This window comes from Streptomyces sp. NPDC048566 (genome assembly GCF_043199735.1).
Taxonomy (GTDB): Bacteria; Actinomycetota; Actinomycetes; order Streptomycetales; family Streptomycetaceae; genus Streptomyces.
Genome location: NZ_JBICWL010000001.1, coordinates 411710 through 640290, shown reverse-complemented (window position 1 = coordinate 640290; position 228581 = coordinate 411710). Strand labels below are relative to the sequence as shown.

Annotated in this window: 192 protein-coding genes, 1 tRNA gene, 3 pseudogenes and 1 riboswitch (1 of these 197 cut by a window edge); of the genes and pseudogenes, 95 read left to right on the top strand and 101 right to left on the bottom strand. The window is 74.3% G+C overall.

The window, feature by feature from the left end:
• On the bottom strand, nt 1-1212 hold the beginning of the coding sequence (locus ACGFS9_RS02765; protein ID WP_393250074.1) for a D-alanyl-D-alanine carboxypeptidase. Its footprint begins 1674 nt before the window's first position; only the first 1212 of its 2886 coding nucleotides appear in the window; the start codon lies at nt 1210-1212; its stop codon lies beyond the left edge, outside the window.
• A 411-nt stretch (nt 1213-1623) separates the two neighbouring features.
• Here ACGFS9_RS02765 and ACGFS9_RS02760 point away from each other — a divergent pair, with 411 nt between their 5' ends.
• The 3 genes from ACGFS9_RS02760 (at nt 1624) to ACGFS9_RS02750 (ending at nt 4270) form a co-directional block, all read left to right on the top strand.
• Nucleotides 1624-2379, top strand: a complete 756-nt coding sequence (locus tag ACGFS9_RS02760) for a GPP34 family phosphoprotein (protein WP_393250072.1) — start codon at nt 1624-1626, stop codon at nt 2377-2379.
• Between the two features lie 467 nt (nt 2380-2846).
• Nucleotides 2847-3704, top strand: a complete 858-nt coding sequence (locus ACGFS9_RS02755) for a helix-turn-helix domain-containing protein (protein WP_393250070.1) — start codon at nt 2847-2849, stop codon at nt 3702-3704.
• A 356-nt stretch (nt 3705-4060) separates the two neighbouring features.
• Nucleotides 4061-4270, top strand: coding sequence for a DUF397 domain-containing protein (locus ACGFS9_RS02750; protein WP_393250068.1), 210 nt, complete (start codon nt 4061-4063; stop codon nt 4268-4270).
• Between the two features lie 499 nt (nt 4271-4769).
• Here ACGFS9_RS02750 and ACGFS9_RS02745 read toward each other — a convergent pair whose 3' ends face one another.
• The 7 genes from ACGFS9_RS02745 to ACGFS9_RS02715 form a co-directional block, all read right to left on the bottom strand.
• Nucleotides 4770-5885 (bottom strand): ADP-ribosylglycohydrolase family protein, encoded by a 1116-nt coding sequence (locus tag ACGFS9_RS02745; RefSeq protein ID WP_393250066.1) that lies wholly within the window; start codon nt 5883-5885, stop codon nt 4770-4772.
• 152 nt (nt 5886-6037) lie between these two features.
• On the bottom strand, nt 6038-6712 hold the full coding sequence (locus ACGFS9_RS02740; RefSeq protein ID WP_393250064.1) for a DUF4097 family beta strand repeat-containing protein: 675 nt from the start codon (nt 6710-6712) through the stop codon (nt 6038-6040).
• Between the two features lie 309 nt (nt 6713-7021).
• Nucleotides 7022-9136 carry a LamG domain-containing protein gene (locus tag ACGFS9_RS02735; protein WP_393250511.1) on the bottom strand — a complete coding sequence of 705 codons (2115 nt, stop codon included), beginning with the start codon at nt 9134-9136 and terminating at the stop codon, nt 7022-7024.
• Between the two features lie 131 nt (nt 9137-9267).
• Complete coding sequence (locus ACGFS9_RS02730) at nt 9268-11853, bottom strand: bifunctional FO biosynthesis protein CofGH (RefSeq protein WP_393250062.1); 2586 nt, start codon at nt 11851-11853, stop codon at nt 9268-9270.
• 287 nt (nt 11854-12140) lie between these two features.
• A complete protein-coding gene (locus ACGFS9_RS02725) occupies nt 12141-12926 on the bottom strand; it encodes a TetR/AcrR family transcriptional regulator (RefSeq protein WP_393250060.1) in 786 nt (261 codons plus the stop codon).
• Nucleotides 12927-13006: 80 nt separating this feature from the next.
• Nucleotides 13007-13264 (bottom strand): hypothetical protein, encoded by a 258-nt coding sequence (locus ACGFS9_RS02720; protein ID WP_393250058.1) that lies wholly within the window; start codon nt 13262-13264, stop codon nt 13007-13009.
• A gap of 122 nt (nt 13265-13386) precedes the next feature.
• Entirely contained in the window at nt 13387-14154 is a 768-nt protein-coding gene (locus tag ACGFS9_RS02715; RefSeq protein ID WP_393250056.1) for an SDR family oxidoreductase, read from the bottom strand.
• Between the two features lie 671 nt (nt 14155-14825).
• Between ACGFS9_RS02715 and ACGFS9_RS02710 the strand changes: the two genes are divergently transcribed.
• Both ACGFS9_RS02710 and ACGFS9_RS02705 read left to right on the top strand, forming a co-directional pair.
• Nucleotides 14826-17783, top strand: coding sequence for a BTAD domain-containing putative transcriptional regulator (locus ACGFS9_RS02710; RefSeq protein WP_393250054.1), 2958 nt, complete (start codon nt 14826-14828; stop codon nt 17781-17783).
• A 233-nt stretch (nt 17784-18016) separates the two neighbouring features.
• Nucleotides 18017-18196, top strand: coding sequence for a hypothetical protein (locus ACGFS9_RS02705; RefSeq protein ID WP_393250052.1), 180 nt, complete (start codon nt 18017-18019; stop codon nt 18194-18196).
• Between the two features lie 227 nt (nt 18197-18423).
• Here ACGFS9_RS02705 and ACGFS9_RS02700 read toward each other — a convergent pair whose 3' ends face one another.
• The 3 genes from ACGFS9_RS02700 to ACGFS9_RS02690 all read right to left on the bottom strand — a co-directional run bounded on the left by ACGFS9_RS02700 (nt 18424) and on the right by ACGFS9_RS02690 (nt 22456).
• Entirely contained in the window at nt 18424-19032 is a 609-nt protein-coding gene (locus tag ACGFS9_RS02700; RefSeq protein ID WP_393250050.1) for a hypothetical protein, read from the bottom strand.
• 59 nt (nt 19033-19091) lie between these two features.
• Entirely contained in the window at nt 19092-21410 is a 2319-nt protein-coding gene (locus ACGFS9_RS02695; RefSeq protein WP_393250048.1) for a PQQ-binding-like beta-propeller repeat protein, read from the bottom strand.
• Between the two features lie 284 nt (nt 21411-21694).
• On the bottom strand, nt 21695-22456 hold the full coding sequence (locus ACGFS9_RS02690; protein ID WP_393250046.1) for a VOC family protein: 762 nt from the start codon (nt 22454-22456) through the stop codon (nt 21695-21697).
• Between the two features lie 170 nt (nt 22457-22626).
• Between ACGFS9_RS02690 and ACGFS9_RS02685 the strand changes: the two genes are divergently transcribed.
• Nucleotides 22627-23262: a TetR family transcriptional regulator gene (locus tag ACGFS9_RS02685; protein WP_393250509.1), complete on the top strand. Its 636-nt coding sequence runs from the start codon at nt 22627-22629 to the stop codon at nt 23260-23262.
• Nucleotides 23263-23906: 644 nt separating this feature from the next.
• The gene (locus ACGFS9_RS02680) at nt 23907-24563 is read left to right on the top strand and encodes a pyridoxal 5'-phosphate synthase (protein WP_393250044.1); all 657 of its coding nucleotides are present in this window, start codon (nt 23907-23909) and stop codon (nt 24561-24563) included.
• A gap of 129 nt (nt 24564-24692) precedes the next feature.
• Here the strand turns inward: ACGFS9_RS02680 and ACGFS9_RS02675 are convergent, their stop codons facing one another.
• Nucleotides 24693-25298 carry a GNAT family N-acetyltransferase gene (locus ACGFS9_RS02675; RefSeq protein WP_393250042.1) on the bottom strand — a complete coding sequence of 202 codons (606 nt, stop codon included), beginning with the start codon at nt 25296-25298 and terminating at the stop codon, nt 24693-24695.
• 650 nt (nt 25299-25948) lie between these two features.
• Here ACGFS9_RS02675 and ACGFS9_RS02670 point away from each other — a divergent pair.
• Nucleotides 25949-27181, top strand: coding sequence for a flavin-containing monooxygenase (locus tag ACGFS9_RS02670; protein ID WP_393250040.1), 1233 nt, complete (start codon nt 25949-25951; stop codon nt 27179-27181).
• Nucleotides 27182-27199: 18 nt separating this feature from the next.
• Here the strand turns inward: ACGFS9_RS02670 and ACGFS9_RS02665 are convergent, their stop codons facing one another.
• Entirely contained in the window at nt 27200-27664 is a 465-nt protein-coding gene (locus ACGFS9_RS02665) for an SRPBCC family protein (RefSeq protein ID WP_393250038.1), read from the bottom strand.
• 209 nt (nt 27665-27873) lie between these two features.
• Here ACGFS9_RS02665 and ACGFS9_RS02660 point away from each other — a divergent pair, with 209 nt between their 5' ends.
• The 4 genes from ACGFS9_RS02660 to ACGFS9_RS02645 all read left to right on the top strand — a co-directional run bounded on the left by ACGFS9_RS02660 (nt 27874) and on the right by ACGFS9_RS02645 (nt 31882).
• Complete coding sequence (locus ACGFS9_RS02660) at nt 27874-28389, top strand: hypothetical protein (protein WP_393250036.1); 516 nt, start codon at nt 27874-27876, stop codon at nt 28387-28389.
• Between the two features lie 133 nt (nt 28390-28522).
• Nucleotides 28523-29956: a flotillin family protein gene (locus tag ACGFS9_RS02655; protein WP_393250034.1), complete on the top strand. Its 1434-nt coding sequence runs from the start codon at nt 28523-28525 to the stop codon at nt 29954-29956.
• A 337-nt stretch (nt 29957-30293) separates the two neighbouring features.
• A complete protein-coding gene (locus tag ACGFS9_RS02650; protein ID WP_393250032.1) occupies nt 30294-31478 on the top strand; it encodes an acyltransferase family protein in 1185 nt (394 codons plus the stop codon).
• On the top strand, nt 31475-31882 hold the full coding sequence (locus ACGFS9_RS02645) for a GNAT family N-acetyltransferase (RefSeq protein ID WP_393250030.1): 408 nt from the start codon (nt 31475-31477) through the stop codon (nt 31880-31882). The genes ACGFS9_RS02650 and ACGFS9_RS02645 overlap by 4 nt, the downstream gene beginning before the upstream one ends.
• A gap of 239 nt (nt 31883-32121) precedes the next feature.
• Here the strand turns inward: ACGFS9_RS02645 and ACGFS9_RS02640 are convergent, their stop codons facing one another.
• Together ACGFS9_RS02640 and ACGFS9_RS02635 are read right to left on the bottom strand one after the other, a co-directional pair.
• A complete protein-coding gene (locus tag ACGFS9_RS02640; protein ID WP_393250028.1) occupies nt 32122-33525 on the bottom strand; it encodes an amino acid permease in 1404 nt (467 codons plus the stop codon).
• A gap of 416 nt (nt 33526-33941) precedes the next feature.
• Nucleotides 33942-35276 carry an MFS transporter gene (locus ACGFS9_RS02635; RefSeq protein WP_393250026.1) on the bottom strand — a complete coding sequence of 445 codons (1335 nt, stop codon included), beginning with the start codon at nt 35274-35276 and terminating at the stop codon, nt 33942-33944.
• 71 nt (nt 35277-35347) lie between these two features.
• Here ACGFS9_RS02635 and ACGFS9_RS02630 point away from each other — a divergent pair, with 71 nt between their 5' ends.
• The gene (locus tag ACGFS9_RS02630) at nt 35348-36382 is read left to right on the top strand and encodes a GlxA family transcriptional regulator (protein ID WP_393250024.1); all 1035 of its coding nucleotides are present in this window, start codon (nt 35348-35350) and stop codon (nt 36380-36382) included.
• Between the two features lie 1037 nt (nt 36383-37419).
• Here the strand turns inward: ACGFS9_RS02630 and ACGFS9_RS02625 are convergent.
• The 3 genes from ACGFS9_RS02625 to ACGFS9_RS02615 form a co-directional block, all read right to left on the bottom strand.
• A complete protein-coding gene (locus tag ACGFS9_RS02625; RefSeq protein WP_393250022.1) occupies nt 37420-37881 on the bottom strand; it encodes an ATP-binding protein in 462 nt (153 codons plus the stop codon).
• Between the two features lie 1002 nt (nt 37882-38883).
• Nucleotides 38884-39396 carry an EF-hand domain-containing protein gene (locus ACGFS9_RS02620; protein ID WP_393250020.1) on the bottom strand — a complete coding sequence of 171 codons (513 nt, stop codon included), beginning with the start codon at nt 39394-39396 and terminating at the stop codon, nt 38884-38886.
• 248 nt (nt 39397-39644) lie between these two features.
• Nucleotides 39645-40013: an STAS domain-containing protein gene (locus ACGFS9_RS02615; RefSeq protein ID WP_393250507.1), complete on the bottom strand. Its 369-nt coding sequence runs from the start codon at nt 40011-40013 to the stop codon at nt 39645-39647.
• Between the two features lie 516 nt (nt 40014-40529).
• On the opposite strand from ACGFS9_RS02615, the gene ACGFS9_RS02610 reads away from it, so the two are divergent.
• The gene (locus ACGFS9_RS02610; protein WP_393250018.1) at nt 40530-41111 is read left to right on the top strand and encodes a sigma-70 family RNA polymerase sigma factor; all 582 of its coding nucleotides are present in this window, start codon (nt 40530-40532) and stop codon (nt 41109-41111) included.
• Entirely contained in the window at nt 41108-42598 is a 1491-nt protein-coding gene (locus ACGFS9_RS02605; RefSeq protein ID WP_393250016.1) for a zf-HC2 domain-containing protein, read from the top strand. Before ACGFS9_RS02610 ends, ACGFS9_RS02605 begins: the two co-directional genes overlap by 4 nt.
• Nucleotides 42599-43026: 428 nt before the next feature.
• Here ACGFS9_RS02605 and purU read toward each other — a convergent pair whose 3' ends face one another.
• Nucleotides 43027-43911 carry a formyltetrahydrofolate deformylase gene (gene purU, locus ACGFS9_RS02600; protein ID WP_393250014.1) on the bottom strand — a complete coding sequence of 295 codons (885 nt, stop codon included), beginning with the start codon at nt 43909-43911 and terminating at the stop codon, nt 43027-43029.
• A gap of 211 nt (nt 43912-44122) precedes the next feature.
• A complete protein-coding gene (locus ACGFS9_RS02595) occupies nt 44123-44623 on the bottom strand; it encodes a hypothetical protein (protein WP_393250012.1) in 501 nt (166 codons plus the stop codon).
• A gap of 117 nt (nt 44624-44740) precedes the next feature.
• Here ACGFS9_RS02595 and ACGFS9_RS02590 point away from each other — a divergent pair, with 117 nt between their 5' ends.
• The gene (locus ACGFS9_RS02590; protein ID WP_393250010.1) at nt 44741-46042 is read left to right on the top strand and encodes an ABC transporter substrate-binding protein; all 1302 of its coding nucleotides are present in this window, start codon (nt 44741-44743) and stop codon (nt 46040-46042) included.
• Between the two features lie 360 nt (nt 46043-46402).
• On the opposite strand, the gene ACGFS9_RS02585 is transcribed toward ACGFS9_RS02590, so the two are convergent.
• The gene (locus ACGFS9_RS02585) at nt 46403-48049 is read right to left on the bottom strand and encodes a hypothetical protein (RefSeq protein ID WP_393250008.1); all 1647 of its coding nucleotides are present in this window, start codon (nt 48047-48049) and stop codon (nt 46403-46405) included.
• Between the two features lie 409 nt (nt 48050-48458).
• Entirely contained in the window at nt 48459-49844 is a 1386-nt protein-coding gene (locus tag ACGFS9_RS02580) for a transcriptional regulator (protein WP_393250006.1), read from the bottom strand.
• Nucleotides 49845-50147: 303 nt separating this feature from the next.
• On the opposite strand from ACGFS9_RS02580, the gene ACGFS9_RS02575 reads away from it, so the two are divergent.
• The 3 genes from ACGFS9_RS02575 to ACGFS9_RS02565 all read left to right on the top strand — a co-directional run bounded on the left by ACGFS9_RS02575 (nt 50148) and on the right by ACGFS9_RS02565 (nt 53403).
• Nucleotides 50148-50801 carry a bifunctional DNA primase/polymerase gene (locus tag ACGFS9_RS02575; protein WP_393250004.1) on the top strand — a complete coding sequence of 218 codons (654 nt, stop codon included), beginning with the start codon at nt 50148-50150 and terminating at the stop codon, nt 50799-50801.
• A 191-nt stretch (nt 50802-50992) separates the two neighbouring features.
• Nucleotides 50993-51793, top strand: a complete 801-nt coding sequence (locus tag ACGFS9_RS02570) for an ABC transporter ATP-binding protein (RefSeq protein WP_393250002.1) — start codon at nt 50993-50995, stop codon at nt 51791-51793.
• Nucleotides 51790-53403 (top strand): transporter, encoded by a 1614-nt coding sequence (locus ACGFS9_RS02565; RefSeq protein ID WP_393250000.1) that lies wholly within the window; start codon nt 51790-51792, stop codon nt 53401-53403. Before ACGFS9_RS02570 ends, ACGFS9_RS02565 begins: the two co-directional genes overlap by 4 nt.
• Nucleotides 53404-53455: 52 nt before the next feature.
• Here the strand turns inward: ACGFS9_RS02565 and ACGFS9_RS02560 are convergent, their stop codons facing one another.
• Together ACGFS9_RS02560 and ACGFS9_RS02555 are read right to left on the bottom strand one after the other, a co-directional pair.
• Nucleotides 53456-54319, bottom strand: a complete 864-nt coding sequence (locus tag ACGFS9_RS02560) for an alpha/beta fold hydrolase (protein ID WP_393249998.1) — start codon at nt 54317-54319, stop codon at nt 53456-53458.
• 759 nt (nt 54320-55078) lie between these two features.
• Nucleotides 55079-55771, bottom strand: a complete 693-nt coding sequence (locus tag ACGFS9_RS02555; RefSeq protein ID WP_393249996.1) for a metal-dependent transcriptional regulator — start codon at nt 55769-55771, stop codon at nt 55079-55081.
• A 412-nt stretch (nt 55772-56183) separates the two neighbouring features.
• On the opposite strand from ACGFS9_RS02555, the gene ACGFS9_RS02550 reads away from it, so the two are divergent.
• Nucleotides 56184-56939, top strand: coding sequence for an SIS domain-containing protein (locus tag ACGFS9_RS02550; RefSeq protein ID WP_393249994.1), 756 nt, complete (start codon nt 56184-56186; stop codon nt 56937-56939).
• A gap of 146 nt (nt 56940-57085) precedes the next feature.
• Here the strand turns inward: ACGFS9_RS02550 and ACGFS9_RS02545 are convergent, their stop codons facing one another.
• The gene (locus tag ACGFS9_RS02545; protein ID WP_393249992.1) at nt 57086-58468 is read right to left on the bottom strand and encodes a PAS domain-containing protein; all 1383 of its coding nucleotides are present in this window, start codon (nt 58466-58468) and stop codon (nt 57086-57088) included.
• A 158-nt stretch (nt 58469-58626) separates the two neighbouring features.
• On the opposite strand from ACGFS9_RS02545, the gene ACGFS9_RS02540 reads away from it, so the two are divergent.
• Complete coding sequence (locus ACGFS9_RS02540; protein WP_393249990.1) at nt 58627-59253, top strand: nucleotidyltransferase family protein; 627 nt, start codon at nt 58627-58629, stop codon at nt 59251-59253.
• 434 nt (nt 59254-59687) lie between these two features.
• Here the strand turns inward: ACGFS9_RS02540 and ACGFS9_RS02535 are convergent, their stop codons facing one another.
• Nucleotides 59688-60788, bottom strand: a complete 1101-nt coding sequence (locus tag ACGFS9_RS02535; protein ID WP_393249989.1) for a citrate synthase 2 — start codon at nt 60786-60788, stop codon at nt 59688-59690.
• Between the two features lie 431 nt (nt 60789-61219).
• On the opposite strand from ACGFS9_RS02535, the gene pdxH reads away from it, so the two are divergent.
• Nucleotides 61220-61858, top strand: a complete 639-nt coding sequence (gene pdxH, locus ACGFS9_RS02530; protein WP_393250505.1) for a pyridoxamine 5'-phosphate oxidase — start codon at nt 61220-61222, stop codon at nt 61856-61858.
• 148 nt (nt 61859-62006) lie between these two features.
• Here the strand turns inward: pdxH and ACGFS9_RS02525 are convergent, their stop codons facing one another.
• From ACGFS9_RS02525 to ACGFS9_RS02490, 8 genes and pseudogenes are all read right to left on the bottom strand, one after another.
• Complete coding sequence (locus ACGFS9_RS02525) at nt 62007-62624, bottom strand: TetR/AcrR family transcriptional regulator (protein WP_393249987.1); 618 nt, start codon at nt 62622-62624, stop codon at nt 62007-62009.
• Nucleotides 62612-63346, bottom strand: coding sequence for an enoyl-CoA hydratase family protein (locus tag ACGFS9_RS02520; protein WP_393249985.1), 735 nt, complete (start codon nt 63344-63346; stop codon nt 62612-62614). The genes ACGFS9_RS02525 and ACGFS9_RS02520 overlap by 13 nt, the downstream gene beginning before the upstream one ends.
• A pseudogene (locus tag ACGFS9_RS02515) lies at nt 63343-63939 on the bottom strand (AMP-binding protein); the annotation flags it as partial. The pseudogene ACGFS9_RS02515 and the gene ACGFS9_RS02520, both read right to left, overlap by 4 nt.
• Nucleotides 63940-64154: 215 nt before the next feature.
• Nucleotides 64155-65318: an acyl-CoA dehydrogenase family protein gene (locus ACGFS9_RS02510; protein ID WP_393249983.1), complete on the bottom strand. Its 1164-nt coding sequence runs from the start codon at nt 65316-65318 to the stop codon at nt 64155-64157.
• A 70-nt stretch (nt 65319-65388) separates the two neighbouring features.
• Nucleotides 65389-67260 carry an acetyl/propionyl/methylcrotonyl-CoA carboxylase subunit alpha gene (locus tag ACGFS9_RS02505; RefSeq protein ID WP_393249981.1) on the bottom strand — a complete coding sequence of 624 codons (1872 nt, stop codon included), beginning with the start codon at nt 67258-67260 and terminating at the stop codon, nt 65389-65391.
• An 8-nt stretch (nt 67261-67268) separates the two neighbouring features.
• Entirely contained in the window at nt 67269-68867 is a 1599-nt protein-coding gene (locus ACGFS9_RS02500; protein ID WP_393249979.1) for an acyl-CoA carboxylase subunit beta, read from the bottom strand.
• Entirely contained in the window at nt 68864-70582 is a 1719-nt protein-coding gene (locus ACGFS9_RS02495) for an acyclic terpene utilization AtuA family protein (protein WP_393249977.1), read from the bottom strand. Before ACGFS9_RS02495 ends, ACGFS9_RS02500 begins: the two co-directional genes overlap by 4 nt.
• Nucleotides 70579-71382 carry a TIGR03084 family metal-binding protein gene (locus ACGFS9_RS02490; protein ID WP_393249975.1) on the bottom strand — a complete coding sequence of 268 codons (804 nt, stop codon included), beginning with the start codon at nt 71380-71382 and terminating at the stop codon, nt 70579-70581. Before ACGFS9_RS02490 ends, ACGFS9_RS02495 begins: the two co-directional genes overlap by 4 nt.
• Before the next feature lie 1308 nt (nt 71383-72690).
• Between ACGFS9_RS02490 and ACGFS9_RS02485 the strand changes: the two genes are divergently transcribed.
• From ACGFS9_RS02485 to ACGFS9_RS02475, 3 genes are read left to right on the top strand one after another with little or no spacing between them, the layout of a single operon-like run.
• Nucleotides 72691-75036, top strand: a complete 2346-nt coding sequence (locus tag ACGFS9_RS02485) for a glycoside hydrolase domain-containing protein (protein WP_393249973.1) — start codon at nt 72691-72693, stop codon at nt 75034-75036.
• 14 nt (nt 75037-75050) lie between these two features.
• Nucleotides 75051-75494 carry a hypothetical protein gene (locus tag ACGFS9_RS02480; RefSeq protein ID WP_393249972.1) on the top strand — a complete coding sequence of 148 codons (444 nt, stop codon included), beginning with the start codon at nt 75051-75053 and terminating at the stop codon, nt 75492-75494.
• On the top strand, nt 75487-76209 hold the full coding sequence (locus ACGFS9_RS02475) for a hypothetical protein (RefSeq protein ID WP_393249970.1): 723 nt from the start codon (nt 75487-75489) through the stop codon (nt 76207-76209). The genes ACGFS9_RS02480 and ACGFS9_RS02475 overlap by 8 nt, the downstream gene beginning before the upstream one ends.
• Nucleotides 76210-76455: 246 nt before the next feature.
• On the opposite strand, the gene ACGFS9_RS02470 is transcribed toward ACGFS9_RS02475, so the two are convergent.
• The 3 genes from ACGFS9_RS02470 to ACGFS9_RS02460 form a co-directional block, all read right to left on the bottom strand.
• Nucleotides 76456-77406 carry a DMT family transporter gene (locus ACGFS9_RS02470; RefSeq protein WP_393249968.1) on the bottom strand — a complete coding sequence of 317 codons (951 nt, stop codon included), beginning with the start codon at nt 77404-77406 and terminating at the stop codon, nt 76456-76458.
• Between the two features lie 603 nt (nt 77407-78009).
• Nucleotides 78010-79134, bottom strand: coding sequence for a lipid II:glycine glycyltransferase FemX (locus ACGFS9_RS02465; protein ID WP_393249966.1), 1125 nt, complete (start codon nt 79132-79134; stop codon nt 78010-78012).
• 58 nt (nt 79135-79192) lie between these two features.
• The gene (locus ACGFS9_RS02460; protein ID WP_393249964.1) at nt 79193-82585 is read right to left on the bottom strand and encodes an FAD-binding and (Fe-S)-binding domain-containing protein; all 3393 of its coding nucleotides are present in this window, start codon (nt 82583-82585) and stop codon (nt 79193-79195) included.
• A 230-nt stretch (nt 82586-82815) separates the two neighbouring features.
• Between ACGFS9_RS02460 and ACGFS9_RS02455 the strand changes: the two genes are divergently transcribed.
• The 7 genes from ACGFS9_RS02455 to serC all read left to right on the top strand — a co-directional run bounded on the left by ACGFS9_RS02455 (nt 82816) and on the right by serC (nt 89944).
• On the top strand, nt 82816-84660 hold the full coding sequence (locus ACGFS9_RS02455) for an ATP-binding protein (protein ID WP_393249962.1): 1845 nt from the start codon (nt 82816-82818) through the stop codon (nt 84658-84660).
• Complete coding sequence (locus tag ACGFS9_RS02450) at nt 84657-85064, top strand: roadblock/LC7 domain-containing protein (RefSeq protein WP_393249960.1); 408 nt, start codon at nt 84657-84659, stop codon at nt 85062-85064. Before ACGFS9_RS02455 ends, ACGFS9_RS02450 begins: the two co-directional genes overlap by 4 nt.
• Nucleotides 85061-85417: a DUF742 domain-containing protein gene (locus ACGFS9_RS02445; RefSeq protein ID WP_393249958.1), complete on the top strand. Its 357-nt coding sequence runs from the start codon at nt 85061-85063 to the stop codon at nt 85415-85417. The genes ACGFS9_RS02450 and ACGFS9_RS02445 overlap by 4 nt, the downstream gene beginning before the upstream one ends.
• Entirely contained in the window at nt 85398-86036 is a 639-nt protein-coding gene (locus ACGFS9_RS02440; RefSeq protein ID WP_393249956.1) for an ATP/GTP-binding protein, read from the top strand. Before ACGFS9_RS02445 ends, ACGFS9_RS02440 begins: the two co-directional genes overlap by 20 nt.
• Nucleotides 86033-87253: a cytochrome P450 gene (locus tag ACGFS9_RS02435; RefSeq protein WP_393249954.1), complete on the top strand. Its 1221-nt coding sequence runs from the start codon at nt 86033-86035 to the stop codon at nt 87251-87253. The genes ACGFS9_RS02440 and ACGFS9_RS02435 overlap by 4 nt, the downstream gene beginning before the upstream one ends.
• Before the next feature lie 118 nt (nt 87254-87371).
• Nucleotides 87372-88595: a cytochrome P450 gene (locus ACGFS9_RS02430; protein ID WP_393249952.1), complete on the top strand. Its 1224-nt coding sequence runs from the start codon at nt 87372-87374 to the stop codon at nt 88593-88595.
• A gap of 230 nt (nt 88596-88825) precedes the next feature.
• On the top strand, nt 88826-89944 hold the full coding sequence (gene serC / locus ACGFS9_RS02425; protein ID WP_393249950.1) for a phosphoserine transaminase: 1119 nt from the start codon (nt 88826-88828) through the stop codon (nt 89942-89944).
• A gap of 70 nt (nt 89945-90014) precedes the next feature.
• Here serC and ACGFS9_RS02420 read toward each other — a convergent pair whose 3' ends face one another.
• Together ACGFS9_RS02420 and ACGFS9_RS02415 are read right to left on the bottom strand one after the other, a co-directional pair.
• Nucleotides 90015-90194, bottom strand: a complete 180-nt coding sequence (locus ACGFS9_RS02420; RefSeq protein ID WP_393249948.1) for a DUF397 domain-containing protein — start codon at nt 90192-90194, stop codon at nt 90015-90017.
• Nucleotides 90191-91060 carry a helix-turn-helix transcriptional regulator gene (locus ACGFS9_RS02415; RefSeq protein WP_393249946.1) on the bottom strand — a complete coding sequence of 290 codons (870 nt, stop codon included), beginning with the start codon at nt 91058-91060 and terminating at the stop codon, nt 90191-90193. The genes ACGFS9_RS02420 and ACGFS9_RS02415 overlap by 4 nt, the downstream gene beginning before the upstream one ends.
• Before the next feature lie 138 nt (nt 91061-91198).
• On the opposite strand from ACGFS9_RS02415, the gene ACGFS9_RS02410 reads away from it, so the two are divergent.
• Together ACGFS9_RS02410 and ACGFS9_RS02405 are read left to right on the top strand one after the other, a co-directional pair.
• Entirely contained in the window at nt 91199-91624 is a 426-nt protein-coding gene (locus tag ACGFS9_RS02410) for an ATP-binding protein (protein ID WP_393249944.1), read from the top strand.
• Nucleotides 91605-91904, top strand: coding sequence for a hypothetical protein (locus ACGFS9_RS02405; RefSeq protein ID WP_393249942.1), 300 nt, complete (start codon nt 91605-91607; stop codon nt 91902-91904). The genes ACGFS9_RS02410 and ACGFS9_RS02405 overlap by 20 nt, the downstream gene beginning before the upstream one ends.
• A 178-nt stretch (nt 91905-92082) precedes the next feature.
• Here the strand turns inward: ACGFS9_RS02405 and ACGFS9_RS02400 are convergent, their stop codons facing one another.
• Nucleotides 92083-93087: a WD40 repeat domain-containing protein gene (locus ACGFS9_RS02400; protein WP_393249940.1), complete on the bottom strand. Its 1005-nt coding sequence runs from the start codon at nt 93085-93087 to the stop codon at nt 92083-92085.
• A gap of 164 nt (nt 93088-93251) precedes the next feature.
• Between ACGFS9_RS02400 and ACGFS9_RS02395 the strand changes: the two genes are divergently transcribed.
• Both ACGFS9_RS02395 and ACGFS9_RS02390 read left to right on the top strand, forming a co-directional pair.
• A complete protein-coding gene (locus ACGFS9_RS02395; RefSeq protein WP_393249938.1) occupies nt 93252-93935 on the top strand; it encodes an SGNH/GDSL hydrolase family protein in 684 nt (227 codons plus the stop codon).
• Nucleotides 93936-94014: 79 nt separating this feature from the next.
• Entirely contained in the window at nt 94015-95007 is a 993-nt protein-coding gene (locus ACGFS9_RS02390; protein ID WP_393249936.1) for an aldo/keto reductase, read from the top strand.
• 137 nt (nt 95008-95144) lie between these two features.
• On the opposite strand, the gene thpR is transcribed toward ACGFS9_RS02390, so the two are convergent.
• The 3 genes from thpR to ACGFS9_RS02375 form a co-directional block, all read right to left on the bottom strand.
• A complete protein-coding gene (gene thpR / locus ACGFS9_RS02385) occupies nt 95145-95735 on the bottom strand; it encodes an RNA 2',3'-cyclic phosphodiesterase (protein WP_393249934.1) in 591 nt (196 codons plus the stop codon).
• 294 nt (nt 95736-96029) lie between these two features.
• On the bottom strand, nt 96030-97565 hold the full coding sequence (locus ACGFS9_RS02380; RefSeq protein WP_393249932.1) for an MFS transporter: 1536 nt from the start codon (nt 97563-97565) through the stop codon (nt 96030-96032).
• Nucleotides 97566-97673: 108 nt separating this feature from the next.
• Nucleotides 97674-98111 (bottom strand): MarR family winged helix-turn-helix transcriptional regulator, encoded by a 438-nt coding sequence (locus ACGFS9_RS02375; protein ID WP_393249930.1) that lies wholly within the window; start codon nt 98109-98111, stop codon nt 97674-97676.
• 144 nt (nt 98112-98255) lie between these two features.
• Between ACGFS9_RS02375 and ACGFS9_RS02370 the strand changes: the two genes are divergently transcribed.
• Nucleotides 98256-98438: a ribbon-helix-helix protein, CopG family gene (locus tag ACGFS9_RS02370; RefSeq protein ID WP_015659639.1), complete on the top strand. Its 183-nt coding sequence runs from the start codon at nt 98256-98258 to the stop codon at nt 98436-98438.
• Between the two features lie 54 nt (nt 98439-98492).
• On the opposite strand, the gene ACGFS9_RS02365 is transcribed toward ACGFS9_RS02370, so the two are convergent.
• Nucleotides 98493-99944, bottom strand: a complete 1452-nt coding sequence (locus ACGFS9_RS02365; protein WP_393249928.1) for an NCS2 family permease — start codon at nt 99942-99944, stop codon at nt 98493-98495.
• Between the two features lie 240 nt (nt 99945-100184).
• Here ACGFS9_RS02365 and ACGFS9_RS02360 point away from each other — a divergent pair, with 240 nt between their 5' ends.
• The gene (locus ACGFS9_RS02360; protein WP_393249926.1) at nt 100185-100451 is read left to right on the top strand and encodes a DUF2530 domain-containing protein; all 267 of its coding nucleotides are present in this window, start codon (nt 100185-100187) and stop codon (nt 100449-100451) included.
• Nucleotides 100452-100575: 124 nt separating this feature from the next.
• A complete protein-coding gene (locus tag ACGFS9_RS02355; protein WP_393249924.1) occupies nt 100576-102975 on the top strand; it encodes a cation-translocating P-type ATPase in 2400 nt (799 codons plus the stop codon).
• A gap of 46 nt (nt 102976-103021) precedes the next feature.
• Here ACGFS9_RS02355 and ACGFS9_RS02350 read toward each other — a convergent pair whose 3' ends face one another.
• Both ACGFS9_RS02350 and ACGFS9_RS02345 read right to left on the bottom strand, forming a co-directional pair.
• Nucleotides 103022-106255 carry a sacsin N-terminal ATP-binding-like domain-containing protein gene (locus ACGFS9_RS02350; RefSeq protein ID WP_393249922.1) on the bottom strand — a complete coding sequence of 1078 codons (3234 nt, stop codon included), beginning with the start codon at nt 106253-106255 and terminating at the stop codon, nt 103022-103024.
• 540 nt (nt 106256-106795) lie between these two features.
• Complete coding sequence (locus tag ACGFS9_RS02345) at nt 106796-107722, bottom strand: DUF3027 domain-containing protein (RefSeq protein WP_393249920.1); 927 nt, start codon at nt 107720-107722, stop codon at nt 106796-106798.
• A gap of 392 nt (nt 107723-108114) precedes the next feature.
• On the opposite strand from ACGFS9_RS02345, the gene ACGFS9_RS02340 reads away from it, so the two are divergent.
• The 4 genes from ACGFS9_RS02340 (at nt 108115) to ACGFS9_RS02325 (ending at nt 111705) form a co-directional block, all read left to right on the top strand.
• Complete coding sequence (locus tag ACGFS9_RS02340) at nt 108115-109539, top strand: MFS transporter (RefSeq protein WP_393249918.1); 1425 nt, start codon at nt 108115-108117, stop codon at nt 109537-109539.
• Nucleotides 109540-109635: 96 nt separating this feature from the next.
• Nucleotides 109636-110133, top strand: a complete 498-nt coding sequence (locus tag ACGFS9_RS02335; RefSeq protein WP_393249916.1) for a DUF2771 domain-containing protein — start codon at nt 109636-109638, stop codon at nt 110131-110133.
• Nucleotides 110103-110858, top strand: a complete 756-nt coding sequence (locus ACGFS9_RS02330; RefSeq protein ID WP_393249914.1) for a futalosine hydrolase — start codon at nt 110103-110105, stop codon at nt 110856-110858. Before ACGFS9_RS02335 ends, ACGFS9_RS02330 begins: the two co-directional genes overlap by 31 nt.
• Nucleotides 110842-111705 carry a 1,4-dihydroxy-6-naphthoate synthase gene (locus tag ACGFS9_RS02325; RefSeq protein WP_393249912.1) on the top strand — a complete coding sequence of 288 codons (864 nt, stop codon included), beginning with the start codon at nt 110842-110844 and terminating at the stop codon, nt 111703-111705. The genes ACGFS9_RS02330 and ACGFS9_RS02325 overlap by 17 nt, the downstream gene beginning before the upstream one ends.
• Nucleotides 111706-111784: 79 nt before the next feature.
• On the opposite strand, the gene ACGFS9_RS02320 is transcribed toward ACGFS9_RS02325, so the two are convergent.
• On the bottom strand, nt 111785-112168 hold the full coding sequence (locus ACGFS9_RS02320; protein WP_393249910.1) for a cold-shock protein: 384 nt from the start codon (nt 112166-112168) through the stop codon (nt 111785-111787).
• Between the two features lie 199 nt (nt 112169-112367).
• Here ACGFS9_RS02320 and ACGFS9_RS02315 point away from each other — a divergent pair, with 199 nt between their 5' ends.
• Nucleotides 112368-112628 carry a hypothetical protein gene (locus ACGFS9_RS02315; RefSeq protein WP_393249908.1) on the top strand — a complete coding sequence of 87 codons (261 nt, stop codon included), beginning with the start codon at nt 112368-112370 and terminating at the stop codon, nt 112626-112628.
• A 211-nt stretch (nt 112629-112839) separates the two neighbouring features.
• Here the strand turns inward: ACGFS9_RS02315 and ACGFS9_RS02310 are convergent, their stop codons facing one another.
• Complete coding sequence (locus ACGFS9_RS02310; protein ID WP_393249906.1) at nt 112840-113463, bottom strand: HAD family hydrolase; 624 nt, start codon at nt 113461-113463, stop codon at nt 112840-112842.
• A gap of 702 nt (nt 113464-114165) precedes the next feature.
• A complete protein-coding gene (locus tag ACGFS9_RS02305) occupies nt 114166-115287 on the bottom strand; it encodes a hypothetical protein (RefSeq protein ID WP_393249904.1) in 1122 nt (373 codons plus the stop codon).
• A gap of 163 nt (nt 115288-115450) precedes the next feature.
• Between ACGFS9_RS02305 and ACGFS9_RS02300 the strand changes: the two genes are divergently transcribed.
• Nucleotides 115451-118003, top strand: a complete 2553-nt coding sequence (locus ACGFS9_RS02300) for a helicase-associated domain-containing protein (protein WP_393249902.1) — start codon at nt 115451-115453, stop codon at nt 118001-118003.
• Nucleotides 118004-118098: 95 nt separating this feature from the next.
• On the opposite strand, the gene ACGFS9_RS02295 is transcribed toward ACGFS9_RS02300, so the two are convergent.
• Together ACGFS9_RS02295 and ACGFS9_RS02290 are read right to left on the bottom strand one after the other, a co-directional pair.
• Nucleotides 118099-118725, bottom strand: coding sequence for an RloB family protein (locus tag ACGFS9_RS02295; protein WP_393249900.1), 627 nt, complete (start codon nt 118723-118725; stop codon nt 118099-118101).
• Between the two features lie 21 nt (nt 118726-118746).
• Nucleotides 118747-120051, bottom strand: coding sequence for an ATP/GTP-binding protein (locus tag ACGFS9_RS02290; RefSeq protein WP_393249898.1), 1305 nt, complete (start codon nt 120049-120051; stop codon nt 118747-118749).
• A 231-nt stretch (nt 120052-120282) separates the two neighbouring features.
• Between ACGFS9_RS02290 and ACGFS9_RS02285 the strand changes: the two genes are divergently transcribed.
• A complete protein-coding gene (locus ACGFS9_RS02285; protein WP_393249896.1) occupies nt 120283-121932 on the top strand; it encodes a DNA repair helicase XPB in 1650 nt (549 codons plus the stop codon).
• A gap of 144 nt (nt 121933-122076) precedes the next feature.
• Here ACGFS9_RS02285 and ACGFS9_RS02280 read toward each other — a convergent pair whose 3' ends face one another.
• Nucleotides 122077-122271, bottom strand: a complete 195-nt coding sequence (locus tag ACGFS9_RS02280) for a hypothetical protein (protein WP_393249894.1) — start codon at nt 122269-122271, stop codon at nt 122077-122079.
• 558 nt (nt 122272-122829) lie between these two features.
• Here ACGFS9_RS02280 and ACGFS9_RS02275 point away from each other — a divergent pair.
• A complete protein-coding gene (locus tag ACGFS9_RS02275; protein WP_393250503.1) occupies nt 122830-124797 on the top strand; it encodes a HelD family protein in 1968 nt (655 codons plus the stop codon).
• A gap of 409 nt (nt 124798-125206) precedes the next feature.
• Here ACGFS9_RS02275 and ACGFS9_RS02270 read toward each other — a convergent pair whose 3' ends face one another.
• Together ACGFS9_RS02270 and ACGFS9_RS02265 are read right to left on the bottom strand one after the other, a co-directional pair.
• Nucleotides 125207-125929 carry a copper homeostasis protein CutC gene (locus tag ACGFS9_RS02270; protein WP_393249892.1) on the bottom strand — a complete coding sequence of 241 codons (723 nt, stop codon included), beginning with the start codon at nt 125927-125929 and terminating at the stop codon, nt 125207-125209.
• Between the two features lie 174 nt (nt 125930-126103).
• Complete coding sequence (locus tag ACGFS9_RS02265) at nt 126104-126781, bottom strand: maleylpyruvate isomerase family mycothiol-dependent enzyme (protein WP_393249890.1); 678 nt, start codon at nt 126779-126781, stop codon at nt 126104-126106.
• A gap of 48 nt (nt 126782-126829) precedes the next feature.
• Here ACGFS9_RS02265 and ACGFS9_RS02260 point away from each other — a divergent pair, with 48 nt between their 5' ends.
• The 3 genes from ACGFS9_RS02260 to ACGFS9_RS02250 all read left to right on the top strand — a co-directional run bounded on the left by ACGFS9_RS02260 (nt 126830) and on the right by ACGFS9_RS02250 (nt 130090).
• The gene (locus ACGFS9_RS02260) at nt 126830-127555 is read left to right on the top strand and encodes a hypothetical protein (RefSeq protein ID WP_393249888.1); all 726 of its coding nucleotides are present in this window, start codon (nt 126830-126832) and stop codon (nt 127553-127555) included.
• Between the two features lie 202 nt (nt 127556-127757).
• A complete protein-coding gene (locus ACGFS9_RS02255; RefSeq protein WP_393250501.1) occupies nt 127758-128966 on the top strand; it encodes a Cmx/CmrA family chloramphenicol efflux MFS transporter in 1209 nt (402 codons plus the stop codon).
• A gap of 20 nt (nt 128967-128986) precedes the next feature.
• The gene (locus tag ACGFS9_RS02250) at nt 128987-130090 is read left to right on the top strand and encodes a GNAT family N-acetyltransferase (RefSeq protein WP_393249886.1); all 1104 of its coding nucleotides are present in this window, start codon (nt 128987-128989) and stop codon (nt 130088-130090) included.
• 63 nt (nt 130091-130153) lie between these two features.
• Here ACGFS9_RS02250 and ACGFS9_RS02245 read toward each other — a convergent pair whose 3' ends face one another.
• Together ACGFS9_RS02245 and ACGFS9_RS02240 are read right to left on the bottom strand one after the other, a co-directional pair.
• Entirely contained in the window at nt 130154-130420 is a 267-nt protein-coding gene (locus tag ACGFS9_RS02245) for a DUF4031 domain-containing protein (RefSeq protein WP_393249884.1), read from the bottom strand.
• On the bottom strand, nt 130417-130809 hold the full coding sequence (locus tag ACGFS9_RS02240) for a hypothetical protein (RefSeq protein ID WP_393249882.1): 393 nt from the start codon (nt 130807-130809) through the stop codon (nt 130417-130419). Before ACGFS9_RS02240 ends, ACGFS9_RS02245 begins: the two co-directional genes overlap by 4 nt.
• Nucleotides 130810-130866: 57 nt before the next feature.
• Here ACGFS9_RS02240 and ACGFS9_RS02235 point away from each other — a divergent pair, with 57 nt between their 5' ends.
• From ACGFS9_RS02235 to ACGFS9_RS02220, 4 genes are all read left to right on the top strand, one after another.
• On the top strand, nt 130867-131787 hold the full coding sequence (locus ACGFS9_RS02235) for a MurR/RpiR family transcriptional regulator (RefSeq protein ID WP_393249880.1): 921 nt from the start codon (nt 130867-130869) through the stop codon (nt 131785-131787).
• Between the two features lie 160 nt (nt 131788-131947).
• Entirely contained in the window at nt 131948-132883 is a 936-nt protein-coding gene (gene murQ, locus ACGFS9_RS02230) for an N-acetylmuramic acid 6-phosphate etherase (protein WP_393249878.1), read from the top strand.
• Nucleotides 132884-132899: 16 nt separating this feature from the next.
• On the top strand, nt 132900-134300 hold the full coding sequence (locus ACGFS9_RS02225; protein ID WP_393249876.1) for a PTS transporter subunit EIIC: 1401 nt from the start codon (nt 132900-132902) through the stop codon (nt 134298-134300).
• A gap of 34 nt (nt 134301-134334) precedes the next feature.
• Entirely contained in the window at nt 134335-134922 is a 588-nt protein-coding gene (locus tag ACGFS9_RS02220) for a hypothetical protein (RefSeq protein WP_393249874.1), read from the top strand.
• Nucleotides 134923-134998: 76 nt separating this feature from the next.
• On the opposite strand, the gene ACGFS9_RS02215 is transcribed toward ACGFS9_RS02220, so the two are convergent.
• Entirely contained in the window at nt 134999-135400 is a 402-nt protein-coding gene (locus ACGFS9_RS02215) for a hypothetical protein (RefSeq protein WP_393249872.1), read from the bottom strand.
• A gap of 115 nt (nt 135401-135515) precedes the next feature.
• Here ACGFS9_RS02215 and ACGFS9_RS02210 point away from each other — a divergent pair, with 115 nt between their 5' ends.
• The gene (locus ACGFS9_RS02210; RefSeq protein WP_393249870.1) at nt 135516-136358 is read left to right on the top strand and encodes a Scr1 family TA system antitoxin-like transcriptional regulator; all 843 of its coding nucleotides are present in this window, start codon (nt 135516-135518) and stop codon (nt 136356-136358) included.
• Nucleotides 136339-136548 carry a DUF397 domain-containing protein gene (locus ACGFS9_RS02205; protein ID WP_393249868.1) on the top strand — a complete coding sequence of 70 codons (210 nt, stop codon included), beginning with the start codon at nt 136339-136341 and terminating at the stop codon, nt 136546-136548. Before ACGFS9_RS02210 ends, ACGFS9_RS02205 begins: the two co-directional genes overlap by 20 nt.
• Nucleotides 136549-136616: 68 nt before the next feature.
• Here the strand turns inward: ACGFS9_RS02205 and ACGFS9_RS02200 are convergent, their stop codons facing one another.
• From ACGFS9_RS02200 to thrC, 5 genes are all read right to left on the bottom strand, one after another.
• A complete protein-coding gene (locus ACGFS9_RS02200) occupies nt 136617-137738 on the bottom strand; it encodes an NADH:flavin oxidoreductase (RefSeq protein ID WP_393249866.1) in 1122 nt (373 codons plus the stop codon).
• 305 nt (nt 137739-138043) lie between these two features.
• Entirely contained in the window at nt 138044-139669 is a 1626-nt protein-coding gene (groL, locus tag ACGFS9_RS02195) for a chaperonin GroEL (RefSeq protein WP_393249864.1), read from the bottom strand.
• 449 nt (nt 139670-140118) lie between these two features.
• Entirely contained in the window at nt 140119-140322 is a 204-nt protein-coding gene (locus tag ACGFS9_RS02190) for a cold-shock protein (RefSeq protein ID WP_005315736.1), read from the bottom strand.
• Nucleotides 140323-140765: 443 nt separating this feature from the next.
• The gene (locus ACGFS9_RS02185) at nt 140766-141041 is read right to left on the bottom strand and encodes a MoaD/ThiS family protein (protein WP_393249862.1); all 276 of its coding nucleotides are present in this window, start codon (nt 141039-141041) and stop codon (nt 140766-140768) included.
• Nucleotides 141038-142336 (bottom strand): threonine synthase, encoded by a 1299-nt coding sequence (gene thrC, locus ACGFS9_RS02180; protein ID WP_393249860.1) that lies wholly within the window; start codon nt 142334-142336, stop codon nt 141038-141040. Before thrC ends, ACGFS9_RS02185 begins: the two co-directional genes overlap by 4 nt.
• Before the next feature lie 17 nt (nt 142337-142353).
• Nucleotides 142354-142511: riboswitch (SAM riboswitch) on the bottom strand.
• 205 nt (nt 142512-142716) lie between these two features.
• Between thrC and ACGFS9_RS02175 the strand changes: the two genes are divergently transcribed.
• Nucleotides 142717-143661 (top strand): glucosyl-3-phosphoglycerate synthase, encoded by a 945-nt coding sequence (locus tag ACGFS9_RS02175; RefSeq protein WP_393249858.1) that lies wholly within the window; start codon nt 142717-142719, stop codon nt 143659-143661.
• A 76-nt stretch (nt 143662-143737) separates the two neighbouring features.
• Nucleotides 143738-145192, top strand: coding sequence for a trehalose-6-phosphate synthase (locus ACGFS9_RS02170; RefSeq protein WP_393249856.1), 1455 nt, complete (start codon nt 143738-143740; stop codon nt 145190-145192).
• A gap of 79 nt (nt 145193-145271) precedes the next feature.
• On the opposite strand, the gene otsB is transcribed toward ACGFS9_RS02170, so the two are convergent.
• The 3 genes from otsB to ACGFS9_RS02155 all read right to left on the bottom strand — a co-directional run bounded on the left by otsB (nt 145272) and on the right by ACGFS9_RS02155 (nt 147869).
• Nucleotides 145272-146126: a trehalose-phosphatase gene (otsB, locus tag ACGFS9_RS02165; protein ID WP_393249854.1), complete on the bottom strand. Its 855-nt coding sequence runs from the start codon at nt 146124-146126 to the stop codon at nt 145272-145274.
• Between the two features lie 88 nt (nt 146127-146214).
• Nucleotides 146215-146442, bottom strand: a complete 228-nt coding sequence (locus ACGFS9_RS02160) for a DUF3263 domain-containing protein (protein ID WP_393249852.1) — start codon at nt 146440-146442, stop codon at nt 146215-146217.
• A 176-nt stretch (nt 146443-146618) separates the two neighbouring features.
• Nucleotides 146619-147869 (bottom strand): extracellular solute-binding protein, encoded by a 1251-nt coding sequence (locus tag ACGFS9_RS02155; protein ID WP_393250499.1) that lies wholly within the window; start codon nt 147867-147869, stop codon nt 146619-146621.
• A gap of 165 nt (nt 147870-148034) precedes the next feature.
• Between ACGFS9_RS02155 and ACGFS9_RS02150 the strand changes: the two genes are divergently transcribed.
• The 3 genes from ACGFS9_RS02150 (at nt 148035) to ACGFS9_RS02140 (ending at nt 151256) form a co-directional block, all read left to right on the top strand.
• Entirely contained in the window at nt 148035-149030 is a 996-nt protein-coding gene (locus ACGFS9_RS02150; RefSeq protein WP_393249850.1) for an ROK family protein, read from the top strand.
• Nucleotides 149031-149037: 7 nt separating this feature from the next.
• Nucleotides 149038-150183 carry an N-acetylglucosamine-6-phosphate deacetylase gene (gene nagA, locus ACGFS9_RS02145; protein WP_393249848.1) on the top strand — a complete coding sequence of 382 codons (1146 nt, stop codon included), beginning with the start codon at nt 149038-149040 and terminating at the stop codon, nt 150181-150183.
• A gap of 143 nt (nt 150184-150326) precedes the next feature.
• Nucleotides 150327-151256 carry a 1-phosphofructokinase family hexose kinase gene (locus ACGFS9_RS02140; protein ID WP_393249846.1) on the top strand — a complete coding sequence of 310 codons (930 nt, stop codon included), beginning with the start codon at nt 150327-150329 and terminating at the stop codon, nt 151254-151256.
• Nucleotides 151257-151493: 237 nt separating this feature from the next.
• Here the strand turns inward: ACGFS9_RS02140 and ACGFS9_RS02135 are convergent, their stop codons facing one another.
• Both ACGFS9_RS02135 and cdgB read right to left on the bottom strand, forming a co-directional pair.
• Nucleotides 151494-152468 (bottom strand): carbohydrate-binding protein, encoded by a 975-nt coding sequence (locus ACGFS9_RS02135; protein WP_393249844.1) that lies wholly within the window; start codon nt 152466-152468, stop codon nt 151494-151496.
• Nucleotides 152469-152584: 116 nt separating this feature from the next.
• Nucleotides 152585-154279, bottom strand: coding sequence for a diguanylate cyclase CdgB (cdgB, locus tag ACGFS9_RS02130; protein WP_393249842.1), 1695 nt, complete (start codon nt 154277-154279; stop codon nt 152585-152587).
• A 602-nt stretch (nt 154280-154881) separates the two neighbouring features.
• On the opposite strand from cdgB, the gene ACGFS9_RS02125 reads away from it, so the two are divergent.
• On the top strand, nt 154882-155364 hold the full coding sequence (locus ACGFS9_RS02125) for a flavin reductase family protein (protein WP_393250497.1): 483 nt from the start codon (nt 154882-154884) through the stop codon (nt 155362-155364).
• Between the two features lie 38 nt (nt 155365-155402).
• Here ACGFS9_RS02125 and arfB read toward each other — a convergent pair whose 3' ends face one another.
• On the bottom strand, nt 155403-155831 hold the full coding sequence (gene arfB / locus ACGFS9_RS02120) for an alternative ribosome rescue aminoacyl-tRNA hydrolase ArfB (RefSeq protein WP_393249840.1): 429 nt from the start codon (nt 155829-155831) through the stop codon (nt 155403-155405).
• A 190-nt stretch (nt 155832-156021) separates the two neighbouring features.
• Here arfB and ACGFS9_RS02115 point away from each other — a divergent pair, with 190 nt between their 5' ends.
• On the top strand, nt 156022-156597 hold the full coding sequence (locus ACGFS9_RS02115) for a TerD family protein (protein WP_393249838.1): 576 nt from the start codon (nt 156022-156024) through the stop codon (nt 156595-156597).
• Between the two features lie 72 nt (nt 156598-156669).
• On the opposite strand, the gene ACGFS9_RS02110 is transcribed toward ACGFS9_RS02115, so the two are convergent.
• The gene (locus ACGFS9_RS02110; RefSeq protein WP_393249836.1) at nt 156670-158079 is read right to left on the bottom strand and encodes a M1 family metallopeptidase; all 1410 of its coding nucleotides are present in this window, start codon (nt 158077-158079) and stop codon (nt 156670-156672) included.
• A 50-nt stretch (nt 158080-158129) separates the two neighbouring features.
• Here ACGFS9_RS02110 and ACGFS9_RS02105 point away from each other — a divergent pair, with 50 nt between their 5' ends.
• The gene (locus ACGFS9_RS02105; RefSeq protein ID WP_393249834.1) at nt 158130-158627 is read left to right on the top strand and encodes a hypothetical protein; all 498 of its coding nucleotides are present in this window, start codon (nt 158130-158132) and stop codon (nt 158625-158627) included.
• A gap of 169 nt (nt 158628-158796) precedes the next feature.
• On the opposite strand, the gene ACGFS9_RS02100 is transcribed toward ACGFS9_RS02105, so the two are convergent.
• Nucleotides 158797-159507 (bottom strand): pentapeptide repeat-containing protein, encoded by a 711-nt coding sequence (locus tag ACGFS9_RS02100; protein ID WP_393249832.1) that lies wholly within the window; start codon nt 159505-159507, stop codon nt 158797-158799.
• 378 nt (nt 159508-159885) lie between these two features.
• Between ACGFS9_RS02100 and ACGFS9_RS02095 the strand changes: the two genes are divergently transcribed.
• Nucleotides 159886-161385, top strand: a complete 1500-nt coding sequence (locus tag ACGFS9_RS02095) for a DHA2 family efflux MFS transporter permease subunit (protein WP_393249831.1) — start codon at nt 159886-159888, stop codon at nt 161383-161385.
• Nucleotides 161386-161398: 13 nt separating this feature from the next.
• Here the strand turns inward: ACGFS9_RS02095 and ACGFS9_RS02090 are convergent, their stop codons facing one another.
• Together ACGFS9_RS02090 and ACGFS9_RS02085 are read right to left on the bottom strand one after the other, a co-directional pair.
• A complete protein-coding gene (locus tag ACGFS9_RS02090) occupies nt 161399-162805 on the bottom strand; it encodes an NAD(P)/FAD-dependent oxidoreductase (RefSeq protein ID WP_393249829.1) in 1407 nt (468 codons plus the stop codon).
• Between the two features lie 10 nt (nt 162806-162815).
• The gene (locus tag ACGFS9_RS02085; protein WP_393249827.1) at nt 162816-163469 is read right to left on the bottom strand and encodes a rhomboid-like protein; all 654 of its coding nucleotides are present in this window, start codon (nt 163467-163469) and stop codon (nt 162816-162818) included.
• A gap of 175 nt (nt 163470-163644) precedes the next feature.
• Here ACGFS9_RS02085 and ACGFS9_RS02080 point away from each other — a divergent pair, with 175 nt between their 5' ends.
• On the top strand, nt 163645-166605 hold the full coding sequence (locus tag ACGFS9_RS02080) for a BTAD domain-containing putative transcriptional regulator (protein WP_393249825.1): 2961 nt from the start codon (nt 163645-163647) through the stop codon (nt 166603-166605).
• A gap of 30 nt (nt 166606-166635) precedes the next feature.
• Here the strand turns inward: ACGFS9_RS02080 and ACGFS9_RS02075 are convergent, their stop codons facing one another.
• The 3 genes from ACGFS9_RS02075 to ACGFS9_RS02065 form a co-directional block, all read right to left on the bottom strand.
• On the bottom strand, nt 166636-167322 hold the full coding sequence (locus ACGFS9_RS02075; protein ID WP_393249823.1) for a sigma-70 family RNA polymerase sigma factor: 687 nt from the start codon (nt 167320-167322) through the stop codon (nt 166636-166638).
• Between the two features lie 191 nt (nt 167323-167513).
• The gene (locus ACGFS9_RS02070; RefSeq protein WP_393249821.1) at nt 167514-168815 is read right to left on the bottom strand and encodes a hypothetical protein; all 1302 of its coding nucleotides are present in this window, start codon (nt 168813-168815) and stop codon (nt 167514-167516) included.
• Nucleotides 168816-168828: 13 nt separating this feature from the next.
• Entirely contained in the window at nt 168829-169644 is an 816-nt protein-coding gene (locus ACGFS9_RS02065; protein WP_393249819.1) for a transglycosylase SLT domain-containing protein, read from the bottom strand.
• Nucleotides 169645-170773: 1129 nt separating this feature from the next.
• Here ACGFS9_RS02065 and ACGFS9_RS02060 point away from each other — a divergent pair.
• The 8 genes from ACGFS9_RS02060 to ACGFS9_RS02025 all read left to right on the top strand — a co-directional run bounded on the left by ACGFS9_RS02060 (nt 170774) and on the right by ACGFS9_RS02025 (nt 179105).
• Nucleotides 170774-171190, top strand: coding sequence for a hypothetical protein (locus ACGFS9_RS02060; RefSeq protein ID WP_393249817.1), 417 nt, complete (start codon nt 170774-170776; stop codon nt 171188-171190).
• On the top strand, nt 171187-171468 hold the full coding sequence (locus ACGFS9_RS02055) for a hypothetical protein (protein WP_393249815.1): 282 nt from the start codon (nt 171187-171189) through the stop codon (nt 171466-171468). The genes ACGFS9_RS02060 and ACGFS9_RS02055 overlap by 4 nt, the downstream gene beginning before the upstream one ends.
• A gap of 78 nt (nt 171469-171546) precedes the next feature.
• The gene (locus tag ACGFS9_RS02050) at nt 171547-171834 is read left to right on the top strand and encodes a hypothetical protein (RefSeq protein ID WP_393249813.1); all 288 of its coding nucleotides are present in this window, start codon (nt 171547-171549) and stop codon (nt 171832-171834) included.
• Nucleotides 171835-171847: 13 nt separating this feature from the next.
• Nucleotides 171848-172603, top strand: coding sequence for a hypothetical protein (locus tag ACGFS9_RS02045; protein WP_393249812.1), 756 nt, complete (start codon nt 171848-171850; stop codon nt 172601-172603).
• Nucleotide 172604: 1 nt separating this feature from the next.
• Complete coding sequence (locus tag ACGFS9_RS02040; RefSeq protein ID WP_393249810.1) at nt 172605-173849, top strand: hypothetical protein; 1245 nt, start codon at nt 172605-172607, stop codon at nt 173847-173849.
• 161 nt (nt 173850-174010) lie between these two features.
• Nucleotides 174011-175504, top strand: coding sequence for an SCO6880 family protein (locus tag ACGFS9_RS02035; protein WP_393249808.1), 1494 nt, complete (start codon nt 174011-174013; stop codon nt 175502-175504).
• Nucleotides 175501-177306 carry an ATP/GTP-binding protein gene (locus ACGFS9_RS02030; RefSeq protein WP_393249806.1) on the top strand — a complete coding sequence of 602 codons (1806 nt, stop codon included), beginning with the start codon at nt 175501-175503 and terminating at the stop codon, nt 177304-177306. Before ACGFS9_RS02035 ends, ACGFS9_RS02030 begins: the two co-directional genes overlap by 4 nt.
• Nucleotides 177303-179105 carry a type IV secretory system conjugative DNA transfer family protein gene (locus tag ACGFS9_RS02025; RefSeq protein ID WP_393249804.1) on the top strand — a complete coding sequence of 601 codons (1803 nt, stop codon included), beginning with the start codon at nt 177303-177305 and terminating at the stop codon, nt 179103-179105. The genes ACGFS9_RS02030 and ACGFS9_RS02025 overlap by 4 nt, the downstream gene beginning before the upstream one ends.
• Here the strand turns inward: ACGFS9_RS02025 and ACGFS9_RS02020 are convergent.
• Together ACGFS9_RS02020 and ACGFS9_RS02015 are read right to left on the bottom strand one after the other, a co-directional pair.
• Complete coding sequence (locus tag ACGFS9_RS02020; protein WP_393249802.1) at nt 179023-180267, bottom strand: DUF418 domain-containing protein; 1245 nt, start codon at nt 180265-180267, stop codon at nt 179023-179025. The two genes, ACGFS9_RS02025 and ACGFS9_RS02020, sit on opposite strands and share 83 nt — an antisense overlap.
• Nucleotides 180264-180656 (bottom strand): hypothetical protein, encoded by a 393-nt coding sequence (locus tag ACGFS9_RS02015; protein WP_393249800.1) that lies wholly within the window; start codon nt 180654-180656, stop codon nt 180264-180266. Before ACGFS9_RS02015 ends, ACGFS9_RS02020 begins: the two co-directional genes overlap by 4 nt.
• A gap of 162 nt (nt 180657-180818) precedes the next feature.
• On the opposite strand from ACGFS9_RS02015, the gene ACGFS9_RS02010 reads away from it, so the two are divergent.
• From ACGFS9_RS02010 to ACGFS9_RS01990, 5 genes are all read left to right on the top strand, one after another.
• Complete coding sequence (locus tag ACGFS9_RS02010; RefSeq protein WP_393249798.1) at nt 180819-181865, top strand: NlpC/P60 family protein; 1047 nt, start codon at nt 180819-180821, stop codon at nt 181863-181865.
• Between the two features lie 99 nt (nt 181866-181964).
• Nucleotides 181965-182858, top strand: a complete 894-nt coding sequence (locus tag ACGFS9_RS02005) for a hypothetical protein (RefSeq protein ID WP_393249796.1) — start codon at nt 181965-181967, stop codon at nt 182856-182858.
• A gap of 388 nt (nt 182859-183246) precedes the next feature.
• On the top strand, nt 183247-183711 hold the full coding sequence (locus ACGFS9_RS02000; RefSeq protein ID WP_393249794.1) for a DUF4913 domain-containing protein: 465 nt from the start codon (nt 183247-183249) through the stop codon (nt 183709-183711).
• Between the two features lie 567 nt (nt 183712-184278).
• Nucleotides 184279-185631 carry a hypothetical protein gene (locus tag ACGFS9_RS01995; RefSeq protein ID WP_393249792.1) on the top strand — a complete coding sequence of 451 codons (1353 nt, stop codon included), beginning with the start codon at nt 184279-184281 and terminating at the stop codon, nt 185629-185631.
• Between the two features lie 85 nt (nt 185632-185716).
• Complete coding sequence (locus ACGFS9_RS01990) at nt 185717-187303, top strand: glycosyl hydrolase (protein WP_393249790.1); 1587 nt, start codon at nt 185717-185719, stop codon at nt 187301-187303.
• A 102-nt stretch (nt 187304-187405) separates the two neighbouring features.
• On the opposite strand, the gene ACGFS9_RS01985 is transcribed toward ACGFS9_RS01990, so the two are convergent.
• Nucleotides 187406-190399, bottom strand: coding sequence for a BTAD domain-containing putative transcriptional regulator (locus ACGFS9_RS01985; protein WP_393249788.1), 2994 nt, complete (start codon nt 190397-190399; stop codon nt 187406-187408).
• A gap of 269 nt (nt 190400-190668) precedes the next feature.
• On the opposite strand from ACGFS9_RS01985, the gene ACGFS9_RS01980 reads away from it, so the two are divergent.
• The gene (locus tag ACGFS9_RS01980; RefSeq protein WP_393249786.1) at nt 190669-192594 is read left to right on the top strand and encodes a hypothetical protein; all 1926 of its coding nucleotides are present in this window, start codon (nt 190669-190671) and stop codon (nt 192592-192594) included.
• 970 nt (nt 192595-193564) lie between these two features.
• Here ACGFS9_RS01980 and ACGFS9_RS01975 read toward each other — a convergent pair.
• The 7 genes from ACGFS9_RS01975 to ACGFS9_RS01945 form a co-directional block, all read right to left on the bottom strand.
• On the bottom strand, nt 193565-193822 hold the full coding sequence (locus tag ACGFS9_RS01975) for a ferredoxin (RefSeq protein WP_393249784.1): 258 nt from the start codon (nt 193820-193822) through the stop codon (nt 193565-193567).
• Entirely contained in the window at nt 193819-195135 is a 1317-nt protein-coding gene (locus ACGFS9_RS01970; protein ID WP_393249782.1) for an NADH-ubiquinone oxidoreductase-F iron-sulfur binding region domain-containing protein, read from the bottom strand. Before ACGFS9_RS01970 ends, ACGFS9_RS01975 begins: the two co-directional genes overlap by 4 nt.
• A complete protein-coding gene (locus tag ACGFS9_RS01965) occupies nt 195132-195911 on the bottom strand; it encodes a ferric reductase-like transmembrane domain-containing protein (RefSeq protein WP_393249780.1) in 780 nt (259 codons plus the stop codon). The genes ACGFS9_RS01970 and ACGFS9_RS01965 overlap by 4 nt, the downstream gene beginning before the upstream one ends.
• Nucleotides 195908-196900, bottom strand: a complete 993-nt coding sequence (locus tag ACGFS9_RS01960) for an FAD:protein FMN transferase (RefSeq protein ID WP_393249778.1) — start codon at nt 196898-196900, stop codon at nt 195908-195910. The genes ACGFS9_RS01965 and ACGFS9_RS01960 overlap by 4 nt, the downstream gene beginning before the upstream one ends.
• A 125-nt stretch (nt 196901-197025) precedes the next feature.
• The gene (locus ACGFS9_RS01955; protein WP_393249776.1) at nt 197026-197325 is read right to left on the bottom strand and encodes a hypothetical protein; all 300 of its coding nucleotides are present in this window, start codon (nt 197323-197325) and stop codon (nt 197026-197028) included.
• A 93-nt stretch (nt 197326-197418) separates the two neighbouring features.
• Entirely contained in the window at nt 197419-198849 is a 1431-nt protein-coding gene (locus tag ACGFS9_RS01950; protein WP_393249774.1) for an ATP-binding protein, read from the bottom strand.
• Nucleotides 198846-199625: a response regulator transcription factor gene (locus ACGFS9_RS01945; protein WP_393249772.1), complete on the bottom strand. Its 780-nt coding sequence runs from the start codon at nt 199623-199625 to the stop codon at nt 198846-198848. Before ACGFS9_RS01945 ends, ACGFS9_RS01950 begins: the two co-directional genes overlap by 4 nt.
• Nucleotides 199626-199885: 260 nt before the next feature.
• Here ACGFS9_RS01945 and ACGFS9_RS01940 point away from each other — a divergent pair, with 260 nt between their 5' ends.
• Nucleotides 199886-200488: a hypothetical protein gene (locus tag ACGFS9_RS01940; RefSeq protein ID WP_393249770.1), complete on the top strand. Its 603-nt coding sequence runs from the start codon at nt 199886-199888 to the stop codon at nt 200486-200488.
• Nucleotides 200489-200575: 87 nt separating this feature from the next.
• Here the strand turns inward: ACGFS9_RS01940 and ACGFS9_RS01935 are convergent.
• Nucleotides 200576-200649: transfer RNA gene (locus ACGFS9_RS01935), tRNA-Thr, on the bottom strand.
• Between the two features lie 241 nt (nt 200650-200890).
• On the opposite strand from ACGFS9_RS01935, the gene ACGFS9_RS01930 reads away from it, so the two are divergent.
• The 3 genes from ACGFS9_RS01930 (at nt 200891) to ACGFS9_RS01920 (ending at nt 203690) form a co-directional block, all read left to right on the top strand.
• Entirely contained in the window at nt 200891-202027 is a 1137-nt protein-coding gene (locus ACGFS9_RS01930) for an ABC transporter ATP-binding protein (protein ID WP_393249768.1), read from the top strand.
• 276 nt (nt 202028-202303) lie between these two features.
• The gene (locus ACGFS9_RS01925) at nt 202304-202756 is read left to right on the top strand and encodes a hypothetical protein (protein ID WP_393249766.1); all 453 of its coding nucleotides are present in this window, start codon (nt 202304-202306) and stop codon (nt 202754-202756) included.
• A 202-nt stretch (nt 202757-202958) separates the two neighbouring features.
• Nucleotides 202959-203690: an NDP-sugar synthase gene (locus ACGFS9_RS01920; protein ID WP_393249764.1), complete on the top strand. Its 732-nt coding sequence runs from the start codon at nt 202959-202961 to the stop codon at nt 203688-203690.
• A gap of 1100 nt (nt 203691-204790) precedes the next feature.
• On the opposite strand, the gene ACGFS9_RS01915 is transcribed toward ACGFS9_RS01920, so the two are convergent.
• Nucleotides 204791-206362: a DoxX family membrane protein gene (locus tag ACGFS9_RS01915; RefSeq protein WP_393250495.1), complete on the bottom strand. Its 1572-nt coding sequence runs from the start codon at nt 206360-206362 to the stop codon at nt 204791-204793.
• Between ACGFS9_RS01915 and ACGFS9_RS01910 the strand changes: the two genes are divergently transcribed.
• The gene (locus ACGFS9_RS01910) at nt 206322-206444 is read left to right on the top strand and encodes a hypothetical protein (protein ID WP_393250547.1); all 123 of its coding nucleotides are present in this window, start codon (nt 206322-206324) and stop codon (nt 206442-206444) included. The two genes, ACGFS9_RS01915 and ACGFS9_RS01910, sit on opposite strands and share 41 nt — an antisense overlap.
• 113 nt (nt 206445-206557) lie before the next feature.
• Here the strand turns inward: ACGFS9_RS01910 and rlmB are convergent, their stop codons facing one another.
• From rlmB to ACGFS9_RS01885, 5 genes are all read right to left on the bottom strand, one after another.
• Nucleotides 206558-207499 (bottom strand): 23S rRNA (guanosine(2251)-2'-O)-methyltransferase RlmB, encoded by a 942-nt coding sequence (rlmB, locus tag ACGFS9_RS01905; RefSeq protein WP_393249762.1) that lies wholly within the window; start codon nt 207497-207499, stop codon nt 206558-206560.
• A gap of 141 nt (nt 207500-207640) precedes the next feature.
• Entirely contained in the window at nt 207641-209041 is a 1401-nt protein-coding gene (cysS, locus tag ACGFS9_RS01900; protein WP_393249760.1) for a cysteine--tRNA ligase, read from the bottom strand.
• A 299-nt stretch (nt 209042-209340) separates the two neighbouring features.
• Nucleotides 209341-209862, bottom strand: coding sequence for a 2-C-methyl-D-erythritol 2,4-cyclodiphosphate synthase (gene ispF / locus ACGFS9_RS01895; RefSeq protein WP_393249758.1), 522 nt, complete (start codon nt 209860-209862; stop codon nt 209341-209343).
• Nucleotides 209852-210604, bottom strand: coding sequence for a 2-C-methyl-D-erythritol 4-phosphate cytidylyltransferase (gene ispD, locus ACGFS9_RS01890; protein WP_393249756.1), 753 nt, complete (start codon nt 210602-210604; stop codon nt 209852-209854). Before ispD ends, ispF begins: the two co-directional genes overlap by 11 nt.
• A 341-nt stretch (nt 210605-210945) precedes the next feature.
• Entirely contained in the window at nt 210946-211428 is a 483-nt protein-coding gene (locus tag ACGFS9_RS01885; protein WP_003953493.1) for a CarD family transcriptional regulator, read from the bottom strand.
• Between the two features lie 724 nt (nt 211429-212152).
• Here ACGFS9_RS01885 and ACGFS9_RS01880 point away from each other — a divergent pair.
• The gene (locus tag ACGFS9_RS01880; protein WP_393249754.1) at nt 212153-212809 is read left to right on the top strand and encodes a DUF461 domain-containing protein; all 657 of its coding nucleotides are present in this window, start codon (nt 212153-212155) and stop codon (nt 212807-212809) included.
• 167 nt (nt 212810-212976) lie between these two features.
• Here ACGFS9_RS01880 and ACGFS9_RS01875 read toward each other — a convergent pair whose 3' ends face one another.
• On the bottom strand, nt 212977-213657 hold the full coding sequence (locus ACGFS9_RS01875; protein ID WP_009340348.1) for a response regulator transcription factor: 681 nt from the start codon (nt 213655-213657) through the stop codon (nt 212977-212979).
• The gene (locus ACGFS9_RS01870) at nt 213654-214931 is read right to left on the bottom strand and encodes a sensor histidine kinase (RefSeq protein WP_393249752.1); all 1278 of its coding nucleotides are present in this window, start codon (nt 214929-214931) and stop codon (nt 213654-213656) included. The genes ACGFS9_RS01875 and ACGFS9_RS01870 overlap by 4 nt, the downstream gene beginning before the upstream one ends.
• Nucleotides 214932-215178: 247 nt before the next feature.
• Here ACGFS9_RS01870 and phoU point away from each other — a divergent pair, with 247 nt between their 5' ends.
• Entirely contained in the window at nt 215179-215880 is a 702-nt protein-coding gene (phoU, locus tag ACGFS9_RS01865; protein ID WP_393249750.1) for a phosphate signaling complex protein PhoU, read from the top strand.
• A 151-nt stretch (nt 215881-216031) separates the two neighbouring features.
• Complete coding sequence (locus ACGFS9_RS01860) at nt 216032-216184, top strand: hypothetical protein (protein WP_393249748.1); 153 nt, start codon at nt 216032-216034, stop codon at nt 216182-216184.
• A gap of 160 nt (nt 216185-216344) precedes the next feature.
• On the opposite strand, the gene ACGFS9_RS01855 is transcribed toward ACGFS9_RS01860, so the two are convergent.
• A complete protein-coding gene (locus ACGFS9_RS01855; protein WP_393250493.1) occupies nt 216345-216764 on the bottom strand; it encodes an ATP-binding protein in 420 nt (139 codons plus the stop codon).
• A gap of 272 nt (nt 216765-217036) precedes the next feature.
• On the opposite strand from ACGFS9_RS01855, the gene ACGFS9_RS01850 reads away from it, so the two are divergent.
• The 3 genes from ACGFS9_RS01850 (at nt 217037) to ACGFS9_RS01840 (ending at nt 219951) form a co-directional block, all read left to right on the top strand.
• Entirely contained in the window at nt 217037-217951 is a 915-nt protein-coding gene (locus ACGFS9_RS01850) for a Scr1 family TA system antitoxin-like transcriptional regulator (protein ID WP_393250491.1), read from the top strand.
• Nucleotides 217908-218045 carry a DUF397 domain-containing protein gene (locus tag ACGFS9_RS01845; RefSeq protein WP_393249746.1) on the top strand — a complete coding sequence of 46 codons (138 nt, stop codon included), beginning with the start codon at nt 217908-217910 and terminating at the stop codon, nt 218043-218045. Before ACGFS9_RS01850 ends, ACGFS9_RS01845 begins: the two co-directional genes overlap by 44 nt.
• Nucleotides 218046-218532: 487 nt before the next feature.
• Nucleotides 218533-219951: an FG-GAP-like repeat-containing protein gene (locus tag ACGFS9_RS01840; RefSeq protein ID WP_393249744.1), complete on the top strand. Its 1419-nt coding sequence runs from the start codon at nt 218533-218535 to the stop codon at nt 219949-219951.
• A 425-nt stretch (nt 219952-220376) separates the two neighbouring features.
• On the opposite strand, the gene ACGFS9_RS01835 is transcribed toward ACGFS9_RS01840, so the two are convergent.
• From ACGFS9_RS01835 to ACGFS9_RS01825, 3 genes and pseudogenes are all read right to left on the bottom strand, one after another.
• Nucleotides 220377-220652: a hypothetical protein gene (locus tag ACGFS9_RS01835; RefSeq protein WP_393249742.1), complete on the bottom strand. Its 276-nt coding sequence runs from the start codon at nt 220650-220652 to the stop codon at nt 220377-220379.
• 231 nt (nt 220653-220883) lie between these two features.
• On the bottom strand, nt 220884-221132 hold the full coding sequence (locus tag ACGFS9_RS01830) for a hypothetical protein (protein ID WP_393249740.1): 249 nt from the start codon (nt 221130-221132) through the stop codon (nt 220884-220886).
• Between the two features lie 1395 nt (nt 221133-222527).
• Nucleotides 222528-223327, bottom strand: a pseudogene (locus ACGFS9_RS01825) (IS5 family transposase).
• Between the two features lie 468 nt (nt 223328-223795).
• Here ACGFS9_RS01825 and ACGFS9_RS01820 point away from each other — a divergent pair.
• Nucleotides 223796-224311, top strand: coding sequence for a hypothetical protein (locus ACGFS9_RS01820; protein WP_393249738.1), 516 nt, complete (start codon nt 223796-223798; stop codon nt 224309-224311).
• A 10-nt stretch (nt 224312-224321) separates the two neighbouring features.
• A complete protein-coding gene (locus ACGFS9_RS01815) occupies nt 224322-224651 on the top strand; it encodes a hypothetical protein (protein WP_393249736.1) in 330 nt (109 codons plus the stop codon).
• 17 nt (nt 224652-224668) lie between these two features.
• On the opposite strand, the pseudogene ACGFS9_RS01810 reads toward ACGFS9_RS01815, so the two are convergent.
• Nucleotides 224669-224806: pseudogene (locus ACGFS9_RS01810) on the bottom strand (IS5/IS1182 family transposase); the annotation flags it as partial.
• A 172-nt stretch (nt 224807-224978) separates the two neighbouring features.
• A complete protein-coding gene (locus ACGFS9_RS01805) occupies nt 224979-225251 on the bottom strand; it encodes a hypothetical protein (RefSeq protein ID WP_393250545.1) in 273 nt (90 codons plus the stop codon).
• Here ACGFS9_RS01805 and ACGFS9_RS01800 point away from each other — a divergent pair.
• Nucleotides 225181-225909, top strand: coding sequence for an IS5 family transposase (locus ACGFS9_RS01800; RefSeq protein WP_393249734.1), 729 nt, complete (start codon nt 225181-225183; stop codon nt 225907-225909). The genes ACGFS9_RS01805 and ACGFS9_RS01800 overlap by 71 nt on opposite strands.
• A gap of 130 nt (nt 225910-226039) precedes the next feature.
• On the opposite strand, the gene ACGFS9_RS01795 is transcribed toward ACGFS9_RS01800, so the two are convergent.
• On the bottom strand, nt 226040-226801 hold the full coding sequence (locus ACGFS9_RS01795; RefSeq protein ID WP_161303734.1) for a phosphoglyceromutase: 762 nt from the start codon (nt 226799-226801) through the stop codon (nt 226040-226042).
• 197 nt (nt 226802-226998) lie between these two features.
• On the opposite strand from ACGFS9_RS01795, the gene ACGFS9_RS01790 reads away from it, so the two are divergent.
• On the top strand, nt 226999-228411 hold the full coding sequence (locus tag ACGFS9_RS01790) for an MDR family MFS transporter (RefSeq protein ID WP_393249732.1): 1413 nt from the start codon (nt 226999-227001) through the stop codon (nt 228409-228411).
• Nucleotides 228412-228581: the final 170 nt, after the last annotated feature.

The window sequence follows — 228581 nt, the reverse complement described above, 5'->3', positions numbered from 1 at the left end:
GTCGACGGGCGGGGCTTCGGCGGGGGCCGCGTCCACCGGGGGCTGCGGAGCGGTGTCGCCGTCACCGGCGGAGGTCCGGGGCCCCGCGGCGGCGTCCGTGCCGTCGTCCGTGTCGCCGGTCGCGCGGGCCGGTGCGCCCTTCGTGGTGGCGGGGGTGCCGGTGGTCGATCCGGTGCCGGCACCGGCCCCCGAGGCCGCCCGGGACGCCTGTGCGGCCTCGCCCTCGGGCGAGGTGGAGCCGGGGCGGTCCTGGGGCGCCCCGGCGGACGCGGGCTTCGCGTTCTCGGAGGCGCCTGAGACGGGCTTCGCGTCCTCGGAGGCGCCCGAGGCGGGCTTGGCGTCCTCGGGCGCGGTGGCGGGGGGCTCGGCGTCCTCCGGGGCGGCGGGCGCGGGCTTCGCGTCCTCGGGTTCGCCGGAGGCGGGCGCGGTGACGGGCGGCGCGTCCACCGGTTCGGTGGACGCGCGCTTGCCGTCCCGGGCGGCGGCCGAGGCGGAGGCGGGCTCCTCGCCGGCGGGTCCGGTCGCGCCGGAGGCGTCGTCCGGCGCCTCGCCCGCGGCGGGCTCCGGCGCCCCGTCGGCGGGGCGCTCGTCGGGCTCGGCCCCGGACACGGCGTCCGCCGTCGCGGCGGGTTCGGCCGCGTCGGACGCGCCGGTCGGGTCCGGGCGCGTCCCGCGGGCCGAGTCCGCGGCGGTCTCGGCCTCCTCGGCGCTGTGGGTGGCGTCGGTGGTGTCGGCGCTGTCGGTGGGGTCGGCGTCCTCCGCGTCCGCGGGGGCCGGGGCGGCGTCCTGCGGCGCGACGGTCCGCCGGGGCAGTGCGGGACCGTCGCCGCGTTCGGCACGGTCCGCCGGGGCGCCGCCGCTCGCGGAACCGGCACCGGAGGCGCCGGTGCCCGGCAACGGGGCCGCGGGGGCCTCGGGGTCGTCCGTCCCGTTCACCCACGCGGCGACGGCCGCACGGAGCCGGGTGTCGCCCTCGGCGCCCCCCTCGGGGGCGTCCGCGCCGGTGCCGGACCCGGCGGTGACGGCGGAACCCGCCGACGCCTCGGCCGGCTCCCCGGCCGTGGCGCCGCCTGCCGGGGCGTCGCTGCGGGAGCCGGCCGGCAGGGGTGCGTCCGCCGAGCGGGGGGCGTCCGCCGAGAGCGCCTTCGTGGAGAAGACGGCCGTCGCCCGGTCGACCCGCACGGTGGCGGCCCGTTCGCGGGCCATCGCCATCCGCGGATCGGACGCCGCCTCCCCCTGCTCCGCCGACGGCGCGGCGCCCGACGAGGGACTGCCCGATCGCGCCGGACCCGGAACCGGCGCCGGGGTCACCGGCGTCGCTTCTGCCGACGACGCCGACGACTCGTTCTGCTGCGACCTGTCGGGGGACTCGCCCGCCACCGATGCCTCCTCCATGCGGCGCGCGCACTGCGCGCCGAACCGAACCGTCAAACCCTTGTACCCGCTACCCGCCGCCCGGACATCGCTGTCCGAACCCTGTACCAGTGTCCTGTGTGAGGGATCGCCCCCCTGCGGTAGACGAGAACGACATACCTACCGGTTCCACCACATTCCGGTCACGCACCCTCGACAGACCAATGTGAGAGGGGTCACCCTGTCATTCATCCACGCGGGGAGGCATGGATGGGCAGGAGCCGCAGAACAATTCCGGAGGAGCTTCTGCTGCTGGCGTTGGACCCGGCCACGGGTACCACCGCGCAGCCGCAGTCGCTCGACCTCGGTCTGGCCGGAGCACAGCTAGTGGAGCTGGCGATGGCCGGACGGATAGCCCCAGACGGGGATCGTATCGCCGTGGTGGTGCCACGGCCGACTGGAGATCCGACACTCGACTGTGCGTTGGAACTGCTTCGCCGACGCGGAGCGCCCGTGCGCGCGGTCAACTGGATCGGCGGGCCCCGGCTGGGGCTGCGCCAGACCTATCTCTCGCATCTGGAGAGGTGCGGCATGGTCCATGCCGTGGCCGGCCAGATGTGCGGGGTGCTTCCGACGACTCGCTATCAGGCGACGGACACGGAAATCAGCCGGGAGATCAGGGCCCGGCTGGACAACGCGATCCGCACCGGCGTCCCGCCGGACCCGCGGACCGCGGCGCTCGCCGCGCTGGCCCACGCGGTCGGACTCGGCAAGCACCTGTATCCGGGGAACGAGGGACGCTCGTCCCGGTCCCGGCTGCGGGACCTGATCAGGCACGACCCCATGGGCGGACTCGTGGCGCACGCCGTGATGGACGTCCAGAACGGCGCGGCCGCACAGCCGCGCCGCAGCCCGGCACCGGCAGGCCGTCCGGCCACCGCCGGGGTCAGGTCCGCACCGGAGACCGCGCGCGGTGTTCCGATGCAGCCGCGCCACGGGTCGATGGCACGCGCCGTGGTCCACTGAGCCGCGGACCCGCGGCGGACCGCACGACCCGCACCGCTCGCACGACGGCATCATCCGCAGCACCGGCACCGCCGCAGGACCTCAGCGCCGCACCGCAGTCCCCATGATCCGGTTCGGGAGCCGCCGGCTCGCGCGGGGCGACGGGACCGTACGTCGGGGACGACGACACGGTTCCGCCGCCCCGCTCGGCCTCGTCTCCCGGCGGGGCGCGGGCGGCAGGCCGCCCGGGGGCGGGCCGGGCCCGCGGCGTTCGCCGCCGGCGGCAGGACGGGGCAGGCCGGACGCGGGGACGCGGCCCCGTGCGCCGCGGGAGCGGCCCGCGCGGACGCGGATACCCGGCCGAAACCCCGAATGTCCGCGTACGCAGCGCATATCCGCTGTTTCCCAGCGGTAGAAAGCACCTTGGTGGCAATCTGCTCAACAGCAGATACGCAAAGTAGAGGCCCGCAGCCGGAGGTGCACGTCCCGTGGCGTCAAGTGTCAATCCCACCGTCCGGCGGCGCCGGCTGGGCCAGGAGCTGCGCCGGCTCCGCGAGCTCAAGGGCATGACGGCCGAGGAGGTCGCCGAGCGCCTGCTGGTCTCCCAGTCCAAGATCAGCCGCCTGGAGAACGGGCGCCGCAGCATCAGCCAGCGCGACGTCCGCGACCTCTGCGGCGTCTACGAGGTCGAGGACCACCGGATCGTCGACTCGCTGATGCAGATGGCCAAGGACTCGCGCCAGCAGGGCTGGTGGCACTCCTTCGGCGACATCCCGTACAGCGTCTACATCGGCCTGGAGACCGACGCGGCGAGTCTGCGCGTGTACGACCCGCAGGTCGTCCCGGGCCTGCTCCAGACCCGGCCGTACGCGGAGGCCCTGATCGCCGGCGCGCTGCCGGAGACCGCGCCGGCCGACATCGACAAGCGGGTCCAGGTGCGCCTGAAGCGGCAGGAACGCATCTCCGCCCCGGACAACCCGCTGCGCCTGTGGACGGTCCTGGACGAGGCCGCCCTGCGCCGGGCGGTCGGCAACCGTTCCCTGATGCGCGAGCAACTGGAGCACCTGGTCGAGCAGTCCCAACTCCCGCACGTCACCGTGCAGGTGATCCCCTTCGAGATGGGCGCCCACCCGGGTCTCAACGGCCAGTACGCGATCCTGGAGTTCCCCGACGCGGCGGACTCCAGCGTGGTCTACATCGAGGGCGTGACGAGCGACCTGTACCTGGAGAAGGCGAACGACGTCCAGAAGTACAGCGTGATGTACGAGCATCTGCGGGCGCAGGCGCTGAACGTGGAGCAGTCCCGTCAGTTCATCGCGGACATCGCCAAGGACTACGCCCGGTGACGTGGACGCGGGGGCGGAGCGGGGAACCGGGGCCGGCCGGGCGGGGGAACCGGGCCGGCGGGGGACGCCGTGCGGGCGCTCCGCGGGCCGTCTGACGGCCCACCGCGAAGAAGGAGCCGGACCTTACACCGTGGACGGCCCACGGCGGAAGACCCCCATGGAATATGCCATCCGGTCGAGTGAATAGTCGCTTCGTCAGCCGATGGTGGCGAGTAGCGTCGATCACGCCACCGAGTCAACAACGTTGGCGCAAACCGAGCGGCGGGTTCCGTCAGGGGCCTTGCGGCACGGTGACAGCGCGTCGATGGCGTCGATGAGGGCAACTCACCGAAGAACGACTGCTTTCTGGAGCGATCATGGCTATTCAGCAGGGCGCCACCGACACGTGGACCAAGTCTTCCTACTCCACCGGCAACGGCGCCTGCGTCGAGGTCAAGTCCCCCGTCCTCGCGGCCCTGTCCGTGCGCGACTCCAAGGTCCCCGCGGGCCCCACGCTGGCCTTCCCCGCGGACGCGTGGAACACCTTCGTGGCCGAGGTCGCGCGGGGAGCCTCCGACCTCGTCTGACGCCGCGTGAGCCCACACAACTTCATACGCTTCACCGACAGAGCCCTCTCGACCGGTCCGCCGTCCTGGCCGAGGGGGCCCTTCCCTTTCCGGGCGACGGAACGGTTCGGCCGGACCGGTTCCGCCGCCCGGGTCGCGGCCCGCGGCGGCGGCCTTCGGCGGCGACGGCGGGCCTGGGTACCCGGACTCGGCGCCCGGCCGGCGGCGCAGGGGCCCGCCCGGTCCGCTCGGACGGCCCGGCCCGCCCGTCCGCGCCCGGGCTGCGCGGCGGGTGCGTCGTCGCCGGCCCCGCCCGCGTCCCCCGTGCGGCGCGGGAAGCCCGAGGCGGGACGACGGTCCGCCGTGGGAAGCCCGAGGCGGACGACGGTCCGGCCGGCGCCCGCCCGGCCACCGAGCCGGAGGCGGCGGGACGACGGTCACGGAGCGACCGGACCACCCGCCCGGCCGCCCCTCCGGACCACCCACCCGGCCGCCCCTCCGGGCCGGCCGCTCGGCCCGCTCAGGCCCGGGGGTAGCGGGCGAGCCAGCCCGGGGAGGAGCCCGCGGGACCGTGCAGGGCGGGGCCCTGCGTCATCTCCATCGCGAAGTCGTCCGCGAGCACCAGCACCGAGGGCCTGCCCTCCAGTTCGGCCAGCCAGGCCGGCGGGAGCGCGGTCTCGCCGTGCAGGGCGCCCAGCAGTCCCCCGGTGAGGGCTCCGGTCGCGGCGGACGGGCCTCCGTGGTTCACGGCGAGGCACAGCCCGTGCCGGACGTCGTCGCCGACCAGGACGCAGTACACGGCGGCGGCGAGCAGTTCCTCGGCGCCGCCGTCCCCGGCGAGTTCCCCGACCCGGCCGGGCGACGGCATCCCCTGCCGCACGGCGCCCAGGGCGTGCCGGAGGGCGTCGGCGACCGGCTGCTGCCCCGGACGGCCCGCGAGGAGCGCGAGCGCCTGCTGCACGGCCGCGTCGAGGCTCTCGCCGCGGGCGAGCGCGTGCACCACGACGGCGTACGCGCCCGCGGACAGGTAGGCGGCGGGATGCCCGTGGGTCTGCGCGGCGCACTCGACGGCGAGTTGCATCACGAGGTGCGGCTCCCAGCCGACGAGCAGACCGAAGGGCGCGGAGCGGGCGACGGCCTCCGGGCCGCGCTCGCCCGGGTTCTTCGGGGCGTCCAGCGTGCCCATGATGGCGTCGCCGAGGCCGAGCAGACACGGTCTGGCGGGGTCGCGGCGGGCGTACAGCCACTCCTCGCGGGCCAGCCAGCCGTCGTCCTTGCGGCGCTCGTCGGGCCCCCAGTCGCTCTGGGTGGCCGCCCAGCGGCGGTAGGCGCGGTGCACGTCGGTGGGCGGGTGCCAGGCCCCGGTGTCCCGGCGCACCTGCGCGCGGATCAGTCCGTCGACGCCGAAGAGGGTGAGCTGGGTGAGGTGGGTGACGGCGCCCCGCCGGCCGTACGCGGGGGCCAGGTCGACGAGTCCCTCGGCGCCGTGCGCCTCCCGGATCTGCTCCAGCGCGAGCCGGTCGACGGGGGCGCCCAGGGCGTCGCCGACGGCCGCGCCGAGCAGGGTCCCGCGCACCCGGCTGCGGAAGTCCTGCTGTTCGGCGCGTCCCCAGACGGCACCGGCTGTCGCACCCACCGAGACCTCCCCAGGCACCGTCCGCACGTCCGACAGCTCAGCACTGTAATCGAACGGGAACGGTCGGTTGAGGGTCCGGCCCCGGCGCCGAGGGGGCGGCAGGCGCGCTCCGGGCACCGCCGGAGGACGCCGCCGCAGGACGCCGCCGCCGTTCAGTTGCTGCGCGCGGTGATGTCGCCGTAGGCGGTGGTCGCGTGGATCGCGAGGCCGGCGGCGGCACCCGCGGTGTTGGTCAGGGCGTTGTCGACCCGCCCGTACCCGGTGCCGGCGTCGAGGGTGGCGGAGACGCCGGGCGCGGCGCCGACGGTGATGTGGCCGGCCTCGGTGCGCAGGGAGACGGTGCCGCGGGTGGCCTCGGCGACGGTCAGGTCGCCCTTGCGGGTGCTGATCTCCGCGGGGCCGCCCAGCCGGCGCACGGTGATATCGCCGGCGAGGAGGGTGATGCGGGCGCTGCCGGCCTCGTCGAGCGTGACGGTGCCCTGGGCGGCGTCGAGAGTGACGTCGCCGAGGCGTCCGGTGCCGCTGATGTCGGCGGCGGCCGTCCGCGCCTCGACGTGGGAGCCGGCGGGAAGGCGGACGGTGACGTCGACGGCCCCGGAGTCCGTCCCCGTGAGGCGGCTGCCCGCCTCCGCGGCCTCGACGCGCAGCACTCCGTCGGAGCAGCTGACGTCGATCCGCTCGGCGGCCTTCACGTCGGCGCCCTTGGAGGGGTCGGCGGGCAGGATCTCGACGCCGGTGTCGGTGCCGTCGGCGGCGACGAGGCGGACGTGGCCGGCCGGGATCGCGAGGACGGCGGAGATCGGGGCGGGAGTGGCGAACTTCTGCATCGTGATTCCTTCGTCTCGTTGTTTCTGACACCACAAACGCTACGTTGCATTCACACTTCAGGCAACCATGCCGTTGCGCAATATCAGCATTACGCCAGCTAGATGCAGCAAATTCATTGCAACGGAAAAGGACATAACGCAACGAAGGTCGTTCGGGCCATTGCAACCAGATGTCGGTGAACGCTCCGCGCGCCGGCCGGGGAGGCGGCAGGCGCACGACGGCCCGCAGGAGCGGGACTCCTGCGGGCCGTCGGAGCGGCGCGCGGCCGGAACTCCGGATTCAGGGACCGCCGCGTGCGGGCGGTCGGGTCAGCACAGGCAGGGGTCCGTACCGTGGCCCAGGCCGATGACGTCCTTGTCCCGGAGCGCACCGGCGTACGCCTGCAACTCGTCCACGTCCCCGTGCAGGTACTCGCCCCAGCCGTCGCCGACCGTGGCCCGGCCGATCTGGAGGGCGCCGGCGCTGTGCCAGCCGTTCGCGAAGACGGCGGTGGCCTCTGTACCGGCCTGCCCGTCGGCGTACAACCTGATCGTGTCGGCGCCGTCGTCGTAGACCACGGCGAGGCGGTGGCCCGGTCCCTGGCCGCCGTCCGCGGCCACGACCTGCGACACCACCGTCTCGGGTGCGCCCGCCTCGTCCCGCACCGGCATGACGAGCTGCCAGGCGTGGCCGGAGGGTTCGTACCGCACGGTGAAGGCGTCCGTGTGCTCGCCGGCCTGCGACAGCACGGCCATCGGATGCGCGGGCGCGGAGTCCGCGAGCCGCACGACGACGCCGACCGTGAAGCTGTCCCCGGTGTCGACGACCGGCCCGGCGGTGGCGGCGTACCCGCTCTCACCGTCCAGACGCAGATGTCCGTCGCCGACCAGCGCCGGCGGCACGTAGGTGCAGTCCGGATCGATCTCCGGGATGCACGAGCCGTCCGAGCCGCGGTGGATCGTCGCACCGGCGGCGAGCCGCAACGGCGGGCCGTCCGACTGCTCCGGGCTCACGCCGTCCGTCGCGGTCTCCACGGACCAGTGGCCGAGCAGCTTCGGCGTGCGCCGCGCCAGTTCGGTGATCTCGTCCGGCACCACGACCCTGTCGTGGACCCGGACGTCTCCGACCTCGCCGTGCCACCGGTCGCGGTAGCCGGCGGCGCCCCGGGCGCGGCCGATCTGGAAGGCGCCGGTCGTCTCGGCGGGCGACGCCTGCGCCGCGGTGCCGGTCCGGTGGCCGTTGACGTAGAGCCGTGCCGTTCCGGTCTCCGCGTCGTAGAGGCCCAGCAGGTGGGCCCATTCGCCGGTCTCCGGCGCGCCGCCCGTGACCCGGGCGCCGCCGATCGCGAACGACCAGACCGGGCCGGAGTCCTGGGACCGCAGGCCAAGGGTGAAACCGGGCTTGCCGGCGGCGGTGTCCTGGCTGGCGACCGTCATGGTCCGGCCCGTCTCGGCGGGCCGCACCCAGGCGCTCACCGCAAAGGACGTGCGGAGGTCGACGGCCGGGACGTCCGGCGTGAGGAATCCGTGGCCGCTGCCGTCGAGGGAGACCGCGGCGGTGGCCTCGGTACCCGCGGGGGCCGGGCCGCCGAAGGTCACCCCGATGCCCGCGCGGGCCGCATCGCCCGCGACCGCGGCGGCGGACCGGGACCCGGCCGGGTCGTCGAGCTTCCAGCGGGCCACGGGGGCGCGGCCCGCCTTGACGTTGAACTCGTACCGAGTCTCGCCACTGCTGCGTCCGGCCCTGTCGATCGCGCGGACCGTCAGCGCCTTGGGACCGGACGTGAGCGGCAGGTACGGCAGGGTGACCGCCGCGCCCGGACGCTCCGCCGCGGCCGTCCCGTTCGGGCCGCCCAGGAAGCCGTAGGCGTAGGCGACGACGTCGTCCGAGGGCGAGTCCACCGTGAAGTGGCCGTAGACACCGACCCCGTCGACCCAGAAGGCGTCATCGGGGGTCGGGTACTCGGGCGAGGTGACGCCGGCCTTCTCGGGGTTCACGTCGTCGTACACGAACGAGCAGACGGAGCCGTCGCCCTCGTCGCTCCACGCGGAGGTCGCCGTGCCGTCGTCGGCGCGCACGTGCCAGGAGACGACGGTGTCCGCCGGGATCTCCGACGGCAGGGTCCAGTACTGCGGGGACCCCGAACCGGCGGCCGTGGTGGTGTGGGTGCGACGCTGCTCGACCCCTTGCGCGTCGGTCCACCATGCCTCGAACTCAGCGGTGACCGGGCTGTATTCGGACGGCTGGTTGTCCTCCTCCGGGTCGTACAGGACGGCGTCGAGCCGCGGCGGCGTCGCCACGTACACCGTGTCGTCGCCGGTGGCGCAGGCCTTGCCGCCGGTCCGCAGGTCCTGGACGAGCGGCTGCCGGGGCGGCAGGTTCTCCACCGCGCTCGCCGTGCCGGCGGTACCCGCCAGCAGCGCCGCCGCGCAGCCGGCCACCACCAGCCGTCTGCGTCTGCCGACCCTTCGGACTGTGTTCACGTGCTCCACCCCTGTCAGCTTCGGAAGCCCGCGGATCACACGGGCGGCTCGAAGCTAACAGGGGGCACCGACACCGACGAACGGGTTTGCTGTCACTCCAACACCGGCAGCAGCTCCGGCAGATGGCCGTCCGAGGCCGCCGCCGCCCGGCGGCGCTCCTCGGGGACCTCGCCGTAGGTCGTCGTGCGGGCCCTGGCCGGGCGGCCCGCCGCCTCCGCGATCGCGACGAGGTCCCCGACCGACTTGTAGGAGCCGTAGGCGGAGCCCGCCATGCGGGAGATGGTCTCCTCCATCAGGGTGCCGCCGAGGTCGTTGGCCCCGGAGCGGAGCATCTCGGCCGCGCCCTCGGTGCCGAGCTTGACCCAACTGGTCTGGATGTTGGGGATGTGCGGGTGCAGCAGCAGGCGGGCCATCGCCACGACCGCGCGGTTGTCGCGGGTCGTGGGGCCGGGGCGCGCGATGCCGGCCAGGTAGACGGGGGCGTTGGTGTGGATGAAGGGGAGGGTGACGAACTCGGTGAAGCCGCCCGTCTCCTGCTGGATGCGGGCGAGCGTGCGCAGGTGGCCGAGCCAGTGGCGGGGCTGGTCGACGTGGCCGTACATCATCGTGGAGGAGGAGCGGATGCCGAGTTCGTGGGCCGTGGTGACGACCTCGATCCAGGTCGCCGCGGGCAGCTTGCCCTTCGTCAGGACCCAGCGGACCTCGTCGTCGAGGATCTCCGCGGCGGTGCCCGGGATGGTGTCCAGGCCCGCCTCCCCGGCGGCGGTCAGCCACTCGCGGATGGACAGCCCGGTGCGGGTCGCGCCGTTCACCACCTCCATCGGCGAGAAGGCGTGGACGTGCATGCCGGGGACGCGTTCCTTGACCGCGCGGGCGATGTCGAAGTAGGCCGTGCCCGGCAGGTCGGGGTGGATGCCGCCCTGCATGCACACCTCGACCGCGCCGACGTCCCACGCCTGGGCGGCGCGGTCCGCGACCTGCTCCAGGGACAGCGTGTAGGCGTCGGCGTCGGTGCGGCGCTGGGCGAAAGCGCAGAAACGGCAGCCGGTGTAGCAGACGTTGGTGAAGTTGATGTTGCGGGTGACGATGTAGGTGACGTCGTCGCCGACCGCGGCCCGTCGGACGTCGTCGGCGATACGGCACAGGGCGTCCAGCGCCGGCCCGTCGGCGTGCAGCAGGGCGAGCGCGTCGTCGTCGGTCAGCTTCGTGGGGTCGTCGGCGGCGGTCGCCAGCGCGGTGCGGACGTCGGTGTCGATGCGCGAGGGCACCATGCCGGGGGCCGCCGCCTCGCGCAGCGACTCCCAGTCGCCGTACACCGCGTCGAAGTCCGCGCGGCGGTCGCCGGTGCGGCCCTCGGTGTCGATGGTGCGGTGCAGGTCGGTGCGGCCGGTCGCGGTGAACGCCTCCTCGGGCTCCTGCCAGGGCCGGCCGGTGACGACCGCGTCCGGCAGCGCGAGGCCGGTCTCCGGGTCGGCGAGCGCGCGCACGTGCGGCAGCAGGCGCGGGTCCAGCCAGGGCTCGCCGCGCCGCACGAACTCGGGGTAGACGCAGAGGCGTTCGCGCAGGTCGAAGCCCGCGGCGGCGGACTGCTCGCGCAGCACGTCGATCTGCGGCCAGGGGCGTTCGGGGTTGACGTGGTCGATGGTCAGCGGCGACACCCCGCCCCAGTCGTCGATGCCGGCGCCGATGAGCCGCGCGTACGCGCTGTCGACGAGGTTGGGCGGCGCCTGGAGGCAGGCGGCCGGGCCCATGATGAGCCGGGCGACGGCGACGGCGGCGACCAGCTCGTCCAGTTCCGCGTCCGGCGCCGCGCGCATGGCGGTGTCCGGCTTGGCGCGGAAGTTCTGGATGATCAGTTCCTGGATGCCGTGGTGGGCGCGGGAGACGCGGCGCAGCGCGAACAGCGAGTCCGCGCGCTCCTCGTAGGTCTCGCCGATGCCGATGAGCAGTCCGCTGGTGAACGGGACGGAGGAGCGGCCGGCGTCCTCCAGGACCCGCAGCCGGACCGCGGGCTCCTTGTCGGGGGAGCCGTGGTGGGGGCCGCCGGGCTCGGACCACAGCCGGGTCGCGGTGGTCTCCAGCATCATGCCCATCGACGGTGCGACGGGCTTGAGCCGCTGGAAGTCGGTCCAGGACAGGACCCCCGGGTTGAGGTGGGGCAGCAGGCCCGTCTCCTCCAGGATGCGGATCGAGATGGCCCGGACGTAGGCGATCGTGTCGTCGTAGCCGTGCGCGTCCAGCCACGCGCGGGCCTCGGGCCAGCGGTCCTCGGGCTGGTCGCCGAGGGTGATCAGCGCTTCCTTGCAGCCGAGTGCGGCGCCCCGGCGCGCGATGTCGAGGACCTCGTCGGGGGACATGAACATCCCCTGGCCGGCCCGGCGCAGCTTGCCGGGGACGGTGACGAAGGTGCAGTAGTGGCAGGTGTCGCGGCAGAGCCGGGTGAGCGGGACGAAGACGCTCTTGGAGTAGGTGATGACCCCGGGCCGGCCCGCCGCGTCCAGGCCCGCGTCCCGCACCCGGGCGGCGGAGGCGGCCAGGTCGTCGAGGTCGTGGCCGCGGGCCTGGAGCAGCACCGCGGCCTCGGTCGCGTCGAGCGCGACGCCGTCCCGCGCGCGTTTGAGCGCGCGCCGCATGGAGTTCGCCGTCGGCCCGGATCCGGGAGTCGCGGAGGTCGTCATCCCCCGAGCATACGATCGCGCTGATCAGGGGTTCCCGGGCGCGGCCGGATCGGGCGGCCGGGCGGGCCGTTCACGAGCCGCCCCGGTCCGCTCACCGTCCCGTGCACCGCCGTTCACGGCCGGAGGCCACCGTGAAGGGCCGGGGGCCGGGACCGACGGGGCGCTTCGGAGCCGCGTCGCGGGGAGCAGCCGTATGGGCGGGGACGAGTCCGGGACGGGGATGGCGCGGCGGGCCCTGTTCGCGACGGGACCGGCCGCCGGTCCCCTGCCGGGCGCGCCGGCCGCGGTCACGCGTCCGATCCTCCTCGGTCGGGCCCGGTAGGACGGCCGGCCCCGGGAGCGGGTCCGGCCGCCGGTCGGGGGGTGTTGGAGAGGCGTTCCAGCCACTCGCCGAGGAGGGCGGACTCCCCCGCCGAGAAGTCGGGTGCGGGGCTCTGCCGCAGCAGCGCGCCGAGGCGGGTGGCGGTGGCGGGGACGCCGGGGGCCGCGGGGTCGGGGGCGGCGGCCTGTGGCCCTTCGGTCGCGGTCGCGTCGGGGGTGAAGACGACGGCGTGCACGGCGTCCCGGACCCGGCGCGACAGCGAGGGGTCGGTGAAGGTCGCCGGACGGGACACCGCCATCAGGCAGACCCCGACATTGGCGGACATGATCATCTGGGCGGCCAGTTCGGGCGTCAGCCGCAGTTTGCCCTGCTCGGCGGCGCGGCGCAGGTCGTCGGTGAGGATGCGGTGCGACTCCAGCGCCGCGGCGGGCGGGGTACGCATCGCCGGGGAGTTCATCAGGCGGTAGAGGTTGGGGTTGGCCAGGGCGAACCCGGTGTGGCTGTCCCAGCCGTCGCGCAGGTCCTGGACGGGGTCGCTGCCGGGGGCGCGCCGCCGCTTGCTCGCCAGGTACCGCTCCCAGCCGTGGTCGACGACCGCCGACAGCAGGCCCTCCTTGTCGCCGAAGTGGCGGTAGAGGGCCGGGGCGCCGACGCCGGCGGCCTCGCAGACCGCCCGGGTCGACACGTCCCCGTCGGGGGACCGCGCCACCAGGTCGGCCGCCACTTCGAGGATGCGCGCTCTGGTACTCACGGAGGTGACGCTAGCCGAGGCCGGCCCGTGCTCCGGCACCGAGCCGCTCCCGGCGGCCGGGGTGCCGCGCGGCCCGCCCCTCACACCGTCACCGGGAGCGGAGCCGCTCCGGCGGCGAGGCCGACGCGGGTGCGGAACGCGGCACGGACCCGGTCCGCGGCGGCGGCGGACGCGGCCGGTCCGTCGGCCGCGGGATCGGCGTACCCCTGGAGGGGCCGCCCGGCGGGGATGCCGGTGTCGCGTGGGGCGCGGGCGGGGGCGGCCTGCTCCCCCGGCGCGCCGGGGCGTTCCCCGGGGCGGCGGCCGGCGGCCGGCGGTCGGTCGGCGCAGTGGCTCACGGCAGGGCTCCTGGACGTGGCCGGGGCGGGCCGGAGGGCCCCCCGGGGCCGGACGCCGGGCGGGCGGGACGGCCCGACGGCTCGCGGGGCGGTGGGCAGTGGGCGGTGGGCGGTGGGGGAGGTCAGGCGATGCCGCCGTTGGCGCGCAGCACCTGGCCGTTGACCCAGCGGCCGTCGGGGCCCGTGAGGAAGGCGACGGCGGCGGCGATGTCCTCCGGCGTGCCGAGCCGTTCGAGCGGGGGCTGGGCCGCCATCCGACGGATCGTCTCCTCGTCCTTGCCGTCGAGGAACAGCGCGGTGGCGGTCGGGCCGGGGGCCACGGCGTTCACGGTGATGTCCCGGCCGCGCAGTTCCCGGGCGAGGATCAGGGTGACGGCCTCGACGGCGCCCTTGGTGGCGGCGTACGCGGAGTAGCCGGGCAGGGCGAGGGCCAGCACGGAGCTGGAGAAGTTGACGATCGCGCCGCCCGCGCGCAGCCGGCGTGCGGCCTGCTGGTCCACGACGAACGTGCCGCGGACGTTGGTGCGGTGCATCCGGTCCAGCGCGTCGAGGTCGAGGGCGACGAGCGGGGCCAGCGTCATCACGCCGGCCGCGTGCACCACCGCGTCGACACCGCCCCAGGTCTGCTCGGCGGCGTCGAAGAGGGCGGCGACCTCGCTCTCCTCGGCGACGTCGGCCCGGAAGGCGACGGCCTGTCCGCCCGCCGCGCCGATCGCCGCGACGGCCTTGTCCGCCTCGGCCGCGTCGCCCGCGTAATTGACGACGACGGCGTATCCCTCGCGGGCCAGGCGTTCGGCGGTCGCGCGGCCGATGCCGCGGGAGCCGCCGGTGACGATCGCGACGCGCGGCGCGTCGGCGGACCGTCCGGTCGCGGGGTTCTGGGCGTTCATGGCGTTGCTCCTTGTCCCGTGGGAGGGGTAACGGCGTTCACCGCCCCGGCGATAGCAACGCTAACACCATAGCGTTATCAACGCTACCCACCCGAGAGGAGCCGGTCGCCGCACCCCCGGCCGGCCCGGGTCGGCGCGGGCCGCCGGCCGTCCTCGCCTCGCTCGCGCGCCGCGCCCCGCCGTCCCGTCCGCGCGGTGCCGCGGAACCGCCTTCCAGCGGCCCGGTCGGACCCGGCGACACCCCGGTCGCGGCGGCGGCCCGCCCCGGCCGTCGCTGCACCCGGACCGCCTCGGCACCCCCATCGCGGCCCCGGGACCACCCCGCCCCGGCCGGACGACCGCCCGTGCCCCGCCGCGAGGGGTGCGGCGCACGGAACCCGACCCGGCGAGCCCCGACCCGCGCCGGACGGCCCGTCACGGCCCCGCACCGTCGGCGATCGCGCTGATGACGCTCCGTCAATTCTGTTGCCAGGACGCCCTGTACCGCCGCTACCGGGGCGGGGACCGCGCACCGAGCAGCGCCGATGGCGCCGGACGGGTGCGGAGGCGGCGTGAGGGTCCGGTGCGGCACCCGTGCCCCACCCTGTGATCGCCGTCTCGCACGGCTGACGCATCCCCCGAGAACAAGGCAAACTGGCCTCGTTGTACTGACGTTCGGCAGGGGGACAGCGATGGACGGTGTGCCGCGGGTACCGGAGCAGCGGCGCCCGGGTTCGAAGGAGCCCGCCGCGTTGCGTTTCGGCGTGCTCGGACCGGTGCGCGCGTGGCTCGGCGACGAGGCGCTGCCGGCCGGGTCCCCGCAGCAGCGCGCGCTGCTGGCAGCGCTCCTGCTGCGCGAGGGGCGCACGGCCACGGCCGCCGAACTCATCGACGCCCTGTGGGGTGACGAACCGCCCTCCCAGGCGCTGGCGGCCCTGCGGACGTACGCTTCCCGGCTGCGCAAGGCGCTCGGCCCCGAGGTGCTGGTCAGCGAGTCCGGCGGCTACGCCATCCGCTCCCTGGGCGAGGGAGCCCTGGACCACACCCGCGCCCTGGAGCTCGCCGGCCTCGCCGACAAGGCGCGCGCCGAGGGCGATCTGCCGCGCGCCCGCGACCTGTTGCGCACCACCCTGGCCCTGTGGGACGGCGAACCGCTCGCCTCCATCCCCGGGCCCTACGCCGAGACGCAGCGGGCCCGGCTGGAGGAGTGGCGCCTGCAACTCCTCGAAGCACGGCTCGACATGGACCTGGAGCAGGGCTGCCACGCGGAGGCCGTCTCCGAACTCACCGCGCTCACCGCGGCGCACCCGCTGCGCGAGCGGCTGCGCGAGCTGCTCATGCTGGCCCTGTACCGCTCCGGCCGGCAGGCCGAGGCGCTCGCCGTGTTCGCCGACACCCGCCGCCTGCTCGCCGACGAGCTGGGGGTGGACCCCCGCCCGGGCCTGCGCGAGCTCCAGCAGCGCATCCTCCAGGCCGACCCCGGTCTGGCGGAGCCCTCCGCCCCGGCGGCGGAACCGGCGCCGGCCCCGGTCCGGCCGGCCCAACTCCCGGCCACCGTGACCGACTTCACCGGCCGTGCCGCCTTCGTCCGGGAGCTGAGCGACGTGCTCGCCGCCGCCTCCTCCGAGGAGGGGCGCGTCATGGCGGTGTCCGCGCTGGCGGGCATCGGCGGCGTCGGCAAGACGACCCTCGCGGTGCACGTGGCGCACCAGGCGCGCGGCGCCTTCCCCGACGGACAGCTGTACGTCGACCTCCAGGGAGCCGGATCGCGGGCCGCCGAACCGGAGGCGGTGCTCGGCTCCTTCCTGCGGGCCCTCGGCACACCGGACACCGCGGTCCCCGACTCGCTGGAGGAGCGCTCGGCGCTCTACCGCTCCGTCCTCGACGGCCGGCGCGTCCTCGTCCTGCTCGACAACGCCCGGGACGCCGCCCAGGTGCGCCCGCTGCTGCCCGGCACCGAGGGCTGCGCCGCGCTGGTGACCTCGCGGATACGGATGGTCGGCCTCGCCGGGGCGCACCTCGTCGACCTCGACGTGATGTCCCCCGAGGAGGCGCTCCAGCTCTTCACGAAGATCGTCGGAGACGAACGGGTCGCCTCCGAGCGGGAGGCGGCGCTCGACGTGGTCGCCGCGTGCGGGTTCCTGCCGCTGGCGATCCGCATCGCGGCGTCCCGGCTCGCCGCGCGGCGCACCTGGACGGTGTCGGTGCTCGCGGCGAAGCTCGCCGACGAGCGGCGCCGGCTGGACGAACTCCAGGCCGGCGACCTGGCCGTGAAGGCCACCTTCGAACTCGGCTACGGCCAGCTGGAGCCCGCCCAGGCCCGCGCCTTCCGCCTGCTGGGCCTGGCCGACGGCCCCGACATCTCCCTCGCCGCCGCGGCGGCCGTGCTCGACCTCCCGGCCGAGGACACCGAGGACCTCCTGGAGTCGCTGGTCGACACCTCGCTCCTGGAGTCCGCCGCCCCCGGCCGCTACCGCTACCACGACCTCGTCCGCCTGTACGCGCGCGCCTGCGCCGAACGCGACGAGCACCCCCCGACGGAGCGGGCGGCGGCGATGTCGCGGCTGCTGGACTTCTACCTCGCGACGGCGGCCGGGGTCTACGCCCTGGAGCGGCCCGGGGACCGGCTGGTGGACCATCTGGAGCCGACCCGCACCGCGGGCCTCGCCTTCGCCGACCGCAAGGCATCCTGGGACTGGCTGTACTCGGAGGCCGTCCCCCTGCTGGCCTGCGTGCGGCAGTCGGCCACCGGGCCGACGCTGCGCCGCGCCATCGACCTGCTGTGGGCGGCGGTCGACCTGGCCGAGTCCGGCGCCAACTCCAAGGAGTACGAGGCGGCCGCCGCCGCCCTGCGGGACGCGGCGCGCACGGCGGCCGACACCCGGGCCGAGGGGCGGGCGGGGGTGGTGCTGAGCAACGCCCTGCTGTTCTCCGGCGTGTTCGACCAGGCGTACAGGGAGGCCAAGCAGGCTCTGCGGTCCGCCGAGGCGTCCGAGGACCCGCTGCCCTGCTGCTGGGCGGCGAACATCCTCGGCAGCATCGCCTTCTACCAGAAGCGCTACACCGACGCCGAGGCGTATTTCAGCCGCGCCATCGAGGAGTTCCGCGGCTGCGGGGACCTGGCCGGCTCGGCCAGCCCGCTGTGCAACCTGTCGCGCCTGCACCTCGCCACGGGCCGCGCCGACAGCGCCGTCGTCCTCGCGGGCCAGGGGACGGAGATCTACGAGACGCTCGGCCATTCCCTGCGGGTGGCCAACGGCCGGTACGCGCTCGGCATGGCGCTGGGCAAGAGCGGCCGGCACGCCGACGCCACCGCCGAACTGGAGGAGGCGCTGCGGGTCTTCCGGGACAGCCGCCAGCGGCTCTGGGAGGGGATGGCGCTGTGCCGGCTCGCCGAGGTCGACCTCGACGCCCGCACGCCGGCCCGCGCGGCGAGCAACGCGGAGATGGCGCTCACCGTGCTGCGCGGCATCGGCGGCGAGTGGCGCCGGGGCAACGTGCTGACCGTGCTGGGCAAGTCGCTGAACGGAATCGGCCAGCCGGGGCGGGCGCAGGTGTGCTGGCGCGAGGCCCTGGAGATCTACGAGAAGCTGGACTCCCCGGAGGCCGCGGAGGTCCGCACGCTGCTGACTCCGGTCGCCGCGGCGTAGCCGGCCGCCGGCGCCGGGGCCGGGCGCAGCGGTCGTTCATCGTTCGTTTATCGCCGACCGGCAGTCTCTGTCGTGTCGATCCGTCGCGTCGGGGGGCAGACGGACCGCCGCCAGTGGTCGCCGAACTCGCAGTCTAGGGTGGGCGACCCGAGTGGCCCGCCCGGCCGTCCTCGGGGGAATGGCCGGGCGGGCCCCGTAGTCCCAGAATGAGCCACCAAAGGGGAGGCAGCACCATGAGCGAGACCCGGAAGACGATCGCCGAGCCCGACAACACCCACGTCACCGGTGGTGAGGACGGCGAGGAGATCACGCCGCTGAACACCCATGTGACGAGCAGCCCGATCAAGCCGCTCGGCACGACGGACGGCGAGGCGACGCCGGACAACACCCACGTGACGGACAACCCCGCCTAGGACCGCACCACACGGGGAAGGGCCGCGGCGGCGCGGAGGGGGAGCCGCCGCGGCCGACGTGTGCCCGGGGGCCGGCCGAGGGACCGAGAGGCGTCCCGGGGCCGGCCCCCGGGCCGCGGTGTGCCGGGGAGGGGCGGCGCGTGCTCGTGCGGCCGGCACCCACGGCTCTCCGGCCGTTCGCGGCCCGCCGGCCCGGGGGTCCCGGACGCGCGGGGCGCGGGCCGCGGTCAGCGGTCGGCGACGGCCCGCCGGTCGACGGCGCAGCGGTCGATGCGGTCCACGGCCCCGGTGGAGGCGGCGGCCACCCGGAGGTTCTTCCTGCCGTTCGCCGGCACCCGCACCTGGCCGGTCGTCTCGGCCAGGGTCGAGCCGGCCGCGTCCTCGTAGTCCACCGTGACCGTGAAGAGGGCCTCGCGCCCGTTGGGGTTGGCGACCTCGACGGTGGTGTACGGATCGTCCGGGTCGGCGCAGGTCACGAGCACCGCGGTGCCGTCCTTCGGCGGCCGGGCCGTGCCGGTGGCGGAGGCGGTGGAGCGGTGGGTGGGCCGGGAGCGGTACGTACCGCCGGTGCTCGTCCCCGAGCCGTAGGGGTCGGCGGACGAGCCGCCGTAGGGGTCGCGGGACGCGCTCCCGCCGTACGAGCCGCCGCCCGACGAAGACGACGAGGACGAACTGTCGTGGTCCTGGCGGGAGTTGCTGCATCCGCCGCCGCTGCTGTGGTGGTGGCTGCGGCTCTTGTGGCCGCGGCCCGTGGAGAAACCGGTCAGTGCCAGCACCACCGCCGCCGACACCGCCGTGAACCTGAGAAACCTGAGTGTGCGCCCCCGCGTGTACATGCCGACACCCTACCCAGGGCGGCCGGGCGCACTCCGGTACGGGGCGCGCCCGGCCGGCCTCAGGCGGTCCGGGCCGTGCCGGTCCCCTTCTCCGCGTCCAGCGCGTACACGCAGCGGTCCTTGCTGCACGCGTACACGACACCGTCCCGGACCACCGGGGCGCCGGTGATCTCGCCGCCGGTCGCGAGCTTCCAGCGGAGCCGGCCGTCGTCGGCCTTGAGGGTGTACAGCAGGTGGTCCGTCGAACCGAAGTGGATTCGGCCCTCGGCGACGGCCGGAGCTCCGACCAGGTCGCCGCCGGCCTGGAAGCGCCACTTGGGCGTGCCGGTCACCGCGTCCAGCGTGTACAGCCCCCGGCCGCTGCCCACGTGGACGTGGCCCGCCGCGACGAGGACCGGGTCGATCGAGGCGCGCGCCTCGGTGGCGATGCGCCAGCGGTCGCGGCCGTCGGTGGCGTCCAGCGCGTACACCGTGCCCAGGTAGTCGGCCAGGTAGACGCCGCCGCCCGTCACCGCGGGGCCCGGCGCGAAGGCGGGCGGGCTGAGGAACACCGCCGGAGCCTCGAAGTGCCAGCGCACCCGGCCGGACGCCACGTCCACCGCGAGGACGCGGGTACCGGCGGAGATGTACGCGTAGCCGTCGGGGGCGGGGGTGATCCGCACCGGTACGCCGCCGCAGGAGGCCGCGTCGCCGATGGGGTAGGACCAGCGCTCCTCGCCCGTCCGGGCGTCCACCGCGCGCAGCCGGGCGTCCTTCCACACGTACACCGTGCCGTCGTGGACGGCGGGGCCGGCCTCCGGGGACTCGAAGTCCGTCTGCGCCCCGGTGATCTCCCACAGCTTCCGCCCCGTCGACGCCTCCCACGCCTGGACGCCGCCGCCGCGGGTGCCGGTGACGACCGTGCCCCGGTCGGCCTTCAGCGAGTACACCCAGGCGTCCGTGGACAGCCGCCACAGGTCGGTGCCCTCGCGGGCGTCGAGCGCGAACAGCGTCGGCCCGTCGGAGGCGTGGATGCGGCCGTCCGCGACGGCCGTCGACCAGGCCACGTCCCGCGTCTTGAAGCGGCGGCGGCCGGTGGCGACGTCCAGGGCGTGGACCTCGAACGAGGTGACGTAGACGAGGTCGCCGGCCACCGACGGGGTGCCCCAGACGTCGTTCGACATGCGGAAACGCCAGGGGCGCCAGCCGGCGGGCGCCTCGGCCGGGGCGGCGGGCGGGGCGACGGTGGGCGCGGGGTCGGCGCCGTTCACCCCGGCGCGCGGCCGGGACCAGGACGCGGCGAGACCGGCCTCCGGCGGGGGCGCCTGCACGGCCGCGGCCCGCGCGTCGGCGACCCGCGGGCCGGGGCCGATGGGCACCTTGCCGCCCGCGAGGCGCACCGGCCCGGTGTCGGGGGCGCCGACGGGCACCGGCGGCTGCGAGGGGGGCGGCGGCACGGCCGGCCGGCCGCCACGCCCCGCGGTGGCGGGCCGCACCGACGGACGGCCGCCGCGGCGCGTCTCGATCAGGCCCACCGCCCGCTCGGGCAGCCACGCCGAGGCCGTCCCGCTGTCGTCGGAGCCGGAGCCGAAGAGGTGCGGGGCGAGCTGGGCCTGGAGATCGGCGGGGTTGGGGCGGGCCGTGGCGTCCATCTGCATGCAGGACTCGATCAGCGGGCGCAGTTCGTCGGGCAGCCCCGCCAGGTCCGGCCCCTCGCGCAGCAGCATGAACACCGTCTCGACCGGGTTGGCGCCGTGGAAGGGCGCGTGTCCGGTCGCGGCGAACACGAGCATCGAGCCGAGCGAGAAGACGTCGCTCGCGCCGGTCACGCTGCGCGAGTCCTTGGCCTGCTCGGGCGACATGTACGCGGGGGTGCCGACCGCGACGTTCGTCATGGTCAGCCGGGTGTTCGACACCCCGGACGCGATGCCGAAGTCGATCACCCGCGGTCCGTCCTCGACGACCAGCACGTTCGACGGCTTCAGGTCGCGGTGGACGAGCCCCGCGCCGTGGATCGACTGGAGCGCCTCCGCGACGCCCGCCGCGAGCCAGCGCACCGCCTGGGCCGGGAGCGGCCCGCACTCGTTCACTATTTCCTCGAGCGAGGGGGCGGGGACGTAGGCGGTGGCGAGCCAGGGCACCGCGGCGCGCGCGTCGGCGTCGACCACGGCCGCCGTGTAGAAGCCGGAGACGGCGCGGGCCGCCTCGACCTCGCGCGAGAAACGGACCCGGAAGAGCTGGTCCTCGGCGAGTTCCGTCCGGACGGTCTTGATCGCCACGCGCCGCCCGGAGGCCGACCGCGCGAGATAGACCAGCCCCATGCCGCCGGCACCCAGCCGTCCCAGCACCTCGAACGGCCCGATCCGCCGCGGATCGTGCTGCGTCAGCTGATCCACCACTTGCCTGCCACCTCCCCGTACGGGTCGCGTCGTCCACGAGTGAACGCGACCCAGTGCAGCGTCTCACCACCGCACCGCCGCGGCGGCACGCACCCCGATTCTTCCTGGCCGAGCCACAGGTTGCGAACCCGGTTACGGATCGGGATGTCTCCGGACAAAACACCCGGCCGGGCGGGGAGGCGGGCGGTCCGGCGCGGCGCATCGCGGCCGAATGACGCCCCTCACCGGGGAGGCACCCGTTCGGACGCGCCCCTCACCCGCGGCCGGCGGCGCCGGGGACCGCGTCAGCGTTCGAGGACGGCGAACGAGGCGCCCTGGTTGTCGGTGACCACGGCCACCCGTCCGTAGGACGCCTCGAAGGGCGGCACCTGGACCCGGCCGCCGAGCCGGCCCACGCTGCGCAGCGCCTCCTCGCAGTCGCCGACCCCGAAGTGCACGAGGAAGTGGGGCGGCATCTCGGCGGGGAAGACGCCGGTGACCGGGACGCGGCCGAAGTCGGGGGTCGCGTCGGGGCCGAACAGCGCGTCGTGGAAGAGGGTGCCGTAGAAGCGGTCGACGGTCGCGGTGTCCCGGGCGTACAGCTCGGCCCAGCAGAAGGTGCCGCGTGCGTGGCGGCGGCCGAACCCGGCGTGGCCGTCGGCCTGCCAGAGGCCGAGGACGGCGCCCTCCGGGTCGGTGACGAGGGCGGCGCTGCCCAGGGGGCCGGAGGGGCCGGCCAGCCCGGTGGGCGCGGTGATGATCCCGCCGCCCGCCGCCGTGACGCGCCGGCACAGGGCCCGGACGTCCGGCGTCGCGAAGTACACCGTCCACACGGTCGGCATGCGGCCGTCGGTCTTCGGGGTGAGCCCGGCGACCGGAGCGCCGTCGCGTTCGGCGAGGACCATGGGCAGCGCCGCCGCCTCCGGCCCGGCCGGCTCCGCCGGCCGCGGGAACGTCCAGCCGAACAGCTCGCCGTAGAAGCGCTTGCCCGCCTCCACGTCGGGCAGCTGGGCGTCGACCCAGCAGGGCACGCCCTCGGGGAAGGCGGCAGGGGCATTTTCGGCCATGGGCTCAAGCTAACGGGCCCGCCCGCATCCCGCAGAGCGGGCGCATCCGCGCCGGTGACACCCCTCGGACGCACCGTCGCGGGCCCGGCTCCAAGGGGCCGCACCCCATTTGCAGTCGGCCGAATCGCGCTCCGATCACCCCTCGGTAAGCTGACGGCATGACAGGACAAGTGCGTACCGTCGACGGTCGCGTGGCCGGACGGCGTGGTCAGGCGACCCGGCAGAAGCTGCTCGACTGCCTCAGCGAGATGCTCAGCTCCTCGCCCTACCGGGATGTCAAAGTCATCGACGTCGCCCGGAAGGCGGGCACGTCCCCGGCGACCTTCTACCAGTACTTTCCGGACGTCGAGGGAGCCGTCCTGGAGATCGCCGAGCGCATGGCCGCCGAGGGCGCCGGCCTCACCCAGCTCCTCGAAGGACGCTCCTGGGTGGGCAAGGCCGGCTGGCAGACCGCGCAGGAACTCGTGGACGGCGTCCTGGAGTTCTGGCGGAAGAACGACGCGATCCTGCGCGTGGTCGACCTCGGCGCGGCCGAGGGCGACAAGCGGTTCTCCAAGCTCCGCCTGAAGATCCTCAACTCCGTGAACAACTCGCTCGCCGACTCGGTGGCCGACCTCCAGGCGAAGGGCAGGGTCGACAAGGACGTCAACCCGGCCGCCGTGGCCGGGTCGCTCGTCGCCATGCTCTCCGCGGTCGCCTCGCACCAGAAGGGCTTCCAGACGTGGGGCGTCAAGCAGGCCGAACTCCGGCCCAACCTCGCGCTGTTGGTGTATCTGGGTGTCACCGGGAAGAAGCCGACGAAGTAGCCCGTCCGCTTCCCTGCGCCCCACTTCCTGTCAGGCGGGCGGCAGTTCGCTCCGGAGCATCGCTCCGGCCGGCTGCCGCCCGCTGCGCTGCCAGGGCCGGGCCGGGTGCCGCCGGGGCCGGGCCGGGTGCCGCCGGGGCCGCGCTCCGCCCCGGCCGTCGCGCCCCGGGACTCCCGGGCCCGAGGGACGCCACCGGCCCTGCCGCGCCGCGGGCCCGCCCCTCCCCCGCCGCCGGGGCCGCCGCCCCGGCCGGCCCCGCTCCCGCGCCGCGCACCTCCCCACCCGCCGGTCCCGGCCGCGCGGGCCCGCCGTCGACGAGGCGTACACCCTCGGCGGCGAGCAACACCCTCGGCGGCGAGCACGGCGGCCCGTCGGCCCGGCCCCCGGACCCGCGGAGCCCCTTCAGCCCGGCCCCCGGACCCGCGGAGCCCGTTCCGCCCGGCGGAGGGGCGGAGCCCGTTCCGCCCGTGCGGCGGACGCCGGGCGCGGTAGCGGGAGGCGTACTGGATGCGCCGGCGCGGCCCCCGTCCCCGGCGCACGGTGGCGTCCGGCGCGGACGGCCGGTGCCGCCCGGCGGACGCGGTGGCGCCGCCCCGGGCCGGAGGGGCACCCCGCGGCGCGGGCCCGGAGCGATACTCGACCGCATGGAACCGGATCTTCACGAGCTGCTGAGGTCGCTGCGGGTGTGGGACACCGAGCTGCCGGACTTCGACCCGGGGCGGGCCCCGGCGGACCCGCTGGAGCTGTTCGCCCACTGGCTCGCCCAGGCCGCGGCGGCGGGACAGACCGAGCCGCACACCATGGCGCTGGCGACCTCCGACGAGGACGGCCTGCCCGACGTCCGCACGGTGATGCTGCACGGCGCGGACGAACACGGCTGGGCGTTCGCCACCCACGCGACGAGCCGCAAGGGCCGCCAGCTCGCCGCCCGCCCGCACGCCGCGCTCGGCTTCTACTGGCCCGCGCAGGGGCGCCAGGTCCGGGTCCGGGGCCCGGTCGGCGTCGCCTCCGCCGAGGAGAGCCTGCGTGATCTGCACGCCCGCTCCACCGGGGCGCTGGCCGCCGCTCTGGTGGGCCGGCAGAGCGAGGTGCTGCCCTCCCTGACGGACCTGGAGCGCGCCTCGGACGCCGCCTGGCGGCAGGCCGAGCGGTCCCCGGACGCCCCGGCCCCCACCTGGACCCTGTACCGGCTCCGCCCGGAGGAGGTGGAGTTCTTCCAGGGCGACGCCCGCCGCCGGCACGTACGGCTCGTCTACCGCCGCACCACCGGGGGGTGGGCCCGCGAGCTGCTGTGGCCGTGAGGCGCGCGCGGGTGCGCGGGGCGGCGGCGCCCGGTCCCGGCCCCGGCCGCCGCCGCCCGTTCGCCGGGCGCCCGGAGTTCCCGGAGGGGCAGTGGGTCCCGGCGGGGCAGCGGGTCCCGCCGGGGGTCCTCACTCCGCGGGGGCGGGCTCCGGGTCGCTTCTCACCCGGCCGTGCAGGTGGACGTCCCGGAACGCGTCGCGGCGGCCCTCCTCGAACATCGCCCCGCGCAGGGTCCCCTCGGCACGGAACCCGCACCGCTCGGCGACCCGGCAGGACACCGCGTGACCGACGGCGTGGCCGAGGTCGAGGCGGTTCAGGGCGAGGCCGGTGAAGCCGTAGCGGGCGGCGAGGGTCAGCGCGCGGGTGGCGACCGCGCGGCCCCGCGCCTCCGGGAGGACCCAGTAGCCGACGCGGGCGCAGCTCATGACGTGGTCGATCTCGTTGAGACCGATGTGGCCGAGCGCCGCGCCGCCCTCCGCGTCGGTGACGCAGAACGAGACGGCGCTGCCGTCGGCCGCGCCCGCGAGCCGGGCCCGCAGCGACCGCCGGGCGTCGTCGATGCCGTGGACGGGGCGCAGCGGGGTGTTCCAGCGCCGGAACTCCGGATCGGTCAGGCCGCGCAGGTAGGCCGCGACGTCGGCGTCGGACTCCGCGTCCCAGGCGCGCAGCCGCAGTCCGAGCCCGGTCAGCTCGGGGAAGGGGCGGACGGCGAACTGCTCGTGGACCTCGGCCATCCAGCCATTGAAACCCCTGCGTCCCCTCCGGTCACGTCCTGGACCGCCCCGGCCGGGGACGCGGACGCCCGGAGGACGGGCGGATGCCCGGAGGACGGGGGCACCCGAGCGCGACGCGCCCTGCGGGCCGCCCCCGATCCGCAGGTCCTCCGGCGCGCACCCGTCCTCCTCGGCCGCCGACCGCGCCTCCACGGCGCGGTCGGCGGCGACGACGACGGCGGGAACCCGGTGCGCGAGGGCGCCGGGCCGATTCGGGGGCCGCGCTCACAGGGCCACACCCCGCCCACCGGCATGACGATGCGTCACATCCCGTACGGGAAGCGCCCGTACGCGAGGTGACCGGCCCGGTCCCCTCAGGTCGCGGACCCTCCGGCCGGGGGCGCGAGCGGCCGCTCCGGGCGGGCCGCCGCGGCAGAACCGGCGGGCCGCCGACCGCGCCGGGCCCGCGCACCGGACGGCGGACGCCCCTCCTCCCGTGTCCGGCGCGCGCCTCCCGCCGGGGCCCGACCGGACACCGGCCGCCGGTCCCGCCGTGACGAGGCGGCCTACGCCAACGGCCGCGCCCCGCCTCCCCAGTCGTGATCAGTTCGCAACCCGATTCCGGTCTTGACCGAGACCTATCAACCGAAGTCGTGATTACGCTCGCGCACATGGCCGACTCCACTGCTTCCACGACATCCCGCCCGGTGCCCTCCCACGAGGACCGCCCGGTGTACGTGATCGGAGGCGGCCCGGGAGGACTCGCCGTGGCCCACGCGCTGCGCGCGCGGGGCGTCCGGGCCGTGGTGCTGGAGAAGTCGGACCGGATCGGGGCGTCCTGGCGGCAGCACTACGACCGGCTGCACCTGCACACCACCCGGCGCCTCTCGGCGCTCCCGGGACTCGCCATGCCCCGCCGGTTCGGCCGCTGGGTGTCGCGCGACGACGTGGTGCGCTACCTGGAGAAGTACGCCGAGCACCACCGGCTGGAGATCGTCACCGGCGTCGAGGTCTCCCGCGTCGAGCCCGCCCCCGGCGGCGACGGCTGGCTGCTGCGCGCGACCGGCGGCCGGGAGCTGACCGGCAGCGCCGTGGTGGTCGCCACCGGGCACAACCACACCCCGCGCGTCCCCCGCTGGCCCGGCCGCGACACCTACACCGGCGAGCTGCTGCACGCCCGGGCGTACCGCGCCCCCGGGCCGTACGCGGGCCGCGACGTGCTCGTCGTCGGCGCCGGCAACACCGGTGCCGAGATCGCCGTGGACCTGGTGGAGGGCGGAGCCGCGCGCGTCCGGCTCTCGGTGCGCACGGCCCCCCACATCGTCCGGCGCTCCACGGCGGGCTGGGCCGCGCAGTACACGGGCATCGCGGTACGCCGTCTGCCGGTCCGCATGGTGGACGCGCTGGCCCGCCCGCTGGAGCGGCTGACCGTGCCCGACCTCTCGGCCCAGGGCCTGCCCCGGCCCGGCACCGGGCTCTACTCCCGGGTGGGCCAGGGCGCGATCCCGGTCCAGGACGTCGGTCTCGTGGACGCCGTCCGCACGGGGAAGGTCGAGGTCGTGGCGGCGGTGGAGGGCTTCGAGGACGGCAAGGCGCTGCTCGCGGACGGCACCCGCATCGCCCCGGACACCGTGATCGCCGCGACCGGGTACGAGCGGGCGCTGGAGGACCTCGTGGGGCACCTCGGCGTGCTCGACGAACGCGGACGTCCGGCGGTGCACGGCGCCCGCACCCCGAAGAACGCGCCCGGCCTGTACTTCACCGGGTTCACCAACCCGATCAGCGGCATGTTCCGCGAACTCGCCCTGGACGCCGAGAAGATCGCCAAGGCGGTCGCCCGGCGCGCGGCCCGGCGGCGGGGCGCGGCGGGCGGAGCCGCGGCCCCGTCGGGCACCGCGGGCTGAGGCCGGTCCGCCCCCGGCTCAGCTCCGGTCGCCCGGCCGTGCCGCGCCCGGGGCGCGGTGGGACTCCGCCGTCAGTTCGGCGAGCTTCTGGAACTCGCCCAGGTCGTAGTTGGCGAGCGCGGAGTCCAGGTTCGTGAGCGCGCCGAGGCGCTCGACGAAGCCCTTCGGGTCGTACTCGATCTGCAGCGTGACCCGGCTGGCGGTGTCGCTCAGGCGGTGGAAGGTGACGACGCCCGCGTGCTCCACGCCCTCCACCGTGTGCCAGGCGATCCGGTCCTCGGGGACCACCTCGGTGAGTTCGGCGACGAAGTTCTTGTCGGCTCCCGGCAGTTGCAGCTGCCAGGCGAAGCGCCGCCCGTCGAGGGGGTCGACGCGGCGCACGTGGCTCAGGAAGGCCGGCCAGCGGGTGACGTCGCTCCACAGGCCCCACGCGACGGAGACGGGGGCCTGGACATCGACGGTTTCGACCAGAGAGGCGGACAAGGCGACTCCTCACGTGTTCCGGCTCCGGGCGGAGCGTCCGGGACGTACCGCGTACCCGCGGCGGGAGACCGCATGCGGGGCGCGCTGTGCGGGGACCGGCACCGAATCCGCGCCGATGACTGCCGGAACCGGGCAGTGAACGAAGCCCGGTCGCCGTGTGACGATGCGGCCATCGCGAAGGGCGCGGCAAGGAAGGGCGGTGAGAGCGCGTGACGTGGTTCCTGGGTCTCGGTGTCGCGGGGATCGTGCTCCTCGTCCTGTCCCTGGTCTTCGACGGGTTCCTGGAAGGCGTCCTCGACGGGATCGGCCTCGGGGACGGCCTCCTCGACGGGCTGCTGTCGCTGCCGGTGGTCGCCGGGTTCCTGTCCATGTTCGGGTTCGCCGGCGCCATCGCCCTCGGCTCGACGGGCTGGGGCACGGTGGGCGCCGTTGCGGTCGGCGTGCCGGCCGGCTGCCTCACGGGCTGGCTGGCGTACCGCCTCGGCCGGGCCCTGATGGACGACCGGTCGGGTGCGGCGCCCCGCGGGGACGACGTGGTCGGCGCCGCGGGCTCCGTGGTGACCGCCATCCCCGCCGACGGCTACGGCGAGGTGCTGCTGCGGCTGGCCGGGCAGCCGGTGAAGCTCGCGGCCCGAAGTCCGGTGCCCGTCGCCCGCGGCGCCGAGGTCTGGGTGGAGGCGGCGCTGTCACAGACGGCGGTCGCGGTACGCCCGGTCGAACACTGAGCGACCCCGTCTCCCCGCCCGGCACCGGCCGCCGGTGCCGCCGCTTCGCGGGGTGTGCGGCGCGTCCTCGTCCTCCGCTTTTCGTACGTCTGCATCGACTGCCGTCCCCCTCGGGGTGGCTGAGGGGAACATCATGAGTTCAGTGGCCATCGCCGTCGTGGGAGCCGTCGTGCTCCTCGTGCTGCTCGCCCTGGTCGTCATCACCCGCTACAAGGTGGCGGGGCCGAGCGAGGCGTTCATCGTCACCGGCCGGCGCGGCAAGAAGTCCACCGACCCCGAGACGGGCCGGATCTTCACCGACAACAGCGGGCAGAAGGTCGTCGTCGGCGGCGGCGTGTTCGTCGTGCCGTTCGTGCAGCAGAAGTTCACCCTCGACCTGTCCTCCCGGCACATCCCCGTCGCGGTGCGCGGCGCGGTCACCCTGCGCGGTGTGAAGGCCCACCTCGAAGGCGTCGCCATCGTCAAGGTCGGCGGCACCGAGGACTCCATCCGTGCCGCCGCGCAGCGGTTCCTGATGCAGCAGGAGGGCATCGTCGGCTTCACCCAGGAAGTGCTGTCGGGTGCGCTGCGCGCGATCGTCGGCCGGATGTCGGTCGAGGACATCATCCGGGACCGGGCCGCGTTCGCCGGGCAGGTCGCCGAGGAGGCCGAGGCCAGTCTGTCCGGGCAGGGCCTGGTGCTGGACGCCTTCCAGATCCAGGACATCACCACGGAGGGCTCCTACCTGGAGGACCTGGGCCGCCCGGAGGCCGCGCGGGCCCGCCAGGAGGCCGACATCGCCGAGGCCGTGGCCCGGCGCGCCGCCGAGCAGGCGCGGCTGAAGGCGGAGGAGGAGATCGCGGTCGCCCAGCGGACCTTCGCGCTGAAGCAGGCGGAGATCAAGGCGGAGACCGACGAGGCGTCCGCCCGTGCGGCGGCCGCCGGCCCGCTGGCCGAGGCGGCCCGCCGCCAGGAGGTGCTGGGCGAGCAGGAGAAGGTCGCCGAGCGGCAGGCCGCGCTGACCGACCGCGAACTCGACACCAAGGTCCGCAAGCCCGCCGACGCCGCCCGCTACCAGGCCGAGCAGGAGGCCGAGGCCCGGCGCATCGCCCTGGTCAAGCAGGCCGAGGCGGACGCCCAGCGGTCCCGGCTGACCGGTGAGGGCGAGAAGGCGCACCGCGCGGCGCTCGCGGACGCGGTCCGCATCGAGGGCGAGGCCGAGGCCGCCGCGATCGGCGCCAAGGGAGCGGCCGAGGCCGAGGCGATGCAGAAGAAGGCGGACGCCTTCGACCGGTACGGCGACGCGGCCGTGCTGCAGATGCTGGTGGAGGTCCTGCCGCAGGTCGTCGCCAAGGCGTCCGAGCCGCTGAGCGCCGTCGACAAGATGACGGTCATCTCGACCGACGGGGCCTCGCAGCTGTCCCGCACGGTCGCCGACAACGTCGCCCAGGGCGTGGAACTCCTCAACTCCACCACGGGCGTCGACCTCGCGGCGCTGCTGAAGAACATCACCGGCCGGGCGGAGGACGGGCAGTCCGCGAACGGCGCGTCCGCCGAGGCGGACGGCCGCATCGAGATCTCCGGCTGACCCGCGCGCACCACGGGAGAGCCCGGACCGCCTCGGCGGTCCGGGCTCTCCCGCGTCCACGGGCGGCGCGGACGCGGGTCCGGGGGCCGCTGCGGCGGACGGGTCGGCGGACCGCGGGACGCGCGCGGGAGGACGCGGAACGCTCCGCCGGGGCGGCCCGCGGGCACCCGGTCCGTCGCGCCCTCCGCGCCTCCCCGCGCCGGGAGGCCCGGCGGCGGACGGCGGGGGGAGCGGGTGATCGAGTTCTCGGGAGGCCCTCGGGGTGACTACGATGCCCGCCACGTGCCGGCACCGCATGACTTCCGGGAGAGGGGCAAGACGCGAAGAAGTCCGCCGGATGTCCACCGAGGGGGTACTCGTGAGGGAGACGCTGCGGCCGCCGGAGCGGCAGGGGACCCGGGTCCCGCCACCGCGCACGGAACCCCCCGGGCGTCCCGCGGACGGCGGAGCGCCCCGCACCCCCCGCGGCGAGCCGGCCCCGCCCCCGCGCACCGCACGGCGCGACCCCTTCTTCGACAACGCCAAGTACCTGGCCATCGTGCTGGTCGCCATGGGGCACGCCTGGGAACCGCTGCGGGACGACAGCCGGGCGGCGGCGGCCCTCTACATCACCGTCTACACCTTCCACATGCCGGCCTTCATCGTGATCTCCGGCTACTTCTCGCGGACCTTCGACGCGAGCCCCGCCCGGATCAGACGCCTGGTGACCGGCGTCGCCGTCCCGTACGTGGTCTTCGAGATCGCCTACTCCCTGTTCAAGCGGTGGGCGGACGACGATCCGGGCCACCCCGTCAGCCTGCTGGACCCCTGGTACCTGACCTGGTTCCTCGGCGCGCTGTTCATCTGGCGGCTGACCACGCCGCTGTGGCGGGTGGTGCGGTGGCCGCTGCCGCTCGCGCTCGCCGTCGCGGTCCTCGCCGCGGTCTCCCCCGACATCGGCGACGACCTCGACCTCCAGCGGACCCTGCAGTTCCTGCCGTTCTTCGTCCTCGGGCTGCTCCTGCGGCCGGAGCACTTCGACCTCGTGCGACGGCGCGCGGCGCGCGTCCTGTCCGTCCCCGTCTTCGCGACCGCGCTGGCGGTCGCCTACTGGGCGGCCCCGCGGGTCAAGGCGGCCTGGTTCTACCGCCGCGACAGCGCGCAGGAACTCGGCGCCCCCGGCTGGACCGGCGCCGCCATGACGCTCGCGCTCTTCGTCTGCTCGGTGCTCCTCGTCGCGTGCTTCCTCGCCTGGGTGCCCGGCCGTGCCAGGTGGTTCACCGCGCTGGGCGCCGGAACCCTGTACGGCTATCTGCTGCACGGCTTCCTCGCCAAGGGCTCCCGCTTCTGGGACTGGTACGACCACGGCTGGGTGCACCGGCCGCTCGGGGAGATCGCCGTCACCGCCTTCGCGGCCGTCGTGATGACGCTGCTGTGCACCCCGCCCGTGCAGCGGACCTTCCGCTGGGTGATGGAGCCGAGGATGAGCTGGGCGTTCCGAAAAGACGCCGTCGCGTCGGCCAGAGCGCGGGAATCCAGGTGACCGGGCCGGCGCGGCCTCCCGACGTGCGCTTCGAGCACGTCGCCGCGCCGGTTCCCGAGGGACTGCGGACGATCGTCGTCCGCGACGGCGAGGGCCGGGTCGTGGGCCGCCTCGCCTACCAGGTCTGCCGGCCGTGCCGGCTGGGATACGTGGAGTGCGTCGCCGTCTCACCCTGCCGGCAGGGCCGGGGGATCGGCCGCCGGGCCCTGCACACCGCGCTGTCCCAGGGCGCGGACCACACCTGGTCCACCTCGCGCCAGTCTGCCGACGGCCGCCGTTTCTTCGCCGCCGTCGCGGAGGAGACGGACCGGGACTTCCCCGCGACGGCGGCGCGCTGCCCGCACATGCTGGCCGCGCGTCCCGGGGGCCCGGTCCGCAACCTGCTCGCCCGGCACCGCCTGTAGCCCACTCCGGCCCGTACGCACTCCCCGCGGCCCACCCGGACCCGTACGTTCCCGGCCCGGCACGGCCCGTCGCGCACCCGCCGCCGGCACACTCGGGCCCGTCGCGCACCCGGCCCCCGCCGCCCACCCCCTCGCGCACCCCGTCGCGCAGCGGCGCCACGACACGGTGTCCGCGCCGAGCCTCTGCCGGCCGGGCCGGGCGGCGCGCGTGCCCTCGGTCCCGGGCTCGCCTGCCGCCGTCAGGGGGCGGGCGCTCCCTCGGCCTGGGCCTCGATGTCCTCGATGCCGCTGGGGCGGCCGGCGCGGGTCCAGCGGACGTAGAGTCCGGCGGCGATCAGCAGCGTGCCCACGAGCGACAGCACCGGCCAGCCGCGCAGCAGGTTGACCGCGAGCGTGAACGCGACGGCCAGCGCGGCGAGGGCGTTGACCCAGGCCAGCACGGAGCTGCCCTCGTCGCGTGCGAAGCGGGTCATCGCGAGCAGCCCCACGAGGAAGCTGACGAAGACCGCGACGGCGTAGAAGAGGACGAGTTCCTGCTCCTGGCCCGCCGCGGCGACGATGATGACGGCCGCGGCGGCGAGGTAGACGACGACGGACCAGTACGGGGTGTGGTGACGGTTGGTCCGGCCGAGCACCGGGGGCAGCACGCCGGGCCTGTCGGAGGTGCCGGCCAGGGCCTTCAGCAGGCCCGGTCCCGCCTGGAAGGAGGAGCTGGCGGCGGCGAGGAGGAGCAGCGAGCTGGTGAGCTGGAAGGCGCTGTAGAGCCAGCCCGGTCCGGCCGCGGCGTTCGCGATGTCGGCGATCTGGGTGGAGTCGGTGCCGGGCACCCCGATGTGCAGGCGGACGGCGAGCGTCGTGAGGGCCAGGGTGAGGCCGCCGACGATCACCACCAGCAGGGCCAGGGTGCCGCGGCCGAAGCCGCGGCGCTCGTCGTCGCCGAGCTGGCCGAGCTGGGCGATGGCGGTGGACGGGGCCTCGACTCCGGTGGCCAGGGCCATGGCCACCGGGAACGCCAGCACCACGGCGATCATCGCCGAGTGGCCGGGGGCGGTGGCCGCCGCCGCGTGGCCCTGCGCGTGGGGCGCGGTGAAGCCGAGGACCAGCACGGCGACGGAGATCACCACGAACGCCACGGTCATGACGGCGAACAGCAGCCGTCCTCCGTGCCCGAACCAGGTCAGCCCGGCCACCACGAGCAGCAGGAGCAGCGCCAGCGGGACCCGGAACGGGGCCAGCGCGGGGAACAGGGCGATCACCGCGCTGGCCGCGGCCGAGATGGAGATGCCGATGGTCAGCACGAAGTCGACGACCAGGGCCCCGATGGGCAGGAACGTCCAGCGCGGTCCGAAGGCCCGTGCCGCGGCGGCAGCGGCGCCTCCTCCCTTGGGGAAGCGGCGGACCAGCTGCCAGTAGTTGGCGGTCACCACGACCACCAGGCCGATCACCAGGCTCATGGTGGGCAGCAGGAGGGCGAGGTCTCCGTGCAGGGCGCGCAGCGCGGCCTCGATGGCGTACGCGACGGAGGACACCGGGTCGGCGATCACCGCGAAGGCGAACGCGAAGAAGAGGACGGACCGGCGCGGCGCACGGCCCCGGGGGGCACCGGGCTCCGAGGGGACCTCGACCTGACGAGTGGACAGCACGCGAAGACCTTTCGGACGGCAACGATGATGGAAGTTCGCCGACCAGGCTTCCCGGCACACCAGGCGTCAACGCTACGCCAGAGTCCTGCATGTACACCATCAACAATCCGTCAAGGAAGGGTCAAACTGCCAGGTGAGTGCCGGATCGGGTGATCCCTCGCACGGGATCGGCCGCCGTGTCGCCGCCGGCCGCCGTCGCGACCGCCCGGACCGCCCGGCGCCCGGGAGGGACACCGCGCACCTCACGCCCGGGAAGCACCCCTGGCGCACGGTCGGTGCACGGTTCGCGGTCGGTGGGTACGTCGGCCTCGGGCGGGCCGCGCACGGGAGCGGGCGGCCCCGTTGAGGGCCCCTCCCGGTGAGGGGACGGGGACGGGGCCGCCCTCCCCGTTGAGGGCCCCGGAGCCCCGGGGCCCTCAACCGGCCGCGGGCCGCACGGTCACGGCCCGCGGCACCGCCGGACGGCGGCGCCGGATCACCAGCGCCATCAGCGCCGCCACCGCGCACAGCGCGCCGGCCGCGTACCAGACCACGTCGTAGGAGCCGAAGCGGTCGCGGGCGACGCCGCCGAGGAAGGCGACCAGCGCCGCGCCGACCTGGTGGGAGGCGAGGACCCAGCCGAACACGATGGCGCTGTCCTCGCCGTAGTGCTCGCGGCACAGGGCCAGGGTGGGCGGCACGGTGGCGACCCAGTCCAGGCCGTAGAAGACGATGAAGAAGATCATCGGAGGGCGCACGTCGGGGGCGAGCAGCATCGGCAGGAAGAGGAGCGAGACGCCGCGCAGCGCGTAGTACACGGCCAGCAGGCGGCGCGGCTCGAAGCGGTCGGTGAACCAGCCCGAGGCGATCGTGCCGACCACGTCGAAGACCCCGACGACCGCGAGCAGCGAGGCCGCCGCCGTGATGGGCATGCCGTGGTCGTGGGCGGCCGGGACGAAGTGGGTCTGGACGAGCCCGTTGGTCGAGGCGCCGCAGATGGCGAAGGTTCCGGCCAGCAGCCAGAAGGGTCCGGTGCGCACGGCGGAGGACAGCACGCCGAGCGTGCGCCGGGCGGCGCCGCGCACCGGCTCCGGCTTCGGCACGAACTCCGCTGCACCGTAGGGCTTCTGCCCGAGGTCCGCCGGGTGGTCGTGCAGCAGCAGCCAGACGAAGGGGACGACGGCGAGCGCGGCGAGCGCCACGGTGACGGCGGCAGGCCGCCAGCCGTGCTCGCTGACGATCCAGGACAGCACCGGCAGGAAGATCAGCTGACCGGAGGCGGAGGCCGCGGTGAGGATGCCGGTCACCAGGCCCTTGCGTTCGGTGAACCAGCGGTTGGTGACGGTCGCGGCGAAGGCGAGCGCCATCGACCCGGTGCCGAGGCCCACCAGGAGGCCCCAGCAGAGCAGCAGTTGCCAGGCGGCCGTCATCCGGACGGTGAGACCCGAGCCGACGGCGATCACGGTCAGCGCGACCGCGACGACGCGCCGGATGCCGAAGCGGTCCATGAGGGCGGCGGCGAACGGCGCGGTGAGGCCGTAGAGGGCGAGATTGACGGAGACGGCCGCGCCGATCGTGCCGCGCGACCAGCCGAAGTCCGCGTGCAGGGGGTCGATGAGCAGGCCCGGCAGGGAGCGGAAGGCGGCCGCGCCGATGATCGTCACGAAGGTGACGGCGGCGACGAACCACGCGCGGTGGACGCGGCGGGGGGCGGTCGGTCGGACGGGCCGGGAGTCCTCCGCGGCGGGTACGGCTTCGCTTGTCTCGGTCACGTCCCCGAGCTTCGGGCACGGGACGCGGCCGATCCACTGGCCCGAAGGACAGCATTCGTTAGGATCGGGCCATGGCCTCGTCGCACGCGTTCCGCCCGCACCGTGTCGTCGTGCTGGCCCTGGACGGCCTGCTCCCCTTCGAGCTGGGCATCCCGCAGCGCATCTTCGGCAAGGCCCGCGACGGCGCCGGCCGTCCGGTGTACGAGGTGGTGACGTGCTCGGCGCGGCCACCCGGCCCGGTCGCCACGGACGCCGACTTCGCGGTGCTGGTCGCCCACGGCCCCGAGGCGCTCGGCACCGCCGACACCGTGGTGATCCCGGCGTCGTACGATCTGGGCCCCGTCGTGCGGGACGGCGTGCTGACGCCCGAACTGGCCGCCGCCCTCGCCCACATCCGCCCCGGGACCAGGCTCGTCTCCATCTGCACCGGCGGCTACGTGCTGGGCGCGGCCGGCTACCTGGACGGCCGCCCGGCCACCACGCACTGGATGCACGCCGAGCACTTCCAGCGGATCTTCCCGACGATCCGGGTGGACGCCGGCGTGCTGTTCGTCGACGACGGCGACGTGCTGACCTCGGCGGGTGTCGCCGCGGGGATCGACCTGTGCCTGCACATCGTGCGCCGGGACCACGGCGCCGCCGTCGCCAACGACGTGGCCCGGCGCACCGTCGTCCCGCCGCACCGGGACGGCGGCCAGGCGCAGTTCGTCCGGCGCCCCGTCCCCGAGGCGCAGTCGGCCGGGACGGCCGGTGCGCGGGCCTGGGCGCTCGGCCGGCTCCACGAGCCGATCCGGCTGCGGGACATGGCCGCGCGGGAATCCCTGTCGGTCCGCACCTTCACCCGCCGCTTCCGCGAGGAGGTCGGCGTGAGTCCGGGGCAGTGGCTGACCCGGCAGCGCGTCGAGCACGCCTGCCGGCTGCTGGAGTCGAGCGGCCTGTCCATCGACCAGGTCGCCCGGGACTCCGGGTTCGGCACCGCCCAGTCGATGCGCCAGCATCTCCAGGCGACGCTCGGCGTCACCCCGACCGCCTACCGGCGCACCTTCCGGTCGGCTGCCGTCGGTGATCCGGAGCAGGAGGGCCCGGCGGCCGTCGGACGCGGGTGACACCCGGGCGGCCGCGGGCACGTCGGCCGCCGCCCGCGGCCGGACCGACGGCACCGCGCCCGCCCGCCTGCCGGCGTGCGCGTCCTGATCCCGCGTGCGGCGACAGGTGCCGCCGGGTGCGCGCCCCGGTGGCCGTCGCCGCTTTCCACCCGGGCCCGGTCGGCCGCCGCCCCGGCGCGGTGCGCGCCGGGGCGGCGGGTGGACCGGTCCGGTGCCGCGCGAGCCGGGCCCGCTTCACACTCACGCCGGGCCCGCCGAGGAGTCGACGCCGCAGGGCCGGAACCGGCACTGCGGAGAGTTGTCCACACGCTGTGGACAAGAGCGGCGGCCCGCCGTCCCGCCCTCGGCGGTGTCCGATCGGTTCACGGGCGGGGGCGGCGACCCTCCGGCAGCCCGGGCGCCCGTCCGGTCCCGCGGGTTCCGGCGCCGAGCTTCACGGGCGGCACCGGCACCCCGCGGCCTGGCGGCGCCCTTCGGCAGCCCGGACTCCCGTCCGGTCCCGCGGGTTCCGGCGCCCGGGCTCCGGTTGACGGCGCGTCTCCCCCACTCCCGACCGCGCCCGGCGCGAGGTCCCCACCCCGTCCCGGGCGCGCCGCACGCGCCGCCCTCCGCCTCCGGCGCCCCCGCCCGGCCCCTCCTGCCTCCGAGGAACCGACGCCGCGTCGCGACCCGCACTCGCCGAGGACCCCCGTCACCGGAGCCCTCGCCGTCCCCTCGCGGCGCGTCGCTGACCACAAGCGTGATCAAACGGACACCGCACGTCAACAGAGGGATCGCCAATTCCGGCCGGTACGCCCCTTTTGGGACAGCGCGCGCGGAAGCACGGCCCGGCGCATGCGGCCGATGCCGCCGCCGAGCGGGGCGCGTTCGCCCGTCTCCGCCCCTACCGCGCCCGCAGCGCCGTCCGCCCGCGCGCGGACGGCGCCGGATCAGGGCGGGTCGCGAACGTCCCGCCCTCCGGTCGGAGTTGGCGGGGCCGCGCGGCGCCGGAGTACGTGCGGGGCGTCGCGCGGCGGGCGGGAAGCGCCGGACAGGCTCTAGACCGCCTCGTACGCGAAGTCCTCGTAGGCCGGATAGCGGGCGCCCGCGGAGGCGCCCGACGCGCAGCGGTCCACCTCGCACCAGATGCGCTTGCCGGCACCCTCGGGATTCCAGCCCCAGCGGTCCGCCAGGCCGTCGACCAGTTCCAGGCCGCGGCCGTTGGTGTCGTCGCCTTCGGCGTGCCGCGGCATCGGCGGCCGGGCGCACGCGTCGGCGACCTCCAGGCGCACCGTGGCGGCCTCACCGCCGCCGGGCAGGCACAGCCGCAGCACGGCCGGACAGCCGGTGTGCACCACGGCGTTCGTGACGAGCTCGGAGACGAGCAGGATCAGCGTCTCGGCGAGCGGTTCGTCGGCCTTTATCCCGGAACCCGCGAGCCGGGAACGGGCCCACCGCCGGGCTCGCCCCACCTCCGCGGGGTCGGGCCGGATCTCCAGCTGCACTTGAAGCACCTGCACCGCTCACACCATCCGAACCGGCGGACACATCGCCTCGCGCCTCACAAGGGCCACGATCGTAGCCATTTTCTGCATGGCCAGAACAAGAATCACGGACCGTGATTCCCTTGCGAGACAGCATGGTTGACGTACAGTCACCCCAACAAGCGCTTCGGGCATATTCCAGCGCGAAGGAGTACGCGTGCGGCATACTGTGCGACGCTCGCCACGGGGAGTCGAACAGGCAGGTACGGGGATTCGTCCTGCCTCGCGAGCGGCGCGCATCGCCGGGTACGGCGCCGCCTCCGGGGCGCCACCGGGCCGACTCAGCCTCGGAACCACTCGCATCCCACACAAGGTACCGGAGCGCGGCACCGACTCCGGGCCGTGACGAGTCCGGCCGCGGGCCCGCACCGGTGCGGACGCTCCGTGACGACCGTGTGCCACGATCCGTGACACCCCTCTTCCCGGCCCTCGACGTCGCCGCAGCGCAGCGCCCCCGTCGGACCGGTCCGGCGCCGGGCCCCGCCGCGAGCACCTCCTCACTCTGCGTGCGGCGACGGGTGCGAGGGGTGCGCGCTCGGGCGGGTCGCACGGCGCGGGCGGGCGTCGGACTCCCAGGTGAGGCCCCTGCCGCCGCGCGCCGGGGCGGCGGCGGCGGACGGCGGGTGCGGCGGTCTCCGCGGCGAACTGCCGGAGGGAGGCGGTGCCGGCGGGTCCGGCGGCGGCGGGCCTGCGCCCCGCACCGGCCCGGCCCGGACGAGCCGCTCCGCGGCGGGGCGCCGGACGGTCCGAAAGGCCCCGATCGGGCGGGCGAACTGCTCGCGCGTCCGGGCGTGTTGCCCGGCCGCCCCGCACCTCCGCGCGGGGCCGCCCGGCCGTCCCCCCGCGGTGCGCGGGGAGAGGGGGCGGGCGCCGCGGGGCGAGGCCGGGCGGGCGGTGCGGCGGAGCCGGTGCGCGCGGTGCGCGCGTACCGCCTGGGGGAGCGGCACCCGCAGAAGAGGGGCGCCGCGGGCGTCGGTCCTACTCGGGCACGGTGAAGTAGCGGGCGAAGGCGGCCACGACCTCGCCCTCGCCGACCCGTCCGTCGGTGTCGGCGTCGAGGGCCGCCGCGGCAGCGGCGGCGGTGGCCTCGTCCGCGCCGAGCGCGGTGATGACGCGCCGGGTCTCCTCGACGGTGGCCGTGCCGTCCCCGTCGCCGTCGGCGACCGCGAGGGCGGCGTGCAGGAAGGGGCGGGCGATCTCGGCGAACCGCTCGGGGTTGTCCCGCAGCCGCTTCACCGCGCCGCTCACGAACTCCTCGCGGGTGATGCGCTGGTCGCCGTCCCGGTCCGCTATGCCGGCCATGCCCTGCCAGAACGCCTCGGCGCCGATGTACAGGGCCTGGCCCTTGTCCGACCGCGCCGCCGTACCGAACTCGGCGAGCACGGCCTTGGCCGCGGCGTTGAAGTCCTCCCGGTCGATGTAGCCGTTGCCGTCCTGGTCGAACCCGGCGAACCGGGCGGCAATCCTGCGCTCGTACTCGGTGCTGACCATGGGTGTTCGGACCGCCTCACTTCTCAGCCGGCCGTGGCCGGACTGCGGTTCATCTGGCTCGGAGCGTACGACGAGCGGCGGGGCGCGGGAGCCGAAAACGACGGTTGTGCCAAGACCGGGGGAGTTCCGGGACGACGGCGTCGCACGGCCGGGCGCGTCGCCCGCGCGCGGCGGCCGGGGGCCGGGGAGCCGCGCGGCGGCCGGTGTGACGCGCTCCACGACGGCGGGCCGGCGCGGGCGGACGGCGCTCAGGCGGACAGCGGGCGGGCGTCCTCGTCGAGGGCCGCGTCGACGTCGGGGTAGACCTCGAAGAGGCGGCGCACGCCGAGCGCCGCGAGGACGCGGTTGACGTGGGAGCCGTCGACGGCTCCCTGGGCGGGCAGGATCAGCCGCAGCCGCCCCTGGCAGGAACGCATCAGGCGGCGGGTGGCGATCAGCACGCCGACACCGCTGGAGTCGCAGAAGAGGACCCCGGAGAGATCGAGGACGATGCTGTGCCGCCCCTCGGCCACCACGTCGTGCACGCCCTGGCGCAGCACGGGCGCGGTGACCAGGTCGAGTTCGCCCGACACCCGCAGCACGGCCCACTCGCCTTCGTCGCGGATCACCGCGTCCAGGCCGTCCGCGCGGCTCCGGCCCGCCCCGCCGGGCGCGCCGCCCCGGCCGTCGGTCTCGTTGAGCGTCACCGCCACGCCTCTCGCTCGCCTCGTCCTGCAGAACCGGAAGCCATCCGTACGCTTCCTTCCAGCGCGGCTGCCCAGCCGTCATGCCGCGAAACACCGAACCGCGCCCACGCGCCCCGGGCTCCCATGAAACACGCATCCGCTCCGAAGGAAACGTCGATCCACGGTCGAAAATGCTCAATGAGGGGTCGATTTCGGTCGCATCCGATCCCAAGGACTCATGGACGGGAGCCGAAGCGGCGCGCTTCTACCATCCATGGCCGGTTCGGGGGCGCACATTGGCGCAAAGGGGCGTGCACGGCCGGACGTGCCGACTACATTCAGGACAGCAGGTGCGCCCACGCTGGACGGCGGCCGGCATGACGGTCCGGTGGACGGGGACACGTCGGTACACCGGCCGCACGCAACGGCCCGGGCACGACAGCGCACGACGAGGGGGCAGGGGGCCGCATGGCGAAGCAGGACACACCGCCCCGCTGGGACCGCACGATGCAGCAGCGGCTCGCACGCGGGGAGGCGGCGGCACTCGGCGAGTTCTACGACCGGTTCGCCTCCCTCGTCCACGGTCTCGCCCACCGGGTGCTCGGCGACGAGCGGGCCGCCGACGGCATCACCCGCGAGGTCTTCACCCATGTCTGGGAACACCCCGACGCCTACGACCCGCGGCAGGGACCGCTGCGCTCCTGGGTGGCCGGTCTGACCCACCGGCTGGCCGTGCAGCGGCTGCGCGCCACCGAGACGGCGGCTCTCGCGCAGGGCGGCGACGGCACCGCCGAGGAACTGGAGCGCAAGGTGCGCAGCGCCTCCGTGGCGGCCCGCGCGGACTACATCGTCACCTCCATGCCCGCTCCGCTGCGGGCCGCCCTGGACCTGGCCTACTTCCAGCGCCGCGACTACCGCCAGACGGCGGCCGACCTCGGCGTGACCGAGGACGAGGCCCGCCGCCGGCTCCGGCTCGGCCTGCAGCTGCTGTCCACCGCGCAGGACACCGGCCGCGCGGTCCCGCCGTCCCCGTACGGAGGTGCGCGGTGAGCGCGGAGGCGGACCGTCCGGGCCCGGACGGCCACGGGGACGGCCCCGAGGACGACGGTGCCGGCCACCAGGGCCGCGACGCCCGGACCGGCAGCGCCGGACACCGGGAGCACCCCGGGGAACCGGACGGCTCCCGGTCCCCCGGAGAGGACGGCGGGCACCCGCACCCGCAGGAGCACCCGGAGAACCCGCAGCACGTGGAGCACCCGGAGCACCCGCAGGCCGGGATACCGCTGCCCCGGTCCTCGGTGGAGGACACCGGCCTCCCCCTTCCCCGGCCGGCCCTCTCCCCCGAACCGGACCCGTTCCCCGAACCCGCCGCGCAGCCCGGGACGGCCGGCGCCCCGGCGCCGCTCGCCCTCGAACACGGCGTCCTGAAGTCGCTGCTCGGCGCGTGGGCGCTGGCGGCCTGCTCGGCCGAGGAGACCGCGGCCGTCGAGGAGCACCTGGGCGCCTGCGGAGCGTGCGCCGACGAGGCGATGCGGCTGCGCGGGGCGGTCGCCCTGCTGCACCCCGCGGAGAGCTTGGACCTGGACCCCGCGCTGCGCACCCGGGTCCTCACCGGCTGCCTCGACCGGCGCCCGCCCCGCATCCCCGTCCCCTCCTGGGCGGACGCCTACGACGCGGAGACGGCCCGGCTCGACGCCCTGCTCCAGGACATCGGCGGCGCCGAGTGGCACGCCCCGGTGCGGCTGCGCTGGTTCGACGGACGGGCCCCGGCCGACCGCCGCACCACGGTCGCCGGAGTCATCGCCCACCTGCTCAGCGTGGACGGTCTCGTCGCCGTCGCGCTGGGCCTGGACGACCCGCTCGGCGAGACGGACACCCCGGACCGGACCCCGCAGGGGCGCACCGAGACGTACTGGCGTTCCTCGCACTTCCCGCCCACCCGGTCGGTGCGCGGCCCCTGGCGGGCGCAGAGCCACGCCATCGTGCGGACGGCGTCCTTCGTGGACGACGGAACCGTGCGCGCGGACGGGACGGACACCGTCGGCCTGACCGTGCCGTACGGCGACTTCGCGCTGCCGCTCGGCGACGCGATGCTGGACCGCGCCTTCGAGTGCTGGGTGCACGCCTGGGACATCGCGGACGCGGTGGACTACCCCTACGAACCGCCCGCGCCCCGGCATCTGCACCGGATGATCGACCTGGCCGCGCGGATGCTCCCCGGGTCGCTGGCCGAGCGGCGCAGGGTGGGTCTGTCGTCCCCGGCGGCCCGGCACCTGGTCGCCGCGGGGACCGGGGGCCGCAGTCTGCGCCTGGAGATCGAGGGGTCCGGGGGCGGCGACTGGCTGATCCCGCTGGACTCCCCGGACGCGGTCGGGTCGGCCGAGCACGAGGTGGCGCATGTCGCGCTGGACGGGGTGGAGTTCTGCCGCCTCGCGGCCGGCCACGTCTCCCCGGAGGAGGCCGCCGCCGGGCAGGACGGCGACCGCGCGGCCATCCGCGACGTCCTGTTCGCGGCGGCGTCGCTGAGCCGGATGTGACGCACCGGCGGGAGCCCGCCCGCCGGGCACCCGCACCGGCAGCGCCGCCCCGGGTCCGCCGCCTGCGCCCCCGGGCCCGTCCCCGCCAGGGCGCCGGCCGGGCGGGGCGCGGCACCGGGGCGCCCGCGCTGCGATCCGAACGCCGACCCCGACGGCTCGCGGCGTCCGGTGCGGAGCGGCGCCCGGGTGCCCGATGTACTCGGGTGATGGGACAACGCGGTGCGGAGCCGGGCGCCGCGAGCCCTGCCGAAGGCGCCCATCCGGCTGGTGCCGTGACCGGAACGCACCGCCGGACGGCCCGCGACGTCCCGTGCGGGGCGGCGCGCGGCGGAGCGGCGCGCGCGTGCCGGGCGGACTTCGACGGTGCGGCAACGCGGCGAGGTGCCGTGCCGGGCGTCGCGAGCCGGCGAGCCCTGCCGGTCAGGGCACTAGGCGAAGACGACCGTCCGGCGGCCGTTGAGCAGGATGCGGCGCTCGGCGTGCCACTTCACCGCGCGGGCCAGCGCCTGGCACTCGACGTCCCGGCCGATGGCGACGAGCTGGTCTGGGGTGACGTCGTGGCCGACGCGCTCGACCTCCTGCTCGATGATCGGGCCCTCGTCGAGGTCGGCGGTCACGTAGTGCGCGGTGGCGCCGATGAGCTTCACACCGCGGGCGTGCGCCTGGTGGTAGGGCTTGGCGCCCTTGAAGCTCGGCAGGAAGGAGTGGTGGATGTTGATGATCCGGCCGCTGAGCTGCTTGCACAGGTCGTCGGAGAGGACCTGCATGTAGCGGGCGAGGACGACCAGTTCGACGCCCTGCTCGCGGACCAGCTCCAGCAGCTGCGCCTCCGCCTCCGCCTTGGTGTCCTTGGTCACCGCGATGTGGTGGAAGGGGACGTCGTAGGAGCCCACGAGTTCGGCGAAGTCCGTGTGGTTGGACACCACGGCCGCGATGTCGACGGGCAGGGCGCCGATGCGGGCGCGGAAGAGCAGGTCGTTCAGGCAGTGGCCGAACCGGCTGACCATGAGGACGATGCGCATCCGGTCCTCGGCCCGGTGGATCTGCCAGTCCATCGCGAAGGCGTCGCCGATCGCCGCGAAGCTCGCCCGCAGCTTCTCCACCGATACCGGTGACTCCGCGGAGAAGTGCACCCGCATGAAGAACAGGTCCGTGTCGTGGTCGCCGAACTGCTGGCTGTCCTCGATGTTGCAGCCGGTCATGAACAGGTAGCTCGACACGGCGTGCACGATGCCCTGCTTGTCGGGGCAGGACAGGGTCAGGACGTACTGCTCGGCGGCGGGCGCGCTCCCGCGGACGGACGGCTCATTCATGCAGCACAGGTTCCCACACCGGCTCCGCCCGGGGGACTGCCGTCCCGCACCGCGGACGGCCCACGGGCCCGGGGGCGGCGGCCGCGGCCCCCGGGGGCGCACCCGCACCGCCGTCCGGCACCGCACCGCACCGCACCGCACCGCACCGCACCGCACCGGCCAGGGGTCCCCGGTGCCGTGCGGCCGACGACGGCCGCACGGTCGCGGGACGTTACGCGGACCGCGTCAGGATGCGCAGGACCTCCAGGGTGCGCGGCGGGACGTCCGCGTCCTCGCCGTCGCTCGTCGCCAGCCGGACGTGCGCGGCGCGGGCCGCGTGCACGGCGTCCGGCCACCCCTGGTGGTCCAGGTAGGCGGAGACCGGGGCGTCCGGCCCGACCTGGTGCATGATCCGCAGGACCCGCAGCACGGCGGTGTCCACGAGGGCCGCCTCCTCCGCGTCCCGGAAGATCGTGCCGACGTACTTCTCGGCGGACCAGTTGTCGAGCCAGGTGTCCTCGACCAGGCGGTACACGGCGTCGGTGACGTCCCCGTACCCGTCGACACCGGCCAGCCAGACGTCGCGCTGGAAGGCGGGGTCGGAGAGCATGTGCAGCGCGGAGCGCACATTGCTGCGCCAGCGCCACCACGGCATGTCGTTCAGTGGCATGCCGCCCATGGTGGTGGAGCGACGGCCGCGACGGGAAGAGTTCTCCGAACCTTGCACGGTCACCGATCGTACGTTCCTCGCGAAAGGCACGTCATCGGCCCCTGCACTTCACCTCTGCGTCATCCCCTCTTGACCCCGGGTAACGCGGAGGTTCGCGATGTGGGGGAATCGTGCGTGTCCATGACCGGTAGGCGACGTACGCGCACCCCGTCCCCCCGTCCGCGCCGTCGGCCCCTCAAGGCCGTCCTGCTGTCCGCCGGCGCGCTGGCCGCGTGCGGGTCGATCGCCGTCGGATGCGGGGCCGTCCCCGGTGCCACGGGGGGCTCGGGGGACGGCACCGTCAAGGTGATGACCTGGGCGCCGGAGAAGACGGCGGCCACCAACAAGCCGGGCATGCCCGCCCTGGCCCGCGCCTACGCCCGCTGGGTGAACGCCCGCGGCGGCATCGCCGGGCACCGGCTGGAGGTCCTCACCTGCAACGACCACAACGACTCCATCGACGCCGCGCACTGCGCCGAGCGGGCCGCGGAGGAGAACGTCGTGGCGGTGGTCGGCTCCTACAGCCAGCACAGCCGGTCGTTCCTCTCCCCGCTGGAGAGCGCGGGCATCCCCTACCTCGGCGGGTACGGCGTCACCGAGGCCGAGTTCACCAGCCCCCTGTCCTATCCCGTCAACGGCGGCCAGCCCGCCCTGCTGGCCGGCCTCGGCGAGCAGCTGGGCGGGGCCTGCGGCCCGGTCTCGCTGATCCGGCCCGACACCACGGCCGGCGACCAGCTCCCGGTGCTGCTCGACTCCGGCCTGACCAAGCGGGGCCACGCGCCCGCCGCCGACCAGCGGGCCGCCGAGGACGCCACGGAGTACTCCAGCCCCACCCGGCAGGCGCTCGCGCACGCGACCTCCGATCCGGCCGAGCGCGGCTGCGTGGTGCCCGCCCTCGGCGACCGCACCAACACCTTCATGGACTCCTTCCGGCGCGCCGGCACGGCGTATCCGAAGGTCCGCACCGGCACGGTCATCGGCAGTGTCGACCAGTCGCAGATCGACGCCACCGGCGGCACGTCGAGTCCCTACGAGGGCAGTTACGTCACCGGCTGGTACCCGACCGCGGACGACGCCCGCTGGAACGGGATGCGGGCGATGCTCAAGGAGCAGGCGTTCGGCGACAACCGCGTCGACCCCGCCGACCCCGGCGTGCAGACCACCTGGATCGCCTACTCGGTGCTGAAGCAGGTCGTCGAGTCGCTGGGGTCGGGCGAGGTGACCTCGCTGGCGGTGCGGCGGGCGCTCGACGACGGGCTGGAGGTCGACACGGACGGCCTCACGCCGACGCTGAGCTGGCGCTTCGACGACCTGATCGGCTCCTACGACTTCCCGCGGCTGATCAACGCGGACGTCACCTTCCAGGTCGTGCGCGACGGACGGCTCACCGCGGCCCGCCGGGGGTTCGTGAACATGGCGAAGACGCTGGAGAACGCGCGCTAGTGCCCTGACCGGAAAGGTTCGCCGGACAGCTCGCGGCGTCCGGTGCGGTGCATCGCAAGGCGGAGCGTCTCCCGCGTACTGGATGTACTCGGGTGATGCGACAACGCGGCGAGGTACCGTGCCGGGCGTCGCGAGCCGGTGAACCTTTCCGGTCAGGGCACTAGCAGCGCCACCCGGGTCGGACCCGCCCTCGCCGCGCCCTCGGCGTCCCCGGCCCCGGCCGCGCCCGCCGGGTCGTGGCGGGGTCCGCCGGCGCGGGCCGGCCGCGCCCGCCGCGCTCCGGCGGCCGGTCCCCCGGGTGCGGGACCCGGCCCGCGCACCGGGCGGGGCCGTGAGGACCCGGGCCCGGCGGGGGACGCGTCAGAGCTGGGTGCGGGTCCGCTGGGTCAGCCCGTAGCGGGAGGCGATGGAGTTCCAGAGCCGCGCGGCCTTCTCCTTCTGGGCGGAGGCCGTGCCGCTGGCCGCGTTGCCCGCCGCCGTCTGCCCGGTGTTGCGGGCGTGGCCCTTGTGGCAGCCCTTGCCGCTCTTGGCCTGGTCGGCCCAGGCCGCGTAGTGGTTGTCGGCGGACGCGGACGCCTTCCAGCCGCCGGTGAGCGCGGCGGTCAACTCGCCGTGGTTCGGCAGCTTGTCGACGGTCAGGGCGGAGAGCCGGGTGACCAGTTCGCCGCGCTGCCGGGCGGCGTCGCGCAGGCTCGTCGCGGCCTGGTCGAGGTTCCGGCAGGACTTCACGTCGCCGACCGCCTTGATGACGGAGTCGCGGCTGCTGGTGCTGTCGGCGAGCAGCTTGTCCAGCTCGACCGCCTGTGCCTTCACCGGGTCGGCGGCCGGAGTGGCGGACTCCTTCGCCGGCTGCGTCGCGGCCACGGTCTTGCCGGTGTCGTCCTGCGGGTCGTCGCCCCCGCCGCCGCTGAGCAGGGCGCCCGCGCCGATGCCGAGGACGACGATGCCGACGCCGACCGCGGCGATCAGCGGGACCCGGGACCGGTTGCTCCCGCCGCCCGCCCCGTCGTCCGGCGAACCGCCGCGCCGGGCCGCGGCCCGGCCCGCGGGGGCGTACGCGGCGGGCGCGGACGGCGAGCCGTAGGCGTCGTGCGCGCCGTGCTGGGCGGGTGCGTCGGAGTCGAAGCGCGGCAGCTGCTGCGTCGAGGCGGGCGCGCCCGCGTCGGCGCGGAAGAGGTTGTCGAACTCCGCCGGCGGCTGCCGTTCCTCCGCCGCGCCGGGGTGCGCCCCGTAGGACGGGTCGTTCTGCGCGGGGACCGGGGCCATGAACCGGGTGGGGTCGTTGTCGGAGCCGCCCGCGGACGGCAGCGGTCCGGGCCCGCCCTGCGGGCCGCCCCCGGGGTAGTGCCCGTCCCCGCCCCGCGCCTCGGGCGGCAGCGCGCCCGGCGCGACCGGCGGGATGTACTGCGTGGCACCCTCGTCCGGCGCCGCGGCCACGGGCGGTATGAACTGGGTCGCCCCCTCGTCCCCGCCCGGCCCGGCCGGTATGTACGGGATGTACTGGGTGGCGCCTTCGTCGGCGGCGGACGGCTGCGCCTCGGGCCGGCCGTGCCGGGCGTGCGCGCCCTGCGGTCGTTCCGGCGCCCCGTAGGCGTCGTATCCGTCCGCCGGGTGCCCGCCGTGGCCCGCGTGCGCGCCCTGGCCGTAGCCGTCCTGCCCGCCGTACGCGGGCTGCGCGGTCTCGGGAGGCATCGGGCCGGCGCCGGGCGGCTGCTGCCAGCTCTGCGTTCCCGGAGCGTCCCCGGAGGCGGGCGCGGCCCACTCCCCGGCGGCCGGCGCCGAGCCGGAGCCGCCCCAGCCCTCGTGCGCGCCCCAGCCGTCACCGGCGGGGGCCTGCGCGGACTGCTGCTCGGGGCCCCACGGCCGCCCCCATGCCTGGGCGCCGGCCGGGACGGCACGCTCACCCGCGGTACCCGGCAGCAGCGGTTCGCCACCGTCGGAGGGCAGCACGATGCCTTCGCGCGCGGGCTGCGCCGAGGGCTCCTCGCCCTGTCCACTCTGCGTCACCGGGACTCCTACGAATGGGGGACCTTCGGAATCGTCGGCTCACGCTACCGGGTTCCCGCGAGCGGGTGCCACGCAGCAGGGGACGGGACCCGGGCACCCTGTGACACGGGTAACGAAACCGCCCGCGAATGCGCTGTATCTCACTCCGCTTCCCCCACCCCGATCCGCCGTACCGCCCCGTTCACGCGGGCCGGGACGGGGAGTTCACCGGCCGCGCCCGCCTGGATTCGGGCGGGCGGCGCCCCGCGGCGGAACCGGTCCGCCTCCGCGGCGCGGACCGGCGCCGCGGACGGCGCGGGGCGGACCGGGGGCGGGGGCGCACGGCATGTGCGCCCCCGCCCCGCCGCACCCGGACAGCGCTCGCCCCCTCGGCGGCCCCGCCCGCGGTCCGGCGGGACGAAGAGCCCGGTCAGGCCGCCGACCGCACCTCCACCCGCGCCCCGAACTCCCGTACCACCGCCTCGTCCCGGAACGGCTCCAGACGCTGCTGGAGGTCCTCCAGGTACTCGGCGCCGCGGTTGGAGCGGAGGGTGCCGAGCAGTTCGACGGCGCGCGTGCCGGTGTGGCACGCCTGCTCGATCTCCCGCTGCTGGACCTGCGCCGTGGCCAGCAGGACGTACCCGATGGCACGGCGCCGGGCCCGGGACTCCGGATGCCCGGCGAGCGACTCCTCGGCGCACCGCGCGGCGGCCTCGGCCTGCCCGAGGTCGCGGTGGCAGTGCGCCAACTCGTCGGCCAGATACGCCTCGTCGAAGTGCGCGATCCACGCCGGGTCGTCCCCCGAGGCCGCGTCGGCGCCCTCCAGCGCCAGGGCGGCCCGCCCCGACGCCGTCTGCGCGGCCCGCGCGTCGCCCATCAGGGCGTGTCCGCGGGCCTCGGCCGCGAGGAACATCGCCTCGGCACGCGGTGTGGCCCGTCCCCGCGCGCCCTCCTGGGCCGCGCGCGCCAACTGCGCGATCTCCCGGGGGTTGCCGAGCTGGGCGGCCAGGTGGCTCATCGACGCGGCCAGCACGTACCCGCCGTAGCCGCGGTCGCCGGCCGCCTGCGCGAGCCGCAGCGCCTGGATGTAGTACCGCTGGGCGAGGCCGGGCTGGCCGGTGTCGACCGCCATGTAGCCGGCGAGTTCCGTCAACCGGGATACTGCGGCGAAGAGTTCACGGCCCACCGCCTCCCGGTAGGAGCCGGCGAGCAGCCCGGAGACGACGCTGTTCAGGTAGTGCACGACGACCGGGCGCACGTGCCCGCTGCCGAACCGGTGGTCCAGCTCGACCAGCGCCTGCGTCATCGCACGGACCGCGGCCACGTCGCTGTGCCCGACGCGCGGCCCCGCCGAGCGGGCGACCTGCGCGTCCGGTCCGGAGATCAGCCAGTCCCGGCTCGGCTCCACGAGCGCGGAGGCGGCGACCGACGAACCGGACAGGAAGTCGCGCCGCCCGACGTCGCTGCGCCACAGCTCGCAGACCTGCTCGATGGCCCCGAGCACCGTCGGCGAGAACTGGAGGCCGACCCCGGACGCCAGGTTCTTGCCGTTGGCCATGCCGATCTCGTCGATCGTGACCGTCCGGCCGAGCTTGCGGCCCAGGGCCTCGGCGATGACCGCGGGAGCGCGCCCCCGGGGCTGCTGTCCGCGCAGCCAGCGCGCGACCGACGTCTTGTCGTACCGCAGGTCGAGCCCGTGTTCCGCGCCGCACATGTTGACGCGGCGGGCCAGCCCCGCGTTCGAGCAGCCCGCCTCCTGGATGAGCGCCTGGAGCCGTTCGTTCGGCTGTCTGGCGATGAGCGGCCTTGCGGCCATGGCGTACCCCCTGTGGCTGCGGTGCCTGCCCGCGCACCGGTTGACGTGTCTTCGCCGGTCCATCGCCCGATGGCGTCGGCCGGGAGGATCACTGCCCGGAAGACACGGCGAAGATGCGAGACATGTGAGGATTGCCGGGGTAAGGGCGGTTCCCCGACCCCACCCGTGGTTACCCGCTCCCGGCTGTCGTTCCTCCCGCGCGCCCCCGCACGTGCATCCATGCGCCCCGGGCGGGGAATCGATGCCCCTCCCCCGCGCGCGTGTCCCCCGTAACCCGAGGTGGACGGGGGAGTTGAGTTCCACGTGGAAGAGACCATCGCAGGCACCGAGACCGCACAGATCCCTCAGCAGCGCGGCGAGTCGCTGCAGGACATTGCCGTGCGCTATGCCGAGGAGCGCCACTGGGACGTGTTCCCGGGCACCTGGCTGGAAGCCGTCGACGGGGTGCAGCGGTGCTCCTGCGGCGAGCCGGCCTGCGCCCTTCCCGGGGCGCACCCGGCACGGGACGACTGGGCGACCCAGGCGACGGGCAGCGCGACCGTGGCGCGGCGGCTGTGGTCGAAGCAGCCGACGGCGTCGATCCTGCTGCCCACGGGGCGCACCTTCGACGCGATCGAGGTGCCCGAGTCGGCCGGATTCCTGGCGCTGGCGCGGATGGAGCGGATGGAGCTCACCCTCGGACCGGTGACGTGCACCCCGGACCGGCGCATGCACTTCCTCGTCCTCCCCGGTGCCGCGGCGAAGGTCCCGGACCTGGTGCGCAGGCTGGGCTGGCCGCCGGCCTCGCTGGACCTGACCGCACTCGGCGAGGGCGCGTACGTGGCCGCGCCGCCCACCCGGTTCGGCTCCCGCGGCGCCGTGCAGTGGGCGTGCCGCCCGACGCCGGCGAACCGGTGGCTGCCGGACGCGGAGGAGCTGATCTCCCCCCTGGCGTACGCCTGCGGCCGGGACCGGTAGGCGGGGCGGCACCCCGCGGATCGGCGCGGGTGCGGCGCGGGGACCCGGCCGGTGCCCTCCAGGGGGCGATCCGGACGCCCGGCCCGGGCGCCGGCGGGGCGCCGGTCAACGTCGGGGCGCCCGGCAACGTCGGGGCGCCCGGTCGCCGCCGGTCCCGCCGGGGATCACCGGACAGCGCTTAGGGTGCCTGTATGACCGAGGCAGCAGCGACAGGCGACGAGGTGCCCGCCGTGCGGGTGCGAGGGCTGTGGAAGCGGTTCGGGGAGCAGATCGCCGTGGCCGGCGTCGATCTCGACCTGCCGGCCGGGCGCTTCATCGGCCTCGTCGGGCCCAACGGGGCGGGCAAGACGACCACGTTGTCGATGGTGACCGGACTGCTGCGGCCCGACCAGGGCACCGTCGAGGTCGTCGGACACGACGTGTGGCGCGACCCCGTCGCGGTGAAGGCCCGCATCGGCGTACTGCCGGAGGGGCTGCGGCTGTTCGAGCGGCTGTCGGGGCGCGAACTGCTCGCCTACACCGGCCGGTTGCGGGGCCTGCCCGGAGCCGAGGTGGACAAGCGCGCGGGCCAGCTCCTCGACGTGCTGGACCTGGCGGGCGCCCAGCACAAGCTCGTCGTGGACTACTCGACCGGCATGCGCAAGAAGATCGGCCTCGCCTGCGCCCTCCTCCACAATCCCGAAGTCCTCTTCCTGGACGAGCCGTTCGAGGGCGTCGACCCGGTCTCCGCGCAGATCATCCGCGGGGTCCTGGAGCGGTACACCGCCTCCGGCGCCACCGTCGTCTTCTCCTCCCACGTGATGGAGCTCGTCGAGTCGCTGTGCGACTGGGTCGCCGTCCTGGCCGCCGGGCGCATCCGCGCCCACGGACCCCTCGCCGAGGTGCGCGGCGCGGCGCCCTCGCTCCAGCAGGCGTTCCTGGAACTGGTCGGCGCCCACGGCCGCGACACCGCGGCCGACCTGGACTGGCTGGGCGGCGGGGCCGCGCGATGAGCGCCGCTCCCGGCGTCACCGCCGCCTCGGTCACCCCCGTCGTCGTCCGCCTGAAGCTCTCCCTGCTGCGCAACGGGCTGCGGCAGTCCGGCGGCCGGCGCGCCGCCTACGTCGTCTCCGTCGTCCTCGCCCTGCTGTTCGCCGCCCTCCAGCTGATCGGCCTGATCGCGCTGCGCGGCAACGCCCACGCCCTCGCCGTCTGCGTCCTGCTGGTCGCGGTGCTGGCGCTCGGCTGGGCGGTGATGCCGCTGTTCTTCCCCAGCGGCGACGAGACCCTCGACCCGACCCGCCTGGTGATGCTGCCGCTGCGCCCGCAGCCGCTGGTGCGGGCCCTGCTCGCGGCGTCCCTGGTCGGCGTCGGACCGCTGTTCACCCTGTGCCTGCTGACCGGTTCGGCGGTCTCCCTCGCGCACGGCCCCGCGGCCTGGGCGACGGCGGTCCTCGCCGTGGTCCTGGCCCTGCTGGTCTGCGTGGCGCTCGCGCGGGCCGTCGCGGCCGCCAACATCCGGCTGCTGTCCAGCCGCAAGGGCCGTGATCTGGCGGTGCTCAGCGGCCTGGTCGTGGCGGTCGGCGCGCAACTGGTCAACTTCGGTGCCCAGCGGCTCGGTTCGTCCGGCGGGCTGTCGGCCCTGGACCCGGCGGCGGACGTGCTGCGCTGGGTGCCGCCCGCCTCGGCGATCGGCGCGGTGGACTCGGTGAGCGGGGGGTCCTACGCGACGGGGATCGCCCAACTGGCGCTGTCGGGTGCGGCCCTGGCGGGGCTGCTCGCCCTGTGGTCGCGTCATCTGACGCGGCTGATGACGGCACCGGACGGGTCCACGCTCCAGGCGGCGGAACCCGCCGCGCAGGAGCGCGGCGGGTCGGGGCTCGGGCGGCTGCTGCCCGCCGGGCGGACCGGCACGGTCATGGAGCGCAGCCTGCGCTACGTGTGGCGCGACCCGAAGACCAAGGCGGCGTGGGTGACGTCGCTGGCCATCGGGATGATCGTGCCGGTGTTCAACGCCTTGCAGGGCACCGGCTCCGCGTACTTCGCGTGCTTCGCCGCCGGCATGCTCGGCATCCAGATGTACAACCAGTTCGGCCAGGACACGTCCGCGTTCTGGATCGTCGCCACGACGATCTCCTCGACCCGGGACGCCTACGTCGAGCTGCGCGGGCGGGCGCTCGCCCTGCTGCTGATCACCCTGCCGTACGCGACGCTGGTGAGCGTCGTGACGACCGCCCTGCTCGGCGCCTGGCGGCAGCTGCCGGAGGTGCTCGGGCTGTCGTTCGCGCTGCTGGGGGCGATGCTGGCGACGGGGGCGTGGTCCTCGGCCCGCTTCCCGTACTCCATCCCCCAGGAGGGCTACAAGAACGTGGCCCCCGGGCAGGCGGGCCTCGCCTGGATCGCCATCTTCGGCGGGATGGTCTCGGCGGCGCTGCTCTCCGCCCCCGTGATCGCCCTGACGATCTGGCTGAACGTGAGCGCGGACGGCGACCGGTGGACCTGGCTGCTGCTGCCGCTGGGAGCCGGCTACGGGGCGCTGGTCACCCTGCTGGGGCTGCGCCTGGCGGCGCCCCGCACCGCCCGGCGGCTGCCGGAGATCCTCGCCGCGGTCAGCAAGGGCTGACCCGCCGTCCGGGGCGGCCCCAGGGCCGCCCGGACCGGGCTCCGGCCGGCCCTCAGGAGGTGAGGACGCCGTCCAGGAACGGCTCGATCGCGGCGCGCCACGCCGCGGGCTGGTCGTAGTGCACGAGGTGGCCGGCGTCGGCGACCTCCGCGTACCGGCCCCGGGGCAGCACCCGGACCATCTCCTGCGCCTCGGCCCGGCCCAGTTCGCCGTCGAGGCCGCGCACCACCAGCGTGGGGCAGCGGACCTGGGCGAGCTCCTCCCAGTGGGCGTCGTACACCCAGGTCTGGCGGGACGTCAGCATCTCGCGGGGCTCGAAGACGGGGCGCCAGCCGTCCGGGGACTCCTGCATCACCTCGGCGTAGAACGCGCCGCGGGAGGGGTTGGGCCGCTCCACCCACGGGTCGTCCTCGCCGAACCACTTCCGCACGTCGGCGAGGGTGGCGAAGGGCGCGGGCCAGGCCCTGAACCAGTCCTCCCACTCGCGCTGCGAGGCGGCGCCCAGCGCCGACGCCCGCATGTCGCAGATGATCAGGGCGCGGACGAGGTCGGGGCGCTTGGCGGCGAGCTGCCAGCCGGTCAGGGCACCCATGGCGTGGCCGACGACGACGGCCGGCCCGAGCCCGAGCTGCTCCAGGGCGGCCTCGGCGTCCTCGACGTAGGCCTCCCGCGTGTACCCGGCCTCCGGGGCCTTGTCGCTCTGGCCGTGTCCGCGCTGGTCGAGCGCGACGGCACGGTGCCGCTCGGCGAGCCAGCGGGCGGTGGACGCCCAGTGCGAGGCGCGGCCCATCAGGCCGTGCAGCAACAGCACGCCGGGCTGGGAGCCCTTGGACTGGTCGGCCTTGGGAGGATCGGCGAACTCCCAGGCAGCGAGGCGTACGCCGCCCGCTCCCGTCACGTCGATGCGCCGCACCATCGGTAATGGCACCCCCTAGCTCGCTCGGACCGTCCGCTCCCGCTCGACCGGCCGGTCTGCTCCTGCCGCTTCCCGGCCGCTTCCTGCCGCTGCTGCTGTGCCGCCGCTCCTGAAACCTCGGGCCCTCCCGGTCCGCCGCCACCACATCACGCTATCGAATGAGATTTCGAAAATGGGCTTTCCGGCCGCAACACCCCTCGTTCGAGTGACCGCCCCGAGGGATTGACCGCCGCGCCCGCGGGGAGATCTTCAGCGGGGGACGGACCGCTCGGGGACACCGGTCCGGAGGGAATGACCCTGGGAGCTCGGGGCTCCGGGTCAGCAGGGGGGAGGACAGGCCCCGGCGCCATACGGCGCCGGGGCCCTCTCCACGTCTGCGGCACATCCTCGCGCCCCCTCCCCGACCGCACACCGTCGCTCTCGGACACGGTCAAGAGCCCTCAGGTCATATGCCTCACGCGACAGCCTCGCACGCAAACGGTCGCCGCGCTGCGATTCCGCACACTGAATCTTCGTTTCGGCCGCCCGACCCGGGCGCCACAACTACCTCTGCGGCAACAGCAGTTGACGGAACATCGGCTCCCGCGCGCAACGGCGCGGCCCGGCCGCCCGGCGGGCACCCGGGCACCGGACGCCCCGGCCGGCACAGGTCCGGCCGCGGCGCCGGTGCCCGGGACCTGCCCCTCGCGGGTACCGGAAGCACGGATGCGCCGAACGGGGTCACGCGGCCGGGCCCGGCGGACGGGCCCCGCCGGGGCCTCAGCGCTTGGCGACGAACACGTGCGAGGCGATCTCCGCCTCCAGCTCGGCGGCCTCCCCGCCGCTGCCCACCAGGACACCGCCCGCCGACTCCGTCACGCTCACCACGGAACCGGGCTGCACGCCCGCCCGCCGCAGCGTGTACATCAGCTGCGCGTCCGTCTGGATCGGCTCGCCGATCCGGCGGACGACGACCGTCTTGCCGTCCAGCCCCGGGTCCAGCTCGGCCAGCGACACCATGCCGGCGTCCAGGAACGGGTTCGCGCCGTCCTTCTCGCCCAGCTCCTCCAGGCCCGGGATCGGGTTCCCGTACGGCGACTCGGTCGGGTGGCGCAGCAGCTCCAGGACGCGCCGCTCCACCGCCTCGCTCATCACGTGCTCCCAGCGGCACGCCTCGGCGTGCACCTGCTCCCACTCCAGACCGATCACGTCGACGAGGAGGCACTCGGCGAGCCGGTGCTTGCGCATGACGCGGGTCGCCAGCCGCCGGCCCTCGTCGGTCAGCTCCAGATGCCGGTCGCTCGCGACCGCCACCAGACCGTCGCGCTCCATCCGCGCCACCGTCTGGCTGACCGTGGGGCCGCTCTGGTCGAGCCGCTCCGCGATCCGGGCGCGCATGGGGACCACGCCTTCCTCCTCCAGTTCGAGGATGGTGCGGAGATACATCTCCGTGGTGTCGATCAGTCCGGACATTCGTGCCCCTCGATGAGATCTGCCGGAGACTCGACATCCACCGGCGTGTGCGCTGGCCCTGAACCCAATTCTGACGCATCGCACCGACAAGCGTGCCGCGCCGTCGCGGGGCCCGGGCCCCGCGACGCCCCGCGTGTGCCGCCGTCCCGGCATCCGGACGCCCGCGCGGCGCCCCCGCCGCGCGCTCGCGGCCCGCCCGGACCCCCGCACGGGCCGTCCCCACCCGCCCCGCAGGCCGTATTGACAGGGCAGTGGTCCAGACCGCAACGTGATCCGCGACACGACGGGAGTACGGCCGCGCCGGCCCACCGGTTCAGCCGCCCGCCCACCCGGATCGACACCCCGCCGCCGGTCCGCCGCCGGCCGGGGTCCGGGACTCCCGCGCCGACGCGACGTCTGAGGGGTTTCGCCGATGAGCGACAGCAAGCTGGCCGGTCAGTTCTTCGACGCCGCGATCGGCCTGCTGCAGCGGGTGCGGGACGAGGGCGCCGCCGACATCGAGGCGGCCGGGACGCTCGTCGCCGACACCGTCGCCGACGGCGGGCGGCTCTTCGCGTTCGGCGCCGGCCACTCCTCGCTCGCCGCTCAGGACATCGTCTACCGGGCCGGCGGACTCGCCCTGATGAACCTGCTGACCGTGCCGGGCGTCGTCGGCGTCGACGTCATGCCCGCGACGCTGGGCTCCGCGCTGGAGCGGGTCGACGGCCTGGCGAGCGCCGTCCTGGACTCCAGCCCGCTGCGCGCCGGCGACCTGCTGGTGATCATCTCGCTGTCCGGCCGCAACGCGCTGCCCGTCGAGATGGCCGTCAACGCCCGCGCCCTCGGGGTGCGGGTCGTCGGCGTCACCTCCGTCGCCTACGCCTCCCGGACCACGTCACGGCACGTCTCGGGCACCTATCTGAAGGACCACTGCGACATCGTCCTCGACTCGCGCATCCCGGTCGGCGACGCGGAGCTGACCCTGGACTCCGTCCCGGCGCCCTTCGCCCCGGCCTCCACCGTCGTCACCACGGCCCTCCTCCAGGCCGTCATGGCCACCGCCGCCGGCTCCCTCGCCGACCGCGGCATCGAGCCGCCGCTGTTGCGCTCGGGCAACGTCGACGGCGGCCACGAGTGGAACGGCCGGGTCATGCGGGAGTACGGCGACCGCATCTTCTACCGCCACTGACCGCGCCCGCCGCCACCGCGCTCCCCGCGATGCCGCCACCCGCCGCCCGCCACCGCGCGCGGCCCGCCGAACACCCCGCCCGCCCCCGCCGGTGCGCGGACCGCGGCCCCACCGGCCGGCCGCCCGGCCCGGCGGTCCGGGACGCGTCAGGGGCGGTCGGTCAGGTCGGCCAGGTCCAGGCAGGCCGCGATCCGGACGGCCACGTCCTCCGCGTACGTGGCGTCCGCACGCTCGAAGCGGCCGCGGCCCGCACCGCGCAGGAACGTCACCACGCCGAGGGTGCGGCCCCGGCTGCGCAGCACCGCGCACAGGGCGTGCGCCGAGTCCGCGGGCCACTGCCGGGCCGACGCCCACGCCCGGGCCTCCTCCGCGTCGGCGGCAGCAGCGCTCGCCCGCACCGATCCCGCGCGCTCCACACACTGCGGCGCCGGATGCCCGTCCGCGTACCGCACCGGCAGGCCGGCCTTCCCGGCGGGGACGCTGGGACCGGGCGCCGCGGCGGGTGTGGCGAGGACCCGGACGAGCCGCACCGGCGCGTCCTCGTCCCGTCGAAAGCCCCCGGCGACCCGGTCGACCACGGCGTGGTCGGCGAAGCCGGCGAGGGAGAAGTCGAGATGGACGCCCGCGGCCTCGGCCGGGTCCTCGCACTCGCCGGCCGCCCGCGCCGCCCGGTGCAGCTGTATGGCGCGAAAACGCAGCAGCGCCGCCTCCTGCTCGGCCTGCTTGGCCTCCGTGACGTCCTGGAACAGCCAGCCCACACCGAGCGGAACGGGCTCCTCGGCGAGCGGCGAGGACAGCCGCAGGAAGCCGCTGCGCCAGCACCGCCTGCTGTCGCCCTCGGGGGTGCGCACGCTCACCCACATCTCCGCGGGGGCCGGGGGCGCGCCCTCGGCCAGCACGTGGGTGAGGGCGCTCTCCAGCTCCTCCACGCCCTGGGAGAGCAGTTCGCCGAGCGGGCGGCCAAGGACGGCGGTGCGGCCGGTGCCGAGGGACCGCGCGGCGTGCGCGTTGACGACGGCGGGCCGCAGGTCGGCGTCGACGAGGACGACGCCCCAGCTGGCGTTCTCGAACAGGGCCTCGCTGAGCGCTATGGAGCGTTCGAGGTCGATCTGCGCGTGGACCTCGCTGAACGCGCAGTACACCCCGGCGGGCTTGCCGTCCGGGCCGGGCACCGCGGCGGACTGGGTGCGGACCAGGACACGGCCGCCGTCCTTGGTGAGGAGCGCGAACTCGTGGACCCGGCGGCCGGGCCCCTCCATCGCGGACAGCAGCCGGGCCTGGACCTCCTCGGCGTCCGCGGTCCGCACCGCCCAGCCGGCGAAGCCGTGCCGTCCCACCGCCTCGGCCGCCGTCCAGCCGAGGATGCGCTCCGCCTCGCGGTTCCAGTGCGTCACGACCCCGTCCGCGTCGAACGCGCACAGGGCCGCGTCCATGCCGTCCAGCAGGGCGGCCAGGAGATCCGGGCCGTCGCGCTCGGGCTCGTCCGGCCCCAGTGCGTCGGTGGTCCCACTACGCCGGGAAGCACTCACCTGGACCCCCTGCAGGCTGCGTCCGCGTGGACGGCGCGGCAGTTCGCCCGCCTGCCCACATTCAACTCGAACGTGACCCAGCCCACATCGGGTTCCCCGAAGATTGGACGAAATCGTTGCACCCCGGATTCCCGCCCCGTCCGCCCCTGCGGCCCCCGGTGGAACCGGCCGGGCCCTCCCGGGACCCCCGGCTCACGGCCTTCCTCACGACGCTCCGCCACAACCCGGCCCTCCCGGAGGTCCTCGCCGGCGCCACGGCCCTGGACCTTCCGAACTGGTACCTGACCGGGGGCTGCCTCTTCCAGACGGTCTGGAACGTGACCACCGGCAGGCCGCCTACCCACGGCATCAAGGACTACGACCTCTTCTACCACGACGCCTCCGACCTCTCCTGGGAGGCCGAGGACGCCGTGATCCGGGCGGGCCGGGCGGTGTTCGGCGATCTCGCCGCCCGCGTCGAGATCCGCAACGAGGCCCGCGTCCACCTCTGGTACGAGGACCGGTTCGGCGTGCCCTGCCCGCCCCACGCGTCGGTGGAGGCGGCGATCGGCTCCTTCGCCGCCACCACCTGCTGCCTGGGCGTGCGCCGCGAGCGCGACGGCGGCCTGAGAGTCCACGCCCCGCACGGCCTGGCCGACGTGTTCGACCTCGTGGTCCGCCCGAACCCGGTCCTCGCCCCGCGCGCGGTCTACGAGGAGAAGACCCGGAGGTGGCTGCGCACCTGGCCCGAACTGCGCGTCCTGCCCTGGCCCGAAGGGCCGGAACGGCCCCCCGCGGCCCCCTGAGGCGACCGCCCCCCGGCGCCCCGGCGCGGCTGTGCGGGCCCGGCCCGCACAGCCGCGCCGTAAATGGGTTGAGCGCCGCGCGATGTGTTCCTAGAGTTCCCCTCACGTAGGAGAGGAGGTGGTTCGGCTCATGACGGAAACCCGGACATACGAGGTGGCTGCGGGCTAGCGGCCCGTCGTCGGACTCGGTTCGGCGCCGGACCCGCATGCGTGTCGCGCATGCAGCCGGCCCAATCCAACGCAGTCACCCGACCCGCGAACTCGCCGGTACGTCCGGCCCGGCCCCCCGCCGTCAGGCAGGGACCCGAGTTCGCGGGTCGTTCGCGTTCCCGGGCAGCGGCCCGCGGGCCGCTGCCCGGGAACGCGGCCGCCGCCGGCCCCGCTCACCTCGCACCCGCGCACCGCGGCCGGCGGCCGCCGTCGGAGGCCGCCGCTCAGCGGGCGATGTCCCCGTACCCCTCGATCTCCTGCGGACCCCGCGAACCGGGACCCACGTAACGGGCGGAGGGACGCACCAGACGGCCGGTGCGCTTCTGCTCCAGGATGTGAGCCGACCAGCCCGCGGTGCGCGCACAGGTGAACATCGACGTGAACATGTGCGCCGGGACCTCCGCGAAGTCCAGCACGATCGCCGCCCAGAACTCCACGTTCGTCGCGAGGATCCGGTCCGGACGGCGGGCGTGCAGCTCGGCCAGGGCCGCCTTCTCCAGCGCCTCCGCCACCTCGAAACGCGGCGCGCCCAGCTCACGGGCGGTACGGCGCAGGACGCGCGCCCGCGGGTCCTCCGCCCGGTACACCCGGTGCCCGAAGCCCATCAGCCGCTCGCCCTTGTCCAGGGCGTGCTTCACGTACCGCTCCGCGTCCCCGGTCCGCTCGATCTCCTCGATCATGCCGAGCACCCGCGAGGGCGCACCGCCGTGCAGCGGACCCGACATGGCGCCCACCGCGCCCGACAGCGCCGCCGCCACGTCCGCGCCCGTCGAGGCGATGACCCGCGCGGTGAACGTCGACGCGTTCATGCCGTGCTCGGCGGCCGACGTCCAGTACGCGTCGACGGCCGCCACGTGCTTGGGGTCCGGCTCGCCCCGCCAGCGGATCATGAACCGCTCGACGACCGACTGCGCCTTGTCGATCTCGCTCTGCGGAACCATCGCCAGGCCCTGGCCGCGCGCCGACTGCGCCACGTACGACAGGGCCATCACCGCGGCGCGCGCGAGGTCCTCGCGCGCCTGCCGCTCGTCGATGTCGAGCAGCGGCCGCAGCCCCCACACGGGTGCGAGCATGGCCAGCGCGGACTGCACGTCGACACGGATGTCGCCGGAGTGCACGGGGATCGGGAACGGCTCGGCGGGCGGCAGGCCGGGGTTGAAGGCGCCGTCGACGAGCAGGCCCCACACGTTCCCGAAGGAGACGTGGCCGACCAGGTCCTCGATGTCGACGCCCCGGTACCGGAGTGCGCCGCCCTCCTTGTCCGGTTCGGCGATCTCCGTCTCGAACGCGACGACTCCTTCGAGTCCGGGTACGAAGTCGGACATCAGGCGGCTCCTCGTGACGTGTTCGGCAATGGTGTTGTGCGGGTGCGCGGCCCCGTCCCGCCGGGAGGCGGGCGGGCGGCGGTCGTGCGGTCCGCGCACCGGATCCACGGTCGTCTTCGAAGACTTCCGAAAACTCCTCGAAGAGTCCTCGCCGACTCGCGGTCCGAAGCGGACACCCCGGTCATGCCCCGTGCGGCCGGTCATCCAACCGGAACGGCCCCAGCACGATATCCCCGGGTGCCGGCTTTGGGGAGAGCACACGGCACTCAGTGCCACCACGTGACGAAGCACACCCGCCCCGCGGACGGGGCCGCATACGGCAGGATGGCCGCGTGAACGATCGTTTCCCGGACGACTCCGCCGCCGAACCCCTCATCCGGCGCGCCGCCGCCGCGGCCGACGAGGACCTCACCGCCCCCGACCCCGCCGCGATGCGCGCCCACTACCGCGCCGAGGGCCTCGACGAGAGCGACCTCGCCGCCCACCCCATGGACCAGTTCGCCCGCTGGTTCAAACAGGCGGCACAAGCCGCCGTGCACGGCTTCGTCCACGAACCCAACGCCATGATCGTCTCCACCGCCGACACCGAGGGCCGCCCCAGCTCCCGCACCGTCCTGCTCAAGCAGTACGACGCGCACGGCTTCGTCTTCTACACCAACTACGGCTCCCGCAAGGCCCGCGAACTGGCCGGCAACCCGCACGTCTCGCTGCTCTTCCCCTGGCACCCCCTCGCCCGGCAGGTCATCGTCGCCGGCACCGCCCGCCGCACCGGCCGTGAGGAGACCGCCGCCTACTTCCGCAGCCGCCCGCACGGCTCCCAGCTCGGCGCCTGGGCCAGCACCCAGTCCACCGTCATCGCCTCGCGCGCCGACCTCGACGCCGCCTACCGGGAGCTGAGCGCCCGCTACCCCGAGGGCGAACCCGTCCCCGTCCCCGACCACTGGGGCGGATTCCGCGTCGCCCCGCAGAGCGTGGAGTTCTGGCAGGGCCGCGCCAACCGCCTCCACGACCGGCTCCGCTACGTCGCCGAACCCGACGGAAGCTGGCGCCGCGAACGCCTCAGCCCCTGAACCGGCCCCGCCGGGCCGCCCGGCCGAAGCCACCGGCACCCGGCCGCGCACCCCCGCACAGCCCCCGCCCTCGCCCACCGGCCCGCCGGCACGCCCCCGCCGGTTACGGCCCACGCCCCGCACCCCGGACGACCCGCCGCCCGAACCCTCAGCCCAACGCCGCGTCCACGATCACACCCCACTGCGCCACCACCCGGTCCCGGCGCGCGCCGTCATCCGTCAGCAGATGCGCCAGCCCCAGCCCCCGCGCCATGTCCAGCAGACCCTGCACCGTCTCCCGCACCCCCGGCCGCGACTCGTCCGCACCCAGCAACTCCACCGCGATCCGGTGGCTCTCCCGCCCCACCCGGGCCTCCAGCTCCGTCACCCGCACCCGCAGCTGCTCCTCGTCCGAGGCCGCCACCCACAGATGCAGCGCCGCCCGGAACAACGGGCCCGTATAGAGACCGACCAGCGCCGCCACCACCGCCCGCCGGTCCCCCGCACCCTCCGGGAACAGAGCCCGCAACGCCGTCGACCGCTCCTCCGCGACGTACTCCACCGCCGCCGTGAACAGATCCTCCCGCGTCGGAAAGTGATGCTGCGCCGCCCCCCGCGACACCCCGGCCCGCTCCGCGACCACCGCCACCGTGGAACCCGCCCAGCCGTACTCCGCCAGACACGCCACCGCCGCGGCCAGCAGCCGCTGCCGGGTCGCCCTGCTGCGATCCTGCTTCGGCTCGTGCGGCACCCGTGCCGCGTGCTCCGCCGCGCTCACACCACCCATGCGGGATCCCGTCGTTCGAGGAAGGCCGACATCCCCTCACGCGCCTCGCCCGAGGAGAACAACCGGGCCGAGAGCGCCGTCAGACCGGCCGCATCCCGGTCGAATGCCTCCAGCACCCTAGCCGTGAGCAGCGCCTTCGTCTCCGCCAGAGCCCGCGGCGACGACCGCCGCACCCCCTCCAGCAGCGGCGCCAGCACCTCGTCCACGTCGTCACCCGCCGCCGTCAGCAGCCCCGCACGCACCGCCTCCGCCGCACCGAACCGCTCCCCCGTCAGGCAGTAGCGGGCCAGCGCCCGCGGATCACAGCGCGGCAGCAGAGGCAACGAGATGACCGCCGGCGCCACCCCGATCCGCACCTCCGTGAACGCGAACGTCGCCGCCCCGCCCGCCACCGCCAGGTCACACGCCCCCAGCAGCCCCAGACCACCCGCCCGCACATGCCCCTCGACCCGCGCCACCACCGGCTTCGGCAGCTCGACGATCCGCCGCAGCAACCCCACCAGAGCGTCCGCGGGCGGCGGATCCCGCAGATCGGCGCCCGCGCAGAACGTGTTCCCGGTGTGCGTCAGCACCACCGCGCGCACCCCGTCGTCCTTCCCGCACTCCGCCAGCGCCTCCCCCAGCTCGCCGACCAGCACCGCCGACAGCGCGTTCCGGCTCGCCGGCGCGTCCAGCGTCAGCGTCGCCACCGCCCGCTCGCGGGCCACCCGCACCACCGTCACGACCGCCCCCGCAGTTCCCGCCGCAGGATCTTCCCCGACGCCGCCCGCGGCACCCCCTCGACGAACGTCACCCGACGCACCCGCTTGTACGGCGCCACCCGCTCCGCGACGAACATCATCACCTCGCCCTCCGACAGCTCCGCCGCCGACGGCTGCCGCACCACGAACGCGTGCGGCACCTCGTTGCGCTCCTCGTCGTACGCGCCCACCACCGCCGCGTCCGCTATGCCCGGATGCGTCAGCAGCGACGCCTCCAACTCCGCCGGAGCGACGTGGAATCCCTTGTACTTGATCAGTTCCTTCACCCGGTCCACCACGAACAGCCAGCCGTCCGCGTCCACACGACCGACACCCCCCGTGCGCAGCCAGCCCTCCGCGTCGATCATCGCCGCCGTCGCGTCCGGCCGCCCCAGATACCCCTTCATCACCTGCGGGCCCCGAATGAGGATCTCCCCCGCCTCCCCGACCCCCAGACCCCGGCCCGGATCGTCCAGCGACACGATGCGCATCTCCGTCCCCGCCACCAGTTTCCCCACCGTCCCCGGCGGCGCGTCCACCGCGTCCAGCGGAACCACACGCGTCCCCGGCGACAACGCCAACCCGGCCGCCAACCTCCGGTGGAACAACTCCAGTTGGCCGTACGTCAGCGACGTACCGTCCACCCCGTCGACCAGCGCCGGCGCCTCCGCCCGCTCCGCGGCCAGCCCGAGCACCGCCTCGTGGATCGGCACCTCGACCGCCGGGACCTCTGCGTACTCACTACGGAACACCGTTCCTCCTCGGACGCTCGACACGACGCGGAAGACACTCAGTACGACTTGGGCAGACCCAGAGTCTGATGGGAGACGTAGTTCAGAATCATCTCCCGGCTCACCGGCGCGATACGGGACACACGCGACGCCGTGATCAGCGACGCCAACCCGAACTCCCGCGTCAACCCGGCCCCGCCCAGCGTGTGCACCGCCTGGTCCACCGCCCGCACACACGCCTCACCCGCCGCGTACTTCGCCATGTTCGCCGCCTCACCCGCCCCCACGTCGTCCCCCGCGTCATACAGGAACGCCGCCTTCTGCATCATCAGCCGCGCCAACTCCAACTCGATGTGCACCTGCGCCAGCGGATGCGCGATCGCCTGATGCGCACCGATCGGCGCCTTCCACACCGTCCGCTCCCGCGCGTACTCCACCGCCCGCCCCACCGCGAACCGCCCCATGCCGATCGCGAACGCCGCCGTCATCACCCGCTCCGGATTCAGCCCCGCGAACAGCTGAAGCAACCCCGCGTCCTCATCCCCCACCAGCGCGTCCGACGGCAACCGCACCTCGTCCAACGTCAGCTCGAACTGCTTCTCCGCACTCTGCAACTCCATGTCGATCTGCCGCCGCCCGAACCCCGCCGCATCCCGCGGCACCACGAACAGGCACGGCTTCAGACTCCCCGTCCGCGCATCCTCCGTACGCCCCACGATCAACGTCGCATCGGCGATGTCCACCCCCGAGACGTACACCTTCCGACCGTTCAGCACCCAGTCCGTACCGTCCCGACGGGCCGTCGTCGTGATCCGATGCGAGTTCGACCCCGCATCCGGCTCCGTGATCCCGAACGCCATCCGCCGCGAACCGTCCGACAACCCCGGCAGCCACGCGCGCTTCTGCTCCTGCGTACCGAACCGCGCGATCACCGTCCCGCAGATCGCCGGCGACACCACCATCATCAGCAGCGGACACCCCGCCGCCCCCAACTCCTCCAGAACGATCGACAGCTCCGCCATCCCGGCGCCCCCGCCGCCGTACTCCTCCGGCAGGTTCACCCCCAGATAGCCGAGCTTCCCCGCCTCCGCCCACAACGCGTCGGGCTGACCGCCCTCCGCGACCACCTTCGCCAGATACTCCCGGCCGTACCGCCGGCCCAGCGCGGCGACCGCCGAACGCAGCGCCTTGTGTTCATCGGTCTCGGTGACACCAGCACTCATGACGACTCCTCGGAACGATCGATACGGACAAGCGAGAGATCTTCCTGAACACGCCCGCTCAGACGGACGGTTACGAACCCGACTCCGGCGACGCCGCCTCCCCCGCCTCCCGCACCACGGCCAGCAGGGCACCCACCTCCACCTGCTGCCCGACCGCGACCGGCAACGCCGTCAGCGTCCCCGCCGCCGGCGCCGAGATCCGGTGCTCCATCTTCATCGCCTCCAGCCACACCAACGGCTCACCGGACCGGACGTCGGACCCCACCGCCAAGCCCTCCGCCACCCGCACCACCGTCCCCGGCATCGGCGCCAGCAACGACCCCGGAGCCCGCTCCGCCGCCGCGTCCGGGAACCGCGGCACCACCGTCAGCACCACGCCGTTCACGAACACCCGGCCGTCCCCGTAAGCGGACACCGCGAACGTCCGCCGCACACCGTCCACTTCGAGCACCACACGCCCCGCGTCGACATGCAGCACCCGCACCCCGTCCGCCTCCGGACCCCCACGCCCGTACCGGTACGCCGCCTCGTGCTCCACCCCCGCCATCCGGTACCGCTTCACCAACGGCTGCGACGCCACGTTCCGCCAGCCACCGAACCGCGACCGCCCGAACCCGTCCGCCAACGCCGCCGCCAGCGGCGCCCACACATCCACCGCCGGCTCCGCCAGCACCGCCAGATGACGGTCGTAGAACCCCGTGTCCATCCGCGCCCCGGCGAACTCCTCGTGCCGCAACGACCGCACCAGCAGATCCCGGTTCGTCACCGGCCCGTGCACCACCGCCCGCTCCAGCGCACCCGCCAGCTTCCGCACCGCCTCCGCCCGCGACCCGCCCTGCGCGACGACCTTCGCCAGCATCGGGTCGTAATGCACCCCCACCACGTCACCGCCGACGAAACCCGTGTCCAGCCGCACCCCCTCCGGCACCTCCAACCGGTGCAGCCGACCCGTCTGCGGCGCCCAGCCGGCCCCCGGATCCTCCGCATACAACCGGGCCTCCACCGCATGACCCCGCGCCACCGGCGGATCACCCTCCAGCCGCTCCCCCTCCGCCACCCGCAACTGAAGCGCCACCAGATCCACCCCGAACACCGCCTCCGTCACCGGATGCTCCACCTGGAGCCGCGTGTTCATCTCCAGAAAATGCGCCCGCCCCTCCGCGACCAGGAACTCCACCGTCCCCGCACCCACGTAGTCCACCGCACGCGCCGCCCGCACCGCCAGCTCGTACAACGTCTCCGTCAGACCACCCAGACCCGGCGCCGGCGCCTCCTCGATCACCTTCTGATGCCGCCGCTGCAACGAGCAGTCCCGCGTCCCGAGCGGCCACACCGTCCCGTGCGCGTCCGCCAGGACCTGCACCTCCACATGCCGGCCGCCCTCCACGAACGGCTCGACGAACACCTCACCGTCCCCGAACGCACTCAGCGCCTCCGCCCGCGCCCCCTCCAACGCCCCGTCCAGCTCCGCGAGATCACGGACGACCCGCATCCCCCGCCCGCCACCGCCCGCCGCCGCCTTCACCAGCACCGGCAGATCCCCCGCCGTCACCCGCTCCAACGGCGCCAGACCCATCAACTTCTTCGCCCGCGTCTTCGACGCCATCGCCTCGATCGCCTCCGGCGACGGCCCCACCCACACCAGACCCGCCTCCAGCACCGCCCGCGCGAACCCGGCGTTCTCCGACAGGAACCCGTACCCCGGATGCACCGCGTCCGCCCCCGCACGCAACGCCGCCGCCACGATCAGATCCCCCCGCAGATACGTCTCCGCAGGCGCAGCACCCGGCAACCGCACCACCACATCCGCATCCCGCGCATGCAACGCACCCTCATCGGCGTCCGAACACACCGCCACCGTCCGCACCCCCAGCTCACGGCACGTACGGAACACCCGACAGGCGATCTCGCCCCGGTTCGCCACCAGCAGACTCGAAATCACGGGACCCCTCACATCCGGAAAACGCCGAAACCACCCCGCGCACCCTCGAAAGGCGCCGAGTGGACCGCGGACAGACACAGACCCAGCACCGTGCGGGTGTCCCGCGGATCGATCACCCCGTCGTCGTACAACCGCCCCGACAGGAACATCGGCAACGACTCCGACTCGATCTGCTGCTCCACCATCGCCCGCAACGCCGCATCCGCGTCGTCGTCGTACGGACGCCCCTTCGCCACCGCCGACTGCCGCGCCACGATCGACAGCACACCCGCCAACTGCTGCGGCCCCATCACCGCCGACTTCGCACTCGGCCACGCGAACAGGAACCGCGGATCATAGGCCCGCCCGCACATCCCGTAATGCCCCGCCCCGTACGAAGCGCCCATCAGCACCGACAGATGCGGAACCCGCGAGTTGCTCACCGCGTTGATCATCATCGCGCCGTGCTTGATGATCCCGCCCTGCTCGTACTCCCGGCCCACCATGTAGCCCGTCGTGTTGTGCAGGAACACCAGCGGGATGTCCCGCTGATTCGCCAACTGGATGAACTGCGCCGCCTTCTGCGACTCCGCGCTGAACAGCACCCCCTGCGCGTTCGCCAGCACCCCCACCGGATAGCCGTGCAACGACGCCCACCCCGTCACCAGACTCGCCCCGTACAACGGCTTGAACTCGTCGAAGTCCGACCCGTCCACCACCCGCGCGATCACCTCCCGCGGATCGAACGGATGCCGCAGATCCCCCGGAACGATCCCCAGCAACTCCTCCGCGTCGTAGCGCGGCGCCACCACTCCACCCGGATCCGGATACGCCTTGCGGTGGTTGAGCCGCGCCACCACCCGCCGCGCCTGCCGCAGCGCGTCCCGCTCGTCGACGGCGAAATGGTCCGCAAGACCCGACACCCGAGCGTGCATCTCCGCACCGCCGAGCGACTCGTCGTCGCTCTCCTCACCCGTCGCCATCTTCACCAGCGGCGGCCCGCCCAGAAAGACCTTCGCCCGCTCCTTCACCATGATCACGTGATCCGACATCCCCGGCACGTACGCACCGCCGGCCGTCGAATTGCCGAACACCACCGCCACCGTCGGAACACCGGCCGCCGACAACCGCGTGATGTCACGGAAGATGGCGCCCCCCGGAATGAAGATCTCCTTCTGCGACGGCAGATCCGCACCCCCCGACTCCACCAGACTGATACAGGGCAGCCGGTTCGCCAGCGCGATGTCATTGGCCCGCAGCGCCTTCTTCAGACTCCACGGATTGCTCGCCCCGCCCCGCACCGTCGGATCGTTCGCGGTGATCAGGCACTCGACGCCCTCGACCACCCCGATCCCCGTGACGAGCGACGCCCCCACCGTGTAGTCGCTGCCCCATGCGGCAAGCGGGGACAATTCGAGGAACGGCGTGTCGTCATCGAGAAGGAGCTCGATGCGCTCGCGGGCCGTCAGCTTGCCCCGCCGGCGATGCCGCTCCACATACTTCTCACCACCCCCCGCCAACGCCTTCGCCTGCTCGGCATCCAGCTCCGCGAGCTTGCCGAGCATGCTCGCCCGACGCTCCGCGTACTCTGCGCCACTCGGATCGAGCGCGGAGGAAAGGACAGTCACAACAGGGCCTCCGGAATATCCATGTGCCGGGAACGAAGCCACTCACCGAGAGCCTTGGCCTGAGGATCGAAACGGGCCTGGGAGGCGACGCCCTCGCCGAGGATGCCGTCGACGACGAAGTTGAGGGCGCGGAGGTTGGGCAGGACATGCCTGATGACTGACAGATGACGACTTTCAGGTATCAATACCTGAAATCTGTCAGGTGTCAGTTCGTGCGCCAGCCATCGCCAGGCGTCGTCCGTGCGAGCCCAGACCCCGACGTTCGCGCTCCCGCCCTTGTCCCCGCTGCGGGCTCCGGCGATCAGCCCGAGCGGTGCCCGCCGGGTGGGCCCAGCGGGCAGCGGCGGGGGCAGCGCGGGTTCGTCGAGCGGTTCGAGCGCGCGGGTGTCGTGGGGCGGGGGCACCGGGACGCGGCGTCCGTCGTGGAGGAGGGCAACGTGCTCCACATCCCCCTGCGGAATGCGCACATCCTCGAAAACACCGTACGGCGACCCCGGCCCCGGCGGGGCCGACACGTGAAACCCCGGATAGCTCGCGAGCGCCAGTTCGATGGCGGCGCCGGTGAGGGTGCGGCCGACGACGGCCGGGTCGGGGTCGCGGACGACGAGCCGGAGCAAGGCGCTCGCGGCCTCCTCGGTGGGGGCGTCGGGGTGGTCGGTGCGGGCGAGGTCCCAGCGGATGTGTGCGGGGCGGGCCTTGGCGGCGCCGAGGGCGGTCTCCATCTGGGCGCGGACGAGGTCGGCCTTGCGCTGGATGTCGAGTCCGGTGAGGACGAAGGTGACTTCGTTGCGGTGGCCGCCGAGCCGGTTGAGGCCGACTTTGAGGGTGGGGGGCGGGGCTTCGCCTCGGGTGCCGGTGATGCGGACGCGGTCGGGGCCGTCCTGGGTGAGGGCGAGGGTGTCGAGGCGGGCGGTGACGTCGGGGCCCGCGTAGCGGGCGCCCTGGGTCTCGTAGAGGAGTTGGGCGGTGACGGTGCCGATGTCGACGATGCCGCCGGTGCCGTCGTGTTTGGTGATGACGCTGCTGCCGTCTTGGTGGAGTTCGGCGAGGGGGAAGCCGGGGCGGTGCAGGCGGGCGGGGTCGTGGTGGGTGAAGAAGGCATAGTTGCCGCCGGTGGCCTGGGTGCCGCATTCGAGGACGTGTCCGGCGGCGACGGCGCCGGCGAGGGCGTCGTGGTCGTGGGGTGTCCAGCCGAAGTGGGCGGTGGCGGGTCCGGTGACGAGGGCGGCGTCGGTGACGCGTCCGGTGATGACGATGTCGGCGCCTTCGCGGAGGCAGGTGGCGATGCCGGCGCCGCCGAGGTAGGCGTGGGCGGCGAGGCTGCCGGGGTGGTGGGGGGTGCGGTCGTCGCCTTCGACGTGGGCGACGCGGGTGGGGATGCCCAGGCGGGCGGCGAGTTCGCGGACGGCGTCGGCGAGTGCGGCGGGGTTGAGGCCGCCGGCGTTGGTGACGATGCGTACGCCGTGGTCCTGGGCGAGGCCGAGGCTCTCTTCGAGTTGGCGCAGGAAGGTCTTGGCGTAGCCGCGGCGGGGGTCTTTGAGGCGGTCGCGGGCGAGGATGAGGAGGGTGAGTTCGGCGAGGTAGTCGCCGGTGAGGATGTCGAGGGGGCCGCCGGTGAGCATGTCGCGCAGGGCGTCGAAGCGGTCGCCGTAGAAGCCGGAGGCGTTGCCGATGCGCAGGGGTCGGCGGGTGGCGGCCGGCGTGGCGGGGGTCACGGGCGGGGTCCCCGGGGTGGGCGTCCGGGTCCGGGGGGTCCGGCGAAGGACTGGGCGATGTCGAGCCAGTGGTCGGCGTCGGGGCCGTGGGCGTGGACGTCGAGGTCGGTGCGGTGGGCGCGTTGGGTGACGAGGAGGCAGAAGTCGAGGGCGGGTCCGGTGACGCGCTGGGGGGCGTCGGCGGGGCCGTGGGTCCAGAGGTCGCCGGTGGGGCTTCGGAGTTCGACGCGGAATTCCTCGGCGGGTGCGGGGAGGCCGTGGGCGGCGAAGGCGAAGTCGCGGGCACGGACGCCGATGCGGACGACGTGGCGGAGCCGGTCGGTGGGCTGCCGTCGTACGCCGAGGGTGTCGGCGACGTCCTGGCCGTGGGCCCAGGTCTCCATGAGGCGGCCGGTGGCCATGGAGGCGGCGGACATGGGGGGTCCGTACCAGGGGAAGCGGGTGCCGGCCGGTGCGGCGCGGAGGGCGTCTTCGAGGGCGGTGCGTCCGGTGCGCCATGCGGCGAGGAGGTGTGCGGGGGGTTGGGCGGCGCCTTGGTCGGCGCCTTGGTCGACAAAGGTGTCGGGGGCGGCGAGCGCCTTTTTGACCTCGTCGGCGAAGGCGTCGGGGTCGGTGACGGCGATCAGGGCGGCGCGGTCGGTCCAGGCGAGGTGGGCGATCTGGTGGGCGATCGTCCAGCGGGGGGCCGGGGTGTCGTGTGCCCAGTGGGTGGCGTCGAGGTCGGCGACGAGCTGGTCGAGCTGTTCGCTCTCGTGGTGGAGGTCGTCGATGACGGCGGCCACGGGCGACGGGTCGGACACGGTGCGCTCCCCTCGGGACACGGCGGTGTGTGGCTGGGAGCATGGCAGCGCTCGGAGAAACAAGCAAGCGTGCTTGCATGGATTTTTGCCAGGGCCGTCCGACCGGCGGGCGGCGCGGCGGTCCGGGTGAACTCCCGCCGTTGGGGCAGTCGTTGGCTGGTGTCAGCATCGCCCGGTACCGCACTTCCGGACGCATCGGCACTCCCGTCCCCACCCCGACTCTCCGCTCGCACCTCGGCGCTCCCGCGCTCCCGCACCCCCACACTCCGGGTGGAGGCGCCGGGAGGGCACGTGCCAGTCTCTTTGCGCCACGTGTGCCGCTCGTGTCCGCCGGAGGGCGCGGAGTCGGATGTTCCGAGCGTCATCGGCCGGTCACGTGACGCGACGCCGCCTTGGAAGTGGCGTGTTTGGCGATGGCTGGGATTCGTCGTTTGCGGCGCGTTTTCCGTCGGTCGGACGACGGGCGGGCGGAACGTGACGCAAGGCGCTTCGGGAGGTTGCGCGACGCCATATAACGATCGCGAAACGGTCGACCCATCACCGGTAGGGCGTGCGCGGGAAAGCACCGGTATTGGCGTGCCGGTATCGGTCTGTCCTGTTGTCCGGTCGCATTCCGGTCCTGGCGAATTCTCGACTGGCCCCGGATGGCGGGCCGTTAGTGTGGGCGCAAAGACCTAGGGGGGCAAATGCGCCATGCACCGATGGTTGGTCGCAATACCGCGGGGGCGGTGACGGCGGGGATCGTGGGGCATTCTTCGGCATCGGCCGCGGGTGGATATCGAGCCCTCTCCTGATGCGGTCCCGGGGGTGATACGCCGAGCCGGTTCGTGTTCCGCGTCCGGCATCCGGTCTCGCGGTGGCCGTCGCCGGTCCGGCCGTGGGGTGTGCCGGGTGGCCGGCGGTGCGGGCCGGCGGGCTCCGCGGTCGTTCGCCGTGGTCTGCGCGGGCGGTCGTCCGGGGCGGTCCGGGCCGCCGGATGTCCCCGCGGGGAGGGCGTGTCCGCCCGGTCCCGCCGTGCGCGGCACGGGGTGGCCGTCCCTGGCGCGGGGGCGGGCCTGCGGGCGTGTCGCCGGGGCCGCGGGCGTATCGCGTCGCCGGCGGGTTCCCGGCCGTCGGCCCGTGTTCCTCCCGCGCTCTGCGCGGCGCTCCTCCCGGCACGTCCCTCATCGCTTCTCTCGGCACTTCTTCCGCCGCTCCTCCCGGCGTTCGGCGCGCGCCGCGGGTGGCGCGGCGGCGGCCTCCCTTGGTGCGCACGGCCTGGACGGGCCGGTCGCCTGCGCCCGTGTTCGTTATCGAAAGGAAGCAGCTGTGACAGACGAACAGGTCCTCAGAGCCCAGAAGTGGGTCAACTCCAACTACGGCGGCGTCGCCGGCTACGTCGCCTGCCCGGAGAACGGTGTGTCCGGTTGGGGCACCATGAACTCCCTGGTCATGGCGCTCCAGCACGAGCTCGGCATCAGTCCGGTGGTCGCCTCCTTCGGCCCCACGACGTACGCGAAGCTGGATGCCCTGGGGGACATCGGCTTCGAGTGGGACAAGAACCGGAACCTGGTGGCGGTGCTGGAGTTCGGGTTGTGGTGCAAGGGGTATTGGGCGGTCGAGCCGGGCAGTGAGGGGTGGTTCACCGGCGTCACGCGGGACGCGGTGGAGAAGCTGCGGTCCAACATGGGGATCGGTGGCCCGGGGGTCATCACCGCGAAGATCGCCAAGGCCATCCTGAACATGGACGCCTATGTCGTCGTCGCGGGCGGCACGGACAAGATCCGGGGTATCCAGCAGTGGCTGAACCAGAACTACTGGACCCGGAGCGCGGCGAGCATCGGTCCGTGTGACGGCATCTACTCGCGTGACGTGCAGAAGGCGCTGATGATCGCCTTGCAGTACGAGTTGGGCATCTCCTCCCCGAACGGCAACTTCGGTCCGGGCACTCAGGCGGCGCTGCGGAACGTGTCGCTGTCCGAGGGGAGTTCGGGGACGCTGGTGAGTCTGTTCACGGCGGCGTGTGTCTTCAACGAGCCGGTTCCGATCGGCAACGGGGTGCGCACCACGTTCAAGTCGTCGTGGGATGCGAAGACCACCGAGTACGTCAAGTTGTTCCAGGAGTTCTCCTATATCCCGCAGACGGGGCGCGCCGACTACACGACGTGGGCGCAGCTGCTGGTGTCGATGGGTGATCCCGACCGGGCGGTGACGGGTTCGGACACGCGGTTCGTGATCAGTTCGGCGCGGGCCAAGTGGCTGTACGACAACGGGTACCGGATCGTGGGCCGTTACCTGTACCACCCGGATCCCAGTTACGAGAAGCAGATCCAGCCGGGTGAGCTGGAGACGATTCTGGCGAACAAGCTGAAGGTCTTCCCGATCTTCCAGGTCCACGGTCGTGACGTGTCGGAGTACAAGTACGAGATCGGTTACCAGCATGCGTTGAAGGCGCATGAGATGGCGGAGGGTTTCGGGATCAACCGGGGGACGACGATCTACTTCGCGGTGGATTACGACACCACGCAGGAGGAGATCGACGGGCACGTCATCCAGTATTTCCAGGGGGTGGCCTCGGGTCTGGCGAGCCGGGGCAAGAAGTACGTGCACGGTGTGTACGGGTCGCGCAACGTGTGCATCAACGTCACGAACAAGACCTATGCGCGGTATTCGTTCGTGTCGGGTATGTCGTGGGGGTTCTCGGGGAATCTGGGTTTTCCGCTGCCGTCGAACTGGTCGTTCAACCAGATCAAGGAGACGGGTGGCATCTCGATTCCGGGGAGCGATCCGATCGACCTGGACAACGACGTGTGGCGGCCGAACTCCGATCCGGGTGTGTCGTCCCTCAACCGGGACGCGTCGCCGGCGTCGGACTTCATCAGCCTGATAGCGGGGTTGTACGCGGCGGCGGTGGACTACAAGGCGTCGCACTCGACCGACCGGTCGGCCTCGAAGCTGGTGATGGAGTTCATGCGGCACAAGACCTACGGTGGCGTGCAGTGGCAGGCTCTGATCGGCGACTACGACCACGACTTCGTGTCGTACGCGAGCGGCAAGGGGTTCTCGGTCCTGCCGGAGTTCACCGATCCGGTGTCGGGGTACCGCATCGGGGCGGAGCATATGCTGGCGACGGCCGACGGTCATTACGTGGTGGACCAGCCGGGCAATCCGAAGAGTGTGAACGTGGGGGACATCACCGGCTGGGGCGGTGACCTGATGACCTTCTACACCGACTGGCGCAACTCCGAGGAGCAGTACGCGTCGGGCAGGGCGTTCTGCGAGGCGAAGCTGGCGAAGCCGGGGGTGTCGTCGTCGTTCGGGTTCACCGATCTCATCGAGGACGCGGACGGCTATCTGGTCGCGCGGGCGGTGCGGGGCGGGAAGGACATCGCGACGGCGGTGCGGGAGCGGTACAGCAACGGCGGGACGGCTCTGAAGCGGTTCACGGACTATTTCGGGGGGCGCTGGGGGTCGGCCGGGGACTGCAAGCAGGCGGCCTGGAACGTGCTGACGGCGACGGATCCGATCTTCGATCTGGCGCGCAATTACTTCATCACGCTGGACGGGGCGATGTATCCGAACGTCATGATCAACCTTCCGGGTGGGTCGGACAAGTTGGACAGTTTCGTTCAGGGGTTCACCGACGCCCTCCTTGCCCGGGTCGGCGCTGAGTAGCAGAGAGTTCTTCCGTGGGAATTTCGTTCGTCGGGGCCGTTCTGTTCTGGATTCCGACCGTGCTGCTGTGCGGGGTCGTCGTGGTGGCGGCGCGGCGCAGACGGCGGGGGCAGGGGTGGCTGCGGCCGTCGTCGTTCGTCGCGCTGGGCTGTGTGGCTTTGCTGAACGCGGCGACGGTGTGGCTGGTGGGGTTCTCCCGGGCGGGTCTGGATCTTCGGGAGTCCTGTGAGAGCAGGAGCGGTGTCCGTTTCGACGACGCGTGGAACGACGTGCACTACGCGGAGTCGCAGCGGTTCTTCCCGCTGCACGCCAAGTGCAGTGCGTCGGTGGATCTCGTCCCGGCCTGGATCAATCCCGCGGTGATCGCCCTCGTACTTCTGTTCGTCGGCTGCCTGGGTGCGGCCGGCTGGCTCGGAGTGCGCCATGTCATCAGAGAGGGAAAGAAGACGCATGTCTGACACCGAGATGCCCAGACCGACGCGGCGCCGTGTGCTGACGGTGGGTTCCGCGCTGGCCGTGGGGAGCGCCGTGTGGGCGCCCGGCACGGCTGCGGCGGCCCCGACGGCGGCCGGGGCCGCCGCGCCGGGGAAGGCGTCGCCGGGTGCGGGCGACAAGACGGTCGCCTGGACGGCGCGGCGCAGCGCGAACGGCTGGCCGGTGCTGGCCGACGCGCCCTCGCACCGGGTGGAGGGTGCGGGCGGGCTCGCGGTCCGTCTGGCCGCGGGGGACGCGGCGACGGTGCTGCTGTACGTGGTGCGCCGCTACTGCTACGAGGTCGAGATGCTGGAGGCGCGTGACCTGTCGGGGCACACCTCCGACACCGGGGTGCGGGCCGACATGGAGAGCAACCGGCTGTCGGGGACGGCTCTGACGATCAAGGAGGTGTACTACCCGCTCGGCGCGCCGGCCGGCAACGGGATGAGCGATGCGCAGGTCACGGTGGTCGAGGACATCCTGGCGGACTGCGGGGGTGTCGTCGCCTGGGGCGGTGAGTCGAGTCCGCTGAAGCAGTCGCACTTCCAGATCGACGTGCCGCCGCACGACTCCCGTCTGAGGAAGCTCGTGGCCACGATCAACGGGTGGGAGGAGCGGCCGGGCCGGGGTGCCGGGACCGTCGACGCGTTCCGTCCGGCCCGGATCTCGCGTGCGCGCAAGGCCCGTAACGCCCGGTGAGGCCGGGCGTGGTGCCGCGGGTGTGATCGCGGCCGGGTGATCACGGCGTGTGCGGTCCCGGTCGGGCCGGTCCGCTTGTGGTGTGTGCCGCCCCTCGTTCGCCCCTGCGGGGCGGCGGGGGGCGGCGGTCGTTCGGGGCGGTTCCCGGCGGCGGGGTCGGTTCCGGGCGCGCCGGACGGGGCGGGCGGGGTCGCCGGGCGGTGGCCGCGCCGTGTGCCGTCGGCGCGCGGTGGGTGGGGGTGCCGGTCAGGCGTCGGGCGCCGGCTGGAGGGGGGCGGCCTTGCCGCGGCCGATCTGGGTGCGGACGGCGCCCATGCTCGCGGCGATGACGAGAGCGATCGCGAGGGACTGGGTGAGGGAGAGGGTCTGGCCGAGGACGAGGAAGCCGGCGATCGCGGCGACGGCGGGTTCGAGGCTCATGAGGATGGCGAAGGTGGAGGCGGGGAGGCGGCGCAGGGCGAGGAGTTCGAGGGTGTAGGGCAGGACGGAGGAGAGCAGGGCGACGGCGGCGCCGAGGGCGATGGTCGCCGGCACCAGGAGGCGACTGCCGGCGGCGGTGACGCCGAGGGGGAGGAAGGCGGTCGCGGCGACGACCATGGCGAGGGCGAGGCCGTCGGCCTGCGGGAAGCGCCGGCCGGTGCGGGCGCTGAAGACGATGTACGCGGCCCACATGGCGCCGGCGCCGAGGGCGAAGGCGACGCCTGCGGGGTCGAGGTTGCCGAAGCCGCCGCCGCCGAGGAGGAAGACCCCGCCCAGGGCGAGTCCCGCCCACAGGAGGTTGAGGACGCGGCGGGAGGTGAGGACGGAGAGGGCAAGGGGGCCGAGCACTTCGAGGGTGACGGCGGGGCCGAGGGGGATGCGGGCGACGGCCTGGTAGAAGAGGCCGTTCATGGCGCCCATGGTGAGGCCGAACACGGCGACGGTGCCCCAGTCGGCGCGGGAGTGGCCGCGCAGGGTGGGGCGGCAGACGGCGATGAGGACGACGGCGGCGGCGAGCAGGCGCAGGGTGACGACACCGGCGGCGCCGACGCGGGGCATGAGGCTGACGGCGAGGGCGCCGCCGAACTGGACGGAGATGCCGCCGGCGAGGACGAGGCCGACGGGTCCGAGGCTGCCGCGCCCGCCGGCTGGGGTGCCGGGTGCGCCGGCCGGGGTGGCGGTGGCCGGTGTGCCGGGGGCGGCGCTGGGGGTGTTCACGGGGCCTTCCAGGGGTTCGACTCAGGTTCGTTCATCGTGCTGCACCTGCCAGTCCAGAGTAATGGACCGGGTCAGGCGTGTGAACCCGTGATGCAACTGTCGCAGACGTGCCCCGGGCGTGCCTCCCGGACGGGCGTGCCGCCCCGACGGGCCGGCCGCGGGCGTCCGGCCGGTCCGCACCCGGCGGACCGGCCGACGGGCGGGCGTCCGGCCGGTCCGCACCCCGCGGGCGGTCCGGCCGGACGCGCGGGTCCGGCGGCCCGCGCCGCCGCGGCGGGCGGGGCCGACCTGTCCGTGCCGCCGGGGGCCGGGAGGCCGACCATCCGTGCCACCGGGGGCCGGGAGGCCGACCATCCCTGCCGCCGGGGGCCGGGAGGCCGACCATCCGTACCGCCGGGGGCCGGGGGCCGACCGTCCGTGCCACCGGGGGCCGGGGGCCGACCATCCCTGCCGCCGGGGGCCGGGAGGCCGACCATCCGCCCGCCTCGGCGGGCGGGGCCGACCGTCCGTACCGCCGGGGGCCGGGAGGCCGACAGTCCGTAGCGCCGGGGGCCGGGGGGCCGGCCGGCCGCGCCGCGCCGCGGGGACCTTGCGGGCCGCGGGTCAGCGGCGGGTCATGTAGACGTCGAGTGCCTTGTGCAGGAGGCGGTTCAGCGGGAAGTCCCATTCGCCGAGGTATTCGGCGGCCTCGCCGCCCGCGCCCGCCTTGAAGCGGAGCAGGCCCACGAGGTGGTCGCTCTCGTCGAGGGTGTCGGTGATGCCGCGGAAGTCGTAGACGGTCGCGCCGAGTTCGTGGGCGTCGGTCATCATGCGCCACTGGATGGCGTTGTTGGGCTGGACCTCGCGGCGGCGACTGCTGGAGGCGCCGTAGGAGTACCAGACGTGGGTGCCGACGGTGAGCAGGGTGGCGGCGGCGAGGACGTCGCCGTCGTGGTGGGCGAGGTAGAGGCGCATGCGGTCGGGGTCCTCGGTGGTGAGGGCGGTCCACATGCGCTGGAAGTAGGACAGCGGGCGGGTGATGAAGCGGTCGCGTTCGGCGGTCTCGGCGTACAGCTCGTGGAACACGGGCAGGTCGTCCCGGCCGCCGCGGACGACCTTGACGCCGGCCTTGTCGGCCTTCTTGATGTTGCGCCGCCACTGCTGGTTGAGGCCCTTGTGGAGGTCGTCGAGGGTGCGGCCGGCGAAGGGGACCTGGAAGACGTGGCGGGGCTGGCCGGCGGCGAAGCCGTCCTCGCCGCCGGGTTCGGCCTGCCGCCAGCCCGCGGCGCGCAGCCGGGCGGCGATCTCGGCGGCGGCGGGGTCCTCGGAGGTGGGCGGGACGTCGGCGAGGCGGTGGGCGGCGGGGTCGGCGATGGCGGCCTTGACGGTGTCGGCGCTCCAGCGGCGGGCGATGACGGGCGGCCCCATCTTGACGCTGAAGGCGCCGCGTTGCTTCAGGTGGGCGAGCATCGGGCGGAGCCAGCGCTCGGCGAGGTCGGGGGCGTGCCAGTCGATGACGGGGCCCTCGGGGAGGTAGGCGAGGTGGCGCTTGATTCCCGGGAGGGGGCGCAGGAGGGCGAGTCCGGTGCCCTGGAGGTGTCCGCGTTCGTCGAACCAGCCGAGGTTCTCGCTGCGCCAGTCGGGTTTGACGTCGGCCCAGGACGGGACCTGCATGTGGCTGGCCGAGGGGCGGGAGCGGACGAAGGCGAGGTGTTCGTCGCGGGTGATCGTCTGGAGGCGGAGGGTCATGCGGGCGTGCTCCTCGTGGTCCTCGGTCCGGGGGTGCTCGGGGTGGTCAGCGTAACGATCACGGGGTGTCGGGGCCGGTCTCGCGGGCCTGCGGGGTGAGGGCGTCGGCGAGGACTTCGGCCAGGTGGCGGCCGGTGCGGTCGCCGAGGTGGGCGAGCTGGGTGCGGCAGGAGTAGCCGTCGGCGAGGATCACGGTGTCGGGTGCGGCGGCGCGCACGGCGGGCAGGAGCTGCTCCTCGGCGCAGGCTCTCGACACGTCCTGGTGGCCTTGTTCGAGGCCGAAGTTCCCGGCGAGGCCGCAGCAGCCGCCGGAGAGGGTGCCGGTGAGTCCGGCGGCGGCGCGCAGGCGCTGTTCGGGTCCGTCGCCGAGGACGGCGTGCTGGTGGCAGTGGGTCTGTCCGGCGACGGGACGGTCCAGGCGCGGTGGGGTCCAGTGCGGTGCGTGGCGTTCGAGTGCTTCGGCGAAGGTGACGACGGAGCGGGCGAGGCGGTGGGCGCGGGGGTCGTCGGGGAGGAGTTCGGGCAGGTCGGTGCGCAGGGCGGCGGCGCAGCTGGGTTCCAGGACGACGACGGGCAGGTCGTCGACGGCGAGGTGGGGTTGGAGGAGGTCGAGGGTGCGGCGCAGGACGGTGCGGGCCCGGTCGAGCTGGCCGGTGGTGGTGTAGGTGAGTCCGCAGCAGACGCGGCGGCTGCGCAGGGCGGGCAGCAGGCCGGGGCGGAGGGGGCCGCGGGTGGTGCCGTCGCCGACGGGTGCCGTGCGGTGCGGGGTGCGGGCGGGGAGCAGGACGGTGAGTCCGGCGTTCTCCAGGACGTGGACGGCGGCGATGCCGGCGGCGGGGGCGAGGTGTTCGGTGAAGGTGTCGGGCCACAGCAGGACGGCGGGGCCGGCGGAGCCGGAGGGGCCGGCGGGGGGTGCCGCGGGGGTGCGGGCGCGGTCGCGGAGGCGGTCGGCCCACCAGCGGCTGAAGGTGCGGGGGGCGAGCGGGGGGAGGGGGCGGCCGGGGGCGATGCCGGCGAGGTGCCGGGCGAGGGCGGCGGCGGGGCGCAGGGCGGTGAGGGCGTTGACGAGGCGGGCGGTGCGGGTGCGGGTGACGGCGGCGAGCCAGCCGGGGAGCCGTCCAAGGGTGTAGTGGCTGCGGGGGCGGCGGCGGCCGGCGTAGTGGTGGTGGAGGAATTCGGCCTTGTAGGTGGCCATGTCGACGCCGACGGGGCAGTCGGAGCGGCAGCCCTTGCAGGACAGGCACAGGTCGAGGGCGTCGCGGACCTCGGTGGAGCGCCATCCGTCGGTGACGATCTCGCCGGCGAGCATCTCGTGCAGGAGGCGGGCGCGGCCCCGGGTGGAGTGGGTCTCGTCGCCGGTGGCGCGGTAGGAGGGGCACATGACGTCGTGGCCGGGCGGGGTGGTGGTGCGGCATTTGGCGACGCCGACGCAGCGGCGGACGGCGGCGGTGAAGTCGCCGTCGTCGTCGGGGTAGCCGAAGGCGACGTCGACGGGCCGGCGCGGGAGGGGCGCGAAGCGGAGGTTGTCGTCGAGGCGGTGGGGGCGGACGAGGATGCCGGGGTTGAGGATGCCGTGGGGGTCCCAGAGGTCCTTGGCGCGTTCGAAGAGGTGGACGAGGTCGGGTCCGTAGAGGGCGGGCAGGAGTTCGGCGCGGGCCTGTCCGTCGCCGTGTTCGCCGGAGAGGGAGCCGCCGTGGGAGACGACGAGGCGGGCGATGTCCTCGGAGAAGCGGCGGAAGCGGGCGATGCCGGGGGTGGTGACGAGGTCGAAGTCGATGCGGACGTGGATGCAGCCGTCGCCGAAGTGCCCGTAGGGGGTGCCGCGGAGGTGGTGTTCGGCGAGGAGGGCGCGGAAGTCGCGGAGGTAGGCGCCGAGCCGGGCGGGCGGTACGGCGCAGTCCTCCCAGCCGGGCCATGCCTCGCCGGCGGGGCCGGTGGTGGCGGGGATGCGGGTGGCGGTGCCGGAGGCGTCCTCGCGCAGCCGCCACAGGGCGCGTTGGCCGGCGGGGTCGGTGACGACGCGGGCGTCGGTGACGTCGGCGGCTCGGACGATGGTGTCGGCGTGGGCGCGGGCTTCGGCGGGGGTGGTGCCGCCGGTCTCGACGAACAGCCAGGCTCCGCCGCGGGGCAGGGCGGAGGGGTCGGGGACGAGGTCGGCGGCCATGCCCTCGACGGTGAGGGGGTGGTGCGGGAGGAGGCCCGCCGCGGCGTCGGCGGCGGCGCTCTCGTCGGGGTAGCCGAGGACGGCGAGGGCGCGGGCGGGGGGCGTGGGGACGAGGTGGACCTCGGCTTCGGTGAGGACCGCCCAGGTGCCCTCGGTACCGCAGAAGGCGCGGGCGACGTCGTTGCCGCGTTCGGGCAGGAGGGCGTCGAGGGCGTAGCCGGAGATGCGGCGGGGCAGGTCGGGGTAGCCGGTGCGCAGCAGGGCGAGGTGGTCGGCGACGAGGTCGCCGAGGCCGTCGGGTGCGCCCGCTCCGTGGGGGCCGAGGCGGGTGGTGCGGCCGGTGGTGTCGACGACGGTGAGGGTGCCGACGTTGTCGGCGGTGGTGCCCCAGGCGACGGAGTGGGTGCCGCAGGAGTTGTTGCCGATCATGCCGCCGATGGTGCAGCGGCTGTGGGTGGAGGGGTCGGGGCCGAAGCGGAGTCCGTGGGGGGCGGCGGCTTCCTGGAGGCGGTCCAGGACGGTGCCGGGCTGGACGCGGGCGGTGCGGGTGGCGGGGTCCAGGTCGAGGACGCGGTTCATGTGGCGGGTGAGGTCGAGGACGATGCCGGTGCCGGTGGCCTGTCCGGCGATGGAGGTGCCGCCGCCGCGGGGGACGAGGGGGACGCCGTGTTCGCGGCAGAGGTCGAGGGTGGCGGCGATGTCGTCGGCGTCGCGGGGGGAGACGACGCCGAGGGGGACGCGGCGGTAGTTGGAGGCGTCCATGGTGGTGAGGGCGCGGGCGGTGGTGTCGAAGGCGACGTCGCCGCGGACGGCCCGGGTCAGGGCGGTGCGCAGGGCGTGGTGGTGGTCCTGCGGTGCGGTCCGGGCGGGCGCCTTCCGCGGGAGGGGGGTGCTGCCGCGGTCCGTCCGGCCGGGCGGGCGCGCTCCGGTCCCGCGGCCTGTCGCGCCGGTGCCGGTGGGTTCGCCGGTGCCGGTGGGTTCGCCGGTGCCGGTCTCCTCGTGTGTCGCGCCGTCGTCCATCGGGTCGCCTCTCTCCGCGTCGCCGTGCTGCGCGGGCCCGTCGGCCGGGCCGCTGCCGTCCGTGTCGTGCTCCGCCGGGTGCCGGGCGGGGGTGTCGCCGCCGGCCGTGCCGGTGTCCGGGTCCGGCGCGGTGGCGGGGCCGGTTGGCCGGGGCGGTGGGGTGGGCCGGTCGGCGGCACGGTCGGTGGGGGTGCCGGGGGGCCGGGTGGGGTGGGCCCGGGGTCGTCGTCCGGGCTGTCCGTGAGGTCGTCCGCCGCGATCCGTCATGGGTCCAGGATGCCGCCCGGGGGCGGGCGGGGGCTGCCCGCTGGACGGCCGAAAGGCCCCGTTTTGCCGTGTCGATCATGAGACCGCTCCCCGAACCTTCCCAATCCGATCACGAACTCACATATAGTGACCGCCAGTTGAGCACCTGGTGTCGCTTCTCGCCCAGGACCCGACCGAGGACACCACCGAGGACACGTTCTTCCCCCAGGAACACGACCGAGGACCGATTGATGACCCCGCCCCCGCCGTCCGGCGAACGCCCCGCCCTGCGCGCCCTCGCACCCCCCGTGCTGACCGCCGCCGTCGCGGCCGCGATCGCCGTGCCGGCCGCCGTCCTGCTCGCCCCCGCGCCCGCCCGCGCCCCGCTCGCCTGGGGCCTCGGCATCGCCGCCGTCCTGCTGTGCGCGGCCGTCGCCGTCGCGGCCCGGGCGACCGCGGTCGCCGCGGTCCTGCGCCGCAGACTCGACTCCGTGACCGAGGACGCCGGCCGGCTGCTGCACGAACGGGCCCGGCAGGCCGAGGAGTTCGGCCGGGAACGGAACCGGATGGCCGACGAGGCCGCACGGGAACGCGCGCGCGAGGCCGAGGCCGCCGACCGGGAACGGGCCCGGCTGACCGAGGAGGCGCACCGCGAACGCGAGCGCCTCACCGCGGAGTTCGCTGCGGAACGCGACCGGTTCGCCGCCGACCGCGCCCGGCTGAGCGCCCGCAACGCCGAACTCGGCGCCCGTGTCCGGCAGGCCACCGGCGAGCGGGCCGCCGCCATCTCCGCGACCGCCAACGCGGCCGGCCGGATGCAGGCCCTGTCCACCGGGATGCTCGCCGACCTGCGCGCCATGGAGGAGCGGCACTCCGACGAGGACGTTCTCGCCGACCTGCTGTACCTGGACCACCGCACCGCGCAGGCCGGCCGGCTCGCCGACTCCGTGGCCGTCCTCGCGGGCGCCCGCTCCGGGCGCCGCTGGGCCCGCCCCATCGTCATGGAGTCCATCCTGCGCGGCGCCATGGGCCGCATCGGCGGCTACCAGCGGGTGCGGGTGCACTCCGCGAGCGAGGCCGCCGTCGCCGGGCACGCCGCCGAGGGCGTCATGCACGCGCTCGCCGAACTCCTCGACAACGCGGCCACGTTCTCCCCGCCGACCGCCGAGGTCCACGTCTACGTGGAGGAGGTTCCGGCGGGCGTCATCGTCTCCGTCGAGGACAGCGGCCTGGTGATGGGCGACGTGCAGTTGCGCCGCGCCGAACGCGCCGTCTCCGGCGAGGCGGCGGAGGGCGGCGGGCTCGGCGGCCTGACCGGCACCCGTCTCGGCCTCGCCGTCGTCGGCCGGCTCGCCCGCAAGCACGGCCTGAAGGTGTCGTTCCGCCCCTCCGCGCGCGGCGGCACCGGCGTCCTCGTCCTCATCCCGCAGGACCTCCTCACCCAGCCCGGCGCCGCCGGCGGCGCCCCCGCCGCGCAGGCCCCGGCCGCCGCGACCGCCGCCGGGCCCGCCGACACCACCCACGAGCGACGCACCCCGGACGAGCCGGCGGCCCCCGACGGTGCGCCCGTCGGGCACGACGCCGGCGCCGCCCGGCCCTCCCGGGAGACCCCCGCCGCCCCCGTGTCGTACGCGGCCGGCCGCGCGAGCGGGGACCTCGACCCCGACCCGGTCCCGGCGCACGACTCGCCGCGGCACGATCAGGGGCCCGCGCCCGCCGGCGGCCTGCCCAGGCGGCGCCGCGGACGGACCCTCGCCCACGCCGAGCGCAGCCGCTCCCACACGGCGGCGCGGCCCGCTCCCGAGGCCCGCGAGGAGGAGGACCGGCGGACCCGGTCCGCCGCCCGCTTCGGCAGCTTCCGGCAGGCCGTGCGCGGCACGGCGCCCGACGCCCCGGACCCCGCGCGGGCCGAGGAGCCGGCGGCCGGCGGTCCCGCACGGGACCACGCCGCGGAAGGCGCCCCCGGACAACGCCCCGCGCCGCGCGCCGACGCCCAGCCCGGCACCGGCGACGCGGCCGGCGCACGGGGCGCCGACCCCCTCTCCCCGACGACCCCCGCCCAGCACGCGCTCCCGGAAGGCGACACCACCTCATGACCGGCACCCTCACCGCCGACGAGAAGCTCTCCTGGCTCATCGAGGGCCTCCTGGAGCGCACCCCGGGCGCCCGGCACGCCCTCGTGCTCTCCCGCGACGGCCTGAAGCTGTGCCGCACCCCCGAGCTGTCGGTCGACCAGGCCGACCAGCTCGCCGCGATCGCCGCCGGCATCCAGTCGCTGTCCCACGGGGCGTCCGTCGAGTTCGGCGACGGCTCCGGCGGCGTGCGCTCGGCGATGGCCGAGTTCTACGGCGGGGTGCTGTTCATCGTGGAGGCGGGCGACGGCGCGCACCTGGCCGTGGTCACCGCCGAGGACGCCGACGCCGGGCTCGTGGGACACAACATGAGCGAACTCGTGGAACAGCTCGGCGAGCACCTGAGCGCACCGCCGCGCACGTCATGAGCCGTCCCGGCAGGGACGACGCGCCCGACCGGCTGTACACCCTCACCGGGGGCCGCAGCCGGTCCGGGCCCGACACCCCCTTCGACCTGGTGACGCTGGTGGTCGCCGAGTGCGAGCCGGTGACGGGCATGCAGTCCGAGCACGCCGCGATCCTGCGGATGTGCGAACGGCCCACCGCCGTCGTGGAGATCGCGGCGGAACTCGGGCTCCCGGTGTCGATCACCCGCGTCCTGCTGTCCGACCTGCTCGCCGCGGGCCGCGTCGGCGCCCGCCACCCGCACACCACCGTTCCCTCCGGCCTTCCCGATCCCGACATCCTGGAGCAGGTGCTCGTTGGACTCCGTAACCTCTGACGCTCGTGCGCCCCTGTCGGCGTCGGCCGACAACGGCCTGAAGATCGTGGTCGTGGGCGGCTTCGGCGTCGGCAAGACGACCCTGGTCCGCTCGGTCAGCGAGATACGTCCCCTCAACACCGAGGAGACGATGACGCAGGCCGGCGCGGCCGTCGACGACATCAGCGAGGTCCGCGGCAAGTCCGCGACCACCGTCGCCTTCGACTTCGGCCGCATCACCCTCGACGCCCACAACGTGCTCTACCTGTTCGGCGCGCCCGGCCAGGAACGGTTCTGGTTCCTGTGGGACCGGCTGTTCGCCGGCACGCTCGGAGCCGTCGTCCTGGTCGACACCCGCCGCATCGACGACTCCTGGTACGCCATCGACCGGCTGGAGCACCACGGCACCCCGTTCATCGTGGCGTGCAACGACTTCGGCGGGCCCGCGCACACCCCGGCCGAGATCCGCGAGGCCCTCGACCTCGACCCCCACGTGCCGCTCCTCGACTGCGACGCCCGCTCCCGCCAGTCCAGCAAGCAGGTGCTGATCACGCTGGTGGAGCACCTGCAGTCCCTGCACGCCCGCCACGGCGCCCCCTCCGCGCAGGGCGCCCCGACCGCACCGGAGCCCGCGCTGTGAGCCCCGTTCCCGACCCCGCGCCCGTCCCGCTCGGCGGCCCCCGGTTCCAGACCGACCCCGCCGAGCTGTACCGGGAGATGCGACGCGACCACGGCGCGGTCGTGCCCGTCGTCCTCGACGGCGACGTCCCCGCCCACCTCGTCCTCGGCTACCGCGAACTGCACCAGGTGACCGGTGACCCGCAGCTGTTCAGCCGCGACTCGGACCTGTGGAACCAGTGGGACGCCATTCCCGACGACTGGCCGCTGCTGCCGATGATCGGCCGCAAGCAGCCCTCCATCCTCTACACCGTCGGCGAACGCCACCGCGAGCGCGCCGCGATGATCAGCGACGCCCTGGAGGCCGTCGACGCCTTCGAACTGCGCTCCCACGCCGAGAAGTTCGCCGACGAACTCATCGACGCGGTGTGCTCCAAGGGCGAGACGGACCTCATCGGCGACTACGCCGCCCTGCTTCCCGTCCGCGTCCTCGCCACCCTCTACGGCTTCTCCGACGAGCAGGGCCCCGGCCTGGTCACCGCCCTCAACGACATGATCAACGGCCGGGAGGGCGCGCTGGAGGGGCAGCGGCACCTCGCCCTGTCGATGGCGCAGCTCCTCGCCGACCGGAAGCAGACCCCCGCCGACGACGTGGTCTCCCGGATGCTGGCGGACCCCTCCGGGTTCACCGACGAGGAGATCGCGCAGGACCTGATGGTCATGATGGCCGCCGGGCACCAGCCCACCGCGGACTGGATCGGCAACTCGCTGCGCCTGATGCTCACCGACGACCGGTTCGCCGCCTCCCTGTTCGGCGGCCGGCACAGCGTCGCCGAGGCCATGAACGAGGTCCTGTGGGAGGACACCCCCACGCAGAACGTCGCGGGCCGGTGGGCCTCGCGCGACACGCAGCTCGGCGGGCGCCGCATCCGCGCCGGCGACCTCGTGCTGCTCGGACTGCAGGGCGCCAACTCCGACCCGCAGGTCCGGACCGACGGCTCCGCGCTCACCGGCGGCAACAACGCCCACTTCTCCTTCGGGCACGGCGAGCACCGCTGCCCGTTCCCCGCGCAGGAGGTCGCCGAGGTCATCGCGCGGACCGGCATCGAGGTCGTCCTGGACCGGCTGCCCGACATCGACCTGGCCGTGCCCGCCGGGTCGTTGACGCGGCGCCCCTCCCCGTGGCTGCGCGGGCTGACCGAACTGCCCGTCACCTTCACGCCCGTGCCCGCCTCCTGAGCCCCCGGGCACCGCGCACGACACCGACGCACCCGGCCGGCGCAGCCGCCGGCCGGGTTCCGGGCGCCGCCCCGGGAAGACGCCGTACCCCTACCCCGCCCTCTGGAGGCACCCCCGCATGACCACCGGTACCGAAGAGACCCGCATCGCCCTGGACCCCTTCGTCACCGACCTGGACGGCGAGAGCGAGGCGCTGCGCGCCGCGGGCCCGCTCGCGGCCGTCGAACTGCCCGGCGGGGTACCCGTCTGGGCGGTCACCCACCACGCCGAGGCGCGCGCCCTGCTCACCGACCCCCGCCTGGTCAAGGACATCAACGTGTGGGGCGCCTGGCAGCGCGGGGAGATCGCCCCCGACTGGCCGCTGATCGGGCTCGCCAACCCCGGCCGCTCCATGCTCACCGTGGACGGCGCCGACCACCGCCGGATGCGCACCCTGGTCGCGCAGGCGCTCACCCCGCGGCGGGTGGAGCGGATGCGGGAGCGGATAGCGAAGCTCACCGAGGGCCTCCTGGACGGCCTGCACGGCGAGGTCGTCGACCTGAAGGCCGAGTTCGCCTACCCGCTGCCCATGTACGTCGTCGCGGACCTCATGGGCATCGACGAGGCGCGGCTGCCGCGGCTGAAGGAGCTGTTCGAGAAGTTCTTCTCCACCCAGACCCCGCCCGCCGAGGTGATCGCGACGCTCACCGAGCTGGCCGGGATCATGGCGGCGACCGTCGCGGCCAAGCGGGCGGAGCCGGGTGACGACCTGACCAGCGCGCTGATCCTCGCCTCCGAGGACGGCGACCACCTCACCGACGAGGAGATCGTCTCCACCCTCCAGCTGATGGTCGCGGCCGGCCACGAGACGACGATCTCCCTGATCGTCAACGCGGTCGTCAACCTGTCGGCCCACCCCGACCAGCGGGCCCGGGTGCTGTCCGGGGAGGCCGACTGGTCGGCGGTCGTGGAGGAGACGCTGCGCTACTCGACGCCGACGTCCCACGTCCTGATCCGCTTCGCGACCGAGGACGTCCCGGTCGGCGACAAGGTGATCCCGGCGGGCGACGCGCTGATCGTGTCGTACGGGGCGATCGGCCGGGACGAGACGGCGCACGGCCCGACGGCCGGCGACTTCGACATCAGCCGCACCGAGGGCCCCCGGCACATCTCCTTCGGCCACGGCCCGCACGTCTGCCCCGGCGCCGCCCTGTCCCGCCTGGAGGCGGGCGTGGCGCTGCCGGCGCTGTACGCGCGCTTCCCCGGCCTGGACCTGGCGGTCCCGGCGTCGGAGCTGCGGAACAAGCCGGTGGTGACGCAGAACGACCTGTTCGAACTGCCGGTTCGACTGATCACCGGATGAGGTGAGGGGCGTAGGCCCCGGAGGGCGCCTTCCGCGGAGGGCGCCCTGTCCGCTCCCGGGTGCCGTCGGCGGACGAGCGCTACGGCGACCGACGTGAACAAGGAGAGGCACGGTGCCCCCTCTCCCCCTTCTCTCCGCCGCGTCTCGCGTCTCTCTCGGTGCGGTCCCCGGTCGTCTCAGCCGCCGGACGACGTTTCGACCAGGTTTCCCCGACCGGCTAGGCTCCCCGCGTGGCTGATATCCAGATCCCCGCTGACATCAAGCCCGCCGACGGACGATTCGGCGCTGGCCCCTCCAAGGTGCGGACGGAGGCGCTCGACGCGCTGGCCGCGACCGGCCGTTCCCTGCTCGGCACCTCCCACCGCCAGGCCCCGGTCAAGAACCTGGTCGGCAGCGTCCGCGAGGGCGTACGCGAACTGTTCTCGCTGCCCGAGGGCTACGAGGTCGTCCTCGGCAACGGCGGCTCCACCGCGTTCTGGGACATCGCGACGCACGGCCTGATCGACGCCAAGTCGCAGCACCTCACCTTCGGCGAGTTCTCCTCGAAGTTCGCGAAGGCCGCCAGGCTCGCGCCGTGGCTCGCCGACCCGAGCGTCGTCTCCTCCGACCCGGGCACCCACCCCGAGCCGGTCGCCGAGGCGGGCGTCGACGTGTACGCCTTCACCCACAACGAGACCTCCACCGGTGTCGCGGCGCCGATCAAGCGGGTCGCCGGAGCCGACCCGGGCTCGCTGGTCCTGGTGGACGCCACCTCGGGAGCCGGCGGCCTGCCCGTCGACATCGCCGAGACGGACGTCTACTACTTCGCCCCGCAGAAGTCGTTCGCCTCCGACGGCGGCCTGTGGATCGGCGTGTTCTCCCCCGCCGCCGTGGAGCGCGCCGAGCGGATCCACGCCTCGGGCCGCCACGTCCCGGAGTTCTTCTCGCTGCCCACCGCGATCGACAACTCCCGCAAGAACCAGACGTACAACACCCCGGCCCTCGCGACGCTCTTCCTGCTCAACGAGCAGCTGGAGTGGATCAACGGGCAGGGCGGCCTGGCCTGGTCGACGGCCCGGACGAAGGACTCCTCCTCGCGTCTGTACCGCTGGGCCGAGGACAGCAAGTACGCCACCCCGTTCGTCACCGACCCCGCCCAGCGCAGCCAGGTCATCGGCACGATCGACTTCGCCGACGAGATCGACGCCGCCGCCGTGGCCAAGGCGCTGCGTGCCAACGGCATCGTCGACACCGAGCCGTACCGCAAGCTCGGCCGCAACCAGCTGCGTGTGGCGATGTTCCCGGCGATCGACCCGGCGGACGTCGAGGCGCTCACGCGGTGCGTCGACTACGTGATCGAGAAGCTGTAGTCCCTCCCGTACGACACCGAGAGCGCCCGGCGGATGATCCGCCGGGCGCTCTCGGCTCTCCGGGTGCCGCTTACGCGAACTGGCCCAGGAATGCCTGCCAGGTCTCGCGGGAGACCACGAGGACGGGACCGTCGCCCTGCTTGCTGTCGCGGACGGCCCGACCGCCGGGAGCGGTGTGGGCGACCTCGACGCAGGCGTTTTCTGCCCCCGAGTACGACGACTTCCGAAAGGGACTTACGACCTCGGTCACGATGTGTCTTCCTTCAAGCTCCGCAGTACGCCCCGGATGACCCTCGCGCTCGCCTCCGGCGCCAACGCCGCCGATCGTAGTAGGTCGAACGCATTGGCGTAAGCGGCGAGGTCGCCCGCTGCCTCAAGGACCGACGTACCCCGCAGGTTGTCCATGGCGACCGCTTCCACCGTCGGCTCCTCGTCGAAGCTGAAGGAGGAGAAGGCCGACGAGTAACCGGCCAGGCTGCCCGCACTGAAGGGCAGAACCTGCACGGTCACGTTCTTCCGCTTCCCGGTCTCCAGGATCGCGGCCAATTGGTCCCGGTGGATCTCGACGCTCACCAGAGGGTGCGCCACGACGGACTCCCAGAGGATGACCGTGTACGAGGCGCCGCCCTCCTCGATCTTCGCCTGCCGGCCCGCCCTGACCTTCACCAACTCGGCGGCCCGCTCCGGCTCGATGCCGTGGGGAGAACTGGCGATCACAGCCTCCGCGTAGGCCGGGGTCTGCAAGAGTCCGGGCACCATCACCGGCTGCCACTCGCGGATGTAGGTCGCGTCGTCTTCCAAGGCGATGTGGTCCACGTAGTCCGGACGCAGATGGGCGGCATGCTCCAGCCACCAGCCCCGGTTCTTGGAGTGCTTGGCCAACTCCTCCAGTTTGCGCCGGACTTCCGGATCGCTGATGCCATAGGCGTCCAGGAGCAGCCGGACCTCGATGACGCGTGCGGTGACGTTCCCGCTCTCAAGTCGACTGATCCTGGCCTGGCTTGCCGCGATGATCTCGGCGGCCTTCGGCTGGTCGATCTTGGCGGCCTGCCTGTACTGCCTGAGCGCCGCGCCAAGTCGCCTGCTGCGCACCGTCGGTCGTCCACCTGCGGGCATGGGAACTCCCCTCTCCTGCGGCCACGATGCCACACCCATCACCATCACTGACCGGACATCACTCGATCGGACGACTTACTGAATGCATTCACTCAAGCTCATTGCGTAAGTGCCGAGGTCGGGCCTAGCTTCGGCCCCATGCCCCCACCTCAGACATTCCGCATCGCCGGCCGCAGGCAGAACGTGCCCGTGGCCCGAAGGCGTGTCCGCTCGACGCTCTCCGACTGGGGCGCCCCCGCCGAACTGATCGAGCGCGCAACCCTCCTGGCCGGCGAACTCGTCGCCAACGCCGTCACGCACTGCCGGGTCTCCCACGCCCTCATCGAGGTGGCGCTCACCCTGCGCGGGGACGACCTGACGCTGGAGGTCTGGGACCCCGACCGGGACCGGCTTCCCCGGCCCCGGCGGGCCGGCCCGCACGAGGAGGGCGGGCGCGGTCTGGCGCTCGTCGCGGAGCTGGCCGACACATGGGGGCACCGGCAGGGCCCGTACACCAAGTGCGTGTGGGCCCGGTTCACGCTCGCCCGACGACCGGGGAGGGCCGATGCTCCGGCGGGCTCATGACGCGCTCACCCGCCTGTTCCGGCGCCCCGCCTCCGGCGGTTCCCCGATGGACGGCCGGGACCTCGGGGCCGAGGTGCGCGCACCGGACCCGTACGTGTGGCGGCTCCCCGACCCCTACGACGCCCGCTGGCGCCGCTGGGCCCGGCGCAACCAGGCGGCGGGCCACCGACTGCCGTTCCCCCGCGACGACGCGTGCTGGCGGAGCCCGCCTCCGCCCCCGCCGTCCACGCCCTGGGGACCTTCGGACGACGTGGTGCGGCTCTACGTCCTCAGGCCGTGAGACCCCGCCGGACGCACAGGCGATCACCTGCCGGGCGGCGCCGCGGCCGTCGTTTCGCCGCCGCGAGGTGGCGGCGGAGTGCGGGCTCCGCGAGCCGCCGCCGACCGAGACGGCGTTCCCGCTCGTGGCACCGCGGGCCGGCGCCCCCTCCCTCGTCCGTCGGATATATGACGGAAAGTCAGCGGCGCCTCAGCCTGCGCAGGCCGAAGAACCCCGCGAGCAGCGCAGCGACCGCGACGGCGCCCACCGTGGCGCTCTTGCTCGTCTCGCCCCCGCCGCCGGAGGCGGAACCGCCGCCCTTCGAGGGGGACGCGGCGTCGGAGCCGGCGGCACCGGGCGCGTCCTCGGGCTGCACGGGGCTGTTCGCTCCCTCGCTGCCGTACAGCAGTTTCCGTCCGTCGGTGGTGTACGTGACGGATTCGCCCTGCGCCTGGAGCGGCACGTCCAGGCGCTCCCGCCGCTTGATGTCGCCGCCGTTCCAGTCGTAGAGGATGCCGCCGAAGTAGCCCCGTACGGCGAGGTGCCGGCCGTCCGGCGAGAAGGCGCCGTCGGTGACCCACAGGTCGACGGGGGCGACGCGCTCGAAGACGTTCGTGCCGGTCGCGGAGAGCCGGGCCGGGCCCTCGTAGAGGTGACCGCCGTCCTCGTTCTTGTCGGCGATGTACACCCGGCCCGTCTTCGGGTGGACCATCAGCGCCTCGGCGTTGCGGGGGCCGTCGGCGTACTTCACGACGTACTGCGTGGCGCGGACCGTCTGGTCCTTGAGGACCTTCGGCTCGGGGAGCTTGTAGATCCACACGTGGTCCCACTTGCCGCCCAGGTTGTCGCCGATGTCGCCGACGTACAGGTCGCCGTCGGGGCCCAGCGAGATCGCCTCGACGTCCCGCGGGGCGCCGACGCCGCTCATCGTGACGGTGGCCACGGTGCGGCCGGTACGGCTGTCGACCGCGTACAGGTAGGGGCCGTCGTCGCTGTCGTTGTGCGTCCAGTACACGCCCGGGTGGATGCGGGAGGCGGCGAGGCCGCTGGACTCCGTGATGCGGGGGTCCTTGATGGTGAAGCCGTCGTCGCCCGCGTCGGCGAGGGCCGGGGCCGCGGCGACGACTCCGGCGACGGCGACGGCGAGAGCTCCGGCGAGGACTCCGGCGGCGGTCCCGGGGCGGGGCGAGGGCGATCGGCGCATGGCCCAAGACTGCCACCCCGCCGTGCCGTTCGCGTCGGCGGCGCCCCCGCGGGGCCGGGAACCGGGCGGACCGGCCCCGCGGGGGGCGCCGGCGACGGCGGACAGTGGCAGGCCTCACACCCCCGGGGCCGATCACACCCCCGCCGATCGACCATGATGAGCGGATGCTCAGGTTCATGCCCGTCGGGGACTCCATGACGATCGGCAGCGCGGGCGAACACACCTGGCGCTACCGGATGTGGCAGCACCTGCGGGAGACGTACGGGGGCCCGTTCAAGATCGTCGGGCCGCGCGAGACGCTCCACGACCAGGCGACCGGCACCGCGGACTCCTACGAGTACGCCGACCCGGACTTCCCGCGCGCCCACCTGGCCGGCTGGGGCGAGGGGTGGCAGCACATGGCCCCGCTCGTCCGCGAGGCGGTCCGCGCGCACCGCGCCGACGTCCTGCTGGTCTCCCTCGGCCTGATCGACCTCGGCTTCTACACCAACGCCGTCCAGACGGCCGCCAACGCCCGCACCTTCGTCGCCGAGGCACGGGCCGCGAACCCGCGTGTGCGGATGGTCCTGCTGCCGGTGATACCGAACGTGCGGGCCGCCTCCGACGCGCCCTTCGCCGCGGAGGTCGCCGCCTTCAACGAGCTGCTCGCCAAGACGGTCGCCGACCTCGACGAGCCGGGCTCCCCGCTGCTCCTGGCATCCCCTCCCCCGGGGTACGACATCGCCTTCGACACCTACGACGGCACCCACCCGAACGCGGCCGGCGAGCACAAGATCGCCGAGGGGTTCGCCGAGGCGATGTACCAGGCGTGGGATCTGGGCGCGCCCTACGCCGCGGTCCCTTCCTGAGCCGCGGGGCCGGCGGCCCCGCCGGAGGTGCCGTGGTGCCCTTGCGTCGAGCGGACTCGAAGGCGTTGGCTGGGATCTCATGGAGTACACACAGCTCGGACGCACGGGACTCAAGGTCAGCCGGCTCGTCCTCGGCACCATGAACTTCGGACCGCAGACCGACGAGGCCGACAGCCACGCCATCATGGACGCCGCGCTGGACGCGGGCGTCAACTACGTCGACACGGCGAACGTGTACGGCTGGGGCGAGAACAAGGGCCGCACCGAATCGATCATCGGGAACTGGTTCGCGCAGGGCGGCGACCGGCGCGAGCGGACCGTCCTCGCGACCAAGGTGTACGGGAACATGGGCGCGGACGGCGAGCCGTGGCCCAACCACGACAAGCTGTCCGCGCTGAACATCCGGCGGGCGGTGGACGCGAGCCTGAAGCGCCTGCGCACGGACTACATCGACGTGTACCAGTTCCACCACGTCGACCGGGCGACGCCGTTCGAGGAGATCTGGCAGGCCATCGACGTCCTGGTGCGACAGGGCAAGATCCTCTACGTGGGGTCGAGCAACTTCCCCGGGTACAAGATCGCCCAGGCCAACGAGATCGCGGCACGCCGCGGCGGCACCATCGGCCTGGTCAGCGAGCAGTGCCTCTACAACCTGGCCGAGCGGCGCGCCGAGATGGAGGTCCTTCCGGCGGCCCGGGAGTACGGGCTCGGCGTGATCCCGTGGTCGCCGCTGCACGGCGGACTGCTGGGCGGGGTGATCAGGAAGCAGGCCGAGGGAGGCCGGCGGGCGAGCGGCCGGGCCGCCGACGCCCTCGCCGACCCGGCCGTGCGCTCCCAGATCCAGGCGTACGAGGATCTGCTCGACAAGCACGGCCTGGAGCCCGGCGAGGTGGCTCTGGCGTGGCTGCTCACCCGCCCCGGGGTGACCGGCCCCATCGTCGGGCCGCGGACCGCGGAGCAGCTGGAGTCGGCGCTGCGCGCCGTGGAGCTGGAGCTGGCGCCCGCGATCCTGGACGGCCTGGACGAGATCTTCCCGGGGCCGGGTCCCTCTCCGGAGGCGTTCGCCTGGTAGGACGGGCCTGAGCGGGTCCGCCGTCCGGCGGTGGCGGTCGCTACCTGACCGCCGCCGCCATGGCCACGACGACGAACATCAGCACGAGCACACCGGCCATGATCCGGTTGCGGGTCTTCGGGTTCACGCCCCCGAGATTAACGGGCCGCGGGCCCGCCGCCGTCGCCCGCCCCCAGCGGCAGAACGGCCAGCGTCTCGTATCGGGGCTGCTCGCCGGGGGTCCCGGCGGCCGGCGGGTGGCTGCGGACGAGACACAGCTCACGCACGGTCCAGGCGGGTGAGGCGAAGCCTTCCAGAGCGGTGACGCAGGGGGTGAGGTCCGCGCCGTCGCGGCTGCGGGCCAGGGTCAGGTGCGGCCGGTAGGCGCGGTGTTCCTCCAGGGCGAGGCCCGCCTTGCGGCCGGCGGCCTCGGCGCGGGCGGCCAGCAGCCGCAGGGCGTCGGTGTCCCCCGCGGCGCCCGCCCACAGGGCGCGGCGGCCGAAGTGGCCGCCGCCGCGCAGGGACAGCGGGAAGGGCGCGGTGCGGTGGGCGCCGCGTCGCAGCCGCTCGGTGAGGTCCGCCACGGCGGCGTCGGCGACCTCGCCGTAGAAGGCGAGGGTGAGGTGCCAGCCGGGACGGCCCGTCCAGCGCAGCCGGCCGGTGCCCGGCATCCGGGCCAACCGGTCGGCCTCCGCGGCGAGTTCACGTACCGCCTCGGGAGGCGGGAGCACGGCGGCGAAGAGTCTCATGGGGCCACTGTGGCAGGTGCCGGGGGCCCGGGGGCGGGGAAGCGGGCTCGGCGCCGGTGGGGGCGGCCCGCCCGGTCGGGGGTGGCGCGCCGCCGGCCCGAGGCCGGACACCGGCGGGCACGTCCGTCCCGTCCGCGGCACCCCGACCGGGGACCCGGCGCACGGACCGGAGCCGGCCGGGCGGGGAGAGGGAGAAAGGCGGCCCGGTGTGTGCGAGACGGCCGGTGCCCGCCCGGTGGGCGGGCACCGGCCGTCGTGGGCCCGGGCGTCCGGTCGGCCCGCCCCCGGTGCGGGTCAGACGGTGGCGGGCTGCTCCTCGGGGCGGGTGCGCGGCACGAAGCGGACCCGGGGGTGGCCGCGGTGCCAGCCGAGGCGGACGCGCAGGTTGCCCAGGCGGGCGAGGACCAGGCCGACGGCCGTCGCCGCGGCCAGCGAGACGGCGCCGCCGAGCGCGAAGCCGACCCGGGGCCCCCAGGTGTCGGTGACCCAGCCGACCAGCGGGGCGCCGAGCGGGGTGCCGCCCACGAACACCATCATGAACAGGGCCATCACCCGGCCGCGCATGGCGGGGTCGGTGGCCATCTGGACGGTGGTGTTCGCGGTGACGTTCACCGTCAGCCCGAAGATGCCGATCGGGACCATCAGCAGGGCGAACAGCCACAGCGAGGGCGCGGTCGCGGCGATCACCTCCAGTGCGCCGAAGGCGGCGGCGGCCGAGATGAGCACGCGCAGCCGGGCGGTGCCGCGCCGGGCGGCGAGGAGGGCGCCGGCCAGCGAGCCGACGGCCATCAGCGTGTTGAAGAGGCTGTAGGCGCCGGCACCGGCGTGGAAGGTGTCGTCGGCGTACGCGGACAGCCAGACGGGGAAGTTGAACCCGAAGGTGCCGATGAAGCCGACGAGGACGATCGGCCAGATCAGCTCGGGGCGGCGGGCCACGTAGCGCAGTCCTTCGCGGAGCTGTCCCTTGCCGCGCGGGGTCCGCCGGCCGGCGTGCAGTTCCCGGCCGCGCATCAGGAGCAGGCCCGCGATGGGTGCCGTGAAGGAGAGGCCGTTGAGGAGGAAGGCCCATCCGGTGCCGACGCCGGTGATCAGGAGCCCGGCGACGGCGGGGCCGACCAGTCGGGCGGACTGGAAGTTGGCCGAGTTCAGGCTGACCGCGTTCTGCAGCTGGTCCGGTCCGACCATCTCGGAGACGAAGGACTGCCGGGCCGGGTTGTCGACGACGGTGGCCAGGCCGACGGCGAACGCGGCGAGGTAGACGTGCCAGACGTGGACGTGCCCGGACAGGGTGAGGAAGGCGAGGACCAGGCCGGTGAGGGCCATCGCCGTCTGGGTGACGAGCAGCGTGGGACGCTTGGGCAGCCGGTCGACGAGGACTCCGCCGTACAGGCCGAACAGGAGCATCGGCAGGAACTGCAGGGCGGTGGTGATGCCGACCGCGGCGGAGGAGCCGGTCAGGCTGAGGACCAGCCAGTCCTGGGCGATGCGCTGCATCCAGGTGCCGGTGTTGGAGACGACCTGGCCGAGGAAGAACAGCCGGTAGTTGCGGACCCCCAGCGAGCTGAACATCGACGGGGAGCGCGGGGTGCGGCGGCCCGGCCCGGCGGGTTCCGCGGGGCGCCCGGGGGCCTCGGCGGCCCGGGAGGCGGTCGCGGGTGCGGCCGGGGCGGTGTCGGCGGCGGCCTCGGGGGCCGCGGGGGCGGCGTTCCCGCCCGGTGCGGGGTCGGGGACGGCCGGGAAGGCGGCGACCGGGGCCGCGGGGTCGTGGGTGGCCGGGGAGTCGGGGGTGGCTGGTGCGGGGGCGGAGTCTGCTCCGGGTCCCGTACTCAAAAGGGCTCGCCTCCGGGGGAGTCGTGGACGTCGGCGTCACGGGGGCGTCGGCGCTTGCTGGGGACGGCCGCCGCCGGTCGGGGACCGGCGGCGGCCGGTGGTGCGGGTCTAGAGGTGGGCGAGCTTCTCCAGGACGGGTGCGGCCTCGCGGAGCTTGGCCCACTCGTCCTCGTCGAGGGCCTCGACCAGCCCGGCCAGGAACGCGTTCCGTCTGCGGCGGCTCTCTTCGAGCATGGCCTCCGCCTTGTCGGTCTGCGTGACGACCTTCTGGCGCCGGTCCTCGGGATGCGGCTCCAGCCTGACCAGGCCCTTGGCCTCCAGGAGGGCGACGATGCGCGTCATGGACGGCGGCTGCACGTGCTCCTTGCGGGCGAGTTCGCCCGGGGTGGCGGTGCCGCAGCGGGCGAGGGTGCCGAGCACCGACATCTCGGTGGGGCTCAGCGACTCGTCGACCCGCTGGTGCTTGAGTCGGCGTGACAACCGCATCACTGCGGATCGCACGGCGTTCACGGCGGCCTCGTCGTCGCCCTGGGTGAGGTCAGGCATGTTCGTTAGCGTAACTCATTACTCTCGCTAAGGACCAGCGGGGTGCCCGTGAAGCGCGCCACCGAACCGTGAGGTCACTCATATGAGTGAGCCGAATCCGGAAAGCCACCCGGTGCCGCCCGGCCTGCCGCGACCCTCGACTCCATGGGGACCAGCGTGCTCAGCCTGCGTATAGACGGGGAGCTGCTCGAACGGCTCCGCCACCATGCCGCCAAACGCGGAATGAGTGTCCAGGACTACGTGGTCCGGACGCTCATTCGCGACGACTTCGACGAGCGGTTCCAGACCGCGGTCGAGGAGACGGAGAAGTTCTACGGGGTCACGTGAGGCCGCGCCCCCGCGTCCCCGTTCCGCCGGGGGACCGGCCCGGTCCCGGTCGGGTCAGGTCAGCCCGAGGGCCGGCATCAGGTAGTAGAAGGTGAACACCGCCGACACCACGTACATCGCGACCGGGATGTCCCGTCCCCGGCCCGCGGCCAGGCGCAGCACCACGAAGGTGATGAAGCCCATGCCGATGCCGTTCGTGATCGAGTAGGTGAACGGCATCATCAGCATGGTCACGAAGGCCGGGATGGCGATCGTGTAGTCGGCCCAGTCGATCTCCTTGATCGAGTGGGACAGGATCAGGAAGCCGACCGCGACGAGCGCGGGGGTGGCGGCCTGGGACGGGACCATGGTGGCGACGGGGGTCAAAAAGAGGGCGACGGCGAACAGCGCGCCGGTGACCACGTTGGCGAAGCCGGTGCGGGCCCCCTCGCCGACGCCGGCCGTGGACTCCACGAAGCAGGTGGTGGCCGACGAGGACGAGGCACCGCCCGCGGCGACCGCGATGCCGTCGACGAAGAGGACCTTGTTGATGCCGGGCATGTTGCCCTCGGCGTCGGTCAGCTTGGCCTCGTCGCTGATGCCCATGATCGTGCCCATCGCGTCGAAGAAGCACGACAGCAGCACGGTGAAGACGAAGAGGACCCCGGTGAGCACGCCGACCTTGTCGAAGCCGCCGAAGAGGCTGACCTGGCCCACGAGGCCGAAGTCGGGGGTGTCGACCGGGCTGCCGGGCCACTTCGGGGTGGTCAGGCCCCAGGACGGGACCGTGGCGACGGCGTCGACGACCATCGCGACGATCGTCATGGTGACGATCGAGATGAGGATGGCGCCCGGCACCTTGCGCACCATCAGGGCGAGGGTGAACAGCGTGCCCAGGACGAAGATCAGCACGGGCCAGCCGGTGAGGTGGCCGTCGCCGCCGAGCTGGAGCGGCACGGTGGTCTGGGCGACGTCGGGGATGCGCGAGACGAAGCCGGAGTCGACCAGGCCGATGAGCATGATGAACAGGCCGATGCCGATGGCGATGCCCTTGCGCAGGCCGAGCGGGACGGCGTTCATGACGCGCTCGCGCAGCCCGGTGGCGACCAGCAGCATCACCACGAAACCGGCCAGGACCACCATGCCCATGGCGTCCGGCCAGGACATCCGGGGGGCGAGCTGGAGGGCGACGACCGTGTTCACGCCGAGGCCGGCCGCCAGCGCGATCGGCACGTTGCCGATGACACCCATGAGCAGGGTGGTGAACGCGGCGGTCAGCACGGTCGCGGTGACCAGCTGCCCCCCGTCCAGCTGGTGCCCGTACATGTCCTTCGCGCTGCCCAGGATGATCGGGTTCAGCACGATGATGTACGCCATCGCGAAGAAGGTGGCGAAACCGCCGCGGATCTCGCGCGGCAGGCTGGAGCCGCGCTCGGAGATCCGGAAGTAGCGGTCGAGGGCGCTCTGCGCGGGCCGGGACTCCGGCTCCTGCGGGGCGGGGGCCTGGGTGGCGGCCGAGGTGGACATGCGGGTCCTCATGCGTGCGGGGGAAGGGGGAACGTGATCAAGCCTGGCCGGGTTCCGGTCACCAACGGGTTTCCCCCGGATGTCCGTTGGTGTTTCGTACGAAGACTACTGGCCAGTCTTGGATCGATTCAGTATGAACATATGAGTCGGAATTCGCTATCTCCGCGCGTAGACCCCGGGTGCGCACGGCGGGCACGGGTGCGGGCGCGGGCGGACCGCGGGCCCTCGTAAGCTGTGTCCATGGCGAAGTGGACCCCCAAGCACGAGGCGCCGGAGCCCCTGGAGGGCCCCGTCGTCGCCACCATCACGGGCGGCACGATCCTCTGGTTCGTCCTCTTCCTGGTGCAGCTGCCGTTCTACGGGTGGTTCGACGACCACGGGCACCTGTGGTGGCTGTGGACCTGCCTGGCCGGCGCCGGCCTCGGCCTGATCGGCATCTGGTACGTCCGCAAGCGCGACGCCGCCCTCAAGCGGGCCCGGGCCGCGGGCACCCCCGTGACGGAGTAACGCCCCCGCCGCGCCTCCCTTCTCCACCCACGGCCGCACTCCCCCGCCGCGCCCGTCCTCCCCAGGTCGGATCTTTCGTGCGCTCGGCGGGTGAAGCCGCAGACGCGCACGTACCGTCGAATGCATGACCCACATCGACGCGGGCACCGGCCTCGACCCCGTGCACCCCGTGCCCGTCCCCGTGTCCCGGCGGGCGGAGGGCCTGTCGTCCGCGGAGGTGGCCGAACGCGTCGCGCGCGGCGAGGTCAACGACGTCCCCGTCCGCAGCAGCCGCTCCGTCGCCGAGATCGTCCGCGCCAACGTCTTCACCCGGTTCAACGCGATCATCGGCGTGCTCTGGCTGATCATGCTGGCCGTCGCGCCCTTCCAGGACAGCCTGTTCGGGTACGTGATCATCGCCAACACCGGGATCGGGATCGTCCAGGAGTGGCGGGCCAAGAAGACCCTGGACTCCCTCGCGGTGATCGGCGAGGCGAGACCGACGGTCCGCAGGGACGGGACGGCCACCGAGGTCTCCACCGCGCAGATCGTGCTCGGCGACCTCATCGAGATCGGCCCGGGCGACAAGGTCGTCGTCGACGGCACCTGCGCGGAGGCCGACGGGCTGGAGATCGACGAGTCGCTGCTCACCGGGGAGGCCGACCCCGTCGTCAAGCACCCGGGGGACGCCGTGATGTCGGGCAGCTTCGTGGTCGCCGGCGGCGGCGCGTTCACCGCGACCAAGGTCGGCCGCCAGGCGTACGCGGCGCAGCTCGCCGAGGAGGCGTCCCGGTTCACCCTCGTCCAGTCCGAGCTGCGCACCGGCATCTCCACGATCCTCAAGTACGTGACGTGGATGATGATCCCGACCGCCGTCGGCCTCGTCGTCAGCCAGCTCGTCGTCAAGCAGCACGGCTTCAAGGACTCCGTCGCCCGGACGGTCGGCGGGATCGTCCCCATGGTCCCCGAGGGGCTCGTCCTGCTGACCTCCGTGGCCTTCGCGATCGGGGTCATCCGGCTCGGCCGGAAACAGTGCCTCGTCCAGGAGCTGCCCGCCATCGAGGGACTCGCCCGGGTGGACACCGTCTGCCTCGACAAGACCGGCACCCTCACCGAGGGCGGCATGGACGTGACCGAGCTGCGGACCCTCGGCGGCGCCGACGAGACCTACGTGCGCACGGTCCTCGGCGCCCTCGGCGCGTCCGACCCGCGCCCCAACGCCTCGCTCCAGGCGATCATCGCCGCCTATCCCGACAGCGAGGAGTGGCGCTGCGTCCAGGCGCTGCCGTTCTCCTCCGCCCGCAAGTACAGCGGCGCCGGGTTCAGCGAGGGCAACGGCGAGTCGAGCACCTGGCTGCTCGGCGCCCCCGACGTGCTGCTCGGCGAGGGGGACCCGGCGCTCGCCGAGACCGAGCGGCTCAACGAGGCCGGCCTGCGGGTCCTGCTGCTCGCCCGCACCACCGGGGACCTGGAGGACCCCGGGGTGCGGGAGGCGGCGCGGCCCACCGCGCTCGTCGTCTTGGAGCAGCGGCTGCGCCCGGACGCGGCGGACACCCTGCGCTACTTCGCCGAGCAGGACGTCCGGGCCAAAGTCATCTCCGGCGACAACGCGGTGTCGGTGGGCGCGGTGGCCGGCAAGCTCGGGCTCAGCGGCGAGGTCGTGGACGCGCGCCGGCTGCCCGCCGAGCCCGACGCGATGGCGACGTCGCTGGAGAAGGGCACGGTGTTCGGGCGGGTGACCCCGCAGCAGAAGCGCGACATGGTCGGCGCCCTCCAGTCGCACGGGCACACCGTGGCGATGACCGGCGACGGCGTGAACGACGTGCTCGCGCTCAAGGACGCCGACATCGGGGTCAGCATGGGGTCGGGGTCCGAGGCGACCCGCGCGGTGGCCCAGATCGTGCTGCTGAACAACAGCTTCTCCACCCTGCCCTCGGTCGTCGCGGAGGGCCGGCGGGTCATCGGGAACATCACCCGGGTCGCGACGCTGTTCCTGGTGAAGACGGTGTACTCGGTGCTGCTGGCCGTGCTGGTGGTGTGCTGGCAGGTCGAGTACCCCTTCCTGCCCCGGCACCTGACCCTGCTGTCCACCCTGACGATCGGCATCCCGGCGTTCTTCCTCGCCCTCGCGCCCAACTCCGAGCGGGCGCAGCCGCACTTCGTGCGGCGCGTGATGCGGTACGCGGTGCCCGGCGGGGTCGTCGCGGGCGTCGCCACCTTCGTGACGTACCTGCTCGCCCGCCACCACTACACCGGCGCCGGGGCGCTGGACGCCGAGACGAGCGCGGCGACGCTGACGCTGTTCCTGATCTCGATGTGGGTCCTCGCGATCATCGCCCGGCCCTACACCTGGTGGCGGGTCGGCCTCGTCGCCTCGATGGGCGGGGCGTTCCTGCTGGTGCTGGCCGTGCCGTGGCTCCAGCACTTCTTCGCGCTGAAGCTGGTCGGCACGACGATGCCGTGGACCGCCGTGCTCATCTCGGTGATCGCGGCGGCCTGCCTGGAGTTCCTCTGGAAGTGGGTCGACCGCCGCTTCCCCGCCTGACGCGCGGCCGGGCGCCGGACGGCCGGCGCCCGGCACGCCGGTGCGGTCAGTCGAACCAGCGGTCCCGGGCCAGTTCGCCGGTGCGCGAGGGGTCCTCCAGGAGGGCGGCAACCTCGAAGCGGCGCGGCCACTGGCCCGCCGCCCAGGCGAGCCCCGCGGCCACCCCCTCCAGCGTGGCGGCGTGCAGCACACCGTCGCGGGTGCGCCGCCAGTCCAGTTCGGTGCCGTCCACGACGAGTTCCTCGTGCTCCAGGTACGTGGCCGGGGTCCGCGGGCCCAGCAGGGTCCGCACGGACTCCGGCACGGCGTGCTCGGTGCCCTCGGAGGTCACCTCCCCGGTGACGGACTCGCTCAGCCGCCGCACCTGGAACAGCTCGGCGAGCTGCGCCGCCCGCGCCGGCCGCACCGGCAGCAGCGGCACCCCGCCGGTGAACGCCAGCAGGTCCGGGGAGTCCACGACCACGGCGTCGGCCGCGTCCACCACCCGCACCTCGCCGTCCACCACGGCCCGCAGCTCGTCCGGCAGGGTCACCTGCTCCGGATCGAGGTCGGCCAGCGCGCCGTAGAGGGCGTGCAGCTGGGCGCCGGTGACCTCGCGGTCCGGGTCGGCGAGCCGGTCGAGGAGCTCGGCCGCTCCGCCCGGCTCGTCGAGCAGGGCGGCCACCGTCGTCCGCACGCCGAGCGCGCGCAGCACCTGCTCGTCGTCGAAGCCGGTCGCGTCGGCCTCGTCGTACAGGCCGCGCAGCAGCGGGTCGCCGCCGGCCGCCCGCAGACCGGCCGGGCGGCGGCCGTCGAGCACGGGATGGCCGCGCAGCCACCACGCCGTGTACGGGCGGACGACCTCGTGGGTGCCGTCGGGCAGCAGGACGCGCACCTGCTGGGTGATCGCGTCCCGCAGCGGCGGCCGGGCGAGGAGCGCGAGGGCCTCGCGCCAGTGGTCGTCGTCCACCAGGTCCAGGTCGCGGACGGCGACGATCTCGGTCGCGACGGGTGGGACCGGCGCGTCGGGCAGCCGGTCCAGGACGTCCTCGCACCACACGTCGACGGCGTCCAGCAGGCCGGCGTCGTCCGGCTCGGCGAAGTCCCCGTCGCGGGGTTCCATCTCGTCCGGGTCGAGCACCACGTCGGTGGCCCGGACCAGGGCGAAGCCGGCGAGCACCCCGCAGGCGGCGAGCGGCTGCCCGCCCCAGCGGTCGGCCAGCTCCGCGTCGACGTACGGCAGCTCGCCCTCGCGCATCACCAGGGCGAACGGGCTGCCCGGAAGGACGAGTTCACCGGCGGGCGCCGGTTCGCCGTCCTCGTCCGGCAGGGCCAGCGCGCCGAGCCAGGGCTCGTCGCCCGGCTCCAGCCCCGCGTCGCGCACCAGCGCCAGCACGGTGTCGGCCAGCTCCTCCGCGTCCGGGGTGTCCTCGTCCCACGCCCCGCCGTCGTCGTCGAGCGAGGCCGCCACCGCGGCCCGCACCTGCGGGGTGGTGAGCACGGAGCGGGCCGTCGCGGGCAGCGCGCCCAGCTTCTCCAGGAGCGGGTGCGCCGCGTCCGGGTGCGCGACCTTCAGGCCGAGCCGGGCCAGCGTGTCCGGGGCCACCGGGGAGGCGGCGCCGACCGGCAGCAGCACCTGGCGCGGCCCGATCGTCGTCCGGCCGTCGGCCAGCGGCACGGGCAGCCCCGACAGCCGGTCCGGGTCCACCCCGGCGAGGCTGTCGTACAGCCGGTGCCACCAGCCCGGTTCCTTCTCCAGGCCGGCGAGCCGGTCCACGGCCTCGGTGAGCGGAACGCGTGCCACGCCCAGGGTGCGCAGCTCCGCCCGCCGTTCCAGTCCGGCGGGCAGCAGGCTCGGCAGGACCTCGGCGAGGACGCGGACGGTGTCGGCGCCGGCGCCCTCGACCACCTCGGCGTCGCGCGGGCGCAGCGCGGCGGGCCGCTCCGCGGCGCCGCCCGCGGGCCAGCCGTCCGGGGACACGACGGGGGGCGTCTCCCCCGGCGGCACGGCGGGCGGCAGGAACGCGGTGCGGGGCAGCCGCTCCAGGACCGCCCGGCGCAGCGCGCCGTCCAGTTCGCCCGTGCCGAGCGGCCCGGGCACCAGGTCGATGATCCCGGCGTCCACCGGCCGCCACGCGGCGAGCAGTTCCGCGTAGGCGTCGGCCGCGCGCTCGACCAGGAAGTCCGTGAGGGGCCCGGGGGCGGCGTGGCGCCGGGTGGTGTCGAGCGGGAAGGAGGCGATGAGCAGCGCGGGCACGCCGAGGGCCTCGTCGCTGGGGGTCGGCGCGTGCACGACGGGGCTGGTCCGGGGGCGGGCCGGCGCGCCGTCCGCGCCGACGGGCACGGCCCAGGTCACGGACCAGTGGGGCCGCAGCCGCTCCTCGACCGGGCGGTCGGCGAGCAGGGCGGCGTCGAGGGGGCCGTGGTGGGCGACGGTGCGGTAGCGGGTGGTGCCCTCACGCGCGTCGTCGATCACCACGATCCCGTGGTCGCGCCCGCCGTCCGCGCCGTCGGCCGCGCGGGCGGCGGAGGCGGCGGGGTCCGGGTCCCGGCCGTCGGGCCGGCCGCGGCGCAGCGTGCGGATCTCCTCCACCCCGGTCTCGACGACCACCTCCTCCAGGCCGGGCAGGGCGAGCAGCAGGGCGTCGTCGACCGTCCGCAGCAGGCGCTCGGCGAGGTCCTCGGCGGCGGCGTCGCGCAGCGGGAGGATCACAGCCGTGTCGTAGGGGTCGGGCGCGGTGCCCTCGGCGGCGAACGGCAGCCGGAGCAGGGGCACATGGCCGTCGCGGCGGCGGATCTCGTCGCCGAGACCCCCGGGGCCGTCCCCGGCGGTCCGCTCCGCGAGGCCGCGGGCCTCGGCGAGCGACCAGCGGACGCCGCCGTGCCGGCCGACGACCGCGGGCTCGTCCGTGACGGCGAGGACCGCGGCGAAGCCGACGCCGAACCGGCCGACGGCGGTGTCGGCGGCGTCCCGCTTCGCGGAGGCGCGCAGCGTGGACAGCGACTCGACGCCCGCCGCGTCGAGGGGGGCACCGGTGTTGGCCGCGATCAGCACGCCGTCGCGCAGGGTCAGCCGGAGACGTCCGGGGACGCCGGCGCGGGACGCCGCGTCGGCGGCGTTCTGGGCGAGCTCCACGACGAGCCGGTCGCGGTATCCGCCGAGGACGAGGTCCTCCTCCGCGTTGGCGTCCTCCCGGAACCGGGCGGGGCCGGCCGCCCAGGCGTCGAGCACGCCGCGGCGCAGCCGGGCCGTCCCGAAGGGGTCGGCGCCCTCGGCCGCCGGCCGCACGAAGTTACTCACGGACTCACTCTCCCTCTCGGGTGGGGCCGGCCACGCGAAACGTGCGGCCGGTCGCGGCTCGAAGGTACCGCGCCCCCGCCTGTGCCTTCGCCGCGGGCGGCGGGGCCGCGACCGTCCGCCGCCCGGGGCGCAGACGTCCCGGACGGCGGGGACGGGGAGCCCGGGGGACGCCGGTGGGGACGCGGGGGAACGGGGGCGCCGGTGGGAACGCGGGGAGACAGGAGCACCGCTCGCGGGAGCGCCGCTGGGACGCAGGGGCGTCGCTGAGGACGCGGGGACAACAGAAGCACCGCTGGGGACACAGAAGCACCGCTGGGGACGCAGGGGCGCCGCTGGGGACGCCGGGACAGGGGCACCGGCGCGGGGTGTCGGGGCCGGCGGCGGGCCCGGCCCCGTTACAAGAACCGCCGATCACCGGGTGCGGGCCCCGGTGCGAGGACCGCCGATCACCGGGTGCGGGCCCCGGTGCGAGGACCGCCGGTCAGAGGGTGCGGCCCCGGCCCCGTTGCAGGAGCCGGGGATGGCCGGGAGGCCGGTTGCCTAGGAGTGGCCCAGCTCCGCGGTGGACTCGTCCGGCGCCGCGGGGACGGACCCGGAGTCGGGGGACGGCCGCAGGGGGAACGGGTCCACCCGCGTCTCGTCGATGACCGGCGGAGCGGGCCGCGGCGGCTTCGGCATCACGGCGGCCTCGGAGTGCCCGCCGCAGCCGTACGCCAGCGACACCACGCGCCCGTCGGCCGGAGAGAACTCGTTCGCGCACACTCCGAACGCCTGTCCGAGCGAGCCGCCGATCCGGTTCAGGAAGCCGCAGCTGACACACGTCGCGGGCGCGGCCTGCGCCATCGCGGTCTTGGCCCCGTACCCCTCTTCCCAGCGGTCGGCCGCGACGTGCAGGCCGTACCGCGACAGGACCCGGGCGCGGCGCAGACCGAGTTCCTCGGCGACGGCGGCGATCGAGCCGCGGCGCGGGGCCGCCGGCAGGTGCGCGGGGGTGCCCGCGGTCACCTCGATGTCCTCGGCCTCCACCAGTCGGGCCATGTCGTCGGAGACGGCGGAGTTCGGCGCGGGCTCGTCCTCGCCGGAGTAGCCCGGTTCGAGCCGCAGGTCCTCGGCGTCCGTGGGCAGCAGGTCGCCCGGGCCCATGTCGCCGGGGCGGAGCCGCTCGCTCCACGGCACCCATTCGGGCGCCAGCAGCGCGTCGGTCCCCGGGAGCAGGACCGTCTCGTCGAGCGTGACGACCTTGGCGCGGGAGGCGCGGGCCACGGTGGACGCCCAGCGCCAGCCGCGGTATCCCGGCTCCTTGCACTCGAAATAGTGCGTGACAACGCGGTCCCCCTCGGAGACCATCCCGAGATGCTCGCCGACGACGCCGGGGTAGGCGACCTCCTCGGCGGCCGTACGGGCGAGGTCGACCGCCTCGGCGCACAGGCGGTCGGGGGTGCGGCTTCGCGTTGTCGCTGCGCTCACAGGTATCGCTTCTCTCCTACGCCGTCTCACGGGTGCGCCGTTTCTCCGGCGGGGGTGCGGACGGAGCGGACCGGTGGGCCGCGTCGACGTCCGCGCCCGATCGCACTCGGGCGCACCTACGCCATCCATTCTGCGGGATGGCCGAGAGGCGCGCGGCCGAGAACAATCGCCGCAGGCGCGCTACGCACGCTACCTTCTTCCGGGCCCTGGGCCCACACCGGCGGGCGTCTTCGGCGCTCCGCGCCGGGATCTTTCCCGCTCCGCGGCGTGGCCCGGCGGCCCCCGGGCGCCGCCCCGCGCGGCCCCGCGCCCCGCTCCCGGCGCCGCCGGGCCAGGCCCCCATCCGCGCGGTGACCGCACTACAAACCCCGATCTCGGGGCACTATGACGGGGTGGCATCCGCGAGGTCGCCTCAAGGAGCCACCGGAGTCGGTGGCGCCAAGGGGAACAGTGAAGGTGGCGGATCGGGCCGGATGACCGGTTCCGTCCGTGCGGTGGGGCGTGCCCTGAACTTCCCCGTGACGAAGACCGCGCGCGGCATCCGCCGGGCGACGCACGCGCACGGGGCGGGCGAGTCGGGCCTGGGCAAACTGATCGAGCTGCACGCGGTGAACGGCGCGGGCGACGTCATGATCACCGTGGCGCTGGCGTCCACGGTGTTCTTCTCGGTGCCGACCGACGAGGCCCGCGGCCGGGTGGCGCTCTACCTGGGCATCACGATGGCGCCCTTCGCCCTGCTCGCCCCGGTGGTCGGGCCGCTCCTGGACCGGCTGCCGCACGGCCGGCGCGCCGCGATGGCGGGCGCCATGCTCGCCCGGGCCATGCTCGCGCTGATGCTGGCGGGCGCGGTGGTGAGCGGCACGTTCGAGCTGTATCCGGCCGCGCTCGGGGTGCTGGTGGCCTCGAAGGCGTACGGGGTGGTGCGCAGCGCCGTCGTGCCGCGCCTGCTGCCCCCGAACTTCTCGCTGGTCAAGGCGAACTCACGGGTCACCCTGGGCGGGCTCCTGGCCACCGGTGTGGCCGCGCCCGTGGGCGCGCTGCTCCAGTCGCTGGGCGCCCGCTATCCGCTCTACGGCGCCTTCGTGATCTTCATCGCGGGGACGTTCCTGTCCTTCTCGCTGCCCCACAAGGTCGACTCCGCCAAGGGCGAGGACAAGGCCCTGCTGGCGGCGGACGAGCAGCACCTGCACGGCCCGCACCTGAAGAAGCCGCCGCGCCCCGGGCTGCGGACGGTGGGCACCGCCGTCACGCACGCGCTCGCCGCGAACGCCTCACTGCGCTGCCTCTCCGGCTTCCTGATCTTCTTCCTCGCCTTCCTGCTGCGCGAGCACCCGCTCAGCGGCCGGAGCGCGGCGGTCTCCCTGGGTTTGGTGGCCGTCTCCGCCGGGGTGGGCAACGCGCTCGGCACGGCCGTCGGCGCCTGGCTGAAGCAGCGCGCTCCGGAACTCATCGTGGTCACCGTGGTGGCGTTCGTCCTGGCGGCCGCGATCACCGCCGCGATCTTCTTCGGCACGGCGCTGGTGGCCTGCCTGGCGGCCGTCGCCGGCTTCGCGCAGGCGCTCGCGAAGCTGTCCCTGGACGCGATGATCCAGCGGGACGTCCCCGAACTGGTCCGCAACTCCGCCTTCGCCCGCTCCGAGACCCTGCTCCAGATGGCGTGGGTGCTGGGCGGCGCCATCGGCATCGCGATGCCGCTGAACGGGTCGTTCGGCCTGTCGGTGGCCGCGGGCATCGTCGCCGTCGGCTGGCTGACGACCGTGCGGGGCCTGCTGTCCGTCGCCCGGCACGGAGGCCGCAAGGGGCAGCGGGTGTCCTGACGGCGGCGCCGCCGCGGCCCGGGCCGTGCGGGTCCGCGCACGGCACGCCGTACCCCACGTGGGAGGACTGGTGGGCGCGCCCGATAGCCTTCGGCCATGACCTCCCTGCCCCGCGGCAGAGCCGCCCATGGACAGCGCGCAGCCCGCCGCCGTCGCGCCGTCGCCACCGTCGGCGCCGTTTCCGCCGGACTCCTCGCCCTGTCCGCCTGTGACAAGCCGACGCCGCTGGCCACCATCACGGTCGGCGACAACTCCGTGAGTTCCGAGACCGACTGCTACAACGACGGCGACGCGGTGAAGGCCGCCGAGCTGGCGAAGTGCCTGAAGTCCAAGGACATCAAGTCCATCAAGGTCGACCCGGACGCCACCGTGCGCTTCGGTGTCGACCCGGACATCGCGGACAACGGCTGGACGATCCTGATGAACGGTCAGCCGCTGACCGACTCCAGCACGAAGACCTACCGGACCATCCCGGGCAGCGTGTTCTTCAACGAGCAGTACGGCGCCACCGGCGACTCCACGATCGTCTCCGTCAAGGAGGGCGAGAAGACCGTGACCGGCCTGTGGTCCTTCAAGCTCAAGAAGGACGCCTGATCAGCGACCCCGGGCACCGGGTGCTCGTGGCCACCGCCGTCCCCGCCGAACGGGACGCGGTGGCCGGGGCGTCCCCGGCCCCGGGGCGGGCGGCACGGCTGCCCGGCGCGACCCTGTTCCGGACCGGCCGCCTGGACCTGCTGGCCGCCGGAGTGGGACCGGCGCTCGCCGCCTCCTCCGTCTCCGCCGCGCTCACCGCGGCGGCCCTCGGCGACACGCCCTACGGGCTCGTCGTCTGCGCCGGTGTCGCGGGCGGCTTCGCGCCCGACGCGCCGGTCGGCTCGCTGGTGGTCGCCGACGACATCGTGGCCGCCGACCTGGGCGCCGAGTCCCCCGAGGGCTTCCTCCCCGTCACCGAACTGGGCTTCGGCACCGTCAGCCACCGTCCCCCCGCCGCACTCGCGCGCGAGGCCGCGGCCGTCACCGGCGGACGGCTCGGAACGGTGCTCACCGTCTCGACCGTGACCGGCAGCGCCGCCCGCGCCGCGGAGCTGCGCGGGCGGCACCCGCGCGCCCTCGCCGAGGCCATGGAGGGCTTCGGGGTCGCCGAGGCCGCCGCCGCGCACGGCGTGCCGGTGCTGGAGGTCCGCGCGGTGTCCAACGCCGTCGGCCCGCGCGACCGCTCCGCCTGGCGCATCGGCGACGCGCTCACCGCACTCGCCGGGGCGTTCGGGAAGCTGACGCCCCTCCTGGAGAGTTGGAACGGACATGACCGTACGCACTGAACCCGGCAGGGACCTGCGGATCGCCTACTCGCCCTGCCCGAACGACACGTTCGTCTTCGACGCCTGGGCGCACGGCCGCGTCCCCGGGGCCCCCTCGCTCGACGTGACCTTCGCCGACATCGACATCACCAACGGCATGGCCGAGCGCGGCGAGTTCGACGTGCTGAAGGTGTCGTACGCCGTGCTGCCCTACGTCCTCGACGACTACGCGCTGCTGCCGTGCGGCGGCGCGCTCGGGCGCGGCTGCGGTCCGCTGGTGCTGACCCGGGAGGCCGGCGCGGACCTCACCGGCCGGACGGTCGCGGTGCCGAGCGAGAAGTCGACGGCGTACCTGCTGTTCCGCCTGTGGGCCGCGGACACGCTGCCCGGTGGCGTCGGCGAGATCGTCGTCATGCCGTTCCACGAGATCATGCCCGCGGTGCGGGACGGGAAGGTCGACGCGGGCCTCGTCATCCACGAGGCGCGTTTCACCTACCGGAACTACGGCCTGCACAAGCTGGCCGACATGGGCGAGCACTGGGAGCGGACGACCGGCCTGCCGATCCCGCTGGGCGCGATCATCGCCCGGCGCTCGCTGGGCGCGGACCGCCTGCGCGCGCTCGCCGACGCCGCGCGGGCCTCGGTCCGCGCCGCCTGGGACGACCCGGAGGCCTCCCGCGCCTACGTGCTGGAACACGCCCAGGAGATGGACCCCGCGGTCGCCGACCAGCACATCGGCCTGTACGTCAACGAGTTCACGGCCGATCTCGGCGAGGACGGGTACGCGGCGGTCCGCGGCCTGCTCACGCGGGCCGCGGCCGAGGGACTGGTGCCGCCCCTCGGACCGGACGCGCTGCGCTTCCCCTGATCGCCGGGGGCGGCCGGCCCGGGCCCGCGAGGGGCGCGGGCTCCGGGGCGGGGACGCCGAACGCCTCGTGCCTCCCGGCTCAGACGTCGAGCTGGTCGGCGACCGCGCGCAGCAGACCCGCGATCTTGTGGCCCGAGGCCTTGTCGGGGTAGCGGCCCTTCTCCAGCATCGGCGTGATGTTCTCCAGGAGGGTCGTCAGGTCCTGGACGATGGAGGCCAGTTCGTCGGGCTTGCGGCGCTGGGCCGCGGCGACCGAGGGCGCCGGGTCGAGGAGCGTCACCGACAGCGCCTGGTCCCCCCGCTGGCCGGCGACGACTCCGAACTCCACACGCTGGCCCGGCTTGAGGGCTTCGACGCCGGCGGGCAGGACCGAGGAATGGACGAAGACGTCGCCGCCGTCGTCACGGGAGAGGAAGCCGAAGCCCTTCTCGCTGTTGAACCATTTGACCTTGCCCGTTGGCACCGTCTGTCCTCGTCCTCGTACTCGTCGGGAACTGCTCGGGAAACTGCTCGGGTCGTTGCAGGGGCAACCGCCCTGTGAATCGGCCCCGGATAGCACTGCGGCGGGTCGCGCGACCCGCCGCCACCAAGGCTAGTGGTCCGGCGGCCGGTGACAAGACGTCGCCGGACTGTTCCTCCGGGCAGGGAACTACCCTGGTCGGGTGCGTGACAAAACCCAAGCGAATTCCCGCGAAGCCGGCGACCGGCTGATCCGTGCCGGTGCCATCGTGTTCTTCATCGGAGCCGTGGCCACACTGGTCACCGTGGCACCGCTGTTTCTCGGCACGCGTCCTTTCCCGACCTACATGTTCGGGTTGAGCATGCTCATGGGGGTCGGTTTCCTGCTGGCCGCCGGCGGCGTGCTGCGGTCCGTCGCGGCGGGCCGCCGCCGGGCGCGCGCCGCGAGCGCCGCCCGCGGCTGAGCGCGGGGCGCCCCGGCCGCCGGGGGCGTGCCGCTCCGGGCGGGCCGGCGATCCCAGGTGCCGTGGCCGGAAAGGTTCGCCAGGACGGCTCGCGGCGTCCGGTGCGGTGCACCGCACGGCGGAGCGTCGCCCGCGCACGGGATCTCCTCGGGTGACGCGACGGCGCGGCGCGGTGCCGGACGCCGCGCGCCGGTGAACCCGCCCGGTCAGGTCACCGGCGGTGGTTCTCCAGCCAGGCCGGGAACGCGGTGAGGTCGGCGAGGACGACGTCCGCGCCGGCGGCCCGCAACTGCGCGGCGTCGCACGGACCGGTCGCCACCGCCACCGCGTACGCCCCGGCCGCACGCGCGCCGCGCACGTCGCCGGTGTGGTCGCCGACGTAGACGCTCGCGCCGTGCTCGCGCAGCGCGACCGCCTTCCGCTCGGCCCACAGGTCGCCGACGAGGTCGTCCGCCGCGATGCCCAGGTGGTCCAGGTGCAGCCGGGCGTTGGGCTCCCACTTGGCGGTGACGACGACCGAGCGCCCGCCTGCGGCCCGCACGGCCTCGACGGCCTCGCGCGCGCCGGGCAGGGCGAGCGTGCCGGTGATGGCGTGCGCCGGATACATCTCGCGGTAGAGGTCGGCGGTCTTCGCGACGTCGTCGGCGGGGAACCAGTGGGCCAGCTCCTCCTCCAGCGGCGGGCCCAGCCGGGTCACGACGAGGTCGGCGTCGACGTACGTGCCCGTGCGGGCGGCGAGCGCGGTGTAGCAGGCGTGGATACCGGGCCGGGAGTCGATCAAGGTCATGTCGAGGTCGAAACCGACGGTCAGCGCGGGGGCAGTCATGGGCGCCATTGTGCCCGGGCCCTCTCCCGCCGGGTCCGCGGCCCGGTGCACGGACGCGCCCCTGCCACTGCCCCGAGGCGGGCGGCGGGCCCTCCGCCGGTGGGCCGGCCCTACGCTTCCGGCGGCGCGCGCCCGGCACGGAGCCCAGCCCGGGCCGGGCTCAGCCGGGGCGGTCCCCGGGCCGACGCCCCGGGGACGGCGGATCCCGCGCCAACCGGGTCCAGCGGGAGCCGGCCCCTGGCCCAGCAGGGAGGGTCCCGGGCTGACCTAAGGTCCAGTCGGGCATGTCCCGAGCCGAGCGGGAGCGGGTGCCGGGGCGACCGGGCCCAGCCGGGCAGATCCCGGGCCAACCGGGCGCCGATCCCGGGTCAATGGCTGGCGGGTCCCAGGCCCGGCAGGGCTCAGCAGCGCAGGTCCCAGGCCCGGCAGGGCTCAGCAGCGCAGGTCCCAGGCCCGGCAGGGCTCAGCAGCGCAGGTCCCAGGCCGGCTGAGAGGCGGCGGGTCCCCCGCCGACCGGGCCCAGCGGGAGCCGGTCCTTGGCCGGCGGAGCAGGCCCCTGGCCGACCGGGCCCAGCCGGGCGGTTCCCGGGCCGACCCGGGGGCAGGACCCCGGCCGGGCTCAGCGGGGGCGGGTCCCGGGGCCGGCGGGTGCGGGGGCCGGGCTCGGCGGGGGCGGGTCCCGGGGCCGGCGGGTGCGGGGGCCGGGCGGGGTCAGGGGTGGCGGCGGGAGCGCCAGAGCAGGTACAGCGCGGAGGCGACGGCGGCGCCCCGGACGACCCAGGGCCAGGTCTCGGCCATCGCGTCGCTCATGTGTCCGGCGGCGACGGGCTCCCCCCAGCGGCCGTCCTGCCGGCCCCAGATCCAGACGGCACCGGCCGAGACCGCGAGTCCGGGCAGCACCAGGACCGCCCACTTCGACTGCGCGGGGGTGAGCCGGCGCGAGCCGTAGGCGATCAGCCAGCCGAGACCGAGCGCGAACCAGTTGCCCAGCACGGCGCCGGCGACCAGCAGGGCGGCGGCGAGCAGCAGGAGCGGCTGGGCGAAGGAGCCGAGGCGGGTGCGGCGGACCACGACGGGGGCGACGACCGCCGGGGCGCCCGGCGTTGCCGCACCGGCCCGGCCCCGCGTGCGGAACCGGGCCCGGAGCCCGCCGCGGAGGCCGGCCGGGGCCGTCTCCTTGCCGCCGGCGCCGTCCGTCCCGCCGGCGGGCCCGGTCACCCCCGCGGCCGGCTTCGCCGACGCGTCCGCGGGGCCGGTCCGGGCGGGCGGCGGCCTGAGGAGTTCGGGGATCTCCACCCCGCCGGTGAAACCGGGGACGCTGTCGTCGAGGCCGAAGGGGCTGCCCGTGACACGCCACCAGTCCGGCCGGGTCACGTCGCCCAGTTCGTAGGCACCGGCCAGGTGGGGCGGCGACGGGACGTCGGCGTCCCCGGCGGGGCCGGGCTCGGCGGGACGCGGGCGGGGGACGACCCGGCGCAGTCCCCGGGGACGGTCCTGCGGGGCGTCGGCGCTCGGAGAGGGGGCGGCGGGCCGGGGGCCGCCGGCCGCGCCGGGGCCGGGCCCGGGGAGGTCGCCGGGGCCCGGGGACCGTCCGGGTCCCGTCCCGCCCGCGCCGGCCGCCGAGACGACGGCGTCCGGCGTGCCCAGCCGCTCCAGCAGGCGCCGGACGGCGGCGGGACTGTCCGCGGCGCCCTGGGCCCGGCCGCGGTCGATCTCGCCGCGCAACTCCGTGACCAGGCGCATCCGGGTCGCGGACGGCAACTGCCGTTGCTGGGCCAGGTCGCCGACCCGGCTCAGGTAGTCGAAGACCAGCTGGTCGCTCTCGATCCCCACGAAGTCCCCTCCGGGGCGGGTGCGTCGGATACCCCGTGGGGACGACCGTACCGGTTTTCCGGTGCCCGGGAGCGGGCCCGTCCGGCCGCGCGCACCCTCGCCGGGTACGCGCCGGGACGCAGCGCCGGGCCCGCGGGACGAGCCACCCGCTACCGTTGACAGGATGAGCCCCGAGACGACCGCGCCGCGGTCCCTGGCGGAAGCACTCCGGGCGCGGGACGACGCGTCGCTGTCCGCCCTGCTGCGCTCCCGCCCCGACCTGATCACGCCCGTCCCCACGGATCTCACCCAGCTCGCCACCCGGGCGGGGACCCGGGCGTCGGTCGTGCGCGCCCTGGAACGGCTGGACCGGTTCGCGCTCCAGACGGCGGAGGCGCTGGCGGTGGCCCCCGAACCCGCCGCCTACGGCGAACTGCTCGGGCTGCTCGCGGGCGACGACGCCGACCCGGCGGTGACGGCCGCCTGTCCGCACGCGCTCGCGACGCTGCGCGAGCAGGCCCTCGTCTGGGGCGGCGACGACCGGCTGCGGCTGGTGCGGACGGCCCGCGAGCTGCTCGCCCCCACGCCCCGGCATCCGTCCCCGACGGGCCTCGGGCCCACCGTCGCCGAGGCCACGACCGGCATGTCGCCGGGGCGCGTCCAGGAGATCGTGGCGGCGGCGGGCCTCGCGACGACGCACGACGCGGTGTCGGCGGTGGCGTCGCTGAGCGGGCTGTTCTCCGACCGGGAGCGGATGTCGGCGCTGCTCGACGAGGCGCCCGCCGAGGCCGTCGAGGTGCTGTCGCGGCTGGTGTGGGGGCCGCCGTACGGGCAGGTGACGGCGGACCCGGCGGACCACCTGCGTTGGCTGATGGACCGGGGGCTGCTGCTGCCGACCGCGCCGGGCACGGTCGTCCTGCCCCGGGAGGCGGCCCTGCACCTGCGGGCGGGCCGCGCGCACCGCGTCACCGAGCCCGTCGCGCCCGCCGTCGAGGCTGCGACCGCCCACCGTCCGCAGGTGGTGGACGCCGCGGCGGCCGGCCAGGCGTACACGACGCTGGCGACCGTCGAGGAACTGCTCAAGGACTGGCACGAGGGCGGTCCCGCGGTGCTGCGGGCCGGCGGGCTGAGCGTGCGGGACCTGAAGCGGACGGCGGTGGCCCTCGACGTCGCCGAGCCCGTCGCCGCGTTCTGGGTGGAACTCGCCCACGCCGCGGGGCTGGTGGCGTCCGACGGCGAGGCCGACGAGCGGTACGCGGCCACGCCGGCCTACGACGAGTGGCTGGAGCTGCCCGCCGCCGAGCGGTGGGCGCGGCTGGCCTCGGCGTGGCTGGCCGCGACCCGCACGGCGGGGCTGGTGGGGGGACGGGACGCGAAGGACCGGACGCTCTCGGCGCTCGGGCCGGGCCTGGACCGGTCCGCCGCGCCCGATGTGCGGCACCGGGTGCTGACACTCCTCGGCACGCTGCCCGAGGGGTCGTCGGCCACCGCGGACTCCCTGCTGGCCCGGCTGTACTGGGAGCGCCCGCCGCGCGGCGGTCGGGCCGCCCCCGACGACCTGCGCACCCGGCTGGCCCGCTGGACGCTGTCCGAGGCGGAGCTGCTCGGGGTGACCGGCCGGGGCGCGCTGTCCACGGCCGGACGGGCGCTGCTCGGGGCGCCGCCGTCGGCCGCCGGAGCGGGGACACAGCCGCCCAAGGCCGGTGACCGGGCGCCTTCGGCCGCGCCGGGCGGCCCGGCGCGGCCCGTGGCGGACGCCGTGCCGCCCCGCTCCCCCGCCGAGCGGGCCGCCGCGGCGCGGGAGGCGGCCCGGCTGGTCGCCCCGCTGCTGCCGGAACCGCTCGACCACGTGCTCCTCCAGGCCGACCTGACGGCGGTCGCGCCCGGCCCGCTGCAGCGTCCGCTGGCCGACACCCTCGGGGTGCTCGCGGACGTGGAGTCCAAGGGCGGCGCGACGGTCTACCGCTTCACCCCCGGCTCCGTACGCCGGGCCCTGGACGCCGGGCGCTCGGCGTCCGACCTGCACGCCTTCCTCACCGCCCACTCCCGCACCCCGGTCCCGCAGCCGCTCGCCTACCTGATCGACGACGTGGCGCGCCGGCACGGGCACCTGCGGATCGGGGCGGCCTCGGCGTACGTCCGCTGCGACGACGACGCGATGCTCAGCGAGATCCTCGCCGACAAGCGGTCCCAGGGGCTGCGGCTGCGCCGGCTCGCGCCGACCGTGCTGGCCGCGCAGGCCGAACCGTCGGCTCTGCTGGAGGGGCTGCGGGCGATGGGCTTCGCGCCGGCCGCGGAGTCCGCGGACGGGGACGTGCTGATCACCCGGGCGCACGCCCACCGGACGCCGCCGCGCGCCGAGCCCGAGCCCGTGCCGGACGGCCCGCCGGTGCCGGACGCGACGCTGCTGGGCGCGGCGGTGCGGGCGATCCGCGCCGGGGACCTCGCGTCGACGGCGCCCCGCAAGGCCGACCCGGCCGCGAGCGGACCGGGCGGCGAGCTGCCGCGCACCAGCGCCGCGGACACCCTCGCCACGATGCAGGCCGCCGTGCTGACCGGGGACGCCCTGTGGATCGGGTACGTCAACGCCGAGGGCTCCGCCAGCCAGCGCGTCATCGCCCCCATCCGGGTCGAGGGCGGCTTCGTCACGGCGTACGACCACACGGCCGACGAGGTCCGCACCTATCCGCTGCACCGGGTGACGGGAGTGGCGGAACTCGCCGACGAGCGGCCGTGACGGCGCCGACCCGCGGGCCGCGGCAGGCGGTGATCACCTCCGAATAGAGGGGGGCGTAGGGCCGAGATCCGACTAAGGCCACTTCGCAAGCCATGTCATCGTGGGGGTACCTTGTCCTGACGTAGCACTTCGACCAGTAGGTCCACATCTGTCCAGGGATTGGTTCGGTGGCCCAGCTCGCTCTTCATGCGTAGCTTCTCGGCGCGCCGTCTCGCCTCCGCATATCGGGCGCCATCCGGGCCACGCAGCTTCATATAGTCCAGGTGCTTTCGCTGGACCGTGTAGCCACAGTCTGCCGCCTTCTCCAACGCAGCTTGCACGGACGCCGAAGTCTGATATGCCGAAACCCCTCTGAGGTGCAGAAGGAGCCAGAGCTCGAAGCAGGGATTTGACAGGGCTATGCTAATCCCTGCCTCCCGAGCAAGTTTCACGGCCTCATCAAGCGACGGGTGGGCAATCGGGGCCTCGACATCTACGACACACCACACCTCGTCGTAGGGGGTATGTCTGTCGGCAGCAGAGCGAGCAGCTCGTTCCTTGTGCTTGATGGCAGCTCTAACCAATGACTTGGGCTCGCCGTGATCGCCACCAAGACAGATCGTCACCGGCAGCGATTTAAGCTCCTGCTTGAGCCCCTTGAAATACTGATCCTCTGTGCACGCACCTTCGCAGTAGATCAGAAACCGGCGCTGCTCCGAGCGCGAGCTACCCGACCTCTTCAACGGCTTCCCCCGACGCGCCACCTACGCCCCTCCGACTACCTCGGCAATCTCGCGCAACAAATCATCGTCCAGATTCGGTACCGCTCCGTAGCGGCCAGCAAGGTAGCGCTTCTCCAGATTCTCCAGAGAATCGCGAACATGGAACTCCGTCATGGGGAAGAGCCTGGTCGCCAGCGTCTCGGCGTCCTTCTCCGTGAACCAAATCTGATCCCTGAAGAGTTCCGTCCGCACGTTTCTGCCCAGGAGGGCGGCCTCGTGGGTGCTGAAGATCAACTGAGCACCTGAACGGTTGACTTCAGGCGACTGAAACATACCGACGAGGGCATCCACGAGGTACGGATGGAGGCGAGCGTCGAGTTCGTCGACGCAGAGCACCGCCCCCTGGGCGAGGGTTGCGAGCACAGGGCCCATGAGCCCGATCCACGTACGCGTACCGCTCGACTCTTCCCGAAGATCCAGTGGAAAGACTCCCTCAGCAGTCCGATGCTCGACGCGCACCGAATGAAGTCCCGGCGCTTCGACGTGCACCCGCTCTCCCAAGACTTCTCTCATCGCTTGAGTTACCCGCTGATAGTCGTCCATAACTGCCTCGTCGGGCTCCTCAACCTCCAACCCCGAGACCCCAAGGTCCGCGAATCGGAGCAGCCTCATCACCGGCGCTGACTCCCCCTGCTCTTCGTCGCCGTGAAGGAGTTGCACAGTGTGGTCTAGACGAGCCCTGAAGTTCCCGTCCGTAGCCAGCCGCAGGCCCGTCCGGAACCATCGGTACACCTCGCCGAGCTGCGGGTGTCCTTGCGCGGCCGCGACGGACAGGTAGAGGCTGTTCGGACGAAGGAGTTCGGAGATGATCTTCTTTCGACCCGTCAAGGACCGACCGAACACTACGGTGGAATCGGCCTTACGCTCATACAGCCGATTGGCCTTGCGCTCGGGGTAGTAGTACAGCCACTCTTCCGTCACGCGGTCGTCGTCGACGGAGAAGCCGAACTCGTGACGGACCCCGTTCAATGCGAAATCGATGCTGAACGATGTGGGCGACTGCGCCGTGTCCCGTCGCAGCGCGAAGGGGCGGCGGGGAACACCTCCAGTTGGCTCCCAACTCCGGAACGACGACAGCACCGCCTGGCGCATCCAACGGATCGCGTCGATCAGGTTGGACTTGCCCGATGCGTTCGTCCCGTAGATCGCCGCAACGGGCACGACACGGTGGCCTCCGCTTGCTAGCTCACGCTCCGCCCGTTCGGGGTGATGGTCAGACGCGACCAGGGAAAGTTCTTGCTCATCCCGCAGGGATGCATGGTTGGTCACCTGGAACCGCAGCAGCACGGCAACCCTCCTCAAGCATTTCAACCTGTCACGTAGGCGCCTCACACGGCAAAATCTGACGATACAAGCGATTGACCGCAACTGCTAGGCCGTTCACTCTGTCGTGGAGTCCGGCTCGCGACGAGACCCGACTCACAGCCAGCACGGGTTGCTCTTGATGCGGTCGCTTCATAAGGCACACTGAAACTTTGCCCACCTTGTACGGGTGCCGCCGCGCAGAAAGGGACGGGTGTGAACGGACCCCTCATCGTCCAGTCCGACAAAACGCTTCTGCTCGAAGTCGACCACGAGCTGGCCGACGCCTGCCGCCGTGCGATCGCCCCCTTCGCCGAGCTGGAGCGCGCCCCCGAGCACATCCACACCTATCGCGTCACCCCGCTCGGCCTGTGGAACGCCCGGGCCGCAGGGCACGACGCCGAGCAGGTCGTGGACGCCCTCGTCGAGTTCAGCCGGTATCCCGTCCCGCACGCCCTGCTGGTGGACATCGCCGAGACGATGGACCGCTACGGCCGGCTCACGCTCTCCAAGCACCCCGCGCACGGTCTCGTGCTGACCACCACCGACCGGCCGGTGCTGGAGGAGGTGCTGCGCTCGAAGCGGGTGGCGCCGCTCGTCGGGAAGCGGATCGACGCCGACACCGTCGCCGTGCACCCCTCCGAGCGCGGTCAGATCAAGCAGACCCTGCTGAAGCTCGGCTGGCCGGCCGAGGACCTCGCCGGTTACGTGGACGGCGAGGCGCACGCGATCGACCTCGCGGAGGACGGCTGGGCGCTGCGCCCGTACCAGCGGCAGGCCGTGGAGAACTTCTGGCACGGCGGCTCCGGCGTCGTCGTGCTGCCGTGCGGCGCGGGCAAGACCCTCGTCGGGGCCGGTGCCATGGCGCAGGCCGAGGCCACCACGCTCATCCTGGTCACCAACACCGTCTCCGCCCGGCAGTGGAAGCACGAGCTGGTGAAGCGGACCTCGCTGACCGAGGACGAGATCGGCGAGTACAGCGGCACCCGCAAGGAGATCCGCCCGGTCACCATCGCCACCTACCAGGTGCTGACGACCCGGCGGAAGGGTGTCTACCCGCACCTGGAACTCTTCGACTCCCGCGACTGGGGCCTCATCGTCTACGACGAGGTGCACCTGCTGCCCGCGCCCGTCTTCAAGTTCACCGCCGACCTCCAGGCCCGGCGCCGGCTCGGGCTGACCGCGACCCTGGTCCGCGAGGACGGCCGCGAGTCCGACGTCTTCTCGCTCATCGGGCCCAAGCGGTTCGACGCGCCGTGGAAGGAGATCGAGGCTCAGGGCTACATCGCGCCCGCCGACTGCGTCGAGGTGCGGGTGAACCTCACCGACGCGGAGCGGATCGCGTACGCGACCGCCGAGACGGAGGAGAAGTACCGCTTCTGCGCCACCACCGCGACCAAGCGGAAGGTGACGGAGGCGCTGGTGCGGAAGTTCGCGGGCCAGCAGATCCTGGTCATCGGCCAGTACATCGACCAGCTCGACGAGCTGGGCGAGCACCTGGACGCGCCCGTGATCAAGGGCGAGACCAGCAACGCGCAGCGGGAGAAGCTGTTCGACGCCTTCCGGCAGGGCGAGATCAGCGTGCTCGTGGTGTCGAAGGTCGCGAACTTCTCCATCGACCTGCCGGAGGCCACGGTGGCCATCCAGGTCTCGGGCACCTTCGGGTCCCGCCAGGAGGAGGCGCAGCGGCTGGGACGCGTCCTGCGGCCGAAGTCCGACGGTCACCAGGCCCACTTCTACTCGGTGGTCGCCCGGGACACCATCGACCAGGACTTCGCCGCGCACCGGCAGCGGTTCCTGGCCGAGCAGGGCTACGCGTACCGGATCATGGACGCCGACGAGCTGCTGACCGACAGCGGGAGCTGACCGCCGGCGGGCGGCCGGGAGCGGCGCCGGCCGGGCGGAGACGCGGGCGGGGGCGGGGGCCCCGGCGGGCGGGCGGTCGCGCCGCGGCGGCGGGCACCGGCCGTTCGGCGCGGGCGGGCCGGGCGGTTCGGCGACGGGAGCGGCTCAGCGACGGCGGACGCCCGCCTCCTCGCCGTACTCGCCGAGCAGGACGACGTCGACGGCGGCTGCCGCGAAGACCTTCACGGCGCGCAGGGCATCGCCGAGGCGGTGCCGCCGATGGGCGGAGGTGACGGCCGTCGCCCCGCGGGCGGCGGCACCGGGTCGGGCTGGGCCTGGGGTGAACGTGGCTGCACTCATACCTCCATGGTGCGACCCGCCGCCCCCGAACGGCGTCGGTCTTCCGACCGAACCTCGGCGTCCCCCGGGTCCGCCCCCGGTGCCGGCCCCCGTCCCTCCCGCGGCGGACCCGGCCCCTAGGGGCCGGCGGGTGCGACCCCGACCTGACGGGGCCCCGGCCCGCCCGGGGAGCGTCCGGCCACGTGGTCCGGGGCCCGTCGATCCGACCGCGCATCTCCGCCGTACGGCGGCCGGGGCCGGAGAAAACGCGGTGGCACCGGCACGCGTGCCTGACCTAGACTCTCCGCTCTTGCCCGCCTCCCTTTCGCGGAGTGCCGCCGTCCGGCCGGAAACCGGACGGCATCCGGAATCGCGCATGGATTCCACGGAGGTCCGCCGCCCGCGTCGCGGGGATCACCGCACCGCACGAGCCACTCGCATCACTCCCGCAGCAGGTCCCGGAGGCAAATTCCCGTGTCCACCCTGTCCGACGGCCCGGCCGGCGCCCCGTCCGAAGCCGCCGATCCGCTCTCCCGCGAACGCTCCCACCTCAGCCTGTCCCGTTCGGCGCTCCGCGCGATGCGCGAGGACGCGGAGAGCCTCGACATCCGCGACGTCACCGCGAACTGGGTCAACGCCGAGGTGCTGCGCCGGCAGATCGGCGAGCGCATCAAGGCCCTCGCCGACCTCAGCCACACCCCGCTCTTCTTCGGCCGCCTCGACTACCTGCACGCGCCGGGCGCCGACCGGGCCGAGGGCGCCGAGGGCGAGCGGTTCTACATCGGGCGCCGGCACGTGCACGACGCCGAGGGCGACCCGATGGTCATCGACTGGCGCGCCCCGGTCTCGCAGCCGTTCTACCGGGCCTCGAAGAAGGACCCGATGGACGTCGGGCTGCGCCGCCGCTTCGGCTACACCGGCGGCGACCTCACCGCCTACGAGGACGAGCACCTCTCCGACCCCGCCGAGGTGTCGGCGACCAGCAAGCTGCTCCAGCAGGAGATCGAGCGCCCGCGCGTCGGACCGATGCGCGACATCGTCGCCACCATCCAGCCCGAGCAGGACGAGATCGTCCGGTCCGGGCTGTCCGGCTCGGTGTGCGTGCAGGGCGGTCCCGGCACCGGGAAGACCGCCGTCGGCCTGCACCGGGTGGCGTACCTGCTGTACGCGCACCGGGACCGGCTGGCCCGCACCGGCACCCTGGTGATCGGGCCGAACCGCTCGTTCCTGCACTACATCGAGCAGGTGCTGCCCGCGCTGGGCGAGCTGGAGGTGCGGCAGGCGACGGTCGACGATCTGGTGGCCCACGTCGAGGTGCGCGGCACCGATGCGGCGCCGGCCGCGGTGATCAAGGGGGACGCGCGGATGGCGGAGGTGCTGCGCCGGGCCCTCCGCTCGCACGTCACGCCGCCTACCGAGCCGGTGACCGTGGTCCGCGGTTCCCGGCGCTGGCGGGTGCCCGCGTACGAACTGGAGGAGATCGTGCGGGAGTTGCTCGACCGGGACATCCGGTACGGCGCCGCGCACGAGGCCCTTCCGCAGCGCATCGCGCACGCCGTGCTGGTGCAGATGGAGCGTTCCGGCGAGGCCCCGGACGACCGGGTGCAGGACGCCGTCGCCCGGAACGCGGCGGTCAAGGCGGCCGTCAAGGCGATCTGGCCGCAGGTCGATCCGGCCAAGCTGGTGCTGCGGCTGCTGGGCGACGCGGAGTTCCTCGCCGCGCACGCGGAGGGACTGCTCGACCCCGCCGAGCAGCGGGAGATCCTCTGGGCGAAGCCGGTGCGCAGCGTGAAGTCGGCGAAGTGGTCGGCGGCCGACGCCGTGCTGATCGACGAGGCGACGGATCTGGTGCGGCGCACGCACTCGCTGGGCCACGTGGTGCTCGACGAGGCGCAGGACCTGTCGCCGATGCAGTACCGCGCGGTGGGCCGGCGCTGCACGACCGGATCGGCGACGGTGCTCGGCGACCTGGCGCAGGGCACCACGCCGTGGGCGACGCGGAGTTGGGCGGAGGCGCTCGGTCACCTGGGCAAGGCGGACGCGGTCGTGGAGCAGCTGACGGCGGGCTTCCGCGTCCCGACCGACGTCATCACCTACGCGTCGAGGCTGCTGCCGCACATCGCGCCGGGTCTCGCACCGGTCGCGTCGGTGCGGGAGAACCCGGGGCTGTTCGAGGTCCGCGCGGTGAGCGGGGACTCCGGCGTGATCGCCGCGGTGGAGGAGCTGCTCGGGCGGGAGGGCTCGATCGGGCTGATCGCCGCGGACGCCCGGATCCCGGTGCTCGCGCAGGCGCTGGAGGCGGCCGGGCGGACGTATCTCGGGCCCGGCGAGGAGACGACGGCGCGGACCCGGCTGACCCTGGTGCCCGCGTCGCTGGCCAAGGGCCTGGAGTACGACTACGTGGTCCTGGACGAACCGGGGGCCGTCGTCGACGGCGAACCCGACGGACGCACCGGGCTGCGCCGCCTGTACGTCTCCCTCACCCGGGCGGTCTCGGGCCTGGTCGTGACGCACACCGGCGCGCTCCCGCCCGAACTGGCGGCCTAGTCCGTCCCGGCCCCGTCCGGCGACGGGGGCGAGGCTCCCGGAGGGAGCGGCGCGGGCCGCCCGGCGGCGTCCGGGAAGCGGGGCCCTGTGCGATGCCCCGCACAGGCCAAGGCCCGCGGAAACCCCCGGCCCGGACGGCCACGTGCAACAGCGCCCTCCGGCGAACGCGCCCGCCGCAACGTCCACGGAACGGGGGTCGGGGGCACGGCGCCCGGCCTCCCGGCGGCATCCGGAATGCGGCGGCCCGGTCGGTGCCCCGCACGGGCCGAAGCCCGGGCAAACCCCCGGCCCGGACGGCCACGTGCAGCGGCGGCCCCGGCGAGCGCGCCCGCGGAGCGGGGGTCGGGGGCGGCGCCTCCGGGTTCCGGGCGGCCGGGGCGACGGGCCGGAGAGGCACCGGCCGGTACGGCTACGCGTGCAGCGGCGCCCGGGCGTCGACGGCGGCGCGCCACTCGCGGACCGCGACGGCGGAGACCGGCCCGCTCCATCCCAGGGGCCGGGCGGCGCCGCCGATGTGGAAGGCGTCGACGCCCGCGGCGAGCAGGTGCGGGAGGTGGTCGAGGCGCAGCCCGCCGCCGACCATGATGCGCTGCTCGTAGCCCGGTTCGCCGTCGCGTCCGGCCTCCGCGACGAGGGTGGGCAGACCGTCGTCCACACCCGTCGCCGCTCCGGCGGTGAGGTAGGCGTCGAGGCCCGGCAGTCCGGCGAGCCGCCCGCGCAGCGCGTCGCGGTCGGCGGCCCGGTCGATCGCCCGGTGGAAGGTCCAGGGGCAGCCGTCGAGTTCGGCGACGATCCGTTCGACGGCGGGCAGGTCCGGGCCGCCCCGCCGGTCCAGGAAGCCGAGCACGAACTCGTCGGCGCCCGCGGCCCGCAGGTCGCCCGCGGTCCGGACGAGCGCCTCCACGCCCCGCTCGGCGCCTGCGCAGAAGCCGTCCGTCAGGCGCAGCATCACGCGCAGCGGGATGTCCACGGAGGCACGGATCGCGGCGAAGGTCTCCACCGGCGGCGTCAGCCCGTCGGCGGCCATGTCGGTGACCAGCTCCAGCCGGTCCGCTCCGCCGTCCTGGGCGGCGACCGCGTCCTCCACGCCGAGGGCGATCACCTCCAGGAGTGCGCTCTTCCGCTCGCTCATCGGACCTCTTCCTTGGGCGGCTACAGGTCTAGTCCAATCAAAGAGTACGCGCGCGGGCGTGCGGGCGCGAGAAGGTCTCGCCGGGCCGGGGGGCGGCCGGGCGCGGCCGAGGGTTTCCCCGGTCCGCCCGGGGGCCGCGGCACCCCCGGGCGGGAGGGCGGCGGCGCGGGCGCCTCATCCGAACAGGTTCAGCTCCGCCGCCTCGGCACCGACCAGTTCGTACCCGGCCCCGTCGGGGACCGGGCGGCCCGCGCAGAGCCGCAGGAGCGTGGCCGCGTCGCCGATGTAGCGGGCCGGCGGCCGGTCGCCGGGGAGCCCGCCCAGGCGCAGCGGGTCGTCGAGGTGGTCGAGGTCGGCGTGCACCGGCACCCGCCCGCGTTCGCGGCTGATCCGGGCGAGGAGCGCGAGGGCGTGCGGCAGTCCCGCCCCCTCGTACGCGCCCGGTTCGCCGAGGGCCTCGCGCACGTCCCCGGCGTGCACCCACTCCCCCAGCGCGATGGCGTCGAGGGCGCCTCCGGACCGGGCGATCACCGCGCCCGCCTCGGTCATCCCGCGCTCCAGTTCGTCGATCAGCCGGCCGGTCGTCCGGTCGCCGCGCTCGGCGATGTCCCGGTCGTTGGACTCGGGGCTGAACACCTCGGGCCCGAGGCGGTCGTCGACGACCCGGTCCAGCACGGCCGAGCAGTGCGCGAGCACGTCGCGGACCGTCCACCGCGGGCAGCCCGCGGTCGGCCGCGCGAAGTCCTCCTCGGGCGTGGCCCGCAGCAGCGGGACGAGCGCGTCGCGTTCGGTGCGCAGCAGCAGGCCCGGCAGGTCCGGGTCCCGTACGTCGTGTGCGTCTGCAGCAATCATGGGTCCACCGTAGGAAGGGACGCGGCGCGGGGCGAGGAGAATGGGCGCATGGCAGCAGAGAGCGCCCGCCGGCCGGGCGGCACGAGAGCGGGGCGGGAGACCGGGCACCCGGCCCGCGCGGACCTGACGCGGCGCTGGGCGCTGACCGTGCGGGCGGCCCGCGCCGGCACCGGCGGCCCGGGGCCCGAGCCCGATCCCCTGCCCTACGCGGCGAACCTGCTGGACCGCTGGGCGGAGCCGCAGCGCAGGTACCACACCACGGACCACCTCCTCGCGGTGCTCGACCGGATCGACGTGCTGGTGGCGCACGGGGAGCGGGTCGCGGACCCGGCCGCGGTACGCCTCGCGGCCTGGTTCCACGACGCGGTGTACCTGCCGGACCGTTCGGAGAACGAGGAGCGGTCCGCGCGGCTGGCCGAGCGGGCGCTGGCCGAACTGGGCGTCGGCGCGGAGCGTACCGCCGAGGTCGCCCGGCTGGTCCGGCTGACCGTGACGCACGATCCCGCCGCCGGCGACGCCGACGGCGCCGTCCTGTGCGACGCCGACCTGGCGGTCCTCGCGTCACCTCCGGCCGCGTACGCCGCCTACGCGGCGGCGGTCCGCGAGGAGTACGGCTTCGTGCCGGACGGCGCCTTCCGCGCTGGCCGGGCGGCCGTGCTGCGTCAACTGCTCGATCTGCCCCGCCTGTTCCGGACGTCGTACGGGGAACGGGTGTGGAACGGACCCGCCCGGCGCAACCTCGGGGACGAACTGGCGGCGCTGACGGGGCCGTGAGGTCCCGGTCCGCCGGGGGCGCGGCGGACCGCCCCTCCGTTCGGCCCGCCGGACGGAGGCGGGCCCCGCGGTCCACGATCCGGGACGGCGCGGAAAGGGTTCGACGGCGGGCACCGGCGGGCCGTACCAAGGAGGCATGTCTGCGCGCCGCGGTCCCCTGAAGCCGGACACACCCGCCGCCTCCCCGCCCGCCCGGCCGCGGATGCCGCTGTCCGTCCACGTCCTCGCCCTGTCCGTCTTCGCCCTCGGCACCAGCGAGTTCATGCTGGCGGGGCTGCTGCCGCCGGTCGCCGCCGACCTGGGGGTGACGATCCCTCAGGCGGGCCTGCTCATCTCGGCGTTCGCGATCGGCATGGTCGTGGGGGCACCGCTGCTCGCCGTCGCGACGCTGCGGCTGCCCCGCCGGGCCACCCTCGTCGCGCTGATCGCGGTGTTCGGCCTCGGACAGGTCGCCGGCGCCCTCGCGCCCACCTACGCGGCGCTGTTCGCCTCACGGGTCGTCAGCGCGCTGGCCTGCGCCGGTTTCTGGGCCGTCGGCGCGGCGGTGGCCGTGGCGACGGTCCCGCCGACGTCGCGGGCCCGTGCGCTCGCGGTGATGATCGGCGGGCTGTCGGTCGCGAACGTGCTCGGCGTGCCCGCGGGGGCGTTCCTCGGCGAGGGGCTCGGCTGGCGGGCCGCGTTCTGGGCGGTCGGCGCGGCCTCCGCGGTCGCGCTCGTCGGCATCGTGACCCTGGTGCCCGCCATCCCCCGGCCGCGTGAACGGCCGCGCCTGGCCGGTGAGCTGCGCGTCTACCGGGAGCGCGGGCTGTGGGCGGCCGTCGGCACGATCGTCCTCTCCGCGGCGGGCATGCTGTGCGCGTTCGGCTATCTCTCCCCGCTGCTGACCGAGGTCGCGGGCCTCGACGCCGGCCGGGTGCCGGCGGTCCTGGCGCTGTTCGGGGCGGGGGCGGTCCTGGGCACGGCGCTGGGCGGCCGGTTCGCCGACGCGCACCCCTTCCGCGTCCTGCTCACCGGGCTGACGGCGGACACCGCGGTGCTGGTCGCCTTCGCCGCCTTCGGGCGGTACGCCGCCGCGGCGGTGCCGCTCACCTTCCTCCTCGGGGTGGCCTGCTTCTCCACCGCGCCGGCTCTGAACGCGCGGATGTTCGAGGTGGCCGCCGCCGCGCCCACGCTGGCCGGCGCCACCACCACCGCCGCCTTCAACCTGGGCAACACCGCGGGCCCCTGGCTCGGCGGCGCCGTCATCGACGCGGGGTTCGGCTACGGCGCCACCGCCTGGGCGGGCGCGGTCCTGACGGCCTGCGCCGTCGGCCTGGCCGCCGCCTCGCGCCGCCCGCGGCGCCGGACGCCGCCCCGGCCGCCCGCCGGGACCGGTGGCACGGCGGTGAATCCCGTGTGCTCCGAGGTGTGATCCGCCCTATCCTCGGCCGCATGGGAGACACGGGTGGGGACCAGGTGGAGGCGGCCGTCCGGGACTGCGCCGCCGTGCTGCGGCCGGCGGCGGGCCTGGACTGGAGGGGCGTCCCGGCGGGCGGACTGGAATGGGACTGCCGGCGCACCGCCGAGCACATCGCGAGTGATCTCATCGCCTACGCCGGGCGGTTGGCGAGCCGGGCGACCTCGTCCCTGCCCTTCGACATCGCGCTGGACGAGGGCACCGGCAACGCGGACGTCGTCGACGCGATCGAGGCGACCGGCGCCCTGCTCGCCGCGGCCGTGCGGACGGCGCCGCGCGAGGTGCGGGCCTTCCATCCGTACCCGTACCGCAGCGCGAACCGCGAGGGGTTCGCCGCGATGGGCGTCGCCGAGGTGCTGCTGCACACCCACGACATCGCCGAGGGCCTCGGCCTCGCCTACCGGCCGCCGGCCGAGCTGTGCGCCTGGGTCCTGACCCGGATCTTCCCGCACGTCCGGCCCGAACCGGGCGCCCCCTGGAACACTCTGCTGTGGGCCACCGGACGGGCCGACCTGCCCGGCCGCGCGCCGGTCGCCGAGTGGCGCTGGCGCAACAACCTGGTCATCGGCGCCGAGCGGCTCACCCTCCAGGGCGTCACCCCGGCCGCCGCCGCCGACCTGAGGGCGGGCGGCACCGGCGGCTTCGCGTGGATCGAGGGCGGCCCCTTCGAGGGCACCCGGGACGCCGCGGGCATGGTGGTGAAGGCGTACGAGGCGGGGACGCACCGGCCCGAGTGGGGCATGTTCGTGCTCGTGCGGCGCGAGGACGGGCTGGCGGTCGGGGCGATCGGCTTCCACGGCGTGCCCGACGAGGAGGGGCGCGCCGAGGTCGGCTACGACCTCGCGGAGACCGCCCGCGGCCGGGGGTACGCGACCGAGGCGCTGCGCGCCCTCGCGGAGCACGCGCTGGCCCGCGACGACGTGAAGCTCCTGTTCGCCGCCATCGAGCGGGACAACGCCCCCTCCCAGCGCGTGATCGCGCGGGCCGGCTTCACCCGGGTGAGCGCGGAGGAGGAGCGCACGGCCCACGAACACCACGACCTGGAGCCGTCGTTGCGCCTGTACGCCCGCGGGCGCTGAGGACGCCGGGCGGGTCACCGGTGCGGGCCGGCCGGGATACCGCACGGCCGTCCGGGCGCCGGGTCAGCCCGCCGCGCGCTTGCGCCGCCGCAGTCCCGCCCCGTGCAGCAGCCGCACCACCTCGCGGCTGCTGACCTCGACCGCGCCGGCGGCCACCGCGGCGGCGTAGCGGTGCGAGGGGATGTCGTAGTGGTCGCGCTCGAAGGCCCGGCGGGGGGCGCCCAGGGCGGCGGCGAACGCGTGCAGTTCCGCGTAGGAGACGTCGCTGACGAGGTGGGACCAGACCCGGCCGTGGCCCGGCCAGGTGGGCGGGTCGATGTAGACGGTCACGCGTTCGGCACGCCGAACGCGGTGTTCAGGGAGCCCACCGGGGACACCTTCACGCCGGCCTGGTGGCACACCCAGTGCGGGTCGGGCCCCAGTTCGGGCGCGACCTCCAGGGCGTGCGGGTCGCCGCTGCCGCAGACCGGGCACAGCGGCCAGCGGCCGTGCCGCTCCAGGAGCGCGTCCTGGACGTCCTGGGCGACCAGTCCGGCGACGAACGCGGCGCCCTCCGGCCACTGCTCGACCCACCAGCGGCGCTGCGCCACCGACTCCTCGACGAGCGAGACGACGTCGGCCTCGGCGACCCGGCCCGCGACGAGGTCGGCGAGAACGCGGGCGCGTGCCGCGTGCAGGGCCTGTTCCAGAGGGCTGAGGGGGTCGTCGCCGGGGTTCATGTCCCCCATTGTGCGCACCCTTGACCGTATGCCCCAAAGGAAAATATCTTTCATCACGTGACCCATGACGTGAAGGAAATTTTCGCGAGTGAGGCGCCTCCCGCCCCCGCCGCCCTCGCGGCCAAGGTGCGCACCCTCGCTCCCTCGATGACCCGCTCCATGCAGCGGGTCGCCGAGGCCGTCGCCGGCGACCCGGCCGGCTGCGCGGCCCTCACCGTCACCGGGCTCGCCGAACTGACCGGCACCAGCGAGGCGACGGTCGTCCGCACGGCCCGCCTCCTGGGCTACCCCGGCTACCGGGACCTGCGCCTGGCGCTCGCCGGGCTCGCCGCCCAGCAGCAGTCGGGCCGGGCGCCCGCCGTCACCGCCGACATCGCCGTGGACGATCCCATCGCCGACGTCGTCGCCAAGCTCGCCTACGACGAGCAGCAGACCCTCGCCGACACCGCCGCCTCGCTCGACACCGCGCAGCTCGGCGCCGCCGTCGCGGCCATCGCCGCCGCCCGCCGCGTCGACATCTACGGCGTCGGCGCCTCCGCCCTGGTCGCGCAGGACCTGTTCCAGAAGCTCATGCGGATCGGGCTCATAGCCAACGCGCACAGCGACCCGCACCTCGCGGTGACGGGCGCCGTGCAGCTGCGCGCCAAGGACGTGGCGATCGCCATCACGCACTCCGGCTCCACCGGCGACGTCATAGAACCGCTGCGGGTGGCCTTCGAGCACGGGGCGACGACCGTCGCGATCACCGGGCGGCCCGGCGGACCGGTCACGCAGTACGCCGACCACATCCTCACCACCTCCACCGCCCGCGAGAGCGAGCTGCGCCCGGCGGCCATGTCGTCCCGCACCAGCCAGCTGCTCGTCGTGGACTGCCTGTTCGTGGGGGTCGCCCAGCGCACCTACGAGACGGCGGCGCCCGCGCTGGCCGCCTCCTACGAGGCGCTGGCGCACCGCCACACACCGCGCGGCGGCCGATAGCCGCGGCGCGGGACCACACAAACCGGGGGACTTGATTCAGCGGGGCGACCGCGGATCGCGCACGGCCTGACGGGGCCCGTGCGGCGAGGCCGCGGGCCGCCCCGGCCGCGCCCCTTCCCGGGCGCGGTACGACACCTCACCGGAAAGAGCCGCTTGCCCCATGACCTTCACGTCCGACCACGGTGACCTGCGAGCAGAGCTGGAGACGCTGACCACCGAGGCGTTCCGCCCGGAGCTGTCCGAGATCGACCGGCTGCCCACCCTGGAGATCGCCCGGCTGATGAACCGGGAGGACACGACGGTACCGACGGCCGTCGCCGCCCAGCTCCCGCTGATCGCCGTCGCCATCGACGGCATCGCGGAGCGCATGGCCCGCGGCGGGCGCCTCGTCTACGCCGGAGCCGGCACCGCCGGCCGGCTCGGGGTCCTCGACGCCTCCGAGTGCCCGCCCACCTTCAACACCGATCCGGCCCGCGTCGTCGGAGTGATCGCGGGCGGGCCCACCGCCCTGTCCACCTCCATCGAGGGCGCGGAGGACTCCCGCGAACTGGCCGCGGCCGACCTGGAGGCGCTCGCGGTCGCCGCCGACGACACGGTGGTCGGCGTCTCCGCCTCCGGCCGCACGCCGTACGCGGTGGCCGCGGTCGAGCACGCCCGCTCACGCGGCGCGCTGACGGTCGGCCTGTCGTGCAACGCGCACAGCCCGCTCGCCGCCGCGGCCGACCACGGCATCGAGGTCGTCGTCGGCCCGGAGCTGCTCACCGGATCGACCCGGCTGAAGTCCGGCACCGCGCAGAAACTGGTGCTCAACATGCTGTCGACGATCACGATGATCCGCCTCGGCAAGACCTACGGGAACCTGATGGTGGACGTGCGGGCCTCGAACGAGAAGCTGCGGGCCCGCTCCCGGCGGATCGTCGCGCTCGCCACCGGCGCCGCGGACGACGAGATCGAGCGGGCGCTCGCCGCCACCGACGGCGAGGTGAAGAACGCCGTCCTGGCCATCCTCGGCGGCGTGGACGGGCCGACCGCCGCCCGCCTTCTGGAGGAGAGCCGCGGCCATCTGCGTGCCGCGCTGGCGAAGGCGTCCGGCTGACGAGCACGCTCGGGGGGTGCGCACACCGGACTCCACCACAGCAGCCGCGATCCTGCCCCTCGTGGGCGGTCCCGCGAACGTCCTCAGCGTCGCCCACTGCATGACCCGGCTGCGGCTGGTCCTGCGGGACCGGACCCTGGTCGACGAGGACGCCCTGCGGGCGCTGCCCGCCGTCCTCGGCGTCGTCGCGGACGACACCGCCTACCAGATCGTGCTGGGCCCCGGCACCGTCGCCCGGGTGACCCCGGAGTTCGAGGCCCTGCTGGCGCCCACGGCCGAACGCCTCGCGCTGCGCGGCGCCGAACTGCGGGCCGACCGGGCCCGGCGCAACGCCACACCCCTGAAGCTGCTGCTGCGCCGGATCGCCGACGTCTTCGTCCCGCTGATCCCGGCGCTGGTCGGCTGCGGGGTGATCGCGGGTCTGAACGGCCTGCTGGTCAACCTCGGCGCACTGCCGGGCATCACGCCCGCCCTCGCCGCGATCTCCGGCGGCTTCATGGCGCTGATCACCGTCTTCGTCGGCCACAACACGGCGAAGGAGTTCGGCGGCACACCGGTCCTGGGCGGCGCGGTGGCGGCGGTCGTCGTCTACGCCGGAGTCGCCGAGGTGACCGTCTTCGGCACGACGCTCGCCCCCGGCCAGGGCGGCGTCCTCGGCGCACTGGCCGCCGCCCTGCTCGGCACCCGCGTGGAGAAGTGGTGCCGCCGCCGGGTCCCGCCGGCCCTGGACGTCCTGCTCACCCCGACCCTCACCGTGCTGGTGACCGGCCTGGTGACGCTGTACGCGCTGATGTACGTGGCCGGCGCGCTGTCCTCGGCCATCGGGACGGCCGCCACCTGGCTGCTCTCCACCACCGGCGCGTTCGCCGGGCTCGTCCTCGGCGCGCTGTTCCTGCCCCTGGTGATGCTCGGCCTGCACCAGGCGCTCATCCCCCTCCACACCACCCTCATCGAGCAGCAGGGATACACCGTCCTGCTGCCCGTCCTCGCCATGGCCGGCGCGGGCCAGGTCGGCGCCGCGCTCGCCGTGTACGTCCGGCTGCGGCACGACGCCTCGCTGCGCACGACGATCCGCTCGGCGCTCCCCGCCGGCCTCCTCGGCGTCGGCGAACCCCTCATCTACGGGGTCTCGCTCCCCCTCGGCCGCCCCTTCCTCACCGCCTGCGCGGGCGGCGCGGCGGGCGGCGCCTTCATCGGGTTGTTCTCGATGCTCGGCGACCGCGTCGGCTCGACCGCGATCGGCCCCTCGGGCTGGGCCCTGTTCCCCCTGCTGTCCGGCAACCGCGGCCTCGGCACCACCGCGGCGATCTACGCGGGCGGCCTGTTGACCGGGTACGCGGTGGGGTTCGCGGCGACGTACGTCTTCGGGCTGGACGGCCGGAGCTCCGTCCGGGACCCGGAGGCGGCCGTCGTGTAGCCGCGGTGCCGGCCGCGCGTGCGACGCTGGGGGCATGAACCACGCACAGCTGACCGCCCTCGGGCGCGCCCTGCGGGTGCTCGGGGAGCACGGCGACGCCCTGAGCGCCGACACCCCCGACTCCCGGCTGCACGAGGTCAAGGCGGACCTCCGGCGGGCGCTGGACCTGCTGGAGGAGACGGTCGCGACGGCGGCGCCGACCACGCGCTGCGCGGAGCACCCCAACGGCCCGGTGGACGAGAGCGCCCCCGACCGCTGCCTGCTCTGCGAGACCCGCCGCCGCGCCGCCCGCCGCACCGAGGTCAACGACGCGTACACGCGCGGCCGGACGCCCGCCCCGGACGAGCTTCCCGACCGCGCCATGTCCCGCTACGGGGTGCGCGGCGACCGGCCCCAGCCGCAGCAGCGCTGGCTCCCGGAGGTGTGGACCGGCCAGGAGTGGCACCTGTGCGGCACCCCGCGCCGCGACCGGCACGAGGCCGAGCGCTACCTCGCCGCGGAGCGCCGCACCCCCCGCCCCGGCATGGCCTACCGCCTCGTCCACGAGTTCACCGACTACGAGGTGCTCCGCATCTGGGGCACGCCGGTGAAGGTGGACATCGAGCCGATGGGGAACCTCTAGCAGGACCGGCGCGGCGGCGCGGGCGCCCGGCCCGGCTCCCGTCGTCCACCGCGTTCCCCGCGTCGCGGGCCACGTGTCACGGCATGCGCGCCTCCGCGTTCAGCCGGCGCACCCGGGCCCGCAGCAGGTCCCCGGGAGACGGCTCCCCGAGCGCCTCCGGCGGGCAGTCCCACGCCCGCCCGCCGCCCGGCGGTCGCAGCCGCACGCGTCCGTCCCGCTCCCCCGCCACCCGGCCGAGCCGCCCGTCCCGCACGTCGACGGCGTACTCGACGCAGCCGCGCAGCACGGCGGTCAGGCGCCCCGCGGTGACGACGTTGCAGCGGCCGAGCGCCACCAGGGCGAACGGCTCGTCGCTCGCGCCGGTCACCGGATCGACCCGCAGCGACGGCAGCACCACGCCGACGCCGGCCAGCGCCGCCCGCAACTCCGCCACGATCTCCTCCGTCGGGCGCACCCGTGTACCCGGCGTCATCTCCATCGGCCCGTTCCCTCCACGCTGAGTGTTCGCTTTCGCCACCCAGCGTGGCCGTACCCCTTCTAACCTGGCCAGAGTCGGCGTCTCAACAACCCCACCTGTGTGACAGGGAGTTGCCATGCCAGGACCGAAGGACCTCGACCCGTCCTCCTCGCCGCGCGCGATGATCGGGGCGGAGTTGCGGCACGCCCGCGAGCGCGCGGGGCTCTCCCAGGCGGAGCTGGGCGAACCCCTCTTCGTGAGCGGCTCGTTCATCGGCCAGCTGGAGGCCGGAACCCGCAGGCTGCACCTGGAATACGCGGTCCAGATAGACGAGATCCTGGACACCAAGGGCTTCTTCGAGCGCAACTGCCGGGCACTGGCCCGCTCCAAGTACCCGGACCACTTCGCGGAGGCGGCGGAGGCGGAGGTGATCGCCACGTCGATCAGGCACTACATCCCGCTGCTCATCCCCGGCCTGCTACAGACCCCGGCGTACGCCGAGGCGCTGTTCCGCTCCTACCGGCCGACGGTTCCGGACGCTCAGATCGAGGAACTGGTGGCCATTCGGATGGAACGGACCCGGCTCCTGGACGATCCAACAACGCCGTTGTTGTGGGTGGTCCTGGACGAGGCCGCGCTCCGCCGCCCGATCGGCGGGCGGGCGGCGATGGCTGAGGCTCTGCGCCACACCGCCGATTTGGCGCGCCGCAGCCGGATCATCATGCAGGTGCTGCCGTTCGACGCCGGTGCCCATGCCGGCTTGGGCGGCTCGCTGAAGCTCATGGAGTTCGACGACGCACCCCCGCTGTGCTTCGTCGAGGGGATGGACATGGGGAAACTGGTGGACGACCCGGCGGCCGTGGCCCGGCACAGCCTCACCTTCAGCCTCCTCCAGGCAACGGCACTTGCCCCTCGGGCTTCCCTGGCTCTGCTGGAGACCGTGGCGCATGATTACGAACATGGAGAACAACACCCATGAGCACCAAGTGAGTTCGCAGACCTGGCGCAAGTCGTCCTACAGCGCCGGTGACGGCGGCGACTGCCTGGAGGTGGCCGCAGGCCACCCCGCCCTCGTCCCCGTGCGGGACTCGAAGAACCTCGGCCCGGTGATCGCCTTCGGCGCCTGCGCGTGGGCCGTGTTCGTCGGGCACGTCGGCGCCGCCGGCTGACGGGAGCGGGGGCACGACGAAGGGCGGCGTCCGCGTACAGCGGGCGCCGCCCTCCGGGCGGACTCGGACTAGCTGAGCGTGCGCAGCGCCGCCGCGTCGTACGGCTTCAGCTCGTCGAAGCGGCCGGCCAGGACCTTGGCGGCCCACTCCGGGTCCTGGAGCAGGGCGCGGCCGATGGCGACCATGTCGAACTCGTCGCGCTCCAGGCGGTCGAGGAGGTCGTCGATGCCCCGCACCGAGGAGCCCTCGCCCTGGAACGCCTTGAGGAACTCGCCGTCGAGGCCGACCGAGCCGACGGAGATGGCGGGCTTGCCGGTCAGCTTCTTCGTCCAGCCGGCCAGGTTGAGGTCGGAACCGTCGAACTCCGGCACCCAGTAGCGGCGCGTGGAGGCGTGGAAGGCGTCGACACCGGCGGCGGAGAGCGGCGCGAGGATCGACTCCAGCTCCTCCGGGGTCTGCGCGAGGCGGGCCTCGTAGTCCTGCTGCTTCCACTGCGAGTAGCGGAAGATCACCGGGAACTCGGGCGAGACGGCGGCGCGGACGGCGGCGACGATCTCGGCGGAGAACGCGGCGCGGGCGACCGGGTCGCCGCCGTAGGCGTCCGTGCGGCGGTTGGTGCCGGACCAGAAGAACTGGTCGAGCAGGTAGCCGTGGGCGCCGTGCAGCTCGACGCCGTCGAAGCCGATGCGCTCGGCGTCGGCGGCGGACGTGGCGAACGCCTCGATGACGTCGTCCAGGTCCTGCCGGGTCATGGCCCGGCCGGTGACCTCGGCGCCCTCGGTGGCGATGCCGGACGGGCCGACCGCCGGGGCGTCCGCGAAGGGCGGCTCACCGGCCTTGCGCACCATGCCGATGTGCCACAGCTGCGGGACGATCGTGCCGCCGGCCGCGTGCACGGCGTCGGCCACGTTCTTCCAGCCGGCCAGCTGCTCCTCGCCGTGGAAGCGCGGGACGCGGTCGCTCTGTCCGGCCGAGTCGTGGCCGACGTAGGTGCCCTCGGTCACGATGAGGCCGACACCCGCGGCGGCGCGCCGGGAGTAGTAGCCGACGACGTCCTCGCCCGGTACCCCGCCCGGCGAGAACTGCCGGGTCATCGGGGCCATCGCGATCCGGTTCGGGACGGTCAGGCCGTTCAGGGAGACGGGACGGGACAGGACGTCGGCTGCGCGGGACGCGGCGTCTGCGGTCATGTGGGGGCTCCTCGGAGAGGTGGGCGGGGACGTCGGGCGGACTGCGGGGCAGGAGATCCCGCACGGTATGTGCGCGCGCATCGACTGCCCGCCTCGGTCAACGACCGCGCCCGGCGGCACATTCCGCCGCATCCGCTCCGGCTGCTGTGATCCAGGCCACGCCCCGGACCGGCCGGGAGGGCCGGGGCTCCGCCGGAGCGGACGCCGCCCGGCACGCCCCCGGCGGGAAACGCCCGAGGGCGGCACCCTCCCTCGCGGGAAGGTGCCGCCCTCGGAACGTCAGGACGGTGATCGACCGGGGTCGATCAGAAGTCCATGTCACCGCCCGGCATGCCGCCGCCGGCCGGGGCGGCGCCCGCCTTCTCCGGCTTGTCGGCGATGACGGCCTCGGTGGTGAGGAACAGCGCGGCGATGGAGGCGGCGTTCTGCAGAGCGGAACGCGTGACCTTCGCCGGGTCGATGATGCCTTCGGCGATCATGTCGACGTACTCGCCGGACGCGGCGTTCAGGCCGTGGCCGACCGGAAGGTTGCGCACCTTCTCGACGATGACGCCGCCCTCGAGACCACCGTTGACGGCGATCTGCTTGAGCGGGGCCTCCAGGGCGAGCTTCACGGCGTTGGCGCCGGTCGCCTCGTCACCCGAGAGCTCCAGCTTCTCGAAGACCGAGGAGGCCTGGAGCAGGGCCACGCCACCACCGGCGACGATGCCCTCCTCGACGGCCGCCTTCGCGTTGCGCACGGCGTCCTCGATGCGGTGCTTGCGCTCCTTGAGCTCGACCTCGGTGGCGGCACCGGCCTTGATGACGGCCACGCCGCCGGCCAGCTTCGCCAGACGCTCCTGGAGCTTCTCGCGGTCGTAGTCCGAGTCGGAGTTCTCGATCTCGGCGCGGATCTGGTTGACCCGGCCGGCGACCTGGTCGGCCGAGCCGGCGCCGTCGACGATCGTGGTCTCGTCCTTGGTGATGACGACCTTGCGGGCGCGGCCGAGCAGGTCCAGGCCCGCGTTCTCCAGCTTGAGGCCGACCTCCTCGGAGATGACCTCGCCGCCCGTGAGGATGGCGATGTCGCCGAGCATGGCCTTGCGGCGGTCGCCGAAGCCCGGGGCCTTGACGGCGACGGACTTGAAGGTGCCGCGGATCTTGTTGACGACCAGGGTCGACAGGGCCTCGCCCTCGACGTCCTCGGCGATGATCAGCAGCGGCTTGCCGCCCTGCATGACCTTCTCCAGGAGCGGGAGCAGGTCCTTGACGTTCGCGATCTTGGAGTTCGCGATCAGGATGTACGGGTCGTCGAGGACGGCCTCCATACGCTCCATGTCGGTGGCGAAGTACGCCGAGATGTAGCCCTTGTCGAAGCGCATACCCTCGGTGAGCTCCAGCTCCAGACCGAAGGTCTGGGACTCCTCGACGGTGATGACGCCTTCCTTGCCGACCTTGTCCATCGCCTCGGCGATGAGCTCGCCGATCTGGGTGTCGGCGGCGGAGATGGAGGCCGTGGAAGCGATCTGCTCCTTGGTCTCGACGTCCTTGGCCTGCTCCAGCAGGGCACCGGAGACGGCCTCGACGGCCTTCTCGATACCGCGCTTGAGGGCCATCGGGTTGGCGCCGGCGGCGACGTTGCGCAGGCCCTCGCGGACGAGCGCCTGGGCGAGGACGGTCGCGGTGGTCGTACCGTCACCGGCGACGTCGTCCGTCTTCTTGGCGACTTCCTTGACCAGCTCGGCGCCGATCTTCTCGTACGGGTCCTCGAGCTCGATCTCCTTGGCGATGGACACACCATCGTTGGTGATCGTGGGCGCGCCCCACTTCTTCTCGAGGACGACGTTGCGGCCCTTGGGGCCAAGGGTGACCTTGACGGCGTCGGCGAGCTGGTTCATCCCGCGCTCGAGACCGCGCCGTGCCTCCTCGTCGAACGCGATGATCTTGGCCATGTGAAGTGGTCCTCCCGGACGGGGTGGATTGCTCCGGATCGCGCCCGCGCCCGCGACGGACGGCCTGCATGCCCTGTGGTTCCTTGCCCCACCGGCCTGCGGACCTCGCCGGCCCGATCCAAGTTCTGTCACTCTCACTCGGAGAGTGCTAACGCCAATGATTAGCACTCGACCCCGCCGAGTGCAAGGTGCGCTCGCGAAGCGAACCCGTCGGGGGGTGCCGGCCGGGCGACGGGCGGGCGCGGGCGCCTCTCGGGAAACGGGCCCCGGGAGAGCGGCGCGCGGCGGGTGCCGGAGGGCGGCGGGCGCGGGCCCGGGAGGCGCGCCCCGCGGGCGTCCGCACCACGGCGCGCGCCCCGCGCCCCGCGCCCGGCACGCGCGAGGGGCCCGCATCCCGGTGGGATGCGAGCCCCTCGTGCGTGAGTGCGTCGGTGGCCGTTCGCGCCCGATCAGACGGCGAGTTTGACCATGTCCGCCTGCGGACCCTTCTGGCCCTGCGAGATCTCGAACTCCACTCGCTGACCCTCTTCAAGGGTGCGGTAGCCGTCCATCTGAATCGCGCTGTAGTGCACGAAGACGTCCGCACCACCGTCGACCGCGATGAAGCCGTACCCCTTCTCCGCGTTGAACCACTTGACGGTGCCCTGAGCCATGCCTAACTCCCCTATTACTGGCCCTTGCACAGACCCGCACTTCGCGGATCCGGGTCAGACCTCCACCCCCCAACGGGTTGGGGGGGTGCGCCGGAACGCGTCGACCGCGGCTGAATGTATCTGTCCAACTGCCGTCTGCAACAGGTCAATCGGACGAGAATTCTGGGCATGGGCGATCGCCGGTACAGGGAGAATGCGCGAGGATTCAGGGCAAGTCGGGCCCCGCAAATGCCATAAACGGCTCAAAAAGGCCGGGCACATTGGCTGTTTCTTGTCGGGCGCCGCTGGAGAACTCATATGCGCCCGGCATGGGACCGGCATCCGGAGAGGCGCGGGTTCCCCAACCCTACCCCGTTCAACCCTGCTGAATTGCCCCCTCCGCTTCTCTCACGGAGGGGGCGAACAGGCGAACTCTGCGTATCCGGAATTACCGAGGGTAATGATCAGCCGCCGGCGACGGCCGGAATGATCGAGACTCCCGCGCCGTCCGGGGTGGCCGTCTCCAGGCCCTGCTCGAAGCGCACGTCGTCGTCGTTGACGTACACGTTGACGAAGCGGCGCAGCTTGCCCTCGTCGTCCAGGACGCGTGCGCCGATGCCCGCGTGGTTCTTCTCCAGGTCCGCCAGGACCGCGGCGAGGGTCGCGCCCTCGGCCGTCACCTCGGCGGCGCCCCCGGTGTAGGTGCGCAGGATCGTGGGGATGCGGACGTTGACGCTCATGATGCGAGGCCAGCCTCTCGGAAGGAGTCGAGGTTCGGGCGGATGGTCGCGGTCAGCCCGGTGTCCGAGGCCACCGCGTCCAGGGTCTTCAGGCCGTCGCCGGTGTTGAGGACGACGGTGGTCAGCGACGGGTCGAGCAGGCCGTTCTCGATCAGCTTGCGGGTGACGCCCACGGTCACCCCGCCCGCGGTCTCGGCGAAGATGCCCTCGGTGCGCGCGAGCAGCTTGATCGCGTCGACGATCTGCGCGTCGTCCACGTCCTCCACGGCACCGCCGGTACGCCGGGCGATGTCGAGCACGTAGGGGCCGTCGGCGGGGTTGCCGATGGCCAGCGACTTGGCGATGGTGTCGGGCTTCTGCGGCCGGACGACGTCGTGGCCGGCCTTGTAGGCGACGGAGACCGGGGAGCAGCCCTCGGCCTGGGCGCCGAAGATCTTGTACGGCCTGTCCTCGACGAGTCCGAGCTCGATCAGCTCCCGGAGACCCTTGTCGATCTTCGTGAGCTGGGAGCCGGAGGCGATCGGCACGACGAGCTGGTCCGGCAGCCGCCAGCCGAGCTGCTCGCAGATCTCGTACGCGAGCGTCTTGGAGCCCTCGGCGTAGTACGGGCGGAGGTTGACGTTGACGAAGCCCCAGCCCTCGCCGGCCGGGTCGCCGATCAGCTCGGAGCAGAAGCGGTTCACGTCGTCGTAGTTGCCCTGGATGCCGACCAGCTCGCCGCCGTAGACCGCGGCCATGACGACCTTGCCCTGCTCCAGGTCGTGCGGGATGAACACGCACGAGCGGAATCCGGCGCGGGCCGCGGCGGCGCCCACCGCGCCGGCCAGGTTGCCGGTGGAGGAGCAGGAGAGGGTGGTGAAGCCGAAGACGCGGGCCGCCTCGATGGCCTGGGCGACGACGCGGTCCTTGAAGGAGTGCGTCGGGTTGCCGGAGTCGTCCTTGACGAAGAGCCGGCCGGGCTCGACACCGAGTTCGCGGGCGAGGTTGTCGGCCTGCACGAGCTTGGTCCAGCCCGGGTTGATGTTCGGCCGGTCCGCCACGTCCGCGGGGACGGGCAGCAGCGGCGCGTAGCGCCAGATGTTCGCGGGTCCCGCTTCGATCAGCTTGCGGAGTTCCTCGGTTTCGTGGCCCGAGAAGTCGTAGGCGATCTCCAGCGGGCCGAAACACTCCTCGCAGGCGAAGACCGGGCCGAGCGGGACGCGGTGTCCGCACTCGCGGCAGGAGAGCGCCGCGGCCGGGCCGAGATCGACCGCTTCGGCGGAGTTCGTGGTGCTTGCAACTGACTGCGCAGCCATGGAGGCGAGGCCCTTTCTCCTCATCTTCCTCACGACGCACTTCGCCGTGAGACGGATTTGGCACCTTCCCTAGCCGGGAGCCTCGCGATGCGATCGTCTGGCGATCGGTACGAGACCGGCTGGAGGGTTGCCGGGGCTTCATCGGGCCGTATCCCTCTGCCCCTCTGGATGAGCGGTATGTGGTTGTTGAACTGTTGAACATATAACGTGCCGATGATCCGGGACATGCAATGGTCATCCGCGTTGTTCAAGACTGTAACCGAAGGCCAGGACAGTTGAAGCAGTCGTCCGAACCGCGAGACGACGGCAGACGATCAGCCGCTGGCCGCAGCGGGCACGCTGATGAGAGCGTGTGATCAGACAGTGAGGAGCCGCAGACCGTGCTGAATGAAGTCGACCGCTGGCTGAGCACCCGCTCCTGGTCCCTGACCGACCGCCCGCTCCACCAGGTCATGGCCGCCAAACGCGTCTCCGGCTCGACGGTCAGCGTCGTGCTGCCGGCGCTCAACGAGGAGGAGACGGTCGGCGAGATCGTCTCGGTCATCCGCCACGACCTGATGCGGCAGGTGCCCCTCGTCGACGAGATCGTCGTCGTCGACTCCGGCTCCACCGACCGGACCTCCGCGGTCGCCGCCGCGGCGGGCGCGCGGGTGGTGCACCGCGACGACATCCTGCCCCGGATGCCGGCCGTCCCCGGCAAGGGCGAGGTGCTGTGGAGGTCGCTGCTCGTGACGAGCGGGGACATCGTCTGCTTCGTCGACGCGGACCTGAAAGAGTTCTCCTCGGACTTCGTCCTCGGCATCGTGGGCCCGCTGCTCACCGACGGGGACGTCGACCTGGTCAAGGCCATGTACGACCGCCCGCTGGGCGGGGCCGCCGGGCAGGGCGGCCGGGTCACCGAGCTGATGGCCCGCCCCCTGCTCAACATGCACTGGCCGCAGCTCGCGGGCTTCGTGCAGCCCCTCGGCGGGGAGTACGCGGCCCGCCGCTCCCTGCTGGAGCGGCTCCCGTTCCCCGTCGGGTACGGCGTCGAACTCGGCATGCTCGTCGACGCGCTGCACCTGGTGGGCCTGGACGCCCTCGCCCAGGTCGACGTCGGGGTGCGCAGGCACCGCCACCAGGACGGCCAGGCCCTGGGCCGGATGGCCGCCGCGATCTACCGCACCGCCCAGCTGCGGCTGGCCCGCGGCCATCTCATCCGGCCTTCCCTCACCCAGTTCGAACGCACCCGGGACGGTTTCCGGCCGCGTACGCACTCGGTGGACACGGAGGAACGGCCGCCGATGAGCGAGATCGCCGAGTACCGGCAGCGCACGGCGGCCTGAGGGGCCCGTCGGCCGGCCACGGCGGTTGGCCGACGGGAACGTTTGAGCGTTTCGAGACGGGGCTAGGTTTCGAGGCATGGCTTCCACGCACGGTGCCCACGGCATCCTGGTCGCGTCCAACCGCGGCCCGATCAGCTATCAGACCCAGGACGACGGCTCGCTGACGGCCCGGCGCGGCGGCGGCGGGCTCGTCTCCGGGCTCTCGGCGATCGGGCCGGACGCGGACGCGCTGTGGGTGTGCGCGGCCCTCGGCGACGGCGACCGCGAGGCGGTCCGGCGCGGGGTCGGCGAGGACGGCGTGCGGATGCTGGACATCGACGCCGAGGTGCACGCCGAGGCGTACAACGGCATCGCCAACTCCGTGCTGTGGTTCGTGCACCACATGCTCTACCAGACCCCGCTGGAGCCGGTCTTCGACGCGGAGTTCCGCCGCCGGTGGGAGGCGTACCGCGCCTACAACGGCGCCTTCGCCGAGGCGCTGGCCGAGGAGGCCGCCGAGGGCGCCTCGGTGCTGGTCCAGGACTACCACCTGTGCCTGGTGCCGGGGATGCTCCGGGTCCTCCGCCCCGACCTGCGCATCGGCCACTTCTCCCACACGCCGTGGGCACCCGTCGACTACTTCCGGATGCTGCCCGACGACATCCGCGCCGAGCTGCTGGACGGCATGCTCGGCGCCGACCGGCTGGCCTTCCTCACCTGGCGCTGGGCGACGGCCTTCCTGGACTGCGCGGCGGAGATCGACCCCGGGCGCTACCGGGTGGCCCCGGCCTCGGGGACGACTCCCCCGGCGGTCGAGCACCTGGACGGCGCCGCGCCCGGCCGGACCCGCGTCGGCGTGCACGGCCTCGGCGCGGACGCGGAGTTCCTGCGCGCCCGCTCGCACGAGGACGACGTCGCCGAGCGGATGGCCGCGCTGCGCGAGGAGATCGGCGCGGGCCGCCGGACGATCGTGCGCGTCGACCGGACCGAGCTGTCGAAGAACATCGTGCGCGGGCTGCTGGCCTACCGGCAGCTGCTCGACGACCATCCGGAGTGGCACGAGCGCGTGGTGCACGTGGCGTTCGCCTATCCCTCGCGGCAGGACCTCGCGGTCTACCGGGACTACACCGCCGAGGTGCAGCGGGTCGCCGAGGAGATCAACTCCCGCTACGGGACGCCGGACTGGACCCCGGTCGTGCTGCACGTGAAGGACGACTTCGCCCGCTCCCTGGCCGCCTACCGGCTGGCCGACGTGGCCCTCGTCAACCCCATCAGGGACGGCATGAACCTGGTCGCGAAGGAGGTCCCGGTCGTCTCCGACGAGGGCTGCGCGCTGGTGCTGTCCCGGGAGGCGGGGGCCTACGAGGAGCTGGGCGACGACGCGATCCGGGTGAACCCCTACGACGTCGTCGGCACCGCGCGGGCGCTGCACGAGGCGCTGACCATGCAGCCGGGCGAACGGGCCGAGCGCACCAAGCGGCTGGTCGCCGCGGCGACCGCGCTGCCGCCGGCCCGGTGGTTCCTGGACCAGCTGGAGGCGCTGCGGTCCTGACCGCGGCCGGCCCGAAGGCGAACCCGTCGGCCGCGGGCCGGGCTCTCGCGGCCCGGCCCGCGGCCGACGTCGGGTGCGCTCAGGCCAGCCGGTCCGCGAGGGCGGCGAGCAGGTCCACGACCCCGGCCGGGCCGTCGACGACCAGGTCGGCGCGCTCGGCGAGTTCGCCGACCTCGGGGGTACCGCTGCACACCAGCAGCCCGGCGACGCCGTCGGAGCGGAGTTTGTCGACGGCGGCGAACGCGGGAAGGTCGCCCAGGTCGTCCCCGGCGTAGAGGACGGCCTCGGCGCCGGTCCGCCGGACGTGGTCGAGGAGCGCGACGCCCTTGTCCATGCCGGGCGGGCGCAGCTCCAGGACCATCCGGCCGGGCTCGACGATCAGTCCGTGCCGGCCGGCGAGGTCGGCGAGGGGTTCGCGCAGCGCCTCGAAGGCGGCCTGCGGGTGGTCGGCGCGCCGCGTGTGCACGGCGAGCGCGCGGCCCTTTTCCTCGATCCAGGTGCCGTGCCAGGCGCCGATCCGGTCGAGGAATCCGGGGAGTTCGGCTCGGACGGCGGCGACTCCGGGGTGCGGGGCCGGCGCGGTGACCTCGCCGGAGACCGCGTCCCAGCGTTCGGCGCCGTAGTGGCCGAGGACGACGAGGTGCTCCAGTCCGGGAACACCGGCGAAGCCTCCGTGCCGGACGGCGACGCCCGGCGGCCGGCCGGTGATGACGGCGACGGAGGCGACCTTCGGGGCGAGTGCCGCGATGGCGGGGACGGCGCCGGGGTGCGCGCGGGCCTGGTCGGGGTCGGGGACGATGGGGGCGAGGGTCCCGTCGAAGTCGAGTGCGACGACCGTCCGGGAGGGGCGGGAGAGGATCGCCTCCAGACCGTCGCGCCCGGCGGGGGTCACCGGGGCCGGCAGGGGGTCCTTGGATTCGGGGTGGCTGCCCATGGGGCGACCCTATCCGGGTCCGGGCGGGCCCACCCGCGACTCCCGGCCGGGCGGGGCCGCGGGAGGGGTGACCGCCCGCGGCGGGCGGTCAGCGCTCCGCGCGGCGGGCCTCCCGAACCCGGCGCAGCCGGTTCACCGTCACCGGGTCGTGCGCGAGGGCCCTGGGGTCGTCGAGCAGCGCGTTCAGCAGCTGGTAGTAGCGGACCGGGGCGATGCCCAGCTGTTCGCGTATCGCGCGCTCCTTGGCGCCGGGGCCGGCGAAGCCCCGGCGCTCCAGGGCGAGGACGCGCTGTTCCCGTGCCGGCAGCTCTTCCATGGACAGCACGGTAGCGCCCGGCACCGGCGTCCCGCCCGCCCGCGTCGCCGCGGCGAACGCCGCCCGCCGCGGCACCGGTGCCGTGACCGGCAGGGTCCGCCTGAGGGCTCGCGGCGTCCGGTGCGGCGCCGTGCCGTGCCGGGCGCCACGAGCCGGAGACCCCTGCGGTCACCGCACTAGCCCTCGTTGTTGTCCGCCAGGGTGGCGCTGGACTGGAGGTCGCCCAGGACCTCGGCCGGGGAGCCGCCGGGGCTGACGGCCTTGGCGATGTTGCTCTTCACGTCGGCGCTGACGCCGGCCCAGGAGGTCTTGCCGACCGGGTAGAGCTGGGAGCTGGGGAGCTGGGCGAGGAAGGGCTCCAGGTCCTTGTCCCTCTTGTCCCCGGCCATCGCGTCCGACGCGGAGGCGGTGACGGGCAGCAGACCGTACGTGCGGGAGAAGGCCAGGACGTTCTTGTCCTGGTAGACGTAGTCGAGGAAGTCGCCGATCCGGTCGGCGTTGCCGTTCTTCCTGAACGCCATCATCCAGTCGGCGACGCCCATGGTCGCCTTCGACCGGCCGTCGACGCCGGGCATCGGGACCATGCCGAACTTCACGCCCTTGCTCGCGGCCTGCTGCATCAGCGTCGGGTGCCCGACGAGCATGCCGACGTCACCGCGGGTGAACGCGGTGAAGGCCTCCGCGCGGTTCAGCTTGGCAGGTGCGACGGGTCCGGTGAGCCCCTTGGCGACCAGTTCGTCCTTGATCCAGGAGAACGTGTGAACGTTCTGGGCGGAGTCGATGGAGTACGAGCCGAGGTCGTCCGTGTAGCCGGTGCCGCCGCCGCTCAGCATCCACTGCATGGTCTCCGCCTGGGCCTCCTCGGGGCCCAGCGGCAGCGCGTAGGGGAACTTCACGCCCTCGGCCTTCAGCGCCCGGGCGTCGGAGGCGAGCTCGTCCCACGTCGTCGGCGGGGTGATGCCGGCCTCGGAGAACAGTGTCTTGTTGTAGAAGAGCAACCGTGTGGAGGAGGCGAAGGGCAGGCCGTACTGCGTCTGCTTGACCTTCCCGGCGTCCGCGAGCCGGGAGACGAAGTTGGCCTGCACGGGTATGGAGAGCAGGTCGTCGGCCTTGTAGAGCCGCCCCTTGGCCGCGTAGTCGGCGTACGCGCCGATCTGCGCCATGTCGGGGGCGTGGCCCGCCGTGACCATCTCGCGGACCTTGCGGTCCACGTCGGTCCAGGGGTAGACGCTGACGTCGACCTTGGTCCCGGGGTGCGCGGACTCGTAGGCGCCGGCGAGCTCGTCCCAGTACTTCCGGGAGCTGGTGGCCTTCGAGTCGCCGTAGTCGGCGGCGACGAGTCTGAGGGTCACGTCGGAGGAGTCGCCGGGGCCGCCGCAGCCGGCGAGGACCGCCGTCATGCCGAGGGCCGAGACCGCCGCGATCATTGCCGTTCTGCGCCGCTGCACCGCTTGCTCTCCCCAGCCCCTGAGCCCGTAAGGCCACTTGGTTTGCTTCTGCGTCCGTTGCATCCGTCTCGGGATGCGGATTCAAGGTCTACACCACGTGAGTGGACTAGACCTCTCCTGGGGTAAGGGGCGACACTGTCCCCCGTGAGACATGTCATCGCCCTCGATGTGGGCGGCACCGGGATGAAGGCGGCCCTCGTCGGGGTCGACGCCGGACCCGCCGCCGGCCACCCCGGCGCGCCACCGCCGCAGGCCCCCGAGCACCCCGTGCTGCTGCACCAGGCCCGGCGGGCCACCGGCCGCGAGCGCGGGCCCGAGGCCGTCGTCGACGCCATCCTCGACTTCGCCGCCGAGCTGCGCGCCCACGGCGAGGAGCACTTCGGGCAGAGCGCCCTGGCGGCCGGCGTCGCGGTCCCCGGCATCGTGGACGCCCGGAACGGTGTCGCCGTCTACGCCGCCAACCTCGGCTGGCGCGACGTCCCGCTGCGCCGGCTGCTCGGCGAGCGGCTCGGCGGGGTGCCCGTCGCGCTCGGGCACGACGTGCGCACCGGGGGGCTCGCCGAGGGACGCATCGGCGCCGGACGGGGCGCGGACCGCTTCCTGTTCGTGCCGCTGGGCACCGGCATAGCGGGCGCCATCGGCATCGACGGCGGCGTCGAGGAGGGCGCGCACGGCTTCGCCGGGGAGATCGGCCACATCGTGGTCCGTCCCGGTGGCATCCCCTGCCCCTGCGGCCAGCACGGCTGCCTGGAGCGGTACGCCTCCGCGGCGGCCGTCAGCCAGGCGTGGGCCGCCGCCTCCGGCGACCCGGCGGCGGACGCCGCCGACTGCGCCCGGGCCGTCGCGTCGGGCGACCCGCGGGCCAGCGCCGTGTGGCAGGACGCCGTCGACGCGCTCGCGGACGGCCTGGTCACCGCGCTCACCCTGCTGGACCCGCGCACGCTGATCATCGGTGGCGGACTGGCGGAGGCCGGGGAAACCTTGTTCACACCGCTGCGCGCCGCGGTCGAACGCCGCGTCACCTTCCAGAAACTGCCGTCCGTCGTCCCCGCCGCCCTCGGGGACACCGCCGGATGCCTCGGTGCCGGGCTCCTCGCCCGGGACCTCCTGCACGCCACCCTTACGACTCCCCGGAGGTAACCGCCCGATGGCTCCCAGCAAGGTTCTCGCCGGTGCCCGGGTGGTCCTGCCCACCGGGACCGTGACCGACGGCCGCGTCATCGTCGACGGCCCGCGCATCGTCGGGAGCGCTCCCGACGACGCCGACGTCCTCGACCTGTCCGGCCACTGGCTGGTCCCCGGCTTCGTCGACATCCACAACCACGGCGGCGGCGGCGCGTCGTTCACCTCCGGCTCGGTCGAGGACGTCCTGCGCGGCATCCACACCCACCGCCTGCACGGCACCACCACCCTGGTCGCCTCCACCGTCACCGGCGACATGGACGGCCTCGCCCAGCGCGCCGGGATGCTCTCCGAACTCGCCGAGCAGGGCGACCTCGCGGGCATCCACTTCGAGGGGCCGTTCATCTCGCCCTGCCGCAAGGGCGCGCACTCCGAGGCGCTGCTGCGCGACCCGGACCCCGCCGACGTCCGCAAGCTGGTCGACGCGGCCCGCGGCCACGCCGCCATGGTCACGCTCGCCACCGAACTGCCCGGCGGGCTGGACTCCGTACGGCTGCTCGCCGAGCACGGGGTGATCGCCGCGATCGGCCACACGGACGCGACGTACGAGCAGACGCAGCAGGCCATCGACGCGGGCGCGACCGTGGCGACCCACCTGTTCAACGCGATGCCGCCGCTCGGGCACCGCGCGCCCGGCCCGATCGCCGCCCTGCTGGAGGACGAGCGGGTCACCGTCGAGCTGATCAACGACGGCACCCATCTGCACCCCGCCTCACTGGAACTGGCGTTCCATCACGCGGGCGCGGGCCGGGTCGCCCTCATCACCGACGCGATGGACGCGGCCGGCTTCGGCGACGGCCGCTACATGCTCGGCCCGCTGGAGGTCGAGGTCGCCGACGGGGTCGCCCGGCTGGTCGAGGGCGGTTCGATCGCGGGTTCCACGCTCACCCTGGACCGCGCGTTCCGGCGCGCGGTCACCGTCGACCGGCTGCCGGTCGGGGACGTCGTGGAGGCCATCTCCGCCGTCCCGGCCCGGCTGCTGGGCCTGGACGACCGCAAGGGCTCGCTGGAGACCGGCAAGGACGCGGACCTGGTGGTGCTCGACGCGGACTTCGCGCTGAAGGGCGTGATGCGCGGCGGCGCCTGGGTGGTCGATCCTCAACTGGGCTGATTCGCCCCTTTGTCGAGAGCGGCGGTCGGCCGGGGGACTGGGCCGACCGCCGGTGTCTTTGGCATGATCGTGCCTCCGGAACCACCGGCGGGCGCCCATCCGGGGCGCCCGTGCCGCACCACGCTCGGGGGAGGTCGTCGCAGGTGATCCTCACGGTCACGCTGAACACCGCTCTCGACATCACCTACCGCGTACGGTCCCTGCGCCCGCACGCCTCGCACCGGGTGAGCGAGGTGGCCGAACGCCCGGGCGGCAAGGGCCTGAACGTCGGCCGGGTGCTCGCCGCCCTCGGCCACGACGTGACCGTCACTGGGTTCGCCGGCGGCGCCACCGGCGACACGGTGCGCGAGCGGCTCGCCGGCCTGCCCCGGGTGCGGGACGCGCTCGTCCCCGTCGCCGGAGCGACCCGCCGCACGATAGCCGTGGTCGACGCCACGACCGGCGACACGACCCAACTCAACGAACCGGGGCCGCAGATAGCCCCCGCCGAGTGGTCGGCCCTCCTGGAGACCTACGAGCGGCTGCTGGAGTCCGCCTCCGCGGTGGCCCTGTGCGGCAGCCTGCCGCCCGGGGTACCGGTCGGCGCCTACGCCCAACTCGTGCGCACCGCCCGCGCGCTGGCCGTGCCGGTGCTGCTCGACACGAGCGGGGAGCCGCTGCGGCGCGGCGTCGCCGCCCGCCCCGACATCGTCAAGCCGAACGCCGAGGAACTCGCCGAACTCACCGGCTCCCACGAGCCGTTGCAGGCCGCCCGCAACGCCCGCCGGCGCGGCGCGCACGCGGTGGTGGCCTCGCTGGGCCCCCGGGGGCTGCTGGCCCACACCCCGGACGGCCACTGGCGGGCCACGCCGCCGGCACCCGCTCGCGGCAATCCGACCGGCGCGGGCGACTCGGCGGTCGCCGGCCTGCTGTCGGGGCTGGTCGAGCGGATGCCCTGGCCGGACCGGCTGGCCCGCGCGGTCGCCCTGTCGGCGGCGACGGTCGCCGCGCCCACGGCGGGCGACGTCGACCTCCCCTGCTACGAGCGGCTGCTTACGGAGGTCACGGTGACGGCGGAGGCCGCCGCGGCATGACGCCGCGGGCCGTCCGGCACCCGCGGGGCGGGCGACCGCGGCACCGTCCCTCCCGGCCGCACGGCGCCGGGGCCCGGACGTGCGGGCGGGGGCGGGCGGATCGGGCGGTTGGGACAGCGGAAACCGGTCCCGGCAGGCCCGTTCGCCCGCCGGGGAGCGGCGCCGGGGGCGCGTTGCGAACGTCCCGTCGTCCGCCCGGAGGGCGGCGGCCGGAACGTGCGCAGCACGCTCCAGCCCCTAGTCCTTGACCTGGCCCTTCTTCAGCGTGAGCTGGTCGAGCAGCACGTTGCAGCTGTCGCCGTCCCCGCAGGAGACGGTGATCGTGTTGGTGCCCTTGCTGAGGCTCGGGTAGGCGTACGTCGTCGTCCAGCCCTTGGCGAAGTCGCCGTCGGCGGCGTTGGCGTAGTTCTTCATGCTGAGCTTGGAGCCGAAGGTCTTGCCGTTGACGGTCAGCGTCATCGACTGGTCGGCGCCGGGCACGCTGTAGCGCGCGAACAGAGTGTAGGCGCCGTCGCTGGGGACGCCGTCGACCTTCCAGGTGACCGAGGCGCCCGGGTTGTTCAGGCCGGCCACGTAGACCCCGCCGTCGGACTCGGCGCCCTCGACGTCGGAGGCGGTGCTCACGCCGGTGCCGAGGTTCAGCGCCTTCGCGTCGATCTCCTTCGGCTCCATGGAGCCGTCCGGCTCCTCGGAGGCCGACGGGCTCGGGGAGCTGCTCTGCGAGGCCGCCGGGGTCGGGTCCGCCGCCTGGTCGTTCTTGTCGTCGTCCCCGCCGCTGCCGACCATGGCGACGCCGATGCCGATCACGACCGCGGCGACCACCGCGATCGCGCCGATGAGCAGGCCCTTGGTGTTCGGACCCCCCGGGCGCCGGCCGCCGTCCCCCTGCCCCGGCATGGGCGACCGCGTGGTGACGGGTCCGCCCGGCATCGTCTCGGGGGCCGCGTAGTGCGCGTTCGGCTGGTGGTAACCCTGCTGCTGCGGCACCTGGCCGTAGGCGGCGGTGGGCGCCGTCTGATGGTGCTGAGCGGTCTGCTGCTGGCCGTACTGGCGCTCGCCGACGGCCCGGACCCGGTTCACCGAACCGGGGTAGCCGTAGCCGCCGCCTCCTCCGGACGGCGGGGTGGCTCCGTTGGCCTGACCGTCGGCGTACAGGTAGCCGAACGGGTCGTCGTCCTCGGGCGTGCTCGCGCCGTTGTTGCCGGGCGTCATCCCTTGGTCTCCTCAGCGGGTGCGGTGCGGATGCGGTGGGTGGATGAAGGGCGAGCCTACCCGCTCTCACTGGGCCAAACGGGGGGCCTTCCCGGCACCAACTCGCTGACCTGGGGTTATCCCGCGCGCCTGTGTTGTTTCGGACGTGATCGTTTCTCGACGTACATCCGCTCGTCAGCGGATTTCAACACCTCGTCCGCCGTCATGCCGCAGTGCGCCCAGCCGATGCCGAAGCTGGCGCCGACCCGGACGGCCCGGCCGTCGACCCGGATGGGCGGGATGATCGCGTTCCGCAGCCGGACGGCGAGGTCCTGGGCGTCCGCCCGGCCGAGGCCGTCGGCGAGCACCACGAACTCGTCCCCGCCGAGCCGGGCCACCGTGTCGCCGTCCCGGACGCCGTGGGTGAGCCGGCGGGCGACCTCGATGAGCACCTCGTCCCCGGCGTTGTGCCCGAACCGGTCGTTGATCGACTTGAAGCCGTCGAGGTCGCAGAAGAGCACCGCGAGACCCTTGGTCCCGTCGTCCGTCTCCCCCTCGGGGGCGACGGTGTGCACGTGGTGGTCGAAGGCGTCGAAGGGCTCGGGGACGGCGGGGAAGTCGAAGCCGTGGCCGTCGAAGGCCGGATGGCCGTCGGGGGCGGCGCCCGCCGGCTGCGCGAGCTCCCCGTGCCCGTAGGCCGCGTCCAGCGCGGCGACCGCGCCCGGCGGCAGGGCCTGCGGGCGGGCGCAGAGCCGGGCGCTGAGCCGGGAGCGCAGTTCGGCGGAGTTGGGCAGGCCGGTCAGCGCGTCGTGCGAGGCGCGGTGCGCGAGCTGGAGCTCCCGCCGCTTGCGCTCCTCTATGTCCTCGACATGGGTCAGCAGGAAGCGCGGGCCGTCGGCGGTGTCCGCGACGACGGAGTTGCGCAGGTGGACCCAGACGTAGGTGCCGTCGCGGCGCCCGAGCCGCAGCTCGGCCCGGCCGCCCTCGGCCGAGGTGCGCAGCAGGGTGCCGATGTCCTCGGGGTGGACGAGGTCGGAGAAGGAGTAGCGGCGCATCACGGAGGCCGGCCGCCCCAGCAGCCGGCACAGCGCGTCGTTGGTGCGCAGGATGCGGCCGTGCTGGTCGCCGCCCAGCTCGGCGATCGCCATGCCGGAGGGGGCGTACTCGAAGGCCTGGCGGAAGGACTCCTCGCTGGCCCGCAGGGCCTGCTGCTCGCGCTCCAGGCGGACCAGGGCGCGCTGCATGTTGGCGCGCAGCCGCGCGTTGCTGATCGCGATGGCGGCCTGGAAGGCGTACATCTGGAGCGCCTCGCGGCCCCAGGCGCCGGGCCGGCGGCCGTTGCGCGGCCGGTCCACGGACAGCACGCCGATCAGCTCGCCGCGCCCGCCGCCCGAGACGCTCGGCGTGTACATGGGCGCGAAGAGGCGGTCGGAGGGGTGCCACTCGTCCTCGAAGCGGGGCGCGGGACCGTCGGTGTACCACTGCGGTACGTCGTCCTCGTCGAGCACCCAGCCCTCGGTGTGCGGTATGAACCGCAGGTCGCCCCAGCCCTCGCCCATGGTGAGCCGCCGCTCCCAGGAGGCGCGGGAGCCCACCCGGCCGGTGATGAGCGCCTCGGCGGCGGAGTTGCCGGCCAGGGCGGCGGCGACGAGGTCGCCGTCGGGGCGTACGAGATTGACGCAGGCCAGCTCGTAGCCGAGCCCGGTGACCACTCCGTCGGCGACGGTCTGCAGCGTGTCGGCCAGGCTGCGGGCGGTGTTCATGTCCGCCATCACCTGGTGCAGTTGCCGCAGGGTCGCAAGACGGACGTAGGGCTCCGACTCGGTCTCCATTCGCCCTCCCCTCGAGACCTCGCAGCAACTCCAGGGTTCTCGCGGCGTACTGGGTGCTCTTCGGTGCTCTGCTGACACCGGCCTCGGCGGCCGGGCGGTGCGCGCCGCGAGTCCTCGCGGCGTACTGCTTGGTAGCTTCCTGATGCGGCGTCCCCGCCACTGAATCACAGCGCGCTCTCCACCCGGTACACAGGGTCAACAAAATATGGCTCCTGTGACTCAAGTCACAGCGGAAGATGAGCAATTGGGTGGAGATTCTGCATTTCAGCGGGCGTTTATCGACCGCATTGTCTGTCTGGCGTGCAGACCGTGTGCCCGCTTGTGTCCACGGGATGAGCAGGGCTGAGCGTACGGCCTCGAAGGCCCGGCGGTCGCCTCGGCGCCGCCATCGCGTCTCCCCCTCCCCCGTTCCCCTCCGCCTTCCTCTGCCTCTCCCCGCCTTCCTCGGTCCACGGTCCTAGGTCCCGGCTCGGACCGGGGTCCGATGCGCGGCTCCGGGGGCGGAGACTAGCGTTTCGGGCGTGCTCACGACTTCCTCCGCCTCCCCGCCCACCCCGTCCGTGCATGCTGAGGGGGTGAGCAACGACGAGTTCCGCGCCGCCATGTCCCGGCTGGCCTCGGGTGTGGTCCTGGTGACCGCGCGCGAGCCCGCGCTGTCCGACGACGGACCGCGCGGCGAGGACGTCGGCATGACCGCGACGGCCTTCCTGTCCGTGTCCCTGGACCCGCCGCTCGTGATGGTCAGCCTGCGCGAGGGCTCCCGGATGGACGACCTGCTCGACGAGCAGCCGCTGTGGGGGGTGTCCGTGCTGTCGGAGAGCCAGCGCCACATCGCGGGCCGCTTCGCGATGAAGGGCCGCGTCAGCGACCGGCTGCTGTTCGAGGACGTCCCGCACGAGCGCGGCGAGGCGTCCGGCGCCCTGCTGATGGGCGGCTGCCTGGCGACCCTGGAGTGCCGCACCGAGCAGCGGGTGCCCGCGGGCGACCACACGCTCGTCATCGGCCGCGTCCTGACCGCCCGGGTGCCGAGCGCGGACGGCGGCCCGCTGACGTACTTCCGGGGCCGCTACCGGCAGCTGGGCTGACCGAACCCCGGCGGGCCCCGCGCACCGGGGCGCCGGCCCTACCCCCAGTCCCGCCCGGTACGGCCGCGCTTGGTGTCCGAGCGCTGCTTCTTCTCGCGCAGCCGCCGCTCGTTGATCCCCCGGGGGACGCGGGTGGGGCGGCGCGGCTTGGGCGGCGGGGCGGTGGCCTCGGCCAGCAGCGCGGCGAGCCGCACGGCCGCCGTCTCGCGGTTGCGCCACTGGGAGCGGTGCTCGGAGGACCGGACGCTGACGACCCCGTCGACGAGCCGGCCCGCCAGCCGGGCCAGCGCGCGCTCCTTCCACACGGCCGGCAGGGACTCGGTGCGCTCGAGGTCGAAGCGCAGCTCGACCTGGGAGTCACTGGTGTTGACGTGCTGCCCGCCCGGGCCGCCGGAGCGCGAGAAACGCCACAGCAGCTCGGCCTCGGGCAGGCAGACGGAGCCGCGGATGACATAGGGACCGGACATGCGTCCATGGTCCCGTGCCCGGCCGCTTCCCGACACCCCTTTTCCACCGCCGCCCCGGCGGTCGCGGCCGTCCGGGTAAAGAAAGCAAAGACAGGCGGAACCTGGGGGACCCCTCTCGGCGTTCCTACGGGTGACGGTAGCTTCGTCCCCAGTACGAAGCCCGTAGCAACGAGGGAAGGGACTCCCAACAATGGCTGTAAGCCTGTCCAAGGGTGGCAATGTCTCGCTCACCAAGGAGGCTCCGGGCCTGACCGCCGTCACCGTGGGCCTCGGCTGGGACGTCCGGACGACCACGGGCACCGACTTCGACCTCGACGCCTCGGCCATCGCGGTCAACACCCAGGGCAAGGTCTACTCGGACGCCCACTTCGTCTTCTTCAACAACAAGCAGACCCCGGACCAGACCATCGTCCACACCGGTGACAACCGCACCGGCGAGGGCGAGGGCGACGACGAGGCGATCAACGTCAACCTCGCGGGCCTGCCCGCGGACGTCGAGAAGATCGTCTTCCCGGTCTCGATCTACGACGCGGAGAACCGCTCGCAGAACTTCGGCCAGGTCCGCAACGCCTACATCCGCATCGTGAACCAGGCGGGCGGCGCGGAGATCGCCCGCTACGACCTCTCCGAGGACGCGGCGACCGAGACCGCGATGGTCTTCGGCGAGCTCTACCGCAACGGCGCGGAGTGGAAGTTCCGCGCCGTCGGCCAGGGCTACGCCTCGGGCCTCGTGGGCATCGCGCAGGACTTCGGCGTCAGCGTCTGACCCAGGCGCACGACGGGAGGAGCCCCCGGCACGCCGCCGGGAGCTCCTCCCGTGCCCGCTCCGGGCGCCGGTTCACGGCCGGCGGGGCCGGCCCGCGCCGTGCAGCCAGTCGTCCCACACCGGGCCGAAGTCCCGGTCCGGCGCGGCCTTCTCGACGTACGCCGTGAAGTCGGCGGTGTCGGCGTTGCGGTGGCGGTACCGGGCGGCCCAGCCCCGCACGATGCGGCGGAAGGCGGCGTCGCCCACCAGCTCACGGATCGTGTGCAGGACCATCGCGCCCCGGTAGTAGACCGGCGGGTCGGAGATGTGCGCGGCGTCCGGCGGGTCGGCGGGCGGGAAGGCCCAGACCTGGGCGTTGTCGGCCGGTTCACGGTAGTCGCCCCGGTAGAGCGCCCGGAAGATCTCGTCGGCGGTGTCGCCGCCGTGCTCCTCCTGCCACAGCCACTCGGCGTAGGTGGCGAACCCCTCGTTGAGCCACATGTCCCGCCAGGACTTCGGGGTGACCGAGTCGCCGAACCACTGGTGGGCCAGTTCGTGCACGAGGGTCCCGGTGTCGGGGGCGCCGGGGAAGACGGGCCGGTTCTGGGTCTCCAGGGCGTAGCCCGCGTCGCCGGGGCGGTCCACGATCGCCCCGGTGGAGGAGAAGGGGTAGGGCCCGAAGGTGTCCTCCTCCCAGTCGACGATCCCGGGCAGACCCGCGAGGACCTTCCCCGCGTCCTTCGCCTCGGTGGGGTCCACCGCCGTGTAGACGGGCAGGCCCCGGCGCGTGGCCGAGCGGGTGACGGTGTAGCGGCCGATCGCGAGGGTGGCGACGTAGCTCGCCATCGGTTCGGCGGTGTGCCACACGTAGGTGGTGCGGCCGTTCACCGTCGTCGTGCTCGTCAACTCCCCGTTGGACACCGCCGTGAGACCCTCGGGAACGGTGATCCGGACGTCGTAGGCGGCCTTGTCGGCGGGGTGGTGGTCGCCGGGGAACCACGCCATCGACCCGGTCGGCTCGCCGAGGCCGAGGGCGCCGTCGGCGGTGGGCAGCCAGCCTTCCTCGGAGCCGTCCGGGTCGGTGATCGTCCGGGGGCTGCCGGCGTAGCGGACGGCCGTGCGGAACGTCCGCCCCTCGGGGAGACCGTCGCGCGGACGCACGGTCAGCTCCTGCCCGCTGCGGCTCCACCGGGCGCGCCGGCCCTGCACGGTGACGTCGGTGACGTCCATCCCGAGCAGGTCGAGGTGGAAGGCGTCGAGGTCCTGTCCGGCCCGCGCGGTGATCTCCGCGGTGCCCGTGAGCCGGTTGCCCCGGGGCTCCCAGGCCAGCGTCAGCCCGTAGTGCGTGACGTCGTAGCCGCCGTTGCCCGACCTCGGGAAGTAGGGGTCGCCCACCCCGGCCGCACCGGGCCCGCCGTGCCCCCCGCCCCCGCCGCAGGCGGTCAGCCCGAGGACGAGCGTGAGGACCAGGCCGAGCGGGGGGACGGCGCGACGTCGGGGCACCTTCCCGATCGTAGGCGGGGTGGGGCCGGGAGCGTGACACCATCGTCTGCGTGCTCGACATCGGCTACGCCCTCTCCAACCGCTTCCCCGACCCTCCGCAGACCGACTACCGCCGTGCGGACGTCCACGCGCTGCGGCACGACCTGTTCTGCGGTGACGTCTACCTCGCCGACACCAGGGCGGACCGGGAGGTGTCCACGGGCTGGGGCTGGGTGCCGGTGCTCGACTTCGCGTGGGCGCTGTGCGACATCGTCGAGCGGCTCGACCGGGACCCGCTGGGCAGCCGTGCCTCCCGGCCCCAGCAGGCGGAGCTGGACTTCACCGAGTCCACCGACCGGATGCTCTTCGAGCGGCGGTTCGGCTGGGTGGACATCGAGGCCGACTGGATGCCGCGCGAGGAGGAGCCGCTGACGTTCTCCTTCACCGTGCTGCGCCGCGAGGCCCGCGACTTCCTGCACGACCTGCTGGCCGACCTGACGGACCTGCACGACGACCTGGCCGAGAACCCGGCGATCTGGACGCTCCAGGCGCGCTTCCCGCGCGTCTGACGACCCCGCCCGCGGGCGGCAGGCCGCGACCCCGGGCACCGGCGGCCCTGCCGCCCCTCCCCCTCCCTCAACGACCCGGCACCCGGCACCCGGCACCCGGCACCCGGCACCCGGCACCCGGCACCCGGCACCCGGCACCCGGCACCCGGCACCCGGCACCCGGCGGACCCTAGGGACCCTCCACCCGGACGCCCAGTGCGGCGGCCAGCACCGGGGCGAGGTCCAGGAGTTGGGCGGTGCCGATGACCGCGCCGGCGAGGCGGTCCGCGCCCCGCGCGATGTCCAGTCCGGCCGCGCCCCGCAGATCGACGTCCGTCAGGGTCGCCCCGGTGAGGTCCGCCCCCTTCAGCACGCAGTCCGTGAACTCCACCCGCTCCAGGCGCGCCCCGCCGAAGTCCGGCTCGACCAGCACGCACCCCTCGAAGACGACGTCCTTCAGCCGCGCCGAGCGCAGGTTCAGGAAGTCGATCTTGCCGCCGCGCACCACGACCCGCTCCAGCACCGAGCCGTGCAGCTGTGTGCCGCCGAGCCGCGCCTCGACCAGTTCGACGTCGCGCAGCATCGCCTCGGAGAGGTCGGTGCCCACGCCTCTCGCCCCCGTCAGGACGCAGTCCAGCACGCGGGCGTGGCGCAGCCGCGTCTCGTCCAGCGCGCAGCCCGTCAGCGCGCAGTCCATGAATCGGGCTCCCCCGCCGTCCTGGCCGGCGAGGTCCGCCTCCCGGAACTCCAGGCCGTCGTAGTCGCCGTCCGGCTCCAGCTCCCCGCCGGTGTACGGCTCCAGCGGGGGCAGCCGCACCTCCGGCCGCCTCGCCGCCTTCACGCCGGGCGCCGCCCGACCCGCCGCCCCGGCACCACCCGCGCCCGCACCTGTCCTCACCATGCGCCCCATCCTGCCCGCACCCACCGACAACCGGCGGCTCCCCGCGAGAGCCCCGTCCGGGAACGGGACGACCACCGAATCCGCACGTCCCGGTCCCGGACCGGCGACGGATTCCGCGGGCGGGCGGGCCCGGCGCGTCCGGCGACCGGCCCCGCCGGATCACGGCAGGCCCGCGGAACGCCACGACGGCGTGTGCGCGGGGGACGGCGTGTGTGCCGGGACGGCGTGCGCGCGGGGACGGCGTGTGGGGACGGCCGGGGGTACCAGGGCGAGGCCCCAAACCCCGGTGCCCGGGCCCCACGGAGACGTCCCCGCGGCCCGCCCGGCCGTCCCCCGCGTCCGGATGCGACGGGTGTCGATCCATGGTCTTCTGGGCGGGTGAGTGGCACCCGGACAGCCGAATCCACGGTCCCCGCAGGCTCCGACCCCCGCCGCTGGTGGGGTCTGGTGGTCATCGCGCTCGCCCAGTTGATGGTGGTGCTGGACGCGACCATCGTGAACATCGCGCTCCCCTCGGCGCAGCGCGCGCTCGGCATGTCGGACGGCAACCGGCAGTGGGTCATCACGGCCTACACCCTGGCCTTCGGCGGCCTGCTGCTGCTCGGCGGGCGCGTCGCCGACCTCGTGGGCCGCAAGCGGACGTTCGTCATCGGGCTGATCGGCTTCGCCGGCGCCTCGGCGCTCGGCGGCGCGGCCACCACGTCGGCCATGCTCTTCGGCGCCCGCGGGCTCCAGGGCGCTTTCGCCGCGCTGCTGGCGCCCTCCGCCCTGTCCCTGCTGACCACGACGTTCACCGATCCGAAGGAGCGCGGCAAGGCCTTCGGCATCTACGGGGCGCTGGCCGGGTCCGGGTCGGCGATCGGCTTCATCGCCGGCGGTCTGCTCACCGAGTACCTCAACTGGCGCTGGTGCCTGTACGTCAACATCCCCATCGCGGTGATCGCGGTGTTCGGCGCGTTCGCGCTGCTGCACGACCGTCCCGGCCACACCAACGTCCGGCTCGACGTGCCGGGCGCGATCCTCGGCTGCGGCGGTCTGGTGGCGATCGTCTACGGATTCAGCGAGGCGGAGCCGCGCGGCTGGTCGGACCCGCTGGTGCTGGCGCTGCTGGCGGGCGGCGTGGCGCTGCTGGCGGCGTTCGTCTGGTGGCAGAACAGGGCGCCGAGCCCCCTGCTGCCGCTGCACATCATCAAGGACCGCAACCGCGCCGGCTGCTTCCTGACGATGGGGCTCGCGGTCGTCGGCATGTTCGGCGTCTTCCTGTTCATGACCTACTACCTCCAGGTCGTCCTCGGGTACTCGCCGGTGAAGACGGGACTGGCGTTCCTGCCGCTGACGGTCGCGATCATCATCGGCTCGACGCAGATCTCCGCGCGGCTGCTGCCGCACCTGGCGCCGCGGATGCTGATGGTGCCGGGCATGATCCTCGCGGCGGCCGGCATGCTGTTCTTCACGCAGCTCACCGTCGAATCCGACTACGCGGGCGAGTTGCTGCCGGGCCTGCTCCTGCTCGGTCTGGGCATGGGCCTGACCTTCATGCCGGTCTTCGCGACGGCCACCGCGGGGGTCGCCCCGCACGACTCGGGCGTGACCTCGGCGACGGTCAACACCTCGCAGCAGGTGGGCGGCTCCATCGGCACGGCCCTGCTGAACACGATCGCCACCACGAGCACGACGGCCTACGTCGCCGCCCACCTCCGCGACCCCGCGCGGCGGGCGGCGGTCGTCCGCGAGGGGGTCGTGCACGGCTACACGGTGGCCATCTGGTGGGCCGTCGGCATCATGCTGCTGGCCGGCCTGATCGCCGGTCTCATGGTGACCGCCGGGCCGCCGCGGCACGCCCCCTCCGACACGCCGGTCCCGGAGTCGGTGGCCTGACCGGGCGGCCGGTTCAGTGCCGCCCGGCCACCCGGTCGGCGATCCGGGCGAGCCGGGACGAGCGCGTGCTCCGGCCGGCCCGTTCGCGCCGGTCGGCGGCCCGGTAGGTGGCGTACAGGCCGTGCACGCCGATCCAGCGGAACGGCTCCGGTTCCCACCGGCGGACGGTGTGGCCGACCCAGGGCAGGCCGGTCAGCCCGGTGTCCCCCGCCTCCCCCGCGTCCCGCCGTACGAGGTCGCGCAGCGTGCGGGCGGCCAGGTTGGCGGTGGCGACACCGGAGCCGACGTAGCCGCCGGCCCAGCCGAGCCCGGTCGCGTGGTCCAGGGTGACCGTGGCGCACCAGTCGCGCGGTACGCCGAGGACACCGGACCAGGCGTGGTCCACGCGCACGCCGCTCAGCGCGGGGAAGAGGCGCACGAGGATCTCGTGCAGGGCGTCGACGGTGGACTGCCCGGTGCGCCCGTCGTTGTCGGTGCGCGAGCCGAACCGGTAGGGGGCGCCGCGTCCGCCGAGGGCGATGCGGCCGTCGGCGGTGCGCTGGGCGTACATGTACGCGTGCGCCATGTCGCCCAGGGTCTCCCGGCCGTCCCAGCCGACGGCCGCCCACTGCGCGGCGGTCAGCGGCTCCGTCGCGATCATGGAGGAGTTCATCGGCAGCCAGGTGCGCCGCAGGCCCCTGAGGTTCGCGGTGAAGCCCTCCGTGCAGCGCAGGACGTAGGGTGCGCGGACGGTGCCGTGCGGGGTGACCGCCCGCCCGGGGAGGATCTCGGTCACCGGCGTCCGCTCGTGCACGGTGACCCCGAGCGCCTCGGCCGCCGCGGCGAGGCCCTTGACCAGTTTGACGGGGTGCAGCCGGGCGCCGTGCGGGGTCCAGGTCGAGCCCAGCGCGCCGGCGACGCGGACGCGCTCGGCGGTCTCCTCGGCGCCGTACAGGTCGCGGTCGCGCTCGCCGTAGGACAGCTCGTGCGCGTGGAAGGCCCTCAGGCGGGCGTACTGGGCGGGCGTGCAGGCGACTTCGAGGACACCGCCTTGGTGGATGTCGGCCTCGATGCCCTCCTGGGCGGCCACCCGGACGACCTCGCCGACCGTGTCGTTCATGGCCCGCTGGAGGCGTACCGCGGCCTCCTTGCCGTGCAGCCGCGCGTACCGGTCGCGGCCGGCGATCCCGTTGTAGAGCCAGCCGCCGTTGCGCCCGGAGGCGCCGTAGCCGCAGAACGCCTGCTCCAGGACCGTCACGCGCAGCGAGGGATCGGCCTGCTTCAGGTAGTACGCGGTCCACAGCCCGGTGTACCCGCCGCCGACCACGACGACGTCGGCGGTGGTGTCACCGGGGAGGGGTTCCCGGGGGGCGGGGAGGCCGTCGTCCGCGAACCAGAAGGAGACGCCGCCGTTCGCGGCGCTCGCTGCCGAGCTGCTCATGAGCGGGACGTTAATCCCTGAACGCGCTCACTGTCTCCTTCGGATTCCATGCTTTTCCCCGCCCTCTGACCAGCGGAAAACAGGCCAGCCCGACGAGCACGGCGGTGAAATGCCCGAGATCGGTGAAGGTCCGGCCGGTGGCGAACGGGACGCCGTAGACGGCCAGGACGACCACCAGGTACGGGTACCGCCAGGGCGTGGCGATCCGGTAGGCGAGCACGCCGACCACCCCGGCGAGGGCGTAGCTCACGCCGATGTCGAGGGTGTCGGCGGCGGACTCCGGGGCCATGCCGTGCCGGATCGCCCAGAGCAGCGCACCCTCGCTGATCAGTGTGGACAGCACGTGCGCGGCGGCGTTCACGGCGAGCCAGCGGGCCGTGCCGAGCCACCGCTCGGCCGGTGCCTGGAAGAGGGTGTACAGGACGGCGTAGGGCAGCCAGCGCCCGCCGTCGATCCACATCGCGCTCGCGAAGAGCACGCGCAGCGGGTTGCTCGACAGCTCGTGCAGGTTCGTCGAGCGCTGCCGCAGGAACTCCGCTTCGAAATCCGGCGGCATGTGGTGCATCGCGACGGTGGTGACGAACAGGACCGCCAGCCAGATGTACGTGCCCGGGGCGCGGCGCACAAATGTCCACACCCTGTGGACGGTGCGCTCACCCCGCATGGCCGGCCTCACTCATGCGAGCAGTGTCCCTTATGCACCCGGCCGCCCCCGGCCATTGCGGAGCCCTCCGCTCCGGGCGGCGGGCCCCCGGCGGAGCGTGAGATGCGCGACTCGAACACGTGAATCGCTCGTCCGGCCGCGTGTTCGACCCGGCGGCTCGCTACTGTCCGGTGGCGTGACAGTGACCGATGGTGCGGACGTCCTGCGGTTCTCCTTACTGGGCCCGCTGCGGGCCCGGCGGGGCGGAACGGAGCTGGCGCTCGGCTCGCCGCAGCAGCGTGCGGTGCTCGCGGTGCTCCTGCTGCGCCGCGGACGCGCCGCCGGCCTCGCCGAACTCGCCGACGCCGTCTGGGGCCACACCCCGCCCGCCGGTGCCGTCCCGATGCTGCGCACCTACGTGTCCCGGCTGCGCCGCCTGCTCGAACCCGGCCGGGCACCGGGGGTACCGCCCCGCCTCGTGGTCTCCGCCGGCGACGGATACGCGCTGTGCGCCACGGGGATCAGCACGGACCTCGGCACGTTCGAGGAGGGTCTGGCGCGGGCCGAGCAGCGCCGGGCGGCCGGCGACAACCGCGGCGCGGCCCGGCTCCTCGACACCGCGCTCGCCGCGTGGCAGGGACCGGCACTGGGCGGTGTGCCGGGCCCCTTCGCCCGCGCCGAACGCGCCCGGCTGGCCGAACGGCGGCTCGGCGCCCAGGAGTACCGGCTCCGCGTGGAACTCGAACTCGGCCGCCACGAGGCGGCGCTGCCGGAACTCAGGGCCCTGCGCGAGACGCAGCCGCTGCGCGAGACGGTCTGCGAGCTGCTGCTGGTCGCCCTGGCGCGGTCCGGCCGGCAGGCCGAGGCCCTCGACGTCTACGCCCGCGCCCGCCGCGCCCTGGTGGTGGAACTGGGCGTCGAACCCGGCCCCTCCCTGCGGGCCGCGCACGCACGCCTGCTGTCGGGCACCACCGACCTGCCCCCACCGCCCGCACCCGCACCCGGTGCCGCCCCCGGGGCGGCGCCGGACGCTCCCTCCGCCCCGGCCGCGCCGGACTCCGACCGGCCCGACGGCCGGGGCGCCGCCGCCGCGCTGCGCCCCTCCCAGCTCCCGGCGGACCTGGCCCTGTTCACCGGGCGGGAGAGCGAACTGGGGCTCGTGGAGGACCTGCTGCCCGCCGTCGGCCACCCCGACCGGGCCGTCGTCGCCCTCGTCAACGGCATGGCCGGCGCGGGCAAGACCACCCTGGCCGTGCACTGGGCCCACCGGGTCGCCCACCGCTTCCCCGACGGCAGCCTCTACGTCAACCTGCGCGGATACACCCAGGGCGGCTCCGTCATGCACCCCTCGGAGGCGCTGGAGACGTTCCTCGTGGCGCTCGGCGTGGCCCCGCAGGCCGTCCCCGAGGGGCTCGACGCGCAGGCCGCCCTCTACCGCAGCGTCCTCGCCCGCCGCCGTGTGCTCGTGGTGCTCGACAACGCCCGCGACACCGAGCAGATACGGCCGCTGCTGCCCGGCACGCCGGGCTGCGCGGTCATCGTGACCAGCCGCGGACGGCTGACCGGCCTGGTCGCCCAGCACGGCGCGCACCCGCTCACCCTCGGCCCGCTGACCGGCGACGAGGCCCGCGCGATGCTCGCCCGGCGGCTCGGCCGCGCCCGCGTCGAGGCCGAACCGGCCGCCACCGACGCGATCGTCGCCCTCTGCGCCCGGCTGCCGCTGGCGCTGGCCATCGTGGCCGCGCGGGCCGCCCACCACCCCGCCTTCCGGCTCGCCGACATCGCGGCCGAACTCCGCGAGAACCACGGCAGCCTGGACGCCTTCACCGGGGGCGACGCCCGCACGGACGTCCGCGCCGTCTTCTCCTGGTCGTACCAGGCGCTGCCGCCCCGGGCGGCAGCGCTGTTCCGCCTGCTGTCCCTGCACCCGGGGCCCGACATCTCCGCCGCCGCGGCGGCGGCCCTGGCCGCCGAGCCCGCCCGCACCGTCCGGGCGCGCCTGAGCGAACTCACCGGGGCCAGCCTGCTCGGCGAACACGCCCCCGGCCGCTACGCCTTCCACGACCTGCTGCGCGCCTACGCCGGGGAACTGGCCGCCGCCGAGGACGGCCCGCGGCAGCGCTCCGCGGCCCGGCTGCGCCTGCACGACCACTACCTGCACACCACCCATCACGCGTCCGCGACCATCAGCCCGCTGCGGGAGACCCTCCCGCTGCCGCCGTGCACCACGGGCGGCGAACCCCTGCGGTTCACCGGCCGCAGACAGGCCATGAACTGGCTGCGCGCCGAGCGGCACGTCCTGCGCGCCGTCGTCGAACAGGCCGCGGCGCACGGCCACGAGGACCACGCCTGGCGCACCGCGGTCGGCCTCGACCTCTACTTCGACCGGCTCGGCTTCTGGCACGACCTGATGGAGATCAACACCGTCGCGCTGCGCGCCGCGCGCGCCGTCGGCGACCGGACCGGCGAGGCGCACGCGCTGCGCGGACTGGGCTTCTTCCACACGCGCTTCGCGCACTCCGCCGAGGCCCACCGGGACCTCGGGCACGCGCTGGAGCTGTTCCGCGCGCAGGGCGACGCGTTCGGCGAGGCACGCACCCGGCGCTGCCTGGCCTACCAGGCCAACGGGGAGGGGCGGTTCGCCGCCGCGCTCGACCACTACGCGCACGCCCGCGAGCTGTACCGCGGCGCGGGCGGCACGAGCGGCACGAGCGGCGAGGCCATCGTGCTGAACGAGGTCGGCTGGACGTACATCCTGCTCGGTGAGCCGGACACCGCGCTGGAGACCTGCGAGAAGGCGGTCGCGCTGCACCAGGAGGCCGGCGACCCGGTCGGGGAGGCGGCGGCGCAGGACAGCGTCGGCTACGCCCACCACCAGCTCGGCCGGTACGAGGCGGCGGTCGTGCGCTTCGAACGGGCGGTGGCGCTCTACCGCGACATCGGCGACCACTACCTGGAGGCCGACACCCTGCGCCACGCGGGGGACGCGCACCTCGCCGCGGGCGACCGGGAGACGGCGGTGGCCGCGTTCCGCCGGGCCCTGGCGCTCCTGGAGGAGACCGGCCACCCGGAGGCGCCGGACCTGCGGGAGACGCTGCGCGCGCTGGAGGAGCCCGCGGCGGACGGACCCGGCCCGAAGGAGCCCGGCCCGCGGTGATCCGGCCGCGCCGGGACGGACACGGCGGCGTCAGGCCGCGGCACGCTCGGCGGGGACGGAGTCCGGGCGCGGCTCCTCCCGCGGGCCGGCCGCCGGCGCCGGGCCGTCCTGCGCGGGGCGGGACCCCGCCCCGACGGCCTTCTCCGCCCGGCGCGGGCGGCCGGACTCCTCCGCCACCACCCCGTGGTCGCGCAGCGCCAGCCGCAGACTGCGCAGGGCGTAGTACACCCGGGACTTCACCGTGCCCTGCGGGATGCCGAGCACGTCCGCGGCCTCCTGCGTGGTGCGGTCCGCGAAGAACGTCGCGCGGATGACGTCGCGGTGGGCGGGGGTCAGCTTCTCCAGCGCCTCCTGGACCACGATGGACGACAGCATCTGCTCGATGTCGTCCACCTCGGCGCCCAGTTCGCTCAGCCAGGTCGCGCCGCCGATCTCCAGCGGACGCGCCATCCGCGTCCGGTGTCCGTCGATGACGAGGTTGCGGGCCACCCGGAACATCCAGGGGCGGACGGCCATCCCCTCGTCGTCCACCAGATTCCGCTTGTTCCAGCAGCGCAGCAGCGTCTCCTGGATGACGTCCTCGGTGCGGTGCGTGTCCCCGCCGAGCATGCGCAGCACGTACGTGTACAGCGCGGGGCCGTGCTCCAGATAGAGGTCGCGCAGCGCGCGTTCCTCGGCGGAGACCGCGCTCGCCGATCCGATGACCGTCACGTTCATGGTGGGCTCCTGTTCCCTGGGAATGGCCGGCCCCGTGGGGGGTACGAGGGGGGCCGGGGCCTCCTGGGAACGGAGTGTCGCGAGGGCTGTTCCACGTTCGTTTGACGTCGGTTGTACGGATCGATGGACGGGCTGGTCGGGACGGGTGTGACCAGAGGTACGCATGAGGTTTGCGTTCCGCGACGCCGGTTTCACACGTACGCCGACAGCGCCTCCACCTGCCGGCGGACCTGGCCGACGAGCGCCGCGTAGCCCGGCGGCAGCAGCCCGTTGCGCTCCAACGTCGTCCACATGTGCAGCAGTTCGCGGCCGTGCGCGACCACGGCCCGGTCGTCATCGAGCTGCTGCCAGGCGGCAGCGGCCCGCGCCACCTCGGCGGGGGCCCGCCCGTCGCGGGCCCGGCACCGGATGCGGGCCACGGCCAGGGCCAGCACGATCGCCTCCCGGTGATCGCCGCGCAGATGGGCGAGGTAGGCCTCGACGGCCCGTGCCTCCACGGCGTGCGGGTGCTCGGCGCCCATCGACGCGGTGAGGCTCTCGCGCAGCTCGGTGGCGTCGTCGTACGCCTCGTCGAGCAGTCCCGCCGCGGCCAGTTGGTTGATCCGTCCGATGCGCTCGGTGAGCGGATCGGGGAAGTCGGCGCGGACCGCGGGCGCCGTGACCGCGACCGGGTCGGGCAGCTCCGCCCGTGCGGCGGCGGTGGCCCGGGCCCGCGCGACGGCGGTCGCGACGGCGGAGGCGGTGGCCGCGGCGGACGGCGGGACGACGACGGTCGCGGGGACGACGGCGGCCTCGGGCGCCGGCACCACGAACCCGGCGGGCGCAGCCTCGGGCGCGTGGCCGGACGCCTCTCCCGGCACGGGCGCGTGAACCGGCGCCGCGACCGGGACGGGGTGCCCGTCCGGAACAGGGGCCGGGACGGGGTGTCCGTCCAGGGCAGGGGCGGCGACCGGTTCGGTCGCCGGAGCGGCGAACGCGGCGGGGACCGCTGCGGCCGGATACACGGGTGCCGGAGCGGGGTCCGGGACGAGCCCGGGAACCGGCGAACCGGCCGCGGCGGGGTCCGGAGCAGGGGCCGGGTGGGGCCCGGGAACCGGCGAACCGGCCGCGTCGGACGCCGGGGCGGGGACCGGGGCAGGGGCGGGGGCCGGGGCAGGGATGGGGGCCGTGGCAGGGATGGGGGCAGCCGCCGGTGCCGGCGCCGGTGTCGGCACCCCGGCTTCGGGTGCCGGTACCCGCTCCGGCGCGGCGGTCGGTTCCGGCTCGGGGTCGAGGACGTGGCTGGAGCCGTCCGGCAGGACCCGCAGGACGAAGCGGGACGCGTCCGAGCCGTCGTACACCGTCGCCTCGACGGGGCCGCCGCGCTCACGCGCGTGCTCCTCCAGCCGGTCGAGCACGGCCTCGTGCACGGACTGGCCCGGCGCGGGCACGAGCGGGTGTCCGTCGATCCCTGCGGTCCCCTCGCCCGAGATGTACACGTCGAAACGGGCCATGCTGTCCTCCTGATCAGGCGGGGCCGGTGGTGGTGGCGTCGGGGTCGGGGGTGACGCCGGGGGTGGCGCCCGAGGGCGGGGCGCCGATGCCCTGGTACTTCGCGAACTGGGCCCGGATCGCGAGCACGTAGCCCTGGGCCTCGTTCGTCTGCGGCACGCCCTTCGCCGCCTTGACCGCGTCCATCCCGACGTCGTACGCGGCGAGCGCGAGGTCCAGCGCGGTGTTGCTCGTACCGTCCTCGCCGGTCTCCTCGATCACCCCGTCGTCGATCAACTGCTGGCCCTGCTTGGCCAGCTCGCACATGTAGCGGCCCTGCGCCATGATCGAGTCCTCCGCGTCCAGGGCGGAGGTCTTGTCGTTGTCGTCGTCGTCCTTGCCGTACTGCTTGAAGATCTCCGGCGGCAGCTGGGAGATGCCCTCCTCCCCGTCCGGGCCGACGAGGGAGGTGTTGAAGCCGGACTCCTTCTCGATCTGCGACGCGATGACGATCGGGCCGATCGCGCCGCACAGTTCACCGGCGTTCTGGATCGGGTCCACCAGGTCCTCGGGCACCGTCGAGGTGTCCAGCTGCCCCTTGCCGTCCCCCTGGAAGATGCCGAGCGTCTGGTCGGCGGTCTCCTGGCTGGGCGGGTCCCCGCCACCGCCGTGGAACAGCAGGTAGAGCGCGATGAGCGGCGCCAGCAGGACACCGAAGCCGCCGAGGATCACCACGACGACGAGCGTCCCGGCCAGGGCCAGCGGCGACAGCAGGCAACCGCAGCCGGTGCCCGCGATGATGCCGTTCCGGACGGCGGTCGAGGCACCGCCTTCTCCGCCTTCTCCACTCATGGCGCCCGCCTTCTTCCCCACATCTTGAACCGCTGCGGCCACATGGCCCGTTGTGCTGTCCGACGGGCCCGACAGATCCAAACGGCGCCCGGCGCACAGAAGTTCAAAACCAGTGGAAAACCAGATGAGTCAGACCAGCGGATTCACGAGCGAAGAGGGGGGCGGAGCACGCATGGGCACTCCTTCGGCCAAGCCGTCGGGCCCGGGATCATGGGTACGGGGCCCGAAGAACCCGCCGCAGGCTTCCCCGGAAGCACGGCCCGCCGCTGACGCCGTCGAGGGCGCGGCACAGGCGGCCGGACCCGCGGCCGCCCCGACGACGCCGGCGGGAGTTCCGGCCGCCCCGGCCGAGCGGATACCCCCGGCGGCCCAGCCGATACCTGCCGCGCCCCATGACGTTTCCGGAACCGCACAGCAGACGGCACCGGCACCGGGCACGGTTGCCGCCCCGCCGCCGGAGGTCCGGCAGGCTCCGGTGGCCGCGGCTCCCGCCCCCGCGGTGCCCGCCCCGGCCGCGCCCGCACCCGCACCGGCGGCCCCCGCCCCGTACCCGGCGGCCCAGCCGGCGGCACCGTCGCAGCAGGCCGCCCCCGCGCCCCCGGCGCACACAGCCCCGCCCGCGGCACCGCAGGCCCCGGCCCGGACGGCCCCCGCCCCCGCGGCGCCGGCACAGACCTCTCCGGCCCCCGCGGCCCCGACGCACGGGGCTCCCGCCCCGGCGGCCCCGGCACACACGGCCCCGCCCGCGGCACCCCAGGCCCCGGCACCGCCCGCCTACCAGCAGGCACCCCAGACCCAGGCACCGGCGGCGTACCAGCAGGCACCCGCGCCGTCCGAGCCCGCTCCCCAGGCCCCGGCACCGTCCGCGTACCAGCAGGCCCCCGCCGCACCCGCCCCGGCCGCGGCGCGACCCGCGGCCCGGCGTCCGGCGGGCCCGTCGCCCGCCCCGGCGGCGACAGCCGCGCCCGCTCCCCGGACGGCCGGCGGCGCCACCCGCCCCCAGGCCGCGGCCTCGCCGCGGGCGGCCGGCGGCCGGCGCCCGGCACCGGCCGCGGACGCCGAGCCCGCCTGGGGCCGGCCGCGGCGGTCCCGGCCGGCCCGCGGCGCCTCGCGGGACGCGGTCGGCTGGGTGCAGGCGCACGGCGGGGCGGGCGCGACCTCGCTGGTCGAGACGTTCGGCGGCGTCGACGTGGGCGCGCGCTGGCCCGACCCGGCACGCGGCGAACCCCGCCGGGTCGTGCTGGTCGGCAGGACCAGCGCACGCGGGCTGCAATCCGTCTCCCAGGCGCTCGGCGCGCTGAAGGAGGGCAACGCTCCGCAGGGGCTCGACCTGCTCGGCGTGGTCCTCGTCGCGGACGCCCCCGGGCGGCTGCCGCTCAGCCTGCTGCGCCGCATCCGCGTCCTGCGCTCGGTGGCGCGCGTGCAGCGCGTGCCGTGGATACCGGCCTGGCGCACCGGCGGCCGGTCGACCTCCATCCCCCGTCAACTGGCCGCTCTCTCCCGGCTGGTGGGCACCGAACCGCACGGCGAGGGAGCCGCGTCATGACCGAACGCCTCCTCGACGCACGGTTCCTGGCCGCCTACACCCCGCCGGTGGGTGCCGACACCATCCTCGGTCTGCTCGCCTGGTGCGCCTCGGCGTGCGGGGTCGGCGGACTGATCATCGTCGGCATCCAGATGGCGCTCCAACTGCGCCGCGGCGACCCCGGCGAGGGCGGGGAGCACTTCCGCGGCGTCTTCTTCGTCACCCTCAGCTGCCTGATCGCCACGTGCGCGGGGCCGCTCGTCGCGGCCCTCGGCAGCCTCCAGCTCCTCGGTCCCTGACCCCGACCCCCTGTCCCGCACCACCCGTCATCCAGTCGCCCACCGCTCGTGCCGGGCGCCGACATCTCGGAGAACTCCATGTCCTCTCTGCTCTACGAAGCCTCCAGCATCCTCGCCTCGGGTGTCCCGCAGCCGTCCCGCAACGCCCCCGGCGAGCTGACCTCGAAGGTCAACACGGTCCTCGGCATCGCCGCCTGGGCCGGCACCGCCGCCGGTGTGGCCGGTGTGCTCATCACCGGCGCGATGATGGCCGTCTCCGTCAAGCGCGGCGAGAGCTCGGAGCACATGAGCCGGCTCGGCATGGTCCTCGGCGGCTGCGTCCTGGTGGCCACCGCGGGCCCGCTGATCAGCTTCGTCTTCGCGTGAGCGGGCGCCGGTCGTGAGGTTCACACGCAGGGAGCGCCGGCTCGCCGAGTCCGGGCCGTACTACAAGCAGCGCAGCTGGCAGATGTCGGCGGGGTTCCTGGGCATCGTGGTCGTGGTGGGCGGGATCGTCAGCCTGCTGTCCGGCCCCGGGGCGAGCGCGGACGGGACCCGGGCCGCGTCCTCGCGCGGACCGCTCTCCGGCGCCCCCGCGGCGAAGGACGGCCGGCCCAAGGGCTGCGCCACCGACGACAGCGCCGGGTCGGCGCGGCCGAAAGCCGCGCCGAAGGACGTGACCTGGCGCACCCTCGGTGTCGCGCGGGTGCCGGTCTCGGCCTCGGCGGGGCCCACCCTGATCCAGGGCCCCCTGTGGTGGTGCTACGCGCACACGCCCACCGGCGCCGCGCTGGCCGCCCACATCATCCCGTCGCAGATGAGCGGGTCGCACTGGCGCACCGTCACCGAGCAGCAGGTGGTGGCCGGGCAGGGGCGCGAGATGTTCGAGTTCCAGCGGGCCACGGTCGCGAACACCGACGACCAGAGCGGCGGCGCCGCCGTCGCCGCCTACGTCGGCTACTCGGTGACCTCGTACAGCGAGTCGGCGGCGACCGTACGCCTGCTGCTCAAGAGCGCCCAGGGATATGCGGCGACCACCATCTCCCTGCGCTGGAGCGGAGGCGACTGGAAGGTGCGGCCCGACGACAACGGGGCCCTGCACACCCCGGTGTCCACGGTCCAGAGCACCAACGGCTTCACCCTCTGGGGGGTCTGACGTGAACTGCACGTCCGGAAATCCGGTCATCGACCTGGTGAAGGGTTTCTTCAGCTTCCTCGGCGACCCCATCGGGACCATCGTCGAGCTGATCGCGAAGACCATTCTCGCGGGCGCGGTCGCCGTGTTCGCGGCGCTGACCACCAACGTGCCCACGCTGGAGCAGACGGACACCTCGAAGGGCATCAGCGCCGACACGCAGTGGATCGTCGTCTACCTGGCGGTCGGTTCGCTGCTGTTCGCCGCCTGCCGCATGGCCATCGAGCGCAAGGGCGACGCGGGCCGCACGGCCCTGAAGGGCATCATGCGCGTGGTGCTCGTCTCGGGCGCCGCGACCACCGTCGTGGTGGCGGCGGCGGCCGTGGGCGACAGCTACTCCAACTACCTGTTCAACAACGCCGTACGCGAATCGCTGAACAACGTCGGAGCCTGCTCGGACGGCAGCGGGATCCAGTCGTTCCTGCTCCTGGTCCTCGCGTTCCTGCTGCTGATCTCCGGGATCATCCACACGATCCTGATGTACATCCGGCTCGGCGTCATGATGCTGCTGCTGGGCACCCTCCCGCTGGCCGCCGCGGCCTCGATGACGGACTGGGGCGCCGGCTGGTGGCGCAAGCACGTCGGCTGGATGATCGCCTGGCTGCTCTACAAACCCGCGGTCGCCCTCGTCCTCAACGCGGGCATGGCGATGATCAATTCGGGCAAGAGCAGCGGCTCCGGCGACGCGGCCACCATCAACACCCGGATCGCCGGCATCGGCGTCATGCTGCTGTCCGCGATCGCGCTCCCCGCCCTGCTGAAACTGATCGTGCCCGCCACCGCCGCGATGGGCACCGGCAATCCGATGTCCAGCATGGGACAGGCGGGTTCCAACCTGGCCAGCGGCGCGGTCCAGCTCGGCGGCCGGGGCGGCGGTTCCGGCGGCGGCGCGCAGGTGGGCCCGAGCGGGGCCTCCGGTACCGGCGGTGCGTCGGGAGCGGGCGGCTCGTCCGGCTCGGGCGGTTCCTCGGGCGCGGGCGGCGAGGCCGGGGCGAGCGGATCGTCCGGCGCGTCCGGCGCGAACGGCGCGGCGGCGGCCGGCCGGGCCGGCGCCTCCGGGGCGGGCGCGGCCGGCAGCGGTGCCGCGGCGGCGGCAGGTCCCGCCGGAGTCGCGGTGCTCGCGGCGGTGGCCGCGGCCCAGGTGGCCAGTTCGACGGTCTCCGGCGCCGTGGAGGGCGCCGACGGCGAGCTGGGCAACAACAAATGACCCGCGGGGGGCCGGTGCCGGCCGGACCGCGTCGCTGACCCCGGCGCCGCCCGCCTCCCCGCACGACCGGCCGCCGGGCTCCCTTCCCCCTGGGAGCCCGGCGGTCTCCTCCCCGGCGCCCCGCCGCACCCCCCGTCACTCCACGAAGGGAAACCGGACTCATGTCCACGGAAGCCGCCACCCATCCGACGTACGGAAACTGGCGCAGGCCACGGCGGCCGGGGCTCGGACCGCTCGGGCTCGTCGGCACCTTCGGGGTGTTCGGCGGCCTCATCGTCACCCTGCTCGCGTCGCTGATCTCGCTGTACGCGGCCCTGGTCGTGCTCGTCCCGGTCGTCGTGTTCCTCGTGCCGCTCGCCATCCGCACCCAGGACGGCAGGAACGTCTACCAGCTCATCACGCTGCGCGTCGGCTGGTGGCGCCGCAAGGCCAAGGGCGCCCACCTGTACGTCTCCGGGCCGCTGTCCGCCCGGCCCGGCGGCCGGTTCCGGCCGCCGGGCCTGCTGAACAAGGTGACCGCGACCGAGGGCCGGGACGCCTACGACCGGCCCTTCGGCGTCCTGCACCACCCGGTCCGCAACCTGTACACGATCGTGCTGGGCTGCGACCCGGACGGCGGTTCGCTCATCGACCCGGACCAGGTCGACGTCTGGGTGGCGCTGTGGGGCGAGTGGCTGGCCCGGCTCGCCCACGAACCCGGCCTGCGCGGCGCCTCCGTGATCGTGGAGACCGCCCCCGACCCGGGCACCCGGCTCGCCCACGAGGTGCTGCCGCGCATCCACCCCGACGCCCCGCCGGCCGCCCGCGCCGTGATGGAGGAGGTCGTGGAGCGCTACCCGAGCGCGTCCTCCGAGATGCACACCTACATCACCCTGACCTACGGCGTCCCGCCGGGCCAGCGGCGCAAGAAGGACGACGTGATCACCGACCTCGCCATCCGCATCCCGGGCCTGCTCAGCGGGCTCGTCGCGGCCGGCGGCGGTGCCGCCTACCCGCTGTCGGCGGAGCGGATCGCCGAGGTCGTCCGGGTCGCCTACGACCCGGCCGTCGCCGCCGACGTCCTCAACGCCCGCGCCCAGCAGGGCGGAACGGGCCTGGAGTGGGACGACGCCGGCCCCGCCGCCGCCGTCGAGACGGTCAACAGCTACCAGCACGACTCCGGTGTCTCGCGGACGTGGCTGCTCACCCTCGCCCCCCGCGGCACGATCCGCTCCTCGGTGCTGCGCGGCATGCTGGAGGCCGCCCCCGGCACCCGCCGCAAGCGGGTCGCCCTCGTCTACCGGCCCATCGACCCGGCGACCTCGGCCCGCATCGTCGAGGCGGACCGGCGCAGCGCCCAGTTCATGGCCACGTCCGGCAAGGGCATGGTGCAGGCCCGCGCGGCCTCGGAGGTGCGGGCCGCGGAGCAGACGGCCGCCGAGGAGGCGTCGGGCGCGGGGCTCGTGGAGTTCTCGCTGATGCTGACGGTCACCGTCGACAGCATGGAGGAACTCGCCGACGCGAGCGTGACCGTGCGGAACCTGACCGCCGCGTCCCGGGTGCTGATGCGGCCCGCGGACCGGATGCAGGCCGCCGCGTTCAGCTGCACCCTGCCCGCCGGCATCCTCCCCTGGGAGCAGACCCTCATCCCGCACGAGTTGCAGGAGGCGCTGTGAGCCGCCGGCGCGAGGAGAAGCTCGCCGAGCGGGCCGACCGGCTCGCCGAGGAGCAGGCGCACCGGGAGGCCGCGCCCGGCGGGGCCGGCCCGCGGCCGTCCGGACGGCGCAAGGGTTCGCGGGCGGCGAAGGCCGCCGCCCGGGATCTCGGGGCGGACCTGGCCCCCGGCACGGAACCGACCGGCGCCCCCGCCCCGGCCGCCCCGAAGGGCCGCTCCGGCAAGGGGAAGGCGCCGGCGAAGCCGAAGGAGCTGTTCGTCCCGCACCGCGGCTGGTACGGGGTGGGCGGCGGGCGCGTCGGCTACATGGACCCGCCGACCATGTGGCGCGCCACCACCGTGCAGGCGTGCGGGATGTGGCCGTTCGCGGCGGGTTCCGGCTCCCCGATGACCGGCGTGCCGCTCGGCCAGCACCTGTTCACCGGCGCCACCGTGTGCGGCGACCCGCTGAGCTGGTTCACCCGGGCCCGCTACATCTCCAACCCCTCCCTGTTCATGCTCGGCATGCCGGGCCTGGGCAAGTCCACCCTGGTGAACCGGATGCTGATCGGGCTCGCCGCGACCGGGGTCGTCCCGCTGGTCCTCGGCGACCTCAAGCCGGACTACGCCGACACCGTGCGCGCCCTCGGCGGCCAGGTCATCTCCATCGGCCGCGGCCGGGGCGGCATCAACGTCCTCGACCCCGGCGCGATGGGCGAGGCCGCCGCGAAGATCGGCGGCGAGGCCGGCGAGGTCCTCAAGGCCGAGGCGCACGGCCGCGTCCTGAACATGGTCGCGGCGCTGGTCACCATCGTCCGCGGCCGGCCGATGGACGACCACGAACAGTCCGTGCTCTCCGCCGTCCTGCACCATCTGCGCGAACGCACCCCCGAGGGCCGTACCGTGCTGCTGCCCGACGTGCTGCGGGTGCTCACCGAGGGCCCGCCCCGGGTCCGCGCCGTCACCCTCGACCGGGGTGACGACGCCCGCTACCGGGACGCCGTCGACCCGCTGCACCGCTCGCTGCTGGGCATCCTGGACGGCCCGCTCGGCGACACCTTCGCCTCCGAGACGTCCACCCGGATCGACCCGAACGCGCCCGCGGTGTGCATCGACATCTCCGGCATCGGCGAGGCCGACACCCAGCTGACCGCCGCCGCGATGCTCGCCGCCTGGTCCGACGGTCTCGGCACGGTGGCCGCCTCGCACGCCCTCGCGGACGCCGGACTCGCGCCCCGCCGCTGGTTCTTCACCGTCCTCGACGAGCTGTGGCGCCCGCTGCGCGCGGCCTCCGGCATCGTCGACCGCATCGACGCGCTCACCCGCCTCAATCGCTCGCTCGGACTCGGCGACGCGAAGATCACCCACACCCTGAAGGACGCCGAGGCGCTCGGCACCGACTCCGACCGCGCCAAGGCGCGCGGCTTCGTCGAACGCGCCGGGATGGTGGTGTGCGCGGGGCTGCCGAAGACCGAGATGGAGGACCTCGGCAAGGTGGTCGGCCTCTCCCGGCGCGAGATCGAACTCGTGTCGTCATGGTCCTCGCCGCCCGGCTGGGGCGTCAACGGCGACAACGAGGAGCCGCCCGGCCGCGGCCGGTTCCTCATCAAGGTCGGCGGCCGTCCCGGCATCCCCATCAAGGTCGCCATCACCGACGCAGAGCGCCGGCTGCACAACACCAACACCCGCTGGACGCCGAACGAGGACGCCGTCGAACAGGCCGCGGCCCAGGCCGCGCGCGAGGTCGCACGGGCCGCCCAGGAGGGGCCGCTCGGCCCGCCCGGCGGACCGGGCGCCGACGCGGCGGGGAGGTGGACCGCGTGAGCGCCCCCCGCGGCGGTGGCGGCGGCGACCTGCACGACCTCCTGCCCTGGGCGATCGTCGCGATCGCCGGCACCGGTCTGGCGGTGTTCACCGTGGTCTGGTCCGGCGGCACGCTCGGCGCGGGCCTGTCCGGCCACGGCTGGGACGCCCCGCCGTTCGCCCTGTCCACCATCGCCCGCCTCGTCTCCGACGGGCCCGGCGCCCTGTGGCCCGCGGCGCCGCCCGCCGCCGTCTACGCGGGCATGCTCGGCCTGCTGGTCCTCCTCGCGGTGCCCGTCGCGCTCGTCGTCCGCCTCCTGGTAGGCCGCTCGGCGCGCCCCAAGGGCCTGGCCGGCCGCCGCGAACTGGCCGCCCTGTGCCCCAAGGGCATCGAGTCCCGCGCCCGCGAACTGCGCCCGGGCCTCAAGGGCCGCGACCGCGTCCACCCGGACGAGACAGGCAACCTCCTCGGCGACCTGGAGCCCAAGGGCCCCGAGCTGCGCAGCAGTTACGAGGACGTCGAACTCGACCTCATGGCACCGCGCGCCGGCAAGTCCACCGGCATCGCGGTGCCCCGGGTGCTGCGCGCGCAGGGCGCCGTCCTGCTCACCTCCAACAAGTCCGACGTGTACGCGGTGACCCGCGCCGAACGCGAGAAGGCGGGCACCGTCTGGACCTTCGACCCGCAGGGCATCGCGCACACCCCGCGCGCCATGTGGTGGAACATCCTCGGCGAGTGCCACACCATCGAGGGCGCCCGCCGGATGGCCGGCCACTTCGTCGCGTCCGTCAACGACGACACCGCGAAGAAGGACTTCTGGATCTCGGCCGCGCAGAACACCCTGACCGCGATGTTCCTCGCCGCCGCCCGCGGCGGCGCCCCGCTGACCGAACTGCTCGGCTGGCTCGCCGACCCCGCCGACCGCGCGCCCGTGGACCTGCTGCGCGAGGTCGGGCTCGTCGCGATGGCCGAGCAGTTGCAGGGCACGGTGCGCGGCGCGGTGGAGACCCGGGACGGCATCTACGAGACGGCCCGGCAGACCGTCTCCTGCCTCCTCGACCCCGAGATCCTCGCCTGGGTCACCCCCGACCCCCGGGTGCCCGAGTTCCGGCCGGACCGGCACGTCCTCGGGCACGACACGCTCTACCTGCTGTCGAAGGACGGCGGCGGCTCGGCGGCCGGCGTCATCGCGGGCCTCGCGGACGCCACCATGCGGGCGGGCGTGGTGGCCGCCGAGCGCATGGGCGGGCGCCTCGACCCGCCGCTGACCGCGGTCCTGGACGAGGCGGCGAACGTGTGCCGCATCTCCGACCTGCCCGACCTCTACTCGCACTTCGGCTCCCGCGGCATCAACGTCGTGACACTGCTCCAGAGTTACCGGCAGGGCGCCCGGGTGTGGGGCGAGGTCGGCATGGACGCGCTGTGGAGCGCGGCCACCATCAAGCTCCTCGGCGCGGGGCTCGACGACGCCGACTTCGTGCAGAAGATCTCCACCCTGGTCGGCCAGCACGACGTGCGGACCCCGAGCATCTCGCGCGGCAAGGAGGGCACCTCCCGGTCGTACTCCTACCGCCAGGAGGCGGTGCTGCCGCCGGACCGCATCCGCGCCCTGCCCAAGGGCACCGCCCTGCTCCTGGCCACCGGCGTCCGCCCGGCCCTGATCCGGCTGCGCCCCTGGTACAAGGAGCCCGGTGCCGGGGCGATCTCGGCGGCGGCGAAGGCGGAGACGGCGGCGATCACCGAACGCGCGGCGGGGCGGCTGCTGTCGGGCGTGACCCTGCACAAGCCGGAACCCGGCCGGGACGCCGCCCCAGCGTGACCGTCCGCAGCAGCAGCTCGGCGGGCCCGTACCGGGTCCGGGCCATCAGCCGTGCCCCCCAGACGAGTTGGAGCCCGTAGAGCAGTACGCAGCTCGCGAGGACGGCCGCGGTGCCGACCCGGTCGTACAGCCCCAGGCCGTACCCGGTGAACACGCAGGCGAGCACCAGCGACTGGGTGAGGTAGTGGCTGAGCGCCATCCGCCCGGCGGCGGCGAGCAGGTCCGCCGCCGGGCGCACCGCGCCGGCCAGCAGCAGCACCCCGCAGGCGTACGAGGCGGTGAGGGCGGGTGCGGTGAGCAGCGAGACCGCGTGCCCGACCAGGAACCAGCGGCTGTCGAGCGGTCCGTTCGCACAGCACGCGGTGAGCGCACCGCCCGCCAGACCGGCCGGCAGCCACCGCCGCAGGGTGCGCCGCAGCCACGCCCGGTCCCGGCCGCGCCGCTCCAGCAGCCCCGCCTTGGCCGCCGCGAGGCCCGCGAGGAACGCGGCCAGGATGTCGGGGGCGTACATCAGGTTCGCGCCGAGCGCCGAGGGCAGCTCGCGCAGATGGGCCCCGACCACCGAGCCGAAGCCGCCCCGGTAGGCGGCGACGGTGTCCGCGGCCCGGGGCGCGTACTGGGCGGGTGTGACCGGTTCGGTCAGGGCCACGGTGAGCAGCCCGCAGGCGAGCAGCAGGACGGCGAGGCCGGCCACCAGGCACACCGCGACCCGCAGGGCGGTGCGCGGCGTGAGGCCGCGCAGCCCGTACAGGATCAGCCCCAGCGCGGCGTACGTCATGAGGATGTCCCCGGGGTACAGCAGCACCGCGTGGGCCAGGCCGAGGCCGAACAGGCAGGCGGCGCGCCGCAGATGGCGGGCGCCCGCGGCGGAGCCGGCCGGTCCGGCCGCACGCCGGTCGAGGACGAAGCTGTAGCCGAGGAGGAAGGAGAACAGCTGGTAGACGGTGGTCGTCGCGGTCACGGCCCAGGCCGCCGCCCGGTCCGCGGCCGAGGCACCGGGGCCGCCGCCGAACGCCGTGTACGGGCCGGCCATCAGCTGGGCGTTGACGAGCAGGATGCCGAACAGGGCGAACCCGCGCAGCACGTCGACCTCGGCGACCCGTCCGCCGGGCGGCACGGCGGCCGGCGCGGCAGCCGGCGCGGCGGCCGGTTCGCCGCTCACGACGCGACCACGACGCCGGTGCCGAAGGCGAGGGTGGAGGACAGGAACCAGCCGAACGACGGGGCCAGCAGATACCGCAGGGTCCACAGCCGGGCCGTGGCGGGCCGGTTCTGCGCGTAGACCACGGGCACCGCGGAGCCGACCGGCGGCAGCCCGCACAGCGGCCCCCGCCATCCCGGGTCGAAGACGAGGCCGCGCCCGAGGTGGTCGGAGAACACCACCAGCCCGCCCCGCCGCCGGTCGGCGGCCTTGCGGGGCGTGACCCGGCCCATCACCCGCAGTCCGCGCAGCCACAGCCGCAGGGCTCCCAGCACCGACCGCGCCGCCAGCGTCAGAAACCCGAGGCCGAACCCCGTGCACAGTGCCAGCAGCACCAACTCCGCGCCCATCACGATCCCTTCGTCCGCAGCCGCCCTGGAAACGCACAACGGCCGGTGACCGCCGACCGGTTCACACCCCGCGTTGAACCACCGCGCACCGCGGCCCCGTTGTGCGGACGACGCCCCGGCCCCCTCCCCCACGCGGCGCCTACGAAAGGAGCTTCGGCCCAGATGAGACGGACCCTGCGCGCGCCCGGCCGCCGGACGGCCGCGACCCTCACGCTGGCCCTCGCGATGACGGCGACGGTCCAGCAGCCGTCCCGGGCCGCGCCCGACCCCCGGCCCCGCACGCTCGCCGAGGTGCGCGCCGAGCTGGACGACCTGTACCACGACGCGGAAGTGGCCACCGACAAGTACAACGCCGCCGACGAGAAGGTGACGGCACAGCAGAAGCGCGTCCGCACCCTGCACGCGCGGATCGGGGCGGCCGAGACGAAGCTGGGGCGGCTGACCCGGCTGGCGGGAGCGGCGGCCCGCGCGCAGTACCGGGGCGACAGCCTGCCCGCGGAGATGCAGTTCGCGCTCGCCGACAACCCCGAACACGCCCTGGACAACGCCTCGCTGGCCCGGCAGGCGCAGCAGGCGACGCAAGGGGTGCTGACCGCGCTGACGGCCACCCGCGAGAAGCTGGGCACGCAGAACGAGGAGGCCACCGCCACCCTGAAGAGCCTGCGGGAGAGCCGCAAGGCCAAGGACACCGAGCGCCGGTCGGTGGAGAAGCACATCGCGGCCGCCGAGGAGGTGGAGTCCCGGCTGGAGAAGGAGCAGGTGGAGCAGCTCGCCGCCCTGGAGAAGAAGGAGGCCGACGACGCCCAGGCGAAGTGGGTGGAGACCGGCGTCCTGGACAAGGTCGGCACCACCGCGACCCCGGCCGGCCGGAAGGCCATCGCGTTCGCCACCCGCCAGCTCGGCAAGCCCTACGTGTGGGGCGCCGAGGGCCCGGACTCCTTCGACTGCTCCGGCCTCACCTCGCAGGCATGGCTGGCGGCCGGCCGCGTCATCCCGCGCACCTCGGAGGAGCAGTGGCGCCGGCTCCGGCACGTCCCGGTCGACTCCATGCGCCCCGGTGATCTCGTCATCTACTTCGCCGACGCCAGCCACGTCGCGATCTACATCGGCGACGGCAGGATCATCCAGGCCCCGCGGCCCGGTCGCTGGGTGTACGTCTCACCGGTCGCGTCGATGGAGATCCTCGGGGTGGTCCGGCCGGACGCCTGAGCCGCCGCGGACGGGCCGGCGCCGCGCCGGCGTTGAACCGATGGCCGCCCCGCACCGTCGTGTGGGGGCACACCTCATCGCAGGGACGGAGAGCTCATCATGGGAACCCCTCCACAGTCGGGTGGCGGATCGAGGGACGAGGAACGGGGAGTGTCCCGCTCGCCGTCCCCGCCTCCGGAGACCTTCGCGTCGGACAGCTGGTACAGCCCCGTCACCAAGGCGTACCACATGATCGCCGGCTCCCAGCTGGCCACGTACGCCGCCGACACCGGCCGATGGGTGGCGGAGAAGTCCCCCTGGGTCATCGACCGCGCCGTCGACGCGCTCGCACCGGCCTCCGTGGTGGCGCAGGGCATCGGCACGGCCCGCAAGGATGTCGGCCAGGGTGCCAACTCGTTCTACGACTGGGGTGTCTTCCTCAACGGCGCCGACGGCGCGCGGACGGTCTTCCTCCAGGGCACGAAGGCGCTCAAGCCCCACCCCAACGACCCGCCCAACGTCTTCGCGGCCGGCGCCGGCGCGGTCAAGTTCACCGGCGCGGCCATGTACGGCTGGGGCAAGACCCCGGCGGTGCAGGCCACCGGCGCGATCCTCCAGGGCCTCGGGACCGGGGCGGAGACCTACCTCCAGCGGCAGTCGGCGCAGCCCGCCCAGCCGACCCCGGTCCCGGCACCGACGCCGCTGACCCTGAACGACAACTTCAGCTCGCTGTCGGTCACCCCGATCATGGACGCGGGCAACCGGGCGGCCTCCCAGTTCAACCAGCCGCCCGCACAGCCGCCGTCCCGCTCGTCGACCTCGTCCGCGCTGCCGCGGAACCCCACCACGCAGACCCCCTCGTACCCGGAGTCCTCCACCGCGCAGGGCAGGGACGCCGCGGGCCGGGGGCAGGGCAGGGGCCAGGGCCGCGGCCAGGCCGCGGAGTCGAGCAGCGGCAACACGTTCCGCAACGCCGCCGACCAGAACGGCACCAAGCGGCGCGGACGCGGCTAGGGCGTACGCCCTAACCGCCCGTCGGCCGCGCGACGCCCTGCACGCACGCTCACCGCACCGGGCCGAAAGCCCCCGTCCGTTCCGGTACGAGGGCTCCCGCCCCGCACGCCCAGAGCACCCATCCGACGCCGCGCGGCCCGCCGCCGGGCGACCGACGGGACGTTCGCGACACGTATCGGTCCCGCCGCCGGACCGTCCCGGCGCCGGCCGCCCGGCTCCGGGACGGCCGTCGCTTCCGCTCTCCGCGCGCCGGCGGGTGCCCCGCTCCACCGGACCGGCCGCCCCGACGCCGCCCTCGCCCCCATCCAGGAAGGACCACCGTGGCACCACCACCCATGACCGGCCGCCCGTCGATCCAGGCGGCACCCGCCGCACGACGGGAGCTGCCGTGACCGTCGACACCTCCGTGACACCGGAGGAGGCCGCCGCCCTCGCCGCCGCGCCCGCGCCGCCGCCGCCCCCACCGAAGTTCATCCTCTACCTGGACGGCCTCGAATACGCCCAGGCGCTGCGTCAGCTGACCCTGTGGACGCACCACGTGCTGCTGCCGGTCTACGGACGCGAGGTCACCTCCTCGGCCCCCTGGTGCCCCCGCTGGTGGGAGCACCCGGAGGCGGTCGCCCAACTGCACGGCCTGTGGCTGGCGTGGGGCGAGCTGACCGGGCCCGAGGGCGGCCCGTCGGGGCCGGCGATCTGGCACCGCGACCACCTCGGGCCGGTGATGGGCACCCTGCGCGACCCGTCGGGCCCGTTCGCCGGATGCAAGACGGGCACGCACCGCCCCAAGGACACGCCCACCGTCGACGCCAACGACCCGTTCGCGCCGCCGCCACCCCCACCGCACCGGGCATGAGGCCGGCCGCGGGCTGAACCCGGCGGGGTGCGCGGTCCGTTGTGTCAGCGAACCGGTGTCCGGCCGGCCCCCGCGGCCGGCCGGCAGGCCAGGGAGGACCACCCATGTTCCGCACCGCGTACGGCCGGGACCACGCCGCCCGCACCCCGTGCACCCGCACGCGACCGGCTTCGCCGCCGGTGCGTGCGGGTGCCGGCCCGCACCGCGCGGGCTCCGTCCCGGCCGCCGGGCCCGGCCCCGAGGCGCCGGCCCGGCCGTCCCCCGGCGGCGGGCTGTTCGCACCCCGCGGGCTGATGCGGCGGCGCCGTCCGGGAGCGGCCCCGGGAGACGCTTACGCGCACCGGCCCGCACCGCCGGCGCCCGCCCCCTCCGCCGCCCGCCCTGCGCTCCGCGCGCTGCCGCCCGGCCTGCTGCCGCTGCCCCCGGGGTTCACGCTGCGCGCACCGCTCTCCTGACCGCCCGCGCGCGGCGACCGTGCCCCGCCGGACCGGTGACGCCCAGGGCCGCCGCCGCCCGTGACGACACCGCCCACCACCACCCACCACCTCACCGGAGAGAAGGGGCACCGTGGCCGTCGACAGCGCGGCCGCCTCCGCGGGCCGGAGGCGGCTGAGGAAGCAGCCGAAGCAGCAGGACCGCCCCGAGGCCCTGCTGGCGCGGCACCTGCTCCGGACCGAGTTCGCCCTCCGGGACGGACGGCGCCCCCGCCGGGAGGAGAGCTTCTGGGAGGAGCTGGCCAAGGAACTGAACCGCCTCATGGACCGCATCACCGGACGCCGGCGCTCCGCGGGCGGCGGGCCGGTGGCGGCTCCCGGCGGCCCCGACCACGGCACACCCGTCGCCGTCGGGCAGGGCGGCCCGGACGGCGCTCCGGCCGCGGGCCCGGGCCGGCCGGTCCCGTTCGAGGAGGCGGTGCGGCACGGGCGGGAACAGTTCCAGGAGATGATCGGCCGGCTCACGGCCGCCGAACGCCGGGTCTTCGAGGACGCCGTGCTCGACCTCGTGCGCGGCGACCGGAAGTACCGCAAGGCGTTCGAGTCCTCCCCGGAGAGCATGCCGCTCGTCGCGCGCTACGCGGTGGACGCGCACCTGAGAGAGGTCGCGCCGGACCTCGCCGCCGCGGAGTCCGCGCGGGATCGGGGCGGGAACGGGCTGCGGGACCCCGCCCGGCAGGACCCGAACGCCCGCCGGGACGGCGCCCCCCGATCGGACGGGACCGGGCATGGGCAGGACGCCCCGGGAAGGGACGACGCCCTGCGCCGTCGATGGGAGCGCCCCGCCCGCGACCGCGAGGTCCCGGCACCGAGCGCCACCGGCTCCCCGCGCGGCAGCTTCTCGGCGCCCGGGTCGGACGACATGAGCGACGGCCACGGCTTCCTGGAGGCGGCCCGCGCCGGCCTGGCCGAACGGACCACCGGCGCCACCCTCGCGCCCCGGGAGAGCGACGCGTTCACCGGGCAGGGCTTCCTCGCGGCGGAAGCGGCCGCCCCGCGCGAACCGGCGGACGCGGACCTGCTCGCCTCCCCCTTCCCCTCCCCCTCCCTCAGCGCCTCGGACCTGGAGGCACCGCCGTCCCCGATGCCCCTGCCCGCGGCCCCGCTCCGGTCACCCACGGGCGAGGCGGTCACGGACTCCCGGTCGCCGAGCGAGCCCTACCCGGTCTCCCCGTTGCAGACCGCGGCCCTGCCGGTGCCCCTCACGCCCGACCGGCACACCGCCCTCTCGCCGCTGCCCGCACCGGTCACGCCGCTGCTCGGGGCCGAGGGCCGCCGGTCCGTCCTCGACGCGGAGGCCCTCTTCGCCCGGAGCCCGGCCTCCTTTGACGGCTCCTCGCCCACCCGGCCGAACAGCCCCGCGGCGGCCCGGCACCACGCCGGCGGCGCGCCGAAGGCGCCCGGGAACGAGATCCGCCGCCGGTGAACCATCCGCGGCGGGCATCCGTCGTGCCTGCGGCGGCGCCAACCGGCCGCCGCAACCGCGCACGCCCGACCGAGAGGCACGCTTCATGCGCAGACGCACCTCCTTACTGCTCGCCCTCCTCCTGGTGATCGTCGGGGTGACCGGCACCGCCGTCGCGATGCGGTCGCACCAAGCCGCAGGCCAGGACATCCAGGGGACGCCGGCCGCCGACGTCGCGGAGCACACCGTCACCCTCCAGAACAGGACGGACAGCCGTATCTGGGTCGGCAGCACGGTCAACGCCGACGGCTCCACCGCCCTCACCGGCCTGCCGGTGCTCGACCCCGGCCAGTCCGCCACGGTCACCGTCCCCGAACGCTCCGGCGCCGGGCACTGGCGCGGCACCTTCTTCGCCCGGCAGGGCTGCGGCGGCGAGGACGGCACGACGTTCCACTGCGCCGTCGGCGACTGCGGGCCGTACGCGGACCACTGCTCCACCGGCGAACAGCCCACGGGACTGGCCGAGTTCAACTTCGACCCGGCCGACTCGCTCGCCCCCTGGTACGACGTGAGCTACGTCAACGCCGTCGCCGTGCCCGTCACCATCACCCCGAACGACGTGGCACCGCCGGCGAGCGGCTCGTGCGCGGTCGCGGGGTGCGCGCAGGACCTGCTCTCCGCCTGCCCGGCCGACAACGTCGTCAAGGACCAGGGCACGGGCGCCCCGCTGGTGTGCGTGAACCCGAACCGGGACGCGAAGACCGGCTACAGCGACATGATCAACCAGAAGTGCCCGACCGCCTACGCGTGGTCGAAGCAGGACGCCGAACCGGGCAACAAGGTCATGTACCAGTGCACCAAGTGCTCCGGTCTGACCGTCGCGTTCGGCACCGGCGCCGCGGCCCCCGCCGACCCGGCCACCACCGAACCGGGACCGCGCGACACCCCGGAGCACAAGACCCCGGCCGCCGGCCGCAAGGGCGTCAGCCTCAACCCCGTCGACGGCGCCGGCCAGGCGCTCGCCGACTCCGGGGCGTCCTGGTACTTCAACTGGGCCTCCTCGACCGGCGCGGTGACCAAGCCGGCCGGCGTCGACTTCGTGCCGATGATCTGGGGCCCCGGCTCGGTCACCGACGCCGAACTCGGCCAGGCCGCCAAGGAAGGCAGGGAACTGCTCGGCTTCAACGAGCCGGACTCCCCCACCCAGGCGAACATGTCGCCCGAGCAGGCGCTCGACCAGTGGCCCCGGCTGGAGGCCACCGGCCTGCGGCTCGGCGCTCCCGCCGTCGCCACCGGCGCCGACGTGGCCGGCGGCTGGCTGGACCGGTTCATGCAGGGCGCCGCCCAGCGCGGGCTGCGCGTCGACTTCATCCCGGTGCACTGGTACGGAGCCGACTTCGGGCCGGACGCCGCGAACCAGCTGCGCGGCTACCTCCAGGCGGTGCACGACCGCTACCACAAGCCGGTCTGGCTGACGGAGTACGGCCTGATCGACTTCTCCCACGGCACCCCCCGCTATCCGAGCCAGGGGGAGCAGACCGACTTCATCCGCTCCTCGACCCGGATGCTGGACGGCCTGGACTTCGTCGAGCGGTACGCGTGGTTCACCCTCTCCACGGTGACCAGCCCGACGGGTCTGTACGACGGGACGACCGCCAACGCCAGCGGCCGGGTCTACCACGACGCGAGCTGACCGGCCGTTGAACCGTTCGCCCGCGCGGCCCGTTGTGCGGGTGGAACCCGGCCGCGGCTCTCCCCCGGGCCGCGGCCGGCCCCTCGTCGAAGGAGACAGATGTCAGGCGGTCCGCTCCGGTCCGGCCCCGTGGGCCCGGTTCCCGGAGGGGTCGTCGTCCAGGCGGCCGAGCCGCTCGCGCACCTTCTCCGCGTCCGGGTGGTCGAACTCCACGAAGATCGCCAGGGCCTGCCGCCAGCTGTCCCGCGCGGCCTCCGGTTCCCGGGCGTCCAGGTGGACGTCGCCGAGGTTGCCGAGCGTGTGGCCCTCACCCCACCGGTTGCCGATGTCCCGGTGCGTCTTGAGGGCCTGGAGGTGGTACTCCACCGCCGCGTCGTACCGCCGCAGCCGGCGGTGGACGGTGCCGAGGATGTCGAGGGTGACCCCCTCGACCCAGCGGTTGCCGCCCGCGCGCAGCACGGTCAGCGCCTGGTCCAGGCAGGCCACCGCCTCGTCGAAGCGGCCGAGCTTCTGGTAGGCGTCGCCCAGGTTGCTCAGGGCGATGCCCTCGCCCCACGCCCCGCCGATGCGCCGCTCGATGGCCAGCCCGCGCCGGGTGTACTCGACGGCCCTGTCGAGCTGTCCGGCCTGGAGGTAGGCGTCCCCCAGGTTGGCGATCGCCGAGGCCCGGCCGTCGTGGTCGCCGAGATCGCGGTGGGCGGCCATCGCCCGGTGCAGGTGCTCGATCGTCTCGTCGAGCCGGCCCGAGGCGCGCAGCGCGGCGGCCAGGTCGGCGAGCGCCTGCGCCTCGCCCACGCGGTCGCCGGCCGCGCGGGCCGCGTCCAGGCCCGCCCGTGCGGTGTCGAGCCAGTCGTGGGTGTGGCTGCGCAGGTAGAAGAAGCCCCACAGCACGGCGGGCAGCCGCCACGCGATGCCGGGGTGCCCGGACGCCGCGGCCTGGTGCACGGCGCTGACCAGGTTGCCGCGCTCCCGCTCGCACCAGCGCACCGCCTCGTCCTGGGTGGCGAACTCCAGCGGCCGGCACGGCTCGGGCAGCGGTTCGAGGGCGATCCGGCGCCGGTGCGGCGTGATGTGCGGGTACGCCGCCTCCGCGGTGTGCAGGTACCAGGAGAGCAGCCGCTCCACCGCCCGGTCCCGCTCCTGCGGCGTCTCCTGCACGCCGACCCGCTCGGCGGCGTACACCCGCAGCAGGTCGTGCAGGGTGTAGCGGCCGGGGAAGTGCTCGGTGAGCAGATGCGCCCGGGTCAGCTCCACAAGCAGGCCGCGGGCCTCCCGGGACGGCAGACCGGCGAGCGCCGCCGCCGCGGGCGCGGAGATGTCGGGCCCCGCGTGCAGGCTCAGCAGGTGGAACAGGCGTGCCGCCGGGGCGGACAGCACCCGGTACGACCAGGAGAAGACGGCCCGCACGTCCGTGGTGATGTCGTCGCCGCCCGCGAACGCGTCGAGACTGCCGTGGGACTCGCGCAGTTCGTCGACGATCGCGCTGAGCGGGAAGGCCGGATACGCGGCCGCGTGCGCGGCGACGATGGACAGCGCGAGCGGCAGCCGGGCGCACCGGGTGATGATCTCCTCCGCCGCGTCGGGCTCCGCGGCCAGCCGCTCGGGCCCCAGGCGGCGCGCCAGCAGGTCGTGGGCCTCGGCGGGCGAGAGCTGGTCCAGCGTCAGCGGGTGCGCGCCCTCCCCGGCGACCAGCCCGGTGAGCTGGTTGCGGCTGGTCACGATGACCAGGCAGCCGGGGGAACCGGGCAGCAGCGGCCGGACCTGCTCGGTGTCCCGCGCGTTGTCGAGCAGCACCAGCACCCGGCGCCGCGCGAGCAGGCTGCGGTACAGCGCCGCCTGGGCGTCGAGGCCGGCGGGTATCCGCATCGGGGGGACGCCGAGCGCGTCGAGGAAGGTGCGGATGGCCTCCTCCGGCGTCACGACGACACCGGTCGGGTCGAAGCCCCGCAGGTTGACGTAGAGCTGTCCGTCCGCGAACCGGTCGGCGATCTCGTGGGCCCAGTGCACGGCGAGGGTCGTCTTGCCGATGCCGGCCATGCCGCCGATCGCGCTGATCACCACGGAGGCGGGCACGCCGCCGCCCTCGGGCAACAGGGCCCGCGCCCGATCCAGTTCGGCGCAGCGCCCCACGAACGTCGGCAGATCCGCCGGGAGTTGGGCGGGGCGCGCCGGTTCGCCCAGGGCGGGCGGGGCCGGGTCGGGCGGCCGGGGCGCCGCCGGGTCCTCCCCGCGGTCCGCCCGCCCGGACCCGTCCCCCGGCCCGGCGGGCCGGTAGGGCTCGGGCGGGAGCAACTCGCGGTCCGGGGACGGGCCGGCGCCGAGGGAGGTGTCGGCGGCGAGGATGCGGTCGTGCAGGTCCTGGAGCGCCGCCCCGGGTTCGATGCCCAGCTCGGCCACCAGGGTGGCGCGCGTGCCGCGGTACGCGGCGAGCGCCTCGGCCTGCCGGCCGGCCCGGTACAGCGCGAGCATGAGCAGCCGGCAGAGTTCCTCCCGCAGCGGGAACCGGTCGGTCAGCGCGAGCAGTTCGGCGATGACCTCGCCGTGCCGGCCGAGTTCCACGTCGACGTCGAGCCGGATCTCCAGGGCCGCGAGCCGCTGTTCGTCGAGCCGGGACGCCTCGGACTCGGCGAGCGGGCCGGGGACTCCGCCCAGCGCGGCTCCCTGCCAGAGCGCGAGCGCGGCGTGCAGCAGCCCGGCCGCCGCCGCGGGTTCGCCCTCGGCGCGCAGCCGTCGGGCCGCGGCGACCCGCTGCTCGAACACGTCCAGATCCAGGGCGCCTTCGGCGACCCGGAGCAGGTAGCCGTCGCCGACGGACACGAGCACGCGGGGTGTCCCGGTGGTGTCCCGGCGCGGTTCCAGCGCCTTGCGCAGCCGCGACGCGTAGGTCCGCAGGACCGACACGGCCGCCGCGGGCGGTTCCTCTCCCCAGACCGCGTCGAGGAGTTCGCCCAGCATGACGGGGCGCCCCCGGCGGAGCAGCAGGGCCGTCAACACCGCACGCTGCTGCGGGGAACCGACGTCCACCTCCTGTTCTCCGTGCCATGCCCGGACCTGCCCCAGCACGGCGAAACGCACCCATTCCTCATTGGCGTCCACGCGTCGGACTGTACTGAACACCTGTTGCCATCAAGGGCGCTCGACAAGTCGGTGAGGCGTCCGCGGCCGGTTCCCGCTGCCCTCCCGGTCCGTCCGCCGCCGCCCTCGGGGGCAGGAATCGCCGGCCGGTGGCGCCCGCGCGGTCCGGTCCCGTTCCGGTCCGCCGGGAGATTGAACCGATGCCGTGCGGCTCCCGTTGCGCTGGGCGGGGACCGACGCGACGGACCGCGCCCGAGCCGTGCGGCGGGGACCGTCAGGAAGGAAACGCGATGAGCCGGGGCGAAGAGAGCGACGAGCCGACCACGGGGGGCGACCCCGCCGCGGCCGGGCCGCCGGGGGAACTCGGCGGGCCGGAGTCCGCGGAGCGGGGACCGCAGCCGGTCGCGCGCTTCGCCGTGGTCATCTCCGGCGACGGCTCGGCCGCCATCGACGGCGAACCCGTACCGGCGGCGGGGACCACGGTCGACGCCGCCATCCTCGACGCCCTGCACGGCCACGCGCGGGACCTGGGCACCACCGTGACGGCCTCGATCTCCGATCCGTCGGCGGGGTACGTGGCGTTCGTCGAGGTGGCCCCGGACGGTTCGAGCAGCCTGCTGGACCAGCGCGAGCAGCCGGCACCGGAGCCGCCCGCGGGTCCGGCCGCCGCGCCGCCGCTCCCGCCGGACGCCCTGACCGGCCCCGACGGTGCGGACGGCACCGGCGACCTGGCGGCCCCGCCCGCCGCCGCCCCGGACCTCCCCGCCGAGGACCCCGGGCACCGTCCCGGCGAGGACGCGCACCCCGGCCCCGGCACGCCGCCCCCGGCCCCGGCCCCGGCCCCGGCCCCCGCAGGACCGGACGACGCCGACCCGTACGCGGACGGCGCTCCCTCGGGCGACGCCGGCGCCCCGGCCGGGACCGGCGCCGTCGCGCCGGCCGGCCCCGCAGAGCCCGCCGCGGGCCCGCCGGCCCCCGCCCTCCCGGTCCCGGACACCGACCCGTACGCCGACGCGCACCCCGACCCGTACCCCACCGGCGACGACGACCGGGACACCCCGCACCACGAGCACGACCCGTACCCCACGGGCGACGACGACCGGGACGGCCCGTACCACGAGCACGCCGAGCCGGGCCGGTACGCGGAGCACGGGAGCCACCGGGAAGAGGACGATCCCGGCCCGTACGCGTACGGGCCGCAGGCGCCCGGGAGCCTCGGCGGCCCCGACGAGGACGCACCGGACCCCGGCGACGGCGCGGACGCGCGCACCGCCGCGGGGTTCGGCGCCGGAGCCGCCGCCGCGTCCGCGCCGAACCTCGTCCGCCGGCCGGGAGCACGCCAGTCGGACGACGAGTACCAGGGCCCCGGGCTGCTGCACCGCCCGCTGGTGGTCGGGCCGGTGGCCCTCGTCGTGGCGGCCCTGGTGATCGTCCCGCTCGTCGTCCTGGGCAGCGGCGGGTCGGACGACGGCGGACACCGCAAGGAGGCCGCCCGGTCCAGCAGTGAGACGAGCGCGAGCCCGCGGGCGGAGCGGTCGGGACCGATCTCCACGTCGTCCCCGAGCCTCCCGCCGCCGCCCAGCCCGTCCTCCTCGCCGTCGGCCCGGCCGAAGAAGTCGAAGGACGCGGAGGGGACCGCGGGGGCGACGGACCCGCGCAGCGGGGGCGGCGTCACCGTCACCGTCACCGCCCGGCCCCCGCAGGCCACGGTCACCGCCAAGCCCCCGCAGGACACCGCGGCCACCGCCGTGAAGCAGCTCGCGAAGGCCGATCCGTCGGGGCGGCACATCTGCTACCGCGCCTACGTCTCCGGGCTGGGCTGGCAGAAGCCCGCGTGCGACGGCACCATGGCCGGCACCATCGGCCGGAACCGTGCGATCAAGGCGCTCAACATCGCCGTGACGGGCGGCAAGGGGTCGGCCGCCAACGCCTTCGTGCACAACCCCGACTCCAAGGACGGCAAGGGTCGCTGGCTGCCGAGCTGGACGGCCATCGTCCCCGACGGCCGCAACAACTACATCGGCAGCTCGAAGAAGGGCGCGCCGAACATGTCCGGCTTCGCCATCAACATCGGCAGCGGCCGGATCTGCCAGATGGCCAAGGTCCACTCCTACGACTGGGGAGGCCAGGGCTGCGCGGACGCCCGTCCCGGCTACGTCTTCGGCGGCGCCCTGGAGAACGACCGCTACCTGGAGGCGGTGAAGTTCACGATCTGACGCCGCCCGCCTCGCCCCGGCACGGCGGCCGACGCGCACGGCGGACCGCGGTGCCGGAACCGTCCCGGCCCGGAGGAACCGCCGAACCGGGGCGATCCCGGCGCGGACGGCCGGCACACCGGACGCCACCGGCGGCCCCGGATGCGGTCGCCCGGACACGGCGCCACCGCGCCCGAGGGCGCGCCCTGCCCGGAGGGCGGGCCAGGCAGGCGGCCCCGGACACCCGCCCCGCGCCGAGGGTCGCGGGGCCCCGCAGTGTGCCCGCGCGGCCCCCGCCGCCTGCCCTCGCCGCTGCCCGGCCGGGCAGCGGCCGTCCACCGACGGAACCGACCCCGGCCATCCGCCGTCCGCCCCCGGAAGGGCGGGCCCCGCACCGGCGCCGGGCCACGGGTCCGCGAAGGCCACGGGGATCACGCCGCGACGAGCGGGGCCGTAGGTAGCCCCTGCCCCCATGTCACGCGGGAACCGGCCGGATCGGCCAGGCGTCACCCGTCACGCCGGAACCACCCCGCACGACCCGACGCCACCTGACACACCGCCCCTCCCACGGCGGGACCGGCGCGCCACCCGTCACGCCGGAACCCGGCTCACGATCGGCCGGGCGCCACCCATCACAGCGCCCCCCACGGCCGGACCGGCGCCAACCGTCACAGCGGAACCGCCGCGGACACCCCGGCGCCACCTGACACACCGCGACCCCACGGCCGGACCGGCGCGAGCCTCCACAGCGCCGCCGCCCTGGACACCACCTGACGCAACGTCACCCTCGCGCTCGAACGTGCGCCAACCGTCACGCCGGAACCCGGCTCGCGATCGGTCAGGCGCCACCGATTTCAGCGGAACCGCTGCGCACAAAACGGCTCCTGACGCACCGTCACCCTCATATGCGAACCGGCGTCACCCGTCACGGCGGGACCCCGCTCGGCCCGCCCGCGCCACCGTCACGCAAGGGCGGTCCCCGGGGCTCACGTCACGGCCGGGGCCCGGCGGGAGGTCGGGGGCCCGGCGCCAGCCGCAGCGCCATCACGGGGCAGGCGGCGACCGCGCGCCGGGCGTGCGGGGCCAGCTCCGGCGGGATGCCGGGATCGCGGAGCACGGGATACCCCCACTCGTCGAGGTCGATCCGCTCGGGCAGCAGTTCGGCGCAGAGTCCGTACCCCTCGCAGGCGGCGAAGTCGACGGACAGGGCGTGCGTCGGGGCGTTGGTCGCCCCCGCGGAGCGGTTCATCGCCATTCCTCCTTCGCGGGCGGCCGGGCCGGCGGGACGGGCAGCACGAGCGGCAGGCGCGCCGCGCCGCACGGCCCGGTCCGCGCGTGCCGTTCGGCGTCGGCGGCGAAGACCCGCAGGGCGGAGGCGGCGAGCCGGGCGGCTCCGTCGGGATGACCGCAGGCGCCGCGCCCGGGGAGCAGGCCGAGCCGGCGGTGCAGCCGCTCCGGCAGCGCCCGGTCCCCCGTACCGCGGGCGAGCGCCGCGAAGTCCTCCGCGACGGCCGGCAGGCCGAGCCGGCACGGCCCGCACTGCCGGGCGCTCTGCGCGGCCAGGTAGCCGAGCACCGCCGCCGTCTCGGCGAGCCCGCAGGCGCTCGCGGGCAGCGCCACCAGGACCCCGGCGCCCCGTTCCGGCTCCGCGGCGTCGGGTGGCTGGGGCAGCCAGGTGCCGAAGAAGCCGCCGGAGAGCACCGCGCCGAGCCGTTCGCGGGGGCCGCCGGCCCGGTGCAGCGCCGCCGTCACCGACAGGTCCGCCGGGATCTCGTACACGCCCGGTTCGTGGACCGCGCCGGCGACCGTGACCAGGCGGGTGCCCGGTGCCCGGGGGCTGCCGGCCGCGCGGAACCAGCCGGGACCGTGGCGGGCGATCAGCGCGAGGTGGGCCAGCGTCTCCACGTTGCCGATCAGGGTGGGCCGTCTGCGGACCCCGCTCTCGAACGGGCGCGGCGGAGTGGCCAGGGGCCGGGCGTCGCCGCCGTTCAGCCAGCTCACCAGGGACGTCTCCTCGCTGGACACGAAGTGGTGGGGCAGCGCGTGCACCCGCACGTCCACCGGGTCGAGTCCGGCGCGGCACCGCTCGGTGACACGGGCGGTGAGCCGGTCCGCGGAGCCCGTCCCGTCGCGGGGCACGCACAGATGCACCGTGTCGGCACCGACCGCGACGGCGGCGAGCACCGCGCCGTCCAGCACCAGGTGCGGGGCGAGGGAGAGCAGCACCGCGTCCTTGCGGCTCGCGGGCTCGCTCTCCATGCCGTTGGCGACGACCACCCGGGGTCCGCGCGCGCCCGCGACGGAGCGGAGTTTGCGGCCGGTGGGGAAGCCGCCCCCGCCGCGGCCCGTGAGTCCGGCCTCCTCCACGGCCCGTACCAGGGGCATGGCGGCCCCCCGGCTGCGGGCGGCTGCGAGCGGGGCCGGGCCGTACCGGCCGAGGTGCTCCGCCAGGTCCGCCGGGCGGCCGGTGTCGTACCAGCCGTGCAGCAGCCGTTCCCCGTGCGGGCCGAGGGGTGGTGCCGGGGAGGTCCCGGCGAGGACGGACCCGGTGTCGGCGTTCATTCGGCCTCGTCTCCTTCGTGCGTGTCGTCCTGCTCGGGCTGCGGCGGCGGGGCCGGCGACCGGTGCGGGGTCGCCGGGGCGGTGGGCGCGGCCGGCGGTTGCGTGCCGCCCGCCCGGTGGGCCCAGCCGGGCCGCAGCGGGCCGGCGGCGAGGAACGCGACGAGGGTCACGGGCACCACCAGCAGGGCCGCCGCGGTCCACCGGCGGGGGCGGCGGGCGGCGGTCCCGGCCCGCACCCGCCACCGGAGGGCGGCCGCCACGGCCGTCAGGCAGGCCGCGTACAGCGCCAGTTGCAGGGTCAGCCGGGTGTCCGTGCCGGTGCCGGCCGCGTGGAAGAGCGCCACCGGCCACGCCCCGTAGGCCAGCCAGTGCACCGCCTTCCAGCGGCGCCGCCCCAGCCGGCCGCGGACCGCGCTGGTGACCGCCACCGCCAGCAGGAGGTCCAGGGCCACCGCGCCGAGGCCCACCCACACGGGGCGGTAGGAGGCGGCGAACGGGACGACGGCGGCCGGCCAGGTCAGGTGGGCGTAGCTGTCCGCGATCGCGGTGACGATGTGCAGCGCCAGGAACGCGAGCGTGAGCAGCGACAGGTTGCGGTGCAGCGCGGACACCTCGAACCGGCCGATCCGCACCGGTGCGCAGCGGCCCGCCGTGGCGATGCCGAGCACGACCGTCGCCGTCAGCAGGACGAACGCGACCGTGCCGCCGGCCCGCGTCGCGTACCAGAGCGGGCTGGGTCCGGAGGTCCCCGCGGCGAGCAGGGCGGCGCCGTTCACCGGTCGCTCCCGTCGGCGGGCCACGCTCCGAGGCGCGTCACGCTGCCGTCGGTGCGGACCAGCCGGGCCGGGAGCCCGGTGGAGCGCAGCCATCCGGGGGCGCGCTCGCCGAGGACCACGGCGGCGGTGGCGGCGGTGTTCGCGTCCACGCAGCTGCCCGCGGCGACGCTGACGGTGCGCCAGACGGGCGGGGGGACGTCGCCGGTGCGCGGGTCGACGATGTGGTGGAGCGTCCGGGTGCCGCGCCGCCAGGTCCGTACGGTCGTGCCGGAGGTGGCCAGACCGCCGGACCGGACCGAGACGACCGGCAGGCCGGGACCGGCGCCGGGCTCGGGGCCGGGCCGGGCGTGGTCGTCGGCGATCGCGACGCGCCAGCCGCCCGCCGGCGGCTCCCCGGCCGCCGACAGGTCGCCGCCGAGGTTGACCAGGACACCGCAGCGGGCCGCGGCGGCGGCCCGCCGGGCCGCCCGGTCCGCGGCCAGCGCCTTGGCCGTCGCGCCGAGGTCGAGCGCCGTCCCGGCGGGCAGACCGAGCAGGCGCAGCACCGGGTCCCACCGGACGGCGCGCCGTCCGGCGGCGGGCCGGGGCGCGGGCGCCGGACCGGCGTGGGCGGCCACGGACGCGAAGGTGCGGTCGTAGCCGAGGGCGACGACGGCGGACCCCACGGTCGGATCGACGGCGCCGTCGGTGAGTTCGGCCGCGCGCAGGGCGACCTCCACGGCTTCGGCGAGCAGCGCGCCCACCGGTACCGGTCCGGTGCCCGCGGCGGCGTTGACGCGGGACAGCTCGGAATCGGCGCGGAAGCGGCTGCACGCGGCGTCGACGGCGGCCAGCTCGGCGCGCAGGATCGACAGCGTCAGCCCGGCCCGCGCCGGGTCGGCGGTGAGCAGCGTGGCCGTGGTGCCCAGCGCGGGGAAGACGGCGGTGGCGGGCTCGGTGGGGCCACCGCGGGCGGCGGGGCGGGCCGCGGAGGGGGCGGTGCGGGCCACTGAGACGGCGGGGCGGGGCGCGGAGGCGGCGGAGCCGGGCGCGGAGGCGGCGGGGCGGGGTGCGGAGGGGGCGGGAGTTTCGGCCGCGTGCCGCGCTCCGCCGCCGCGGTGCCCCGGCCGGGCGCTCACGACGCACCCGACTGGGTCTGCGGGGCCTGCCCCGTCGGCGCGGGCGCCTGCCCGGGCGACTGGAGACCGCCGCTCGGACGCGGGCTGGTGCCGCCGTCCTGCGGGGTGGTCCCGGCGGGCGGGGCGGTACCGGGGATCGTGTGCGCGTAGCCGGCGCCCAGGACGGCGGTCCCCGCGACGGCCGCCGCGGCCACCCAGCGGGTGGTGACGCCCACCCGGCGCAGTCCTCGGTCGCGGCGGCGCACGGCGTCGCGCACGGATCGGTCGTCGGCTGTGGGCCGCTCGGGAGAAGGCATGGCGGAACTCCCTCGTCAGGAGGTCGGTTCGTCCCACCACCCAGGCTGCCCGGTGACCCGTCGGGATCGGGTTCAGGAGTTCTTCGGAAGCGGTTAAGATCCCGCGCCCCCGCCGCGCGGGGCCTGGGCCGCCGGGGGCGCGGGAAGCTCCAGGACCGCGGTCAGTCCGCCGCCCGCCGTGTCCCGCAGCCGGACCGTGCCCCCGGCGGCGGTGACCAGCCGGTGCACGATGGCCAGTCCCAGACCGCTGCCGGTGGCGTGCGGATTGCCGAACCGCCGGAAGGCCGCCTCGCGTGCCGCCGCGCTCATCCCGGGGCCGTCGTCCACCACCCGCAGCACCACCCGGTCCCGTACGGCGTCGCCCTCGACCCGGACGGTCGCACCGTCGGCCACCGCGTCCAGGGCGTTGGCCACCAGGTTGTCGATCATCTGCTCGAGTTCTCCGGCGCCGAGGAAGGCGGTCAGTCCGGACGCGCAGCGGCCGGTCAGGGACACCCCCCGCTCGCGCGCCACCGCCTCCCAGGCCGTGACCCGTTCGTCCACCACCCGGTCCACCCGGACGGCGACGGGCCGGGGGGTCGCGGCCTCCGCCCGGGCCACCGCCAGCATGCCGTCCACCAGCCGGGACAGCCGGGCGATCTCCTCCTGCGCGCCGGCGAACTCCGCCGCCGTGGCCTCGTCCGCGCCCGTGCCCGCGGCGAGCAGATCGAGCCGCAGCCGCAGCGCCGTCAGCGGGGTGCGCAACTGGTGCGAGACGTCGGCGACCACCGCGCGGTGCCCGTGGATCAGGGTCTCCATCCGGGCCGCCATGGCGTTGAAGTTCGCGGCGAGCCGGCGTACCTCCGCCGGACCGCGTCCGCCCGGCGCCCGCGCGTCCAGCGCGCCCTCGCCGAGCCGCAGCGCCGCGGCGTCCACGGCCCGCAGCGGGCGTCCCACCCAGCGGGCCAGCGCCACCGCGACCAGCGCGCCCGCCACCAGGCCCCCCGCGCCGATCAGCGCGAGCCGGACCCACATGGAGGTGATCCGGTCGTCCATGCCCTCCGCCGACCGGGACAGCACCGCCACCCCGACCGGCGGCGCGGTGTCGCCGATGGGCACCGCGACGACCAGCCGGTCGTCCCGCTCCCGGGCGACGGTCTCCGGGTGGGCGAGGACGCGCCGCGCCAGATCGCCCCAGGCGACGGCGGCCTCGGCGTCCTCGGCGTCCCCGGTGTCCTCCGCGTCGCCGCCGGCCGCGTGTTCCGGGCATCCGGTGGCCGCCACGATCCGGCCCGCCGCGTCGAAGACCGCGGCGCAGTCCCCGGCCCGACCCGCCTGTTCCAGGAGGCGGCGCATCGCCGCCGGGGACCGGTGGTCCGACAGGTACTCCTCGGCCGCGGCGGCCACCGTCCGGTCAGCGGCGTCGGTCGCGTCCCGGAACGAGGCCCGCTCACGGGCCGCCATCGACAGCCCTAGCGGGACGACCGCCAGCACCAGCAGCAGGACGATCAGCGACAGGACGGCGAGGGCGATACGCCGGGTCATCGCGCACCGGGGTGACCGGGCGGATCGGGTGCGCCGCCGCGCGACGCGGGCCCGTCCGGGCGCCGCTCCTCGCCGGACGAACCGGACTCCGGCCCCTCCTGCTCCAGCCCTTCATGCTCCGCCCCCACCGCGCCGAGCCGGAACCCCCGGCCGTACGCGGTCTCCACGAGCCCGTCCACGCCGAGTTTCCGGCGCAGTGCCGCGATGTGCACGTCCAGCACCTTCGTGGGCCCGTACCAGTGGGCGTCCCAGGCGCGTTCGAGGATCTCCTGCCGGGTGACCACCCGGCCCGGATCGCCGGCCAGGCACTCCAGGATGTCGAACTCCTTGGGCGTGAGGGCGACTTCGCGGCCCGTGACGGTCACCTTGCGCGTCCTCGGGTCCACGGCGAGCGGGCCGTGCCGCAGCACCTCGGAGCCGGCCGGGCGGACGCGCCGCAGCACCGCCCGGATGCGCGCGAGCAGTTCCGCCAGGCCGAACGGTTTGACCAGGTAGTCGTCGGCGCCCTCGTCGAGCGCCGCGACCCGGTCCGCCTCCTCGCCGCGCGCCGTCACGACGATGATCGCGGCGGCCGAGCGGCGGCGCATCCGGCGGCACACGTCGAGGCCGTCCAGATCGGGCAGCCCCAGGTCCAGGAGCACCACGTCCGGCTCGGGGTCCGCCGCGAGCGCCTCCCGGCCGGTGGACACGCCGCGCGCCTGGTACCCGGCCCGCTCCAGGCCCCGCACCAGGGGGGCCGCGATCCCCGGGTCGTCCTCGACCACCAGTACCCGCACACCGACATCATACGTTTTGACCCGCTCCGGCCGGATCGGCCGGCCGGCCCGCCGTCATGGCCCGTTCGGCGCGGCCGGACCGCACCGCCCCCTCCGCCACCTGCCCCGACGCCCCGCCCGCGGCGCGATCACGGTCCCGGCGGCGGCGGGAACCGAGCGGTGAACGCGTGGGACTCAGAGGCAACTGAGAGGTGGCTGTGCGAGGGTCCCAGCCTCTTGGCACGCCGCGTTCCGACCAACCCCCCATGGAGAGAGCCCTCATGAGCCTGACCGTCGTCAACGGACTGCCCGCGCATGTCCTGTTCGTCCACTTCGTCATCGTGCTCGTCCCGCTGACCGCGCTGGCCCTCGTGGTGTCAGCGGCGTGGCCCGCCGGCGCCCGGCGGCTCGGCCTGGTGCTGCCGGTCCTGGCACTCGTGACGCTGGCGAGCGTGCCGCTGGCCAGCCACGCCGGCGAGTGGCTGGAGCAGCACGTGGACAGCGATCCGCTGGTGCGCAGGCACGCGGAACTGGGCGACGGCCTGCTGCCGTGGGCGCTCGGTCTGTTCGCCGTCTCCGCGCTCGTCTGGTGGGCGGCCCGCCGCCCGGCCACCGCGCACACCGCCACCGGCACCACCACGGACGGCACGGACGGCACGGACGGCACGGACGAAGGGACCGGCACGGGCGGGACGCGCACCACGCAGGGCACGGGCGCCGCGTGGGCCTCGTCCGCCCTGTTCCGCGGCGCGGCCATAGCCCTGTCGCTCGTCGTCGCGGTCGGCGCGGTGGTGGACGTCTACCGGATCGGCGACTCCGGCGCCAAGGCCGCCTGGCACGACGGCTACTCCAAGACGGCCACCCGCGACGGCGACGGCGACTGACACCCACCCCCGGAACACGCGCCAGGCGCCGCATCCGCTGAACACAAAAGCCCAGCTCAGACGGGGTCTGAGCTGGGCTTTCCGCTGAGCCCCCTGTCGGATTCGAACCGACGACCTACGCATTACAAGTGCGTTGCTCTGGCCAGCTGAGCTAAGGAGGCGTGGCACGCGCGCGTGCGGTGGCCGCGTGCCCGAGCAGTGTACCCACCCCGCCAGGAGCCCCTGTCGAATGTTTCCGCGAACTTCACCGGTCCCGGAGTGCTGACAGAACACGTGAACGACAGGTAGCGTCCTGGAACGGTTCACCCGTGTGGACTACACCACGACGACCTCTCGTCGTGGATCACCACCTTTACAACGGATCGTCCGGCACGTTCCTGCCGGTGAAGGGGGCCCATCACCATGGCCACTGTCTCGTTCGACAAGGCGACCCGGATCTACCCGGGTTCCGAGAAGCCCGCCGTCGACGCTCTGGAGATCGACATCGCGGACGGCGAGTTCCTCGTCCTCGTCGGTCCCTCCGGCTGCGGCAAGTCCACCTCGCTCCGCATGCTCGCGGGGCTCGAGGACGTGAACGGCGGAGCCATCCGCATCGGCGACCGCGACGTCACGCACCTGCCGCCCAAGGACCGGGACATCGCCATGGTGTTCCAGAACTACGCGCTGTACCCGCACATGACCGTCGCCGACAACATGGGCTTCGCGCTCAAGATCGCCGGCGTCAACAAGGCCGAGATCCGCCAGAAGGTCGAGGACGCGGCGAAGATCCTCGACCTCACCGAGTACCTCGGCCGCAAGCCGAAGGCCCTCTCCGGCGGCCAGCGCCAGCGCGTCGCCATGGGCCGCGCCATCGTGCGCGAGCCCCAGGTCTTCCTCATGGACGAGCCGCTGTCGAACCTCGACGCCAAGCTCCGCGTCTCCACCCGTACGCAGATCGCCTCGCTCCAGCGCCGTCTCGGCATCACGACCGTCTACGTCACCCACGACCAGGTCGAGGCCATGACCATGGGCGACCGTGTGGCCGTGCTGAAGGACGGCCTGCTCCAGCAGGTCGACTCCCCGCGCAACATGTACGACCGCCCGGCCAACCTCTTCGTCGCCGGCTTCATCGGCTCCCCGGCCATGAACCTGGTCGAGGTCCCGATCACCGACGGCGGCGTGAAGTTCGGCAACAGCGTCGTCCCGGTCAGCCGCGAGGCCCTCTCGGCCGCCGCCGACAAGGGCGACCGCACGGTCACCGTCGGCGTCCGCCCGGAGCACTTCGACGTCGTCGAGCACAACGGCGAGGCCGCCACGGCGCTGTCGAAGGACACCGAGGGCGCCCCGGCCGGCCTGGCCGTGTCGGTGAACGTCGTCGAGGAGCTCGGCGCGGACGGTTACGTCTACGGCTCCGCCACGGTCGGCGACGAGCTGAAGGACCTCGTCGTCCGCGTCAGCGGTCGCGCCGTCCCGGAGAAGGGCGCCACCGTGCACGTCGTGCCGCGCGCGGGCGAGATCCACGTGTTCTCCACCTCGACGGGCGAGCGCCTGACCGACTGACCCGGGGGCCGGTCCCGCCGGACCGGCCGCCGCCGCCCGGCTCGGCCCGCCGCGAGGGGGTCGAACGCGCACCCCGCACCGGGTGAATTCACCCAGGTTGGCGAAGAGGGCCCCGCAGCCTGCTGCGGGGCCCTCTTCGTTGTCGACAAATACCCCGGCAGAGCGGTCATTTCGATACCTGTGCGTCAACACCGCACCCCGAAAACGGCGGTTCGCCATCCCCCGAACCAGTGACTAAATGTCGCCAAATCATTACCCCGCGCTACCCTCACTCGCGTGAAGCACTCCACCACGAACCCATCGACCCGGCGTGGCCGTGGCCCCGCCCGCCGGATCGGCCGCACCCTCGCCCTCGTCCTGCCTGTCGTCCTGGTGCTCTCCGGGACTCTCGCGGTCACCCGAGTCAACTGGTCGGGGAATCCCTCGAACTCGGTGCTCACCGCGTCCTCCGAGGACGTCTCCTCGCGAGCCGTCTCCCGCACGGCCCCGCAGGACGTCCTGCGCGACAAACTCCTCCTGGAGCTCCAGGAGAAGAACCCCGGTGTCGCCCTGACCCATCTCCAGCAGGCGGTGAACGGACGTCCCTCGCTCGCGAAGCACTGCGTCTCCATCGCCCGCGCCCTGGGCCGGGCCGCCGTCCGCGCCTACGGACCCACCCGGGCCCAGTCGTTCGCGCGCCCGGTGTGCGACACGTCGTTCGCCTCGGGGGTCGCGACCACCCGTTTCTGAGGTCACCCGCCCCCACCCCCGGGGGCGGTGCCGTGCCCCTCGGAGGCCACCGAGCGCCCTCCGAGGGGCACGGCACCCGCGGCCGGCCCCATGCCGGTCCGGTCGCCCCGGGCACGCCGCACGGGGCTCGCGCCCACGGCACCCCGCCCGCGCCCGCCGATCCGTCGAAGGCGGCGCGCACACCGCCGCGTACAGTTCGGCCATGACCGATCCGAACGCCGCGTCGCGCCCCGTTCAAGCCGTCGTCCTGGCCGGCGGCCAGGGCTCCCGGCTGCGCCCCTACACCGACGACCGGCCGAAGCCCATGGTCGAGATCCCCGGAACGGGCACGCCGATCATCGGGCACCAGCTGACCTGGCTCGCCGAGGAGGGCGTCACCGACGTCGTCGTCTCCTGCGGCCACCTCGCCGGGGTGCTGCAGACATGGCTGGACTCGACGGAACTCCCGGTCGAGGTCACGACGGTGGTCGAGACGGAGCCCCTCGGGCGCGGCGGCGGCCTCCGGTACGCCGCGGCCCACCTCCCGCACCCGGATCGCCCCTGGTACGCGACGAACGGTGACATCTGGACCCGCTTCTCGCTGCGCGACATGGCCGACTTCCACGCCGAGCGCGACGCGCTCGCGACCCTGGCGCTGGCCCGCCCGCGCATTCCCTGGGGCGCCGTCCGGACCGACGGCTTCGGGCACATCACGGACTTCATCGAGGCGCCGCCCTCGACGTTCGAGATCAACGCCGGCGTGTACGTCTTCTCGCCCGAGTTCACCGGGATGCTCCCCGAGCGCGGCGACCACGAGCGGACCACGTTCCCCCGTCTCGCCCGCGAGAGGCGACTGGCCGGGTTCCCGATCCCGCAGGGCGCCTACTGGCGTGCCATCGACACGGCCAAGGACCTCACGGAGGCGGCGAAGGAGCTTGCGGCCCTGGGCCGTTGAGCACCCAGCCCCGCCCGAGTGACCCGGCGGCCCGAGCGGCACGGCGGCACAGCAGCCCGGTGGCCCGGTCACACAGCAGCACGGCGGCCCGGTGGCCTGGTGACACGGCGACACAGCAGCCCGAGGGGCACGGCGGCCCGACGGCCCGGCGGCTCAGCAGCCCGGTGGCCCGGTGCCCTCGTGACACGGCGACACAGCAGCCCGAGGGGCACGGCGGCCCGGTGACACAGTGGCCCGGTCGCCATGCAGCCCGGCGGCACGGCAGCCCGGTGGCACGGCGCACCGTCGCCCGGCCCCTCAGCGGCCTGGCCCTCAGCCGCTCGATGACCCGATCACCCGGCCGTCCCCTCGGTCGCCCGACCGCCCGACCGCCCGGCCCCCCTCGGTGGCCCTGTCCGGTGCCCTGGTGGCCCAGCCGCCCGGTTGATCGGCCGCCCGGCCACCCGGTCGATCGCGAGCCTCCCCGCAGCCGCTGGGCGCCCGTCCTGCCGACGCCGTCCGGCTCTGCCCGCCCGGGCCCGCCGGAGAGCCGCTGAGCGCCACGAGTGGCCACGGGGGCCCACGGAGAGGGCACCGGGGGCCGCTGAACTCCCGTACGCGGCCTGGTCCGCCCGTACGCCGGCCCGGTTCGCCCGTACGCGGCCTGGTCCGCCCGTACGCCGACCCGGTTCGCCCGTACGCGGCCTGGTCCGCCCGTACGCCGACCCGGTTCGCCCGTACGCCAGCCCGGTTCGCCCGTACGCGGCCTGGTCCGCCCGTACGCCGGCCCGGGCCGCCGGGAGACGGCCCCGTCGGCCGTCGCCGCCGCCTCCGGCGCGCTGCACGCCGTCCCGACAGGCAGGGCCCCGCACGCGTCTGGTGCGGGGCCCTGCCCTGTCGCCTGTCCGGAGCCGGAGCTGGTGCCGGTGCCGGTGCCGCTGCCGCTGCCGCTGCCGGAGCAGGAGCAGGAGCCGGAACCGCTGCCGGAGCCGCTGCGGGTGCCGGAGCCGCTGCCGGTGCCGCTGCCGGAGCCGGCGCCGCTGCCGGAGCCGCTGCGGGTGCCGGAGCCGCTGCCGGTGCCGGTGCCGGCCTCCCCGCCGCGCGCGGCGGGGAGGATGGGGTCAGCCCAGCAGGCCGCCCACCAGGCCCGGCTGGCCGGTGGAGGAGGTGTCGCCGGGCGGGGCGCCGCCCGAGGAACCGGTGCCGCCGGTCGCCGTGCCTCCGCTGCTGGTCGGGCCCGCCGTGCTGGTGCTCGGTGCCTGGTTCGCGGGCGAGGACTGCTGCGGCGGCGCCTGGCCGCTGCCCTGGGTCTGGCTGGGCTGCTGCGCGGTGCCGGCCGTCGCTCCGGAGTCCCGGGTCGCGCCGGGCGTCGTCGCCGGCTGCGAGGGCGTCGAGGAACTGCGCTGCGTGGGCGACTCGGAGGCCGACGGGCTGGCCTTCTGCTGTCGCTTGCCGGGCGTCTCGGGGAGCGGGGAGCCGGGCAGTTCGTTGCGCGGGGCCTCGCCGGGACCGGGGACGACGACGCGGTCGGAGTCGCGGACGGCGCCGCCGAGCAGCGATCCCACCAGCAGGGTGATGCCGATGACGATGGCGGTGGCCAGCGCGCCGCGGCGCAGCACCCTGCCGCGCAGGTCCCAGATGTCCGCGCGCGGTCCGAGCGTCCGCCACGCCTCGCCGGCCAGGCGGCCGTCGACGGAGTAGACGGGGGCGCCCGCGATGATCAGCGGGGACCAGGCGGCGAGGTAGATGATGTCGGGCGCGTCGTAGGCGGGGACCGTCTTCCAGCTGACCGTGACGATGAGCGCGGCCGACAGCGCGGCGCCCACGACGGCGGCCACCCGCTGCCAGAGCCCGAGGATCGTGAGGACGCCGACGATGACCTGGAAGAAGGCGATGACGAGGCCGGAGCCCACGGGGTGCTGGAGGGCGAACTGCCGCAGCGGCTCGGCGACTTCCCACGGGTGCAGCGTGTTCAGCCACTTCACCATGGAGCCGCGTTTGCCGCCGTCGAAGTACACCGGGTCGCAGAGCTTGCCCATGCCGGCGTAGACGGAGATGAAGCCGAGGAAGACGCGCAGCGGGAGCAGCACGACGCCGAGGTTCATCCGGCGGTTGGGATGGTAGGCGTGACGGGCCGGATCGGACTCGCCGCGCCGGACGGGGGTGCCGGTCCCCGTGCCGTCGAGGTCGTCGTCCTCGAAGTCGGTGTCCGTGAAGGCGGGTTCGTCGTAGGCGCCGGTCACGGTGCGCATCTGCGGGAGCAGCCGCTGCTCCTCGCCGACGGGGGCGCGCTGGCTGCCGACGAGGGGCGTCTCGACGGTCTCGACGGTCAGGTCGCCCGCGTAGCCCGGCTGTTCGCCGATGCGCGGGATGACCTGGGTCGCACCGGCGTCGGCGGTCGGCGCGGCGCCGTGGCCGACGCCCGCGCTCCGTACGGCCTGGAGCAGCCGGTGCGCGCCGGTGTCGTCCGGCGCGGACTTCCCGCTCCAGACGACGGGGGCGCGGCGGCGGGCGGCGGGGCCGGCCCCGCCCGCTCTGCCCGGCGAACCGGCGGCGGGGAACCGCGCGGTGGCATCGGAGCTCAAGTGCCGTGCGACGCGCGCGGATTGCCCCCGAGACGCGGCACCTAGCTGAACGCGGAAGCTCGCATGATTGACGATGACCTGCGCCGGATCGCTCGGCACCTTCACCATGCTCAGCGCGGGAGCGTCGTCGAATCCCGACGAGCGGTCCCCCGTGGGTGTGCGGGGTGTTCTGGTGTCCACACTCATCTAACCGAGTGACGTGTGTTTAGGACACTGCTTTGACCGCGCCGATCTGTCCGGACCGCGTCAAGGTCGTCCCGAACCTCCGGGTCGTCCCGGGAGGGTGACCCCCGGGACGTTTGTTCAGGCGCGCCGCCGGGATGCCTCGTACAGCACGACGCCCGCCGCGACGCCGGCGTTCAGCGACTCGCCGCCGCCGGGCATCGGGATGCGCACCCGGAAGTCGCAGGTCTCGCCGACCAGTCGGGACAGCCCCTTGCCCTCGCTGCCGACGACGATGACGACGGGTCCGCCGAGCGCCTCCAGGTCCCCGACCTCGACTTCGCCGTCCGCGGCGAGCCCGACGACGACGAGCCCGGCCTTCTTGTACGACTCCAGGGCGCGCGTCAGGTTGGCGGCGCGGGCGACGGGCGTGCGGGCGGCGGCACCGGCGGACGTCTTCCAGGCACCGGCGGTCATGCCGGCCGCGCGCCGCTCGGGCACGACGACGCCGTGGCCGCCGAACGCGGAGGCGGAACGGACGACGGCGCCCAGGTTGCGCGGGTCGGTCACCCCGTCGAGGGCGACGATCAGCGGGTCCTGGCCCTCGTCGTACGCGGCGGCGGCGAGGTCCTCGGGGTGCGCGTACTCGTACGGCGGGACCTGGAGGACGAGACCCTGGTGGTTGAGTCCGTTGGTCATGCGGTCCAGCTCGGGCCGCGGGGCCTCCATCAGGTGGATGCCGCCGCGCTCGCCCGCCAGCTGGAGCGCCTCGCGGACGCGCTCGTCGTTGTCGATGAACTGCTGGACGTAGAGCATCGAGGCGGGGACGCCCTCGCGCAGTGCCTCGACGACGGAGTTGCGCCCGACGACCATCTCGGAGGAGCTCTTGCCGCCGCGGCCCCGGGGGGCCGGCTTGCGGACGAGCTGCTTGGCCTTGGCGTTGGCGACGCGGTTCTTCTTGTGGCCCTTGCGCATCTCCGCGGGCGGGGTGGGGCCCTTGCCTTCCAGGCCCCGGCGCCGCTGGCCGCCACTGCCGACCTGCGCGCCCTTCTTGCCGGACATGCGGCGGTTGTTAGCGGCCATGACCTACCTGTCTGTGTGAGGCGTGCGTGTGTACGTCTATGCAGTGTGCCGCCCGGAGGCCCGGGCGGCACAATCGATCAAGGTCGAGGGTGGCCGGCCGGGCCGGCGGAGCGGGTGCCGCTCAGCGCGGCCGGCGCGTGCTCAGCGGGGACCGAGCGTCCACCGGGTCCCCTGCGGGCTGTCCTCGATGACCAGGCCGGACTGGTTGAGCTGGTCGCGGATGGCGTCCGCGGTGGCCCAGTCCTTGCGGGTGCGGGCGGCCTCGCGCTGGTCGAGCACCATGCGCACGAGGGTGTCGACCGCGCCGTGCAGGTCGTCGCCGCGGTCGCTCTCGCCGGCCCAGTGCGGGTCGAGCGGGTCGAGCCCGAGGACGCCGAGCATGGCGCGCACCTCGGCGAGGCGGGCGACGGCGGCGTCCTTGTCGTCGGCGGCCAGCGCCGAGTTCCCCTGGCGGACGGTCGTGTGCACGATGGCGAGGGCCTGCGGAACGCCGAGGTCGTCGTCCATGGCCTCGGCGAAGGCGGGCGGGACCTCGGCGGACGGCTCGACGACGCCCCCCGCCTTCTCGACGACCCGCTGCACGAAGCCCTCGATGCGCGCGAACGCCGACTCGGCCTCGCGCAGGGCCTCCTCGCTGTACTCGATCATCGAGCGGTAGTGCGGGGTGCCGAGGTAGTAGCGCAGCACGATGGGGCGCCACGCCTTGACCATCTCGGAGACGAGGACCGAGTTCCCGAGGGACTTCGACATCTTCTCGCCGCTCATGGTGACCCAGGCGTTGTGCACCCAGTACGCCGCGAACGCGTCGCCGAAGCCCTTGGCCTGGGCGATCTCGTTCTCGTGGTGCGGGAAGATCAGGTCGATCCCGCCGCCGTGGATGTCGAAGGCGCCGCCGAGGTACTTGTGGGCCATGGCGGAGCACTCCAGGTGCCAGCCGGGGCGGCCCCTGCCCCACGGCGTCTCCCAGCTCGGCTCGCCGGGCTTCACGGCCTTCCACATCGCGAAGTCGCGCGGGTCCCGCTTGCCGGTCTCGCCCTCGCCCGAGGGCTGGAGCAGGTGGTCGAGCTCCTGGTTGGAGAGCTGGAGGTAGCCGGGGAAGGAGCGCACGTCGAAGTAGACGTTCCCCTCCGCGGCGTACGCGTGGCCGCGCTCGATCAGACCGCGCATCATCTCGATCATCTCGGGGATGTGCCCGGTCGCGCGCGGCTCGTAGGTGGGCGGCAGGCAGCCGAGGGCGGCGTAGCCGTCGGTGAAGGCGCGCTCGTTCTCGTAGCCGATGGACCACCAGGGGCGGCCCTGGTCGGCCGACTTGGCGATGATCTTGTCGTCGATGTCCGTGACGTTCCTGATGAACGTCACGTCGTGGCCGCGGTAGGCGAACCAGCGGCGCAGGATGTCGAAGTTGAGGCCGGAGCGGATGTGCCCGATGTGCGGTGCGGCCTGCACGGTGGCGCCGCAGAGGTAGATCGAGACGCAACCCGGCACGAGCGGGGTGAAGTCACGGATCTGCCGGGCGCTGGTGTCGTACAGGCGAATGGTCACCACTCCAGGGTAGTGGGCGCCGGGCAGTGCCCCGCGCCCCTTCCCCCGCAAGGGCGCGGATTCGTGACATACCGGGGCCGTCGCCCGTGCGGGGTGCGCCGCGCACCCCGCACGGGCCGCACCGCACTCCCCCCGAGAGCCCGGCGGGACACCGTCGCCGGGGCCGGCCGCGGGAGCGGTTCCGCCCCGGCGGTCGCCGCTCCCGGGCGGGGCCGGCCGCCCCGCCCGGGCCGGTGCGCTCGGGCCGGTGCGCTCGGAGCCCCAGGGGCCGGGAGGGGGCGGCGGGGGCGATCCGGAGGTCAGGCCGTCCGGACGACCAGGGCGGTGGCGACCGCCATCAGCCCCTCGTCGCGGCCCGGGAAGCCGAGGCCGTCGGTCGTGGCGCCGGAGACGGACACCGGGGCGCCCACGGCGTCGGAGAGGATCTTCTGCGCCTCGTCCCGTCTCCTGCCGATCTTCGGGCGGGGCCCGACGACCTGGACCGCGACGTTGCCGACGGTGAAGCCGGCCGCGCGGACGATCCGGGCCGCCTCCGTCAGCAGGACGACGCCCGACGCCCCCGACCACTCGGGCCGTCCGGTGCCGAAGTGGGCGCCGAGGTCGCCGAGGCCGGCCGCGGAGAACAGCGCGTTGCAGGCGGCGTGCGCGACGACGTCGGCGTCCGAGTGCCCGGCGAGCCCGGGCCCCTCGCCCTCCCAGCGCAGGCCCGCGCACCAGAGTTCGCGGCCCTCCTCGAAGGCGTGGATGTCGGTGCCGATCCCGACCAGCGGGAGCACCGGGGCCGGGGCCGCGGCCCGCTCGCTCGGTGCCTCAGAACCCATCGTTCAGCCTCCGTCGGGCGAGGACCGCCTCCGCGAGGACCAGGTCCAGCGGGCGGGTCACCTTGAACGCCTCCTCGTGGCCGGGCACGACGACGACCCGCAGCCCCAGCCGCTCGACCATGCTCGCGTCGTCCGTCACCTCGTCGCCGACGCTCTCGTGGGCGCGGACGAGCGTCGCGCGGTCGAAGCCCTGGGGCGTCTGCACGGCCCGCAGCCGTGCGCGGACGGGGGTGGCCGTGACCGGCTCGGGTTCCCCGGCGACGGCGGCGGGCTCGACCTCCTTGACGGTGTCGGCGAGCGGCAGCGCCGGCACGACGGCGGGGGCTCCGTCCCGTACGGCCTCGATGACGGCGTCGACGGTGTCGACGGGCACGAGCGGGCGGGCCGCGTCGTGCACGAGGACGATGTCGATGCCGGGCGGCAGCGCGTCGAGCCCGCACCGCACGGACTCCTGGCGGCTCTCCCCGCCGGGGACGACCAGGAAGTCGGTGCGGTCCGGCAGTGCGTGCGCGTCCAGCAGCGACTTCACCTCGGCCGCGCCGTCGGGCGGCGCCACGACGACGACCAGGGAGACCGCGCGGGAGGCGGCCATCGCGCGGGCCGCGTGGATGAGCATGGGCGTTCCGTTGAGCGCGCGCAGCGCCTTCGGGGCGCCCGGACCAAGGCGTACACCGCGTCCGGCGGCCGGAATCACTGCGGCGGTACGGGACCCCGACGGCGCGGGGAGCGAAACGTCAGACATCGGTTCCTGTCAGGTTTGTGTGCTCGACCGGTATGGGTATGGCCTGGTGAGTACCCCCGCTCGGCGAGCCGGGGGAGTGCCGGGCGCGACGCCTTGACCGGGGACCCTTCCGTGACATCCGGTCGAGTCGGCTGCCGGGCACATCGAGTATCGGACAAGCCGGTGCAGCGGGGGAAAGCCGATGCCGGGTGAGTTCCGGTGGAGCGGGAGACCGCGGGTACGGACATGCCGCAGTGCCCGGCGACAGCAAGGGCGTCATCGGGCACCGCGGCATTCATTGCGCAGTTGCGCGGGCTTGTGCGTGCGTCAAGACGGCGGGCGTCTCGGCGACTGAGCCGGCGTCAGGACGCGAGGACCTCGTCCAGCAGGGCCTCGGCCTTGTCCTCGTTGGTGTTCTCCGCGAGGGCGAGTTCACTCACCAGGATCTGGCGCGCCTTGGCGAGCATGCGCTTCTCGCCGGCGGACAGACCGCGCTCGCGCTCACGACGCCACAGGTCACGCACGACTTCCGCGACCTTGATGACATCGCCGGAGGCGAGCTTCTCCAGATTTGCCTTGTAGCGACGCGACCAGTTCGTGGGCTCCTCGGCATACGGCGCGCGCAGCACTTCGAAGACCCGGTCCAGCCCGTCCTGACCGACCACATCACGCACGCCGACGAACTCCGCATTGTCCGCTGGCACACGTACCGTCAGGTCGCCCTGGGCGACCTTCAGCACCAAGTAGGTCTTGTCCACGCCTTTGATCTGACGAGTTTCGATGGCCTCGATCAGCGCGGCCCCGTGATGGGGATAGACCACGGTGTCGCCAACCTTGAACGTCATGTGACAGGTACCCCTTCCGTGGCTATCCAGAGTAACACGGATACGGCGTCTTCTGAATGACGTTTTCGCAGGTCAGGGCATATCTCGGGGCTTGACAACGGTGACACGAACGTGCTGCGAGGGGCGAGCGGAAGAGGGTATGCGCAGGTGGGAGCGGCTGTCCAGGCGGAGTGAAACGCGTACGTTACACACGTCCGAGAGCGCCGACCAGGGTCTGAACATCCCGTTTTGTCCGGCCTCAGGAGCGCGACTTCCGCTACTCCGTTCGATGTCCGACGTCACATGCGCGCCGAATCCCGAATTGATCAAGACCTTCGGTGATCCGGCGGGGGATGCCGCGATCATCGGACCGGGAAGGCCGGAGTTCCGGCATCGTGATCGTTTTTCCGGGCGGCCCGGCATTCCCTCCGCTAAATGCGCGGGGCCCGCCGCATGGACGTTATGTGAATGACGGACGAGAGCGCGATCAAAGTAGCCGACGCCCGGCTCGGGCGGGACCCGGGGCAACGGGGCGCACACACGGCGCAGGGAAGTCTCGCGGGCGCGTACGGCCCGCGTACGGCCGGGCCGGGCACCGCCCGGCGGGGCAAAGTCGGGCCCTTGGGGAGGGTCGGGTGCGGTCGTCCGGGAACGGATCGGTAACCTAAGGCCGCTGACAGACCCTTAGGGCGGCTTTACACAGGAGTCGCCCTGCTTCGCCCACGTTCAAGGAGTTGCCGCCGCCGTGAGCAGCAGCCTTCGACGCGGCGCCTCCGCCGCCGCCGTCCTCGCGTTCTCGATCGCCTCGCTCGCCGCGTGCGGTGCGGGCAGCAACGCCCAGACGTTGGAGGTCAAGCCGGACAACGCGGCCACCTCCGTGGGCGAGATCAAGATCCAGAACGCGCTCGTCATCACCCAGCCCGACGTCAAGGCCACCGGGCCCGCGGTCATCTCCGCGACCGTGTTCAACAGCGGCAGCGAGCCCCAGACCCTCGACTCGATCGCGGTCGAGGGCGGCGGCACGGCCCAGATCACGCCCGCCGGCGGCAAGGGCAAGCTGACCGTCCCGGCCGGCGGCTCCGTCGTGCTCGGCGGCAAGGGCAACGCCTCCGCGGCGCTGGCCAACCCCGGCGACATCCTGAACGGCAGCGCCCAGAAGGTCACCTTCGGCTTCAGCACGACGGGCGACGTGAGCCTGCGCGCCTTCGTCGTCCCGGCCGAGAGCTACTTCACCAAGTGGGGCCCGAGCGACATGCCCGCGGCGCCCGGCGCGTCGGCGGAGTCCTCCGCCTCGCCGTCCGACTCCGCCACGGGCTCCCCGTCGGCGTCCGCGTCGGACCAGCCCGCCGACGGTGCGTCGGCGTCCGCCACGGCCACCTCCTCGGCGTCGGCGGGGCAGTGACCGTCCGCGGGACCGGGTGACCCGCACGCCGGGCGGCCCGCACGGTGCGCGTCGCTCGCGGGCGGTCGCGGGCGGTCGCGGGCACCGGACCGTACCCGTGAGCGGAGAAGGGCGGGACCCCCTCGGGTCCCGCCCTTCTCCCGTCCGGCGGTCCCTGCCCGGCCGGCCTACGGCTCGAACTTGTAGCCGAGACCGCGCACCGTGACCAGGTAGCGGGGCGCTCCGGGGTCCGGCTCGATCTTCGCGCGCAGGCGCTTCACGTGGACGTCGAGCGTCTTGGTGTCACCGACGTAGTCGGCCCCCCAGACCCGGTCGATGAGCTGCATCCGGGTCAGCACCCGGCCGGCGTTGCGCAGCAGCATCTCCAGCAGGTCGAACTCCTTCAGCGGCAGGTCGACCTTGGAGCCGGAGACGGTGACCACGTGACGGTCGACGTCCATGCGCACGGGACCGGCCTCCAGGGCGGCCGGGGTGACCTCCTCGGGCTCGCCGCGGCGGCGCAGGACGGCCCGGATGCGGGCGACCAGCTCCCGCGAGGAGAACGGCTTGGTGACGTAGTCGTCGGCTCCTATTTCGAGACCCACGACCTTGTCGATCTCGCTGTCCTTGGCGGTCACCATGATCACCGGGACGTTGGAGCGGCCGCGCAGCTGGCGGCACACCTCGGTGCCGGGCAGGCCCGGCAGCATCAGGTCGAGGAGAACGAGGTCGGCGCCGTTGCGCTCGAACTCGTCGAGTCCGTCGGGCCCGGTGGTCGCGATGGCGACCTCGAAGCCCTCCTTGCGGAGCATGTACGACAGGGCGTCGGAGAAGGACTCCTCGTCCTCGACGACGAGCACACGGGTCACGGAAGGACCTCCGGGGCAGGAAGCGGTTCGTACGGGGAAGTGACGGTGGTCGTCCCGTCGGGCTGTCCGGTCTCGTCCTCTTCGTCGAGGCCGGGCATGGGGTGATCGTTCGCGCGGTCGCGGGCCGCGTTCGCCTCCGGCAGCCGCAGGGTGAACGTGGAGCCCTGACCCTCGGTGCTCCACACCGTGACCTCCCCGCCGTGCGAGGCGGCCACGTGCTTGACGATGGCCAGCCCGAGGCCCGTGCCACCGGTGGCGCGGGAGCGGGCGGGATCGACGCGGTAGAAGCGCTCGAAGACGCGCTCCTTGTCCTTCTCCGAGATGCCGATGCCCTGGTCCGTCACGGCGATCTCCACGTGCTCCCCGCCGGGCGCGGTCACCCGGCGGGCGGCTATGCCGACGCGGGTGCGGGCGGGCGAGTAGTTGACCGCGTTCTCCACGAGGTTGCCCAGGGCGGCGGCGAGCTGGCCGCGGTTGCCCCAGATGCTGAGGTCGGCGGTGCCGCCGGCGGCCATGGTGATCTGCTTGGCGCCGGCCTGGTGCCGGCAGCGGTCGATCGCCTCGGCGACCAGTTCGTCCACCCGGACCGGCTCGGCGTCCTCCAGCGGATCGTCGTTCTGCACCCGCGACAGGTCGATGAGCTCCTGCACGAGGTTGGTGAGCCGGGTGGCCTCTATCTGCATGCGGCCGGCGAAGCGCTCCACGGCCTCCGGGTCGTCCGAGGCGTCCATGACGGCCTCGGAGAGCAGCGAGAGGGCCCCGACCGGGGTCTTGAGCTCGTGGCTGACGTTCGCCACGAAGTCACGGCGCACGGCCTCGATGCGCCGGGCCTCCGTCAGGTCCTCCACCAGCAGGAGCACCAGGCGGGAGCCGAGGGGGGCCACCCGCGCGGAGACCGCGAGGGCGTCGCCCCGGCCGGTCCCCCGCCGCGGGAGATCCAGTTCGACCTGGCGTATCTCCCCGTCGCGCCGGGTGTCCCGCGCCATGTGGAGCATCGGTTCGACGGCGAGTTTGCCGCCGCGTACCAGTCCGAGCGCGTACGCCGCCGAACTGGCCTTGACCACGGCGTCCGCCTCGTCGAGTACGACCGCCGACGACCTGAGCACCGAGAGCACCGTGTCGACGCCCGGCGGAAGCACCGGGTCGGTGTGCAGGGAGGTGCGGGTGGGGCGGTTCTGGTCGCGCTCGCTCCAGCGGAACGCCAGCATGGCGATGACACCGGTGAGCACTCCGGCGATCGCTGCCGCTGCGGCGACCGCCGCGTTCACGTCCATGCATCAAGGTTAGGCACGCCGTCGCTCCTGGCCACAGCCATCCGTGTGCGAGCTCGAACACTCGTCGCCCAGAGTTCACCCTGGAGCCAGGAGTGGTTCATTTGGGGTGCCGGAAACGGACGCGTACGAGCCGGAACGTGGGAGCGTGGGGTTCACGGGTCCCGTCCGCCGTCCGCCAGCCGGCCGGACCAGGCCGGTCCCGGACCCCGGACCCCCAGGAAAGCTGACGTAAGAGAGGGACACCCACATGCGTGACGCGTATCACGAGGAACTGGACTCGATCGGCGACGGCCTGGTCGAGATGGCCCGGCTCGTCGGGTCGGCGATCGGGCGCGCCACGACTGCCATTCTCGACTCCGACCTGAAGCTGGCCGAGACCGTCATCGCGGCCGACCAGAAGGTGGACGACCTCCAGCACGAGCTGGAGGCCCGAGCGATAGCCCTGCTGGCCCGCCAGCAGCCGGTCGCCACCGACCTGCGCATCGTGGTCACCTCGCTGCGGATGTCGGCGGACCTGGAGCGCTCCGGCGACCTGGCCCAGCACGTGGCCAAGCTGGCGCGGCTGCGCTTCCCGGAGAAGGCGATCCCGCACGACCTGCACGCCACGATCCTGGAGATGGGCCAGCTCGCCCAGCGCCTGATGGCGAAGGCCGCCGAGGTCATCATCACCAAGGACGTCGACCTGGCGCTCCAGCTGGAGCAGGACGACGACGAGATGGACCTGCTGCACCGCACGCTCTTCCAGCACCTGCTGGACGACAAGTGGAAGCACGGCATCGAGACCGCGGTCGACGTCACCCTGCTCGGCCGCTACTACGAGCGCTTCGCCGACCACGCGGTGTCCGTCGCCAAGCGCGTCGTCTACCTGGTCACGGGCGAGCACGCGAACGAGCTCCAGCCGGACATCCAGCCCGACATCCAGCCGGCCACGGGCGTGGAGGGGGTCTAGGTCCTCCGGCCGGGGCGCGCGATCCACGCCCGGGGCGCGCAACAAGCCCCCGTGCGCTGTTGGTGCGCCGGGCGGCGTGGGCAGGAGAGGGGCGAACAGGGGCCGCGCGACGCCGTCCGCCGCCCGTCTTTCGTGGCTGAAGGAGGGACCCATGGCCGAATCGCCCGGCACGCCCGATCCCACGCAGGAACGTGACACCCGGCAGCCCGCCGAGGCGAGGCGCCTTCCGCTGGTCGGCGCCTGCGGGTGCGGCTCCGGCTGCGGCTGCGGCTGCCAGTCGGGCAATCCGTGCCAGTGCGGCTGACCGTGCCGGTACGCCGTGTGGGGCTCCGCCGATCCGGCGGGGCCCCACACGTGCCCGCGCCGCCCGCCCGGACGCCTCGCCGCTCCACGCCACTCCCGGACCCGGGGGCGGGTCGGGACGGCGAGGCGTCCGGGCGGGCGGGCGCGTCCTCCCGGACGTGTCAGGTGGCCGGTTCCGTCGGCACCTCCGCCCAGACCGTCTTGCCCACCGGGTGCCGCGGTGTCCAGCCCCAGCGCACGGCCAGGACGTCCACCAGCAGCAGACCCCGTCCCGACTCCCCGTCGGGGTGAGCCGCGGGCGCGGCGGCGGGCGGCCGGCGCGCACCGGCCGCGTCGCAGACCTCGATCCGCACGAGGCCCGCCTCCGCGTCCAGGCCGAGCAGGAGCCGGCAGCCGCGCCCGGGGACGTGCCCGTGCCGCACGGCGTTCGCGGTCAGCTCGCCGACGACGAGGGCCACGGCGCAGGACGCGTCGGACTCCGGCGGATACCCCCGCTCCCCCATCCACCGCACGGCGAGACGCCGGGCGGACCGGGCGCCGCGCGCCGAGGAGGCGAACGGGACGGCCAGCACCCCGGCGATCCCGTCCCCGTCCCGGTCACGGTCCGCACCCGCACCCGCACCCGCACCCGCACCCGACGCAGGCTCCTCGTCCGAGGTGGTCGTTCCTGTCAGCACAGCGTGTCCGTCCTTGCCGTCGCCCCTGAGCCGCCCCGCGCCGTACGCGAGTCGTCACGTTCCGTACTCAAGGGTCGGCGCACACCCCTACGCTCGACAGGTGACAGAGCCTTACCTTTCGGTTCGTAAGGAACGGAAGTGACGCCTTGGCCAACGGAATCGACCCCAGTACGTCGATGGCGGCGCTCTTCGGCGCACGCGTACGCCGACTCCGTACGGACGCGGGCCTGACCCAGGCGGAACTGGGCCGCAGGACGCACGTGGTGAGCACCAGGATCACCCAGGTCGAACGGGCCTCCGGGGCGAAACCCACGCTGGAGCTGGCACGCGCCCTCGACGCGGCGCTCGGCGCGGACGACCTTCTGGTCGAGCTGTGGCCGTACGTGTACCGGGAGGCGTTTCCGGACTGGTCGCGGAAGTTCATCGAATTGTCCGGGCAGGCGGCTTCCATCAGTCAGTACGCGGCACACGTGGTCCCGGGACTCTTGCAGACGGAGGCATATGCGCGTGCGGTGCTGAGTCTCGACGTACTCCTCAGCGGCGAGGAGCAGTTGGAGGAACGCGTGGCCGCCCGGCTGGGCAGACAGGAACGTCTGCGTTCTGCCGACCGACCGGTCCTGTGGGTCGTGCTGGACGAGGCCGTCCTGCGACGTCCGATCGGCGGACCGCAGGTGATGCGGGAGCAACTGGCCCAACTGCTCGCCGCGGCAGGCACACCCCACGTCGAGGTGCAGGTTCTGCCGTTCGATCAGGGCGGACACGAGGCAATGGGCGGGTCACTAACCGTCCTGGCGCTTCCGGACGGAACATCAGCGGCGTACACGGAGGGCGCCGACTACGGCCAGCTCATCGAGGAAACGGCCCATGTCAGCCGCTACACCGTGATTTACGATCGCCTGCGGGCGGCGGCTCTGCCGCCGCTCATGTCGCTCGACATGATCCGGTCCGCGATGGAGGGCACCTACCGTGGCGCGAATATCCCGTCTCGAACGGAACGACGCAGAGTGGCGCAGGAGCAGTTACAGCAATCAGGCGGGAGGGGACTGCGTGGAGGTGCTGGACGGAGTCCCCGGCATCGTCCCCGTGCGTGACAGCAAGGTGCCGCACGGGCCGTCGATCCCCTTCTCCGAGGGCGTCTGGGCGCTGTTCGTCGGTGAGTTGAGGAGCGGGACGCACCGCCTCTGACGTCACCGGGGTCCGGTCGCGGGCCGCCGTGCGGGATCGCCGGACCCCCGTCCACGGGGGACCGGTGGCCCGCCGGCCCCCTTGAGAACCGGGCCGTCGGGCCTGCCGGCCTTCCGGCTGCGCCGGACGCCGCTGCCGCTTCCCCGCCGCACGCCCGAACCGCCCCTCGGGGAAGGGGACGTTCCCGCACGGGTGGTTCACCCGTTCCAGACCTGCGACGGCTGCAAACGCGCCTTCCGTGCTCCGGCGCCGGGTCCCTGCCGGGACTGCCGGCCCCCGGCCTCCTGCCCACGGTCCGCTGACGTCCCGCCGGGCGGGCGGGCGTTCACCTCTTCTCCCACCATGCGAGGGCAACCGTTCACGTGTCCCGAGGGTCTGTTGGGGTGACGCCGCCACGGCGTGGAGCGCGCGGCTGCGTGCGCACCGCCGCGGGCGTGCGGCGGGACCACCCGGGGACACGGCAGGACGACACGGGAGTGTGAACGGCATGGGACGGCGACGAATCCTCGCGGCGTGCGCGACGGCGCTGGCGGTGACCGGCGGGGCACTGGCGACGGTTCCCGCGCAGGCGGCACCCGCCGCGGGCTCGGCAGCGGCCCGCGCGGGCGACCTCGACGGCGACGGCTTCGGTGACCTCGCGGTCGGCTCCCCGAGCGGCACGATCGCGGGGTACGCGAAGGCGGGTTACGTGTCGGTGATGTACGGCACCGCACAGGGCGTACGCACCACCCGCCACAAGGGCATCACCCAGCGCACGGCGGGCATCCCGGGGACGCCCGAGGCGGGCGACCGGTTCGGTTCCGCCGTGGCCGTCGGCGACGTGGACGGCGACGGCTATGCGGACCTGGTCATCGGCGCGGGCGGCGAGGCGATCGGCACGGTCAAGGGCGCCGGCTCGGTCACCGTCGTCTTCGGCGCGAAGGGCGGACTGGGCAACGACGCGATCGCCTTCCACGCACCCACCCCGACCGCCCGCCAGGGCTTCGGCGACCGCATCGCCGTCGGCGACTTCGACCACGACGGCCGCGACGACATCGCCGTCGCGGCCGGCACCAAGGTGCAGGTGGTCAAGGGCGCCGCCAAGCTGCGCGACACGGCCAAGCCCGCGATGAAGGCGTTCACCCCGCCCGGTGGCGGCGCCGGCACGGGTCAGATCGCCGCGGCGGACGTGAACGGCGACGGGTACACCGACCTCGCCACCGTGGCGTACTTCGACGACCCGGCGGACGAGGGCACCCTCGGTGTCCTCGCCGGTTCCGCGACGGGCCTCACCACCAAGGCGCTCGGCAAGACGGGGCTCCCCTTCGCCGGCTACAGCGTGGTGGCCGGGGACATCACCGGCGACGGCAGGGACGACCTCGTCATCGACACCGGCTTCTCGGACGGCCCGGACGACTTCCTGCTCCGGATGTACCCCGGCACCGCCACGGGGCTGGGCGCCGGAGTCGCCTACGGAGGCCCGGCACAGCCCGGCCGGGCGACCCGGCTCGCCGACTTCGACGGCGACGGCCACGCCGACCTGGTCACCGCCGACACCGGCGCACCCGACCCGGACGGCTTCAACAACGCGGGCGCGGTGACGGTCGTGAAGGGCACCGACTCGGGCCTCGACGCGGCGCACCAGCAGACCATCACCCTGAACACACCGGGCGTGGCCGGGGCGAGCGAGGGCAACGACCTCTTCGGCGCGGCGGTGACGGCGGGCGACTACGACGCGGACGGCAAGGCCGACCTCACGGTGGGCGCCCCCGGCAAGTACCTGGGCACCGGCGCGGTCAGCGTCATCCCGGGCTCCCCCACCGGCCCGACCGGCACGAACTCCATCCTCGTCAACCCCGAGTACCTGAACCACCCCCCGGTCAAGGCCGCCTTCGGCTCGGCCCTGGGCGCAACGACCCGCCCCTGACGGGCCCCCGAGACCGAACCCCGGCGCCGCCTCCGGTTCAGCCCCCGGGCCCCGGCGGCGCCGGCCCGGTTCGGGACCAGCGTCCAGGCACCGGAGCCGGCTCCCCTGTCCGGGCGTCGGCTCCCACGTCATGGGCGCCGACTCCCGTTCGGGCTCCGGCTCCTCCGTCCGGGCTTCGGCTCCGGTTCGGGCCCAAGTCCACGAGCAGGCGGCGTCGTTCGCGCCAACTACAGCCTTGCTGTTGCGACTTCGACACGTCCAGCGCCGCCCGGTCCGGGCTTCCGTGCGATCCGAGGCCCGAACAGACACGGCGCGACCGCAGACGGGGACGGGACGCCGGGGCCCGGGCAGGGCCGGAGCGGGCGACGGCCGGGGCGGGTTGGGCCGGAGTGGCTCGGTGTGGCTCGGGACGGGTCGGAGCACGCCTAGAACCTCCCCGTCCACCACGCGGCGTCGAGGCTGTGCGCGGGAACCACCTTCGCTCTCGCCAGAATCTTCGCGTCGAGGGGGAGGACGAGGGCACGCAGTTCACGCGCGCTCCGGGGCGGCAACGCCCGCAGCACGACAGCCAGGTGCCCACGGAAGTCCACGCCGTAGCAACCGCACGCTCGGACGGAACACCCGGAGTCCTCCATCTGGTCGAGGAGGTGCCGGAGCGGTCCGTGGGCCAGGGTCCGCCAGTGCCAGAACGCCTCTTCCACGGACTCGGGCCAGAAACGCGCCCGTTCCAGCCGCCGCAGATCAGCCGTGCACGATCCGGAGAGTCCGTGAATCGAGGGATACCGGCGCCTCATCGGGCGGCGGCTGGGTATCTCGCCCCGCAGGGCGGAGGGGCGCCTACGCGGCACGAGCCCTTCGTCTGTCGTTCATGCCAGGAGCATGGCCGGGCAAGCGCCGCGCCGCAACGGCATATTCGGGGCCGTCTGCTCAGCTCACAGGGCGTCGATCCGCCAGGCGATCACGCCGGTTGCCCCTGTGGCGCCGTCGACGTCGATGTGGATCGGCCGGTCCGCGGAGATGCGCTGCTGAACCACTGACGCATCGCAGGGCACCGTGGTCCTGGAGCCGGCGGTCGCGGGCACGAACGCCAACCGCGCGCTCCCGCTCCCCGCACACACCGGGTTGAGCCGGTAGGTCTTTCCTCTGCCGAGCGCGGGCTCGGTGTGGATACCGTCGGTCACGCGTTCCACGCCGGCCTCGACCAGTGTTCCGCCCCGACCTGCGTCGAGGGCCGATTGAGCCCGCGCGGTGAGCTTTTTCTCCGTCAGCCGAGGTGCCGTGCGGGGAGCGACCGGAGATGGCGGTGAGCTTTTCGCCGGGCGGTCCCCACCACTTCCCGACGTCGTGCACGAGCTGAGCACGCAACACAACAACAGCGACGCAGCAGTGGCAGCGCCGGCCCATGCGCGCCGTGAACCGATGCCCATGTGACACCTTCGCGGTGGACCGCCCCCGTGGCGATCGAACGTCTGGACACTAGACGGGACGACATCTGCGCAACAAGAGCATGATCGATGTCCTGAGGAGAATGTGAGCCTGGCCGTCGATCGGCGCCCCTGGCCTCGAAAGGGCGGCCCGGGACCCGAGAAGGGGCGGAGCGCTGTCGGGCAAGCACATCAGGGCCCTCGCCGACTACCCCGGCCACTCGGCCCCAGGGCTGACGCTCCGCGTGTACGCGCGTCTGATGCCGACGAGCCAAGAGCGCACCCGCAATGCCGTGGCCGCCGCCTTCGCCCCGGCCCGGGCCGCTGGTCGTCGTTGGTCGTCATTGGCCACTGCCGGGCAACCTCGGACGACCCAGAGACGGCACAACCTCGACCCGCTTGACCGACGCCCGGGATCGGCGAGGAGCGTGAGTTCTGCCGATGTCTACGATGCAGGCCATGGGGGCAACTGATTCCGCACCGTTCATACGCGCTTGTTGGCTCTCATGGCTCGCCGTTGAGTCGGCCGACCAGGCGGAAGTGGTCAAGGCTCTCGGTTTGGCGGACATACGGGAGACCACCTGGACCGACGGCGTGGAACTCATCGACGAGGTGGCGCACGACGAGGAGGAACCGTTCTCCACCGTCGTCGTCACTCCACCCATCCAGGGATGGATTCTGGTCGTCGGACCGTACTTCGGGCTGCCCTACTCACAACAAACTGCGCATGTCACCGACCTGTGCCGACACCTGAGCGCCCACTTCGGCAAAGCCCACCTCTTCTTCCACAGTGAGCAGAACGACGGTGAGGCGTGGCTGATCGCCGAAGGTGGACGGATCCTCCGGCGGTGGATCAGTGAGCAGCCTGAGCTCGCCCTGGGCGAACCGTTCGGTGTCGAGCGGCGGCTCCTCGACGCTTATGGCATCACGGGCAAGCCCGAGGATCTCGACCCCAGCACTGACCTGGCGGGCGACTGGACGGCGACCTGGGGGGGATTGCTGGGCCACGACGGTTGCAGAGGAATGCAGCATCAACCCCACCACAGCCACTGCGGTTACGGGCAGTCTGCTGGTCGCAGCCGCTCCGTCCTTCGCGTAGCCGCACCGTCTGTATCGAAGAGGGTGCCGCTGAGCACCGCTTTAGAAGTCATCTCATTTGGCGAGTCTGCGGTAGCAGATGAGAGTGCAGGCGATGCTACTGAAGGCGAGGAAGTGCTCGGCTTTGCGCTCGTAGCGACGGTGGAGGCGACGGCATCCAGCGAGCCATGCCATTGAGCGTTCGATGGTCCATCGGTGCCGGCCGAGCCGCTGTGAGGTCTCGACTCCTTTTCGGGCTATGCGGTGCCGGACGCGCCGCTGGGATAATCATCGCCGCAGGTGGGAGTAGTTGTATCCCTTGTCGGCGTGCAGCTTCTCGGGCTTGCGCCGACGGGGGCCTCGCCGGGATCGGATCGGCGGTATGCCCTTCACGAGCGGGATCAGGGCCTGGCTGTCGTGGACGTTGGCGCCGGAGATGCCGACAGACAGGGGCAGACCGGTCCGCTCGGTGATCAGGTGGATCTTTGAGCCGTATTTGCCTCGGTCGACAGGATTCGGACCTGTCAGGTCCCCCTTTTCAGGGCCCGCATGTTCACCGAGTCGATCGCGCATCGGGACCAGTCCAGGCCGCCGCGGGCGCCGAGTTCGTCGAGGATCAGGCGGTGCAGCTTGGCCCACACGCGGGCCTTCGTCCACTCCGTGAAGCGTCGGTGAGCTGTCGCGCCGGACGGCCCGAACGAGGCGGCTGGCAACTGCTGCCACGTGCAGCCCGACGTCGCCACGAACACGATCGCTGCGCGCACCTCACGGTCGCCGTGCCGACGCCGGCCACCACCCTGAGGCCGTGATGGTGCCTCCGGCACCACCAGCTGGAACAACTCCCACAACTCGTCCGGCACCAGCCGCTCAACGATCCCCACCACAGCGGACAGCCTACTCAACCAAATGAGATGACGTCTGAGTACCTCGGCCACTCGGACCCTGGCCTGACGCTCCGTGTGTACGCGCACCTCATGCCGTCAAGCCGGGAGCGTACCCGTAACGCTGTGGCCTCTACCTTCTCTCACGCTGCGAGCCGCTCATCCGTTGAAACTATGGGCGACTGAAAGTGTAAATGTCATCCGTGAAGACCGCCTCGGCCGAATCGTCACACCGGATACGCCCCACCAGCGCACTTCAGCAAGATCGTGTTACGAGCTCGTAGGGAACGGTCTTGAGCACACCGGGCATTCTAGGCGAGATGAGCAGCTCATCGTATCGGTTCCACTCCAGAGCGTGAACATGGTCACGCGGTGATTCCTTGCACATACAAATCTCAGAAGGGGAGCATAAGGAAGCTCACGGAAGACATACAGAAGCATCCGGCAGCGAAAAGAGAAGACGTGCGCGCTACGTATTTCCGCAGGTCCACCGCGACGTTCATCGCGGCAGCGGGGGCCGCTGTCCTGCTAACCGCACCGATACCCGCGAATGCATCCACCGAGGCGCCCGCAGCAGCCACGGCGAGCGCGTCAAACCCCTGCAAGTCGCAGCACTACTCCAAGGTCGCCTATACCTTCTACATCGGCCCGAGAAAGATGCCTCTGCGCTGCGGAACGAAAACTTGGGGCTACAACCACATAGTTGAGCGTGGACGCTGGAGCACCAGCTTCAAGAACAAGATCAGTGACACACTCTTCAACGGCTACGAGAGGACTGCCGGGGTGTACTACCGATACAAGGTGGGCACTGGTTGCTCCTCGAAGCCTCCGAGGAAGAACTTCAAGGTGGTCGTCAACAAGGGCCCCCTTGGAGGGACGCCGGGCGGTCTGACGCCCCAGGGGATCATTACAGCCACGGTAGAGTACACAACCCCGGCCGTAGCGGCAGCATCAGCGAGTGCAGAGGCAAAGTGCTGAGAGGACCCATATGGCCACCCCGGAGCAAGTAAGGGAAGTACTCGCCCAAAGACTTTCAGGACTGCAGAGCGAGGGAGGAGGAACCTCTCTTGAAATCCTTGAGGTGAAGGTGACGTCTGTCTTCCCTAAATTGCTTCTGGAAATCCGGGTCAGCGTCTCAGGGCAACTCTGGGAAGTCTCACTTGACTACCAGGGTTATGAAGCAAGTTTGGTAAGCGGAGACCTCTCCGAAGAGAGCCTGAATTACCTCGGGATGCTCGTGCGAACCCACCTATTCGAGTGGTGGCACACAAAGGACACAGAGAAGTTCTCAGCGCGCATGGGGAAAAGACTGGACTGAGAGAGTGAGGCTTTCCATCATCGGGCTGAGCTGGCCAAATGCAGGGTGAGGACGGCCTGGACGAGGCGGGTGATCCGGGTGGTCGAGCACCGGAGCCTGCGAAGGAGCCGCCAGGACTTGAGGGTGGCCAAGGCCTGCTCGACGAGGGCGCAGCACGAAGCTCTGGTGGAGACGGATTTCTTGGTCGAGAACCCTCTACCAGGGGGTTCATCCGTCTGTCAGCCCAACTGCCTATCCCGCCGGACAGGTTGGAGGGAGCTCACTGACCACCCCCGGACACCCGAGCGCCCCCGCCGTGGCAGTCGGCGGGGGCGCTGCAGTTTGTGCCTACTGCTGCCGGGCCCGCAGCTCCTCCATGACCGCCCGCACCACCGGCCGGGCCATCTCCACATCCTCTGAATTGCTGGTCAGGATCTCCACCAAGATCCGGACCACCTCAGCCGCGGGCACGTCCGCCACGTCCAGCTGACCGGCCGCCCACGAGGACCAGCCCTTGAGCCTGCGGTGAAGGCCGGCGGCATGTGAGCCGTTGCTGCCGCCGTGGCCGGATCGGTCGCCGGGACCGAGGCCGGTGTCGGACCGGCTCTGCCTGCAAGGCATCCTGTTCGTCCTCTACGACGGCATGGCCTGGCAACTTCTGCCCTTGAAGCTGGGGTTCGGCTCGGGACGGACATGCTGGCGCCGGCTGGACCGGTGGCAGAAGGCAGGAGTCTTCGACCAGCTGCACCGGGTCCTGCTCGCCGAACTGAACGCGGCCGGCGAGCTCGACTGGTCACGGGCGTGCGTGGACGGTTCCCACATCCGCGCGAAAAAAGGGGGACCCGACACCGGTCCGTCGCCGGTCGACCGGCGGAAGACGGGCAGCAAACACCACCCGATCTGCGACGGACGCGGCACCCCGCTCAAAGTCATCACGACCGCGGCCAACGTCAACGACGTCACCCAGACCCTCGCCCTGGTCGACGGCATCCCACCCGTCGCGGGCCGCCCCGGCAGGCCCCGCCGACGACCCGACGCCCTGCTCGGCGACAAGAGCTACGACTCCAACCCCAACCGCGACGAGCTCCGCCACCGACGGATCCTGCCCGTCATCTCCCGCAAGGGATCACCCAACATCAAGGGCATCGGCAAGCTCCGCTACGTCGTCGAGCAGACCTTCGCCCTGCTCCACCACTTCAAACGCCTCGCAGTCCGCTGGGAACGCCGGACTGAACTCCACGACCCCATCGTTTCCCTCGCCTGCAGCCTCATCTGCTGAAGACGACTCAAGAAGGCCCGATCATGATCGTGTTTTAGCTCTAAGCGCCACGGCCCAGCGGCGGCCCCGGCGCAACAACAAGCCCCCTGCCAGCGGAGAAACCGCAGGTAGGGGGCTTGTTCGCGGGCGCTTACTTCTTCTTGCCCTGGTTCTTGACCGCCTCGATCGCCGCCGCTGCCGCGTCCGGGTCGAGGTAGGTGCCGCCCGGGGTGAGGGGCTTGAAGTCGGCGTCCAGTTCGTAGGAGAGCGGGATGCCGGTGGGGATGTTCAGGCCCGCGATGTCGGCGTCGGAGATGCCGTCGAGGTGCTTGACCAGGGCGCGCAGGCTGTTGCCGTGCGCCGCGACCAGGACCGTGCGGCCGGTCAGCAGGTCGGGGACGATGCCGTCGAACCAGTACGGCAGCATGCGGACGACGACGTCCTTCAGGCACTCCGTCTGCGGGCGCAGCTCGGGCGGCAGCGTCGCGTAGCGCGGGTCGTCGAACTGCGAGTACTCGGCGTCGCGGTCGAGCGGCGGCGGCGGGGTGTCGTAGGAGCGGCGCCAGAGCATGAACTGCTCCTCGCCGAACTCGGCGAGCGTCTGGGCCTTGTCCTTGCCCTGGAGGGCTCCGTAGTGACGCTCATTCAGGCGCCAGCTGCGGTGGACCGGGATCCAGTGGCGGTCCGCGGACTCCAGCGCCAGCTGCGCCGTGCGGATCGCGCGCTTCTGGAGCGAGGTGTGGACCACGTCGGGCAGCAGGCCGGCGTCCTTGAGCAGCTCACCGCCGCGGACTGCCTCCTTCTCGCCCTTCTCGTTGAGATTGACGTCCACCCAGCCGGTGAACAGGTTCTTCGCGTTCCATTCGCTCTCGCCGTGGCGGAGGAGGATCAGCTTGTACGGTGCGTCGGCCATGGCCCCGAGCGTAATCGAACCGCCCGGTCGCCCGCGCGCTCGGCCGCCAGTCGGACACCTGTGCACCCGTTGCGCCGTCCGGCGCCCGCCCCGGCGCCCGTCGGTTGACGGCATCTGTTAATCGAGTGGCTCTCCGAGGCCACCCCCTCGTAAGTTGTGTTCACCGCTTGAGCCGCTTACATCCGTGGGGGATCTCCATGCCTGTCGCCGTCGTCGGACGTGCCGTCCGCGAGACCGTCTCCGGGCTCCCCCGCGCGTTCTGGTGGCTCTGGGCCAGCACGCTCGTGAACCGGCTCGGCGCCTTCGTCGCCACGTTCATGGCGCTGTACCTGACCCTCGACCGGGGCTACTCCGCCTCGTACGCCGGTCTCGTCGCCTCCCTGCACGGTCTCGGCGGCGTGGTCTCCTCGCTCGTGGCAGGGGTGATGACCGACCGGTTCGGGCGCCGCCCCACCCTCCTCGTCGCGCAACTGTCGACCGCCGGCTCGGTCGCGCTGCTCGGCTTCATGTACGACCCGGTGGCCATCGCGGCGGTCGCCTTCCTGGTGGGCATGACGAGCAACGCCTCGCGTCCCGCCGTGCAGGCGATGATGGCGGACATCGTCCGCCCCGAGGACCGTGTCCGGGCCTTCTCCCTGAACTACTGGGCCATCAACCTCGGCTTCGCCGTCTCCTCCGTGGGCGCCGGTTTCGTCGCCGAGTTCAGCTACCTCGCGGGCTTCCTGATCGAGGCCGGCATGACCCTGGTCTGCGCGCTGGTGGTCTTCGCGAAGCTCCCCGAGTCCAGGCCCGTGCAGGCGGCCAGGGACACCGTGCCCGCCGTCGGGCTGCGGACCGTGCTGCGCGACGGCCGGTTCATGAGCGTCGTCGGCCTGTCGTTCCTGGTCGCGCTGGTCTTCCAGCAGGGTTCGGTCGGGCTGCCGGTCGCCATGGGCGAGGCCGGGTTCACCCCGGCCGACTACGGAACGGCGATCGCGGTCAACGGCGTGATGATCGTGGTGCTCCAGATCCCGGTGACCCGTTTCATCGAGCACCGGGACCCCCGGCGACTGCTGATCGTCTCGTCGGTCCTCGCCGGGTACGGGTTCGGGCTCACCGCGTTCGCCGGATCGGTGGGGGTCTTCACCCTGACCGTCTGCGTGTGGACCCTCGCCGAGATCGTCAACGCCCCGACCCAGACCGGGCTCGTCGTCCGCCTCTCCCCGGTCCACGGCCGGGGCCGCTACCAGGGGATGTACACCCTCTCCTGGGCGCTCGCCTCGCTGGTCGCCCCGGTCATGTCCGGTGTGGTCATCGACCGCTTCGGCGCCGCGTACCTGTGGGGGCTGTGCGCGCTGGTCGGCACCGTGGCCGGGTTCGGCTACGCGCTGCTGATGCGCCGGCTCCCCGAGGAGGGCCCGGTCCGGGAGCCCGTCCGCGCGTCCGTCCCGGAGCCCCGTTCCGCGTCCCCGGCAAAGGAGGCGGTCGTCGAGGTCACGCCGGCCACGGTGGGCTGCGGTCCCGCGCCGGAGGCCGCCCCCACGCCCCTTCCCGCGCCGGCGTGCACGTCTGCGGCCACGTCCCCATCCGAGTCCACGTCCGCGTCCCGCACGGGTACCACCCCCGCCTGACCAGGGGCTCTGGCCTTCTCGGGCGGTGCCAGACCACCACGGAGCCGCCCATGGCGCGAGCGATGCCGCAGGCCGCAGGCCGCAGGCCGCAGGCCGCAGGCCGCAGGCCGCAGGCCGCAGGCCGCAGGCCGCAGGCCGCAGGCCGCAGGCCGCAGGCCGCAGGCCGCACG

What these genes read in the sequence shown, in the direction of transcription:
- ACGFS9_RS02265 (WP_393249890.1), bottom strand. Translation starts at nt 126,781, where the DNA reads ATGATTGCTGCAGACGCACACGACGTACGGGACCCGGACCTGCCGGGC.
- ACGFS9_RS02070 (WP_393249821.1), bottom strand. Translation starts at nt 168,815, where the DNA reads ATGGCCCGTTTCGACGTGTACATCTCGGGCGAGGGGACCGCAGGGATC.
- ACGFS9_RS02675 (WP_393250042.1), bottom strand. Translation starts at nt 25,298, where the DNA reads ATGGCCGAGGTCCACGAGCAGTTCGCCGTCCGCCCCTTCCCCGAGCTG.
- ACGFS9_RS02535 (WP_393249989.1), bottom strand. Translation starts at nt 60,788, where the DNA reads ATGTCCGACTTCGTACCCGGACTCGAAGGAGTCGTCGCGTTCGAGACG.
- ACGFS9_RS02100 (WP_393249832.1), bottom strand. Translation starts at nt 159,507, where the DNA reads ATGGTGAGGACAGGTGCGGGCGCGGGTGGTGCCGGGGCGGCGGGTCGG.
- ACGFS9_RS02390 (WP_393249936.1), top strand. Translation starts at nt 94,015, where the DNA reads ATGGAGTACACACAGCTCGGACGCACGGGACTCAAGGTCAGCCGGCTC.
- ACGFS9_RS02730 (WP_393250062.1), bottom strand. Translation starts at nt 11,853, where the DNA reads ATGACGACCTCCGCGACTCCCGGATCCGGGCCGACGGCGAACTCCATG.
- ACGFS9_RS02085 (WP_393249827.1), bottom strand. Translation starts at nt 163,469, where the DNA reads ATGCGGGGTGAGCGCACCGTCCACAGGGTGTGGACATTTGTGCGCCGC.
- ACGFS9_RS02355 (WP_393249924.1), top strand. Translation starts at nt 100,576, where the DNA reads ATGACCCACATCGACGCGGGCACCGGCCTCGACCCCGTGCACCCCGTG.
- ACGFS9_RS01915 (WP_393250495.1), bottom strand. Translation starts at nt 206,362, where the DNA reads ATGGTGAAGGTGCCGAGCGATCCGGCGCAGGTCATCGTCAATCATGCG.
- ACGFS9_RS02455 (WP_393249962.1), top strand. Translation starts at nt 82,816, where the DNA reads ATGACCCCGCCCCCGCCGTCCGGCGAACGCCCCGCCCTGCGCGCCCTC.
- ACGFS9_RS02250 (WP_393249886.1), top strand. Translation starts at nt 128,987, where the DNA reads ATGGGAGACACGGGTGGGGACCAGGTGGAGGCGGCCGTCCGGGACTGC.
- ACGFS9_RS01870 (WP_393249752.1), bottom strand. Translation starts at nt 214,931, where the DNA reads ATGGACGTGAACGCGGCGGTCGCCGCAGCGGCAGCGATCGCCGGAGTG.
- ACGFS9_RS02325 (WP_393249912.1), top strand. Translation starts at nt 110,842, where the DNA reads ATGACCGTACGCACTGAACCCGGCAGGGACCTGCGGATCGCCTACTCG.
- ACGFS9_RS02280 (WP_393249894.1), bottom strand. Translation starts at nt 122,271, where the DNA reads ATGAGTGCAGCCACGTTCACCCCAGGCCCAGCCCGACCCGGTGCCGCC.
- ACGFS9_RS02270 (WP_393249892.1), bottom strand. Translation starts at nt 125,929, where the DNA reads ATGAGCGAGCGGAAGAGCGCACTCCTGGAGGTGATCGCCCTCGGCGTG.
- ispF (WP_393249758.1), bottom strand. Translation starts at nt 209,862, where the DNA reads ATGGGTTCTGAGGCACCGAGCGAGCGGGCCGCGGCCCCGGCCCCGGTG.
- ACGFS9_RS02395 (WP_393249938.1), top strand. Translation starts at nt 93,252, where the DNA reads ATGCTCAGGTTCATGCCCGTCGGGGACTCCATGACGATCGGCAGCGCG.
- ACGFS9_RS02415 (WP_393249946.1), bottom strand. Translation starts at nt 91,060, where the DNA reads ATGCCCGCAGGTGGACGACCGACGGTGCGCAGCAGGCGACTTGGCGCG.
- ACGFS9_RS02220 (WP_393249874.1), top strand. Translation starts at nt 134,335, where the DNA reads ATGAACCACGCACAGCTGACCGCCCTCGGGCGCGCCCTGCGGGTGCTC.
- ACGFS9_RS01975 (WP_393249784.1), bottom strand. Translation starts at nt 193,822, where the DNA reads ATGAACCGCTCCGCGGGGGCGACCAACGCCCCGACGCACGCCCTGTCC.
- ACGFS9_RS02400 (WP_393249940.1), bottom strand. Translation starts at nt 93,087, where the DNA reads ATGCGCCGATCGCCCTCGCCCCGCCCCGGGACCGCCGCCGGAGTCCTC.
- ACGFS9_RS02700 (WP_393250050.1), bottom strand. Translation starts at nt 19,032, where the DNA reads ATGTACACGCGGGGGCGCACACTCAGGTTTCTCAGGTTCACGGCGGTG.
- ACGFS9_RS02555 (WP_393249996.1), bottom strand. Translation starts at nt 55,771, where the DNA reads ATGTCCGGACTGATCGACACCACGGAGATGTATCTCCGCACCATCCTC.
- ACGFS9_RS02210 (WP_393249870.1), top strand. Translation starts at nt 135,516, where the DNA reads ATGCCAGGACCGAAGGACCTCGACCCGTCCTCCTCGCCGCGCGCGATG.
- murQ (WP_393249878.1), top strand. Translation starts at nt 131,948, where the DNA reads ATGACCTTCACGTCCGACCACGGTGACCTGCGAGCAGAGCTGGAGACG.
- ACGFS9_RS02335 (WP_393249916.1), top strand. Translation starts at nt 109,636, where the DNA reads ATGACCTCCCTGCCCCGCGGCAGAGCCGCCCATGGACAGCGCGCAGCC.
- ACGFS9_RS02050 (WP_393249813.1), top strand. Translation starts at nt 171,547, where the DNA reads ATGTCCTCTCTGCTCTACGAAGCCTCCAGCATCCTCGCCTCGGGTGTC.
- ACGFS9_RS02710 (WP_393250054.1), top strand. Translation starts at nt 14,826, where the DNA reads ATGGACGGTGTGCCGCGGGTACCGGAGCAGCGGCGCCCGGGTTCGAAG.
- thpR (WP_393249934.1), bottom strand. Translation starts at nt 95,735, where the DNA reads ATGAGACTCTTCGCCGCCGTGCTCCCGCCTCCCGAGGCGGTACGTGAA.
- ACGFS9_RS02370 (WP_015659639.1), top strand. Translation starts at nt 98,256, where the DNA reads ATGGGGACCAGCGTGCTCAGCCTGCGTATAGACGGGGAGCTGCTCGAA.
- ACGFS9_RS02550 (WP_393249994.1), top strand. Translation starts at nt 56,184, where the DNA reads ATGAGCGACAGCAAGCTGGCCGGTCAGTTCTTCGACGCCGCGATCGGC.
- arfB (WP_393249840.1), bottom strand. Translation starts at nt 155,831, where the DNA reads ATGTCCGGTCCCTATGTCATCCGCGGCTCCGTCTGCCTGCCCGAGGCC.
- ACGFS9_RS02430 (WP_393249952.1), top strand. Translation starts at nt 87,372, where the DNA reads ATGACCACCGGTACCGAAGAGACCCGCATCGCCCTGGACCCCTTCGTC.
- ACGFS9_RS02360 (WP_393249926.1), top strand. Translation starts at nt 100,185, where the DNA reads ATGGCGAAGTGGACCCCCAAGCACGAGGCGCCGGAGCCCCTGGAGGGC.
- ACGFS9_RS02570 (WP_393250002.1), top strand. Translation starts at nt 50,993, where the DNA reads ATGACCGAGGCAGCAGCGACAGGCGACGAGGTGCCCGCCGTGCGGGTG.
- ispD (WP_393249756.1), bottom strand. Translation starts at nt 210,604, where the DNA reads ATGTCTGACGTTTCGCTCCCCGCGCCGTCGGGGTCCCGTACCGCCGCA.
- ACGFS9_RS02125 (WP_393250497.1), top strand. Translation starts at nt 154,882, where the DNA reads ATGTCCCGGCTGGCCTCGGGTGTGGTCCTGGTGACCGCGCGCGAGCCC.
- ACGFS9_RS02185 (WP_393249862.1), bottom strand. Translation starts at nt 141,041, where the DNA reads ATGAGCGTCAACGTCCGCATCCCCACGATCCTGCGCACCTACACCGGG.
- ACGFS9_RS02475 (WP_393249970.1), top strand. Translation starts at nt 75,487, where the DNA reads ATGTCTGACACCGAGATGCCCAGACCGACGCGGCGCCGTGTGCTGACG.
- ACGFS9_RS02215 (WP_393249872.1), bottom strand. Translation starts at nt 135,400, where the DNA reads ATGGAGATGACGCCGGGTACACGGGTGCGCCCGACGGAGGAGATCGTG.
- ACGFS9_RS01990 (WP_393249790.1), top strand. Translation starts at nt 185,717, where the DNA reads ATGCGCAGACGCACCTCCTTACTGCTCGCCCTCCTCCTGGTGATCGTC.
- ACGFS9_RS02620 (WP_393250020.1), bottom strand. Translation starts at nt 39,396, where the DNA reads ATGGTCAGCACCGAGTACGAGCGCAGGATTGCCGCCCGGTTCGCCGGG.
- ACGFS9_RS02450 (WP_393249960.1), top strand. Translation starts at nt 84,657, where the DNA reads ATGACCGGCACCCTCACCGCCGACGAGAAGCTCTCCTGGCTCATCGAG.
- ACGFS9_RS02170 (WP_393249856.1), top strand. Translation starts at nt 143,738, where the DNA reads ATGGCTTCCACGCACGGTGCCCACGGCATCCTGGTCGCGTCCAACCGC.
- ACGFS9_RS02375 (WP_393249930.1), bottom strand. Translation starts at nt 98,111, where the DNA reads ATGCCTGACCTCACCCAGGGCGACGACGAGGCCGCCGTGAACGCCGTG.
- ACGFS9_RS01930 (WP_393249768.1), top strand. Translation starts at nt 200,891, where the DNA reads ATGGCCACTGTCTCGTTCGACAAGGCGACCCGGATCTACCCGGGTTCC.
- ACGFS9_RS01795 (WP_161303734.1), bottom strand. Translation starts at nt 226,801, where the DNA reads ATGGCCGACGCACCGTACAAGCTGATCCTCCTCCGCCACGGCGAGAGC.
- ACGFS9_RS02560 (WP_393249998.1), bottom strand. Translation starts at nt 54,319, where the DNA reads ATGGTGCGGCGCATCGACGTGACGGGAGCGGGCGGCGTACGCCTCGCT.
- ACGFS9_RS02010 (WP_393249798.1), top strand. Translation starts at nt 180,819, where the DNA reads ATGAGACGGACCCTGCGCGCGCCCGGCCGCCGGACGGCCGCGACCCTC.
- phoU (WP_393249750.1), top strand. Translation starts at nt 215,179, where the DNA reads ATGCGTGACGCGTATCACGAGGAACTGGACTCGATCGGCGACGGCCTG.
- ACGFS9_RS02565 (WP_393250000.1), top strand. Translation starts at nt 51,790, where the DNA reads ATGAGCGCCGCTCCCGGCGTCACCGCCGCCTCGGTCACCCCCGTCGTC.
- ACGFS9_RS02075 (WP_393249823.1), bottom strand. Translation starts at nt 167,322, where the DNA reads ATGAACGTGACGGTCATCGGATCGGCGAGCGCGGTCTCCGCCGAGGAA.
- ACGFS9_RS02005 (WP_393249796.1), top strand. Translation starts at nt 181,965, where the DNA reads ATGGGAACCCCTCCACAGTCGGGTGGCGGATCGAGGGACGAGGAACGG.
- ACGFS9_RS01790 (WP_393249732.1), top strand. Translation starts at nt 226,999, where the DNA reads ATGCCTGTCGCCGTCGTCGGACGTGCCGTCCGCGAGACCGTCTCCGGG.
- pdxH (WP_393250505.1), top strand. Translation starts at nt 61,220, where the DNA reads ATGCGCGCCCACTACCGCGCCGAGGGCCTCGACGAGAGCGACCTCGCC.
- purU (WP_393250014.1), bottom strand. Translation starts at nt 43,911, where the DNA reads ATGAATGAGCCGTCCGTCCGCGGGAGCGCGCCCGCCGCCGAGCAGTAC.
- otsB (WP_393249854.1), bottom strand. Translation starts at nt 146,126, where the DNA reads ATGGGCAGCCACCCCGAATCCAAGGACCCCCTGCCGGCCCCGGTGACC.
- rlmB (WP_393249762.1), bottom strand. Translation starts at nt 207,499, where the DNA reads ATGGCCGCTAACAACCGCCGCATGTCCGGCAAGAAGGGCGCGCAGGTC.
- ACGFS9_RS02580 (WP_393250006.1), bottom strand. Translation starts at nt 49,844, where the DNA reads ATGGCCGCAAGGCCGCTCATCGCCAGACAGCCGAACGAACGGCTCCAG.
- ACGFS9_RS02460 (WP_393249964.1), bottom strand. Translation starts at nt 82,585, where the DNA reads ATGACGGATCGCGGCGGACGACCTCACGGACAGCCCGGACGACGACCC.
- ACGFS9_RS02065 (WP_393249819.1), bottom strand. Translation starts at nt 169,644, where the DNA reads ATGAGTGGAGAAGGCGGAGAAGGCGGTGCCTCGACCGCCGTCCGGAAC.
- ACGFS9_RS01850 (WP_393250491.1), top strand. Translation starts at nt 217,037, where the DNA reads ATGGCGGCGCTCTTCGGCGCACGCGTACGCCGACTCCGTACGGACGCG.
- ACGFS9_RS02310 (WP_393249906.1), bottom strand. Translation starts at nt 113,463, where the DNA reads ATGGCGCCCATGACTGCCCCCGCGCTGACCGTCGGTTTCGACCTCGAC.
- ACGFS9_RS01840 (WP_393249744.1), top strand. Translation starts at nt 218,533, where the DNA reads ATGGGACGGCGACGAATCCTCGCGGCGTGCGCGACGGCGCTGGCGGTG.
- ACGFS9_RS02115 (WP_393249838.1), top strand. Translation starts at nt 156,022, where the DNA reads ATGGCTGTAAGCCTGTCCAAGGGTGGCAATGTCTCGCTCACCAAGGAG.
- ACGFS9_RS02510 (WP_393249983.1), bottom strand. Translation starts at nt 65,318, where the DNA reads ATGAGTGCTGGTGTCACCGAGACCGATGAACACAAGGCGCTGCGTTCG.
- ACGFS9_RS02715 (WP_393250056.1), bottom strand. Translation starts at nt 14,154, where the DNA reads ATGAACGCCCAGAACCCCGCGACCGGACGGTCCGCCGACGCGCCGCGC.
- ACGFS9_RS01920 (WP_393249764.1), top strand. Translation starts at nt 202,959, where the DNA reads ATGACCGATCCGAACGCCGCGTCGCGCCCCGTTCAAGCCGTCGTCCTG.
- thrC (WP_393249860.1), bottom strand. Translation starts at nt 142,336, where the DNA reads ATGGCTGCGCAGTCAGTTGCAAGCACCACGAACTCCGCCGAAGCGGTC.
- ACGFS9_RS02155 (WP_393250499.1), bottom strand. Translation starts at nt 147,869, where the DNA reads ATGATCGCGGCGGTCTCGGCCCTCGGCATGACGGCGGTCCTCGCCGGC.
- ACGFS9_RS01885 (WP_003953493.1), bottom strand. Translation starts at nt 211,428, where the DNA reads ATGACGTTCAAGGTTGGCGACACCGTGGTCTATCCCCATCACGGGGCC.
- ACGFS9_RS02670 (WP_393250040.1), top strand. Translation starts at nt 25,949, where the DNA reads ATGGCCGACTCCACTGCTTCCACGACATCCCGCCCGGTGCCCTCCCAC.
- ACGFS9_RS02445 (WP_393249958.1), top strand. Translation starts at nt 85,061, where the DNA reads ATGAGCCGTCCCGGCAGGGACGACGCGCCCGACCGGCTGTACACCCTC.
- nagA (WP_393249848.1), top strand. Translation starts at nt 149,038, where the DNA reads ATGGCTCCCAGCAAGGTTCTCGCCGGTGCCCGGGTGGTCCTGCCCACC.
- ACGFS9_RS02240 (WP_393249882.1), bottom strand. Translation starts at nt 130,809, where the DNA reads ATGAACCCCGGCGACGACCCCCTCAGCCCTCTGGAACAGGCCCTGCAC.
- ACGFS9_RS02630 (WP_393250024.1), top strand. Translation starts at nt 35,348, where the DNA reads ATGGCCTCGTCGCACGCGTTCCGCCCGCACCGTGTCGTCGTGCTGGCC.
- ACGFS9_RS02260 (WP_393249888.1), top strand. Translation starts at nt 126,830, where the DNA reads ATGGCAGCAGAGAGCGCCCGCCGGCCGGGCGGCACGAGAGCGGGGCGG.
- ACGFS9_RS01980 (WP_393249786.1), top strand. Translation starts at nt 190,669, where the DNA reads ATGAGCCGGGGCGAAGAGAGCGACGAGCCGACCACGGGGGGCGACCCC.
- ACGFS9_RS02760 (WP_393250072.1), top strand. Translation starts at nt 1,624, where the DNA reads ATGGGCAGGAGCCGCAGAACAATTCCGGAGGAGCTTCTGCTGCTGGCG.
- ACGFS9_RS01940 (WP_393249770.1), top strand. Translation starts at nt 199,886, where the DNA reads ATGAGCCTGACCGTCGTCAACGGACTGCCCGCGCATGTCCTGTTCGTC.
- ACGFS9_RS02365 (WP_393249928.1), bottom strand. Translation starts at nt 99,944, where the DNA reads ATGTCCACCTCGGCCGCCACCCAGGCCCCCGCCCCGCAGGAGCCGGAG.
- ACGFS9_RS01955 (WP_393249776.1), bottom strand. Translation starts at nt 197,325, where the DNA reads ATGCCTTCTCCCGAGCGGCCCACAGCCGACGACCGATCCGTGCGCGAC.
- ACGFS9_RS02190 (WP_005315736.1), bottom strand. Translation starts at nt 140,322, where the DNA reads ATGGCTCAGGGCACCGTCAAGTGGTTCAACGCGGAGAAGGGGTACGGC.
- ACGFS9_RS02410 (WP_393249944.1), top strand. Translation starts at nt 91,199, where the DNA reads ATGCCCCCACCTCAGACATTCCGCATCGCCGGCCGCAGGCAGAACGTG.
- ACGFS9_RS02275 (WP_393250503.1), top strand. Translation starts at nt 122,830, where the DNA reads ATGCGCGAGGACGCGGAGAGCCTCGACATCCGCGACGTCACCGCGAAC.
- ACGFS9_RS02465 (WP_393249966.1), bottom strand. Translation starts at nt 79,134, where the DNA reads ATGACCCTCCGCCTCCAGACGATCACCCGCGACGAACACCTCGCCTTC.
- ACGFS9_RS02135 (WP_393249844.1), bottom strand. Translation starts at nt 152,468, where the DNA reads ATGACGCCCGGCAACAACGGCGCGAGCACGCCCGAGGACGACGACCCG.
- ACGFS9_RS02300 (WP_393249902.1), top strand. Translation starts at nt 115,451, where the DNA reads ATGAGCCCCGAGACGACCGCGCCGCGGTCCCTGGCGGAAGCACTCCGG.
- ACGFS9_RS02525 (WP_393249987.1), bottom strand. Translation starts at nt 62,624, where the DNA reads ATGGGTGGTGTGAGCGCGGCGGAGCACGCGGCACGGGTGCCGCACGAG.
- cdgB (WP_393249842.1), bottom strand. Translation starts at nt 154,279, where the DNA reads ATGGAGACCGAGTCGGAGCCCTACGTCCGTCTTGCGACCCTGCGGCAA.
- ACGFS9_RS02690 (WP_393250046.1), bottom strand. Translation starts at nt 22,456, where the DNA reads ATGGCCGAAAATGCCCCTGCCGCCTTCCCCGAGGGCGTGCCCTGCTGG.
- ACGFS9_RS02740 (WP_393250064.1), bottom strand. Translation starts at nt 6,712, where the DNA reads ATGCAGAAGTTCGCCACTCCCGCCCCGATCTCCGCCGTCCTCGCGATC.
- ACGFS9_RS01815 (WP_393249736.1), top strand. Translation starts at nt 224,322, where the DNA reads ATGGCCACCCCGGAGCAAGTAAGGGAAGTACTCGCCCAAAGACTTTCA.
- ACGFS9_RS02590 (WP_393250010.1), top strand. Translation starts at nt 44,741, where the DNA reads ATGACCGGTAGGCGACGTACGCGCACCCCGTCCCCCCGTCCGCGCCGT.
- ACGFS9_RS02255 (WP_393250501.1), top strand. Translation starts at nt 127,758, where the DNA reads ATGCCGCTGTCCGTCCACGTCCTCGCCCTGTCCGTCTTCGCCCTCGGC.
- ACGFS9_RS02680 (WP_393250044.1), top strand. Translation starts at nt 23,907, where the DNA reads ATGGAACCGGATCTTCACGAGCTGCTGAGGTCGCTGCGGGTGTGGGAC.
- ACGFS9_RS02090 (WP_393249829.1), bottom strand. Translation starts at nt 162,805, where the DNA reads ATGAGCAGCTCGGCAGCGAGCGCCGCGAACGGCGGCGTCTCCTTCTGG.
- ACGFS9_RS02205 (WP_393249868.1), top strand. Translation starts at nt 136,339, where the DNA reads ATGGAGAACAACACCCATGAGCACCAAGTGAGTTCGCAGACCTGGCGC.
- ACGFS9_RS02055 (WP_393249815.1), top strand. Translation starts at nt 171,187, where the DNA reads ATGACCGAACGCCTCCTCGACGCACGGTTCCTGGCCGCCTACACCCCG.
- ACGFS9_RS01970 (WP_393249782.1), bottom strand. Translation starts at nt 195,135, where the DNA reads ATGAACGCCGACACCGGGTCCGTCCTCGCCGGGACCTCCCCGGCACCA.
- ACGFS9_RS02405 (WP_393249942.1), top strand. Translation starts at nt 91,605, where the DNA reads ATGCTCCGGCGGGCTCATGACGCGCTCACCCGCCTGTTCCGGCGCCCC.
- ACGFS9_RS02650 (WP_393250032.1), top strand. Translation starts at nt 30,294, where the DNA reads ATGTCCACCGAGGGGGTACTCGTGAGGGAGACGCTGCGGCCGCCGGAG.
- ACGFS9_RS02200 (WP_393249866.1), bottom strand. Translation starts at nt 137,738, where the DNA reads ATGACCGCAGACGCCGCGTCCCGCGCAGCCGACGTCCTGTCCCGTCCC.
- ACGFS9_RS02160 (WP_393249852.1), bottom strand. Translation starts at nt 146,442, where the DNA reads ATGGAAGAGCTGCCGGCACGGGAACAGCGCGTCCTCGCCCTGGAGCGC.
- groL (WP_393249864.1), bottom strand. Translation starts at nt 139,669, where the DNA reads ATGGCCAAGATCATCGCGTTCGACGAGGAGGCACGGCGCGGTCTCGAG.
- ACGFS9_RS01805 (WP_393250545.1), bottom strand. Translation starts at nt 225,251, where the DNA reads ATGCCTTGCAGGCAGAGCCGGTCCGACACCGGCCTCGGTCCCGGCGAC.
- ACGFS9_RS02705 (WP_393250052.1), top strand. Translation starts at nt 18,017, where the DNA reads ATGAGCGAGACCCGGAAGACGATCGCCGAGCCCGACAACACCCACGTC.
- ACGFS9_RS01950 (WP_393249774.1), bottom strand. Translation starts at nt 198,849, where the DNA reads ATGACCCGGCGTATCGCCCTCGCCGTCCTGTCGCTGATCGTCCTGCTG.
- ACGFS9_RS02750 (WP_393250068.1), top strand. Translation starts at nt 4,061, where the DNA reads ATGGCTATTCAGCAGGGCGCCACCGACACGTGGACCAAGTCTTCCTAC.
- ACGFS9_RS02015 (WP_393249800.1), bottom strand. Translation starts at nt 180,656, where the DNA reads ATGGGCGCGGAGTTGGTGCTGCTGGCACTGTGCACGGGGTTCGGCCTC.
- ACGFS9_RS02035 (WP_393249808.1), top strand. Translation starts at nt 174,011, where the DNA reads ATGTCCACGGAAGCCGCCACCCATCCGACGTACGGAAACTGGCGCAGG.
- ACGFS9_RS01860 (WP_393249748.1), top strand. Translation starts at nt 216,032, where the DNA reads ATGGCCGAATCGCCCGGCACGCCCGATCCCACGCAGGAACGTGACACC.
- ACGFS9_RS02655 (WP_393250034.1), top strand. Translation starts at nt 28,523, where the DNA reads ATGAGTTCAGTGGCCATCGCCGTCGTGGGAGCCGTCGTGCTCCTCGTG.
- ACGFS9_RS02610 (WP_393250018.1), top strand. Translation starts at nt 40,530, where the DNA reads ATGGCGAAGCAGGACACACCGCCCCGCTGGGACCGCACGATGCAGCAG.